Below are 226456 nucleotides of genomic sequence, written 5' to 3' on the forward strand. Positions count from 1 at the left end.
GTAGCCAGGGCCACCCCTTACTGGATCTCCCGCCGGAACGGCGGCAGCGCATTGAGGATGGCCTTGCCGTAGCGCTGGGTCACCAGGCGGCGATCCAGCAGCGAGATGGTGCCGCTGTCCTGCTCGGTACGCAGCAACCGACCGCAGGCCTGGATCAGCCGCAGCGAGGCATCGGGCACGGCGATCTCCATGAACGGATTGCCGCCGCGCGCCTCGATCCACTCGGCCAGGGCGGCTTCTACCGGATCGTCCGGCACGGCGAAGGGGATCTTGGCGATGACCACGTGCTCGCAGTAGGCACCGGGCAGGTCGACCCCTTCCGCAAAGCTGGCAAGACCGAACAGCACGCTGGCCTCGCCGTCATCGACGCGCTTCCTGTGCTTGTTGAGGGTCTCCTGCTTGGACAGGTTGCCCTGAATCAGCACCCGCTTGCGCCAGTCCCGTTCCAGGCCGTCGAAGACGTCCTGCATCTGCCGCCGCGAGGAAAACAGCACCAGGGCGCCACGCGCGCCCTCCAGCATGGCCGGCAATTCGCGGACGATGGCCGCGGTGTGCTCGGCCGCATTGCGCGGATCGGCCTTGAGATCCGGCACCCGCAGCACCCCGGCCTCGGCGTGGCGGAACGGGCTGGGGACCACGGCGGTGGCCGCCGAACGCGGCAGGCCTGATCTCATGCGGAAGCGGTCGAAGGTGCCCAGGGCGGTCAGGGTCGCCGAGGTCACCAGGGCGCCGTAGGCGACATTCCACAGGTGGCGGCGCAGCATCTCGGCGGCGAGGATGGGGCTGGCGTTGACCTCGATGTCGTACAGCGATCCCGTTTCCGCCAGGGTCATCCAGCGTGCCATGGGCGGGCTGTCTTCCGGGTCTTCGCAGGTGAAGGCCGTCCACAGCTCCCAGTTGCCCTGGGATCTTGCCAGCAGACTGCCGAACAGCGGATACCACTCCTCGGCCTGGTAGCTGGCGAGGCCAATGCTGGATTCGCCATCCATGGCCTGCTTGAGCATCTCGGTCAGGCGGGTGAACAGATCGGTGAGCTTGGCGAAGCCCTTCTTCAGCTCGATGCCCATTTCCCGCAGGTCTTCGGGAATGACCCCGCCGACGAAGCGGTGGCGCGGCCGTTCCCGGCCTTCCATGTCCTCGCCGGCGCGGAAATCGGCCAGGGCCTCGCAGGCGGTGAACATGAACTGCTGCTGGGTCTTGATCTCTCGCGCCAGCTCCGGCACCTGCTCGACCAGGCGACCGAGATCGCCCGGCAACGGGTGTTGGGCGAGGAGCTTGGTGAGATTCTTCGCGATCTGCTCCAGCCACTCGGCGGTGGATCTCAGCCGGGTGAAATGGGCGAAGTGGCCGATGGCCTTGTCCGGCAGGTGGTGGCCTTCATCGAACACATAGAGGGTGTCGCGCGGATCGGGCAGGATGGCGCCGCCACCCAGGGCCAGGTCGGCCAGCACCAGGTCATGGTTGGTGACGATGACATCGACCTTGGTCATGCCCTCACGCGCCCGGTAGAAGGCGCACTGCTGGAAATTCGGGCAGTGGCGATTGGTGCACTGGCTGTGGTCGGTGGTGATGCGCGACCACTGCACGTCTTCGATGGCTTCCGGCCAACTGTCGCGGTCACCGTCCCAGCGATTGCCGGCCAGGCGCTCGATCATCTTGCCGAACAGTTCGTTGGACGACTCGTCCACATCGATCTTGAAGCCGTCCTCGGCGAACAGCTGGGCGGTGGCGTTCTGGGCCTGGCCTTCCTGCAGCAGCATGTCCAGCTTGGACAGGCAGAGATAGCGCCCGCGCCCCTTGGCCAAGGCGAAGCTGAAGGACAGCCCGCTGTTGCGCAGGATGTCCGGCAGGTCCTTGTGCACGATCTGCTCCTGCAGTGCGACCGTCGCCGTGGCGATGACCAGGCGCTTACCAGCCGCCTTGGCCGCGGGGATGGCGGCCAGGGCATAGGCCACGGTCTTGCCGGTACCCGTGCCCGCCTCCACCGCCACCACGGCCGGCTCACCTTCGCGATGGCCCTCCTCGTCCTGGGCGATGGCGCCCAGGCCCTTGGCGGTTTCCGCGATCATCAATCGCTGGCCGTAGCGCGGCTTGAGCGACTTGGCTTCGAGGAAACGCGTGTAGGCGCCCTGGATCTGGGTCTTGAGTTCGGTGCTGAGCATGCCTGGTTCCGGGCGATGGCAAAGCAGCGCCACGTCCGGCGGACGAGCGCTGTATGCATCTACAGTAATGGATCTTGGGCGCTATGATAACGCGCCTGTCGTCAGGATGCGCCCAACGTTGTGGTCGCAGGCCGATCAGGCGCTCGGCAGCTGAGGGGGCAGGCGATGAAAGGCGCCAAAGATCAACAGGCTCAGGCGGTCGAGCCAGGGGTGGCGACGCAGACGCAAGGCACGACGGCTGGCGAAGACTTCGCCCAGGTGCAGCAGCAGCAGGGCCAGGGCGACCAGCGCGAGCAATTCGGGGAAAGGACGAGCGAGAGGCAGAGCGAGGGCGGCGGCTGCGGCGAGCCAGAACAGCAGGAGTAGAACTTTGCCGGTAAGGGACAGGGTTTTCATGGATTCCAGCAGGAGGACGAGATGGATCGGACCATAACGCCTATCGCCGGAAAAAGTAAAGGCGGCGGACCAGGGTCCGCCGCTGGTGCATCACTCGCGGTCGATCTGGATTTCGACGCGGCGGTTGGTGGCACGGCCTTCAGCGGTCTCGTTGGTGGCGATCGGCTGACGCTCGCCCATGCCCTTCACGGACACGACGCTGGCCGCCGGCACGCCGGCCTGGATCAGGTAGTTGCTGACCGACTTGGCCCGACGCTCGGACAGACGCTGGTTGTAGGCATCGGTACCCTTGCTGTCGGTGTGACCGGTGATCGACAGGCGGGTGCTGGCGGCTTCGCCACGCAGACGGCCGGCGATACCATCGAGCTGAGCACGATCCTGCGGGCTGACCTCGGCGGAGTCGAAGGCGAAGTGCAGGTCACGGGCGGTGATCACTTCCTGCTTGGGCAGCGGTGCCGGTGCGGGAGCCGGTGCGGGCGCCGGAGCCGGGGCGGGTTCCATGCGAGCGACCTGCTCGTTGCCCTTGCCATGCACCCAGCAATAGGCGCCAGCGGTGGTGCCGATACCCAGGGCCGCCATGCCGGCGACGTTACCGCTCTGAGTAGCACCTGCCGCGCCGCCGACCAGGGCGCCGACCGCTGCGCACACTGGCCAATCAGATTTCTGTACGCCGCCCGCACAACCAGCCAGCACGGTGCTTGCCAGGATGAGGGGTAAAGCTGTCCTTGCGATGCTCTTGCTCATGAAGGGTCTCCTATAGACCAGGTGCCGCGAGTTAGGCTCGTCTTTCGTTTTATGGCGCTGTCAGACTAATGGTGGCGTACACATCTTGACAACGCTGGTTGCTTAGTCAATCGCGATTTGATTAGGGTTCCCTTAATGGCAAACATATTCTCCTCCCGCACCCCGCAACAGGCTCTGGCAAGCCTGCTCGAGCACCACCAGCCCAAGCGCCTGCTCTGTGTGGCGCGCGAGCCGCTGCCAGCGCTTGAGGCCTATGCCGAGGCCCATCCGCACTGCCAGGTGGTGCAGGCAGCGGTGCCCCTGGATGACCCGGCGCTGCTGGCCGAACGCTACGAACTGGTGATCGTCGCCGACTGCCTGGAACACCTGCCGCTGCGCCAGGGACGCGAATTGCTCGGCGGCCTGCGCAACTTCAACACTTCGCGCCTGGCGGTGCTGGTGGACCTGGTCGCCAGCGACTGGCAGGTGACGGATTTCTACGCCCTCGCCCTGCAGGCCAGCGAGCGCTTCGCCCGCGAGGGCCAGGTGGTCACCCTGTTCAGCTATGATCTGCACGACTACAAGCAGGTCCCGGACTGGCTCAATGCCAAGTTCTGGGCCAATCCGCAGAATTTCGGCAAGTACTGGTGGTGAGATGCAACCCATGGCCCCCTGCCCCTGTGGCTCGGACCGCTCGCTCGGCGACTGTTGCGGAGCCTTTCATGCCGGTACTCCGGCGCCCGATGCCGAACGGCTGATGCGTTCACGCTACAGCGCCTATGTGCTGGGGCTGATCGACTACCTGGTAACCACCACGGCGCCTGCCCAGCAGGAGCAGTTGGACCGGGAGGCCCTGGCTGCCTGGAGTCTGGGCAGTCGCTGGCAAGGGTTGCAGGTGCTGGAGCATCGCCCCGAGCCGGGGGATCCCGCCCATGCCCGGGTCAGCTTCGTGGCGCGCTGGGAGGATGGGCGCGGCGCCCATCGCCATGAAGAGCACTCGGGCTTCGTCCAGCGCGAGGGACGCTGGTACTTCCTCGATCCGACCGTACGCCCCCTGCCGGGTCGCAACGACGCCTGCCTGTGTGGCAGCGGCGCCAAGTTCAAGAAGTGCTGCGCCGGCTTCCTGTAACGCCGGCCGCGCTCATTCCTTGACCAGCGTCAGGTGATCGGTATCCGGGACCGCTACGGGTAGCGGCTCGAACGCCGGCCCCAGGTCGCTACCCACCGGCGCCAGACTCAGGTGTGAGAGATCGACTCGCGGCGACGCCACCGGTGCGGCCTCATCCTGGAGATCGGCGCCCACCGGTGCCAGGCCGAAATCCGGTGCCTGGACATCGACGAAGGCCGCCATCACGGCATCCCTGGGAGCGACCGACAACGACCCGCGCTCGGTGGAAGACGCCGCAGTGGGCGCGGTGGCGGCTGGCTCCCGCGCCTCGACGGGTGCCGCAGCCGGCTCGCCCGTCTCGGCCATGGGCGCCACCTCGACCAACGCCCCGGCCTGGGCCAGGGTGGCGCGATAGCGCTCGGCGGTGGCGGCGTCGAGGCGATTCTTGATAATCATGCGGCGACCGGAGAAGAGCACGGCGATGCGCTGTTCATCCGCCTGAAACAGACGCATCAGATTCTGTCGGGTCTGCTGCGCATCGGCGCCAGCGACCAGTTCGCCTTGGAAGGCGATTTCATAGAGCACGGCGGACATGACGACCTCCTCGATCACGGCAAGAGCTGCAGGATGCAACGTCGCGCCGGGGCGGTCCAGTCCGCACGGTCGCCTGGCACAGGCGTTTTTTTGTTAGCCTGTGCCGAAGCGGCCCCGACTTGTGCAGCAATCGGTGCTTGTTAAACTGCGCAGAAAACGGGAGTGCCGCATGCTTCGCCAGGCCTTGTTCATCACCCTGCTCGGCGTCTTGCTCAGCAGTCTTGGCGGTTGTACCTATATCGGGCGCAACTATGACGAGCCTCAGGTCGAACTGACCGGCGTGGAGCTGATCCGTGCGCGGCTGTGGAGCCAGGATTTCGTGCTGCACTTCCGCGTCCAGAATCCCAACGACAGCGCCCTGCCCGTACGTAGCCTGGCCTACACCGTCTACCTGAACGATCTGCTGCTGTCCCAGGGCGTCGCCAACCTGCATGCGTCAGTTCCCGCCAACGGTCGACGCAGCTTCTCCGTACCGGTGCAGACCAATCTGTGGCGTTACGTGAAGGACGTGGGCCGCATGCTCGAAGACCCTGAGCAGCCGATCAATTACCGCCTGCGTGGCCGGGTGAAGACCGGTTGGCTGTTCGGCCGCAGTGTCCATTTTTCTCGCCAGGGACAGTTCGTGCCTGGCGCCTACATCCCGGAGTTATGAGATGAACCAACACGTCCACGGTCCCGATTGCAATCACGACCACGATCACGACCATGGCCATGGGCACCACGTCCACGGCCCGCACTGCAACCATGGTCATGCCCAGGAGCCGGTGCGCAATCCGCTGAAGGAAGTGGGTCGCAACGATCCCTGCCCGTGCGGCAGCGAGAAGAAATTCAAGAAGTGCCACGGCGCCTGAGCCCGTTTCCGTAGGTTGGGCTGAGGCGGTTCTACCGTCGAAGCCCAACATAGCGGAGTCAGCCTGGACTGTTGGGCTTCGCTACGCTCAACCCAACCTACCCCTCCGCGACCCTGGCGCGTTACCAGGGCTGTCCGCCGCGTTGCGACTCCAGCCGCCGGATGAATTCCTCCAGCACCAGGGCGTAGAGATCGTCCTTGAGCACCAGATCCTCTACCCCGCAATCGATGTTGGGATTGTCGTTGACCTCGATCACCGCCAGCTTGTCGCCCGCCTGCTTGAGATCCACGCCATAGAGACCATCGCCGATCAGGTTGGCGGTGCGTACCGCCAGCTCGACCACCGCATGGGGCGCGTCCTGCACCGCCAGGGTGCGGAAATCTCCGCTGACCTCGGTGGCGCTGGCGCTGTGGTCGTAGATCTGCCAGTGGCCCTTGGACATGAAGTACTGGCAGGCGAAGATCGGCTCCTGGTTCAGCACACCGATGCGCCAGTCGTATTCGGTGTAGAAGAACTCCTGGGCCAGCAGCAGCACCGAGCGTTCGAAGAGTTCGGCGCTGGCCTTGCGCAGCTGGGCGGGGTCTTCGACCTTGATGACGCCCCGGGAAAAGGAGCCATCGGGAATCTTGAGCACCAGCGGAAAGCCCAGGCGCTCGCCGAGTCCTTCGAGTTGACCGGGATTGTCCTTGTAGAGGATCTCGGTCGCCGGCATGTCCAGCTTGTGGGCGCGCAGCAGGTCGGCCAGATAGACCTTGTTGGTGCATCTCAGAATCGAGCGTGGATCGTCCATTACCACCAGCCCCTCGCTTTCGGCCTTCTTGGCGAAGCGATAGGTGTGGTGGTCGATGGCAGTGGTCTCGCGGATGAACAGGGCGTCGAATTCGCCCAGCCGCGCGTAGTCCTTCTTTTCGATCAGCTCCACGTCCAGCCCCAGGTGCTTGCCGACGCGCACGAAATTCTTCAGCGCCTTGGCATCTGACGGCGGAAAGGCTTCCTTGGGGTCATGCAGGATGGCCAGGTCAAAGCGGTATTTCTCGCGGCGGCCGGGCTTGAGCCAGACGCGGCGACTGAAACCGTCGAGGGCGTTGGCGAATTGATCTTCCTGCTGTTCGTGCAGCTTGTGGATGCTGCCCAGCTTGAGGCCGCCGATGTGCCAGCCAGCGCGATCGCGGCGGAATTCCACCAGCAGCAGCGGACAGGGAAAGGCCTCGAATACCTGGCGCGCCAGATCCTGCAGAGGCGCGATGTCGGTGTTGCCGAAATAGAGCGTGAGGGTGAAGCCGTCGGCGCTACCGTAGGGATGACCGGCCAGCGCCTTGGTCAGCAGCTTGTCCAGGTCCTCCAGCGCCAGGCCATAGAGCGACTTGCGCGCCAGTTCGCTGATGGTACGCACCGAGGGGATGACCTTGTGCCCCCGGGCTTCGGCGAGCAGCGAGCAGTAGTAGCCGTGGCCGAGGTACTTCTGGCTGCGGCAGAGGTTGATCACCTGCACGCGTTTGCCATTGTCCTGTTCGTTGGATTGTTCCAGGTATTCCTGGGCGGTGATGACGTCTTCGCTGGGATAGTAGGACGACCAGTCTTCCTTGCGTTCCACGACGATATACAGCTTGCTCACTGGACCTCCTGGTTGCGGGGCGTGGTCCCGGTGGAAACCCGGATGCCGCCGGACCACTCCAACTGTTGTAACGCGGGTGCTATTAACCGTTGCTTAACCATGCCAGGCTGCCCGCTCTGCTCCAGGAGAATCCTTCGCGATGAGTTTCATGCTCAGGCCCGCCGGGCTGGACGATCTGGCGGCACTGGTCGATCTGGAAGCCCGCTGCTTCAGCTATGACCGCCTTTCCCGGCGCAATTTCCACTACATGCTCACCCGTGCGAACGCGGTCCTGATCCTGGCGGAAAACGACCGCCAGGTGGCCGGTTACGCCCTGGTGCTGTTCCACCAGAACACTTCTCTCGCCCGGCTCTATTCCATCGCCGTCGATCCGGACGCGCGCGGTCATCGCCTGGGCCAGCGCCTGTTGGAGGCTGCCGAAGCCGAGGCGGTGGAGCGCGACTGCGCCTACCTGCGCCTGGAGGTCCGACCGGACAACGCCGCCGCCATCGCCCTCTACGAGCGCAACGGCTATCTGCCCTTCGCCACGGTGGAGGACTATTACGAAGACCACAGCCAGGCGCTGCGCTTCGAGAAGCGCATCCGCCAGCCGCGCGAGGGCCAGGCCCGACCGGTGCCCTTCTATCGTCAGACCACCGACTTCACCTGCGGCCCGGCCAGCCTGCTGATGGCCATGGGCGCGCTGCAGCCGGGCCGCCCGCTGGAGCGGCGCGAGGAGCTGCGACTGTGGCGCGAAGCCACGACCATCTACATGACTGCGGGCCATGGTGGTTGCGGCCCCCATGGCTTGGCCCTGGCCGCCCAGCGACGCGGCTTCAAGGTGACCCTGCAGGTCAATACGCGCGGCCCGCTGTTCCTCGACGGCGTGCGCAGCGAGGAGAAGAAGGAGGTCATGCGTCTGGTGCACGAGGACTTCAGCGCCGAGGTCAAGCAATCGCCCATCGAGCGGCTCTACCGTACCCGCCTGGACGTGGCCGCCTGGGTCGCCGAGGGCGCTTTTCCACTGGTGTTGATCAGCTCCTTCCGGCTGACCAAGGCCAAGGGACCTCATTGGGTGCTGGTCACCGACTGCGACGAGGACTTCGTCTACCTGCACGATCCCGATGTCGACCACAGCCAGCACCGTCGCGAACTGGACTGCCAGCACATTCCCGTGTCCCACGCCGAATTCGACAAGATGAGTCGCTTTGGTCGCGGCAAGCTGCGTGCGGCGGTAGTCCTGCGGGCAGGGTGAGGCGGGGTTGCACGGTGGCGCGAACAGGGCCAGGATCAGGGCCAAGAACAATGACGGGGCGGTCCATGAGTCAGGCCTTGCGCAAGAACAACCCTTCCTACGAGTTGATGGAGGACCTGAGCGGTCACTCGGTCATCTACCGGGAGCATGGCTTTCCCTGCCCGCTGGTGCGCTGGCATTTCCACAAGGAATACGAGCTGCACCTGATCGTGGCCAGTTCGGGGACCGCCTTCATTGGCGACTATATCGGCAACTTCTATCCGGGCAGCCTGTTCCTGACCGGTCCGCATCTGCCACACAACTGGATCAGCCGCGTCGCCGAGGGCGAGGTGGTGGCCAAGCGCGACATGCTGGTCAACTTCACCAACGAGACGGTGGATAACGCCACGGCGGTGTTTCCCGAACTTAGCGGCCTGGCACCGCTGCTGGAACGTGCCCGCTATGGCATCGAATTCCAGGATCCGCAATTGATCGCCCGCGCCGAGGTGTTGCTGCAGCAGATCTCCGAGAGCGGCGGTGCCACCCGCCTCGGCCATTTTCTGGTGTTGATGGAGGCGCTGGCCACGTCGGAGCGCTATCAGCTGCTGTCCGGCAGCGTCGAACCGGCCACGGCCAGCGAACAGGCGGTGGATCGCACCAACCGGGCGCTGAATTTCATCTTCGATCACTACCAGCGTGACTTCACCCAAGAAGAAGTGGCCGAGCACCTGGGCATGACGCCCACCTATTTTTCCCGCTTCTTCCGTCAGGCTACCGGTCGCACCTTCGTCGAATTCGTCAACAGCCTGCGCATCAGCAAGGCCTGCGAGATGCTCTCCCACAGCAGCATGCCGGTTACCGATATCTGCTTCGAGGCCGGCTTCAACAACATCTCCAACTTCAATCGACGCTTCCACCAGCTCAAAGGCATGACCCCGCGGCAATACCGTAGCCTGACGGTGCAGCGCCTGACTGAACAGAATGCCTGATCCCGGGCTGCGCGGCGTCTGGACGGAGCGCTGATCTACCGATCACGCCTGCGCCGCAGGATCCGGTTTGTCGCCAGCTTGAGAGCCACTGAACAGACCCAATGTATAGTTCGGTTATGATCGAACTACCCATCCGTGTCGACCGAGGACAGAGCCACCATGAGCGAACCCTACACGCCCCCACGCGTCTGGACCCCCACTACCTCCGGCGGCAACTTCGCCAGCATCAACCGCCCCATCGCCGGCGCGACCCATGACCAGGAGCTGCCAGTCGGCGAGCACCCCTTCCAGCTCTACTCCCTGGGTACGCCCAATGGTATGAAGGTGACCATCCTGCTGGAGGAACTGCTGGCGCTCGGGCACACCGACGCCGAATACGACGCCTGGTTGATCCGTATCGGGGAAGGTGATCAGTTTTCCAGCGGTTTCGTCGAGATCAACCCGAACTCCAAGATCCCAGCCCTGGTGGATCGTCGCGGCGCCGAACCGCTGCGTGTCTTCGAGTCCGGCGCCATCCTGCTCTATCTCGCCGACAGCTTTGGAGCCTTCATCCCGAAGGATCACGCCGGTCGCACCGAGACGCTGAACTGGCTGTTCTGGCAGATGGGCTCGGCGCCCTTCCTGGGCGGCGGCTTCGGGCATTTCTATGCCTATGCGCCGGAAAAGCTCGAATACCCCATCAACCGCTACGCCATGGAAGCCAAGCGCCAGCTCGATGTCCTCGACCGCCTGTTGGCCGAGCGCCGCTATGTGGCCGGCGAGGACTACAGCATCGCCGACATCGCCATCTGGAGCTGGTACGGCAACCTGGTGCTGGGTCAGTTGTACAACGCCGCGGAATTCCTTTCCGTGCAGGACTACCAGCACGTGCAGCGCTGGGCCCAGGCCATCGCCGCGCGGCCGGCGGTGCAGCGTGGCCGTAGGGTCAATCGCACCTGGGGTGAGCCGGGCGAGCAACTGGCCGAGCGGCATTCGGCCAGCGACCTGGACTGACCCAACGAGCGGTGGCAGAAGGGGTCTGCTGCCGCTAGCGCCCCCAGTCCGCCGTGGCGGAGCCGAGTCGCGTCGCGGGGCGACGCCACTGCAGCTCGACCTCACCCATTCGGAGCGGCGCCCGCAAGCGCAACGCAGGCCCCCAGGCGGTGGGTTCCTGAGCGTCACCGTAGTCCTCCTCCGCTGGTCCTCGATACGCTGATCCGTCGCTCGCGTCTGGCCGCTCGGTCAGCAGCACGGCGGTACGGGCCAGGGACAGCCGCGCCGTCAATGCCTGCCCTTCCCGTTGACGCCGTGCCAGCCCGCGCAGGGCAGCGGCTGCCAGGAGATAGCCAGTGGCATGGTCGAGCGCCTGCACCGGCAAGGGTACCGGCGTCTCCACCCCTTGCCAGGCACTGCCAGCCGCTGCGATGCCGCAGGACATCTGCACCAGGCTGTCGTAGCCCCGTCGTAGTGCCCAGGGACCACTCCAGCCGTAGGCACAGAGGGACACATCGATCAGGCTGGGATTGAGCGCGCGTCGCTGTAGGTCTCCATAACCCAGCTGCTCCAGCGCATCAGCGCGATAACCGTGAACCAGGATGTCCGCCTCGGCCAGCAGCGCCGCGAACCTCCCGCGGTCGGCGGGCCGCCTGAGATCGAGCCGCGCGCAGCGCTTGCCCAGGGTGACCTCGGGCGCCTGGGCCGGTTCGTCCCACGCAGGCGGATCAATCCGCAGCACCTCGGCACCCAGGCCGGCCAGCAGGCGGGTGGCGATGGGCCCGGCGAGGATGCGGGTCAGGTCGAGGACGCGAATGCCCTGCAAGGGGCGTTGTGGATCAGGCCGCCAGTCGCGCGCGGTGGCAATGGCTGTCCATTCCTGGGCGATCAGCGGTTCGGCGCGCACCGCTTGCCCCTGGGAATGCGCCTGCCACTCCGCCTGGCTGCGCAGCCTCGCCGCGCAACCTCCGGCGTTGACGATGGCCGTCTCCAAGGCTTCGCCCGACCAGCCGGCCGTGGCCTGTACCACGGCGTCCTGGCGGTTGGCACAGCCCAGGACGGCAAGGGCACGCTCGCGGTGGTGGGGCGCATTGGCATGTAACCGTAGCCAGCCGTCACAGGTGCGGTAATCACCCGTGATGGGATCCCAGACGGCGGGCAACTCCCAGCCCAGGGGACGCAGGGACGTCTTGAACCAGGCCGCGGCGAGATGTCGGTCCACCTGTACCGGCAATCCGGGCGCCCCTTCGGCCAGCAGATCGGCGGTGGCCAGGCCGGCGACCCCGATCGCCGCCGTGGCGAGATCGCTGACCGGGAAGCAGGAGGCCAGGCTGTCGTCGCCCAGGACCTGCAGGTTCGTCGCCTGGGCGGCAGGCATACCAAGGGCGACCACGAGTTCGCTGAGCAAGGCGTGAAAGGCGGCAGGCGTACGGGACGGGTTGGCCAAGGCGAGGTCCTCCGCGGCAGCAGGCAGTGCTGCCACAGTAACCCTGCCTGTACGAGCAGGACACCAGCGTTCGTCCGCCTACCGTCCAGCCCGACGCGGGGACAAATCGCCCGGCACAAGGGTCTCCCCTTCATCGCCTCACCACACCCTATCGGAGACCCCATGACCGAACGACAGCTGCTCATCGCCGGTGCCAGCGGCATCATCGGCCAGGCCGTGCTGGAGGCCTTCGCCAAGGCCGGCTGGTCCATTACCACCGTTGGCCGCTCGAAACAGGGCCCAAGCCGCTTTCCCCATCTGACCGCCGACCTGCTGGACCAGGACAGCCTGGCAGCGGCCAAGGCCGATCTGGCCGGCGTGACCCATCTCTTCTACAGCGCCCTCAAGCCGAACCCCGATCCAGGCGTGGAGGCGGACGAAAACGCCGCCATGCTGGAGAACCTGGTGGGCGCGGTGCGTAGCGCCGGAGCACCCCTGGCCCGCATCACCTTCGTCCAGGGCGGCAAGATCTACGGCGCTCACCTGGGGGTCTACAAGACGCCGGCCCGCGAAGACGACAGTCGTCACTTCCCGCCCAATCTCTACTTCCGCCACGAAGACTTCGTCCGCAGTCTCGAAGGTGATGGCATTCGCTGGACGGCGCTGAGGCCCGACATCGTCATCGGCCATTCCCTGGGATCGGCCATGAATCTGGGCAACCTCATCGGCCTCTATGGCGCGCTCTGTCGCGAGACCGGCACGGCCATGCAGTTTCCCGGAACGGAGCAGGCCTATCGCGGTGCCCTGGTCAACGTCACCGCCGCGCCGCTATTGGGCGAGGCCGCGGTCTGGGCAGCGGAAGAAGAACGCGATGGCGCCTACAACCTCACCAATGGCGACGTCTTCCGCTGGAGTCACGTCTGGCCGCAGCTGGCCGACTGGTTCGGGCTGGAGGTGGGCGAGCCGCAACCCATCTCCCTGGCCCAGCGCCTGACCGCACTGAAACCGGTCTGGCAGGCGCTGGCAGAGCGCGAAGGACTGGCCGAGGCCGATCCCGAACGGATCGCACCCGGCGCTTTCGGCGACTTCATCTTCCATGTCGAGAAAGACGCCATCTTTGACGTGACCAGGGCGCGGCAGGCCGGCTTCGGGCGGATGATCCTAAGGTCCGACGAGGTCTTGCTCGCGCACCTGGAGGACATGCGTCGGCGTCGACTCATTCCCTGAGCCGTCTCGCGCCGTCCTGAACAGTCGAAAACGCCAGGGGCAGCGCATGGTCTCATTCGCACCGCCTCGCTCACTTCCGTTGGAGTTGCACGATGTACGCCGACACCCTCACCTGGGGCCATGGCCCCCGCACCTTCGAAGTCTTTCTCGAGCCCACCTGCCCCTTTTCGGTCAGGGCCTTCAACAAGCTCGACGACCTGCTGACCCAGGCCGGCCCTGAGCGGATCACCCTGAAGATCCGCCTGCAATCCCAGCCCTGGCACCTGTTCTCCGGCGTGGTGGTGCGGTGCGTCCTGGCCGCCGCCACCCTCGACGGCGGCAAGGAAAGCGCCAAGGCGGTCTTGGCGGCGGTGGCCGCCCACCGCGAGGAGTTCGAGTTCAAGGATCACGCCACCGGGCCCAACCGTGAGGCCACACCCAACGACATCATCGCGCGTCTGGAGCGTTACAGCGGCCTGGCCCTGGCCGACGCCTTCGCCAAGCCGGACCTGCAGCACGCCATCAAGTGGCACTGCAAGTACGCCCGGCAGAACGGCATCCATGTCTCGCCGACCTTCATGATCGATGGCCTGGTGCAGCCGGACATGAGCAGCGGCGATTCGGTCGCGGACTGGATCGCCAGGCTGGATTGAACACCGGGGCTCAGGGCGGAGAGGAGGTGTAGCCTCGTCCCTGACGCTATGCTCGGCGGCGTTCCTCCGACCCGAGACAGACTCCCATGACCTTTCCTGCTGGAGCTCTACCCTGGAAGCTCTAAGTGTCTATCTCGGGCTGGCCGCCCTCGCCTTTGGCGCGGCCACACTGCTGCCCCTGCAGTCGGAAGCCGCTCTGGCGGGGCTGCTGCTCACCGAACGCTATGCCACGCCCCTCCTGCTGCTGGCCGCTACCCTGGGCAATGTTGCCGGTTCGACGCTGAACTGGTGGCTGGGCACCCACCTCGAACGCTTTCGCCAACGCCGCTGGTTTCCGGTATCGCCGAAACGGCTTGCCCGCATTCAGGCGGCCTATCAGCGCTATGGCTGGTGGTCGCTGCTGCTCAGCTGGACGCCCGTGATCGGTGATCCGCTGACCCTGGTCGCCGGCGTGATGCGCGAACCCCTGTGGCGCTTTTTACTGGTGGTGACCCTGGCCAAGACCACGCGCTATGTAGTGGTCTGGGGGCTTACCCAGGGTTGGCGCTGATCGAGCGCGCGAGGAAGGTCTTTCCGTCCTTACGTCCAGACTTCTCGGTACGCCACAGGAATACTGAACGCGCACTCTCAGCCGGCTTGACGGGTCCGCTGACCCAGCCAGGTCGCCTCGACGGAGGCCAGATCGGCGCGTGGGATGAGTTGCGCAGGAATGCAGCTGCAGCGCGACAGGTTGAAGACCTGACGGCCCTCGGCGGTCATGACGTCCTGCATGACCTTGAGCCCGGGCAGGATACGGCTGTACAGGTGCTCGTCCAGACCACAGGGCGATCTCGCGCCTGTGCTGCCTTCGTAGAAGCGTGGGGCCCGGGCATTGAGGTCGACACCGGCCAGATAGATCTTGCTAAAGCCCAGGTGATAGGCCAGTTGCAAGGCGATGAAGGCAACGGTCCGGACATCGAAGATGCCGTAGTCCATGTCTCGGCTGAAACCGATGTCGCGCGCTCGGCGACTGAGCAAGGTGAGCGTGCGTTCGGCCTGGTCGCGTTCCAGCCCGAGGTAGTGTTCCAGCCGGGTACTGGGCGCTCGTCGCAACGCATGAGCCTTGGCCTGCCGGCTTTCCGCGAGCCGTTCGATCGCCGCGGGCCACAGGGCAAGCCGTTGCGCCTGCTCGATTCCGCGCGCGTAGAGATCAGGTTGCTGCTCGGCAAAGCTCAGGTCGCTGCAGACGTAGAAGAGCGGGCGGATGTCGGTCCCGCTCAGCTTGGCGATGGCGCCGTTCATGGTAATGATCGGCACATCCTGCCAGGCGTCCAGGTTGAGTTCGGCAGCCGAAGGTCCGGAGGCCAGCAGGAGCACCGGGCCCCGTTGGCTGTTACGCAGGGGCGCGAAGTCCTGGCTCACAGCGGCGAGCCACCTGGACGCGCGGCATCGAGGACCTTGGACAGGCGGTTTAAAAGCTGCTCGAGTGGCATACCACCAGCTCCCTGTACGGCAATGACGAAGGTTATTAGTCATACATATTCAACGGTACCGATAAAAAAGTAACCGGGCACCCTGGTGAATGAAGCCACCAACGCTACGTTTTGCCGCTTAGGACTCACTTAAAGTGCCTGTACCGAATGTGGTGCCCATAGCAATTGAAAAACTTGTCTGTGAGCCAGCAGAAGCCAAGGCGGCCCAGGGCCTGGAACGATCCGGAGATCCGCCCTGCCCCCAGCGACATCGCGCCACTCGTGGGAGCTCGCGAACGACCGATCGCCCCTTAACGGAGACACCGCTCCGACGATCAGGAATACCGCGCGGAGAGGCGCCATTCGCGCAGGGCCTCGACCGCTCGCGAATGGCCCTCACCAAGCATGGCAGGGTCACAGTGCTGGAGGTTGCCGCCAGCTGCACTGTGCCTGTACGAGCGCGGTGGACAGGCGCGAGGACTGACGCCGCGCCGGCGCCCTAGGAACCGCGGTAGGTGCTGAAGCCGTAGGGGCTGAGCAACAGCGGGATATGGTAGTGCTGCTCCGGCTGGGTGACGTCGAACACCACGGGGATTTCCGGGAAGAAGGCGCTGCGACCCTGCTGGCGATAGTAGTCGCCGGTCTTGAAGACCACGCGGTATTCCCCCTTCTCGAAGGTCTTTTCCTTGGGAAACAGCGCCGGCACCCGGCCCTGCTCGTTGGTGACCTCTTCCGCCAGCGGCTGCCAGCCCTGCCCCACCTGACGCTCCAGGGTCACGTGCACCCCGGCCGACGGCTTGCCGTCTTCCAGGTTGAGCACATGGACACTCAGGGGATTGGGCGCGGCGACCGCCAAGCCGGACAGGGCCAGACCCGACAACAGCACGAACGTCTTCATGAAAATCTCCTTCAAGGATGAGAGGTGAGGTTGAGGTGTTCAGCGGCCGCCAGCGCACAGCGCTCGTCCGCCCCGCCACCGCCGGCACCGGCGATGCCCAGGGCGCCGACCATCTGGTCGCCTTCGTAGAGCGGGATGCCACCGCCCAGCAGCAGCAACTCGGGCAGGGTGACGAGATTGGCCGCATCCGGGTTCTGCCGGGCACGCTCGGCCAGTGCCTGCGACGGGGTGCGGGTGGACAGGGCGGTAAAGGCCTTGCGCCGCGCCGCCTCGGCGTTGTGCGGTCCGACGCGGGTATCGCGTTGCAGAAGGATCAGTTGACCGCTGCGGTCGAGCACCGCCAGCGCGGCGCTACAGGGCGCGGTCTGCGCCAGGCGCTGGGCAGCCGCGAGGTCGAGATCGGGGTGCTGCGGCAGCGCCGCCTGCGCCTGACCGATGAACGCGGCGCCTAGCATGGCAGTGGAGAGAGAAAGAAAGCGCGACATGATTCGAGGTCCAGGAGATGACCTCGCCAACTTATCCTGATCTTTCGGTCAGGAGCGGGTACCGCAGGATGACAATTTTGTCAGGTTGTTCAGTGAGATAGCTGTCCAGACAAGATCAATAGGTGTCTCCGTAACGCGTGGTACTGCCTGCATGATCAAGACGTTTTCAGCTGACCGAGAGGATGTCCGGTAACTCCTGACCAGGCACTGGTCATCTCCACGCTTGTCATAGCCTGTACACCCATACGAGGAGAACTCATGGCTATCAATGCAGAACTCAAAGCTGAACTCTTGCGCCGGCTGTATCACTCGCACCCGGAAGGGCTGGGCAATGAAATCCTCGATAACCATCACGGCGAAGAGGCCGTGATGGATGTCCTCCAGGACCTGCAAGCGCATGGACTTATCCAGAAAGGCCATCTGTCCACAGACACTCAAGGAAAACGCGCTTTGGTACCGCCCGTTAAGCTGACGTCCGCGGGAGTAGACGTAGCAAAGGACGTTGAGTGATGAAAAGGGCCCATCGCCAGCGTTGGGCCCTTTCAATCAGGCTTCTAATACATCAAGACCAACTGATCCAAGAGACCTGATACCTGCAGCGTCACTGCAGTATTTCTGGACCCGACATCAATGTCAGTTGAGTTGCGGAGAGAAAGAAGGTATCGGTTGCCGCAACGGTACCATGCCGCACAGGGTGTCCTGCGCTATATGGATTAGACTCTGTACGACAAGTGCCTGCGCTCGGTGATGCTGCGTTAAAAGTCAGCTGGATCGCCAGTCCGATCGGAATGCTCGTTTACCACTCGTAACCTCGAGCGCGAGTCCGATCCGCTTCCTCGCCGATTTTGCCCTGCCTGACCTTCGCTCGACGACTTTTCTTACAGAGCCTAGGTCGAGATTGAGTAGAACTCGCTGGATCTACCAAGCCGGCTTGGTCACCGCCTGATCGCGTGATCATAGCGCGAGATTCTGGTTGGCCCCGTGGGGGACCCTTTGGGCATGCGCCAAACCACTGACCGATTCTGCTTGGATTTTGATTCTGTTTTGATCAGAGCCTAAAAACGAAAAAGGCCCAAGCCACTAAGTGCTTGAGCCTTCTCGTTGATTTGGTCGGGACGGAGTGATTCGAACACTCGACCCCTTGCACCCCATGCAAGTGCGCTACCAGGCTGCGCTACGCCCCGACTGTGTTCCTCTAGGGAACGGCGTGCATCTTACTGCAACACTTTGATTAATGGAAGCTTTTTTTCACTTTTTCAGTACGACGAGGACTTCTTCGAGTTCGCTGATCATCTGGCGGATGAGCTGGTGGTACTGCGAACCCTCATCGCGGGTCTCGTCGCCCTGGGTGAGACGCTGGCGCGCCCCGCCGATGGTGAAGCCTTCGTTGTGCAGCAGAGAGCGGATCTGACGGATCATCAGCACGTCGTGACGCTGGTAATAGCGCCGGTTACCGCGGCGCTTCACCGGGTTCAGCTGGGGAAATTCCTGCTCCCAGTAGCGCAGCACGTGCGGTTTGACCAGGCAAAGGTCGCTCACCTCACCGATGGTGAAGTAGCGCTTGCCTGGTATGACCGGCAGTTCGTCGTTATGACTTGGTTCCAGCATAGGCCTCGACCCTGGCTTTGAGTTTCTGCCCGGGGCGGAAGGTCACCACACGGCGTGCCGTGATGGGTATCTCCTCCCCTGTCTTGGGATTGCGTCCGGGGCGCTGGCGCTTGTCGCGCAGGTCGAAGTTGCCGAAACCGGATAACTTGACCTGCTCGTTGCTTTCGAGCGCATGACGAATTTCTTCGAAGAACAGTTCGACCAATTCCTTGGCTTCACGTTTGTTCAGACCGAGCTCTTCAAACAGACGTTCGGCCATCTCAGCTTTCGTCAGGGCCCCCATGCGCTATTTCCTTAACGTGGCGTTGAACCTTCTTTCCAGAGAAACGAGGATTTTCTGCGTCGTTTCGTTGACTTCTTCATCGGTTAATGTGCGCGATGGATGTTGCAAGGTCAAGCCGATGGCGACGCTTTTTCTATGTGGATCAATACCTTTGCCTTGGTAGACGTCGAACAGACGCAGTTCCTTGAGGCCTTCTCCGGCGTTTCCGCGGATGTCGGCCAAGAGGTCGCCTGCGGCGACGGCTTCGTCCACCACCAGTGCCAGGTCACGCCGCACTTCCGGGAAGCGCGACAGCTCGCCAAAGCGCGGCAGGCTGCCGGTGGTCAGGGCATCCAGTGCCAGCTCGAAGAGGAACACCGGGCGATCCACGTCCAGCTCGCGCGCCACTTCCGGGTGCAGGGCGCCCAGATATCCGACTGGCTGCCCTGCCCTTTCGATCAGCGCGGTCTGCCCCGGGTGCAACGCCGGATGCTCGCCCGTGACGAAGCGGAAGTCGCTACCCGCACCAGACTGAGCCAGCAGCGCCTCGACATCGGCCTTGACGTCGAAGAAGTCCACCGCCTCACGTCCGGACGACCAGCTCTCCGGCAGACGCGAACCGCAGACGGCGCCGGCGAGGACGTTTTCCTGCACCAGGCCTTCCAGTTGACCGACGAATCTCAGACCCGACTCGAACAGCCGAACGCGGTCCTGCTGACGGTTAAGGTTGTACTGCACAGCCTTGACCAGACCCGGCCACAGCGACGAGCGCATGGCGGCCATGTCGGTGGAAATGGGATTGGCCAGCATTACCGGCTGGGCCTCAGGGGCGAACAGACGGAAGGTCTTTTCGTCGATGAAGCTGTAGGTGATGGCTTCCTGATAACCACGGGCCACCAGCAGGCGACGCAGCTGGCTCAGCTCGCCCTTGCTCTCGGGCAGGGGCTGCGGCGCCAGGCGGGCCTGGGGGAAACGGATCGGCAGCTGGTTGTAGCCATAGAGGCGCGCCAGTTCTTCGATCAGGTCCACTTCGATGCTGATGTCGAAGCGGTGGCTAGGTACGCCTACCTGCCAGCGACCGGCTTCCAGGCGGGCCACGGCCAGACCCAGACCGCTGAGTAGACGCTCGACCTGGGCATCGTCCAGGGTCAGACCCAGGACGCGCTCGATGCGCTCGGCGCGCAGCAGGATCGGCTCGACCTGCGGCAGGTGCTCGGCACTGACCGCCTCGATCACCGGACCTGGTTCGCCGCCAACGATGTCGAGCAGCAGACGGGTCGCCCGCTCCATGGCCTTGCGTGCCAGCTCGAAGTCCACGCCCCGCTCGAAGCGGTGGGAGGAATCGGTGTGCAAGCCGTAGGAACGAGCCTTGCCGGCCACGGCGATGGTGTCGAAGAAGGCGCTTTCCAAGAACAGATCACGAGTACCGGCGGCGACACCGCTGTGCTCGCCACCCATGACGCCGGCGATAGCCAGGGCGCGTTCGTGGTCGGCGATCACCAGGGTGTCGTTGCGCAGTTCGATGTCCTGGCCATCCAGCAGCACCAGGCGCTCGCCGGCATCGGCCAGACGCACGCGAATGCCGCCCTTGATCTGGTCCAGATCGAAGGCATGCATGGGCTGACCGAGTTCGAGCATCACGTAGTTGGTGACGTCGACGGCGGCGTCGATGCTGCGCACGCCACTGCGGCGCAGACGCTCGACCATCCAGTCCGGCGTGGGACGGGATAGGTCGACGTTGTTGACCACGCGACCCAGGTAGCGCGGGCAGGCCTGGGGCGCCAGCACCTCGACCGGACGGGTCTCCTGGTGAGTAGCCGCCACGGCCTCGACCTGTAGGGGCTCGACGGTGGCGTTGTACAGGGCACCCACTTCCCGCGCCAGACCGGCGATGGACAGGCAGTCGCCGCGGTTCGGGGTCAGGTCGACGTCGATGATGGCGTCGTCCAGTTGCAGGTAGCTGCGGATGCTCTCGCCCACCGGCGCGCCGGCCGGCAGTTCCAGCAGGCCGCTGTTGTCGTCGCTGATCTGCAATTCGCTGGCCGAGCAGAGCATGCCGTGGGATTCCACGCCGCGCAGCTTGGCCTTCTTGATGGTGAAGTCACCCGGCAGCGTGGCGCCGACGGTAGCGAAAGGCACCTTGAGGCCCGCGCGCACATTGGGCGCGCCGCAGACCACCTGGAAGGATTCCTGGCCGTTGCTGACCTGGCAGACATTGAGCTTGTCGGCATCGGGATGGCGCTCGACGGAAACCACCTCGCCGACGATGACGCCCTGGAAGCGCCCGGCCGCCGCTTCGACGCCGTCCACTTCCAGGCCGGCCATGGACAGCCGGGCAACCAGATCCTCGTGCGTAGCCGCAGGGTTCACCCAGCTACGCAGCCATTGTTCACTGAATTTCATAGGACTCCCGTCTGGCAGCTAGCGGAATTGCGCCAGGAAGCGCAGATCGTTGTCGAAGAAGAGGCGCAGGTCGTTGACCCCGTAGCGCAGCATGGCCAGGCGCTCGGCGCCCATGCCAAAGGCGAAGCCCTGGTACTTCTCCGGATCGATGCCGGCCATGCGCAGGACGTTGGGATGGACCATGCCGCAGCCCAGCACCTCGAGCCAGCGCGAAGCCGGTTCGCCATCGCGACTCGGGCGGCGGATGTCCACCTCGGCCGACGGCTCGGTGAAGGGGAAGTAGGAGGGACGGAAGCGGACTTCCAGCTCTTCCTCGAAGAATTCGCGCAGGAAGGTCACCAGGGTGCTCTTGAGATCGGCGAAGCTGACTTCCTCATCGATCACCAGGCCTTCGACCTGATGGAACATCGGCGAGTGGGTCTGATCGCTGTCGCAGCGATAGACACGACCCGGGCAGATGATGCGGATCGGCGGCTGCTGGCTCTCCATGGTGCGGATCTGCACCGGCGAGGTGTGGGTGCGCAGCAGCATGTTGGCGTTGAAGTAGAAGGTGTCGTGCATCGCCCGCGCCGGGTGGTGGCCGGGGATGTTGAGCGCTTCGAAGTTATGGTAGTCGTCTTCGATCTCGGGACCGGTGGCGACGCCATAGCCGATGTTGGCGAACAGACGCTCGATACGCTCCAGGGTACGGGTGACCGGATGCAGACCACCCGAGGCCTGACCGCGCCCGGGCAGGGTCACGTCGATGCGTTCCGCGGCGAGGCGAGCGGCCAGCGCGGCCTGCTCCAGCGTCGCCTTGCGGCTGTTGATTGCGTCCTGGACACGTTCCTTGGCGGCGTTGATCAGCGCGCCAGCCTGGGGACGCTCCTCAGCGGTGAGGTGGCCCAGGGTCTTCATGATCTGGGTCAGCTCACCCTTCTTGCCCAGGTAATTGACCCGGAGCTGTTCCAGGGCATTGGTGTCTTCGGTGTGCCGCACGGCCTCCAGTGCTTGGGAGACCAGCGCATCCAGGTTTTCCATCTAGGGACTCCAGATACAAAATAGGGGAAGAGCTATGAGGCTCTTCCCCTATTGATAACGTTGCTTCGCGCCAGAGGCGCGAGATTGCCGGGGGGCTTAAGCCAGCGAAGCTTTAGCTTTCTCGACAATCGCAGCAAACGCCGCTTTTTCGTTCACGGCCAGATCGGCCAGTACCTTACGGTCGATCTCGATGGCCGCTTTCTTCAGGCCGGCGATCAGACGGCTGTAGGACAGACCGTTGATACGAGCACCAGCGTTGATACGAGCGATCCACAGAGCGCGGAACTGACGCTTCTTCTGACGGCGGTCACGGTAGGCGTATTGGCCTGCCTTGATTACCGCTTGCTTAGCGACGCGGAAGACGCGCGAACGGGCACCGTAGTAGCCTTTGGCGAGCTTCAGGATTTTCTTGTGACGGCGACGAGCGATGACGCCACGCTTAACACGAGCCATGGGTAACTTCCTTTAAATTCTTGACCAGGATTAACGAAGGCGCAGCATGCGCTCAACCTTTTGGACGTCGGATGCATGCATCAGCGACGTACCGCGCAGCTGACGCTTACGCTTGGTGGTCATCTTGGTCAGAATGTGGCTCTTGAAAGCGTGCTTGTGCTTGATGCCACCAGCAGTTTTCACGAAGCGCTTCGCAGCGCCGCTTTTGGTTTTCATCTTTGGCATGTTCGGATACTCCGCATTGAGTGATTACGCATAACAGCAAGGCCTGCCAGTGCCCTGGTAGTTACTTTTTCTTCTTGGGGGCGATGACCATGATGAGTTGGCGTCCTTCCATCTTAGGATGCTGCTCAACGGCGCCGTGTTCGACGAGGTCAGCTTCGACCCGCTTCAACAGCTCCATGCCCAGCTCCTGGTGGGCCATCTCCCGGCCGCGGAATCTCAACGAGACCTTGGCCTTGTCCCCCTCGGTTAGGAAACGTACCAGGTTGCGTAGTTTTACCTGGTAATCCCCTTCTTCCGTCCCTGGACGAAACTTGATTTCTTTGACCTGAGCCTGCTTCTGGTTCTTCTTCGCCGCCGCGACTTGCTTCTTCTTCTCGAAGACGTGCTTGCCGTAGTCCATGATCCGGCAGACCGGGGGTACGGCGTCGGCGGTGATTTCCACCAGATCCAGCTTGGCGTCTTCAGCAGCCTGCAGGGCCTCCTGGATGGAGACGATGCCTACTTGCTGACCATCGGCGCCAATAAGGCGAACTTCCCGGGCGGTGATATTTTCGTTGATCGGTGCCCGGGGTGCGGCTCGCTTGTCTTGTCTCATGTCACGCTGCTTGATAGTGATTACTCCGAATCTTGCCGGCCACGCCGGGAAACCGCTTGCGTGAGCAGCTCGCGGAAACGCTCGACGGGCATGGAGCCCAGATCTACGCCTTCACGGGTACGCACGGCAACGGATCGTGTCTCAACCTCCCGGTCTCCAATAACCAGGAGATAGGGAACCTTGAGCAAAGTATGCTCGCGGATTTTAAAGCCGATCTTCTCGTTTCTCAAGTCGGCTTTGGCCCGGAAGCCCTCAGCGTTCAATTCGCCGACGACCTGCTGGGCGAAATCGGCCTGTTTGTCGGTGATATTGAGTACCACCGCCTGGGTCGGAGCGAGCCAGGCCGGGAACAGACCGGCATAATGCTCGATGAGCATGCCGATGAAGCGCTCGAAGGAACCGAGGATGGCACGGTGCAGCATCACCGGGCGCTGACGACTGTTGTCCTCGGAGATGTAGCTGGCGTCGAGGCGCTCCGGCAGGTTGGGATCGTACTGCAGGGTACCACACTGCCAGTTACGCCCCAGGCAGTCCTTGAGGGTGAATTCGATCTTGGGCCCGTAGAAGGCGCCCTCGCCCGGCTGGTATTCCCACTCCAGACCCGAGGCGTCCAGGGCATCGGCCAGCGCCTTCTCGGCGCGATCCCACAGCTCTTCGGAACCGACGCGCTTGGCCGGTCGGGTGGAGAGCTTCATGATCACGTCGGTGAAGCCGAAGTCGGCATAGACCTGCAGAGTCAGCTTGATGAAGTCGGCCGCTTCCTTCTCTACCTGCTCTTCGGTACAGAAGATGTGGGCGTCGTCCTGGGTGAAGCCGCGTACGCGCATGATGCCGTGCAGGGCGCCGGACGGCTCGTTGCGGTGGCAGGCACCGAACTCGGCCAGGCGCAGCGGCAGGTCGCGGTAGGACTTCAGACCCTGGTTGAACACCTGCACGTGGCAGGGGCAGTTCATTGGCTTGACCGCGAAGTCACGGTTTTCCGACGCCGTGGTGAACATGTTCTCGGCGTAGTTGGACCAGTGACCCGAGCGCTCCCAGAGGATGCGATCGACCACCTGGGGCGTCTTGATCTCCTGGTAGCCGTGGTCGCGCTGGACCTTACGCATGTACTGCTCGAGCACCTGGTAGACGGTCCAGCCATTGGCGTGCCAGAACACCATGCCGGGCGCTTCTTCCTGCAGGTGGAAGAGATCGAGCTGCTTGCCGATGCGGCGATGGTCGCGCTTCTCGGCTTCCTCGATGCGCTGGATGTAGGCCGCCAGCTGCTTCTTGTCCGCCCAGGCGGTGCCATAGATACGCTGCAGCTGCTCGTTCTTGGCGTCGCCACGCCAGTAGGCGCCGGACAGCTTGGTCAGCTTGAACGCCTTGAGGAAGCGGGTGTTGGGCACGTGCGGGCCCCGGCACATGTCGACGTATTCCTCGTGGTAGTACAGGCCCATGGCCTGCTCCTCGGGCATGTCGTCGATCAGGCGCAACTTGTACTCCTCACCCCGGGCCTTGAACACCTCGATGACTTCGGCGCGCGGCGTCATCTTCTTGATGACGTCGTAGTCCTTGTCGATCAGCTCGCGCATCCGCGTCTCGATGGCCGAGAGGTCATCCAGGGTAAAGGGACGCTCGAAGGAGATGTCGTAGTAGAAGCCTTCGTCGATCACCGGGCCAATGACCATCTTGGCGGTCGGGAACAGCTGCTTGACCGCATGACCTACTAGGTGGGCGCAGGAGTGGCGAATGATCTCCAGGCCGTCCTCGTCCTTGGCGGTGATGATCTGCAGGTTAGCATCCTGCTCGATGAGATCGCTGGCATCGCGCAGCTGGCCGTCGACGCGACCGGCGATGGTGGCCTTGGCAAGACCGGCACCAATGGATTGGGCGACTTCGGCTACGGTGACGGGCTTGTCGAATGGACGTTGGCTACCGTCGGGGAGAGTAATGACAGGCATGGCGCCTCCTCAACTCAGTGGTGACCCATACCAAGGGCCACATGGTGGGATTGGCCAGTAAGCAGCCGCACCGCTGGAAATCCCGCCGCACAGTGGCAGGGCCGCAAGGCATTCCGGGCGACGCGAAAGGATCACTGGAAAGTTTGGGACGGAAATCCTTTCAGAAACTGAGACCTGGCGCAACCTCGCAAGGGGCGGTTGCCCGCTCAACGTGCCACGTTGGGGTACTTCTTGAGGAACTGCTTCTGCATTTCCTGGCAGTTTTCCATCAGCGCCTGGCGATCCGCCGGCGAGGTGTCCGCGGCATTGGCCCGCGCCAGGCACTGGTCGATGGCCTGCTGCTCGTTGGCGCGGCTGACCGGCGTGGCATTGTGGCGATAGACGTAGATGATGGAGCCGAAGACCACGACCGCGAACAGGATCGACAGCAGGATCAACCCCAGGCAACCACCCTTGCCGATCTGCCGGCCTTCACCACCCTGCGTCATCATTCGCTCCTCGTTGTGGCGGGCCCATGCTCGCGCCTGGCGAGGCAGTGGAGCCCCAGGAAAAATCGTCCGCCAGTCTACGTGAAAACCTGGATCGCCACGACCGAGGCAAGCGGTCACACCCCTACCCGCCTGAGGGATCCGCATAAACCTTAGACTTCCAAAAGTTCTTCCAGGCGAAACATATTCACACGAGATTCAACCAAAGGCGTCCTTGGTTAACGCCCGACAAGATTACCCGCATTTAACAGCGCAAGACTGTTCAGCGGCTATTCAAGAAAAGCTCGGCTCCTATTAATCCAGTGTTAAGGGATCCGGCGGAGTATCGATTCCAGGCACTACAGAACAAGGTTCTGTTACCTGAGCGATAACCCTACTTCAATTGTATATCCGCTGGAGGCAGCACATGAACGTCAAGAATAAACTGGCAAAGAGCCTGCTGGTCGTCGCCGTCGTAGCCGCCTGCTCGTCTGCGGCCTTCGCCGCCACCCAAGCCCCCTCGCCCAGCGAACTGGGCAATTTCCAGGCGCTGTCCACTCAAGGCCAAAGAGCCTTCACCGATATATCCACCGCACGCCTGGAACTCTTTCAAGGGCAAACGAAGAAAGCGGTAAGCCATGTCAAGGATGCGCAACAGGCACTCAAACTTGCACAGTCGGATAATACCGCGCTGAAAAAAGCCGCGAGTGAATTACAGGTCAAGGATAATCAGGGCAAGGCCGATACCAGTACCACCGTAACCTCCTGGTTACCTATCTGGGGCGATACCGTGGTGCAGGACAGTTATATGGCCAGCCCGCAGAAAGTTAAGGCAGTGGCCGATGCCAATAACAAACTCAAACATGGCGACGCCAAGGGTGCTGCGGAAACCCTGCGCCTGGCCGATGTGGATATCGATACGGCCATTGCCCTGGCACCGCTCAAGCAGACCATGACGGACGTCGACCAGGCGGCCAAGCAACTGGCCAGCGACAAGTTCTATGAAGCCAACCTGACGCTCAAGCAGGCTCAGGATGGCGTGCGCTACGCCTCGACGGCCCTGGACTTCACGGCGAACAAACACGGGCTGCAGCCGGCGGGCTCCTTCACCGAGACCGTTACCCCGAGCAGCTGATGGCTTGGGGCGGACAACAGGGCGATCGCGAGATCGCCCTGTTCGAACCCAGCACGCCTGGCTGACCAAAGGCTACCGAGCAGGTAAACGAAAACTGGATCGCCCTTCTTACCCACCAGCCGTGCGGGTTTTGTCAGGCAAGATAGGATTCAAGCCAATACCCCTTCTGCAAGAAGCGTCGGCAAGACAGATCTACCGCATTCAGCGCTCCCACCCTCAACGTACCCATTCAGCGGACGCAAGCTGTCGCTTAGAAGAGCCAGTAGGCCTGTGGCGGGCACCTAAGCTTGTCACCGGGTAAAGGCTTCGCTTTCCCAGCCTCGCATACGCCTTTCCCCCTTTCCTCTCAATAGCAGCTCTGCCAGGCCCTGCTGACACGCCCCAGCTGCCAAGTCGCCCGGTTCAGGCCTAGCCATTTCCTTCCGCGAACATCAGCCAGGAAATGCACGATTATGCGCGGTCTTGCTTAATCATGCCCGTTCGGCTAACACTGATATGAGGTGTGATAACCCTTTACCGTCGCCTTATTTCGGAGCACTCCCATGCAACACGTGCAACTCGCCACCCAACAACGCTCGGGAGCGATCGAGCAATGGGCGACCCGCGCCGGCTTCCTCATTGCGGGTTCGGCCATGGCCGCGTGGGCACCCCTGGTGCCCGTCGCCAAGGCGAGGATCGGCGCCGATGATTCGACGCTTGGCCTCCTGCTGCTTTGCCTGGGCCTGGGATCCATTGTCGCGATGCCCATCGTCGGCATCCTCGCCAGCCGCTTTGGGTGCCGCGCGGTGATCGCGACCAGCTCGGTGGCACTGGCCCTCGTGCTGCCGCTGCTGGCCGTCGCCGATTCGATTTTCGGCATGGCCATCGCCTTGGCTTTGTTCGGGGCAAGCGTTGGCGCTCTGGACGTCGCCATCAACACTCAGGCGGTGATGGTCGAGAAGGACAGCGGTCGCAACATGATGTCCGGCTTCCACGGCCTGTTCAGTGTCGGCGGCATTGTCGGTGCCGGCGGCATGAGCGTTCTGCTGGGAGCTGGAATCCAACCGCTGGTGGCGACCCTGGTGTTCAGCGCCCTGCTGATCGTGCTACTCGCGGCCTCAATCAAGGGTCTGTTGCCCTACGGTAATCATGACGCGGAGCATACCCCGCTATTTACACTGCCCCGCGGGATCGTCGCCTTCATCGGCTTGCTGTGTTTTCTGATTTTTCTCGGTGAAGGCGCGATCCTGGACTGGAGCGCCTTGTTCCTGATCGATGCCCATGACGTCGCCCCGGCACAGGCCGGCTTTGGTTACACGGTATTCGCGTTGGCCATGACCCTTGGTCGTCTGACCGGGGATTGGATCGTGAAGACGCTGGGCGGCCTGAAAGTGGTCGTAGGCGGCGGCCTACTCGCCGCGGCAGGCTTTCTGATGGCGGTGCTGGCACCCAGCCAGCCCTTTGCCTTCGCCGGCTTTCTGCTCGTTGGCCTCGGAGCCTCCAACATCGTCCCGGTGCTCTTCAGTGCCGCAGGACGGCAGACCCGGATGCCTCCAAGCCACGCCATTGCCGCGATCACCACCATCGGCTACGCCGGCATTCTCATCGGTCCGGCAGCGATCGGTTTCGTGGCCCAGCATTGGAGTTTGAGTGCAGCGCTGGTGCTAGTGGGGGGCGGGATGGCGTTTGTTGCGCTCACCTGGCCGATGACAGCAAGACAACAGAACGCCTAACGCTTCACCTTCGCCAGAGCCTGGCAGCCGCGATCGAGCCCTTGGCAACGGCGGAATGGCATAGTCGCCGGTCACTGCTCCTTCTTCCATGCGGATCGAGCACCAGGCTCTCGGCTCAGGCCCCTTTCCAAAGGAACACACCAGACGCCAGGGGGTCATGTCGATCCGACAGGGTTTCGCTATCACCAAGAAGGCCAAGGCGAACAGGTCGTTGAGTATCAGGCCGCCGGGACGGATCAGCAGCCCTGACAGCTGAACGCCTTCCCATCTCATCCCCAAACGAAAAAAGGGCGACCCTTTCGGATCGCCCTTCTTCTTACCCGCCAGCAGTGCGGGTTTTGTTTGGTAGGCACGATTGGATTCGAACCAACGACCCCCACCATGTCAAGGTGGTGCTCTAACCAACTGAGCTACGTGCCTGCTGTGGGTGCGCATTCTACAGCGCGAGACTTTAGCGTCAAGCCCTTTTTTCAGCTAAACGCCTGAAAACGTGAAATTTTTTTTGAGGTCTAGGAAAGACGCCGGGCTGGGCGCCGTGGATAGAGCAGGATGGAAAGCCAGAGCGCGAGGGTTTCCACTGTCACCGCCAGCGCCAATCCCAGCCCTATTCCCCAGCCGATGGCTTCGGGGGTAAGGACCACCTGATAGCGATATTGCCGCAGGGTCTCGTCACGCAGCTCGCCGTTGGGCCGTACCAGGATGTGCCAGGCCCGCTGGTACCAGGGGCCTTGCAAGGCCTGCCATTCTTCGTTGAACAGCGCGTTACGGCGCATCAGTACGCCAAGGCTGTCGGCGTCGCTGCGAAAGACCGGATCCTCGCTGGCCCGGTAATGCGCCAGCAGGCCGTCGAGGCTGCCCTCGAAATATTGCTGCGCGGTCCGCCTGAAACCGCTCAGGGCCTGATCGGACTCCAGGCGATGGGCATCCACGCACTGCTCGTAGTCGAGCATGAAACCGGGGATCTGCACCCCTACCAGCAAGGCCAGGGTGAACAACAGCAGACGAATATAGCTGCGCAGCATCGTGAGGTAGGTTCCTGTCTAGACGCGACCCTGGGTGACGATCTCGCCATCCCACCAGAGATGCCATTCCCCCGGCTGATGCAGGGTCCAGACCTCGTCGCAGGTCAGCGGCTCGGTGGCGATGATGGTGACGACATCATTGGGCGTGGTCTCGGCCTTGAAGTCGATGCGTACTTCCGCATCACGCAACTGGGCCGGACCGAAGGGGGAACGGCGGGTGATATGGGCCAGCTTGGTGGTGCAGAAGCTGAACAGCCAGTCGCCATCGCTGAGCAGGCAGTTGAAGACGCCCTTCTTGCGAAAACCATCGCAGGCGTTCACCAGTTGCGGCAGCAGCATCTCCACCGGGACGGGTTCGGGAAAGCGCTCGCGAACCTGATCCAGCAGACTGCAAAAGGCCGTCTCGCTGTCGGTAGTGCCTACCGGTCGGTAGAAACGCGGCTCGGGATGAAAATCCTGCAGCTGGCCATTGTGGGCAAAGCTCCAATAGCGCCCGCCCAGCTCGCGCACGAAGGGATGGGTGTTGGCCAGATTGACCGCCCCGACATTGGCGTGGCGGATATGGCCGATCACCGTGTGGCTCTTGATCGGATAGCCCTGGACCAGCTTGGCCACTTCGGAATCGGCGCCCGGCAAGGCATCCTTGAACAGGTGCAGGCCCCTACCCTCGTAGAAGGCCACGCCCCAGCCGTCTCGATGCGGACCGGTACGACCGCCGCGCTGCATGAGGCCCTGGAGACTGAAGACCAGATCCGTGGGCACGTTGGCACTCATGCCCAGCAATTCGCACATGTCCGTCCCTCCGGGGTGGCTGCCTGGTTCAACGGCGGCTGCAGCCGCTGCCCTTCGCGGTCATGCTGAAGGGGTCACGGCCCAGGCGCAAGCCTGGATTACAGACGGGGTTCAACGCGCTCGCTGCGGCCACGGGGCTCACGGCGCTCCGCAGGTGCTGCCGGGCTGCGCAGTGCCGTCGGCGATTCCGGCTGTGGATCATCCGCAGGGCTTTCCGCGGCGACCGACGCAGGACGCAGATGGGAGCGGCGGTACAGCCAGCGACAAAGGACGAAGATCAGGTAGAGCACCACGCCGATGGTGCCAGCCGCCGCCAGATTGGCCACGGCCGACCAGGCACTGTTGCCGACCTTGAACACCAGGTCCAGCACCGTCACGGCGATGGCCGGCGCATAGAGGCCATGCTCGGCATCCACCAGGGCCGGGGTCACCAGCAATACGGCCACCACCAGGCGGATAGGTTCGCGCAACCAGCGCCAGAGCCAACCGGTGGCCTTGAAAGACACCACCAACAGCAGCAGCGCGGCGACGGCGTAGACGGCCCAGGCGATCAGGTACTCTTGCTCGGTCATTGCGATCCATGGCGATAGCGGAAAGGAGAAGCCTATGATAGCGGTTTTGCCCCGCCCGCGTGTCTTTGCGCGGCGCCCAAGGAGCCCGCATGACCCAAGCCCCCACCACCCGCCGCGCCCCTGGCGACGATCCCTACGTCTGGCTGGAAAGCCGTGACGCTCCCGAGGTACTGGCGCACCTGGAAGCCGAGAATGCCTACCTGGAAGCCGAGCTGGCACCCGAGGCCGCCCTGCGCGAGCAGCTGTTCGAGGAGATCCGTACACGCATCCGCGAGACGGACCTGTCGCTGCCCGTCCCTCGCGGTGACTACCTCTACTATCAGCGGACCCAGGCCGGTGACGAATACGGCCGCAACTATCGCTGCCGCCGCCCAGCCGACGGCGACCTCACGCCCGATCCGGCGACCGAAGAATTGCTGTTCGACGGCAACGCCATCGCCGACGGCGGCTTTCTCTCGGTCGGCCGCTTCACCATCAGCCCGGACCAGACCCGACTCGCCTACAGCCTCGACCAGGTCGGTGACGAGACCTACCGGCTCTATGTGAAGGAACTGGCCACCGGCATAGTGACCGAACTGCCCTTCGAGGAGTGCGACGGCAGCCTGACCTGGGCCAATGACAGCCGCACCCTGTTCTTTGGCGAGCGCGACGAATCCCATCGTCCGCACAAGCTCTATCGCTACCACCTGGGCGATGCCGAGCCGCAACTGGTCTTCCACGAGACCGACGGGCGCTTCTTTCTCGGCTGCTATCGTTCGAGCTCCGAACGCAAGCTGCTGCTTTTGTCGCACAGCAAGACCACCAGCGAAGCCTGGGTGCTGGACGCGGACCGGCCGGACGCGGCCTTCGTCTGCCTGGCGCCCCGCGAAGAAGGTCATGAGTATTTCCCCGATCATGGCGTCGATGGCTGGTACATCCGCAGCAACCAGGACGGCATCAACTTCGCGCTCTACCAGGCCGCCGAGGAAAGTCCCACGCGCTCGCACTGGCAGCTGCTGGTACCTCACGATCCCGCGGTGATGCTGGAGGACGCCAGCCTCGGCGCCCAGGCGCTGGTCTTGAGCCTGCGCACCGCCGGGTTGCCGATCCTGGAGGTTCGCCCCTATGGTCAGGCTTCCTACCGGGTCGACCTGCCGGACGAGGTCTACAGTCTCGATGCCATGGACGTGCTAGAATTCGACAGTCCGGTCATGCGCCTGCGCTACGAAGCGCTCAATCGCCCGGCCGAGATCCGCGAACTGGACCTGGTAAGCGGTACCCAGCGAGTGCTCAAGCAGGTGCCGGTGGAAGGCCCCTTCGACGCCGACGCCTACGAGAGCCGCCGCCTGTGGGCCACCGCCGCGGACGGCACGCGCATTCCCATCAGCCTGGTCGGTCGGCGCGACCTGCCGCAAAGCGCTCCGCTGTACCTCTATGGCTACGGCGCCTATGGCCATAGCCTCGATCCCTGGTTCTCCCATGCGCGCCTGAGCCTGCTGGATCGTGGCGTGCGCTTCGCCATCGCCCATGTGCGCGGCGGCGGCGAACTGGGTGAAGCCTGGTATCGCAGCGGCAAGCTGGAACACAAGCAGAACACCTTCGATGACTTCATCGCCTGCACCGAGCATCTGCTGGAGCAGGGCCTGACGACACCGCAACAGGTGGTCATCAGCGGCGGCAGTGCCGGCGGTCTGCTGATCGGCGCCGTGCTCAATCAGCGGCCCGAGCTCTATGCCGCGGCCATTGCCGAGGTGCCCTTCGTCGACGTACTCAACACCATGCTCAAACCGGATCTGCCTTTGACCGTGACCGAGTACGACGAGTGGGGCGATCCGAACGAGCCCGAGGTGAGGGCGCGCATCGCCAGCTACGCGCCCTACGAAAACGTCAAGGCCCAGGCCTATCCGGCCATCCTGGCGGTGGCGGGCTATCACGACACCCGGGTGCAGTATTGGGAAGCCGCCAAGTGGGTGGCGCGGCTGCGCGAGCGGCGGACCGATCAGGCGCCCCTGCTCCTGCTCAAAACCGAATTCGGCGCCGGACACGGCGGCATGAGCGGGCGTTACCAGGCGTTGCGCGACGTGGCCCTGGAATACGCCTTCGTCTTCCGGGTACTGGGCCTGACCGGCTAGGGAACGGCAGGGGCTCTGGGCAGGTCTTTTCCACAGCCAAAGGAGAATCTGCCATGCACCTAGATGCCCCCACTCCCCCTCTCGCTCCTCCGCCTCGCGACGCCGCTGCCATCAAGGGCGTGGAACGCCTGGCCTCCGTGGCCGGCGGTGGCTTGCTGCTCAGCCGCGGCCTGGCGCGTGGCGGTCTGCTCGGCCTGCTGACCGGCGCCACCGGCGCCTGGCTGCTGAATCGCGGCCTGCGCGGCCATTGCTCGATCAAGCGCACCCTGACCAAGGTGCGTTTCGAGCGCGACGTCCGCCGTTCGCTGGCCTGGCATTCGGCAGCCTCCCAGACCCGCCGGATCGTCATCGCCCGTCCCCGCGATGAGCTCTATCGCTTCTGGCGTGACTTCTCCAATCTGCCGATCTTCATGCGCCACATCGAACGCGTGGACGTGCTCAACGACCGCTATTCCCACTGGGTGGTCAAGGCGCCCATGGGCCGTTTCGAATGGGATGCCGAAGTCACCGACGACGTGCCGGGCCGCCTGATTGGCTGGCGCTCCTGTGGCTATGCCGGTCTGAACAACCTGGGTTGGGTCAGCTTCGAAGATGTGCCCGGTGGCACCGAGGTGACGGCCGTCATGGCCTACGAACCGCCGGCCGGCCGCCTCGGCCACCTGTTCGCCCGCCTGCTGCGCCGCGACCCTGGCACCCGCATCGCCCAGGACCTGGCCGAGTTGAAGGTGCTACTGGAACGGGCCCACGCCGTCGGCGATCGCTATGGCGCCGTCGAGCGCACCTCGCACATGGAGTCGCCGCTGGGCTGATCTTCGGCTGTACCGCGGCGTCTCGCTCGGGACGCCGCCACCCTCCTCCCAAGCCATTCAGCCTGTACCGGCTTATCTCGTAACGACCCCAAACCCCGCTTTGCGACACCGCGGTGACAACCGGCGTGCAGCCGCTTGCGACGCCTGGAAAATCAATGTTAGCTTTCGAACAACAGAGCAGTTAATGACAACTCGATAACATTGCAGGCTATCCGGTGTGACCAAGCCACTCTTCTTCCAAGCCCTTGAAGGCGCCTTCGCAGACCTTACGCCCACCGGCAAACGCGTCGCGGGCTACCTGTTGGCCAATCCGGAGAAGCTGCCCTTCGAGACCGCCGACAGCATCGCCCAACGCACCAACACCACCGGCATTTCCGTGGGTCGGCTGCTGCGCTCGCTGGGCTATCGCAATCTCGACGACGTCAAGCAGAGCTTGAGAAACGAAGGCCTGGAAGGCTGGCGCATCACCGATCGCTTCAGTGCCTTTCGCCAGCAGAGCGGACGCAGCGACGCCCTGGACCGCTCTCTGGCCGCCGAGCTCGCCGCCATCGAGGACGTCTACCAGCTGGCCCGCGGTCCGGTGTTCGAACAGGTGGTCCAGCAGCTGACCGGTGCGGACGCCGTGTTCATCGCCGGTATCCAGACCACCCGCGGCGTCCTGGGTAGCTTTCACAGCCTGCTGGAATACATCCGCCCCAAGGCCTTCTACGTCGACGGTCTGTCGGGCACCTACGCCGACATCTTCAACAGCGGCTTCGCCCAGCCCTACCTGGTGGTGGCCGACTTTCGCGCCTATTCCAGCGTGACCCGCAAGCTCTGCGAAGCCGCACGCGATGCCCAGCTGCCCATGGCGCTGATCACCGACTACCACTGCCCCTGGGCACGGGATTACCCCGCCGACCTGCTGCAACTGCGCCTGGAAGTCGACCAGTTTTGGGACTCCCTGGCCCCGCTGGCCTGCCTGCTCAACCTGCTGGTGTCAGCGGTGGCGGATCGCTCGGGCGATGCCTTGGAACAGCGTCTGGCCAGCAACCGCGCCCTGCAGCAGCGCTTCGGGCAATTCGAATGAGCGCCGGCACCCCTCTTTACTCCAAGGAAGCATCCCGTACCGTGAACCATCCGGAACTCGTCGAGATCGACGCCCACCACTATGGTGTGGACATCCACCTGGTCTATGCGACCGCCGACAACCTGGCCGGCAAGGTGCTCTACCAGGACGCCCACTGCCTGCTGCACCGGGATGCCGCCGCCCGCCTGCAACGCGCCAGCGCGCTGGCGCAACAGGCCGGTCTGCGCCTGCAGGTGCTGGATGCCTACCGCCCGCCCTATGCCCAGCAACTGCTGTGGCGGGTGCTGCCCGACGCCCAGTACGTGAGCGATCCAGCGCAGGGTTCGCACCACAGCCGCGGCGTGGCCGTGGACGTGACCCTGCTCGACGAGGCCGGTGAACCGCTGGATATGGGTACCGGCTTCGACGACATGCGCGAGCTGTCGCACCTGTTCAATCCGGCGCTGCCCGCTGCCGCCCAGCGCAACCGCCTGCTGTTGCTGGGCATCATGCAGAGCGCCGGCTTCACCTTCATCCCCAGCGAGTGGTGGCACTTCGAACTGCCCGACGCCCGTCGTTATGCGCTGATCGACTACCACCATCTCAGCCAGGAGGAGCTCGCCGCCCTGCTGAACTGATCCTGCCGGCGACCGGGTCATTCGAATCCGGCGCCGCGAGCCCATCGCTCGACCGCCTTGCCCACTGCCGAAACACCCATAAACCCAAACAATCCGAGGTACCGGCATGTTCTCGTCTTCGCGCACCTGCGTTTCATCGGCGTCCCGCGTGCTCGCCCTGGTTTCCCTGCTGGGCCTCGGCGCCTGGCAACCAGCCAGCGCCGCCACCGCGACCGACACCCTGGTCATCGGTAAGCCTGCAGATCTGCAGACCGTCGATCCGGGCGTGACCTTCGATAACAACGACTGGACCGTGACCTATCCGGCCTACCAGCGCCTGATGCGCTACAAGGTGGAAGACGGCAAGGGCAGCACCGACGTCGAGGGCGACCTGGCCAGCGGCTGGACCGTCTCCCCCGACAACCTGGTGTGGACCTTCACCCTGAAGCCCGGCAACAAATTCGACGATGGCAGCGAGGTCACCGCCGAGGCGGTCAAGTTCTCGGTCGAGCGCCTGATGAAGCTCAAGCAGGGCCCGTCCAGCATCTTCCCGGCGGACATGGCGGTGACCGTGGTGGATCCGCAGACGATCAGATTCACCCTGCAGAAGCCCTTCGCTCCCTTCCTCTTCGCCCTGGCCCACGACGGCGCCAGCGTGATCAACCCCAAGGTGGCCAGCACCCACGGCAAGGACGTGGACGCCTGGCTGGCCGGCCATACCGCCGGCTCCGGCGCCTATCGCCTGGCCGCCTGGCAGAAGGGCCAGTCGCTGACCCTGGAGCCCAACCCGCACTACGCCGGCAAGGCGCCCACGCTCAAACAGGTGGTGATCCGCATCATCGCCGAGCCTTCGGTACGGCGCCTGCAACTGGAACAGGGCGATCTGGACATCATCGAGGACCTGCCCGAAGACCAGGTCAAGGCGCTGGCGCAGAAGTCCGGCTTCGTCACCACCGCCTACCCCTCGCTGCGGGTGACCTACCTCTACCTCAACAACAGGCGCGCACCCCTGAACGACGTCAACGCGCGCAAGGCCGTGGTCGACTCCCTCGACTACCAGGGCATCGTCGAAGGCATCGCCATGGGCAAGGCCAAGCTCATGAACGGCCCGATCCCGGACGGCATGTGGGGTCATGATCCAAGCCTGCCAATGCCCAGGCAGGACCTGGAAGCCGCCCAGGCCGCCCTGGGCAAGGCGCCCAAGGTGCGGGAGCTGCAATTCCTCTACTCGGACAAGGATCCGGCCTGGGAGCCCATCGGCCTTACCCTGCAGGCGGGCCTGGGCACCCTTGGCGTCAACCTGAAGATGGAGAAGCTGGCCAACGCCACCTTCCGCGAACGCCTGGGCAAGGGCGACTTCGACGTCGCCATCGGCAACTGGAGTCCGGACTTCGCCGACCCCTATATGTTCATGAACTTCTGGTTCGACAGCACCAATGCGGGACTGGCGGGCAACCGCGCCTTCTACAGCAATCCCAAGGTGGATCAGCTGCTGCGCGACGCCGCCAGCGTCAGTGACGTGGCTCAGCGCAAGGCGCTGTACCAGGAGGCCCAGAAGATCGTGGTGGGCGACGCCGCCTACGCCTACCTCTACCAGAAGGCCTACACGGTGCCGATGCGCGCCGCGGTCAAGGGGTACGTGTTCAACCCCATGCTCGAGCAGGTCTTCAATTTCGCTGCGATGTCCAAGTAAGGGCGACGGGTGCCGGCGCGCTCCGGCACCCGCCTCGCGAGGTATGCCATGGCCTTCTTCCATCTGCTGCGCAAGCAGCTGACCGATATCCTCATCGTGGTGATCGGGGTATCCCTGATCACCTTCGTCATCTCCCACCTGATCCCGGGCGATCCGGCGCGGCTGATCGCCGGCGAGCGTGCCAGCGATGAAATCGTCGCCGGCATCCGTCAGCAGCTGGGTCTGGACCTGCCGCTCTACCAGCAATACTTCCGCTACATGGGGGACCTGCTGCAGGGCGATCTGGGCCAGTCGATCCGCACCCATCGCCCGGTGTTGGAAGACCTCCAGCTGTTCTTTCCGGCCACCCTGGAGCTGGCCCTGGCGGCGCTGCTGCTGTCGATCCTCATTGGCGTACCCCTGGGCGTGCTCTCGGCGGTCTACAACAACCGCTGGATCGATCATATCAGCCGTACCCTGGCGGTGGCCGGCATCTCCACCCCGGCCTTCTGGCTGGGCCTGGGGCTGATCGTGCTGTTCTACGGGCATCTCGGCTGGCTGCCGGGCGGCGGGCGGCTGGACCAGGGGCTGACGCCACCGCCGACGGTGACCGGCTTCTATCTGATCGATACCCTGCTGGCGGGCGATCTCACCGGCTTCGCCAGTGCGGCCAGACACCTGTTGCTGCCGGCGGTGACCCTAGCCTTCGTCAATCTCGGCGTCATCACCCGGCAGATCCGCGGCGCCATGCTCGAACAGCTGGGCGAGGACTATATCCGCACCGCCCGCGCCTATGGCCTGTCGCAGACCACCGTGGTGCTGCGCCACGCGCTGCCCAACGCGCTGATTCCCTCCATCACGGTAATCGGCCTGGCCCTGGGCGACCTGCTCTATGGGGCGGTGCTCACCGAGACCGTGTTCGCCTGGCCGGGCATGGGCGCCTATGTGGTCAAGTCGATCCAGGCGCTGGATTTCCCGGCGGTCATGGGCTTCGCCATCGTGGTGTCCTTCATCTACGTCCTGCTCAACCGCTTCATCGACCTGCTCTACCGGCTGGTCGATCCCCGCATCGGCAAGGTGAACTAGCATGACGACCCTCACCGCTGCGCGCCCCCGCTGGCGCGAGCAGACCGCCTGGCTGGCCTGGCGGATCCGCCGCAATCCGCTGATGCTCACGGGGCTGGTGATCACCCTGCTGGTGCTGCTGTGCATGGTCGCCGCGCCCTGGCTGGCCCCCTATCAGCCCAACGCGCTGAAACTCACCGCCCGCCTGCAGGCACCCAGCGCCCTGCACTGGTTCGGCACCGACGAGGTGGGTCGCGACCTGCTCAGCCGGGTGATCTACGGCAGCCGCCAATCGGTGGGCGTCGGCCTGTTCGTGGCCTTTGCCGCCTGCGCCATCGGCGGCCTGCTCGGCTGCCTGTCGGGCATCGTCGGCGGTGCCTTCGACCGGCTGATGATGCGCCTGATGGACATCATCCTCTCGGTGCCTTCGCTGGTGCTGATCATGGCCCTGGCCGCCGCCCTCGGGCCGAGTCTGTTCAACGCCATGCTGGCCATCACCCTGGTGCGCATCCCCTTCTATGTGCGCCTGGCGCGCGGCCAGACCCTGAGCATCCGCCAACTGGCCTACGTCCAGGCAGCACGCACCTTCGGCGCCGGCAAATGGCACCTGGTGCACTGGCACGTGGCCCGCAACGCCATGCCGCCGCTGCTGGTGCAATTCAGCCTGGACATCGGCAACGCCATTCTCATGGCCTCGGCGCTGGGCTTCATCGGCCTGGGCGCCCAGCCGCCCACCGCGGAATGGGGCGTGATGGTCGCCAGCGGCCGCAATTTCATCCTCGACCAGTGGTGGTACTCGACCTTCCCGGGCCTGGCGATCCTGGTCACCGCCATCGGTTTCAATCTGCTGGGCGATGGCATCCGCGATCTGCTCGATCCTCGCCAAAAGGGCAAATGACATGGGCCAGTCCGTTCTGCACATCGACCAGCTGAATCTGGAATTCCCCGGCTTTCGCAGCAGCGCCAAGGCGCTCAACGGCGTCAGCCTGAGTGTGGCCCCCGGCGAGATCGTCGGCGTGGTGGGCGAATCAGGCTCGGGCAAATCGGTCACCGCCATGCTCACCCTCGGCCTGTTGCCCCCCGGCAGCTACCGGGTCACCGGCGGCAGCGTCAACCTGGTGGGCCACGATATGCTCGCCTTGAGCGAGCGCCAGCTGATGGAAGTACGCGGCCGCGAGGCGGCGATGATCTTCCAGGAGCCGATGACGGCGCTCAATCCGACGCGGCGCATCGGTCGCCAGCTGCTGGACGTAATTCGCCGCCATACCGCGCTGGATGCCGCCCAGGCCCGCGCCAAGGCAATCGAGTTGCTCAAGGACATGCATATCGCCGATCCCGAGCAGATCCTCGAACGCTATCCCTTCGAGCTGTCCGGCGGCATGCGCCAGCGCATCATGATCGCCCTGGCCTTCTCCTGCGATCCGCAGCTATTGATCGCCGATGAGCCGACCACCGCGCTGGACGTCACGGTGCAGCGCCAGGTGCTGCTCCTGCTGCGCGAAAAGGCACGGGCCCGAGGTACCGCCATCCTGCTGATCACCCATGACATGGCCCTGGTCGCGCAATTCTGCGATCGCGTCTATGTGATGTACGCCGGCGGCATCGTCGAACAGGGGGCTACCGCGGCGGTCATGCAGGCACCCCGGCATCCCTATACCCAGGGCCTGCTGGCCTGCCTGCCGGAAAAGGCGGTGCCCGGCAGCGACCTGGCCAGCATCCCCGGACAGGTGCCCAACCTGGCCCAGCTACCTGGCGGCTGCAGCTTCAAGGATCGTTGCAGTCGGCGCCATGAGCGCTGCGAGACGCGCCCCGCACTGCTGCCGACGGACACCCCCGATCACCTGAGCGCCTGCTGGCTGCAGGCGGAGGACGCCCCGGCATGAACACCTTTTCCCCGCCCGCCGTACCACTGCTGGAGCTCAGCGGCATCGAGGTACGTTATCCGGTGGGCCGCGACTGGCTCGGGCGTACCAAGGGCCAGGCCCATGCCCTCAACGGCATCGACCTGCGACTATTTTCCGGCGAGACCCTGGGCGTGCTCGGCGAATCCGGCTGCGGCAAGAGCACCCTGGCCCAGGTCCTGATGGGGCTGGTGGAGCCGGTGAGCGGCTCCCTTCAAGGCTCGGCCCGTGGCGAACGCAACATCCAGATCGTCTTCCAGGACCCCCAGTCCTCGCTGGATCCGCGCCTGCCGGTGTGGAAGCTGATCACCGAGCCGCTGGTGGTGCGGGGTCGCAGCTCCTCTGTCGAATTGCGCGCCCTGGCCGAGCGCCTGGCGGTGCAGGTCGGTATCCGTCCCGAATACCTGGATCGCTACCCGCACCAATTCTCCGGCGGCCAGCGCCAGCGCATTGCCATCGCCCGGGCGCTGTCGTCGGATCCGGACGTCATCATTCTCGACGAGCCCACCTCGGCCCTGGACATCTCGGTGCAGGCGCAGATCCTCAACCTGCTGGCCCAGCTGCAACGCGATCGCGGCCTGACCTTCGTACTGATCTCCCACAACGTCTCGGTGGTGCGCCACTTGGCCGACCGGGTGGCGGTGATGTACCTGGGGCAGATCATCGAGCTGGGGGCGGCGGCAGAGGTGCTGGAGCAGCCCAGCCACCCCTATACCCGACTATTGCTGGAGGCGGTGCCGCGGCTGGATCAGCCGCTCACGGGCAATGCCGCGGCACAGCGCACCGAGCTACCGGGCAACCGAGTACTGCCGACGGGCTGTTTCTTTCGGGATCGCTGTCCGCAGGCGGGCACCGGTTGCGAGCGACCTCAGGCACTGCTGCCAGGTGAGTTGGCGGAGGTACGCTGCCATCGCGCAACAGGCCTGACCGCTCCGCTGCGGACCAGCCCCGCGGCGGTCTGAGGCCGGGATCAGCCCGCGCGAAAGATCAGATAGTCTTCCCAGTCGTCTTCGGCGACCTGGGTTTCGCTGAGCATGCGGCCGGACTGGGAAATGCCGGCCTTGTGCACCGCCTCGGGGTCGTCGCAGATCAGCGGGTGCCATTCCGGCAGGTCCTTGCCTTCGGCCACCAGGCGATAGCCGCAAGTAGGCGGCAGCCAGGCGAACTGGTCGGCCTGGGCCGGGGTGAGCTGGATGCAGTCGGGGACGAAGCGGGTGCGCTCGGCGTAGCGACTGCACTGGCAGGTCTTGAGATCCAGCAGCTTGCAGGCGATGCGCGTGTAATAGACGGCGCCGTCGTCCTCGTCTTCGAGCTTCTGCAGGCAGCACAGGCCACAGCCGTCGCACAGTGACTCCCATTCCTGGGCATCGAGCTGATCGAGGGTCTTGCGCTTCCAGAACGGCTGGGTGATGGCGGCCATGGCAGAGATCGTGGCAAGGAAAGGGGGCGCGCAGTCTAGTGCCGCACGCCGCGAGCGCCAAGCACCGTTCGCGCCCTTGTCGACGCCGCCCGACCGGATTACCGTGCCGGACTCCCCTTTCCTCCCGTGGTGAAGCCATGACCAGCAGCAGCCGTACGCCCCAGTATCCCGTCGATCCCCAGTTCGTCCAGCGCTGGTCGCCCCGCGCCTTCGACCCGGTCGCCATCGAGGAAGAGACCCTGCTCGGTTTCATCGAGGCCGCGCGCTGGGCGCCGTCAGCCTTCAATGCCCAGCCCTGGCGCTTCCTCTATGCACGTCGCGACGACGCCCATTGGGAGCTGTTCCTGTCGCTGATCAGTGAATTCAACCGCGGCTGGGCGCAGCACGCCTCGGCGCTGGTGATCATCCTGTCGAAGACCACCCTGCTGCGCGCCAGCAGTGGCGAGGAAGTCCCCTTCCCCAGCCACAGCTTCGATGCCGGTGCGGCCTGGGCCTACCTGGCACTGCAGGCGACCAATGCGGGCTGGCACGCCCACGGCATGGCCGGGATCGACCGCGAAGGCATCCAGCGCGAACTCAAGGTGCCGGCGGCGTTCAAGGTCGAGCTGGCGGTCGCCATCGGCAAGCTGGGCGACAAGGCCAGCCTGCCGGAGTCCCTGCAGGGGCGCGAGTTGCCCAGTCCGCGCCTGACCGTCGAGGAGCTGGCGGTGGCCGGCCCCTATACCTTCGACTGAGCGGCCAACTCGACGGCGCCACGCAGGGGCTGCCCCTGTTGCAGGCGCTGGAGATTGTCGAGAAACAACCGGACCGCCGCCGCCGGCGGCGTGGGCCCGGCGACATGGGCGGTGAGGTGCAGGTTGGGCGTCCGCCAGAAAGGGTGCTCGGCCGGCAACGGCTCCTGACGGAACACGTCGAGCACCGCCCCGGCCAGCTGCCCGCTCTCCAACGCGGCGATCAGCTCGGCGTCCACCACGCTGGTGCCGCGTCCGGCATTGATGAACAAGGCACCTGCAGGCAAGGCGGCGAAGAAATCCGCATCGTAGAGATCCCGGGTGCTGCCGCTGTCCGGCAACAGATTGACCACGAAGTCCGCATCCCGCGCCACCTGGCGCAGTTCCGCGAGCGGCACCACCCGGGCAAAGCCAGGCAAGGTTCGTGCACTGCGGGCGACGCCGGTGAGGATCATGCCGAACGGCGCGAACAGGCGGGCGATGTCCTGGCCGATGTCTCCCGCCCCGACCAGCAGCAGACGCCGCCCGGATAGGGTGCCCGGCGCCCGGGTGTCCCAGTGCCCCTCGCGTTGGCTGAGCTGACGCGCGGCCACCTGGCGCTCATGCTGCAACAGATAGGTCAGGACGTATTCGCCGATGCTCTGGCCGAACAGCCCTACTGCTCTGCTGAAGCGATAATCGTCTGGCAGGTCCGCCGCCAGCAACGGCGCATAGCCGGCCCAGGTGGATTGCAGCCAGAGCGGCTTGACGCCCTCGCGCAGCAGGGCTGCGGCACGATCCGGCTGGCCGAGCCAGTAGCATGGCCGCTGGGCAAGACGCACGGCCTCGACCGGGTCCGCCAGCACCTGCAGTTCCAGCTCCGGCGCCAATTGGCGCCAGGCCTCGACATAGCCGGCCGCCGCGTCTTCCAGCAGCAGGACGGCGGTCATAGCGGATCGTTGAGACGCAGCAGTTCTTCGGGCAGGTGCTCGATGTAGTCGTCGCGCTCCAGCTCCGGCGGTGGCATCTGCAGGTGATAGCCCTGCTTGGCGATGTTCTCGAGGACCTTGGCGACGTCTTCCCGGGCCAGCGTGCGCTGCGGGGTGAGCACGAACTCGAAGGCCAGTGCCGGAGGCCCGAAAGCCGCGAGCAAGCCTTCAGGGACCAGAGTCAGGCCCTTGAGCTTGTCGACATAGAGGTACATTTCCGGCTTGCGCGGGCTTCGGTAGATGGAGCACAGCAGTTTCATGGGGTGTCTTCCAGGGGCGCCGGCGGAGTGCGCTGCGCCTGCAGGTGATCGAGAAGGGCCTGGCCGAAGCGTTCGCGGCGCCAACCGCGCAGGTTCGCCGGCAGTTGGTAGTCGCCATCGGGCCAACCGGTGAGCAGCAAGGCTTCGAGCACCTTCTTGCGCAGCATCAGTTCCGGCGCCATGCCCAGGGCCTCGGCATCGCGTTCGCCAATGGCACGCAAGGCCTTGAGCAGCGACGACGCCTCGTGGGGCAAGGGCTCGGCCTGCAGCTCTGGCCATTGGTCAGCCGGGGTGGCCGCACCTTCGGCGATCAGCGCCAGCAGGGTATCGCCGTCCTGGCGCACGGTGCGCGGGTGCATGTCGTCGATGCGCGCCAGGGCCTGCTTGTCGGTCGGCTGGAAACGCGCCAGCGGCCACAGCGAGCGTTCGCGCAGGACATGGTTGCGCGGCTGATCGCGCTCGCGGGCACTGACCTCGCGCCAGTGGCAGAGCACCCGCAGCACCGCCAACTGCTGGCGCGACAGGCGCCAGGCCAGCTTGACGTCGCGGTAGGCTTCCCAGGGATCGCTGATGCGCCGCAGATTGGCGACCAGTTCAGCGCCATCTTCCAGTAGCCAGGTGCGCCGCTGATCATCCAGACGCGCGTTCAGGTAGTGGTAGACGTCGACCAGATAGGTCACGTCGGCTGCCGCGTAGCGCTCCTGCAACGGCGTCAGCGGCCGTTGCAGCCAGTCGGAGCGGGTCTCGTCCTTGGGGATGTCGATCTTGAGCACTTCGGCGACCAGCCGCGAATAACCCATGGAATGGGCCAGCCCCAGATAGGCCGCCGCCAGCTGGGTGTCGTACAGCGGCTGCGGCAGGCTGCCGGTCAGGCGCAACAACACTTCCAGGTCTTCGCTGCAGGCGTGCAGCACCTTGACCACCGCCGGGTCCTCCAGCAGCGCGGCGAAAGGCGTCCAGTCACCGATGCACAGGGGATCGACCAGGTAGGCCTTTTCGCCGTCGCCGATCTGGATCAGACCGGCCTTGGGATAGAAGGTGTCGACCCGCATGAATTCGGTGTCGAGGGCGATGAAGGGCAGGGTCTGGCACCGCGCGCAGAGGGCGGCCAGCGCCGCGTCGTCGCGGATCCAGTGAGGGGCAGAAGTCAAGGGCGCACTCCGAACAGATGAGCCGACAGTATAAGCCACCCGGGCCGGTTCTTCGGTGCCGCTTGACGCCCCTGTCACACACTGGGAAGCGTGGCATTCAGCGGCTTTCCAGGCGGGTTCGTCGGATGAACGCCTGATGACCGCCCCGAACCAAACGTGACCGAATAGTTTTTTTTGTATTCGCAAGCAGGGCCTGCTAAAAGCTGAGTGTGCGCAGGTACTCACTCGGACTTGGGAATCCGCGGAGGTAAGCGCTTCTCGCCTTTCAATGGAGCTGCAAGAGCATGAAAACAATAAAACTGACCCTACTTGCATTGGCCGTTTCGAGCGCTTCCGGCTATGCCCTGGCGAACGGTCTGGCTATCAACGAACAGAGTGTCAGCGGGATGGGTACCTCCTTCGCCGGACGCTCTTCCTCCGCGCAGGACGCTTCCACCATCTATGGCAACCCGGCCGGCATGTCGCGCCTGGGCCGCGAGGTGTCCCTGGGTGGCGCCTACATCCACGCCAAGATCGACATCAAGGACGCCAGTGGTCGCTACGCCAACGGCCAGGCCGTGCAGGGCAGCAACGACGGCGACATGGTGCCCAACTCGGTGGTGCCCTTCGGCTACTTCGTGACCCCGGTGGATGACCGCCTGCACTTCGGCCTGGGTGTATATGTCCCCTATGCGCTGATCAGCAACTACGAGCACGCCTTCCAGGGTCGCTACCAGGGTCAGGCGAGCAAGGTGGAAGTCATCACCATCCAGCCCACCGTCAGCTACAAGATCACCGACAAGGTGTCCATCGGCTTCGGTCCGACCATCAACCGCATCGAAGGCAAGCTCAACAGCAACGTCAACTTCGGCAGCACCCAGGATGGCCAGGTCAAGATCGATGGCGACGACACCGCCTATGGCTTCAACGTCGGCCTGCTCGCGGACCTGACCGATGACCTGACCTTCGGCCTGACCTACCACTCCAAGGTCACCTACAAGCTCAAGGGCAACACCGAGGTGACTGGCGCCAACAGCCAGGCCAGCCCCATCACCAACGCCCTGGTCAGCCGCCTCAATGGCAAGTATGACGCCAGCCTCAACATCACCCTGCCGGAAAGCAGCGACGCCTCCTTCACCTATCGTCTTAACAACGACTGGACGATGTACGCCGGCGCCACCTGGACCCGCTGGAGTCGCCTGAAGTCGATCGACGTGGAGAACGAGGGCACCCCCACCCTGCCGGTGCTGGGCTCGCCCTTGGCAACCGTGACGGAAGAGCTCAACTGGAAGGACACCTGGTCCTACGCCATCGGCGCGGCCTATCAGCTGAATCCCCAGTGGGTGCTGCGTGCCGGCATGGCCATCGACCCCTCCCCGGCGGACAACGGCAACCGCAACGTGCGCATCCCGGTGGGCGATCGCAAGACCTTCTCGGTGGGCGCAGGCTGGTCGCCGACCAAGGACATGACCATCGATGTGGCCTATGCCTATCTCTGGGAAGACGATGTGTCGATCAATCGCCCCGCTACCTCGACCAAGGCAGGCTACAGCGCCAAATACGACAACAGCGCCCACGGCCTGGGTGCCCAGCTGACCTACCGCTTCTAAGAGCGCCAGGGTCCGTCTGCCGAAGCCGCCGCCAGGCGGCTTCGTGCTTTCTGGGATATTGATCGCGCGTCAGCCGCCCCGCTCGGCGAAGGGCTTTGCCTTTCGTCTACGCCCTGAGTTCCCAGTAACCCTGCTCCTGCTCGGCGTACCAGCGCTGGAAGTCTTCCAGCGACAGGGCGCCGGCCACCAACTGGCCCTGGATCTGGTCGCAGCCGAGCTCGGTAAGGACCTGCAGCGCCTGGGGGGTCTCCACGCCTTCGGCCACCACCCGCAGGCCACGCAACTGGCCCAGCTGGACCAGCAGCCTGATCACCTCCTGATCGCCGGGTAGCTGGCAGTGCTCGATGAATTGCCGATCGATCTTCAGCTCGTCGATGGGAAAGCTGCTCAGGCAGGCCAGCGAGGAATGCCCGGCGCCGAAGTCGTCCAGCGACAATTCGAAGCCCATGGCCTTGAGCTGGCGCAGGCAGTCGAGCACCTGTACCGGATTGCTCATGGCCCGGGACTCGGTGATCTCCAGGCAGAAGCCGGCGGCCACGGCACCCGTCTCGTCCAGCAGCCGGCCGATGCGGGCGATGAAGGCTGGGTGCTCGAGGTCCAGCAGCGACAGATTGACGTTGAGTTTGAGGGCACCTAGCTGCCGCTCGCGCTGCAGGTGCATGCAACGTTCCAGTACCCAGAGCGTGATGTCGCAGATCTTGCGGCTCTGTTCGGCGATGCCGACGAAGGCGTCCGGCTTGAGCAGGCCCAGTTCCGGATGCTGCCAGCGGATCAAGACTTCGGCGCCCTCGACCCGGCCATCCGGCAGCGCGATCTTGGGTTGCAGATAGAGCCGCAACTGGTCGTGATCCACGGCGAGGTCCAGGGCATCGAGCATGGCAATGCCGAGCTGCCGCTGGCGCTCCTGGTCCGGATCATGGAAGGCGAAGGGCAGCTGCCGCCGACGCGCATCTTGCAGGGCGGTCTCGGCGTTGGCCAGCAGGGCTTCGGCGCTGGTGCCGTGTTCGGGGTAGCAGGCGATGCCGAAGGTGATGCGCAGGGATACCCGCTGATTGCCACTGACGAAGGGTTTCTCCACTAGGTTGCGCAGCGACAGCAGCGCCGCCTCCGCCGAGGCGCCGTCGAACCAGGGCAGCAGCAGGACGAAGGTGTCGGCGCCGATCCGCGCCACGCCGTTCTCTTCCGGCGCCGCGACCCTTAGCCGGCGGGCCAGATGACGCAGGATCTTGTCGCCGCCCTCCTGGCCAAGCAGTTCGTTGATGTTACGGAAGTTCGCCACGTCCAGCAGCAAGACGGCGAAACGCCCGGCTGCGGCGCGCTCGATGCGCTGGCGGATCTCCAGGACCAGCCGCACCTGGTTGGGCAGGCGGGTGAGCATGTCACGAAAGGCCAGCTGGCTGATGCGCCGCTCGCGCGCGGCGAGGGCGGCGCCCATCTGGTTCATGGCGCGACCCAGCCGGCCGACCGGGTCCCGCCCTTCCTTGAGGCCCAGTTGATAGTCGCCATCGGCGATGCGTTCGGTGGCCTGCCCGAGGCGGGCCAGATAGCGGTTGAGGGCGCCTGCCAGTATTCGACTGACCAACGCCCCCAAGGCAAAGATGATCGCGCCTATCAGCAGCGAATCCAGCAGAGCCGACTGCTCTGCCGCTGCTATTCCTTCCATGAACATGTCCGCCCCTATGACGACTGCTTGCCCGTCCTGCCCGGGAATGGCCAGGAACAGGGAACGGAAACTGCCAAAGTTATCCTGGTATTCCGCGAAACGAGGTTGATGATCGGCAAACACGGCGCCGAGTTCCGGCGGGGCCTGATCGTAGAGCTGGCGATAGTCGCCGAAGTAGCCAACGCGGATTTCTTCCTCGTTGGCCGAATCCATGATGAAGCGAAAGCTCGAACCGTCCTTGACGAAGGCATAGAGCGACGCCAGCCCGGCCTTGCGGGCATAGCGATCCAGGGTGATCAGGGTTCGCTGGTAGCGTTCGGGATCGGCCTGGGCCGGATCCTGCAATTGGGCGAGATAGTCCTCGCCGAGAATTTCCGGCAGCGCCAGGGCCGCGCTCATCAAGCGATAGTCGATGCTCTGGCTGCTGGCATCGCGGGCCTGGCGATAGCTGTGCAGGGTAAACAACAGGGTGCCCAGGGCATCCACCAGGATGAACGCCAGAAAGAAGGTGGCGAACAGGCTGCGCGGTTTGAGGCTGAGCCGCGACGCGGGGGCGACTTCCCGGGGCGAGGCGGCGCTTTGGGGCGCATCGGGCATTGGGGCTCCTTGTCCAGTTGACGACGACTCCCTCTGGATCCGCACGTGCCGAGGTGGCTTCGCTGGGCGCGCAACCAGGCGCCTTCTTAACGGTTTAACCAGGGTCGTTCAAGGACGGAGGTCGCAAAATCCCGGGTATCTCACGCTTGGGTCGATTTTTCAGCCCAGCGACAGGGCCAGCGCGACCAGCACCCCGCTCTCGGCGAGCTCCAGCAGCGCTCCGGCGGTATCGCCGGTGGTGCCGCCGAGACGCTGGCGCAGGGCACGACGCACCAGCAGCGCGACCATGGCGGTCACCAGCAGCGCGGTCACGCCCTGGGGTAGCAGGACCATACCAATGGCCCCCAGCAGCAGCACTCCCTTGAGCGCAGTCCGCGGCAGGTGGCGACTGAGCAGATCGCCGAGGCCACCGGGGCGCACATAGGGCGTGGTCAGCAACAGCCAGGGCAGCGCCAGGCGACCGGCCAGCGGCGCCAGCCACAGGCCAGCCGGCGCATGCGGTAGCAGGACGACCAGGGCGCTCCACTTGAGCAGCAGGGTCAACAGCAGCGCCAGCACGCCCATGGGGCCGCAGGCCGGATCCTTCATGATGGCCAGGGTCCGCTCGCGATCGCCAAAGCCGCCGATCCAGGCATCTACCGTGTCGGCCAGGCCATCCAGGTGCAGGCCGCCGGTGAGGATCACCCAGCCGGCCAGCACCAGCGCCGCCTGCAGGAAGACGCCGCCCGCCGCGCTCAACCAGGCGATCAGGCTCAGGAGCGCGCCCAGCAGCAAGCCCACTGCGGGATACCAGAGCACCGAGCGGCCGACGGCCTCGGCGGGCGGCAGGCCGGGCAGCCGGATCGGCAGGCGCGTGAGAAACTGCACGGCGATCAGCAGCGGCAGTGGCATCAGCTCTCCTCCAGCGCCAGTGGCTGCAGGGTCGCATAGGGCGCCTCGACCTGCAGCAGGTCCTTGGCCGCCAGACCGCGCTGGCGAGCCAGCAACAGGCGGATGACGCCGCCGTGGGTGACGAGCAGGCTGCGCCGCCCGTGCAGGCGTGGACGCCAGCGCGCCACCGCTCCCAGCACTCGTTCGGCGAAGGCGGCCACGGGTTCACCGCCAGGGGGGGTATAGGCATAGGGATCGGCCCAGAACAGCCCCAGGGCCTCGGCCTGGTCCTGCATGAGCTCCGCGGCGCTATGGCCTTCCCAGGCGCCGAAATCCAGTTCGCGCAGATCCGCCTCCACCATCAGTTCGGTGCCCTGCTCCGCCGCCAGCCACTCGGCGAAGCGCGCGCAGCGTTGCTGCGGCGACGTCAGGATGAGTTCGAACGGTGGCTGCGCGGCAACGGCGGCGCGCATTTGCTTCCACCCCTGTTCCGACAGTGGCGGATCGAGGCGTCCACGAAAGCCTTCGGGGCCCTCGGTGACGCCATGGCGCAGCAGCCAGCAATCAGTCATGGGCGCGACTGGAGACACTGGCTTCGGCGAAGGTGGCCATCTCGCTGTGCAGGCGGCAGGACAGTTGCAGCAGGGGAACCGCCAGGGCCGCGCCACTGCCTTCGCCGAGGCGCAGGCCGAGATCCAGCAGGGGTTCGCCGCCCAGGGCCAGCAACACCGCCGCATGACCGGGCTCGGCGCCGCAATGGGCGAACAGTAGCCAGTCGCGGGTGTCGGGTTGCAGGTGCTGGGCACAGAGCGCGGCCACCGAGCAGATGAAGCCGTCCACCAGGGTCGGCAGGCCCTGCTGGGCACAGGCCAGGTAGGCGCCGGTCAGGGCCGCCAGCTCGAAACCGCCCAGGCGGCGCAAGAGTTCATAGGGATCCTGCAGGGTATCGCCATGGCGCAACAGGGCGCGCTGGATGACCGCCACCTTGCGCGCCACGCCATCGGCGTCCAGCCCGGTCCCGGGTCCGGCCAGGGCCAGCGGCGAGGTATCGAGTAGCACGCTGGCCAGGGCGCTGGCGGCGGTGGTGTTGCCGATGCCCATCTCGCCACCGATGAAGAGGTCGGCGCCCCCGGCGCAGGCACGCAGGACGGCGTCGCGACCGGCCTGCAGCGCGGCCTGGCACTGGTCATGGGTCATGGCCGGGGTCAGGGTGAAGTTGGCTGTACCGCGTCCGAGCGGCAGGTCGATGACGCCGGGCAAGGCTTCCAGGGGCGTGACGGTGCCCAGGTTGATGACTTCCAGGGCCGCGTCCAACTGCCGGGCGAGCACGCTGATGGCCGCGCCGCCGCGCACGAAGTTGCGCACCATCTCGGCGGTCACGGACTGCGGATAGGCCGAGACGCCCTCCTCCACCACCCCGTGATCACCGGCGAAGACGGCGATGGCGGTGCGCTGCAGCAGCGGCCGGGGCGTACCCTGCAGGGCGGCCAGCTGGATGGCCAGCACCTCCAGATCGCCGAGCGAACCGCTCGGCTTGGTCAATACCGTCTGCCGCTGGCGTGCGGCTTCGGCCGCAGCGGTATCGGGTTGGCGGCAGGGTCCTTGCCACCAGGGCATGCTCATAGCGGGGTTCCTTTGAGGGTCAGGGGGAGACCGGCGACGGTCAGCACCACGCGCTCGCAGCGCGCGGCAAGGGCCTGGTGCAATTCGCCGGCGGCATCGACATAGCGCCGGGTCAGCTCGCCCAGGGGGACGACGCCCAGCCCGGTCTCGTTGCTGACGAAGATCAGGCGACCAGGCAACTGTGGCAAGGCGTCGAGCAGCTGGGTGCAGGCTTGCTCAAGGCGTCGAGGATCGTCGAGCAAGAGCAGATTGGTCAGCCAGAGGGTCAGGCAATCCACCAGCAGGCAGGCATCCGGCGCCGCCAGAGCCTGCAGGCGTTCGGCCAGCGCCAGAGGTTCTTCCACCAGCGCCCAGTGCGCCGGCCGGCGGGCGGCATGACGTTCGATGCGCCGCGCCAGTTCGGCGTCGCTGCCGCCAGCGGTGGCGATATAGGTGACGGCAAGGCCGGACTCGGCGGCCAAGCGCTCGGCCAGGGCGCTCTTGCCGGAGCGAGCGCCACCGAGGATGAATTCGCGCATCTAGAGCTCGCAGAGGGCGCGCAGGCGCCCGGTGTCCAAATGATGTTCGACCAGATCGGCCAGGCGCTCCAGATCCCGTTCGCGCAGAGCGTGGTAGTCCAGTTGCTGGGGTTCGGCGAGACCCCCCCAGCGCAGCAGGGCAACGCTGGCGGCGGGCGACTCGAACAGGCCGTGCAGGTAGGTGCCCAGCACCTGGCCGTCGTCGCTGAGGCTGCCATCGACGCGACCATCGGCGAAGCGCAGCACAGGACGCGCCAGCGCCGCGCCCTGGCTGACACCGGCATGAATCTCATAGCCCGCGACCTCGGCCGCGCCTTCGCACAGCCAGCCGTGCACGTTGCGCAGCTGCTTTTCCGCCGCCAGTTCGGTGGTCATGGCCAAGAGGCCCAGACCGGCGCTGTCGCCGGGCGTGCCCTCCAGGCCGAGGGGATCGGCGATCCGCTCGCCGAGCATCTGGAAGCCGCCGCAGATGCCCAGCACCCGCCCGCCGTATCTCAGGTGACGGGCGATGGCCTTGTCCCAGCCCTGGGCGCGGAGGAAGGCGAGATCGCTACGCACGCTCTTGGAGCCGCCCAGGATGATCAGATCCGCTGCGGGCAGTTCCTCGCCCTGGCGGACGAAGAGCAGCTCCACCTGGGGATGCAGGCGCAAGGGATCGAAGTCGGTGTGATTACTCAGCCGCGGCATCACCGGTACCGCCACCCGCAGCCGCGGACCTTGCTTGGCGACCTGGCCGGTGGCCAGGCGATCCTCGGCTTCCAGGTGCAGGTCGTGCAGATAGGGCAACACGCCCATTACCGGCTTGCCGGTGCGGGCTTCGAGCCAGTCCAAGCCCGGCTGCAGCAGGGCCAGGTCGCCGCGAAAGCGATTGATGATGAAGCCGGCGACGCGCGCCTGCTCGCTGGGCTCGAGCAGGTCCAGGGTGCCGACCAGATGGGCGAAGACGCCGCCACGGTCGATGTCGGCCACCAGCAGCACCGGGCAGTCCACCGCCTCGGCGAAGCCCATGTTGGCGATGTCGCCCTGGCGCAGGTTGATCTCGGCCGGCGAACCGGCGCCCTCCACCAGTATTACCTGATAGCCCTCGGCCAGTCGGGCATGGGAGGCCAGCACCGCCTCCCGGGCTATCGGCTTGTAGGCGTGATAGGCCTTGGCGTCCATGCTGGTGACGGCACGGCCATGGATGATCACCTGGGCACCGACATCGGTATTGGGCTTGAGCAGCACCGGATTCATGTCGGTATGGGGCACCAGGCCACAGGCTTGGGCCTGGACCGCCTGGGCGCGGCCGATCTCGCCGCCATCGGCAGTCACGGCGCTGTTGAGCGCCATGTTCTGCGGCTTGAAGGGCACCACGGCCACGCCCTGGCGATAGAGCCAGCGGCACAGGGCGGCCACCAGGGTGCTCTTGCCGGCGTCGGAGGTGGTGCCCTGCACCATCAGCGTACTCATAGGGGGCTCCGGTAACCGGCCAGACCGGCGTCCAGCCGCTGCCAACCCGACTCGTCGCCGGGCAGGCCGACTCTCAGGGCGCCAAGCGCGGGGAACAGGCGGGTCAGGATGGCCTGGCGGGCCAGGTGTTCATGCAGGGCTGCGGCATCGGGACGCCGCAGCAATTGAAACAGGGCACAGCCGCCGCTGGGTGCCAGGGCGTGTCGGACGAGCAACGCGGCCAGGCGCTCGCCCGCTTGCAGCAGCGCCTCGCGCTGACGCTGCTGGCCCTGCTGATCGGCCAGCAGTTGCCGGGCCAGATAGCGGCTGGGGCCGTTCACCGTCCAGGGCCCGAGGTGCTCGTCGAGGCGCGCCAAGAGTGCTGGTGCCGCCAGCACGAAGCCCAGGCGCATCCCGGCCAGCCCAAAGAACTTGCCAAAGGAGCGCAGGACGATCAGCCCGGGCAGATCGCTGAAAGGCGCCAGACTCGCCGCCGGAGTGGGATCCATGAAGGCCTCGTCCACCACTAGCCAGGCGCCGCGGCGTTCGAGCCGGGCGTGCCAGTCCAGCAGGCGGGCTGGCGACAGGCGCTGCCCGGTGGGATTGTTGGGATTGACCACTACCACAACATCCAGCTGGTCGAGGTGGGTCGCGATCTGATCTTCGCCCCACTCCAGCACCTCGTGCCCGGCGCGTTGCCAGGCCAGGGCGTGCTCGGCATAGCAGGGTGCCAGCACCGCGACCCGCGCGGGCGGGCGCAGGGTCGGCAGCGCCTGGATGGCCGCCTGGGAGCCGGCCACTGGCAACAGCGCGGCGGCCCGGTAACAGGCACAGGCAGCTTCCACCAGGCCATCGTCGGGCTCCGGCAGCCGGGCCCAGGCGCTGGCGGGAATTTCCGGCAGCGGCCAGGCCCAGGGGGCCAGACCGGTGGACAGATCCAGCCAGTCGGTCAGGGGAATGTCGTAGGTGCGCGCCGCGCGCCTCAGGCGACCGCCGTGCTCAAGCAAGCAGCAGCCCTCCCAGGGCGATCAGCAGGGTCCACAGCCAGGCACCGCGCCGCACCAGCTTGAGGGCGCGGGTGATGGCCAGGAAGGTCGGCGCCGGACCGCGACCCAGCACCGGGCGCTCGTGCCATTCGCCATGGTAGCGGGCCGCGCCGCCGAGGCTCACGCCCAGGGCGCCGGCACCGGCCGCCATCACCGGGCCGGCGTTGGGGCTGTCCCACAGCGGTGCCTGGGTCCGCCAGCTTTCGATGGCGCTCCAGAAGCGACCGAGGCCGGCATAGGTCAGGGCCACCAGGCGCGCGGGGATATAGTTGAGAACATCGTCCAGCCGCGCCGCGGCCCAGCCGAAACGCTCCAGGCGCGGCGTGCGATAGCCCCACATGGCGTCCAGGGTATTGGCCAGGCGATAGAGCACCACGCCTGGCGCCCCCAGCAGGGCGAACCAGAACAAGGCGGCGAAAACGGCGTCACTGCCATTCTCCAGCACCGATTCGGTGGCGGCGCGGGCCACGGCGGTCTCGTCCAGCTCGCCCGTTTCGCGACTGACCAGGTAACCGACGCGACGACGCGCCTCGGGCAGATTGTTGCGTTGCAGGGCACGCGCTACCGGTTCGGCATGCTCGCCCAGACTGCGCAGTCCCACCGCCAGGTACAGCGCCAGGGGCTGGATGATCCAGGCCAGCCAGCCGATCTGGCAGAGCAAGGCGGTGAGCAGCACCCAGGGCAGCACCGCCAGGCTCCAGGCCATCACCCCATGACTGCGCCAACCGCGGCCACCGGGATTGAAACGGGCTTCCAGGCTGTCGGCCAGGCGCCCGAACAGCACCAGAGGATGGGCACGGCGGGGTTCGCCGAACAGCAGGTCGAGCAGCATGCCGACGACGACCGCGAAGGCCAGCATCATGGCTTCTGGCCCCAGCGATTCTCGAAGACCAGTTCCTCCAGCGGCCGCCCCTGACGCCAGCCCTCCTCTTCCAGCATGGGTCGCGGATAGAAAGCCTCCACCGGCCCCAGGCAGAGGATGGCCGCCGGCTGGGAGCCTTCGGGCATCTCCAGCAGGTTGCGCACGGCTTCCGGTTCGAATAGCGACACCCAGCCCATACCGAGGCCTTCGCAGCGCGCCGCCAGCCAGAGATTCTGGATGGCGCAGGACAGCGAGGCGAGGTCCATTTCCGGGAGGGTGCGGCGACCGAAGACATGGGCTTCGCGGCCGTCCATGAGGGCCGCCACCAGCACCTCGGCGCAATCGAGGATGCCCTGCACCTTGAGCTTCATGAAGTCGTCGCTGCGCTCGCCGAGCGCTTCGGCGGTGGCGCAACGTTCTTCCTCCACCAGCTCGTGCAGGCGCTGGCGCAGGGCTGGATCGCTGATGCGCAGGAAGCGCCAGGGTTGCATCAACCCGACACTGGGGGCCTGGTGCGCAGCACCCAGCAGCCGGGCCAGTTGTTCGGGAGGTACCTCGCCACCGCAGAAATGGCGCATGTCGCGGCGCTCGGCGATGGCTCGGTAGACGGCGGCTTGTTCGGCGGGAGTATAGGGGGTCGTGGTCACGGCTTGAGCATCGCGGCGGCCGCGGCGGGTGCCGACGGCATGTAGAAGTGAATATAGCTGGCGGTGAGGCGACCGTCGCGGTAGACCGCCTCGGCGACCGCCTTGCCATTGGGGCACAGCCCGCGCGCCCAGGGCGCCTCGGGCGATTCCAGGGCGGAGTGGTGATAGGTGTGACCGCGCAAGGTGCCCTGCTCGAATTCCACCGATTGCAGCGCCAGCGCCGTCAGGCGCGCCTGCATCCGCGCGCTGCCGGGCAGCAGCCCGAGCAGGCTGGCGGATTCGCCGGCCTTGTCAGTGAGTTCGTCGAGCAGATAGAGCATGCCGCCGCACTCGGCGAGGATCGGCTTGCTGGCGGCGTGATGGGCGCGGATAGCCGCGCGCATGCCCAGATTGTTGGACAACGTCTGCAGGTGCAGCTCGGGATAGCCGCCGGGCAGATAGAGGCTGTCCACCTCCGGCAGCGCCGGGTCGGCGAGCACGGAGAAGAACTGGAGTTCGGCACCGAGGCTGCGCAGCAGATCCAGATTGGCCTGGTAGATGAAGGCCAGGGCCGCATCGCGGGCCACGCCGATGCGCACCCCCGCCAGCAGCGGCTCGACCACGGCCGGTTCCGGCGCGGCGAAGGCCACCGGCGGCGGCAATTCGATGTCGGAACTGGCACCCAGGGCGTCGGCCGCCATGTCTAGGCGGCGATCCAGGTCGGTAACCTCGTCAGCCTGGATCAGCCCCAGGTGACGACTGGGCAACTCGATGCCGGCATCGCGCGGCAGGCTACCGAAGAAGGTCATGCCCGCCGGCAGGCTGCCGCGGATCAACTGGGTCTGCCGCGGACTGCCACTGCGATTGGCCAGCACCCCGGCGAAGGGCAGGCTCGGCCGATAGTGGGCCAGGCCATAGGCCAGGGCACCAAAGGTCTGCGCCAGGCCCGCGGCGTCGATCACTCCCAGCACCGGTACGCCGAAGCGCTCGGCCAGGTCCGCCGCCGACGGCTGCCCGTCGAACAGCCCCATGACGCCTTCGATGAGGATGAGGTCCGCCTCCGCCGCCGCTTCCCACAGCAGGCGCCGGCTCTCGGCCTCGCCGATCATCCACAGATCGAGCTGGTAGACCGGTGCGCCGCTGGCGCGGGCCAGGATCATCGGATCGAGAAAGTCCGGGCCGCACTTGAACACCCGCACCCGCCGCCCCTGGCGGGCATGCAGCCGGGCCAGGGCGGCGGTGACGCTGGTCTTGCCCTGACCGGAGGCAGGGGCGGCGATCAGCAGCGCCGGGCAGTGTCGCGTATCCCCTACCATTCGATGCCCTGCTGGGCGCGTACGCCGGCCTGGAAGGCATGCTTGACCAGACTCATGTCGGTCACGGTGTCGGCGGCCTCGATCAGCGCCGGCGGGGCGCCACGGCCGGTCACCACCACGTGCTGATGAGCTGGACGCCCGGCCAGATCGGCCAGCACCTGATCGACGTCCAGATAGCCGTGCTTGAAGGCGATGTTGAGTTCATCCAGCAGTACCAGGCCGATGGCTGGATCGCGCAGGAGCTCCACCGCCACTGTCCAGGCGGCAGCGGCCGACTGCAGGTCGCGGGCGCGGTCCTGGGTGTCCCAGGTGAAGCCCTCGCCCATGACGTGGTAACGCACCTCGTCGGGGAAGCGCTTGAAGAAGAGTTGCTCGCCGGTGTCGCGACGGCCCTTGATGAACTGCACCACGCCCACCTGCATGCCATGGCCGAGGGCGCGCGCCGCCATGCCGAAGGCGGAGCTGCTCTTGCCCTTGCCGATGCCGGTATGCACCAGCAGCAGGCCACGCTCGTCCTGGGCGTCGGCGATCCGGGCGTCGATCACCACCTTCTTGCGCACCATGCGCGCGCGGTGGCGTTCGTCGCGCTCGGGACTGGTCGAATCGGGGGTGTCGGTCATGGGGCGGTTCTCCAGGTGCGGGCGCGGCGGAGAAACGGGCAGAGACGCCACCCGCGCAAGGCAGATGGCGACGCCGCGCGAAGCCCTCCGCATCGCCGAGATGAGCGCAAGCGTGGCCGGTCTCCGGGCTGGTGAGCCGATGCCTGGCGGCATCCGCCGCGCCCCTTCCCGGCCAGGGCCAGTGGGCATCGCGCAGCTACTGCTCAACTACCGTTGCGGGGGCAGCGCCGGCTCGACCGGCTTCCCTGTTTCACCCCGCTCTAGGCGGGGCACCACGTGCAAGGGCGCAGGGTACGGACTAGCCGGGAGAGCGTCAATCGATCGCACCCGCCGAACTCGGCGGCGAGCGGACGGGTCCACCCTAAGCACCCACCGCCAGGAGCTACTGGATGAACGATGCCACCCTCGCCGCCTGCATCAAGGCCTGCCTCGACTGCGCCGCCGCCTGCGAAACCTGCGCCAGCGCCTGCCTGGGCGAAGCCAATCTGGACATGATGCGCGACTGCGTCCGCCTGGATCGCGATTGCGCCGACGCCTGTCGCCTGGCCGCCACCTTCATGCAGCGGGATAGCGATCGCGTCGCCGAAGCCTGCGTCCTGTGCCTGGCCACCTGCCGTGCCTGCGCCGCCGAATGTGGCAAGCACAAGGCCGATCACTGCCAGGCCTGCGCTCGGGCCTGTGAAGCCTGCGCCGATGCCTGCGCGGCCATGGCCGCCTGAACCCCTTACCGCGCTGATACCCGCCCGATCCGGTCCGGCCGCTGACGCAGCGCCGGATGCAGGGCGGTGCCCAGGCCCGGTGCGGTTGGCGGTAGCAGCCAGCCCTGCTCCAGTACCGGCAGCTCGGTGACCAGCTCACGATAGAAGCCCGCCAGATAGGCTCGCACCACTTCCTGAAAGATGGCATTGGCTGAGGCCAACCCCAGATGCAGCGAGGCCATCAGCACCACCGGTCCGGTGCAATCGTGCGGGGCGATGGGCTTCTGATAGGCCTCGGCCAAGGTGGCGATCTTGCGTGCCTCGCTCAACCCACCGCACCAGGACAGGTCCACCATCACATAGTCCAGCGCATCGGCCGCCAGCAGATCGCGGAAGGCACCGCGCATCGCCAGGGTCTCGCTGCCGCAGACCGGAATGCCCGCCAGCCGCCGGAAATCCGCCAACCCCTGAACGTGATCCATCTTGATCGGATCTTCCGCCCAGAAGATGTTGTAGTCCTTGAGTGCTCGGGCGATCTGCAGGGCGCAGGTCGGATTCCACAAGGAATGGAATTCGCACATCACCTCGATGCCATCGCCGACCGCCTCCCTGATGCGCGCAAAGGGCTCCAGACCCTGGCGCAAGTCGGTGCTGGATAGATACTGGCCGCCACTGGCCAGGGCGAAGGCATCGAAGGGCCAGATCTTCATGGCGGCAAACCCTTCGTCCATCAGGCTCTGGGCCAGTTCGCCCGGGTTTTCCACCGCCGCCACCTGATCGTCGTAGCGCCCGGCCACGCGGGCCTCGCCCTTGGCGATCAACCGGCGCTGCTCACCACCGGTATTGAAGTTGGGACTGGCGCAGGTGTTGTAGGCGCGCATCCGCTCGTGGACCTGGCCACCCAGCAGCTGATGGATGGGCACGCCCATAGCCTGGCCGAACAGGTCCCAGAGGGCGATGTCCAGCGCCGAAGCCGCTCGGGTTTCCACGCCGCTGCCGTTGAAGCCCAGATAGCCACGCAGCAGCGCCCGGCTGTGGGCTTCAATCTGTAGGGGATCGCGACCCAGCAGCAGCGGCGCGCAAAGCGAGTGGATCTGCGCCTCCACCGCTTCGGCGCCGCGAAAGGTCTCACCCAGACCAACCAGACCGCTGTCGGTATGGATCTCCACCCAGAGCAGATTGGGCAATTGCGTGAGCCTGGTGGTTTCGATACGAGTGATGCGCATGGCGCCTCCTCTAGCGCGGTCCGTGGACCTGATTGAGCAGCGTTTCGCCCCGCCGCAGGCGTTCGATGTTGGCGGCGATGAAGGCATAGCGGCGCGCGAACAGCCCATGGGTCCAACCCGAGACATGCGGCGTGCAGACGGCATTGGGCAGTTCTTCGAAGCGATGCCGTGCGGGTGCCACGAGATCGCCTTCGCCAATGGGGTAGCGGTACCAGACGTCCAGGTACGCCTTGGCGATGCGCCGGTCGGCGAGCGCCTGATAGAGGGCGTCTTCTTCCACCACCGCCGCTCGTGCCAGGTTCAGCAGCACGGCCTCCGGCCGCATGGCGGCGAATTGGGCAGCGCCGAAGCAGCCCCGGGTGGTCTCGTCCAGCGGACAGGCCAGCACCACGTAATCGGCCAGGCCCAGGGCCTCGTTCAGCGCCTCGGGCGCAAAGGCGGCATCGGCCCCAGAAGGCACCTGGCCGTCGCGGGCACTACGGGTGATGGCCAGGATGCGCATGCCGAAGGCCCGCGCCCGCTGCGCCACTGCCTGGCCGATCCTGCCAAAGCCCAGGATCGCCAGGGTCCTGCCCTGCAACTCACCGCGCGGCTGGCGCCCCAGATAGGCATTGGTCCAGCGCTCGCTGGCGAAGTCCGCCTGGGCCTCACCCAGGCGCACCTCGTGATCGAGCAGGCAGGCCAGGGCGTATTCGGCCATGGGAATCTCGTGCTCGAAGACGTTGCAGACGCGGCAGTCCGCTGCCAGCACCCTGAAATCGATGCCATCGAGACCAGCGCCAGGTACCTGCAGCAGCCGTACCCTGGGTGCCTGCGTTGAACGCTGCAGACGCATGGCGACCAGGACATCGGCGCCCTCGATTCGCTCGTCCCAGGCGACTGATGCGTGGGCTCCCCGAGGCAAGGTAATAAAGGTGGCCGGGCCGGTCAGGTCCCTGGCGAGCGTCTCCTGGTGCGTGGCGGCTTCACCAATCATCACGATCTTCATCCGGCTCCTCCCCTGCTGAGCGAAAATGGTACCGCTACCATTTTTGTTACCCTAGCGCCCAGGAAGTCGTCTGACAACCGCCGCCTGTCCTTAGACGCTAGCGCGCTCGACCCACTCGACACCCAGGTCGCGCTGCTGCGGCTCTCCATCACTACCCGCCAGACGGGCCAGTAACAGTTCCGCCGCCGTATTTCCCAAGGCCGTGGCATCTACCCGTATCGTGGTCAAGGCAGGCAGGGTATGGGCCGCGAAAGCCATATCGCCGAAACCGATCACCGCCACGTCGCCGGGCACCGCCAGCCCCTGCGCCAGGGCCTCGGTCAGCACGCCATGGGCCAGGGTGTCGGAGGTGCAGACCACCAGCAGCGGCCGCACCTTGGTTTGGGCGAGCAGCTGGCACAGGGCCTGGCGCCCCTGCTCCAGGCTGGGCAGTCCGGTGAATAGCGCCGGCGCCGTCTCGGCGATGCCGAAGGTGGCCAGGGCCTGACTCAATGACAGACGTCGCCGGGTACCGCGGGGATCGTCCACCGCCACCTGGGCGACCTGGGCATAACCGCCAGCGTTCGCCCGCTTGGCCAGCAGGGCACCCACTGCCTCATGGTGAAACCCTACCGCCTGATCGATGGGCTCAGCGCTGAGATCCCAGGTTTCCACCACCGGCACGCCCGCCGCCTGGAGCCGGGCACGGCTGGCCGGCGTGTGATCAACGCCGGTCAGGATCAGGCCATCCGGCCGCCGACTGAGAATGGTCGCCAGCAGCGCCTCTTCATGCCTGGGATCGTGGCCAGTGACGCCCAGCAACACCTGATACCCGGCCTGGGCCAGTCGCTCGGCCACCGCCTGGTAGCTGTCGGCGAACAGCGGATTGGTCAGCATGGGCACCAGCACCGCCACCAGCCGACTGCGATTGGAGGCCAAGGCCCCAGCCACCAGGTTGGGCATGTAGCCGCTTGCTGCTATGGCGGTCAGTACCCGCTCACGGGTGGCCGCCTTGACGCTTGCGGGCGCGTTCACTACCCGCGAGACCGTGATCGGCGCGACGCCGGCCAGGCTGGCCACGTCGCGGATGGTCACGCTACCGGAGCGGCTCCTCGTCTTGCCCGTCATCCTTCCACCCCTGCGCGCTCTGGTCGCAGCCAAAACCACCATGCTAACCGGCCCTCTTGGCGGCCACCATTGGCATTACCCGTCGACGCCAGGGATAATGCCCACCCTTTCATCGATATCCAGGCCTTCGCCATGACCGATACCAACCAAGATCCCCGTTTGAGCCGCATGAAGCGTCGCCTGCGCAAGAAGCAGTACCTGGGTGAATTCCAGGAACTGGCCTTCGAAATCAAGGTGAGCTTCAAGAACGAACTCAGCGAAGACGACCTGGACACCTTCCTCGGCGACTTCATCGACTACGTCGAAGAGCGCAAGCTGGACTACATCGGTGGCTTCGACAACGCCTGGGTCGAAGGCACCATCATGGCCAACAAGCGCTACACCTCGCCCACCGCGGAAGACCGTACCGCCCTGCTGGACTGGCTCAAGGCCCGCGCCGAAGTTGGCGAAGCCAATGCCTCCGAGCTGCATGACGCCTGGCACCACGACGGCGAAGTCTAAGAGACTGTTCGAAGGCGGCTGCGTGTCGGCCAAACGGCGTTGAAAATGGCTTCGGAATGCTCGTTTACCACTCGTAAACGCTGCTTCCTCAGCCATTTTTGCTTTGTTTGGCTCTAGCTCGCGAGCCTTGGAACAGCCTCTGGGCAACCCTCGTCGGATAGCTTGGCGCCCGTTGCGGTCGTAAAGGGGAATCCGTTGGAAACCAGGTCCTCATGACGACCCTTCTGCAAATCTCCGATACCCACTTCGGCACCGAGCAACCTGCTGTGGTCGCGGCCCTGGAAGCCCATGTCCGCGAACACGGCGCCGATGTCCTCATCCTTTCCGGGGACATCACCCAGCGCGCCCGGCGCGAGCAATTCGCTGCCGCCAAGACCTTCGTCAAACGCCTGGAAAGCTACGGTATCCCGCGTACCCTGGTGATCCCGGGCAATCACGACCTGCCGCTGTACAACCTCTTCACCCGTTTCCTGATGCCCTATGGCAACTACCGCCGCCATTTCGGTCAGGAGTTGGAACCCAGTTTCGAGAACGACGAGCTGCTGCTGGTCGGGCTCAACACCACGGCCCCGCAACGCCACAAGGATGGCGCGGTGAGTGCCGAGCAGATCGAGCGGGTGGCCGAACGCCTGCGCCGCGCCGGTCCCGGCAAGCTGCGCATCGTCATCGCCCACCAGCCCTTCGGTGCCCTCGAACTCAGTGACCTGAGCAATCTGCAGCACAACGCCGATCACGCCCTGGCCACCTGGGCCGATGCCGGCCTGGATCTGGTGATGGGGGGGCATATCCACCTGCCCTATGTGCTGCCCTTGAGTCGCCAGTACCCCACCCTACCCCGCGAGGTCTGGATCGTTCAGGCCGGCACCGCGCTTTCTTCGCGCGTGCGGGGCACCTCGCCCAACTCCTTCAACCGCCTGTTGATCGGTGAAGGCGCGGAAAAGACCGTGGACGTGGAGCGCTGGGATTTCCAGGGCGATCGTTTCGTGGTCGGCGAGCGTCACGAACTGCGCTGGCATGCCGCCCAGGATGCCCTGGCGGAGACCTGAGGCGTCCACGCGGAGCGCCGATGCGCGCTCCTGCGCACTTCCAGCCAAGGAAATTGATTCAAGCTGTTGAAACGGCGGACAGACTGCGGGTGCCGCGTAGTCTTAGGACTTTTCGGCAAGAGTAGCCTCCCATGGAATCCCTGACGCAATCGCTGCTTGGCTTTATCGAAACCCACCAGGCCTGGGCGCCGCTGATCGTCGGCCTGCTCGCCTTCGGCGAATCCCTGGTGCTGCTGGGCGTCTTCATTCCGGCCACGGCGCTGATGCTGGTAGTCGGTGGCCTTGCCGGCTCCGGAGTCCTCGCGCCCGTGCCGCTGGTGCTGGCTGCCATCGTTGGCGCCATCCTCGGCGACATCTGCTCCTACATCATCGGCCGCTGGCTCGGCCCCAGCATCGTTCACCGCCCGCCCTTTCGCCGCTATCGCAAGCAGGTGGCCAAGACCCGGCTGTTCTTCCGCCGCTATGGCTTCTTCGCCGTGTTCGGCGGGCGTTTCCTGACCATGATCCGCAACACCGTCCCCCTGGTGGCCGGGATGATGGCGATGAACCAACTGCGCTTCCAGTCGGCCAACGTGTTGTCGGCCATCGTCTGGGCGCCGCTGATGATGGGCCCGGGCTACCTCGCGGCCAAGGGCGCCAACCATTTCAGTTTTGCCGGCAACGAACCCCTCTGGATCGGTGCGGGGGTCGTCGCCTTGCTGGGCGCCGGCGCCGTGCTGTTCTTCAAGCAGCGGCTGAAACGCGCCTAACGCCGGGCGGCCAGCGCCTCGCGCAGGCGCTCACGATTCAGCGGCACCTCGCGCAGCCGCAGACCGGTCGCCGCCGCCACGGCGTTGGCGATGGCCGCGGGGATGGCGGCAGTGGAGGCCTCCCCGGCACCCACCGCCGGCTCCTCGGGCCGATCGATCAGCTCCAGTTCCAGCTCGGGCAATTCATTGAAGGTCAGCGGCGGATAGGCGCCCCACTCCAGACTCGTCACCCCCTGGTGATCGAAGCGCACCGCCTGCTTGAGGGTCCGGGCGATGCCCTGCACCACGCAGCCCTCCAGCTGATTGCGCAAGCCGTCCGGATTGACGATCAGACCGCAGTCGTGGGCCACCACCACCCGCGTGACCCGGATACCCGTGGCCTCGCTCACCGCCACCTCCACCACCGCAGCCACATAGGCGTTCTCGTTTTCGTAGCGCAGGAAGGCCAAACCCTGCCCCTTCACCAACGCGCCGTCCCAGGCCTTTTCGTGCGCGGCGGGCGGTTGCCACCCGGCCTTGGCAGTGGCGGCCTGTAGCACCGCCCGCGCGCGTGGGTCCTGCAGATAGCGCAGGCGGAATTCCAGTGGATCGACACCTGCCGCTAGGGCCAGCTCGTCCATGAAGGATTCATTGGCGAAGGTGTTGCCGACTGCCCCCAGGGCACGCAAGGCCGACGGCCGCAACGGTGAATCCCCGGCTTCCAGCCAATGAGTGGCCACCTGGACATTGAGCAGATCGTAGTCCAGCGGCGCATTGCGATTGCCGCCGCCCCTACCGCCCTTGAGCGGCAGGTTGTAGGCCAGCTGCCCGGCGAGCAGCGCCGCCTTGCCGGTCTGGCCATTGGGTCGGGTCAGATGGGTGGGCGTCCAGTTGGCGAAGCGCCAGGCCAGCAGATCGCCAGTCATACTCAGGCCGCCGGCCAGACGCATCAGCATCGCCGGCCCCTTGGGATTCCAGCCGTGCTCGTCGGCCCGACTCCATTGCACCCGCACCGGACGGCCGCACAACTTGGAGAGCAGTGCCGCATCGGCCGCCGCATCATCGGCGCCGTTGTGGCCATAGCAACCGGACGCCTGCTGATAGATGACATGGATACCGTCTTCCGGCAGCCCCAGCAGGTCCGCCAGTGCCGCCCTGAGCTGATAGACGCCCTGGGTACCGCTCCAGACGGTAGCGCCTTCGGCCCCCACGTCCGCGACTGCGCAGGAGGGACCGATGGAATCATGATTCTGATAGGGCCAGCGATACTCGGCCTCCAGGCGCTGCGCAGCGCTCGCCAGTTCGCCCGCGACATCGCCGGTCTCCTGCTGGATGTCGGCCGGTCCGGCCTTGGCTTCCAGTCGGGCATAGAGCTCGCCCGGCAGCGGCAGGTCCGGTACCAGGCTCCAGTCCACCCGTAGCGCCGCCGCGCCCTGCCGCGCCAGCCACGCCTGCTCGGCCACCACCGCGACGAAGGCGCCCTCGTAGACCAGTCGTGCGCCGGACGGCAGCGCACTGGCATCGATACCGCGGATGCTCACCCCCGCCAGTCGCGCCGAGCCGGTGCAGGGCGGTCGCACCACGCAACCGTGCAGCATGCCGGGCAGGCGCAGGTCATGGACATAGTCGAAATGGCCGAACAGCTTGGCGGGGATATCCTCCCGTGGCACCGAGGTGCCGACCAGACGGTAATCCTTGACGGCCCGGGTGCGCACGGCCTGATTGACCAGCCGCCCCAGGGGCCGCCCGCCCACCAATTCGCCGTAGCTGACATAGCGTCCGGTGGGATTGCCACGATAGACCACGCGGCCGTCCACTGTGTCCACCACGGCCAGATCCAGCCCCAGGCGCCGCGATCCCTCCAAAAACAGGAATTGCCGCGCGCTGGCGGCGGCCTTGCGCAATTGGGCACCGCCCACCTGCAAGCTCTTGCTGCCAGCGGTGATGCCCTGGTCCGGCGTCAGCCGGGTATCGCCCTGGATCAACCGGGTGGCGGCGAAAGACACGCATAGCTCCTCGGCCACGATCTGCCGCAGCGCCGTGCTGACGCCGGTGCCCAGCTCCACCTTGCCGCTGTAGACGGTGACCTGGCCCTGGGCATCCACTGCCAGCCAGGCGTCCAGTTGGCGCTGATCGAGGGTCTTGGCCAAGCTCGCATGGTCAGTCGGGGCTGCTAGCACCTGGGCGGCGATCGGCCGCTGCAGGCTGAAACCCAGCAGCAGGACTGCACCGCCGCCAAGAAAGGTGCGGCGTGACAGCGTCATGCCGGGGCCTTCCCGTCGCGCAGCAGCACCGCCGCGCGCTTGATCGCGCGCAGGATCCGATAGTGGGTACCACAGCCGCAGAAGTTGGCGGCCAATGCCTGACGGATCTGCGCATCGCTGGGATCCGCCACCCGTGCGAGCAGGGCCTGGGCGGTCATCACCATGCCAGGGATGCAATAGCCGCATTGCGCCGCCTGTTCATCGATAAAGGCCTGCTGCAGTGCATGAGGGGCCTCGGGCGTGCCCAGACCTTCCAGGGTCAGCACCTCGCGACCGACGAAGGAGGCTGCCGGCAACAGGCAGGCGCGCACCGGCTTACCATCCGCCAGCACCGTGCAGGCGCCGCACTCACCTAGGCCGCAACCGAATTTCGGTCCCTTGAGGCCCAGTTCATCGCGCAAGGCCTCCAGCAGGGGCATGCGCGGGTCGACGTCGAGCTGTCGCGGCTCGCCGTTGACCTTCAATTCAATGACCGCCACCGCTATTTCTCCGCGTTACGTGCCGCTGCCACATCCTCGGGGCGGATGTCGGCGGCATGACCGCCAAAGCGGCGGCCGATGTAGGTGGCCAGATCGGCGAGCTGCTGATCGCTGAGCAATTCCCGATAGGCTGGCATGAAGGCGTGCTCGCTACGCCCCTGACGGTCGAGACCGTCGAGCAGGACGCGCACCAGGTTGGTCCCTGTGGGATCGCGCACCGCCGAGTAGTTGCTGAAGGACCGCGCATAGGGACCCGCCGGCCCCTGGTCATCCGGTGCGTGACAGCTGGCGCAAGCGGATTGCAGCAAAGCCGCGCTTTCCGCCTCCGCGGCCGTGAGAGGTCCGGCCTCTCCGGGCGGCTGCACCTCGGCGCGCGCCGGGACCGCTCCGGGCTGCGCCGGCAGGGTTCGCAGATAGGCGATCAGGGCACCGAGATCGGCGTCGTCCAGATGGCGGGTGCCACCACTTACCACCTCCGCCATGGGCCCGGCCGCCACGGCTTCGCCGCGTTGATGGCCTTCGCGCAGATAGCTGGCCAGCTTGGCATCGCTCCAGCCGCCGAGGCCACGCGGATCCGCGGTGAGATTCCAGGCGGGCCAGCCCTGCTGGGTCGCGCCGGCATAGGCCCGGCCGCTGTCGAGCCCCTGACTCCAGGTCCGCGGGGTATGGCATTCCTGGCAGTGTCCCAGCGCCTCCGCCAGGTAGGCGCCTCGCGCCACCTGCGCATCGGCCGTCGCCGGTAACGGACCTGGCGTGAAGTTGAGCCACTTCCAGCCACGGATCAGCGCGCGCTGGTCGAAGGGAAAGCGCAGCGCATTGGCCGGCGGCGCATAGGGCAGCGGTCGCTGGATCTGCAGGAAGGCGAAGATGGCGGCGACGTCCTCGTCGCTCAACCGGGTAAAGGCGGTATAGGGAAAGGCGGGATAGAGCTGCTCGCCCTCACGCCCCAGCCCGTCATGCAAGGCGCGGCGAAACTCATCCACCGTCCAGTCACCCAGCCCGTGCTGGCGATCCGGGGTGATGTTGCTCGAATAGAGACGACCGAAAGGCGTGTCGAAGGCGACCCCGCCAGCGAAGGGCGCGCCATCCGGGCGGGTATGGCAACCCTGGCAGTTGCCCAGGCGCGTCAGATACTCGCCCCGCGCCAGGGTCGCCTCATCGGCGCCGGCCGATGCGACGCTAGACAGGAGCAGCATCCCCGCCAGCAGGGGCAGGGCAAAGGATCTCATCGGCCCTCCTCGTGAGATCGAACCGGACTGGCGGATGTCGCCGCGGCTTCGCCGTCATCCTAATCGCAGCGGCCAGCCGCGGTGGCGTTCACCCCTGGAGGTGAGATGCAGACGACAGTTTCGGCCAGCGCGTCAGCGGCGGCCTTTACATTACCGTGCCGGTCCGGCTGCGTTCTTATACGGCGCTATCGGAAGATTGACGCTGCCCAGTCCTGATTACCTGTACTCAGGACAGAAAGGATAGACGCACCTATTTGAGCACATACAGGGGTGGTATTACTTATCGCTTGGGCACGAAGCCATCGGGCTTGGCCGCCAGCCAGTCGACGAACTGTCGGATGCGCGCGTCGCTGAGCAGCAATTCGCGGCTGTTGTATTCCAGCGCCAGGGTCTTTTCGTCGAAGGTCTGGTGGATATGGTTGTGGCAGGGGCGGCAGACCCAGAGGGTGGCGGTGATCCGGCTGACGCGGTCGAATCTCTTGCGCACGTAGGCCTTGTCGTGCAGCGAGCGAGGGATCAAGTGATGGCGGGTGAGCGGCGCCGCCCGACCGCACAGCTCGCAACGAGCCGGCTGGGGCGGCAGACGTATCGCCTGAGGCATGATGGGCTCCGCACGGGCTGGATGCCCATTCGAGCGGCCCGGGCGGAACGGGGTTCAATAGCCGCCGGCGAGACTCGGCGTGACCAGCACCCGCTTGGCCTGCAGGTAGCTGTTCTGCCAGTAGGGCTTGGCCAGGCTGTCCAGGCGTACCGTGCCACCGGTGCGCGGCGCATGGACGAAGCGCCCCTCCCCTACATAGATGCCGGCATGGCTGACCTGACGGCCACCGGCAGTGGCGAAGAAGATCAGATCACCGGGCTGCAGGGCATTGCGCGCCACATTGGGCGAGCCCAGGGTGATCATCTCGCGGGTCGAACGCGGCAGGGTCACCCCAGCCGCATCGCGATAGACGTAGCCGATCAGGCCGCTGCAGTCGAAACCGCCGGCCGGGGTGTTGCCGCCATAGCGATAGGGGGTACCGACCAACCCGATGGCGCGAAACAGCACATCATTGGCGGCTTGGGCTTGGCTTTCCAGCAGGGGACGGGAAACGACCGGGGCGACCGGTGCGGGGGCCTGGGGCGGCCTGCCGGCACAGGCGGCCAGCAGTACAAAGGCGCAATACAATCCGAGGCGAGCCGCATGCGGCATTGGAGACATCCTTAGTTATCCATCGATCACCGTCGGCCTGCCACGCAGCCTCGACGGGTCCTCGAAGCGCACCGGCGAAGATCGCGGCGATACGCTTCAGCGCAATACGCGCTTGCCTTCCAGGAAACTCACCTTCCAGTACTGGTCGTTCAGGCTGTCCACCCGCACCCCGCCGCTCCGGCGACTGGAGGAATGGATGAACTTGCCCTCGCCCATGTAGATACCGGTGTGACTGACCCGGCCACGGCCGTTGCTATTGAACAGCAACAGGTCGCCAGGTTCCAGGTCGTTCTTGCTGACTACCGGTACTTCGAGATCGATGATCTCGCGGGTGGAGCGCGGCAGGGTCATGCCGGCCCGCTCGCGGAACACGTAATTGACGAAACCGCTGCAATCGAAACCGGCCAGGCTACTGCCGCCACGGCGATAAGGCGTGCCCACTAGCTGGGTCGCACGGTCGAGGATCTGGTCCGCCAGATTCGGCAGCGCCTGGCGCGGGCCGACCTCGCGCTCCCAGTCGAGCTGATGCGGCGACTGGGTATGAGGGAAGACCGGACGTTGCTGAGCACCCTCGGCCTCCACAGGCGCGGAGCCGTTGCCAGCGCCACCCAGGCCATGCAGCGAAGCGGTCTGGAACGTCCGGGAGGTAGCGGGCGAATCCTGGGTAATGGTGGTGTCGGGACTTTGCGGCGCACTCGCACAGGCGGCGAGCAGACAGACAAAAGACAGGGGCACGAGGGGTGCGAGGCGGTTCCTTGGCATGGGCACGACCGTGTCGTTTTTTCAAAGTTTCGACACCTTGCCGACCTGGATCACAGATGGCAAGTTTTTTTAGCCCTCGATGTGACTTAAAAGCCGAGGAAGGACGTCTACGGCCCTTTTTTTGAGTTGAACGGTCGCCAAGCCACTCAGCGACGAACGGTCCGGATTGATCTCGATGAGGTCACCACCCTGCGCCAGGGTCTGCCCGATCGGCGCCTGGATATAGCCGAAGGCCGCCGTGGTGCCGACGGCGATCACCAGATCGAAACCCTCCTCCGCTGCATCCTGCAGACGCTGCAGTTCGGTGATCGGCAGGGCTTCCTCGAACAGGACCACGGGTGGCCGCAGGATCCCGCCGCAAGAGTGACAGCGCGGTGGCAACGGACCTGCCAGACAGGCCTGGGCATCCGCTACTGCCTGGCCACACCTCATGCAGGCCAGCGGTTCGAGTTGCCCATGGATCTCGATCAAACGCTCCGCTGGAAATCCCGACTGTCGATGAAAGCCGTCGATGTTCTGGGTCAGCACCCAGCTGCCAGGGTGACGCACGCCGAAAGCGGCAATCGCCCGGTGCGCCGCATTGGGCACCGCCGCGGCGCAGGCCTTTCCGAGTTGAGCCAGGTAGCGCCAGCAGACGTCGGGACGCTGCCGCAACATGCTGCCCGACAGCGCCGCCTCGATGGGAACGCCCTCTTCGGTAAGGCCGTTGTACAGCCCACCCAGGCCACGATAGGTCGGCAAGCCCGAGTCGGCGGACAGCCCTGCCCCGGTGATGAACAGCACCCGCCCGGCCCGCGCGAGCAGACCCCGGGCGCGTGCCAGGGCGTCAGTCAATGATTCACCGTCAGAGCCAGCATCACCGACAGCTGGCAGAGCGGACGCCCGCTCTGTTCCTGCCAGAGATTGAAGGCCTCCTGCATCTTCTGCCGATCGCGCTTGGCGGTGGGCGCCTTGTCGAGGATGTTCTGCGCCTTGAGGGCCGTTACCACGTCGTCGGTCGCCAGGAAGGTGTCCTTGCCGGCCATGCGCAGGAAGCGCTGCGCCGACAGGCCACCCAACTGATTGCCACGCTTGGTCAGCAGCTCCCACAGACCGACGATGTCCTGCCCCGGCCAATCGGCCAGCAACTGGCCGAAGCTGCCGTGGCTGCGCTGGAAATCGAGCACCATCTGGGCGTTGATGGGCACGCTACGCAGCTTGCCCAGGTGGCGGATCAGCCGCGCATCCTGCATCAACCGCTCCAGGCGTTCGCCGCCCATGAGCACCACCTTCTCCGGATCGAAGCCGAAGAAGACCTCCTCGAAGGCCGGCCACTTGGCATCCACCAGGCTGTGCTTGAGCCCGGCGCGAAAGATGCGGCGAGTCAGCAGCGACAGATAGCGGTCATCGCCCACGGACCTCAGGGTCGCGGCGTCCACCGGTTGCGGCAGCCGCGCCTCCAAGGCCGCGCGGGAGCCGCAGCGGTTGAGAGCGTATTCGAGCAGCCAGGCGTAATCCCGCATCAGAGATTCATCACCTGGACGAAGCGCGGCGTCGCGCTGTCATCGATCTTGAGACTGGCGAAGTCGAACAGCTCGCGATCCGCCAATTGCGACGGCACCACGTTCTGCAGGGCGCGGAACATGATCTCGGTACGCCCCGGCGTCTTGCGCTCCCACTCCAGCAGCATCTCCTTGACCACCTTGCGCTGCAGGTTTTCCTGGGAGCCGCAGAGGTTGCAGGGAATGATGGGGAATTCGCGCAAGACCGCGTAGGCCTCGATGTCCTTTTCGTTGCAATAGGCCAGCGGGCGGATCACCACGTTGCGGCCGTCATCGGCCCGCAGCTTAGGGGGCATGGCCTTGAGCGTGCCGCCATGGAACAAATTGAGGAAGAAGGTTTCTACCATGTCGTCGCGATGATGGCCCAGCGCCATCTTGGTCGCACCGATCTCGTCGGCGAAGGTGTAGAGGATGCCCCGCCGCAGGCGCGAGCACAGCGAACAGGTGGTCTTGCCCTCGGGGATCTTTTCCTTCACCACGGAATAGGTATCACGTTCCAGAATGTGGTACTCGACTCCCAGTTCCTTCAGGTACTGAGGTAAAACGTGCTCAGGAAAGCCCGGCTGCTTCTGGTCGAGGTTGACCGCCACGATCTCGAAGCGAATCGGCGCGACCTTCTGCAGATAGAGCAGCATGTCGAGCAGGGTGTAGCTGTCCTTGCCACCGGACAGGCAGACCATGACCTTGTCGCCGTCCTCGATCATGTTGTAGTCGGCGATGGCTTCGCCGGTAAGACGGCGCAGGCGTTTCTGCAGCTTGTTCTGGTTGACCGAAAGGGTGCCCATGGATGAATCCGCGAAAGGAAAAAACGAAAGGCCGGCATTTTACGCGCAAAGCGTCCGCCGCCCTACCCCGAACGTCAGTCCGCAGCGACCGGCAGCCATGAGCGAGACCCAGGCGCTCATGACGGCGCTCCATCAGGAACTGCTCCGGGCCAAGTCCGGCCTGTCGGAGTACGAGTTGCTGCAGGCCTTGCGCCGGGCGGGGTCGCCCCTGGTGCCCCCGCGCCCCGTGACCGACAACTACGAACTCTTCCGCCTGCACTTTCGCGTCTTCAACGCGCTCTACCGCCTGCGTGACCAACTGCGCGCCGAACAGCGCGCCGAACTCATCATCAGCGCCCTGCGCATCGAACTGCGGCCCTACCTGCGCGCCCGTGCCGGGCTGGTGGTGGCCGATCCGTTGCGCGCCTACTACCTGGATCTCACCCAGCTCGAAACCACCACCCCGGAAGACGTGGCCGATCTGCTCAATCACTTCTGGGCGCTGGTCAATGGCGAGTCGGAACTGCTGGAAGCCCTGCGCCTGCTAGGCCTGGATCGCTCGGCCGACTACGGCCAGATCCGCCGCCGCTATCGCCAGCTCGCCAGCCGTCATCATCCCGATCACGGCGGCAGCACCGGCCGGCTACAAGCCATCAACGCGGCCATGGATACGCTACGGCGGCACTACGGTCACCAGCCGACCGCGGACGCTAGGGCGCAGGCACGAGCTTCGGCATAATTGCCCGGTTCCCCAGAGGTTGCCCATGCCTGAACCACTCAAAGACCGGGTCGAAGACTGCTATCGCCAGGCCGAGGCCTTCTTCAAACGCCGCTTTCCTCGTCCCGACGTCAGCCTGGCCTTGCGTGGCCAGCGCGCAGGCGTTGCCCATCTCACCGAGAATCGGCTGAGATTCAACAAGCAGCTCTATCAGGAAAATACCGTCCACTTTCTCGAACAGACCGTCGCTCACGAGGTGGCGCATCTGGTGGCGCATCAGTTGTTCGGTGGCCGTATCAGGCCCCATGGCGAGGAGTGGCAGCTGATCATGCGGGGCGTCTATGGCTTGCCGCCGGATCGCTGCCATACCTATGAGCTGCCACAGCGCGCCCGAACGCTCTATCTATATCGCTGCAATTGCCCGGATGGTCGTTTCGAGTTCACCGCCCAGCGTCACGCGCTGGTGCGCAAGGGGCGCCGCTACCTATGCCGGCGCTGCCGTGGACCGCTGGCCTTCACCGACGAAGTGATCAGCGGCTGAGCCTGCCGGACCCGTTCTGGGTACCGGCAGGCAGGGAAAGCACTCAGCCCTGGGCAAAGACTTCGTCGAACAGGTTGTGCATCGCCAGGAAGGCGCGCTTGGCCACAACCGGGTGGTACTGCTGCTTGCCCGGATTGTTGGCTTCGGGATCGGTGAAGGAATGCACCGCGCCGCCATAGCTCAGCAACTGCCAATCCACCTGGGCGGCATCCATTTCTTGGCGGAAGCCAGCGAGCTGCTCGTCCGGCACCATGGGATCGGCGGCACCGTGCAGCACCAGCACCGGACCGGTGATACGCGCCGCATCGGCCGGGTTGGGCGTATCCAGATTGGCGTGGAAGGTCACCACGGCGCTCAGCGGGGCCCCGTCGCGCGCCAGTTCCAGAGCCGCGCAGCCGCCAAAACAGAAGCCGATAGCGGCGAGCTGGTGGACGTCCACCGCCGCCGTCTCGGCCTGGGCGACCAGGGCCGCATAGGCTGCCTGCATGCGCTGGCGCAGCAGGGCGCGATCGCCGCGGATCGGCGTCATGGCCGCCAGGGCCTCGTCGGCGTTCTGCGGACGCACATTGCGACCGTAGAAATCCACTACCAGGTAAGCCAGGCCGTCGGCCTCGGCCAGCGCCTTGGCCTGCTCGACGGCGCCATGGGACACCCCCATCCAGTTGGGTGTAAACAATACGCCCGGACGGGTCGGATTACCGCTGGTGGCGTACACCAGCTGGCTCTCGAACGGTTCACCATCGATTTCGTAGGCAACGGGTTTTACAGTGACATCGACCATGGGGTCCTCCAAAGGGTGGATAGAAAGAAGCCCGCCGAGGCGGGCTTCTCTATCTTTAAGCGGACAATTCCACCAGCAGTTTGTTTAACCGGCGGACATAGGCGGCGGGATCCTTGAGGCTATCGCCCGCGGCCAGTGCAGCCTGATCGAACAGGATGTGCGATAGGTCGGCGAAGCGGTCCTCATCGGGCTCGCCATCGAGTTTCTCGATCAGCGGGTGCTGCGGATTGATCTCGAAGATCGGCTTGGAATCCGGCGCCTTCTGGCCGCTGGCTTCCAGGATCCGGCGCATCTGCAGACCCAGGTCCTGCTCACCGATGGCCAGGATCGCCGGCGAATCGGTCAGACGATGGGAAACGCGGACTTCGCTGACCTGGGCGTCCAGGGCCTGCTTGAGGCGCTCGACCAGGCCTTCCTTGGTCTTGGCGACCTCTTCCTGAGCCTGCTTGTCTTCTTCGCTGTCCAGCTTGCCGAGGTCGAGATCGCCACGAGCGACGTCGACGAAGTGCTTGCCGTCGAATTCGGTGAGGTAGCTCATCAGCCACTCGTCAATGCGATCGGTCAGCAGCAGCACCTCGACACCCTTCTTACGGAAGACTTCCAGGTGCGGGCTGTTCTTGATCTGGGCGTGGCTCTCGCCAGTCAGGTAGTAGATCTTGTCCTGACCTTCCTTCATGCGGCCGATGTAGTCGGCCAGGGACACATTCTGAGCGTCATCGCCGTTGTGGGTCGAGGCGAAGCGCAGCAGACCGGCGATCTTCTCGCGGTTGGCGAAGTCTTCCGCCGGACCTTCCTTGAGCACCTGACCGAAGTGGCCCCAGAACGACTGGTACTTTTCCGGTTCGCTCTTGGCCAGCTTCTCCAGCATGTCCAGCACACGCTTGGTCAGCGCCGACTTCATGGAGTCGATCACCGGATCCTTCTGCAGGATCTCGCGGGAGACGTTCAGCGACAGGTCGTTGGAATCCACCACACCCTTGATGAATCTCAGGTACAGCGGCAGGAACTGGTCGGCCTGGTCCATGATGAAGACGCGCTGCACATAGAGCTTCAGGCCCTTGGGCGCTTCACGCTGGTAGAGATCGAAGGGCGCACGGGCCGGCACGTACAGCAGCGAGGTGTATTCGAGCTTGCCCTCGACCTTGTTGTGGCTCCAGGTCAGGGGATTCTCGAAGTCATGGCCGACGTGCTTGTAGAACTCCTGGTAGTCCTCGTCCTTGAGTTCGGTACGCGGACGGGTCCAGAGCGCGCTGGCACGGTTGACGGTCTCCCACTCGGCGGCGGCCGGCTGCTCGTCCTCGCCACCCTGCTGCTCCTTGGGCAACTCGATGGGCAGGCCGATGTGATCGGAGTACTTCTTAACCACGTTGCGCAGGCGCCAGCCATCGGCGAATTCGGTTTCCTCGGGCTTGAGGTGCAGCACGATGCGGGTACCGCGCTCGGGCTTGTCGATGTTCGCGACCTCGAACTCCCCTTCCCCCTTGGACGACCAGTGCACGCCCTCGGCGGCGGGCTGGCCGGCACGGCGGGTATAGACATCCACCTGGTCGGCGACGATGAAGGCCGAATAGAAGCCCACGCCGAATTGACCGATGAGGTTGGAATCCTTCTTCTGGTCACCGCTGAGGTTCTTCAGGAAGTCGGCGGTGCCGGACTTGGCGATGGTGCCGAGGTGGGCGATCACCTCTTCGCGGCTCATGCCGATACCGTTGTCTTCGAGGGTGACCGTGCCCGCCTCCTTGTCGAAGCTCAGGCGAATCTTCAGTGTATCCCCGCCTTCGAGCAGTTCGGGCTTGGACAAGGCCTCGAATCTGAGCTTGTCGGCCGCGTCGGAGGCGTTGGAAATCAATTCGCGCAGGAAGATTTCCTTGTTGGAATACAGCGAGTGAATCATCAGGTGAAGCAGCTGCTTCACTTCGGTCTGGAAGCCTAGGGTTTCCTTTTGAGTCTCCACACTCATGCTACGAACTCCGCTATCGATAGGAACGCACCAGATGCCTGGCGATGTCGCCGAGATGGGGGCGCCCGGAGACATTTCAACCTTGGCGCGCTCGGTTCGCGATGCAGGTAGGAATTTGCGCGATGCTGGAGCTAGACGCGGAACTTAACTTTTAACGGTGCGCTCGAACGGCTGTCGTGTAGTTCATAAGGAGAAAACACATGAAAAAGCCCTTCGCCATCGCCCTGCTCTTCACTGCCGCCTTCGGCCTCGCTGCCTGTGACAAGCCTTCCGAAAACAAGGCTCAGGATGCTGCCAAGACCGAACAGAAAGCTCAGGAAAACCTGAACAAAGCCGCCGAGCAGAGCAACAAGGCTGCCGAGCAGCGTAACGAAGCTGCCAACGAGGCCGCCAAGGAGCAATCCAAAGGCGAAGCCACCTCGGTCAGCCCGGCTACCGGCACCGCCAACGGCAACGCGCCGGCTACCCAGCCCAAGCCGTAAGCTGATCGGATAAGAAAAAAGCCCGCTGCTGCGGGCTTTTTTGTGGGCGCTGATTCAGGAGCGCGAAGGATCCGGCTCGGCCTCGTCCGCTTGGACGCGTTCGCCAGGCCGCAGGCTTTCCAGCGTCAGGGCGACCAGGCCCACCACCACGGCCGGCAACAGCCAGCCCAGCCCCGAGTCGGCCAGCGGCAGCCACTGTACGGCACCGCTCAGATAGGGCACCGTCAGGTGCGCCGCCTGCAGGCCGTCGAGGATGCCGAAGGCCAGGGCGACCAGCAGCACCGGGCCGAGAATGCGTCCGGGCGCCGCCCAGCGGGCGGTGAAGAAGCTCAGCACCACCAGCGCGATGCAGGGCGGATAGATGGCGGTCAGGATGGGCACCGAAATCTGGATCAGCTGGGTCAGCCCCAGGTTGGACACCAGCAGCGAGAAGGCCGCCAGCAGAACCACCAGGCTGCGATAGCTGAAGGGCAGGAATTCACTGAAGAATTCCGCGCAAGCGCAGGTCAGGCCCACCGCCGTGACCAGACAGGCCAGGGTAATCAGCACCGCGAGAAAGTCGCTGCCGACACTGCCGAAGGTGTGCTGCACATAGGCATGCAGGACCTCGGCGCCATTGCTGGCGTGGGGCACCAGCGACCCGCTGCCAGCGCCGAGCTGGAACAGGCTCAGGTAGACCAGCACCAGCCCTGCCCCGGCGATCAGGCCGGCGATGATGGTATAGCGCGTCAGCAATTGCGGCGCCGTCACGCCCCGGGCGCGAATGGCGTTGACGATGACGATACCGAACACCAGGGCGCCCAGGGTATCCATGGTCAGGTAGCCGTTGACGAAGCCCTGGGACAGCGCCCGCGAAGCATAGTCCGGCGCTGCCGCGGCAGGACCGCCGGCTGGCCAGAACAGCGCCGCACCACCCAGCACTGCCAGCGCCAGGATCTTCAGCGGACCGAGAAAGCGTCCCACGGTGTCGAGCAGGCGCCCCGGATAGAGCGAGACCACCAGCACCACCAGGAAGTAGGCCAGGCTGTAGAGGAACAGCGGTATGGGTCCGTTGCCCAGCAGCGGCGCGACGCCGACCTCGAAGGACACCGTGGCGGTGCGCGGCGTGGCGAACAGCGGCCCCACCGACAGGTAGCAGACGATGGCCAGGGTGCGGGCGGCCGTCTGGCCGAGCGGCTTGCTCAGGGCATCCATGCCACCGCCGACCCGCGCCAGGGCGATCAGCGTCAGCACCGGTAGGCCGACGGCGGTCAGCAGGAAGCCCAGGGCAGCGCTCCAGACGTGCTCGCCCGCCTGCAGACCGACGATCGGGGGAAAGATGATGTTGCCCGCGCCGACGAACAACGCGAACGTCATGAATCCAAGGGCCAGGACATCCCGGCTTTGCAAAGCTTTCATGGAAGGCAGTACCAGCAATGAGGAAAACGAGGCAGCCCGCCCTCATGGGAGCAGGTCTTGGCGGGGCCACGGCGTGGCCGTTGGAGCGGAAGGTTGCCATCCTAACGAATTACCGGCGAAAAGGCAGCCGGCAGCTGATGAGGCGTCATGAGCGCGCCCATGAAAAAGGCCGCCCGGAGGCGGCCTTTTCTACAGTCAGTCAGACTCAGGCCTGCTTGACTTCCCAACCGGTCAGCTCGGCCAGGGCCTTGCCGATGTCGGCCAGGGACCGCACGGTCTTCACACCGGCGTCCTGCAGGGCAGCGAACTTCTCGTCCGCAGTACCCTTGCCACCGGAAATGATGGCGCCAGCGTGGCCCATGCGCTTGCCGGGCGGAGCGGTGACGCCGGCGATATAGGACACCACCGGCTTGGTAACGTTGGCCTTGATGTAGGCCGCGGCTTCTTCTTCAGCGCTGCCGCCGATCTCGCCGATCATCACGATGGCTTCGGTCTGCGGATCTTCCTGGAACAGCTTCAGGATATCGATGAAGTTCGAACCCGGGATGGGGTCGCCGCCGATGCCCACGCAGGTGGACTGGCCGAAGCCGGCGTCGGTGGTCTGCTTCACGGCTTCATAGGTCAGGGTGCCGGAACGCGACACGATACCGACCTTGCCCGGCAGGTGAATGTGACCGGGCATGATGCCGATCTTGCACTCGCCGGGGGTGATGACGCCGGGGCAGTTCGGGCCGATCAGGCGCACGCCCAGTTCGTCGCACTTCACCTTGGCATCCAGCATGTCCAGGGTGGGGATACCCTCGGTGATGCAGACGATCAGCTTGATGCCGCCGAAGGCCGCTTCCAGGATGGAGTCCTTGCAGAAGGGAGCCGGCACGTAGATCACCGAAGCATCGGCGCCAGTGGCTTCCACCGCCTCGCGCACGGTGTTGAACACCGGCAGACCGAGGTGGGTGGAACCGCCCTTGCCGGGGGTCACGCCGCCAACCATCTGGGTGCCGTAGGCGATGGCCTGTTCGGAGTGGAAGGTACCCTGGCTACCGGTGAAGCCCTGGCAGATGACCTTGGTGTCTTTGTTGATCAGGACGCTCATTACTTACCCTCCGCGGCCTTGACGACCTGCTGGGCAGCGTCGGTCAGGCTGGTTGCCGCGATGATGTTCAGGCCGCTTTCGGCCAGGACCTTGGCACCGAGTTCGGCGTTGTTGCCTTCCAGGCGAACCACGACCGGCACCTTCACGCCAACTTCTTTAACGGCACCGATGATGCCTTCGGCGATCATGTCGCAGCGCACGATGCCGCCGAAGATGTTGACCAGAACGGCCTTCACGTTGCTGTCGGACAGGATGATCTTGAAGGCTTCGGTCACGCGCTCTTTGGTCGCGCCGCCGCCCACGTCCAGGAAGTTGGCCGGCTTGCCGCCGTGCAGGTTGACGATGTCCATGGTACCCATGGCCAGACCGGCACCGTTGACCATGCAGCCGATGCTGCCTTCCAGGGCCACGTAGTTCAGTTCCCACTTCTGCGCATGGGCTTCACGGGCGTCGTCCTGCGACGGGTCGTGGAAGGCACGCAGCTTGGGCTGACGGTAGATGGCGTTGCTGTCGATGTTGATCTTGGCATCCAGGCAGTGCAGGTTGCCATCCTTCTTGATCACCAGCGGGTTCACTTCCAGCAGCGCCAGGTCGTAGTCCTGGAACAGCTTGGCCAGACCGACGAAGATCTGGGTGAACTGCTTGATCTGGTCACCTTTCAGGCCCAGCTGGAACGCCAGGTCGCGACCCTGGTAGGGCTGAGCGCCCACCAGCGGATCGATGGTGGCCTTCAGAATCTTTTCCGGAGTGTCGTGAGCGACCTTCTCGATGTCCACGCCACCTTCGGTGGACGCCATGAACACGATACGGCGGCTGGAACGATCGACCACGGCGCCCAGATAGAGCTCCTGATCGATGTCGGTGCAGGATTCAACCAGGATCTTGGTGACCGGCTGACCGTTGGCGTCGGTCTGGTAGGTCACCAGACGCTGGCCCAGCCACTTGGCGGCGAATTCCTTGGCTTCTTCCTTGCTCTTGACCAGCTTCACACCACCGGCCTTACCACGGCCACCGGCGTGTACCTGGGTCTTGACGACCCACTCGTCGCCGCCGATACGGCCGCAAGCCTCGTAGGCCTCCTGGGGGGTGTCGACAGCGTAGCCTTTGGAAACGGGCAGGCCGTATTCAGCGAACAGCTGCTTACCCTGATACTCGTGGAGATTCATGCTTGTCTACCGTCTTCGTTGGGTATTGCGCATTCGACGCTGTGCGTTCTCCGAGCCGTCCTCCGGACGGTCGCGGGCACCGCGCCACCTGTGACCCCTGCCCTAGTGGGGTGTCTCACACCCCACTCACAAGAGTCCGAGGCGCCTTCCTGCGGTGGAGCCCTGAGGCTCCACGGCGGTCGGCGACCCCGTGGTTCCGTAAATCTCTTACCGCTTCTTGCGATTCACTGCGTGGATCGCATGACCGTTCACCGCCAGGGCCGCTTCGTGCAGCGCCTCGGACAACGTCGGGTGCGAGAACACCATCATGCCCAGGTCTTCGGCGCTGGTGCCGAATTCCATGGCGATGGCGCCTTGCTGCACCAGCTCCGCCGCGCTCGGGCCGACCACATGGACGCCCAGGACGCGATCGGTCTTGGCATCGGCCACGACCTTGACGAAACCGGCGGTGTCATTGGCCGCCAGGGCACGACCGCTGACCGCGAAGGGGAAGGTGCCGACATTGACTTCGACGCCTTCGGCCTTCAGGGCCTGCTCGGTCTTGCCGACCCACGCGATTTCCGGGTGGGTGTAGATCACCGAGGGGACCAGATCATAGTTCATCTGGGCCTTGTGACCAGCGATGCGCTCGGCGACCATCACGCCCTCTTCCGAGGCCTTGTGGGCCAGCATCAGACCGCGCACGCAGTCGCCGATGGCGAACACGCCCGGCACGCTGGTGGCGCAGTGGTCGTCGACGTAGATGTAGCCACGCTCGTCGCTTTCCACGCCGCTGTCGGACGCCAGCAGGTCGGTGGTCACCGGACGACGGCCCACGGCAACGATCAGGCGATCGAAGGTGATCTGCTTTTCTTCACCGGCTTCGGTGTAGTTGACGGTGACTTCTTCGCCATTGACCTGCGAGCCGGTCACACGAGCACCCATGCGGATGTTCAGACCCTGCTTGGAGAGGATCTTGTAGGCTTCCTTGGACACCTGCTCATCGGCGGCGACCAGGAACTTGTCCAGGGCCTCCAGCACGGTGACTTCGGCACCCAGGCGGGCCCAGACCGAACCCAGCTCCAGGCCGATGACGCCGGCACCGATCACGCCCAGACGCTTGGGCACGCTCTGGAATTCCAGGGCGCCAGTGGAATCGACGATGACCTTCTGGTCCACCGGAGCCGGCGGGATGTCGATGGGACGCGAGCCGGACGCCAGGATGACGTTTTCGGCCTCGACGACCTGGACGTTGCCGTCCAGACCGGTGACTTCGACCTTCTTGCCCGACAGCAGCTTGCCGTTGCCTTCCAGCAGGGTCACGCCGTTGGCCTTGAACAGGGTGGCCACGCCGCCAGTGAGGTTCTTCACGATCTGGTCCTTGCGGCCGATCATGGTGGGCACGTCGATGGTGACGTTCGGCGCGTCGATGCCGTGAACCTTAAAGCCCTCGTGGGCCTCGTGGTACTTGTAGGAGCTGTCCAGCAGCGCCTTGGAGGGAATGCAACCCACGTTCAGGCAGGTGCCGCCCAGGGCGACCTTGCCTTCCTTGCCCTTGTAGCGCTCGACACAGGCCGTCTTCAGGCCAAGCTGCGCGGCGCGGATGGCGGCCACGTAGCCACCAGGGCCGGCGCCGATCACCACTACGTCGAATTTGTCGCTCATACACTAATCCCCTTGGAGCAGCTTCAGGCAGGAAAACTTGAAGCGGTGCGTGGCCCCTGCCCCGCACCGCGAGAGCCGGATCAGATGTCCAGCAGCAGACGAGCCGGGTCTTCCAGCAGGTCCTTCATGGTGACCAGGAAGGTCACGGCTTCCTTGCCATCGATCAGGCGATGGTCGTAGGACAGCGCAAGATACATCATCGGCAGGATCACCACCTGGCCGTTCACCGCCATCGGACGTTCCTGGATCTTGTGCATGCCCAGGATCGCGGTCTGCGGCGGGTTGACGATGGGAGTGGACAGCAGCGAACCGAAGACACCACCGTTGGAGATGGTGAAGGTACCACCCTGCATGTCTTCCATGGTCAGCTTGCCGGCCTTGGCCTTCTTGCCGAAGTCGGCGATGGTGCCTTCCACTTCCGCCAGGCTCATGAACTCGGCGTTGCGCAGCACCGGCACCACCAGGCCACGGTCGCTGGACACGGCCACGCCGATGTCCTGGTAGCCGTGGTAGACAATGTCGTTGCCGTCGATGGAGGCATTGACGCCCGGCTGACGCTTGAGCGCCTCGGTGGCGGCCTTGACGAAGAAGGACATGAAGCCCAGGCGCACGCCGTTGTGCTTCTTCTCGAACATGTCCTTGTACTTGGAGCGCAGGTCCATGATCGGCTTCATGTTGACCTCGTTGAAGGTCGTCAGCATGGCCATGCTGGACTGGGCTTCAACCAGGCGCTCGGCGACCTTGGCGCGCAGGCGGGTCATGGGCACGCGCTTCTCGGTGCGGTCGCCAGCGGCGGTCACCACCGGAGCGGCGGCGGCAGCGGGCTTGGCAGCCGGAGCGGCAGCGCCGGACTTCTTGGCTTCGACAGCGGCGACGGCGTCTTCCTTGGTGATGCGACCACCCTTGCCGGTGCCGACCAGGGTAGCCGGGTCGATGCCGTTCTCTTCGGCGATCTTGCGCGCGGCGGGCGCCAGGATCGGATCCTCTTTACCACCGGCGGCCGGTGCGGCGGCCGGAGCACTGGCGGCAGCCGGCTGGGCAGCCGGAGCGGCGGCGGCAGTGGCGCCCTCCTCCACGCGAGCGATGACTTCTTCGCTCAGCACGGTATCGCCTTCGTTCTTCAGGATTTCGGCCAGGACGCCATCGGCCGGTGCCACGACTTCCAGCACGACCTTGTCGGTTTCGATGTCGACCAGCAGTTCGTCACGCTTGACCGCTTCGCCGGGCTTCTTGTGCCAGGTGGCGACGGTGCCGTCAGCGACCGATTCCGGGAAGGTAGGGGCTTTGATCTCGATAGCCATTCTATGAATTTCCTTAGTGATCTCTAGTAGTCGCGTGGCGAATCAAACGGAGAAAGCATCGTGCAGCAGTTTTTCCTGCTGCTCGGCGTGCATGGAGGCATAGCCGCAGGCCGGCGCGGCGGACGCATCGCGACCGGCGTATTCCAGACCCAGGCCCTGCTTGTAACCGGACACGGCGCGGCGCATGTGATGCTGGCTGCAGTACCAGGCGCCCTGGTTCATCGGTTCTTCCTGGCACCAGACCACGCGCTCGAGGTTCGGATAGCCGGCCAGTACGTCGGCCAGATCGTCTTCCGGGAACGGGTAGAGCTGCTCCAGACGCACGATGGCGATGTCCTGGCGATTCTCGCTGCGGCGCTTTTCCAGCAGGTCGTAGTAGACCTTGCCGCTGCACAGCACCAGGCGCTTCACCTGCTGGGCATCGATCTGATCCAGTTCGTTGATCACGGTCTGGAAGGAGCCATGGGCCAGGTCTTCCAGGGTCGAGATGGCCAGCTTGTGGCGCAGCAGCGACTTGGGCGTGAGCACCACCAGCGGCTTGCGCAGCGGGCGGATCACCTGGCGACGCAACAGATGGTAGATCTGCGCCGGCGTGGTGGGTACACAGACCTGGATGTTCTGCTCGGCGCACAGTTGCAGATAACGCTCCAGGCGTGCCGAGGAGTGCTCCGGGCCCTGGCCTTCGTAGCCATGGGGCAACAGCATGGTCAGGCCGCAGAGACGACCCCACTTGATCTCGCCGCTGGTGATGAACTGGTCGATGACGACCTGGGCACCGTTGGCGAAGTCACCGAACTGGGCTTCCCAGACCACCAGCGCATTGGGCGTGGTGGTGGCGTAGCCGTATTCGAAGCCCAGTACCGCTTCCTCGGACAGGAAGGAGTCGTAGATCTCGAACGACGGCTGATTCTCGGCCAGGTGCTGCAGGGGCACGTAGGGTACGGCGTCCTTCTGGTTGTGCAGCACCGCGTGACGGTGCGAGAAGGTGCCACGGCCGACATCCTGACCGGTGATGCGGATCGGATGGCCTTCGTGCAACAGGGTGGCGTAGGCCATGGTCTCGGCGAAGCCCCAGTTCAGGGGCAGACCGCGGCGGTCATCTCTGGCGATCCTCGAGGATCTTGCCGACCTGACGCTGGACCACGACGCCTTCCGGAACCTGCAGCAGCTTGTTGGCCAGGTCCTGCAGGGTCTTGAGGTCGAAGCCGGTGTCGTGCCGGGCGGTCCAGGCATGGCCGAGGTAGGGTTTCCAGTCGACGAACAGGTCGCGATTGGGCTCCTTGACCAGGCTGGCCACGACGTGACGGCCCTCGTCGAGGGCGCCGCGATAGGCTTCGAACTGTGCCTGGACCTGCTCGGCAGTGACGACGCCGGCCTGGGTCAGGGCATCCGCATAGAGATCGCGGGTGGTGCGCTGCTTGGCGATCTGCTGGTACATCAACGGCTGGGTGCCGCTCGGCTCGTCGGCCTCGTTGTGGCCGCGACGGCGGTAGCACACCAGGTCGATGACGATGTCCCGCTTGAACTGCATGCGGTAGTCGACCGCCAGCTGGGTGACGAACAGCACCGCCTCGGGATCGTCGCCGTTCACATGGAAGATCGGCGCCTGGATCATCTTGGCGACGTCGGTGGCGTACTCGGTGGAGCGCGCGTCCTCCTGGCGGTTGGTGGTGAAGCCCACCTGGTTGTTGATCACCAGGTGCAGGGTGCCGCCGGTCTTGTAGGCCCGGGTCTGCGACATCTGGAAGGTTTCCATGACCACGCCCTGGCCGGCGAAGGCGGCGTCGCCGTGGATGGCCACGGGCACGACCTTGTCACCGGAGCGATCGCCGCGGCGATCCTGGCGCGCGCGTACCGAACCTTCCACCACCGGAGAGACGATCTCCAGGTGCGAGGGATTGAACGCCAGCGCCAGGTGGACTTCGCCGCCCTGGGTCATGACGTTGGAGGAGAAGCCCTGGTGATACTTGACGTCACCGGAGCCCAGCTCGACCAGCTTCTTGCCTTCGAACTCGTCGAACAGGTCGCGCGGGTTCTTGCCCAGGGTGTTGACCAGCACGTTCAGGCGGCCACGGTGGGCCATGCCGATCACCAGTTCCTTGACCCCATAGGAGCCGGAACGCTGGATGATCTCGTCGATCAGCGGAATCAGGCTCTCGCCGCCTTCCAGGCCGAATCTCTTGGTGCCCGGGTATTTCGTGCCCAGGTACTTCTCCAGACCCTCGGCGGCGGTCAGGCGCTCCAGCAGATGGGTACGGACTTCCGGCGAATACTGCGGGCGGCCACGGACGCTTTCCAGGCGCTGCAGGAACCAGCGGCGCTCCTCGGAATCGACGATGTGCATGAACTCCGCACCGACCGTGCGGCAATATGTCTCTTGCAGCGCATCCCTGATTTCGCGGAGAGTTGCTTCCTCTTTGCCGATGAACAATTCACCGGTACGGAAGGTGGTATCCAGATCGGCGTCGGTCAACCCATAGTGGTTGAGCAGCAGATCGGCAGGCGGCTGACGCTGCCACAGACCCAAGGGGTCGAGTTGGGCAGCCTGATGACCCTGCAGACGGTATGCCTGGATCAGACGCAGGACTTCGACCTGCTTCTTCTCGTGTTCGGAACTGACGGTACCGGCCGAGACCGGCTGAGCTCGCCGCTGATTCTTGCCCAGCAGCACGAAATGGTCGCGGATCGCGGAATGCGCGACGTCCGGCGAATTGCCAGTGACCGCGGGCAGCTTTTGGAAGTAGGTGCGCCATTCTTCCGGCACAGCGTTAGCATCGTGCAGAAACAGCTCATAGAGCTCTTCCACATAGGCAGCATTACTGCCGGACAGGTGAGCGCTGTCCCACAGTTGCTGCATCTGACTTTCGTGCATCTAGTTCACCCCTTCGGCAGAGATAGCATCAGCCGATGACCAGCCTCGACGCGAGACCTGGCCTCACTACGACTGCGCCAATGCCCGGATGCGGTTCCGGGTATCCCTGAATGGACATTGGTTGAATCAAGCTATCAAGGTCGCTAACGAACCCGCCCGGCACAACTGGCCGGGCGGGACGTGGATCAGGTACCGCTCTGCAGCAGCATCGCCCGCACATGGCCAATGGCCTTGGTCGGGTTCAGCCCCTTGGGACAGACCGCTACGCAGTTCATGATCGAACGGCAGCGGAACACGCTGAACGGATCGTCCATGGCGGCCAGACGCTCCTGGGTCTTGGTGTCGCGACTGTCGGCCAGGAAACGATAGGCCTGCAGCAGCGCAGCGGGGCCGAGGAACTTGTCGGGATTCCACCAGAAGGACGGGCAGGACGTCGAGCAACAGGCGCACAGAATGCACTCGTACAGACCATCGATCTTTTCGCGGTCTTCCGGGCTCTGCAGGCGCTCGATGGCCGGTGCCGGGGTCTCGTTCTGCAGGAACGGCTTCACCTTCTCGTACTGCTTGTAGAAGATGCTCATGTCGACGACCAGGTCACGAATGACCGGCAGGCCAGGCAGCGGACGCACGACCAGCTTGCCGTTCTTAACCACCGCCGACAACGGCGTAATGCATGCCAGGCCGTTCTTGCCGTTGATGTTCATACCGTCGGAGCCGCACACGCCTTCGCGGCAGGAACGACGGTAGGAGAAGCCTTCATCCTGCTCTTTGATCAGAGCCAGGACGTCCAGCACCATGAGGTCCTTCCCACCGGTATCGACCTGGAACTCCTGCATGGACGGCAGGCCGTCCTGATCCGGGTTGTAACGATAAACGCTGACTTTCAACATGGTGGTCACCTTTAGTAAGTCCGAACCTTGGGTTCGAACATCGGTACGGTCTTGGGCGCGAAGTTGACGTCACGCTTACTGACCCGCTTTTCACCGGGGAAATAGAGGGTGTGGCACAGCCAGTTCTCGTCGTCGCGCTCTTCGAAGTCTTCACGGGCGTGAGCACCACGGGACTCCTTGCGGTTCTCGGCGGCGATGGCGGTCGCTTCGGCCACTTCGAGCAGGTTCTGCAACTCGAGCGCTTCGATACGGGCGGTGTTGAAGCCCTGACTCTTGTCGTTGATCTTGACCTTGGCGATGCGCTCGCGCAGGTCGGCCAGCTCGGCGATGCCCTTCTGCATGTACTCGCCGGTGCGGAACACCCCAAAGTAGTTCTGCATGCAGGTCTGCAGTTGCTTGCGCAGGGTGGCGACGTCGTCACCGGTGGTGCGCTCGTTGACGCCGGACAGGCGCTGCAGCGAGGCTTCCAGATCGCTTTCCGAAGCACCGCGGTGCTCGATACCTTCCTTGAGCGCCTTCTCCAGGTGCAGACCAGCGGCACGCCCGAAGACCACCAGGTCCAGCAGCGAGTTGCCACCCAAACGGTTGGCCCCGTGCACGGACACGCAGGCCACTTCGCCTACGGCGAACAGGCCTTCGATGATCTTGTCGTTGCCGTTGGCGTCCTGGGTGATGGCCTGGCCATGAATGTTGGTGGCGATGCCGCCCATCATATAGTGGCAGGTGGGGATCACGGGCACCGGTGCGACGACCGGATCGACATGGGCGAAGGTCTTGGACAGTTCGCAGATACCGGGCAGACGGCTGTGCAGCACGTCTTCACCCAGGTGATCCAGCTTCAGCAGCACATGATCGCCATCCGGACCGCAACCGTTGCCGGCCAGCACTTCCTTGACCATGGAACGGGCGACCACGTCGCGACCGGCCAGGTCCTTGGCATTGGGCGCATAGCGCTCCATGAAGCGCTCGCCATGCTTGTTGATCAGGTAGCCACCCTCACCGCGGCAACCCTCGGTGACCAGTACCCCGGCGCCGGCGATGCCGGTGGGGTGGAACTGCCACATCTCGATGTCCTGCACCGGCACGCCAGCGCGCAGCGCCATGCCGACGCCGTCACCGGTGTTGATCAGGGCGTTGGTGGTGGAGGCATAGATACGGCCCGCACCGCCGGTGGCCAGCACGGTGGCCTTGGCCTTGACGTAGACGGTCTCGCCGGTTTCGATGGCGATGGCGATGACGCCGACCACGACACCATCCTGGTTCTTGACCAGATCCACGGCGTACCACTCGTTGAGGAACACCGTGTTGTTCTTCAGGTTGCCCTGATAGAGGGTGTGCAGCAGAGCGTGACCGGTACGGTCGGCCGCGGCGCAGGTACGTGCGGCCTGGCCACCCTTGCCGTAGTCCTTGGACTGACCGCCGAAGGGACGCTGATAGATGCGGCCCTGCTCGGTACGGGAAAACGGCAGACCCATGTGCTCGAGTTCGAAGACCGCTTCCGGGCCCACGGAACACATGTACTCGATGGCGTCCTGGTCACCGATGTAGTCCGACCCCTTGACGGTGTCGTACATGTGCCAGCGCCAGTCGTCGTTCGGGTCGGCCGAAGCGATGGCACAGGTAATGCCGCCCTGAGCGGACACGGTATGGGAGCGGGTCGGGAAAACCTTGGTGATCACCGCGGTCTTGTGGCCGGACTGGGCCAGTTGCAGGGCGGCGCGCATACCGGCGCCGCCGCCACCTACGATGATGGCATCAAACGAAATATGACGAATTGTGGACATAGATCAAACACCCCAGAAGATCTGCACGCCCCAGACGAAGAACGCGAACATCGCGAACCCGCATACCGCCTGGAAGAGAAAACGCACGGCGGTAGCACCCTTGCCGATTGCCATGGTGGTCAGGTAGTCGGTGGAGATGGTCCACATACCAACCCAGGCATGAACGCAGATGGACACCAGCGCCAACAGGCTGAAGATGCGCATCAGGGTGTGGGAGAACAGGCCGTGCCATTGCTCGAAGGTGAGCCCTGGATGAAGGATCAGGAAGCCGATGAGAAAGAGGAAGTAGACCGCGAGGACGACTGCCGAGACCCGTTGAGCCATCCAGTCGTAGAGACCGGAACGCGAAAGATTGGTGACGTTGGTTACCATACCCAAACCCCTGCCAGAATGATCAGAACTGCGGAAATGACCAGCACGAGCTGCGCACCCAGCTTGCCGCCCTGCAGGGTTTCGCCGGCGCCACCATCCATGATCAGGTGCCGAATGCCGGCGACCAGGTGGTAGAGCAATGCGGACAGCAGACCCCAGATCACAAGCTTGACCAGCGGATAGGCCAGAAAAGCTTTCACTTGGCCGAAGCCTTCCGGGCTACCCAGCGACAGATGCAGGCCATAGAGCATGACTGCGATGCCGAGGAAGAGGATGACGCCGGAGATACGGTGAAGAATCGAGGTATAAGCTGTGATAGGTAGTTTGATGGTCCTGAGATCTAGGTTTACAGGTCGTTTGCTATTCACGGCTTCTTTCACACTGAGGGCCCAATTACGGTCGGGCTAGTTATAGGAGATTCCACATCTGCTACACGCTTCCTGTTGAAAGCGTCTCGACCGCTCGGCATCAGCTCGCCGACCCGGCACGGTCGGGCGAGAATTATAGACAGTTAGCCTACTCATGACAAACGCGGATACCCGATCCCGACGTCGCCAGCTGATATTCAGAAGCCTGCGTGTTAATGTCTTTTCGCCGCACAATCTGCCCAGAAAGCGCCTCTAGGGTGATATTTTCGTAAATTGACTTTCAAATTTATCCCTCTATAGTGGGCGAGGCCCTGAGTGGAGGGTTTATTGATGATTTCAAAGCAAAATAAGGAGGCCTAATGGCTGACAAGAAAGCGCAGTTGATCATCTCGGGAGCGGATCCGGTTGACCTGCCCGTTATGTCCGGCACCCTCGGCCCGGACGTGATCGATGTTCGCAACCTCACCTCCACTGGTGTGTTCACCTTCGACCCGGGCTTCATGTCCACTGCCTCGTGCGAGTCCAAGATCACCTACATCGACGGTGACAAGGGCATCCTGCTGCATCGTGGCTACCCGATTGAGCAATTGGCGGAGAAATCCGACTACCTCGAGACCTGTTACCTGCTGCTCAAGGGTGAGTTGCCGAACGCGCAAGAAAAGGCGCAATTCGTTGACACCATCAAGAACCACACCATGGTTCACGAGCAACTGAAGAATTTCTTCAACGGCTTCCGTCGCGATGCGCATCCCATGGCCATCATGTGCGGCGTGGTCGGTGCCTTGTCGGCCTTCTATCACGACTCCCTGGACATCACCGATCCGCAGCACCGCGAGATTTCGGCGATGCGCCTGATCGCCAAGATGCCGACCCTGGCCGCCATGGTGCACAAGTACTCCATGGGTCAGCCGATGATGTATCCCCGCAACAACCTGGGCTATGCGGAAAACTTCCTGCACATGATGTTCAACACCCCGTGTGAGGAAAAACCCATCAGCCCAGTGCTGGCCCGAGCCATGGATCGCATCTTCATCCTGCATGCCGACCATGAGCAGAACGCCTCCACCTCCACCGTCCGCCTGGCCGGCTCTTCGGGCGCCAACCCCTTCGCCTGTATCGCTGCCGGCATTGCCGCCCTCTGGGGTCCGGCGCACGGCGGTGCCAACGAAGCCGTGCTGAAGATGCTGGACGAGATCGGCGATGTCGCCAACATCGACAAGTTCGTGGCCAAGGCCAAGGACAAGAACGATCCGTTCAAGCTGATGGGCTTCGGCCACCGGGTCTACAAGAACTTCGATCCCCGCGCCACGGTGATGAAGCAGACCTGCGACGAAGTCCTGGCCGAGCTCGGCATCAACGATCCGCAGCTGGAGCTGGCCATGCGCCTGGAAGAACTGGCCCGCAAGGACCCCTACTTCGTCGAGCGCAACCTCTATCCGAACGTGGACTTCTACTCTGGCATCATCCTCAAGGCGATCGGTATTCCGACCAGCATGTTCACCGTGATCTTCGCCATGGCGCGGACCGTTGGCTGGATCTCGCACTGGCAGGAAATGCTGTCCGGCCCCTACAAGATCGGCCGGCCGCGCCAGCTGTACACCGGCGTCGCCCAACGCGACATCTCGGACGATCGCGGCTGATCGATCCGTAAAGAAGGACCCCGCTTCGGCGGGGTTTTTTATGCCTGCAGTGCCTGGATCTACGTCTGACGCCAAGAACGTCAGGCATGAAAAAGCCCGCACTAGGCGGGCTTTTTCACGTCTAGATCAGGCAGATTACTTGGCCTGAGCTTCGACTTCGGCTTCTACGCGACGATTAACAGCGCGACCGGCTTCGGTAGCGTTGTCAGCAACCGGGCGGGACTCACCGTAACCAACAGCGTTCACACGGCCACCCTGCACGCCGTACTGGTTGACCAGCACGTTACGCACGGCGTTGGCACGACGCTCGGACAGCTTCTGGTTGTAGGCGTCAGTGCCGACGGAGTCGGTGTGGCCTTCAACGGTGGTCGAGGTCTGCGGGTACTGCTGCATGAAGTCAGCCAGGTTCTTGATGTCGGCGTAGCTGTTGGGCTTGACCACGGCCTTGTCGAAATCGAACTTCACGTCCAGCTCGACGCGAACGGTTTCAGCGGCAGCCGGGCAGCCGGTAGCGTCAACGGTGACGTTGGCCGGGGTGTTCGGGCACTTGTCGACGTTGTCGCAAACGCCATCGTTGTCGGAATCGGTGCAGACGTCAGCAACGGGAGCCGGAGCCGGAGCCGGAGCGACTTCTTTCTTGGTGGAACCACCGAAGTTCAGACCAACACCAACAGCAGCGCTCCACTCGGTGTCGCCGTAGTCGATGTTGTAGTTGGCTTGCACGCCGGTACGGGCATACAGGTTCTCGGTGAAGTAGTACTTCAGGCCGGCACCCAGGTTGGCGTAGGTGGAGTGATCACGACCACCTTCGTTGATGTCGCGGTTGCTGATGGACTGGTGAGCGAAACCACCGGACACGTACGGACGCAGGCCGACGCCGGGCTGACCGAAGTGGTAGTAGGCATCCAGAGCGGCCAGGCTGCCCTTGATGTTCTTGTGGCCCAGGTCGCGGTCGCCACGAGCGTTATGGTACTCACCGTAGGACAACGCCAGCTCAACGTCGTCGGTCAGGAAGTAGCCAACGGAACCGCCGTACAGGTCAGCGTTGGTCATGTTGCGCTGGCTGTCGGTGAACAGACGGCTGCCGAACAGCTCAGTCTCGACGGCGCCTTGACCTTGTGCCAGGGCGCTCAGCGAGGCGCTTGCCAGCAGGGAGCCGATCACGACGCCCAAGGTGCTCTTCAGTTTCATCCTTTGTATCCCCATTTTAGTGGTACTAATTCCGGCAATCTCCGGAGGCTTCGACAACAAGTTTTCGTGAAGTTCAAAAACTTACAGCTGACACATCCGGTCAGCCCTCAACTTCAGCTGCGAACTTGTCACGCAGTTTGTCGAGTGCCCGCTTGTATCGCATCTTGGTGGCGCTGAGCCCCATGTGCATGATGTCGGCTATCTCCTGGAACTCCAGCTCCGCGACGAAACGCAGCACCAGGATCTCCCGATCGACCTGCCCCACATGGACCAGCCAGCGATCCATCCCTCCCTTTTCTTCCAGCTTCGGCGCCCGTTCCTCGGAGGCTTCCTCCATCGGATCCAGACTTAATGCCTCCACCAGCCGCCGCTTGCGGCGTTCCTTGCGGTACTGAGTGATGCACTCGTTGTAGGTGATGCTGTACAGCCAGGTCTTGAATTTCGATTTCCCCTCGAAATTCTTCAAACCGTAAAGCACCTTCAGCATGATCTCCTGGCAGACATCGTCGGCATCCCGGTCGTTCCCCAGGTAACGGGCGCAGACGTTGAACAGGGTGCGCTGATAGCGGCGCATCAGTTCTTCGTAGGCTCGCGTCACGTGGAAGAGTTCACCATGCGCGCGCTGGACCAGCTCTTCATCGCTGAGCGTGGTCGGATCGTAGGCATGAGGGGCAGGCTTGTTCAAGACGGAATTGGCTACCAAAAAGTGGCGGGCATGATAGCCATCTCCGCGGCGCCTGTCAGCGGCTGCGGACCTGAGCCTCCAGCAATAGACGGTTCGGAACCGAAACGATGTCGCCCTCCTCGGTCATGATGAGGGTCTTGGCGGTACCGATCTCCTCGATCTCGCCTTCGACGTCCGCCAAGGTCACCCACTGGCCGACTTCGTAGAGTTCGCGCACGTAGATACCGGCCAGAATCTGCGACACCAGTCCCCGGCTACCCAGCCCCAGGGCCAGGGCTGCAGCCAGGGCGAAGGCGGTGAGCACGATGGCGATGACCAGGTTCAGCAGTTCGGTCTTGATCTCCAGCTGACCGACCGCGACCGAGATCGCAATGATGATGACCAGGCCCTGGGCCAGACGCCCCAGCCCTGCGGCGTAATCCAGGCCGACGCCCTCGGCGGCGCCGTGGACCAGGCCGCTGACCAGTTGCGCCAGCAGCACCCCGACGATGAGCACCAGGGCGGCGCCAAAGATCTTGGGCACATAGAGCGCCATGACGTCCAGGGTGGAGGAAACGCGCTGCAAACCCAGGGACTCGGCCGCCGACACCAGGAACACCAGCAGGACGAACCAGTAGACGATCCGGCCGATCAAAGTGGTGACCGGCATGCGCATGCCGATCTTGGCCAGTTGCTTGGTCACGCCGGCACCGGCGAGCACGCGGTCCAGGCCGAGCTTGGCGAGCACCTTCGACAGCACGGTGTCGAGAATCTTGGCAACCGCGAAGCCCGCCAGGATCACCACCAGGGCGCCGAAGACGTTGGGAATGAAGCCGGCCACCTTGCTCCACAGGGTGGTCATGGCGGACAGTAGACTCTGGGTCCAGATATCGAATTCCATCTACTTCAGGATCTCCGGGGAAGATTCGCTACGTGCGGTACGGCGCGAGCGCGGCTTCAGATGAGGGGCGCCGTTGCCCAGTGCCAGCAGCAGCGCCGATGCCCAGTGCCGCCCGATCAGATCGAACAGCGCACCCGCGCCCACCTGACGATTGGCGGTCTTGAGCACACGGTGCAATCGTGCCTGATCATCGCCCTCCTCGTCCTGGGCATTGGCCGGGGTATTGAGGAGCGCTTTGAGGGACGCTTCGAAGGGATCGTGCATAGGCACCTCGCTGGTCGTTTCCTCTTGACGCAGCGAGGTGGAGACGGGTCACAGCCAGCGCAGTCGGCGAAACAGCCAGACCTGGAAGACCGCCACCGCGCCGATCAGCAGGCAGGCAGCCACGAAACCGAAGGCGGATGACGAACCCGGCATGCCCCCCATGTTCATCCCGAGCAGACCGGTGATGAAGCTGATGGGCAGGAAGAAGCCAGTGATGATGGCCAGCAGATAGAGGGTGCGGTTGGTCTTTTCCGTGGTCGCCCGTTGCTCGGCGTCCTGCAGCAGCGCGACCCGCTCGCGCATGACCTCGAGCTCTTCCAGGTTGCGCACCAGACTGTTGTGCAATTCGCTCCAGTAACCCTGACTGGCCGCCTCGACGAACCAGGCCGGCTTGCCACGAGCCAGATCGCCATAGATGTCACGCTGCGGGGCCAGATAACGGCGCAGCCCGGTGGCGCGGCGCCTGAGGGTCAGCACCTGGGCATGGTCGGGCAGGCTGCCCTCGTCCTGGTCGACCTGCTCCTCGAGACTATCGAGTTGATCGGACAGGCCACGCACCAGGTCATCGACCCGACTGGTCATGTAGCTGGCGAGGTAGAGCACCAGCTCCTCGGCATTCTGGGCGCCGATGCCCGCCTCCAGGTCCTCTTGGACTTCGGCGGCAGCCTTCATGGGCCTCATGCGCAGCGAGATCACCCGGCGTTTATCGACGAATACCCGCAGCGACACCATGTCTTCGGGCACGGCGCCAGGATTGAGGTTCACCCCGCGCAGGAACAGCAGGAGGCTGTCGTCGGGCTGATTGACCAGGCGTGGGCGGGTCGCTTCTTCCAGCAGCAGATCGCAGGCGAATTCGCTCAGACCACTGGATTGCCGGAGCCAGGCCTGGGCCTCGGGCACACTGCGATCCCAGTGCAGCCACAGCACCTCGCCGGGACCCGGCTCGACCTCGGCCAGTTCACGGCGACTCATGCGCCGTCCACCACCGCGGCCGTCGAGGAGATAGCCATAGACGAGGCCCTGTTCCACATCACTGTCGTACTGCTGCATCTGGTGTCTCGTGCAAGGATCCTGCCCCCGTGTGGTGAGGCGATCCGGCGAACGTGACTCCAGCTGGGCAGGGCCACGCTCGTGGGGAATGGGGGATTAATCCTGGAAAGAGTCACCCTGCCTCAGGCAGGCAGGGTGACCCCTGGGATCAGGCGTTGCCTTCAGCCAGGAAGAACCAGGTGTCGAGCACGGAATCGGGATTGAGAGACACGCTCTCGATGCCCTGCTCCATCAGCCACTTGGCCAGGTCCGGGTGGTCCGAGGGACCTTGACCGCAGATGCCGATGTACTTGCCGGCCCGGTTACAGGCTGCGATGGCATTGGCCAGCAGCTTCTTGACCGCCGGATTACGCTCGTCGAACAGGTGGGCAATGATGCCGGAGTCCCGATCCAGGCCCAGGGTGAGCTGGGTCAGATCGTTGGAGCCGATGGAGAAGCCGTCGAAGTGCTCGAGAAACTCGTCCGCCAACAGGGCGTTGGAGGGCAGCTCGCACATCATGATGACGCGCAGGTCGTTCTCACCGCGCTTGAGGCCGTTCTCGCCGAGCAGCTCGACCACCCGCGCCGCCTCGTCCAGGGTGCGCACGAAGGGCACCATGAGCTCGACGTTGGTCAGGCCCATCTCTTCGCGCACCTTCTTCATGGCGCGGCATTCCAGCTCGAAGCAATCGCGGAAGTTCTCGCTGATGTAGCGAGAGGCACCGCGGAAGCCCAGCATGGGGTTCTCTTCCTCAGGTTCGTAGAGTTTGCCGCCGATCAGATTGGCGTACTCGTTGGACTTGAAGTCCGATAGGCGCACGATGACCTTTTTCGGCCAGAAGGCGGCGGCCAGGGTGGACACCCCTTCCACCAGCTTTTCGACATAGAAGCCGACCGGATCCGAGTAACCAGCGATGCGCTTGTCGACGCTTTCCTTCACCTCGAAGGGCAGGCTGTCGTAGTTGAGCAGCGCCTTGGGGTGCACGCCGATCATGCGGTTGATGATGAATTCCAGGCGGGCCAGGCCCACGCCAGCATTGGGCAGCTGGGCGAAGTCGAAGGCGCGGTCGGGGTTACCGACGTTCATCATGATCTTGAATGGCAGCTCGGGCATGGCATCCACCGAGCTCTGGCGGATGTCGAAGTCCAGTTCGCCTTCGTAGATCAGGCCGGTGTCACCTTCGGCACAGGAGACGGTGACGGTCTGGCCGTCCTTGAGCAGGCTGGTGGCGTTGCCGCAACCGACCACGGCCGGGATCCCCAGCTCGCGGGCGATGATGGCGGCGTGGCAGGTACGGCCGCCGCGGTTGGTGACGATGGCGCTGGCGCGCTTCATCACCGGCTCCCAGTCGGGATCGGTCATGTCGGAGACCAGGACGTCACCGGGCTGGACACGATCCATCTCGCTCACGTCGCGGATGATCTTGACCTTGCCGGCGCCGATGCGCTGGCCGATGGCGCGGCCTTCCACTAGCACCAGGCCCTTGTCCTTGAGCAGGTAGCGCTCCATGACGGTGGCGCTGGCCCGGCTCTTCACCGTTTCCGGGCGCGCCTGGACGATGTAGAGCTTGCCGTCGTCGCCGTCTTTGGCCCATTCGATGTCCATCGGCCGACCATAGTGACGCTCGATGATCAGCGCCTGCTTGGACAGTTCGGTGACCTCGGCATCGGTGATGGAGAAACGCGCGCGATCCGCGGGCTCGACATCGACGGTGCGCACGGAGCGACCGGCCTTGGCTTCTTCGCCATAGACCATCTTGATGGCCTTGCTGCCCAGGTTGCGTCTGAGGATGGCCGGGCGACCGGCTTCCAGGGTGGGCTTGTGGACATAGAATTCGTCCGGGTTCACCGCGCCCTGCACCACGGTCTCGCCCAGGCCATAGGCAGCGGTGACGAAGACCGCATCGCGGAAACCGGATTCGGTATCCAGGGTGAAGAGCACGCCAGCGGCGCCGGTTTCCGAACGCACCATGCGCTGCACGCCGGCGGACAGGGCGACCAGCTTGTGATCGAAGCCCTGGTGCACGCGGTAGGCGATGGCGCGGTCATTGAAGAGGGAGGCGAAGACTTCCTTGGCCGCGCGGATGACGTTGTCGACGCCGCGGATATTGAGGAAGGTTTCCTGCTGACCGGCGAAGGAGGCATCCGGCAGGTCTTCGGCGGTCGCCGAGGAGCGTACGGCGACAGCGAGATTGGGGTTGCCTGCCGAGATCTCGGCGAAGGCCCGGCGGATTTCGGCGTCCAGGCGCTCGGGGAAAGGCGCGTCCATGACCCACTGGCGGATCTGGGCGCCGGTCTTGGCCAGGGCGACGACATCGTCGACATCCAGGGCATCGAGGGCCGCGTGGATACGCTCGTTCAGCCCACTCTGCTCAAGGAAGTCACGATAGGCCTGGGCCGTGGTGGCGAACCCACCCGGCACGGAGACGCCCGCGTTGGCCAGGTTGGCGATCATCTCGCCGAGGGATGCGTTCTTGCCGCCCACGCGCTCGACGTCGTGCACGCCAAGCTGCTCCAGTGAAATTACATACTCGTCCAAGGTCTTCTCTCCATCTTGTGTCTTTGTGGGAAAGCAGTACGCCTCGGCGCTCGCCCCATGGACAGTGGACGGCGGTAGGTTACAGTGCAGCGATCCCTGCCCCGTACGCCACCAGGACGTCCCTCCATGCAACGAACCGCCTTTTTCATTTCCGACGGTACCGGCATCACGGCCGAAACCCTCGGTCAGAGCCTCCTGGCCCAGTTCGGGGACATCACCTTCAGGAAGGTCACCCGCCCCTACGTGGATACGCTGGACAAGGCCAGGGCGATGGTACAGCAGATCAATGCCGCCGCCGTCCAGGACGGTGCGCGACCCATCATCTTCGATACCATCGTCAACCGCGACATCCGGGCCATTCTGGACCAGTCGAACGGGTTCATGATCGACATCTTCTCCACGTTTTTATCCCCGCTCGAACGGGAACTTTCCGCCGAATCTTCGTATTCGGTAGGGAAGTCACATTCGATCATGCACAATAGTCACTACATGGAGCGGATCGAGGCCGTCAATTTCGCACTCGAAAACGACGACGGCGCCCGCACGACCCACTATGCCCAGGCCGATCTGATCCTGGTGGGGGTCTCGCGCTGCGGCAAGACGCCGACCTGCCTCTATATGGCGCTGCAATACGGCATCCGCGCGGCGAACTATCCGCTGACCGAAGAGGACATGGAGCGCCTGCAACTCCCTGCCTCGCTCAAGACCTATCGCGACAAGCTGTTCGGCCTGACCATCGACGCCGAGCGGCTGGCGGCGATTCGCCACGAGCGCCGGCCGAACAGCCGCTATGCGAGCTTCGCCCAGTGCGAATTCGAACTGCGCGAGGTGGAAGGTCTGTTCCGCCGCGAGAACATCTCCTTCATCAACACCACGCATTTTTCCGTAGAGGAGATCTCGGCGAAGATTCTGGTGGAGAAAGGCGTGGAAAGACGGTTTAAATAGCCGACCACCCTTCCTCTTCGACGCCCTCGCGGCGCACCAGGCGACCGCCATGAATCTCGTCGATGCTCTGCTGTTCTTTCCGGTCGCCCTGCTCATCGCCCTGACACCCGGCCCCAACAACTTCTGCTCGCTCGGCAATGGCATCCGTCACGGCGCGGTGACGGCGGGACTGGCGGCCCTGGGTCGCAATGTGGCCTTCGTGATCTTCCTGGTGATTTCGGCGGTGGGCCTGGGCGCCATGCTGCTGGCCTCGGAAACGGCCTTTACCGTCATCAAGTGGATCGGCGCGTTCTATCTGCTCTACCTGGGCGTGAAGAGCTGGCGCAGCCGGGCCTTCGACGGCCTGGACCTGAGCGAGAACGGCGCAGCGCAACCACGCGCGCTGCATCGGTTGATGCTGCAGGAATTTCTCATCGGCATCAGCAACCCCAAGGCGATCCTGCTGTTCGCCGCGGTCTTTCCGCAATTCATCGACCCCACCCAGCCGACCACCCAACAATTCGTCTACCTGGGTGGTACCCACTTGTTCGCGGAAATGGTCGCGGCCTTCATCTATGGCCTGTTCGGCCGGCAGATCCGCCGCTTCATCCGCGGGCCCCGCGGAGTGCGCCGCCTCAACCAGGCCACCGGCGCCTTCTTTGCCGGCGCAGGCGGCCTGCTGCTGACCGCTCACCGCTAGCTCAGGACGTTACCAGGTGGGACTGGGCAGCGCCCAGCTTCGCCAGGGCCACCTCTATCGCCGACCAAGGCCTTTCCGGGCGCACTGCTGTCCTGCCTATGGCGGCCTGGCGAGCGGCCCGCACCAGGCAGGCGAATTCGGCCGCCACCGCATCGGCCTGCGTCGCGTCGGCGTCCCTGGAAAGGACCGCGGGTGACAACCAGAGGCGCTCCTGCAGGCGTTCGCCGGCCTGGCGAACGAAGTGCAGCCGCCGTTGCTGGCCTACGGGTCCGGCTTCAGTCTCTTCGACCAAGCCCAGCGACAGCGTCTTGTAGGCCGGCAGCCGATCGAGCAGCCCCTGCTGGGCCTGGACCGACCTTGGCCAATCGACATGCAGCCCCTCCAGCGGCAGACCGGCAGCCAACCCCAGGTTCTCGATCAACTCACCATGACGCACACCCAGCAGCTTCTTCAGCGGCTCGCGTTGCAGCAGGTTGTAGGCTCTTTCGAAGGCGGTACGCCAGGCCAGCGGCAGTTCCAGCGTCAGCAGCGGCTCGTCGATCTGGATCCATTCCACGCCCTGGGCGGCCAACCGCGCGAAGATCTCGCCGTAGACCGGCAGCAACGCTTCCAGCAGTTCGAGGCGATCGAAGGCCGGATCGAGCGAGCGACCGAGCCATAGATAGCTCAGGGGTCCGAGGATCACCGGCTTGACCAGCAGACCGAGCGCCTGGGCCTCGGCGACCTCGTCGAACAGCTGCTCCCAGCCGATGGCAAAGGACTGGTCCGCGGTGAATACCGGGACCTGACAGGGGCCGGCGAATCCCAGATCGTCTGCCGCCTCGGTGCGAGTGGCGGCGCCGACCAGATACGAATGCGCCAGAACCCGATCGCCCCAGCCGAAGTCGCCTACTGCGAGCCACTCACAACCCGCGGCCTGCTGGGCGCGCCACGCCTGCTGACGCTGCTGACGTCCCTGGGCGATCAGGGCGGCCCGGTCGCAATCGTCGAGAGACGCCATCGTCGCCAGGGACGCGTCACCCTGTTGCTCGCGCCGCGCGGAACTCTGGGAATGAATCTTGACCATTGCACACCTCCACCAGACAAGGTGAAGATTGTCGTCGCGCATGACCCATGAAACAAACTCAGGTTTCTTGTGGTGAACTCAAGTTTCTCTCATACACCGCGATCAGGGTTTGAAGCGCGCCATGCTGTAGGCGTCGACGAACACCCCATCGCGCAGGGCATAGCGCCGCAGCAGCCCTTCTTCTTCGAAACCCAGCTTGCGATAGAGCGCCAGGGCCGGCTCGTTGTCGCTGAAGACGGTCAGTTCGACCCGTTGCAGATTCATCCAGTTGTCGGCGAGGTCGAGCAGGGCCGTCAGCAGCTGGGTACCTATGCCCTGCCCCTGGCAATCCCGGGCCACGCCCATGCCGAGGGCGCCACAGTGCTGGCGGCGAATGCGCTGCTGCTGTTCGAGACTGGCGCTACCCACCACCTGCCCCTGCCGCAGGGCGACCAATCCTATCCGCCCTTCGCGCTCGCCGCTCAGACGCTGCCGCCATTGTTCGGCGCTCTGATAGGGTAGCTGCAGCACCTGCCGCGCCACGGCCGGATCGCCATAGAGGGCGGCGAGACCCTCGGCATGGCGATCAGCATAGCGTTCCAGATGGACGATCGGGCTGGACATGGGCGGCACTCCTTCGCAGAAGTCCGCAGCTTCGCCCAAGTCCGGTGGGTCGGACAAGGGCGAAGCGTGAGCCCGCTAACGGAGTCGCGGGATCAGAGGGTCCACTTCAGGCTGAGCATGACGTTGCGGGGATCGCCGTAGACGCCGGTACCAGTGCCCGTTGGAATGCCCTGCCAGTATTTCTCGTCGAAGATGTTGTTGAAGTTGACGCGACCATCCCAGTGCTCGTTGAAACGATAGCCCGCCATCACGCCCACCAGCGCATAGCTATCCTGTTTGGCTTCGCCATTACCGACACGCTCGAAGGTCCCGCTCTGGGCCAGCAGATCGGCGCCAATGCGCCACTTGCTCAGCTCGCCGGTGAGCTGATAGCTGGTGGCGGCCTTGAACAGGTGCTTGGGCTGCTCCGGCGCGAAGCGGCGGTCTTCGTAAACAGCGTCTTTCGTGAACTCGCTCAGCACCAGGGTATAGGCCGCCGACGCCTGCCAGTTGGGTGCGAATTGACCGGAGATTTCCGCATCTATGCCGCGACTGCGAACCTCGCCAGCGGCGGTGTAGCAGCTTTGCACCGGATAGCCCGGGCAGAAGGTCGCCTGGTTGCTCGGCAGGTAGGCGCGATTTTCCTGGACGGTGTCGAAGAGCGCGACGGAAGCGTTCAAGGCGCCATCGAAATAGGCGCCCTTCAGCCCGATCTCGTAGCTTTTGCCGGTCCGGGGTTCAAGTACCGAACCTCCGGTGTTCTGCTCGCTTTGCGGCTTGAAGATCTCGGTATAGCTGGCATACACCGAGTAGGTGTCGTTCAGGTCATAGATGATGCCGGCATAGGGCGTGAATTCGCGTGTGGCCTTGTAGTCGTTGTCACTGTAGAGATTGTCGAAGTCGTACCAGCTGACGCGTCCCCCAACGATGACGTGCAGGGGATCGATCGGATTGAGACGCGCAGCAGCGTAAATCGCTTCCTCGGTGGTGGTGTTCTTGCTGGCGTAAGGCGTCAAGCTGTCCTTGGCCGGCTTGGGAATGCTGCTGGGACGGAAGTTGTAGATGTCGACCGGGGTTGCGCCGGAAAAGCCCCCGCGCTGGTAGAACTTTTCCTGACGCCGACTGATGCCCACCATCAACTCATGCTCTCGACCCAGCAACTGGAAGGGGCCGCTCACCGAGGCATCGAGGTTGAGCTGGTCGGAATCCGTCCGATAGGCACCGGAGGCGGTGGCCAGATCGCTGACGGAGGAATAGCTGAAGTCCGGCGCTACAGAGGTCAGGTAATTGGAATAGGTATCCGAATTCGCCCAGACCTGCTGCGCTGCCAGCTTGGCCTTCCAGCCGTTGTCGAAGGTGTGGGTGATGTCCGAGAACAGGGTGTAGGTGTCCTGATCCCAGTACGCCCAGTCGCCGCTCAGGAAGGTGGAGCGTGACAGGTGCAGGTCTTCGCCATTGGGACCGCTGGGCAGGCTGCCCCAGTCGGAGGTCTTGTCCTCGCGCTGCTTGGAGGCGCCGATGGTCCAGGTGGTAGCGTCGCTGAGATCCGCTTCAAGGACACCATAGAAGGTCTGGCGTTTGCGCTCGCGGACGTCCTGGAAGCTGTTGCTGTCTTCATAGGCAGCCACGGCGCGACCGCGCAGGGTGCCAGCTTCATTCAGCTTGTTGGAGGCGTCGACCTCGGTACGGTAGCGATCCCAGCTGCCGGCGCTGGTGGTGACGCTGACCTGCGGAAAGGCGGTCGGGCGCTTGCGCACCAGATTCAGGGTGGCCGAAGGGTCGCCAGCACCGGTCATCAGGCCGGTCGCGCCGCGCACCACCTCGACCCGGTCGTAGATGGACAGGTCCGCCGAGGACAGGGTGTCGAGGGTGAAGGTCCCGGCCGTGGTGGGCAGGCCGTCGTACATGATGTTGTCGATACGGAAGCCGCGCGCGAGGAATTCCTGGCGGTCGCCGCCGAACTTGTTCAGCGTCACCCCCGGCGCGTAGCGGACCACATCGTTGAGATCGGTCATGCCCTGGTCTTCCATGCGCTGTCGGGTGATGACACTGACCGACTGGGGCGTCTCGCGGATCGACAGGGGCAGCCCGGTGGAGGTGCTCATGGCGCCGGTGGTATAGGAGCGGGTCCCTTCGGTGGTCGCTCGACCAGTAAGGGAGCCGTCGTCCGCACTGATAGTGGTGGCATCCAGGGTCACGCTGCCAGTCTCCGCGTGGGTGGATACCGGCGCGACGGTAGCGACCGAGCCGCTGACCGAGGCCGCCAGGCCACTGCCCGCCAGCAGACGCTGCAGGGCGACATCCGGCTCCATCCGCCCCGACAGCGCCGGCGCACCTTTGCCGGCCAGGGCCGCGGGATCGTAGTTCACCTTCAGGCCGCTGGCACGCGCAAAGCTCTGCAGGGCATCGGCCAGCGGCTGCGCCGGTTGCGACAGGGCGATGGGTGCTGCCTGGGCCAAGGCTGTCACGCCCAGGGAAACGGAGAGCGCCAGGGCGCGAAGAGTGAAGTGCTGCATCTAGGTTCGTCCTCAGAATGGAAGCGGTCCGTCCATACCCCACGTAAGGACTCGACAGACCCGGCTCCCGGGTCCATGGACCTGCATCCAACGCCGCCAGCGGCGGGCTGAAAGACTATGAGATGATGTCCTATCTGTAAATGCAAATTAGTATCATAAATATACGCGAACGTTACCCATTGGCGTCCGTGCGCTCTAGGCTGCGGTTCCGTGAAGTTGCAGGAGCTGGGTGCACTTCAGGCAAAAGCTGCCTGATCCATTGCATCCAATACACTGGCGGAACATGGGTACCAGGGCTGGAGCAAAGACAAGAGAGCGGGCAAGCTACTCCCAGACGAAAAACGTGACGCAATTTGCAAAAAGCCCTCCATTGCCGCAGAGTTGCTCTCGCTTGAAACAAGGAACGTTTTGATGTGCCAAGGAATGCCACCAAGGTCCATGACCCGTCTGCGTCGTGGGCTGCTGCTAGGCGTACTAGGGCTGCTGATCCTGGCCTGTGATCCCTTGGGCTTGTCCAGCGCCACGGACAAGGCCAGCGAACAATTCTTCAATCGACTGCTGTCGGCCTTCTACTCCGATCGCGGCCAGCAACAGATCGTTTTGCTGTTGCTGGACGATGCCTTTCTGCTTCGGCACGATCTGCATTGGCCTCTGCCTTATCAGGAACAGGCCAAGGTGTTGGCGCGGCTGCTGCATTATCGGCCCCAGGCGGTATTCGTCGACCTGCTGTATAGCCATGATCACTCCCGGGCGAACGAGACGCCGCAGGTACTAGCCAACGTCTTCGCCCGCTATGCCCAGCAGGACATTCCAGTGTTACTCGCCAGCACCGGGCAGACGCTCCCGCAGACGAATCAGGCGGATACCCTGTCTGAGCTGGCGAAGGTGACGAAGCCGGCCATCATCCAATGGGATGACCAGGGGGACCGCTATCCCCTCACCGTAACCGGCAGCGACGGTCAGCCGCTGCCTACTCCTGCCCAAGCGCTCTATCAGGAATACTGTCAACGCCAGACTTGCGAGCCGCGTGAGATGGCAGCGGACGCGCCTCCCATCGCCGTGCAATGGGGACTGCATACGGCTAGCCAGCAGCCTTTGCTCAGCAACAGCCAGCATTGCCAACTGCGCTCCAGTGCCCTGGCGGAGACCTTCCAGATGGTGCTGACGGCGTTGTTCTGGCGCTTCTCCACTCCCGCGACCCTGCCCTGCCCCTATACCCTCACCCTGAATGCAGCGGAACTGGAAACGACCCTGCCCGAAGAGCGGGCGCTGCTGCGCAGCGTATTACAAGGGCGCCTGGTTCTGGTGGGTGCCGACATCACAGGAGCGGCGGATCGAATCCATTCACCGGTTCACGGACAGATTCCGGCGGTCTATCAGCACGCCATGGCCTTGGACAATCTCATTACCTTACAGGCCGACTATTACCGAGACCCGCCAAGCCTGGGCGACACCTCACTGGATGTCATCAGTATCGTCAGCCTGGTGTTTGCAGCTGCCATCCTCGCCATTGTCCTGGTTCGCGAGCAAGGTTGGTTCACTAGGCTCTACCTGAGAACGGTGCTGGTAATCCTCCTGTTGGCCGCCATGGCCGTCTGCTACTTGCTGAGCCTGACGCCGCTCAACGTGGTCGGTCTGGGACTGCTCAGCCTCACCCTTTTTCGCAATCACCTAGAAGCTCGGGCGGAGACCCGAGATCACATCCGGCAAGGAGAACAATCATGATCAAAGCGTGGCTCACCAGCGCAATTCTCGTGGTATCGCTTGAGCTTCAGGCCGCTCCCCTCACGGTCGTGGCGATCGAGAGCGACCCCTTGAGCCTGCTCGACCCACTCGGCAAACCCTTGGGTAGCCTGTCTCGGGATCGCCTGCCCCAGCTGCCGCTGCCGGTCTTGTCTACCAACGAACTGGATCTAGTGGAGGTACAACTGGATGGCCGGCGAGTCTGGCTGGACCGGATGGACGTGCGCCTGAACCAGGGCGCAGAGGTAAAGATGCCGTGCGCCAAGCTGGCCAGTGGCACGGCCGACCGCAGCAGTGGGGCCACCTTGGGCTACGGCGCCGGCTGCGCCAAGGAGTAGCGATGAACACCGCCCGCGCTGTCCTACCGCTGCTCTTTGGCTGCCTTGCGCTGAGCGGATGTGGGACGCTCACCGGTGCGCCCGATGCCCTGGCCAATCTGTCAGGAAAGCATACGTATGCCACCTTCGACGGCCACTATCTGGATCAACCGGATGTGCGAGCCCACCGCACGCTCGATGCCCGGCACGTCGAAAACCTGCGCCTCAGCTACGACGGCCACAGTCTTCCAGCCAATGAGGTGCGCCAGCAGAACCTCGTCGCCATTGCTCCGCTAGAGGAGTATCTGGATGGCATCGTGCAAAAACTCGGGCGGGGCTGGCCGGGTGAGATGCCACCCCTCAAGATCGGCCTGGTCGATAGTTACGCCTTCGGCCCTTCGGCCGATCCTTACGGCAACATCTTCGTGCCCCTGGGGATGTTGGAAAACGTCGCCAGCGAAGATGAAATCGCCGCCATGCTGGCTCATGAAATGAGCCACGTTCTGCTGCGGCACCATGATCGCCGTAAGGCGTTCATCCAGCAGAAAGAGAACGTCACTCGCATGGCGACCTTGGCGATCTTGGGTGCGACAGTGGCCGACACCCGCATGGATCGCGCTGGCGATCAGGTCCGCTTCAACCAGAAGAATCCCGCAGAAACCGGCAAGATCATCAACCGTACCCTCCTCTACAGCGCCTTGATCAACAGCTTTTCCGACAATGTCTGGAACACGGCCTGGGGCCGCGTCCAGGAGGATCAGGCAGATTTGCTCGGCGTCGACCTGCTGATCCGTGCTGGCTATGCACCGCGGGCCGCCAGCCACAGCCTGCAACGCCTGGACGACTACCAGGGCAAGCAGACCCCGCTGATGGCCACCTTTCTTCAGGAACGCCAGCTGGGCCTCACGGCGGCGGTTACCACGCTGGATGTCAATGGAGTGTTCAAGGAAGCTCAGACATTCCTCAATCAAGGCATGCTGGTGAGCATTACCACAGCCAGTGACTACCTGCAGCGCTCGCACATGTCGCCCATGCAACGTGACAAGGACCTGCGCCAGTACCTGCAGCGGGAGTATCAAGGCGAGCGGCGCGCCCAGGTGGAGCGCTCGCGCTGGTCGCACCTGCGTGAGGATCCTCGGGTACGGGCCGCACTCAGTGCCTACCGCGATGCCTATGGCGCTAATGTGGCCCTGGAGCGCAAGGATCTGCGAGGTGCTCAAGCCCTGGTCGAACGTGCCCTGTCATCACCGGTAGCCAACCAACCCGGCATCCGCCGTGCAGCCTTCAATCTTCACCTGGCCCAGGGTAATCGGCAGCAGGCGGCGGCAACCCTGCAGGCCATCGAGAACTGGCGCCTGGCGAGTCCGGAGCTTTACGAGCTGGCAATTTCCGCACGCCTGAACAACGGCGATCCCCAGGGTGCGCTCGCCTTGATCGATCAAGGCGAGCAGAACTTCGGCTCCGAAGAAATGTTCATCGTGCAGAAGATCCATGTTGCGCGACAACTCAAGGACCAGCCCGCCCAGCAGCGGCTGGGTAAGAAATGCCTGACCTATCCCAGCGTCAAGGCCAATTGCGTGAAGTTGGTGCCAGGGCTGAAGGCTTGATCCGTTACGCGAGGGACGCTTCCTGACCATGGGGCATCTCCGATTCGGCATCCGAACACGCTGTGCAGGACCACCCATCCTGCTTGACGATGTCATAGATGGTCGGTGCCGCACCCGTTCAAACCAGGCGCCGACTTCCCCCCGCCCCTTCGTCGCGAAAATGCTGGGCGATGGTCAGGATCTGCGGCTCGATGGCCAGGAAGGCATCGAGCACCTGGGGATCGAAGGTGCTGCCACGCATCTCGCGCATCATCTGCAGCGAGTCTTCGTGGCTGAAAGGCTCCTTGTAGCAGCGACGACTGATCAGCGCATCGTAGATGTCGGCCACCGCCATGATTCGCCCGGCCAAGGGAATGTCTGTACCGGACAGCCTGTTGGGATAGCCGCTGCCGTCCCATTTCTCGTGGTGGGTACTGGCGATCTCGGCGGCCAGGGCGAGGAAGTTGTCATCCTCCAGATGGCTGGCGGTGCTGAGGATGATCTGGCGACCGAATTCGGCGTGCCGTTGCATCACCTGCATTTCCTCGGGCGTCAGCCGCCCGGGCTTGAGCAGGATGGCATCCGGCACCCCGACCTTGCCGATGTCATGCAGCGGCGCGGACAGGAACAGCAGCTGGATGTAGTCCGGCGTCAGCAGGTCCGCCGCCTGACCGGTGCGTCTCATCTGCTCGGCGATGGCACGGACATAGTGTTGGGTGCGCTTGATATGGGCACCGGTCTCGGGATCCCGGGTCTCGGCCACCGCGGCCATCGACTCGATGGTGACCTGGCGTGAGCGTTCCAGTTGCCGGCGCCAGCGCTCTTCGTACTGGCGCGCCAGGATGATCCGGGTGACCAACGCCATGCCCGACAGCATCGCCACCAGCAGCAGGGGCGCGGCCAGGGGCAGGAAGACGTCGTAGCGCACGAACAGCCAGATGCCCAGCAGCTGTGGCAGGATGATCAACGCTGCCGCCAACAGGGCGAAGCGGCGCTGATTGTGGTTGTAGAAAAACCCGGCGGACAACAATAGGCCGCCGATCAGGCACAACGCCAGTTGCAGTACTCCAGCGAACTGGGGGACCCGCACCAAGGCGTCGTCCAGCAGGTCCTGGGTCAGGGCGGCCTGCAGCCTGACGCCGGAAAAGGTCTGGCCCAGGGCCGTCGTGTGCAGATCATTGAAGCCCGCGGCAGATACGCCGACGAAGACCATCTTGCCCTTGAGCCTGGCGGGCGCCACCGCGCCGCTGAGCACCGCCAGCGCCGAGACCTCAGGATAATGCTCGGCAGTGCTGTGCAGGTGCAGCAGCGCCTGGCCTCGACTGTCGAGCGGCAGACGGTGATCGCCAAGCCGCAGCACCGGTCCGGTGACGCTGGTCTCCACCACGCCCTCGGCCAGCCCCAGGGCGCGCATGGTGGCGGCCAGGGCCAGACTGGGATGGATGATGCCCTGGTGACTGAGCAGCAGGGGGGTGCGCCTGAGGATGCCATCGCTGTCACGCTGGCTGTTGATGAAGCCGCTAAAGCGCGTCTGGCTGGCGATGGGGGCTACGTTGTCCAGCGCGCCAGTAGCCTCGGGCAGCGCCAGGGCGTCGAGGGCACCGCTGAAGCCAATCCCGGGCCGTAGGCCGCTGGAAGCGGGCTGGTGCAGATCGAGGAAGAAGAAGCGGGCGGCGATGGCCCCCGTCTGTCCCATGACGTAGCCAAGATAGCCGTCGTTGTCCTGCAACTCCGCAGGCACGCCGGAAAAGCTCAGGTCGATGCCGAAGTCGTCTTTGAAGCTCTGCTGCAACGCCTTGAGCGAGGTGCGGTCCGGCTCGCTGAACAAGACGTCGATGGCGATCGCGGCGGGCTCGGCTTCGGCGATGCGGGAGAGCAGCTCGGCTACCCGATAGCGGGGCCAGGGCCACTGGCCCAGTGCCGCCAGGCTGGCTTCGTCGATGCTGACTACCTGTACCCCGGTCGCCTCCTCGTCGCTGGCCGAAAAGCGACTCAGCTGATCGTAGGCGAGGCGGTCGAGATACTGCAGTGGCGTCCATTGCAGCAAGGCGGCGAAGCCAAAGGCCAGCGACAGCCCCAGACTGACCAGGAACATCCAGGGCGCACGACGACGCAACGGGTGGGTGACGGATTTCATGCACCAGACCCTAGAGAATCAGGACTTCGGCACGGCGATTGCGCGGCTCCGACTTTCCCGGACGAGACGGCACCAGTGGCACCGTGTCGCCGAAGAACTCGACGTTGATACGCAGTTTGGGATCGAGCCGCTGCAGCAGACCGGCCACCTTGCGGGCGCGCTGCCCCGAGAGGTCGAGATTGTAGGAAGGCGTACCCGACGCATCCGCGTGGCCGAACACCGAAATCTCGGTAGGCATGCGCTGGCGCGCAGCGTCCAGCACCTCTGGTAGCAGCGCTTTGGATTGAGGTGTCAGCTCCATGCTGTCGGACCGGAAGTTGAGCACGAAGGTCTTTGGCGGCGAGGGCTGGGCCGCCAGCACCTGGCGATGCTGCTGCTCGAAGAGCGGCTGGGCCACTGACTGCGCGGCAGTCGGCGCCTGGCCCGGTCCAGCTACCGTAACCACGGCAAAGCCCTGGTCGATTGCCTGGCGCCCGGCGGAGCTGGTGACGGAGACGGCACCGACGTGCCCATCCTCGTCGGGCATCAGGGTGACCCTGGTCTGGGGCAGCGGAGGGCTGGCACAGCCGCCCAGCACCAGCGCCGACAGCAGGACACCTAGCAGCAGGCGACCCTGGGACGAGGCAGCGATCACGGCGTTCATTGGGCCTGGACCAGGAAGCGGGTGCCACGCACGCCGATGGTGGCGGAAGGCGTCTCGATCTTCACCGAGTCGGGCGAGACCTTGCCGATCTTGCCGGACGAGTAGATGGCCGCGCCTTTGGTGAGGTAGACCGAGAAGCCATAACGGCTGCTCTTGGGTTCAAACAGGTAATCGCGCAGCTGCACATCGGCGTCGTTGCCCAGGGTGAGCAGGGTACCGTCGAGAAAGACGATGGCCGCGGTGGATTCCGGGCCCGCCTGCAAGCGATCGGCCACCTGCAGGGTGGTGCCGGCCTGGGCCTGGAAGGTCGTCGTCTGACGCAGCACCGTGACGCTGCCTGACACGCTCTTGATCAGCGCCACATGGGACTCTTCCGCGGCAGTCACCAGCGGCGCTCCCAGCACCTGGACACCGAGCAGCGCCAACGCGCACAGTATTCTTTTCATGCTTTCCTGTCCTTGGATGGACGACGTGCTTGGACGGTCTCTGACTAGGCAACGCGGGTTGCAGCAGGCGCCCAGGCAACTTCCCGAAGCAGCCTGCTACCCAGCGAGCCAGGCACTAGGCTCGTGAACCCAATCACCTTCTACCAGATAAACAAGCCAGGCGGCATAGCCAGCAGCACAAGTGGCAATTTGATATCACCGTTACGGGGCGGGACAGTGCGAGACGAACGCTGATAACTGCGGTCTAGTGACCATCTTTCCCAGGTCGCCTTCCATGCACATCATTCTGGTCCGTCACGGCAAACCCGATCTTTCCAGTAAGGCTCGCTGCACCCCGCGGGAGATGAAGGACTGGGTCGCGCGCTACCAGGAGGCGCCGGTGCCGGCAGGCCAGGAGCCTGCGGAAACACGGCGGTTGGCGCAGGAGGCGGGCTACGTGGTGAGCAGCCCCCTGGGACGTTGCGTACGCTCGCTGGAATACCTGATGGGGCGCACGGACAGCCCGGTCGATGAGGTCTATGCCGAAGCGCACCTGCCTTATCTGGAACTCGATGCGCCGCGGCTGCCGGTCAAGGCCTGGCGCCTGCTTTTCAGATCCGCCTGGTTCCTGGGCTTCGCCGCCCATACCGAATCCATCGGCAGCTCTTCGGTGCGCGCTGGCCAGGCGGCCGATCGACTCATCGAACTGGCCGAACGCCACGGCTCGGTGCTGTTGCTAGGACACGGCATCATGAACGTCCTGATCGCCTGGCAACTGCGCAAGCGCGGCTGGCGCGGTCCGCTGCATCTGCTGCTGAAGGACTACTGGAAGCCGAGCCTCTATCGCAAAGAGCAGCGCTAGGGCGCGGCGCCTGGCTTCGGTCACACCGGCCACGTCCGACGGCGGCAAGGTGACCGGTAATAGCCAGGCAACCTGCCCTCTTGCCTCTTCGTTCCGCCGGAACTGTCCGCTCACTTGTCCAGCGAAGGCCCTACCAATGCGGCGAGCTGGTCGTAGACCCCTGGCGCTGCCACCAGCAGGGGATTGCCATTGACCAGGCCCTCGTTACGCAGGAAGGCGTTGTGGCGGCCGCCCGCCTCCTGGATCAGGACCAGGCCCGCCAGGCAGTCCCAGCCATGGATCAGGGTCTCGTAATAGCCGATCAGCCGGCCGGCGGCGACGTAGGCGGTCATCAGGGCGCCCGAGCCATTGCGAAAGAACTGCCCACCTTCGGCCAGCAGACCGGTCACGAAGGGCAGGAAGTTTTCCTTGCCACGTCTGTGGGTGGTACCCAGGCCGGTCAAGCCCTGGCGGATCTCGGTGGCGGGATGGACACGCAGTGGCTGATCGTTGACGAAGGCACCATGCCCCCGCAGGCCATGGAAGAGTTCGCCGTGATTCGGATCCATGATCGCGCCGAGCAAGGGCTCCCCCTCGTGCATCAGGCCGATGGACACGCACCAATTGTGCAGTCCATTGAGAAAGGGCGCGGTGCCGTCGATGGGATCTATGACCCAGAGATAGGGTGCAGCCAGATCGGTTGCACCGCCCTCCTCGCCCAGCAGGCCATCCTCTGGAAAGCGTTCGCTCAGGCGTTGGCGGATGAGCTCCTCCAGCGTCTTGTCGGCGATGCTCACTACGTCCTGCAGGTCGCTGCCCTTGTGGTCCACCTGCAGCGCGCCGCGCCGGTGATAGAAGTCAAGGCCGAGTTGCGCCGCTTCCCGGGCGATCTCCTGGACGGCGCGGTAGCGTTCGGCGATGGCGGGGGCGATAGTGGTCATGGACGCTCCTGAAACCGGGAAAAGGCGCCAGGGTGCCAGTTCCACCTTGGGAAAAGAATAGCCGCGATCCCCCCTTCACCGTCTTGGCCAGTGCTCACGGTCAGGTTGCAGGCACGCGGTCGCCAGATTTGGCCTACTGCGGCAAAGGTCCGACTGAAGCGCCTGGTAACGGCCATGTCATCTCAAGGGCGCAGGCTGTCGGGTATTGGCAGTCGATACGGCGAAATGTGGAAGCGGACCGCACCAAATCCGCCAGCAGCCGGTCAGAACATTCAAGCGCTCGATGTACCGGGAGGACGCCATGACCGCACAAACTTCGCTATTCCACGGCAATGGTCAGTTGCAGCAGTTGCGCCGACTGATTCCCAGAAAGCACTTCGAGTGTCTGGAGCGCCATCTGGAGCTGTTGTCGAGCGAATTCCCACTCTTCGATCATCCGCCACTGATGATCGACTGTCCCATCGCCGAAACCCTGGAAAACCTCGGCATCCGTGCCTTCCAGTGGCAAGGCAGCTGCGACCTGCCGCAGCGGATGGCCCTGGGTAGCGCGCTCATGGGTGAGGGGTTCATGGCCCAGTCCAGTACGCCCGAATACACCCTCTACCTCAATGCGCGTGGTGAAAAAGTCCTGTTGCGACAAGAGCCCGCTGCCAGCCAGACCTTGGTCAGCCTGGTCTCGGATTGCCCGCCGCTCTTCGCCTATCTGGCAGCCAAGCACCGCGAGCTGCTATCGGTTGACTGAACGGTTCGGCATCCGGTTGTCGGTGGTGTGACCGACCGGTACTCAGGATGACGAACGGGATCACAGTTACGCAGTAACGTCAGACTAAGAAGGAACCAAATAGGCAGGGTAATGGTAGATTCGCGCTTCGGATCTACCAGGAGACCCAAGGAATGGGAATTCGTATTCTGGCCAGTGTCATTGCGACCTTTGCAGCCCTTCACGCCCAGGCTGCCACCCTTCCCGCCGTACCGCCGCTCAAGCTGGCGGATCTTACGCTCAAGGCTCCCGCCGCAAGTACCGAGGTTCTCCCTAGCAGAGCCGACGCCCAGCCCCGTGACACTCGACAGCCAATCAATAGCGCCCGCTGGCTGAACGAACGTCAGACCTTTGTTCAAGAACAGCGCTGGGTATTCTAGGCCGTTCGATTGATGTCGACGGATGGCTTCCAATTCGTATGCTTTTTAATCCCGCCCAGGGAATGAATCGCCGTTTTCCAGGTCCGTCTGGTTCTATGGGCAGCTCACCCCGTCTGCCCTTTCGACCTGCATGCGGAGCCGTCATGAAACGCCTGTCCCTTCTCCTGTTCGCCGCGCTGTCGGCATGCAGTTCGGCGCCTACCTCTCCTCCGGCCGACCCCTCGCAATTCGGCGGCCGTACCCAGGAGCAACTCCGGCAGAGTTTCGGCTCGCCGCAGCGAGTCGCGCAGCTCGATCGCCTAGTGGTCTACGAATATCGCAACCTGCGCGCCCTGGGTAGCGCGACGCCGGTCTATTCCTTCCTCATCGAAAACGAACGGGTGATCGAATCTACCCCCGGAACCTTGCAGCTTTATCGCGAGGACGGCATCACCAAGGTCAAGGCGGAAAGCCTCTAGGCAGAGCGGACGCCCTTGCCGGAGGTTAACGCACGGCCTGGAAGGGATGTGCAAAAAAATACCGATTTTGGTGTCTTCCAGCATTTGTTTCCCAGGCGGCTACGGGCTGTAATCAGTCCGAGGCTTCCGCTGCCAAGGCCGCAATAGCCGGTCGCGTAGTGGGTTACAACAACAAGAAAAGCGTCTGCTGCATTGGCACAGGACGCGGAGTGCAAGATGAAAACCACACCAAAAGCGCTTTTATTGTCCGCTGTCACCCTCTCTGCAGGCCTGACCTTTTCACTGGCCCTTCAGGCCGCTGAAACGGTCACCATCGCTACCGTCAACAACAGTGACATGATCCGCATGCAGCGGCTGTCCAAGACCTTCGAAGAACAGCATCCCGACATCAAACTCAACTGGGTGGTGCTGGAGGAAAACGTGCTGCGGCAGCGGCTGACCACCGACATCGCCACCCAGGGCGGTCAGTTCGACGTCCTGACCATCGGCATGTACGAGACCGGCCTCTGGGGCGCCCAGAACTGGCTGGAGCCCATGAAGGACCTGCCCGCCAACTACGACCTGGACGACCTCTTCCCGTCGGTTCGCGAAGGCCTGTCGGTCAAGGGCGCCCTCTATGCGCTGCCCTTCTACGCTGAAAGCTCCATCACCTATTACCGCAAGGACCTGTTCCAGCAGGCTGGCCTGACCATGCCCGCCCAGCCCACCTGGACCCAGATCGCCGAGTTCGCCGGCAAGCTGCATCAGCCGGACAAGGACCAGTACGGTCTCTGCCTGAGAGGCAAGGCCGGCTGGGGCGAGAACATGGCCCTGGTCACCACCATGGCCAACGCCTTCGGCGCGCGCTGGTTCGATGAAAAGTGGCAACCGGAATTCACCGGTCCGGAATGGACCGCGGCGGCCAACTACTACGTCACCAACATGAAGAAGTACGGTCCGCCCGGCGCCTCCAGCAACGGCTTCAACGAAAACCTGGCGCTGTTCAACAGCGGCAAGTGCGCCATCTGGGTCGATGCCAGCGTCGCCGGCTCCTTCACCATGGACAAGAGCCAGAGCAAGGTCGCCGACAGCGTCGGCTTCGCCGGCTCGCCGCGCGAGGTCACCGACAAGGGCTCCTCCTGGCTGTACGCTTGGTCCCTCGGTATCCCAACCTCCTCCAAGCACAAGGATGCCGCCAAGACCTTCGTGACCTGGGCCACCTCCAAGGACTACGCCAAGCTGGTCGCGGACAAGGACGGCATCGCCAACGTGCCGCCGGGTACCCGCAAGTCCACTTACAGCCAGGCCTACATGGACGCGGCGCCCTTCGCCAAGGTCTCCCTGGACATGCTGCAGCACGCCGACCCGGCCCACCCTTCGGCCAAGCCGGTGCCCTATGTGGGCATCCAGTACGTGACCATTCCCGAGTTCCAGGCCATCGGCACTTCGGTGGGCAAGCTGTTCGCTGCGGCCCTCACCGGGCAGATGTCGGTCGAGCAGGCCCTGCAGGCGGCTCAGCAGTCCACCGCCCGGGAAATGAAGCGCGCCGGCTATCCCAAGTAGCGCTGGATACCGGGATCCGCCGCGCGCGGATCCCGGCCTAGCGGCTTTCCCTGCCTGATCCGCCACTGGCCTCGCGAGACGCCAGTGCCTCGTCACGGCCCACTGCCTTGCGGAGCATCGCCATGCAGACCTCCACCCTCAAGACGCCTGCCGTCGAAACTCCTGCCGCACCCGCCCGGCGTCAACGCCATCGTGCCGGTCCCGGCTGGTTCCTGATCAGTCCTTCGGTGGCCTTGCTGCTGGTGTGGATGCTGGTGCCCCTGGGCATGACCATCTGGTTCTCGCTGATCCGCTACAACCTGCTGTATCCCGGCGAGCATGGCTTCGTCGGCCTGGAGAACTTCGAATACTTCGTCACCGATGCCGGCTTCTGGCCCGGCATGAGCAATACCTTGCTGCTGGTGGGCAGCGTGCTGCTGATCAGCGTGGTCTTCGGCGTTCTGATCTCGGCGCTGCTGGAGGCCAGCGAGTTCCTTGGCCGCGGCATCGTCCGCGTCCTGCTGATCTCACCCTTCTTCATCATGCCCACGGTCAGCGCCCTGATCTGGAAGAACCTGATCTTCCATCCGGTCTCCGGCATCCTCGCGGCGGTCTGGAAGCTGTTCGGCGCCACCCCGGTGGACTGGCTGGCCACCCATCCGCTGCTGTCGATCATCCTGATCGTGTCCTGGCAGTGGCTGCCCTTCGCCATCCTCATCCTGATGACCGCCATGCAGTCGCTGGACCAAGAGCAGAAGGAAGCCGCGCGCCTGGACGGTGCCGGTCCGCTCGCCATCTTCTGGCACCTGACCCTGCCGCACCTGGCGCGCCCCATCGCCGTGGTGGTGATGATCGAAACCATCTTCCTGCTGTCGGTGTTCGCCGAGATCTACACCACCACCAGCGGCGGTCCGGGCTTCGCCTCCACCAACCTGGCCTACCTGATCTACAACCAGGCCCTGCTGCAGTTCGACGTCGGCCTGGCCTCCGCCGGTGGCCTGATCGCCGTGATCATCGCCAACATCGCCGCCATCATCCTGGTGCGGATGCTTGGCAAGAACCTGACCCAACAGTGAGGACCCTGACATGCTGACGCTCAAGCAATCCCGGCGCCTGCAGAGCCTGCTGCTGGGCCTGCTCGCCTGGCTGGTGGCGCTGCTGCTGTTCTTCCCGATCTTCTGGATGGTACTGACCAGCTTCAAGACCGAGATCGACGCCTTCGCCACGCCGCCGCAGTTCTTCTTCATCCCCACCCTGGAGAACTACCTGACCATCCAGGCGCGTAGCGACTACTTCCACTTCGCGCTGAACTCGGTGGTGATCTCCTTTGGTGCCACCCTGCTCAGCCTGCTGTTGGCGCTACCAGCGGCCTACTCGATGGCCTTCCACGAGACCAAGCACACCCAGCGCCTGCTCTTGTGGATGCTGTCCACCAAGATGCTGCCGGCGGTCGGGGTGCTGGTACCCATCTACCTGCTGGCCAAGCAGTTCGAACTGCTCGACAGCCGGCTGCTGCTGATCGCCGTCTACACCCTGATCAACCTGCCGATCGTGGTCTGGATGGTCTACACCTATTTCAAGGACATTCCCAAGGACATCCTCGAGGCCGCGCGCCTGGATGGCGCCACCACCTACCAGGAAATCGTCCGGGTGCTGCTGCCGATCGCCAAGGGCGGCATCGCCTCGACCATGCTGCTGTCGCTGATCCTGTGCTGGAACGAGGCCTTCTGGTCGTTAAATCTTACGTCGTCCAATGCCGCCCCCCTGACCGCGCTGATCGCCTCCTACTCCAGTCCCCAGGGACTGTTCTGGGCCAAGCTGTCGGCCGTCTCGACGCTGGCCTGTGCCCCCATCCTGATCTTTGGCTGGATCAGCCAGAAACAACTCGTCCGCGGCCTGTCGTTCGGCGCGGTGAAATAAGAACAAGAGGACTCCTGTCATGGCCAATCTGAAAATCCGCAGCCTGCGCAAGGGCTTCGACTCGCTGGAAATCATCAAGGGCGTCGACCTGGACATCAACGACCGTGAGTTCGTGGTCTTCGTCGGTCCCTCGGGTTGCGGCAAGTCCACCCTGCTGCGCCTCATCGCCGGTCTGGAAGAGGTCAGCAGCGGGACCCTGGAACTGGACGGGCGCGACATCACCGAGGTCTCGCCAGCCAAACGTGACCTGGCCATGGTGTTCCAGACCTACGCCCTCTATCCGCACATGAGCGTGCGCAAGAATCTGTCCTTCGCCCTGGACCTGGCCAAGATCGACAAGCAGGAAGTGGAGCGCAAGGTCACCGATGCCGCCCGCATCCTCGAACTGACACCCCTGCTGGAGCGCAAGCCGCGCCAGCTCTCCGGCGGCCAGCGCCAGCGTGTGGCCATCGGCCGCGCCATCGTCCGCCAGCCAAAGATCTTCCTGTTCGACGAACCCCTGTCCAACCTAGATGCCGCCCTGCGCGTGCAGATGCGCCTGGAGCTGGCACGCCTGCACCAGGAACTGCAGGCCACCATGATCTACGTGACCCACGACCAGGTAGAGGCCATGACCCTCGCCACCAAGGTGGTGGTACTGAATGGCGGGCGGGTCGAGCAGGTCGGCTCGCCCCTCGAGCTCTATCACCATCCGGCCAACCTCTTCGTCGCCGGCTTCCTCGGCACGCCGAAGATGGCCTTTCTCAAGGGCAAGGTGCTGGCCACCGACGCCCAGGGCGTGGAAGTGGAGCTGGCCGCCGGTCCGCGCCTGCACCTGCCGCGGCGCGGTGACGGCCTGACGGTTGGCAGTCCGGTGACCCTGGGCATTCGCCCGGAACACCTGCGCCTGGCCGCCGACGGCCAGCTGCCGGTAATCAGCGATGTGGCCGAACGCCTGGGCAGCGACACCTATTGCCACATGGTCACCGAGGCCGAGGAGCCGCTGACCGTGCGCGTGCCGGGTGACTGCGCCGTGGCCTACGGCGAACGCCAGCGCCTGGCCCTGGACGTGGACTTCTGTCACCTGTTCGACGAACAGGGCCGCGCCGTGGCGCCGCTGCTGCGCCAGGCCGCCTGATCTCCCCTTCTCTCCTGGTCATGGCCGACCATGACCAGGAGCGCCTTCTGCCAGGATCCCTCTCATGAAACTCAATCGCCAGAATCTCGACCAGCTTCCCGCATACATCGCCAAGCCCTCCTACGCCGCCTGCCAGCTGCGTCAGGGCATCGTCCACATCGGCGTCGGCGGCTTCCACCGCGCCCACCAGGCCATCTACACCGAAGCCCTGCTCAACCAGGGCCGCGACCTGGACTGGAGCATCTGCGGCGTCGGCCTGCGCGCCGAGGACCGCGCCATGCGTGACGCCCTGGCCGGACAGGACTACCTCTATACCCAGGTGGTGCTGGCCGACGAGCCGGACACCGAGGTCCGCGTCGTCGGCGCCATCAGCGGCATGCTGCTGGCAGAGGACGGCACCCAAACGCTGATCGACAAGCTGGCCCATCCCAGCACCCGCATCGTCTCCCTCACCATCACCGAGGGCGGCTACTGCATGGATGACAGCACTGGCGAATTCAACTTCAAACTGCCGCTGATCCAGCACGACCTGCAGCATCCCGGCGATCCGCGCAGCGTCTTCGGCTTCCTGCTGGCGGCCCTGGCCAAGCGCCGCGCCGAGGGCACCGGCCCCTTCACCGTGATGTCCTGCGACAACCTTCCGCACAATGGCCAGGTGACCCGCAAGGCCCTGCTGGCCTACGCCGGCCTGGTAGACGAAGAGCTGCACGGCTGGATCGCCGAGCACGTCAGCTTCCCTAACGCCATGGTCGATCGCATCACCCCCATGACCAGCACCGCCCATCGCGAGGCCCTGCTGGCCGAACACGGCGTCGAGGATGCTTGGCCGGTGGTCTGCGAGCCCTTCCTGCAGTGGGTGCTGGAAGACAAATTCGTCGCCGGCCGTCCGGCCTGGGAAGACGTCGGCGTGCAGTTCACCGATGACGTCACCCCCTACGAGGAGATGAAGATCAAGCTGCTCAACGGCAGCCACCTGGCCCTCACCTACCTGGGCTTCCTCAAGGGCTATCGCTTCGTCCACGAGACCATGGCCGACCCGCTGTTCGTGCGCTACATCCGCACCTACATGGACGAGGACGTGACCCCGCAGCTGGCCCCGGTACCCGGCATCGATCTCGACCAGTACAAGGACACCCTGATCGAGCGCTTCTCCAATCGCGCGATCGCCGACCAGCTGGAGCGCGTCTGCTCCGACGGCTCCTCGAAGTTTCCCAAGTTCACCGTGCCGACCATCAACCGGCTGATCGAAGACGACCAGGCCATGGATCGCGCGGCGTTGGTGGTGGCCGCCTGGGCGGTCTATCTGCGCGGCGTGGACGAGAGCGGGGCGACCTATCGCATCCCCGATCCGCGGGCCAACTACTGCGAGGAGCTGGTGCAGGATCAGAAGAACCTCACCGAGCGCCTGCTGGGCGCCGAGGAAATCTTCGGCAAGCTCATCCCGAAATCCGCCGCCTTCGTTGCCGCCTTCGAGCGGCAGCTGTACAACTTGCGGACCCATGGGGTCAGCGCCACCTTGCAGACCCTGCTCGGCGACTAGCCTTGGCAAAACGCTGCCTAGGTAGCGTCGATGGTTCATACAAGCCCTAACAACAAGGAGCGGCCAGGCATGAAGTTTCTCGGGATCGACTGCGGTACCCAGGGCACCAAGGCGGTGATCCTGGATGTCGAGCGCGGCGTGGTACTGGGTGAAGGCAATGCGCCTCACCCCCTGACCGAGGGCGCCAATGGCCGTCGCGAGCAGAATCCGGCGGACTGGATCAGGGCACTGGTAGCGGCTACCCGCGCCGCCCTGGCCCAGGCCGGCAGCGATGGCCAGGACATCCTCGGTGTTGGCGTCTCGGGCCAGCAGCATGGTCTGGTGCTGCTCGACGACAGCGGCAAGGTGCTGCGTCCGGCCAAGCTCTGGTGCGACACCGAGTCCACCCCGGAAAACCAGCGTCTGCTGGAGCATCTCGGCGGCGCGGCAGGCTCCATCGAGCGCCTGGGCCTGGCCATCGCGCCGGGCTATACCGTCTCCAAGCTGCTCTGGACCCAGGAGCAGCACCCGGAGGTGTTCGACCAGATCGCCCGGGTGCTGCTGCCCCACGATTACCTGAACTTCTGGCTGACCGGTCGCGCCGTGGCGGAGTACGGCGATGCCTCGGGCACCGGCTATTTCAACGTACGAACGCGCCAATACGACCTGGAACTGCTGCGCCATATCGACCCCAGCGGTCGCCTGGAACGTGCCCTGCCGGAGCTGATCGAGGCCGACCAGCCGGTCGGTCGCCTACGGCCGGAGGTCGCCAGCCAGCTGGGCATCAATCCCCAGGCGCTAGTCTCCAGCGGCGGCGGCGACAACATGATGGGCGCGCTGGGCACCGGCAACAGCCGTGCCGGCCAGATCACCCTGAGCCTAGGTACCTCGGGCACCCTCTATGGCTACTCCGACGAACCACGTATCAGCGATCATCCGGCGGTGGCGGGCTTCTGCTCGTCCAACGGCGGCTGGCTGCCGCTGATCTGCACCATGAACCTGACCAATGCCAGCGGCCAGATCCGCGAACTGCTCGGCCTGGATCTGGCCGAATTCACCCGTCTGGTGGCGGAATCGCCCATCGGGGCCGAGGGGGTGCTGATGCTGCCCTTCCTCAATGGCGAACGGGTACCGGCGCTACCGACGGCGACCGCCAGCCTGCACGGCCTCACCGCCACCAACCTGACCCGCGCCAACCTGTGCCGGGCGGTGGTCGAGGGGGTCAGCTTCGCCCTGAGATATGGCTTCGATCTGCTGCGCGACCTGGGCATGCCTGGTGACACCCTGAGACTCATCGGCGGGGGTGCCAAGAGCCCGATGTGGCGGCAACTGATCGCCGATCTGATGAACACCCCGGTGGTCTGCCCGGTCCACGGCGAAGCCGCCGCCCTGGGCGGCGCCCTGCAGGCCGCATGGTGCTGGAGTCGGGAACAGGGCCGCCCGGAGTCGTTGGACAGCCTTACCGAGCGCTGCGTGCACCTGGACCCGGCCAGCCGCGCCGAACCGGATCCCGCCCGGGTCGCCGAGTACGAAGCGGCCTACCAGCGCTATCGGCAGCAATTACGTGACAGCTACGGGGTAGCCTAGCGAGCGGAGGGGGTGGAAAACGCCAGGCGGTTTTCACCCCATGGAGACTCAGCCGTAGGTTGGGCTGAGCACCGCGAAGCCCAACAAAACACAGCCGTACCTTTACATCGTTGGGCTTCGCTGCGCTCAGCACCAACCTACGTCTCAGGCCTTGCCGATCGGCACGAAGGGCGCATCCAGCAGCCGGGCGAGGTCCGTCGGTGCCAGGGCCACTTCCAGTCCGCGGCGCCCCGCACTGACATGGATGCTCGGCAGCTCCGCGGCGGACTCGTCGATGAAGGTGCGCAGCCGCTTCTTCTGCCCCAGCGGACTGATGCCACCCACTAGGTAACCAGTGCTGCGCTGGGCCTGGTCGGGCTTGGCCATCTCCAGCTTCTTCACCCCGGCCGCCTGGGCCAAGGCCTTGAGATCCAGGGTCCCGGCGACCGGCACGATGGCCACCAGCAACTCCTGCTTCTCGCTCGCCGCCAGCAGGGTCTTGAACACCGTCGCCGGCGCCAGCCCGAGCTTTTCCGCGGCCTCCAGGCCGTAGGAGGCGGCCTTGGGATCATGGTGGTAGCTCAGCACCTCGTGGGGCACCTGGCTTTTCTTGAGCAGTTCTATCGCCGGGGTCATGCCAGCACTCCTTGGGGATCGGCCACCTCGGCCCGCCCGCGGCCCTGCGCCTTGGCCCGGTAGAGGGCGAAGTCGGCGGCCTGCAGCCAGTGGGCAACGTCATCGTAGGCCCGGTCGAATCCGGCGACGCCGCAGCTCATGCCGACGCGGACGTTCTGGCGATCGCCAGGGCTGCCCGCCTGCATCTCGTGGAGGCGCTCCTGCAGGCGGCGAATCAGATCCAGGGCTCGCTCGGGCGAGGTGTCGGGTAAGAGGATACCGAATTCATCGCCGCCGAAACGACCAGCGAGATCACTGGTGCGGATGGTGCGCGCCAGCAGACCGGAAAACTGGCGCAGCATCTCGTCACCGGCCTGGTGGCCGAAGCGATCGTTGACCAGCTTGAAGTTGTCCAGGTCGATCATCACCAGGCTGGCCTCGGCGCCACTGCGCTTGCAGCGGGCGAACTCACGCTGCAGCAGCTGATCCCAGTGCGTTCTGTTGTGCAGACCGGTCATGCCATCCTGCTTGCTGATCAGCTCCAGCTCCTGCTTGCGCCGCGACAGCTGCTGCGCCAGACGAAAGCTCACCAGGCCCAGGGCCCAGGGGTAGGCGACGATCATCGGCAGGCAGGCATAGATCTGCGCCGTCGAGGTCTGGATGGCGACCGGGTGGCGCAGCACGACCAAGCCGATGAGGATGCCGGCCAGCTGCGCGAGCAGGCCGCGGCGCCAAAACACCAGGCCACCGGCGCCCAGCATGTTGAGGCTGGTCATGGCGAGCAGGGTCACGCTGGGCAGAAGGTTGAAGCCCATGCTCGCCACCCAGAAGCCCGCCGAGCCACAATCCAGCAACAGGTTGCTCAACTCGGCGCGATAGGGATCCCGGGCGCGGACGGCGCGCAGATAGGCCAGCGGCGACCACAGCAGCGCATTGGCCAGCAGCAGGATCCACAGGCCGACGGATACCGGCTGGGTGATCTGGACCGAGACGATGCAGCTCAGGCTGAGCAACAGGCCAACCGCCCGGGGCAGCCAAAGCCGCCGGGCGAAACTGTGGCCACGCGTGAGCGCATCTGGCATTGGCGATCCCCACTGCGACGGACGATGAAAGGTCGCGCATTATCAGTGGATGAGGGCAAAACGCCAGCGACCCGCGACCTGAACGTCGTTTACCGATAGCTACGACGCGCCTAGACACTGCCAGAAGGAAACATCGGGTGACACGAGCACCAGACGAACAGCCTTGAACCTCGGCCTGACCGGCCTCATCCAATGGTCAGGCCCGTCAAAAAGAGGAAGCCGCATGCAAGTTCAAGTCAACAGTGACCACAACATCGAAGGCAGCGCCGGTTTGCAGAATTGGGTGACATCCGTGGTGGAAGATCGCCTGGATCGTTTCGACGAACTCCTGACCCGCGTCGAGGTGCACCTCAACGACGAAAACGCCGGCAAGTCCGGTGCCCAGGACAAGCGCTGCCAAATGGAAGCGCGCATCAAGGGCCATCAACCCCTCTCGGTCACCCACAAGGCCGAGTCCCTCGACCTGGCAGTGGATGGCGCAGCGGACAAGTTGCTGCGAGCCATCACCCACCTGTCTGGCAAATTGGAGAAGAAGCGCCTTTCCGGCGGCGAACTCAATGACCCCCTTGCCCTGGAGGATTCCGAAGAGTTCAAGGATTCCTTGCGGCAGGACGAATTCCTTGAACGGGAGCAACTGGCTCACGATCACGAGTTGAAGTAAGGCAACCTCTGGCTTCAGCATACAACCGGGGCCGCTCATCGAGCGGCCCCGGTCTTTTCCACCCCGGCAAAAAGGATGCTCCATGCCCTCCCCCTTTCGCGTCGCCCTGATCGGCTATGGCTTCGTCGGTCAAACCTTCCACGGCCCGCTGCTGCGCTCCATCCCCGGCCTCACCCTGGAACTGGTGGCCTCGCGGGACGCCGAGCGAGTGCACGCCGATCTGCCCGAGGTCCGGGTGACGGCGGATTACCTGGCCGCCGTGCAGGATCCGGCCATCGACCTAGTGGTCATCGCCTCCCCCAACCAGACCCATGCGCCCCTCGCCAGCGCCGCTTTGGCGGCGGGCAAGCACGTGGTGGTCGACAAGCCCTTTACCGTCACCCTCGCCGAAGCGCGGCAGCTGTCCCAGGAAGCCGACCAGGCCGAACGGTTGCTGTCGGTGTTCCAGAATCGGCGCTGGGACAGTGATTTCCTCGGATTGCAGGAGGTACTCGCCAGTGGAGCTCTGGGTGAATTGACCAGCCTGGAGTCCCGGATCGAACGCTTTCGTCCCGAGGTGCGAAACCGCTGGCGAGAGGCGGATCTGCCCGGCAGTGGCCTCTGGTTCGACCTGGGCCCCCACCTCCTGGATCAGGCACTCTGCCTGTTCGGTCTGCCGCGGCGCCTGCAGGCAAATCTGGTGCGGCAACGACCCGGCGCCCTTACCGATGACTGGTTCCAGGTGCAACTGGACTACGGCGCCCGCCAGGTGACCCTGAGAGCCGGCATGCTGGCCGCCGGTGGCGTACCCCGTTTCCTTGCCCAGGGCACTGACGGCAGCTGGATCAAGACAGGCGCGGATCGCCAGGAAGATGCCCTCAAGGCAGGCGTTCGTCCGGGTGGACCCGAGTGGGGTCAGGATCCCGATCCAGGTTGGCTAATCGGCGCCGATCGCGCGCGCCGGGCGCTGCCCACGCCTGCTGGCGATCATCGGCGCTATTACCTGGCGCTGGTCGAGGCCCTTGCCGGGCGTGCGGCCAATCCCGTATCACCCGCTCAGGCCTGCGCCCTCATGGCCTTGCTGGAGACCGCGCAACGCTCCGCGGCGGAAGGCCGGGCCCTGGAACCCGAACTGACCGCACCCGAACGCACCGCCTACTGACTGGCCACCCACTGCGGACGCCGTCCCGCCAGGCGTTCGCCCAACTGGCGCAGGGTGCGCGAGAGACGCCGCTCGATCCACTCGTAGCTGCCCCAGGCCAGCAGCAGGATCACCGGCAGGCAGACCGCCAGGGTCTGGTAGGGGCTCAGCCCCCACTGCTGGTGCAGCCAGTAGTCGCCCAGCCAGAGCACGATGACGTGCACCAGGTAGACCGAATAGGACCAGTCCCCCAGTGCCTTGCACAGGCGTGAGCCGGCGAACCAGGGTTCGAGGATCACGCAGGCGCCCACCAGGACCGCGCTGGGCACGCCCCAGGTCAGCAGCCGCCAGGGATGGTCCGCCGGAAAGGCCACCAGACAGACCAGTGCCGCCAGAGCAGCCGTCAGGGCCAGCGGCTTGGAGCCGCGCAGGGCGCCGCGCCGATAGAGCGCCGCCAGGCTCACGCCTAGCAGGAACTCGAAGATGATCGGATTGCGATAGAAACTGCTGACGAAGGACTCGCGGGCCAGCACCAGGCTGACGAGGATCACCAGCAGACTGACCACGCCGATGCGCCAGCGCTCGGCCACGCCAAAGGACAGGGCAAACAGCAGGTAGAACAGCATCTCGAAGTTGAGCGTCCAGCCCACCGGCAGGATCGGATAATGGCCGAAGCCCGCCGGGTTCTCGCTGGGAATGAAGAACAGCGAGAGTAGTAGTTCCCGTGCGGCGATCCCGTAGACCGGCATCACGTCGCTGGCCAGATAGAGGATCAGCGCCGTCACCGCGGTGTACAGCCAATAGGCCGGGACGATACGGGCGATGCGGTGCCAGAGGAAGGTGCTGCGCCTGAGCGATCGGCCGGCGGTGGACAGGTAGATCACGAAGCCGCTGAGCACGAAGAAGATATCGACCCCGACCTGTCCTCGGGTGGAGAGCAGATGGCCGCCGAGGCTGTCGGCGTGGAAGTCGAAGAACACCTGCATGAAATGATGAAAGACCACCAGCCAGGCGGCCAGGGCCCTGAGAGCCTGCAGTGAAACCAGCATTGTAGAACCTTTCCCTCCTCGTCCCGCCAGGCACGACCCAGCGCCGCGCCGTCATTGTGGACGGCATGGGCAGGTCGGGTGTTCCTGGGAAAAGGCGGGATTGCGCCGGATCACAGGCTGAACGGATCGATGCTCGACCCGTTCAGCGGCAGTTCAGGCGGCGGGTCTCATTGCAGGCTGAGACGCCAGGCGCGGTGGATCTTGGGATTGCGCGCGAAATCCGGATCCAGGGTGCTGGCGCTGATCTCCTCGACGCGATAACGCTCGGCGAGACCTACATCCAACTCGAACTTGCGGAAGTTGTTGGAGAAGTACAGTACGCCGTTGCGGCTCAGATGGGCCATGGCCGAATCGATCAGGGCGACGTGATCGCGCTGGACGTCGAACACGCCTTCCAGACGCTTGGAATTGGAGAAGGTCGGCGGATCGACGAAGATCAGATCGTATTCGCCGCGATCATTCTCCAGCCAGTGCAAGACATCGCCCTGCTCCAGGCGGTGTCGCTCGGAAAAGCCGTTGAGCGCCAGGTTGCGTCGAGCCCAGTCCAGGTAAGTCCGCGAGAGATCGACGCTGGTGGTGCTGCGCGCTCCGCCCACCGCGGCCTGCACCGTGGCGGCGCCGGTGTAGCAGAACAGGTTGAGGAAGCGCTTGCCCTGGGCTTCCTGACGCAGGCGTAGGCGCAGCGGGCGATGGTCGAGGAACAGACCGGTATCCAGGTAGTCGGTGAGATTCACCAGCAGTTTGGCACCCGCCTCCTCCACCTGCAGGAATTCACCCTGGGCCGCCTGACGCTCGTACTGCTTGGTGCCGCTCTGCCGCTCGCGCCGCTTGACCACCACCCGCGCCGGATCGATGTTCAGAGCCTGGGGAATGGCGGCCAGGGCATCGAGCAATCGCGCCTGGGCCTTGTCCGGATCGATGGAACGGGGCGGTGCATATTCCTGCACATGCACCCGGTCACCATAGAGATCCACGGCCACCGCGTACTCGGGCATGTCGGCGTCATAGAGGCGATAGCACTGCACGCCCTGGTTGCGCGCCCACTTGCCGAGCTGCTTGAGATTCTTCTGCAGGCGATTGGCGAACATCTGCCCGCCTTCGCTGAGCTTGGCCGGTTCCGCCGCCTGATCGATGGCCGAGCGCTCACCGCTGCGGCTGCCGGTGACGAACTGGCGGGTCTCCACCTCGAACATCAGCAGCTTGCAGGGCAAGGCGCCGTTCCAGAAGGCGTATTGCTTGTGACTGCGGATGCCCATGCGCTTGCCCAGCTCGGGCGAGCCGGTGAAGACCCCCGCGCGCCAGCCCAGGCAGGCCTGGCGCAACCGCTCGCCGAGATTCTGGTAGAGATACAGCAGACTGGCTTCATCGCCCAGGCGCTCGCCATAGGGCGGGTTACAGATCACCAGGCCGGTCTGCCCCTTGTCCGGCCGCGGCTCGAAGCTGGCCACCTCGCCTTGGTAGACCTTGATCCACTCGGACAGACCGGCGCGCTCGATGTTGTTGCGCGCCGGCTGGATCAGTCGGGGATCGGCTTCGTAGCCGCGGATCCAAGCCGGTGTCTTGGCCAGGCCAGCCGCCGCCCGCGCTTCGGCTTCCTGATGCAGCTGCTGCCAGAGCGCGGGCACATGGCCCAGCCAGGCGGAAAAGCCCCAGCGCTCGCGGCGCAGGTTGGGCGCGATGTCCGCCGCCATCAGCCCGGCCTCGACCAGGAAGGTACCCACCCCACACATGGGGTCGGCCAAGGCCCCGCCCGCCGCGGCCAGGGCCGGCCAGCCGGCACGGATCAGCACCGCGGCCGCCAGGTTTTCCTTGAGCGGCGCCGCCCCCTGCTGCAGGCGATAGCCGCGCTGGTGCAGGCTCTGGCCGGAGAGATCCAGCGACAGGATGGCCTGACCCCGCTCCAGGTGCAGATGGACGCGCAGGTCCGGGGCGACCTTGTCGACCGTGGGTCGTTGCCCGGTGCGTTCACGCAGGCGGTCGACGATGGCGTCCTTGACCTTGAGGGCGCCGAAATGGGTGTTGTCGATGCCCGCGCCCTGGCCGCTGAAGCCCACCGCCAGGGTGCCGTTGGGCGCCAGGTGCTCTTCCCACTCCACGCCATGCACACCCAGGTACAACCCCTGGGGGTCTTCCACCGGGAAGCGGGCCAGCACCAGCAGCACCCGGTTGGCCAGGCGCGACCAGAGGCAGAGGCGGTAGGCGTCCGCGAGACTCGCCTCGCCGCGCACCGCCGCGGTCTGGCTACGGGCTTCCTGCAGGCCGAGGCCCTGGGCCTCTTCCAGCAGCAGGGTCTCGAGCCCCTTGGGACAGGTGAGGATGAGTTGTTGCATCGCGGACATCGTTGAATCCATAGGTTAGCGAAAGGCGCTTCTCTGCCTTTGGTCGGATTGACCGGTAAGGACAGCGCCTCCCGTGAAAGTTTGACTGCGTCTCAACAAGCCGCAGTGACGGCATTCCAGCGGCGGTTTATCGCCATTTCATTTCGATTTGATTACGTCTTATAGCTAAAAGGTCGTTCCCAGCCAGGGTCTCATTGGTTAGTAATTGACCACCCGCAGCGCGAAGGTGCGGGGCGGATGTCAGGACGCCGGCTCTGGCATCCAGGCCTGCAACGGGCCATGGACAATCTGCAAGTCAACCTACGAGGGCACTACCCTATGAGAAGACTCAAGCGTGATCCAATGGAACGAGCTTTCCAGCGTGGTTATCAGCACGGCATTGTGGGCAAATCGCGGGACCTCTGCCCCTTCACCCAGGACGCCGTCCGGCAGGCCTGGCTCAATGGCTGGCGTGAGGGCCGTAGCGATCAATGGGATGGCTACGTAGGCACCGCCGGTCTTCAACGCGTGAATCAACTTCAAGCCGTAGGCTAATTCGATTTCACTAGCGGAAGCCCGAGGGCTTCCACCAGCGTTCTGGTTTCGTTCCAGTCAGATCCCTTCCCAGGATCAGGGACCCGGTCCCACGGGGGCTCCCAGCGAGCCCCCTATCCCTCAGCGGCGTGCTGCCGCGATCGCGTCCACGGCTTCGCGGATCAACGCCGGTCCGCGATAGATGAAGCCGCTGTAGAGCTGCACCAGACTGGCCCCTGCGGCGATCTTTTCCGCCGCATCTTCCCCCGACAGGATCCCACCCGCCGCGATAATCGGCAGCCGGCCACCCAGTTCGCCCGCCAAGACCCGTACCACATGGGTGCTCTTTTCCCGCACCGGAGCGCCCGACAGGCCACCAGCCTCGGCGGCATAGGGCAGATTCTCCACCCCTTCGCGCCCCAGGGTGGTGTTGGTGGCGATGATAGCGTCCATCCCGGCATCGCGGATCGCCTGGGCGGTCAGCACGATTTCCTCATCGGTCATGTCCGGGGCGATCTTGATGGCGATGGGCACCCGCCGGCCATGCTGGACCGCCAGGTCTTCCTGGCGCTGGCGCAGGGCTTCCAGCAGGCTCTTGAGCGCATCACCGAATTGCAGACTGCGCAGGCCGGGCGTGTTGGGCGAGCTCACGTTCACCGTGATGTAGCTGGCATGGGCGTAGACCCGGTCCAGGCCGATCAGGTAGTCGTCCACCGCCCGCTCCACCGGGGTACTGGCGTTCTTGCCGATGTTGATCCCCAACACACCTTGGAAGCGTGCCGCCTTGACCCGTTCGATCAGGGCGTCGACACCCGCATTATTGAAACCCATGCGGTTGATGATGGCGTCGGCCTGTTCGAGACGGAACAATCGCGGCTTGGGATTGCCCGGCTGCGGCCGTGGCGTCACGGTGCCGATCTCGACGAAGCCGAAACCCAGGCCGGCGAAGCCATCGATGGCGGCGCCGTTCTTGTCGAGTCCGGCGGCCAGGCCCACCGGATTGGGAAACTCCAGACCCATGACCTGGACCGGCAGCCGACCCGGCCGCCGTCCGAGACCGGTCAGGCCCAGACGACCGGCGGCACCGATCAGGTCCAGCGCCAGATCGTGCGATCCTTCAGGAGACATTTTGAAAAGCAGAGGACGGAGCGCGTCGTACATGGCGGACTCACAGGCAATTCGGAAAACGCGCATTATACAGGCTTGCCAGCGGCCATACGTCGCTCGCGCCGGACTCGAACGGTCACTTGCACAAAAGATCCTACCTTTCGGGAATCATTTGACGATAGCGCGGTCTTTGCCACGCTAGAATCGGCCGTGCAGTTCCTATCCGCCCTGGAGATCCCATGAGCAACAGTGCCAACCTCCTGGGCAGCCCCTGGTCTTCATTGGCCTTGCATCTGCATCCTTCCCTGGCCAGCCGCCGCATCCAGCGCTGCCTGGAGCGGCTGGCCGACGCCTTCGTCCCCTTGCCCGCGCCAACCGACAGCCTTTGGTGGGATGAAGGCCATCCGCTGCATCTGCTCCTCGGCCTGCCACGCGCCGCCCTGTCCGGCCCGACCCAGGAGATCAAGAGCCGGGCCCATGCCCTACTGAGTCAACTGGTGGTGGCTGAAACCGTTCAGGTCGCCGCTCTCGACCTGCGCGCCATCGATGGACTCTGCCAGCGTCTAGGCGACAGCACACCCGCGACAGTGGTGCAGCTGGAGGAGCTGGCCGCCCTGCCCGCGGCGCGCGAGCAGGTGCGGATCATCGGCTATCGGGATTTTCAGGCGGCGCTCTATCGCACCCTGCCGAATCTGTCCGCGGAACAGACTCTGCGTCTGCGCCAGGCCAGCTGGCGGGGTACTCGGCTATTCCTGGAAAACGACCCAGCCACCACGCTCGCCTTTGCCAGCATCATCGCCTATGCCCGGATTCGCGGCATCGCTGTGGAGGTGCCGGCGCAGATCCAGCGTCTGCGCCTGGACCCGGCGGCCATCGACCGCCTGCAAGAGGCCTTTGCCCTCTACGCCCTGCCCAACGCGGTCTGGAATCACCCGGATTTCATCCAGGTGCTGCTGGGGCTGAAGCTCGACTATGCGCGCCTGCCACTGCCCGCACCGGGCCAGGATCTGGAATGGCTGCTACTGCCCAACGAGGTGGCGAGCACCCGGGTCCTCGCCGAGATTCTCGAACGCCTGGGCGCGGCCGAGGTGATCGGCTACCTGCAGGCGCTCTAGCGATCGCTCAGCAGGCGATGACCGCAGGCGCGTGACGCTGCCCCGCCGCCAGGAAGACCTCGAAGGCCAGCCGCTGGCCGGCCAGCATCGCCGGGTGCAAACGCGCATCGCGGCCGGCCTCGTCCAGGCGCTGCAGAAATCCCGGCCAGGCGCCCTGGGGGGGTACGTGGCCCAGATAGGCCCGGGCATCGCGTACCGCCTCATCGGGACTCTCGCCGGCATGGCGATCCAGCAACCGCGATCCCAGCCTAGATCCCTCCAGCACATAGGCCACCCCCCAGCACTCACCCTCATCGAGCAGACGCTCGAGGGCGACGGGTTCGGGCGGGGCGGCGGCCAGTTGCTGCAGATCTTCCCCCAGCACTTCGGTACGGCGACGCTCGGCCCAATCGGGCAGCAGACGCTGGATGCCGGAGCGCTCCAGGAGCGCTTCGAGGCCGATCAGCGCCTGGGCATGGGCCTGCAGAAAGGCGGTGTAATGGGGCCGGGTCTGCAGTGCATAGCGGCCGAAGGTCGCATCGACCTGCTCGTGCAGGGCACCGCCCTCGGCGCGCAACATTTCACGGATGGTGGACACGCAAATACCTCATGGTGACGGCGGCCTTCAGAGGGGCGAAGGCTGGGGCTTCTCGCCGCGCAGGGCTGCCTGCAGCCGTGCTGCCAGGTCCGCTTCGCGAAAGGGCTTGGGTACGATGAATGATTGTTCCGGATCGAGCTCGCCCAGTTCGGCGTAGCCGGTGATGAAGACCACCGGCAACTGTGGCAGCCGCTTGCGCACCTGACGGGCCAGTTCGGCACCGTTCATGCCGGGCATGGCGAAGTCCGCCAGCAACAGATCGATCTGCGGATCACGCTCCAGCGCGCTCAACGCCGCGAAGCCGTTGCTGGCTTCCACCACCTGATAGCCGAGATCAGCCAACAGGGCGGCGGTCACGTTGCGTACCGCGTGATCGTCGTCGACCAGCAGAATGCGGCGTTCGGCGGCCTGTTCGTCACGATCCATGGCGGGCAGCCCGATCGGATCCAGGGCATCCTCCGCCTCGGTACGGGGCAGATAGACCAGCACCGTGGTACCGCTGCCCATCTGCGTCTCGATGCGCACACCGCCACCGGACTGCTTGGCGAAGCCGAACACCTGGGCCAGGCCTAGACCGGAGCCCTTGCCCACCTCCTTGGTGGTGAAGAAGGGTTCGAAGGCCTTGGCCAGCACCTCTTCGCTCATGCCGGTGCCGGAATCCTGCACCGCCAGCAGTACGTACTCACCGGGTTCGGGTTCTTCGGGACGTTGAGGCGGCTCGCTGATGGTCTGGTTGGAGGTGCTCAGGCGCAGGGTACCGCCGACCGCCATGGCATCCCGGGCATTGATCGCCAGGTTGAGGATGATGAGCTCGATCTGGGTCGGATCAACCAGCGCATGCCAGCAATCGGCGCGCAGATGGGTCTCGATCCAGACACTGCCACCCATGGTGCTGCGCAGCAGTTCGAGCATGCCCTCGACGGTTTCGTTGAGCTTGACCGGTTTGGGCGCCAGGCGCTGGCGGCGGGAGAAGGCCAGCAGCTGGGCGGTGAGCTTGGCGCCCCGCTCGCCCGCTTCGCGGATGTTCTGCACCCGCCCCTGGGTCTTGTCGCTGGCCGCCAGGCGCGTCAGGTCGCGCTCGAGGAAGCTGGCGCTGCTGAGCACCACGGTGAGCAGATTGTTGAAGTCGTGGGCCACGCCCGCGGTGAGCTGGCCCACGGCCTCCAGCCGCTGCATCTGCTGCAGGGTCGCCTCCACCCGCTCGCGCTCGTCGATCTGCTCGCGCAATTGGCGATTCGCCGCGGCCAGCTCTTCCATCGCCAGGACTTCCGAGGAGATGTCGCGACCCGAGCAATAGGTCATGCCCGCATCCGGTACCGCCGTCCAGGAAATCCAGCGATAGCTGCCGTCGCGGTGACGGATACGATTGACGAAGCGCTGGCTGGTCGCGCCATTGGCCAGCTGCTTGAGTTCGTTGTCGGTGATGAAGCGTTCGTCGGGATGCACCAGCGTCAGCAGCGAGGAATCGAGCAGCTCCACGCGGGACCAGCCGAGATTCTCTTCCCAGGCCGGATTGAGCGCCACCAGGGTGCCATCCGGCTTGCACACCAGCAGCAGATCGCGGGTGAGATCCCAGGTCCGATCACGCTCGCGGGTACGTTCTTCGACGCGTTCGCCGAGACTGACGTTGAGCCGCTCGAGCTTTTCCGCGGCATCGCGCTGCTGGGTGATGTCGAGCATCACCCCCAGGAAGCGGGTGCAGACGCCGCTTTCGAAAAAGGGCTGGCCACGGGTCTCGACCCAGCGCTGGGCGCCGTTGTCCAGACGGATGCGGTACTCGCTGCGGTAGTCGTCGTCGCGCTCGTCGGCACCCGCCTGGCGGACCGTGTCGAGAAAGCGTTCGAGGCCGTCGCTGCCGCACAGCCGTGCGAACACCTCGAGATCGACCACCGCATCGGCTGGCAGGCCGAACATGGCCTTGCAGCGTTCGTCCCAGACCAGGGTACGGCTGGCGGGCAGGTATTCCCACATGCCCAGTCGCGAGGCGTCCATGGCCAGGCGCGATCTGACCTCGAGACTGTGCAGGGCTTCTTCGGCCCGACGCCGCTCGCGGCGCTCGTGCACCACCAGCAGCGCTCGCTCGACGGCCTTGGCCAAGAGCTCCATGCTCTGCTTGAGCACATAGTCGTTGGCCCCTAGGCGCATCATTTCCACGGCGTGCACTTCACCGAAGATGCCCGAGACGAAGATGAAGGGCGTTTCCGGAGCCAGCGCTCGCGCCACCCGCAAGGCCTCGGCACCCGAGAAGCCTGGCAGGATGATGTCGGAGAGGATGATGTCGTAGGTCTGCTGGCTCAACGCCAGGGTGAGACCGGTACGCTCATAGACAATCTTGGATTGCAGCTCGAATCCATGTCTTTCCAGCTCGATCAGAATCAGCTCGGCATCGAGCTTGCTGTCTTCTACCAGCAGGATCTTGATCTGTTTCGAGAGAGGCATAAACGGGCGTCGGCCTTGAATCTGTTCGCTCAGGGGAACCGGTTCGCGCATGTCTGCCTGTCGCGGATAACTGGATACGGATGAACTGAGCTTGCTCACTCGCTAGCGGCCAGTCCGCCTGGTGACACGTCGCGATCCTGGGGGCGGCTCATTGAGCACAGCCCAGAATACGCCGAGATCGCTGATCGCGGCGACGAAATCACGAAACTCGACCGGTTTGACCACGTAAGCGTTCACGCCCAGTTCGTACGCCTTCTCGAGATCAGGTTCTTCGCGTGACGACGTCAGCATGACCACGGGGATGCTGCACAATTCGGGGGTACCGCGCACCAGTTCGAGCACCTCGAGGCCATCGACCTTGGGCAGCTTGAGATCCAGTAGCATCACCGCCGGATTACCAGGCTCCCGGTCAGCATGAGGCTCTCGCCGCAGCAGATAGTTCACCGCCTCGGCGCCGTCGCGGAGCACCACGACATCGTTGGCCAGCTGGCTGCGCTCCAGAGCTACCAGGGTGAGCTCCAGATCGTGCGGATTGTCTTCGACCAGCACAATGGGTTTGAGCATGAACAGAACTACCTTTTGTGTACCGGCGACGGTCGTTGTTTGGGAAGGGCGAAGTAGAAGGTTGCGCCCTCGCCGATGGCGCCCTCTGCCCAGACACGACCGTCATGGCGTTCGATGATGCGTCTGACGCTGGCCAGGCCGATGCCGACCCCTTCGAATTCGTCGGCGTGGTGCAGGCGCTGGAAGACGCCGAACAGCTTGCCCACGTAATCCATGTTGAAGCCGACGCCGTTGTCCCGGACAAAGACGATGTCCTCGGAATCGCTCGGCAAGGTGCCGATCTCGATCACCGCGGGGTCTTCGTAGCGACTGTATTTGATGGCATTGGCCAGCAGATTGCGCAAGGCGAGATGGACAAAGGCGGCGTCGGCGATGACCACCGGCAGGGGGCCGATGTGCCACTCCACCTGACGCTCTTCATAGTCCGGCGCCATTTCTTCACGGATGGCTTCCACCAGGGCCGTGAGGTTGACGTCGGAATAGCGAATAGCGGCCCGGCCCATCTGCGAAAAACTCAGCAGATTGTCGACCAGGCTGCCGGCGAAGCGCGCCGAGGAGCCAATGTTCTCCAGGAAGCGCCGACCGCGATCCGACAACTTGCCGCCTTCGATGTCGCCCAGCAGCTCGGCATAGCCGGCGATATGGCGCAACGGCGCACGCAGATCGTGGGAGACGCTGTAGGAGAAGGCCGCCAGCTCCTTGTTGCTGCGTTGCAGCTCTTCGGCCAGCTCGGCCATTTCTTCGGCCTTGCGCAAGACGATCCCGCGCACCGCGTTGCGCAGTTCGATGGCGCTTTCCAACTCCAGGGGGGACCAGGGCAGCGACAGACCACGTACCGTCTCCTGCCACAGCGCAAAGCTCTGTCGCGGCGACAGGCGCCCATCGCTGCCTTCCTGCTTGGTCGGGCGCCCCGCCCAGTTGACCACCTGGACCAGCTCGCTGCGGAACCAGATCAGGTAGTGGGAATGCAGTTCGGAAATGGGTACGGCGAGGACTCCGGCGGCATACCCGGCGAGCTCGGGCAGCTCGGCGATGTCCTTGGCCACGTTATCGGTGACGTAATGATCCTTGACGTTGACCGACAGCCATTCGACCAGGCTGTCCACCACCTCGCGCGGCGGCACCTGACCGATCAGCTCGGTACCGTCGGAGGAGATGATGGCGGCACCCTGGGCCCGGGCGAAATCCAGATAGACCTGCGGCAGTTCCAGCAGCCCCTGGCAGACACTGTCGCGGTCGGCCATGGCCGACAGCATCTGCACCATGGATTGGCGCAGGGCCAGACGGCGGTCGGATTCCGCGTGGGTCTCGGCCGCATCGATCTGCAGCGACAGCACCCGGCCGAACAGCTCGCAGGCGGTACGCGTCTGGAACGACACCCGCTGGGGCTGACGATCATGGCAGAGCACCAGCCCCCAGAGGCGGTCGCCGACCACGATGGAGATGGACATGGATGCCAGGGTGCCCATGTTTCTCATGTACTGCAGATGCACCGGTGACACGCTGCGCAGCTGCGCGAAGCTGAGATCCAGCGGTTGCCCGGTCGATGGATTGATCGGCGGCTGCAGCGGCGAGGGCTGATAGCAGGCATTTCCGATCACCCGAATACGGTTGGCCAGGTACAGGCGCCGGGCCTGGGCCGGAATGTCCGAGGCGGGGAATCTCAGCCCCAGGTAGGTGGGTACCCCTGGCGCGCACTCCTCGGCCAGGACCTGACCATGACCGTCGTCGTCGAAGCGATAGATCATGGTGTGATCGAAACCGGAGATACGCTTGGCTTCGCGCACGGCGAGCGTGGCGATGGCGTCGACGGTTTCCGCCTGATGCAGTTGCTCGATGAATACCCGCACCATGGGATAGAGGGTATTGAGGCCGAGTCGACTGTCCACCGGCGCCTCGAACTCGACGATCAGCACCCCGCCGAAACGATGCATGAACAGGGCGAAGGTCTGCTGTCGCGGTCCCAGGGTCACGTCACCCTGATAGATGGGATTCTGCTCTTCCTGGGCCAGGGCGCCGAGCATCGCGGGCAGATCCCGATCCGGCAGCAATTCGCCCAGGGTGCGTCCCAGCACCTCCTCCACGGCGATCCCGAGGTACTCGAGCACATTGGCGCTGGCCTGCACGATGCGCAGATCCGGCTCTTCCACGGCGAACAGGAAGCCATGTTCCTGGATACTGCCGGGAATGTGGATCGGCTCATTGGCACAATCGGCCAGAGCATCGGGCTGCGTCTTGGAGGGTGACTCGAGCGCCAAACCGGGAACCTCGTGTGATCGGGGAGAAACGCAGGAAAGAGGTGCGCAAAAAGGGAATCAAGAATCGTCCAGACTACCAGACCCTGGGCGGGAGGCGAAGCGAAACGGCACCCACCCTGACCACCTGCTCAAAAGGCGATAGCCCGTCCGGGGCAAGCCGGAATCTTCACCCCTGGCGTCTGGTCGGACCTGGTTTAGCCCCAGGAATCCATCCATGTCCCTGCGCCTCGCCCTCCCCCTGGCCACTCTGTTGCTGAGCCCACTCACTCAGGCGCAGTCCGTCTATGGCGAACGTCTCGAAGGCTTCGACTACGACTTTCCGGTCAAGACCTTCAGCTTCGACTCTCAGCGCCAAGCGTTGGAGATGGCCTATCTCGATGTCGCGCCGAGCGGAAAACCGAACGGCCGGACCCTGGTCCTGCTGCACGGCAAGAACTTCTGTGCCGGTACCTGGGCACAGAGCCTCCAGGTGCTGAGCGCTGCCGGCTATCGGATCGTGGCCCCGGATCAGATCGGTTTCTGCAAATCCAGCAAGCCGGCGCACTATCAGTACAGCTTCCAGCAACTGGCCGCCAATACCCGCGCCCTGCTCGACCACCTGGGCATCGCCCGGGCGACGCTGATCGGTCACTCGACCGGCGGCATGCTGGCGACCCGCTATGCACTGCTCTATCCCGAGGCCACCGAACAGCTGGTACTGGTCAACCCCATCGGCCTGGAGGACTGGAAGGCCCTGGGCGTTCCCTATCGCAGCGTCGACCAGTGGTACGCCCGGGAACTCAAGACCTCCGCCGATGGCATCCGCGACTACGAGCGCAGCACCTATTACGCCGGCCAGTGGTCGCCGGACTACGACCGCTGGGTCGACATGCTCGCGGGTCTCAACAACGGGCCGGGCAAGGAGCGGGTGGCGTGGAACTCGGCACTGATCTACGACATGATCTACAGCCAGCCGGTGGTCTATGAATTCGCGCGATTGCGCATGCCCACCCTGCTGCTGATCGGCCAGCGCGACACCACGGCCATCGGCAAGGATGCCGCGCCAGCCGAGCTCAAGGCACAGTTGGGTCGCTATCCCGAATTGGGCAAGGCGGCGGCGCGGCGTATCCCCCAGGCGACCCTGGTGGAATTCGAGGATCTGGGCCATGCGCCCCAGATGCAGGCGCCGGAACGCTTTCACCAGGCACTGCTGCAAGGGCTGAGTACCCTCAAGGCTCCCTCGGCGCCGCCCAAACCCTGACCCGCTTCCGCCGGTAAAAAAGGCGGCGCACCCGCGGTACGCCGCCTTTTCATGGCGCTGTCGGATCAGGGCGCTCGCGAAATCCAGTCGCGGGTACCCGTCGCCTCAGACGCTGCTGCTGGCCAGATCCGCCAGTTCACGACTGGCGACGCTGTACATCGCATAGTCCTGGCCGCTGGCATTGCGCAGATCCACCAGCAGGCCCCGCCAGCGCTCCACCGCCGCCCGATGGCGTTCCAGCCACAGTGACAACCGGGCTTCCGGATCGCTCGGCGCCTCGCTCAGATTGAGCATGGCGACGGTGATGGTGCGCTGCTGCACATCCACCTCGTCGCGGAACGCCTCGCGGGCCAGGGCCTGCCAGGCATTGGCCACCGGCAGCTGGTTGAGTTGCTGCTGATACCAGGCCAGATCCAGCACATCGCCCGCCGCGAACCAGGTGGCCGCCACCGCCAGCGGATCCTGGGCAGTGACCTCCGCCGCCTGGATCACCGGCAGCAGCGTATAGATGTGGTTGGTCCCGGCGACCACGCGCGCCAGCAGCTCGGGTACGCCCGCTTCGGTATAGGCGCGGAAGCGCTCTTCCCAGTCCTGGCGCGGTTCGCCCTGCAGCAGTTCATCCAGGCGTACCCCCAGGGCGGCGATGCGTGGCCCGAAGAAGGCCGCCACGGCCCCGGCATCCAGGCCGTTGCGATGGCTGCGCAGGAACCAGCGGGTGGCCCGGCGCCCCAGGCGCATCAGTTCGCTCATCAGACGCAGCTGCAGGTCAGTCGGCACCTGATGATCCAGGGCTTCCACCTGACGCCACCAGTGCGGCAGGTGCAGCACGTCGCGCATCACCACATAGGCCCGGGCGACATCGGCCGCGCTCATGCCGGTGGATTCGCACAGGCGCTGCACGAAGGTGATGCCCATGTGGTTGATCAGGTCGTTGGCGATCTGGTTGGCGACGATCTCGCGCTTGAGGCGGTGGCGCGCCATGGCCTCGGGAAATTGCTCGGTCAGGCGTTGCGGGAAGGCGCCCTGCATGTCGCGGGCGAGGTACTCATCATCCGGCACCGAAGAGGCTAGCAACTGTTCCTTGAGGTCGATCTTGCTGTAGGAAATCAGCACCGACAGCTCGGCCCGGGTCAGCCCCTGTTCCTTGGCCGCGCGTTCGGCGAGCACCTCATCGCTGGGCAGGAATTCGAGGGTACGATCCAGCTTGCCGCGCCCTTCGAGATCCACGATCAGCCGTTGGTACTCGGCCAGGTGGGTCCGCGCGCGATGCTCCGCCAGGGACAGGGCCCCGGTCTGCATGTAGTTGTTGGCGACCACCAGCTCGCCGACCTCGTCGGTCATCTCGCCCATCAGCGTATTGCGCTGCTTGACGGTCATGTCGCCGGCGGAGACCACATCGCCCAGCAGGATCTTGATGTTGACCTCGTGGTCGGAGCAGTCCACGCCCCCGGCATTGTCGATGAAGTCGGTGTTGCAGGCGCCGCCGTGCAGGCCGAATTCCACCCGCGCCAGCTGGCTCATGCCCAGGTTGCCACCCTCGCCGATCACCTTGGCACGCAGGTCGCAACCGTCCACGCGCAGACCGTCGTTGGCCTTGTCGCCGATATCGGCGTGGGTTTCGAAGCTGGCCTTGACGTAGGTGCCGATGCCGCCATTCCAGATCAGGTCCACCGGCGCCTTGAGCAGGGCGTTGATCAGCTCGTTGGGCGTCAGGTGATCGGCGGTCAGGTCGAAGCGCGCCTTCATCTCGGGGCTGATGGCGATGCGCTTGGCACTGCGCGGGAAAATGCCACCGCCCTGGGAGATCAGGCTGGCGTCATAGTCGGTCCAGCTCGACCGCGGCAGGTTGAACAGCCGCTCGCGCTCGACATAGCTGCGCTCGGCGTCCGGGTTGGGATCGATGAAGATGTGCAGGTGGTTGAAGGCCGCCACCAGCTCCAGGCTGCGCGAACGCAGCAGGCCGTTGCCGAAGACGTCGCCGGCCATGTCGCCGATGCCCACCACGGTGACCGGATCGGTCTGGACATCGATGCCGCGCTCACGGAAGTGACGCTGCACGCTGACCCAGGCACCCCGCGAGGTGATGCCCATCTTCTTGTGGTCATAGCCCGCCGAACCACCGGAGGCGAAGGCGTCGTCGAGCCAGAAACCGTAGTCCTGGGCGATGCCGTTGGCGATGTCGGAGAAGGTCGCGGTGCCCTTGTCGGCCGCCACCACCAGATAGGGATCGTCGCCGTCGTAGCGCACCACCGCGGCCGGCGGCACCACCTCGCCATCCTTGAGATTGTCGGTGATGTCCAGTAGACCGCTGATGAAGATGCGGTAGCAGGCGATGGCCTCGGCCTGGATCTCGTCACGGGAGCCACCGGTGGGTAGCCGGCGCGGCACGAAGCCACCCTTGGCGCCCACGGGCACGATCACCGAATTCTTGACCTGCTGCGCCTTGACCAGGCCCAGCACCTCGGTGCGGTAGTCTTCCTCGCGATCCGACCAGCGCAGGCCGCCACGGGCGACATTGCCGAATCTGAGGTGCACCCCTTCCACACGCGGGCTGTAGACGAAGATCTCGTAGCGCGGCACCGGGCGCGGCAACTCGGGAATGGCCTTGGGATCGAGCTTGAAGCTGAAGTAGGCCTTGGGCTTGCCGGCGGCATCGGTCTGGAACACGTTGGTTCTCAGGGTCGCCTTGATCAGGTCCAGATAGCGCCGCAGGATGCGGTCTTCGTTGAGCACCGCGACGTCGTCGAGGGCGCTGAGGATGGCCTGCTCCAGCCGCTGCTGCTTGTCGTCCAGGTCTTCGCTGGTCATGCGCCGCGCCAGATAGAACTTCATGCGGAACAGCCGCACCAGTTCCCGGGCGATATCGACATGGGCGTTGAGGGTGGCGGCGATGTAGCCGATGTCGAAGCCGATGCGAATCTGCTTGAGATAGCGCGCATAGGCGCGCAGCACCGCGACGTCGCGCCAGGGCAGCCCGGCAGTCAACACCAGGCGATTGAAGCTGTCGTTTTCCGCCTGGCCTTCCACCACCTGGACGAAGGCATCCTGGAAGGTGTCGTTGAGTTGCTGCAGATCCAGCTCGAGGCCGGCCACGGTGGTGAAGGCGAAGTCATGAATCCAGTAGCGGCGGCCATTGCGATGACGCAGCTCGTAGGGGAATTCGCCGAGCACGCGCAGGCCGAGATTTTCCAGGATCGGCAAGACGTCCGACAGCGCCAGGGGCGTGTCGGCGTGGTAGAGCTTGCAGTGCAGAATGTTGTCGCCGGTCTGGGTCAGCGGCTGGTAGAAGCCCATGGCCAGACGGCGATCGTCCTTCAGGGCCAGCAGGTGCCGCATGTCCACCACGGCCAGGTGCGGCGCGAAGCGCTCGCGGTAGCCGGCCGGGAAACCCAGCGGGTAATCGGCCAGGATGGAGGTGCCCTGGGCTTCGCCGAAGCTATCCACCATCAGGCTGGCGAAATCGTCCTTCCAGCTGCGGCAGGCCTGCACCATCTCCTGCTCCAGGCGCGCCGGATCGACATCCTGGGGCTGCAGGGGATCGACGCGCAGGATGAACTGCACCCGCGCCAGCACGGATTCGGAGAAGAAGGTCCAGAATTCGCAGTCGGTGCCGTGCAGGCGATCCATGAGGATCTGCTGCATGCGCTGGCGGACTTCGGTGGAGTAGATGTCGCGCGGCACATAGGCCAGGCAATAGAAGAACTGGCCATAGGGATCGCGACGCAGGAAGACGCGCACCTTGCTGCGTTCCTGGATCTGCACGATGGCCATGGCGGTGCTGAAGAGATCGTCCACCGGGGTCTGGAACAGATCGTCCCGCGGCAGGCCTTCGAGCACCTGGGCCAGTTCCTTGCCCAAGTGGGCGCTGCTGTCGAAATCGGCGCGGCGGCGCACCTCGTCGACCTTGCGGCGGATGTAGGGAATCTCGCGCACGCTGTCGTTGTAGACGCTGGAGGTGTAGAGGCCCATGAAGCGATGCTCGCGCACCACCCGGCCATTGGCGTCCACCTCGCGCAGGGAGACGAAATCGGGGTAGGCCGGACGATGCACCCGGCTCGGGTCGGCCGCCTTGGCAAAGGACAGTAGCACCGGCTCGCGCAGGTAACGCAGCGGATCACCGGACAGGCTGATCTCGGCCGTCTCGGGACGGCCGCGCAGACGCCGCGACAGCCCCAGCAGGGAGTCGGGCACATAGCGTTGCACCGCGGTCTCGCCATCGCCTTCGACGGTGAATTCCTCGTAGCCGAGGAAGGTGAATCTGTCGTTGCGCAGCCAGTCGAGGAAGGCCTTGACCTCGGCCAGCTCCCCCTCCTCCACGCCCGCCGGACGCCGATCCAGCCAGGTCAGCAGGTCGCCGACCTTGGCCTTCATGGCGGCGAAGTCACCCACGGTCAGGCGGACCTCGCCGAGGATCTCCTGCAGCGCTGCCTCCAAGGCGCGCAACTCGCTGGTTGCCGCGCAGCGGTCGATCTCGAGGAACATCAGGGCTTCGCGGGTCACTCCTTCGCCCTGCTGGCCCTTGGGCAGCAGCTCGAGCAGACGACCCTGGGCATCTCGACGGACGCTGAGAACGCTGTTCTGCAGGGTATGGACGCTGTAGCCCTGTCGATTGAGTTCCATGCGCACCGAGTCCACCAGGAACGGCGAATCGGCGTGCAGTACCTCGACCACGGTGTGGCTCGATTGCCAGCCGTGTCGCTCGTAATCCGGATTGAAGACCTGCACCCGCGGCTCGGCCGGATCGAAGACGTCCAGCAGGCGCCAGGCCGACAGCACGCAGCCGACCAGATCGGACAACCGACGTTGGGTGAGTTCTTCCAGCGGGACGATGCCGAAGAACTGGGCGGTGAAGCGATCCAGCTGTTCGAGGGTATCCCCTTCGACATGGGCCGCGAGGGCATTCTTGAGTTGTTGTTGGAAATCCGCTTGGCTGGCAGCGGTGAAAAACGCCATAACCGTACTCCGTCCTGAAGGTGCTGTGGGCTTCGCTCCGCAGAGGACAGGCCTCTCCCGGAGCGAGTTCCACAAGGGACGAGGCCGGACTGCACCAAAAAAGTGCAAGGATGCAGTGCCGCTAGAGTAGCCGGCAAAGCCGCCTGCGCACGTACGTCAGGGCGACAACAAGATTCAGCTGCGGAACGGATCTCAATAGTGTGGCGGCGGGGCTTCGTCCGGCATGCCGCCACCCCCTGCGCTCTGCAACTCCGCCTGGCGTTCGGCCAGCAGGCGGATCTGCGCCGCGCAACGATCCAGGGTCCGCTGCTGCTCGACGATGATGTCGTTGAGAGTCTGGATGGTGTCGTCCTGGAATGCCTGGCGCATCTCCAGGTCGGCGATACGTTCTTCGAGGGTCATGCCTGTGCCTCCTGTTCGAGCAGCCCCTGCCAGCGCTGCGCGGCCGCGCGGCCGGCGGCTTCGCCATAGGGCTCACGTGGCGAGTGCCCCCATACCGGGCCGGGCCAGGCCGGATCACCCTCCTGCCGCAGCAGAACATGCAGGTGCAATTGCCTGACGATGTTGCCCAGGGCACCGATGTTCAATTTTAGATCTGGCTGAGCGCCACGCAACACCTGGGCAACAAGTGTCACCTCTCGCCACAGTTGCACCTGATCCTGGGGTGACAGATCGAGGACCTCGGTAACACCTTCGCGCCGGGGTACCAGCACCAGCCAGTCATAGCGGCGATCGTTCAGCAGCAACACCTGGCACAGCGTCAAGGACGCCACTTCCAGGGAATCGCTCGCCAGTCGTGGATCGATTTGGAACATCTCATCTCCTGCCAACACAGGTCAGCACTAAAAGTGTGCATGACTTTGGGTGAATGAAACCTTTGGTGTCACAAAGGTGCAATCAGTCCTTCCGAAACTGCCCATTGCCTGGAGAACAACCGAGCGATAGACAGGCGGGCACAGGAATTGCCGTTTTGTGCACGCTTTTTGCTATCACGATCCGGGTACGACGATCGGAAGGGAACTCTTAAAGAATTTTCTTAAGAGTCTTGGTTAATCCGCTCATCACACGCAAAATTTTGATGAAGCCTATCGCCCCTCCAAGAGAGGTGCTATATGTGCCGCCATTAGAACAAACAGCCACGGCTGACACGATGGCTGACTTTCAACCCAAAGGAGCATTTCTGATGCAAGCGATGAAGTGGAGCATTCTCGCCCTGGCCGTAGCCGCAGGGACCACTCAACTGGCTTTCGCCGACCAGCAGTCCGAATCCAAGGGCTTCGTCGAAGACAGCAAGCTGAACCTGTTGAACCGCAACTACTACTTCAACCGGGATCGTGATGGTGGAGCGAATGACCGGCGCGACTGGAGCCATGGCTTCCTGCTCAATTATGCATCGGGCTTCACTCAAGGTGTCGTTGGGTTTGGTGTCGACGCGAGCGGTTATTTGGGTCTGAAGCTGGACGGTGGTGCGGGTTACGCAGGAACCGGCAACTTGCCGGTCGGCAGTGATGGTAGCTCCAGAGACGAGTATTCCTTTGCCAACGCCGCCGTCAAAATGCGCATTTCCAATACAGTCCTGAAGTATGGCTATCTGCAGCCGACTTCGCCGGTCTTCGCTTTGGGTGGTAGCCGCCTGTTCCCCGCAACTGGTACCGGCTTCATGCTGACCAGCGAAGAGATCAGCGATCTGTTCCTGGAGGCTGGCTATTTCACCGATGCACGCGATGGCGTAAACACGTTCCACAACGGTGACATCGGTACGAGCTACTCGGGCGCGCTGGCCGACTCGGCCACCTATGCAGGCGGCAAGTACAAGATCAACGATCAGCTGAGCGCCTCGCTCTATTACGGCAATCTGGAAGATATCTGGAATCAGTACTACGCGAACGTGAACTATGTGGTTCCGTTTGGCGCCAGCCAAGCGCTCACCTTCGATGCGAACTACTACTACACCAAGGATACCGGTAACGCCAAAGCCGGCGATATCAGCAACAACACCTACTCCTTGGCCGCTGCTTACTCCTTCGATGCCCACACCATTACTCTTGGCTTCCAGAAAGTGAATGGCAATACGCCCTTCGACTATGCGGCAGCTGGCTCTACCAATGGCGGCGGCGACGGTATCTTCCTGGCCAACTCCATACAGTTCTCTGACTTCAACGCCCCCGGTGAAAAGTCATGGCAACTGCGCTACGACCTGAACATGGCTACCCTAGGCGTGCCGGGTCTGAGCTTCATGACAAGATATGTTCGGGGCACCGACATCAAAGACAGCACCAACGGCGTCTACAGTGCTTATGGCGATGGCGACAAAGAATTCGAAACCAACGTCGAAGCCAAGTACGTGCTGCAGAGCGGCCCGGCCAAGGACCTGTCCTTCCGCATCCGTCAATCCTGGCACCGTGGCGATGCCAGCACCGGCAGCGGCGGCAGCGGCAACATCAACGAGTTCCGCCTGATCACCGAGTACCCGCTGAGCATCCTGCAAGGGACAGCGTCACTCGCACGATCCAGCAGCCCGGCATTCGCCGGGCTGTTCTTTTCCGGCCTCCGGTCGGCGCCGCCTGCGTCCCTGTACGCCCTGCCCCACCCCGCCGTACAATGCCGGTCCCGTCTCGATGCCGACAGACCGCCTAGCCATGCGTACCAGTCAGTTCCTGCTGTCCACCCTCAAAGAAACCCCTTCCGATGCCGTGGTGATCAGCCACCAGCTGCTGCTGCGTGCCGGCATGATCCGCAAGCTGGCCTCCGGTCTCTATACCTGGCTGCCGCTGGGCCTGCGCGTGCTGCGCAAGGTGGAGGCCGTGGTGCGCGAGGAAATGAACGCCACCGGCGCCCTGGAGGTGCTGATGCCGGCGATCCAGCCCGCCGAGCTGTGGCAGGAATCCGGTCGCTGGGAGCAGTACGGCCCCGAGCTGCTGCGTCTGAAGGACCGTCATCAGCGCGATTTCTGCGTGGGCCCGACCCATGAGGAAGTCATCACCGATCTGATGCGCAACGAGCTGAACAGCTACAAGCAGCTGCCGATCAACCTGTACCAGATCCAGACCAAGTTCCGCGACGAGATCCGCCCGCGTTTCGGCCTGATGCGCGGCCGCGAGTTCGTAATGAAGGACGCCTACTCCTTCCACCTGAACCAGGCGTCGCTGCAGCAAACCTACGACGCCATGTACCAGGCGTACTGCAATGTCTTCACTCGTCTGGGTCTGAATTTCCGTCCGGTGCAGGCCGACAACGGCTCCATCGGCGGCAGCGGCTCCCATGAATTCCACGTGCTGGCCGGCTCCGGTGAAGACGACATCGCCTTCAGCGACAGCTCCGACTACGCCGCCAACATCGAGAAGGCCGAGGCCCTGCCGCGGGAAACCGCGCGTGGCGCCGCCACCGAAGAATTGCGCCTGGTCGATACCCCCGACACCAAGACCATCGCCGATCTGGTGGAGAAATTCGGTCTGGCCATCGAGAAGACCGTGAAGACCCTGGTGGTTCGCGGCGCCGAGGAAGGCAAGCTGGTCGCCCTGGTGGTGCGTGGCGATCACGAACTCAATGAGATCAAGGCAGCCAACCTGCCGGAGGTCGCCAGCCCCCTGGTGTTCGCCACCGAGCCCGAGATCCGTGCCGCCATTGGCGCCAGCCCCGGCTCCCTGGGCCCGATGAATCTGTCGATTCCCTGCGTCGTCGATCGCTCGGTCGCCCTGATGAGCGACTTCGGCATCGGCGCCAATCAGGAAGACAAGCACTACTTCGGCGTCAACTGGGAGCGCGATCTGCCGCTGCCCCAGGTCGCCGACCTGCGCAACGTGGTGGCCGGCGATCCGAGTCCGGATGGCCAAGGTACCCTGGTGATCAAGCGCGGCATCGAAGTGGGTCATATCTTCCAGCTGGGCACCAAGTACAGTGAGGCCATGAAGCTGTCGGTCCTGGGCGAGGAAGGCAAGCCTACCCTGCTGACCATGGGCTGCTATGGCATTGGGGTATCCCGCGTGGTCGCCGCCGCCATCGAGCAGAACCACGACGAGCGCGGCATCCGCTGGCCGGCCGCCCTGGCGCCCTTCCAGATCGCCCTGGTGCCGATGAAGTACGAGAACGCGGCAGTGAAGGAAGCCACCGATCGCCTCTATGCCGACCTCAAGGCGGCCGGCTTCGACGTGCTGCTGGACGACCGCGACAAGAAGACCAGCCCTGGCGTGAAGTTCGCCGACATGGAGCTGATCGGCATCCCCCATCGTCTGGTGGTAGGTGAGCGCGGTCTCAATGAAGGTCTGGTCGAATACAAGGGCCGTACCGACAGCGAAAGCCAGAATGTCGTCCTGGCCGAGATCGTCGGCTTCCTCAAAGCCCGCTGAGGGCTACCGCTCCAGGTCAGGCGTCCGTGCGCCTGACCTGGAAGTCGGTGAAGCCTGCGCAGGCCACCTCCTCCAGCTCTACCCCGGTCACCCGCGCCGCTGCCGGTCCCTGCCAGAGCCACGCTTCCAGTCTGGCGAGCGCCTCGGCCGGGCCTTCCAGATGGCACTCCACCCGGCCATCGGCCAGATTCCGCACCCAGCCCGTGACGCCCAGCCGCTGCGCCTCCTGACGCGTGCTCTCGCGATAGTAGACGCCCTGAACGCGGCCACTGATCAGGCCGTGACGCGCCGCTCTGTCCATCATCGCGAGGCTCCCCGCTCTTCCAGCACTGGCGCGACCTTGAGCCAGTGAGCCACGCTCCCGGCCAGCAGTTCATGACGCTGCGCCTGCAGTCGGGTGAAGGCCTCCTGCAGCTGCGGATACCAGTCACCGGGAAAGCGTTCGGCGGGCGGCCAGCAATCCGGCGCGGGCGGCGCCCAGGGCGCGCGATCCAGCAGATCCAGGAGCGCATAGCCATGCAGATCGCGGCAAAGCACCCAGTGACCGCTGTCGTTCTGGCACACCAGGCGCTCCTGCTGCAGGAAGGCCAGCACCGCATGCCATTCGTGCTCCGGTAGCTTCCAGCCCGCCTGGTGCAACCGCCCCAGGTGCAGACTGGAACCGCTCTGCTGGCGCTCCAGAAAGGCGCGCAGCACGGCGAGCAGGATGAAAAAGGCCGGCAGCGGCGCGCGGCGCCAGTGATGGGTGGTGGACAGGCTGCAGACCACCTCCGCCCCCAGCAGCACGATCAGCCAGCAGACATAGATCCAGACCAGGAACAGCGGCACCGTGGCGAAGGCGCCATAGATCAACTGGTAACCGGGGAAATAGAAGACATAGAGACCGAACAGACTCTTGGCCGCCTCGAACAGCACCCCGGTCAGGGCGCCGCCGATCAACGCATGACGCAGCGGGACCCGGGTATTGGGCACAGCGACATACATCAGGGTGAAGGCGGCGATGCTGAACAGCAGCGGCGTGACCTTGAGCAGCGCCTGGGCGCCAGACATGCCGTAGGAGCCGAACACCAAGGCCACCGAGGCCAGGTAGGTGCTCATGGCGAAGCCGGCGCCCAGCAGCAGGGGCCCCAGGCTGAGCACCGCCCAGTAGAGCAGGAAGCTGGAGACCCCACGCCGTGGAATGCGCACCCGCCAGATGTCGTTGAAGGTCTTTTCCACCGTCACCAGCATGAAGAAGGACGTCACCGCCAGCAGGGCCACGCCCAGCCAGGTCAAGTGCCGCGCCTGCTCGATGAAGTTGCGCAGGTATTCTTCCAGGGTCGCCCCGGTGGAGGGCACGAAATTGCGGAAGATAAAGGCCTGGATCTGCACTTCCGTGCCCTGGAAGGCGGGTATCGCCGAGAGCATGGCGAAGGTCACGGTCATCACCGGGACCACCGCGAACAGGGTGGTATAGGTCAGGGCCGCGGCATTGTTAGGCGCGCGGTCTTCGATGAAGCGGTCGGCGAGGTAGCGAACGAAGGACAGCAGTTCACGCAAGCGGGCCGGCATTGGCGGTTCCTCGAAAGGCACGGTCAAGGGCTGGCGCGGCAGTCCTCGCCAACCCGCTACAATGGCCATCTTACCTTCTATGGATCAGCCCATGAGTGAAATCGTCCTCTATCACAATCCGCGCTGCTCGAAATCGCGGGCGGCGCTGGCGCTGCTGCAAAGCCGCGAGCTAGCCGTGTCGGTGGTGCCCTACCTGGACACGCCGCCGGATGCCGCGACCCTGCGCGCACTGCTCGGCAAGCTGGGCCTGGAGGCGCGCCAGTTGCTGCGTACCGGCGAGGAGATCTATCGCGAATTGAACCTCGCCGATCCGACGCTGGACGAAGACGCCCTGATCGCGGCCATGACTGCCCACCCCAAGCTGATCGAGAGACCCATCGCCGTGCGCGGCTCACGCGCCGTGGTCGGTCGTCCCCCCGAGCGTGTCCTGGAGATCCTGCAATGACCCCCGAAGCCTATGTCCTGGTGCTCTACTACAGCCGCCATGGCGCCACCGCCGAAATGGCTCGCCAGGTCGCCCGCGGGGTGGAGATGGGCGGCATGGCCGCGCGCCTGCGCACCGTGCCGGCGGTCTCCGCCGAGTGCGCCGCCGTCGCCCCGGCCGTGCCCGAGCAGGGCGCGGTCTACGCCACCCTCGACGACCTGCGCGACTGCGCCGCGCTCGCCTTGGGCAGCCCGACGCGCTACGGCAACATGGCCGCCGCCATGAAGTATTTCCTGGATGGCACCAACAGCCTCTGGCTGACCGGCGCCCTGGTGGACAAGCCCGCCGGCGTCTTCACCTCCACCGCCAGCCTGCACGGCGGCCAGGAGAGCACCCTGCTGTCCATGGCCCTGCCGCTGCTGCATCACGGCATGCTCATCACCGGCCTGCCCTACAGCGAAAGCGCCCTGCTGGAAACCAAGGGTGGCGGTACGCCCTATGGGCCGAGTCATTTCGCTGGCGCCGACGGCAAGCGCGCACTGGACGAGCAGGAAACGGCGCTGTGCCGGGCCCTGGGCAAGCGCTTGGCGACCCTGGCGGGGCGCCTGCAAAAGTAGCGGTAGCCGGCGCGGCTACCAGCCCATGATTTCCTTGACGAAGGGAATGGTGAGCTTGCGCCGTGCCTGCAGCGAGGCCTGATCCAGGCGTTCGAGCATGTCGAACAGGGCGTCCATGCTGCGGGTATTGCGCGAAAGGATGAAGCGGCCGACCTCGTCGGTCAGGTGCAGGCCGCGGCGAGAGGCGCGCAGCTGCAGGGCGCGGAGCTTGTCTTCGTCAGACAGGGGTCGCAGCTGGAAGACCAGCGCCAGGGTCAGGCGCGACTTGAGATCGGCCAGCTGCACCGGCAACTGCCGCGGCGAGGCGGTACTGGAGATCAGCAGCCGCTTGCCGGCATCGCGCAGGCGGTTGAACAGATGGAAGAGCGCCTCTTCCCAGCGCCGCTGGCCGGCGAGGGCGTCGAGATCGTCGAGGCAGACCAGCTCGCACTGCTCGAGATTGTCGAACAGCTCGACACCGTAGTCGGCCAGTTCGCCCATGGGCAGGTAGATGGCGCGCTCGCCCAGTTCCTCCAGACGGTGACAGGCCGCCTGCATCAGATGACTGCGACCGGCGCCAGCGCCGCCCCAGAGATAGATCAGACTTTCCGTCCAGCCGGCATCGGCGTCGCAGAGACGCTCGACATAGCCGAGCGCCGCGGCATTGGCGCCAGGGTAGTAGTTGACGAAGGTGGCGTCGTCACGCAGACGAATGCCCAGGGGCAGCTGTAAAGGCATCATGCCAGCTCGAACGGCTCTTGGCAGTTTCGCGAGGGCGCCAAGTCTAACCAAATCCCGGGTCCCTCGCAGCAGCCGCTTCAGTCTTGGGTGTCGGCCCTCATGGCCAGCGGAAATACAGGGTGGTACGCGCCGGCTGGGCGGACGGCGCCGGCTGGGCCACAGGCGCGCTCGGCGCGGCCGTGGCGTCGACGGCTGCACCCTGGGTCGCCGGTGCCGGAGTGGCAGGGGCGACCGACGCGGAAGCGGGCTGCAGGCCGGCGAGACCGAGCTGTGCCTGCAACTGGTCGGGATTGGCGGTGAGGTCGTAGGTCAGCTGGGTCCCCTCGACCTTGACCAGGCGGCTCGACAAGGGCTCCAGGACTTTCTGCAGCTGGGCATAGCGCTCGAAGTTGGAGTTGTCGGCCACCAGCGTCAGCGGCTGGGTGGTGCCCGGACGGGAAACGAATTTCTTCGACAGGCGCGCGGCCACGTCCTGCAGGACGGCGGCGGCCAGGGCGTCCTGGTCGGCTGCCTGACTGCTGCCCTGCTCGGCAGCGCCGTTGTTCCACAGGCGCCACTGGGCTTGCCAGCCGTTACCCTGGGGCTTGGCGTGCACCGCCAGCAGGGCATTGGCGCCATAGCGCTCGGAGGCTTGGCGCAGGGCGGTCGGATCGCTGGCGTCGATGTTGGCGGCGGTACCGGCCAGTTGCTCGTTGAGATCGGCCAGCGGCAGGCGGATCGGCAGGCCGGCGAGTTGGGCGCCACGCTGGACGCCGGTGCTGGCAGGCTGGCCATCACCTACCAGGGTCGCCCCGCTGTCGGCGTCGTTGAGCCACCAGATCATCACCACCGGACGATTGGCGCCCCATACCGAGAGCCCCGCCTGACCCAGGGCCCGCTCGGTGGCGGCCGGGTCGAAGTTGGCCACCAGCACCTCCGGCGGGCCGGCGTCATAGCTGTACTGGCTGATCAGGGATTCGGGTGCCGCCAGGGCACTGGCGAGACCCGGGGTCTGGCCGGCCTGGGGGTTGCCGGTCAGGCGTCCGGCTAGCACCTGCAGGGCGCGCTTGAGGGCGGCATTGCGCTCGTCCGGTTGTTGCGAGGTCACCGGCTCGCGGACCTGGTAGAGGTTGTCCACCACCTCGGCATGGGCGAGCGGACTCAGGACCAGCAGCGAAGCGAGCAACGGAAGGACGAGACGGCGCATGGCGATTCCATAGAAAGGGCAAGGGGCATACCTTAAAAGCCGCCCGACCCGCGAGCAAGGGCACTGGGTCGCGGGTGGCGCAGAAGGTAGTAGCGAACATTGCCCACCCGGCGAACGGATGGGCGATCAGGCTCAGACCCCAGGGCGCTGGCCGGGTGCCATCGCCACCCGGACCGGAGGCCGCGGCGGGCCGCGTGCTTTGGCACGGCTTCTGGTAAAATCGCCCGCCTCATTGCCGGCTGGCGCCAGCCGGCTCGTTTCGCCATTAGCCAAAGGCCAGGATTCATGAGCAAACAACCCCAGCTGAGCTACAAGGACGCCGGTGTAGACATCGACGCCGGTGAGGCTCTGGTAGAACGCATCAAGGGCGTCGCCAAGCGCACCGCCCGCCCGGAAGTCATGGGCGGCCTGGGGGGCTTCGGTGCCCTGTGCGAGATCCCGGCAGGCTATCGCCAGCCCGTGCTGGTCTCCGGTACCGACGGCGTCGGCACCAAGCTGCGCCTGGCTATGAACCTGGCCAAGCACGACAGCATCGGCATCGACCTGGTCGCCATGTGCGTTAACGACCTGGTGGTCTGCGGCGCCGAGCCGCTGTTCTTCCTCGACTACTACGCCACCGGCAAGCTCAACGTCGACGTCGCCGCCCAGGTGGTGACCGGCATCGGCACCGGTTGCGAACAGGCTGGCTGCTCCCTGGTGGGTGGCGAGACCGCCGAGATGCCCGGCATGTACGAAGGCGAAGACTACGACCTGGCCGGCTTCTGCGTCGGCGTGGTGGAAAAGTCCGAGATCATCGACGGTTCCAAGGTGACCACCGGCGACGCCCTGATCGCCCTGCCCTCCTCCGGCCCGCACTCCAACGGCTATTCGCTGATCCGCAAGATCATCGAGGTGGCCGGCGCCGACATCGAGAACATCCAGCTCGACGGCCAGCCGCTGACCGAACTGCTGATGGCGCCCACCCGCATCTACGTCAAGCCGCTGCTCAAGCTGATCAAGGACACCGGCGCGGTCAAGGCCATGGCCCACATCACCGGTGGCGGCCTGCTGGACAATATCCCGCGGGTACTGCCCGAGGGTGCCCAGGCGGTGCTCGACGTCGCCAGCTGGCAGCGTCCGGCGGTATTCGACTGGCTGCAACAGCAGGGCAACGTCGACGAGACCGAGATGCACCGTGTGCTGAACTGTGGCGTGGGCATGGTCATCTGCGTGGCCCAGGATCAGGTCGAAGGCGCCCTGCAGGTGCTGCGCGCCGAGGGCGAGCAACCCTGGGTCATCGGCCGTATCGAACAGGCCGCCGAGGGCGCCGACCAGGTCGTGCTGAACAATCTGAAACAGCACGGATGAGCCCTGCCGACTGCGCCGTGGTGGTGCTCATCTCCGGCCACGGCAGCAACCTGCAAGCTCTGATCGACGCCGCGACCCCGCCCGTGCGGATCGCGGCGGTGATCGCCAACCGCGCCGAGGCCTATGGCCTGGAGCGGGCCCGGCAGGCCGGGATCGCCACCCAGGTGATCGACCACCGCGAGCATGCCGATCGCGAAAGCTTCGATGCGGCCCTGGCGGCTGCCATCGACGCCCAGGGCGCCGATCTGGTGGTGCTGGCCGGCTTCATGCGCATTCTCACGCCGACCTTCGTGCGGCGCTACCAGGGTCGTCTGCTCAATATCCATCCCTCGCTGCTGCCACTCTACAAGGGCTTGCACACTCACCAGCGTGCCCTGGATGCCGGCGATGCCTGGCACGGCTGCAGCGTGCACTTCGTCACCGAAGAACTGGATGGCGGTCCGGTCGTCCTGCAGTCGCGGGTGCCGGTACAGGCCGAAGATACGGCGGAGAGCCTGGCGACACGGGTACACGCCGCCGAGCACCTCCTTTATCCTGTGGCCGTGCGGTTGTTCGCCGAAGGTCGTCTGCGGCTGGGTACCCTGGGTGCCGAGCTCGATGGCGAGGCACTGCCGCCTACCGGGGCCACGTTGCCGTCGCTGACGGCCGCGGCCTCCCTTTCCTGATCCAAGGAGAAACTGATGCGACGTCTGTTGTTCCTATTGGCCACCCTCTGCAGTGCCTCGGCCTTCGCCTTCGACCTGCAGCCGTTCACGGCCAGCTACACCGCCGACTGGAAGCAGATGCCGGTCAGCGGCTCGGCCGAACGCTCGCTGGAGAAAGAAGCCGATGGTCGCTGGGAGCTGAAGTTCGAAGCCTCCATGCTGGTCGCCGGCCTCAACGAGTCCAGCACCTTCCGCCACGAAGGCGAAGCCTTCCTACCGGACACCTACCAGTACAAGCGCAGCGGGCTGGGCAAGAGCCGCGAGAGCGAACTGACCTTCGACTGGGCCGCCAAGAAGGTCACCGGCAAGGACAAGGACGATCCGGTCAGCCTGCCCCTGGATCGCGGTCTGCTGGACAAGTCGACCTATCAGCTCAAGCTGCAGCAGGACGTGGCCGACGGCAAGAAGAGCATGAGCTACCAGATCGTCGACGGCGACAGCATCGACACCTACGACTTCCGGGTCATCGGTCCGGAGCGCATCCGCACCCCGTTGGGCCTGTTCGATGCCATCAAGGTGGAGCGCGTGCGTGATCCCACCAAGAGCAGCCGCAAGACCGAACTGTGGTTCGCCAAGGATTGGGACTACCTGCTGGTGCGCCTCTACCAGCAGGAGAGCGACGGCAAGGAATACCAGACCAGCCTCAAGGAAGGCTCGGTCAACGGGCGCACGGTGAAAGGCGCCAACTGATCCCGGTAGTTGCAAAGACGCCCTCTTCGGAGGGCGTTTTCTTTTCAGTTGGGACCCGTCCGCTCAGGGATTCCACCAGCCCGGTCGCTGGTCGGCGAAAGAATGAAAGAGCGGCACAACGTCATCGTCGAGTCGATCCAGGCTACCCACCGCCAGGGCGAGAGTCGGACCGTCATCCACGGCGCCCAGCGTGGAACCGCAGTGCGGGCAGAAGGCTCGGCACGTCGTAGCCGAGGAGCGCCAGAGGGCCGGCTCGCCACCCGGACCGGTCCAGCGCAGCTGGGCCTTGTCCAACTCGATCCAGACCTGCGTCGGCGCCCCGGAATGCCGGCGGCACTGCTCGCAGGAACAGCTGTGGGGATCCCGTGGCGAGCCTGTCATGAGATAACGAATCTGGCCGCAGAGGCAGCCACCGGTGCGCGTGCTGTCCATCAGGAGATGCCTCCTTGATCCTGTCCGGACGTGCGGGATTTCTCGTAGCGGACATCCGTCCCTTCGAGGGAAGCGACCCTATGCCAGCCGTGAGACCGGTAAAAGGCATTCGCCCGTATCACTGGGCGCCCATCGGTGACCAGCCAGATCAGGGCATGATGGCGGAACAGCGCGGTCTCGGCGGCGGCCAGCAGACGGGCGCCGAAACCCTGGCCTTGCCAGTCGGGTCTGACGAACAGAGCGAAGACCTCGCCATTCGCCAGATCGACCAGGCTGAAGCCCACCACCTCGCCTCCCACCTCCACCACCCAGGCACAGGGCTCGGCGGCGAGCAGCTCGGCGATCGATTCAGGGGTGATGCCCAATTCAGCGAGTTGCTCCCGGGTAAGGGCGTTGTCCGTGACCGCGGTACGGATGGCGAACAGCGCCTCTATGTCGGCCAGGGTGGCAAGCCTCAACTGAGCGGAGCCAGCGCAAGCGGTCACAGGGATCCTCTTGATGTCGGCCTAGAGCGATGCCGATGATGACCATGAGCAACGCGACAGATTGTCGCAGAAGTTGTAACGACTTGTTGCCGAGATACGCCTTGGTCCTGAAGCGAAACGCTCTAGTATGGGTTTTCAAGCCCTGCCGTAGCGCGGGCTCGACCAAGGAGATACAGCATGACCATTACCGTAACCGAACGTGACGAAGACCATATGTCCCGCGAAGCCCGTGGCCTGGGCATGCATCTGTGGGACGTGAAACAGGAAGGGGAATTGGTCGGTGTCTACCAGAGCGAAGCGGATGCCCTGGAGTACAAAGAGCAAATCGAACATGACGGCGCGTCGCACGCCGAGTGATCGAATAGCGGTTTACTGACTGCCTGAAAAAGGCCCGTCTCTTGGAGGCGGGCCTTTTTCGTTCCTGGGGGCTTGGTTGTTGGGCTTCGCTGCGCTCAGCGCCAACCTACGGCAGCCTCACCGTAGGTTGGGTTGAGATGGCTCCAGCGTCGAAGCCAAATAGAACGCTGCTGACCCTAGTGCAGCAGCTCGTCGGCGAAGACCTTGTCCAGGGTGATGGGCAGATCCCGCACCCGCTTGCCGGTGGCATGGAAGATGGCGTTGGCGATGGCCGGCGCTACCCCGACGATACCGATCTCGCCGATGCCCTTGGCGCCCAGCGGATTGACGATCTCGTCGTGTTCCTCGACGAAGATCACCTCCAGTTGATGAACATCGGCCTGCACCGGGAAGTGGTACTCGGCGAGGCTGTGGTTCATCCAGCGGCCTTCGGTGGTGTCCATCATCCCCTCTTCCTGCAGGCCCATGCCGATGCCCCAGACGATGCCACCGGCCACCTGGTTCTCGCCGGTCTTGAGGTTGAGGATACGACCCGCGGCCACAGCGGTGACTACGCGACTGACCTGGACGCTGCCGAAGTCTTCGTCGACCTTGACCTCGACGAACACCGCCGAGTGGGTACCGGTGGCGTAGTTGTCGCGCTCTTCCGCCGGCTCGGCGCTGGCCAGGGTTTCCATGGACGGCGAACCCGAAGCCTTGAGGATGGCGGTAAAGTCGACGCGCTGGGCCGGATCGGTCTTGAGGCTGATGCCGCCGTCGGCGAATACCACCTGCTCCAGTTCGGCCTTGGCCAGCGGGGAGTCGTCCATTTCCTTGGCCGCATCCAGCAGTTGCTGGCGCAGCTGATCGCAGGCCAGTTTCACGGCGGTGCCCACCGAAGACACGGTAAAGGAACCGCCTTCCAGCGGCGCCTTGGGCAGGGTGGAGTCGCCCAGCTTGAAGGTCACCTTGTCCAGCGGCAGACCAAGGTTCTCGGCGGCGATCTGGGTCATCACCGTATAGGTGCCGGTGCCGATATCGGCGGTCGCACTGGCTACCACCAGGCTGCCGTCGATGTTCATCACCGCCTTGGCGGTGGCGGGTTGCTGCATGGCCTCCCAGACCCCGGTCGCCATGCCCCAGCCGACCAGCTGGTTGCCGTCGCGCATGGAACGCGGCGCCATGCTGCGCTGCTCCCAGCCGAAACGCTCGGCGGCCTGGCGATAGCATTCCAGCAGCTCCTTGCTGGAATAGGGCTTGTTCTTGGCCGGATCGACATCGGTGAAGTTGCGAATACGCAGCTCCAGCGGATCGATGTCGGCAGCGTAGGCCAGTTCGTCCATGGCACTTTCCAGCGCATAGACGCCCAGCACGGCCCCCGGCGCGCGCATGTCCAGCGGGGTGTAGACGTCCAGCGCAGCCAGCTGGTAGGCCAGCTTGACGTTGGGGCAGGCATAGAGCGATGCCGACCAGACCAGCACCATCTCGGTGAAGTCTTCGAAGCGCGAGGTGATGCCCAGGGCGCTGTGATCGATGGCCTGCAGCTTGCCGTCGCTGTCGCAGGCCAGCTTGACCTGCTGATAGGTCTCGGGGCGATAGCCGAAGGTGAACATCTGCTGGCGCGTCAGGGTAACCCGTACCGAGCGCTTGAGCTGCAAGGCGGCCATGGTCGCCAGCACCAGTTGGTACTGCGGACGCAAGCCGGAACCGAAGGCGCCGCCGACGAAGGGCGAGATGACCTTCACGTCGCCTTCGCCCAGACCGAAGATGCTGCTGACGAACTGGGCGCTGTTCTGCACGCCCTGGGTCTTGTCGTGCACCGTCAGTTTGCCGTCCTTGTGGTAGATGACCGTCGAGGCGTGCATCTCCATGGGATTGTGGAATTCCGCCGCGGAGTGGTATTCGGCTTCGATGCGGGTAGGCGCCGCGGCCCAGGCTGCCGGGGCGTTACCCCGATTCTCCGGCAACTCCATGGGCGCTTCGTGGGCCTGGTCGCGAGCCTGGGCCAGGTCGGTGGCGTGCTCCTCTTCGCTGTATTGGGCGCGGATCAGCGCGGCGGCGTGACGTGCGGCCTCAAAGGTCTCGGCCACGACCAAGGCGATGGGCTGGCCACTGTAGAGGATGCGGTCGTTGTACAGCGGCCGAAAGGGCTTGCCATCGGCCGCATCCATGTCGGTATAGCTCTCGTCATAGCTGGCCATCTTGGGTCGATTGAGGTGGCTGAGCACCTCGATCACGCCCGGCTGGGCCAGGGCTTCGCTAACGTCCAGGCCGAGCAGGCGACCCTTGGTGATGGTGGCGTTGACCACGAAACCAAAGGCCAGATCCGGCACGCTGAATTCGCCGGCGTAGAGGGCCTGGCCAGTGACCTTGAGCGGACCGTCGACGCGGGGAACGGCTTTTTGCAGATGGACGACGGTCATTGCAGGGTACCTCCGGCGGCTTCGGTAAGGGCACGGACGATGGCGCGCCGGGCCAGTTCGATCTTGAAGCTGTTATGGGCGAAGCCCTGGGCGCCTTGCAGCAGGCGATCGGCCAATTGACCGAAGGCCGCCTTGTCCGCGACCTGGCCAACCAGCGCCTGCTCGGCCTCCGGCAGCCGCCAGGGCTTGTGGGCCACGCCACCCAGGGCGACGCGGACCTGCTTGATGCGCTCGCCATCCAGTTCCAGTGCTGCCGCCACCGAGACCAGGGCGAAGGCATAGGAGGCGCGGTCGCGGATCTTCAGGTAGGCGCTGTGGGCCGCCAGGCTTTCCGCCGGCAGGGTCACGGCGGTGATGAGTTCGTCGGTGGCGAGGTTGGTATCGCGCTCCGGGGTATCGCCGGGCAGCCGATGGAAGTCGGCGAAGTCGATGACCCGCTCGCCGTTGGGACCGCTCACCTCGACTCGGGCTTCCAGCGCAGCCAGGGCCACGCACATGTCCGAAGGGTGGGTGGCGATGCACTGCTCGCTGTGGCCCAGGATGGCGTGGATGCGATTCTGCCCTTCACGAGCGCCGCAGCCGGAGCCGGGTTCGCGCTTGTTGCAGGGGGTGCCCACGTCATAGAAGTAATAGCAGCGGGTGCGCTGCAGCAGGTTGCCGCCGGTGGAGGCCATGTTGCGCAATTGCGGGGAAGCTCCGGCGAGGATGGCCTTGGCCAGCAGCGGATAGCGGCGTTGCACCTCGGGGTGGTAGGCCACCTCGGCATTCTTGACCAGGGCGCCGATGCGCAGACCGCCTTCGGCGGTGGTCTCGACCTCGCGCAAGGGCAGACCGTTGACGTCGATCAGCTGCTCGGGGCGTTCGACGTTTTCCTTCATCAGGTCCAACAGGTTGGTACCGCCGGCGATGAAATGGGTCTGGGGGCCGTGCTGGCGGATGGCATCGGGCACGGCATTGGGCTTGGCGTAACCGAAGCGGTTCATTCGCGGTCCTCCCCTTGCTGGCAATCCGGACGCGCTCGTTCGATGGCAGCGCGGATGTTGCGGTAGGCACCGCATCGGCAGAGGTTGCCACTCATCTGCTCAGCCACCTCGGCCTCGCTGTGGGCGTGGCCCTCCTTGAGCATGCCGATCGCCGAACAGATCTGCCCAGGGGTGCAATAGCCGCACTGGAAGGCGTCTTCGGCGACGAAGGCGGCCTGCATGGGATGCAGCTGGTCGCCTTGGGCCAGGCCTTCGATGGTGGTGACCTCGGCACCATCCTGCATGACCGCCAGGGCCAGGCAGCTGTTGATGCGAGTGCCATTGACCAGCACCGTGCAGGCGCCGCATTGGCCGTGATCACAGCCCTTCTTGGTGCCGGTCAGGTCGAGGTGGTCGCGCAGGAGATCGAGCAGGGTGGTCCAGGGTTCGACGGCCAGCTGCAGCTGCTTGCCGTTGAGGGTCAGGGCGATGGTATGGGACTCGGGTTCGGCCAGGGGCTGAAGCTGGCGCGCGGGGGTGGCGTTCATGGCGGACCTCACGGTTAAAGCCGCGGGGTGCAGATGCCCCCGTGGTCGGAATAGGTGGTGGCAGCGAAAGGCCACCTCAGGTAAGGGACTGTTGCCGACCGGAAGCGGTTCAGCACCCCTGCCCAGCGGTATTCAACGTGACGTTGAAGCCTGCTCAGCGAAGCGTTGGGAGTACTGATCCAGAGCCCTTGGGCACGGGCAGGACACATCCGGTATGGCGGCTCCTGCCACCAGCGGCCCAGTGGCCTGAACCCCGTCCCCAAAGGGGCAGTCATCAGAACTCCCGTGATGCGCCTCCAACGATGAGAATCCAACCATGGCTTCCGACTCCGATGCACCCTGGCGCCTGTCCCGGCGCCAGTTCCTCGGCACTTCCGCGGTGCTGGTGGCGACCAGCGCCATTCCCGGCTACACCTTTGCCCAGGCCAGCGGTGGCGCGCCCCTGACGCCCCAGGCCATCGCCGCCCGTCTGCCGCAACTGCTGCCGCTGACCCTGCAGATCAATGGCGAGGCGCGCCGGCTCAAGGTCGACAGCCGCACCACCCTGCTCGATGCCCTGCGCGAAAACCTGCACCTCACCGGCACCAAGAAGGGCTGCGACCATGGCCAGTGTGGCGCCTGCACCGTGCTGGTGAATGGCCAGCGCATCAACAGCTGCCTGAGCCTGGCGGCCATGCACGAAGGCGACGCCATCACCACCATCGAGGGCCTGGGCAACGCCGAGCGCCTGCATCCCATGCAGGCCGCCTTCCTGGCCAAGGACGGTTTCCAGTGCGGCTATTGCACGCCCGGGCAGATCTGCTCGGCGGTGGCCCTGCTCGACGAGGTCAAGGCCGGCATGCCCAGCCACGTCTCGGCACGCCTCGATGGCCCCATGCGGCTGAGCGAGGAAGAGATCCGCGAGCGAATGAGCGGCAATCTCTGTCGCTGCAGTGCCTATCCCAATATCGTCGCGGCCATCCAGATGGCGGGGGGACAGGCATGAGAGTCTTCGACTATCGGCGTGTCCAGAACGAGGCCGACGCCAGCCGCCAGGGCGTCCAGGCGGGCAGTCGCTTCATCGCCGGGGGTACCAATCTGCTGGATCTGATGAAGCTGGAGATCGAGACCCCCAGTCAGGTGCTGGACATCAATCGCCTGCAGCTGGATCAGATCCGCGCCACCGAGGACGGCGGCTTGCGCATCGGTACCCTGGTGCGCAATTCCACCCTGGCTGCCGATGCGCGGGTACGGGAGCGCTATCCGGTGCTGTCGCGCGCCCTGCTGGCCGGCGCCTCGGCGCAGCTACGCAACAAGGCCACCACTGGCGGCAATCTGCTGCAGCGCACCCGTTGCTCCTATTTCTACAACACCGCGATGCCCTGCAATAAACGCCAGCCCGGCAGTGGCTGTGCGGCCCTGGGCGGCTTCAATCGGATGAACGCGGTGCTCGGCGCCAGCGACCAGTGCATCGCCGTGCACCCCTCCGACATGGCGGTGGCCATGCGCGTACTGGACGCCACGGTGGAGACCCGCGAAGCCAATGGCCGCACCCGGCGCATCCCCCTCGCCGACTTCCATCGCCTGCCCGGTGACACCCCGCAGATCGAGACGGTGCTGCAACCCGGCGAACTCATCACCGCCGTGACCCTGCCGCCGCCACCGCCTGGTATCCAGGTGTATCGCAAGGTGCGCGACCGTGCCTCCTATGCCTTCGCCCTCGTGTCCATGGCGGCCATCGTCGAGTTCGACGGCACGCGCATCCGCAGCGGTCGCGCCGCCTTCGGCGGTCTGGCGCACAAACCCTGGCGCGTGGCGGCGGCCGATCAGGCCTTTGCCGGCCAGGCGGCGGACGGTGATCTCGCCGCCGTGGGCGATGCCCTGCTCGCCGGCGCCCGTGGCTATGGCCACAACGATTTCAAACTCGAGCTGACCCGTCGCATCCTGCGCGCCGGGGTGGCCGACGCTCGCCAACAGGCCTGAGGACAGCAGCATGGAAATGAATGAACCCGCTGGCCGCAACCTGATCGATGAGAATCGCGGCGGCCTGATCGGCAAGCCCATCGATCGCGTCGACGGCCTGCTCAAGGTCACCGGCCAGGCGCCCTACAGCTTCGAGTTCCGCAATGATCGCGTGGCCTATGGCTTCATCGTCGGGGCCACCATCGCCAAGGGCCGCATCGCTCGACTGGACACCTCCGCCGCCGAAAGCGCGCCGGGCGTGCTCAGCGTCCTGACCTACCGCAACGCCCCACGGCAGGCGGCCCGCGAGCCGGACAACAGCGGCCGCTTCACCCGGCCCAAGCCCTACCTGGACAGCGACCAGGTGCGCTATTTCGGCGAACCCGTGGCCTTCGTGGTGGCCGAGACCTTCGAGGAGGCACGCCTGGCGGCGGCCCTGGTGGAGATCGACTACGCCGCCGAACCGGGCGCCTTCGATCTGGCCGCCAACCTCGGCCAGGCGGTGAAACCACCGGATGGCGACCAGCCCACCGACACCGCCTCGGGCGATGTCGACGCTGCCTTCGCCCGGGCACCGATCAAGCTCGACCAGCGCTATACCACGCCCTACCACATCCATGCGCAGATGGAGCCCCACGCCAGCCTCGCCCAGTGGGACGGCGACCGGGTGACGATCTATTGCTCCACCCAGTTCGTCGAGCAGGCGCAGAGTTGCGTGGCCAATACCTTGCAACTGCCCAAGGAGAACGTCCGCATCGTGGCGCGCTACATCGGCGGTGGTTTCGGCGGCAAGCTGCCGATCTATGCCGATGCCCTGATCGGCGCCATGGCCGCCCGGGCGATCGGTCGGCCGGTCAAGGTCACCCTCACCCGCCAGCAGATGTTCCAGATCACCGACCACCGCTCGGCCACGGTGCAGCGCATCCGCCTGGGTGCCGACCGTGATGGCCGTCTCCTCGCCATGGCCCACGAGGGCTGGTCCCATTCGGCGCGTGGCCTGACCTACTACGAACCCACCGGTCTGTCCTCGCGTACCCTCTATGCCGGCGATGACCGCCTGGTGGCGCACCGCATGGTCGAGCTGGACCTGCCCGAATCCGGCTCCTGCCGCGCGCCCGGCGAAGCCGTGGGCATGCTCGCCAGCGAAAACGCCATGGACGAGCTGGCGGTCATGCTCGCGCTCGATCCCATCGAGCTGCGCATCCGCAACGAGCCCAGCCAGGACCCGGAAAAGCACATCCCCTTCTCCTCCCGCAAGCTGGTGGAGTGCATGCAGGACGGCGCCCGCCGCTTCGGCTGGAACCAGCGCAATGCCACGCCCGGCCAGGTGCGCGACGGCGACTGGCTGATCGGCATGGGCATGGCCGCGGCCAGTCGCGCCAACATGCTCAGGCCATCCCAGGCCGGGGTCCGCCTGGAGGCCGATGGCACGGCCACGGTCAAGACCTCGATGACCGATATCGGCACCGGGACCTATACCATCCTGGCGCAGATCGCCGGTGAGTCCCTCGGCTTGCCGGTGGAACGGGTCAAGGTGCTGCTGGGCGACAGCGACGATCCGGCCGGTGCCGGCTCCGGCGGTTCCTTTGGCGCCGCCAGTTCCGGCTCCTCGGTCTATGTCGCCTGCGAGAACCTGCGCGTTAAGGCGGCGCAAGCGGCGGGCCTCGATCCGGCCAGCGCCCGTTTCGTCGGCGGCCGGCTGATCGCCGACAACGGCAGTCGCGACCTCGCCGAACTGGCGCGCGAGCATGATCTCCAGGCCATTGGCGAGATCAAGCCGGGGCAGACGCTCAAGGACTATTCCCAGCAGGGCTACGGCGCCTTCTTCGCCGAGGTGGGGGTGCACGCCCTCACCGGCGAGATCCGCCTGCGGCGCATGCTCGGGGTGTTCGCCGCGGGGCGCATCCTCAACGAGAAGACCGCCCATTCGCAGATGCTCGGCGGGATGATCTGGGGGGTGGGCAGCGCCTTGCACGAAGACGGGGTGATCGATACCCGTCACGGTCACTTCGTCAACCATGACCTGGCCGACTACCACTACCCCTGTCACTTGGACATCCCGGCCATCGAAGCCCATTTCCTGCCGGAAGTGGACGACAAGGCCAATCCGCTGAAGATCAAGGGTGTCGGTGAACTGGGGATCTGCGGTGCCGGGGCCGCCCTCACCAACGCCGTCTACAACGCCTGCGGGGTGCGCATCCGCGACTATCCGCTGACGGTGGACAAGGTGCTGGCAGGGCTGAAGACGGCCTGACGGCAGGCGGCGCAGCTCAGCGCGCCGCCTTGCTTCCCGCCCGGGTCGCCAGCAGCACCCCGCCGATGGCGATGACCATGGCCACCCAGGCCAGCGGTGGCAGCGTCTCGCCGAGCAGCAGCCAGGCGCTCAAGGCGGCGCCTGGCGGTACGCAGAAGAACAGCGCACTGACCCGTGCCGCTTCGCCAGCGCGGATCATCCACACCAGCAGGCTGATGGCCAGCAGCGAATTGGCCAGCACCAGATAGGCCAGGGCGCCAATGAAGGCCGGCGCCCAGTGCACCGGCGTGTGCTCGAACAGCAGCGCCAGGGGCGCGCAACACAGCAGACCGACGCTGTACTGCACCAGGTTGTTGGTGACCGGATGCTGGGCCACGCCCAGGCGCTTTTCATAGAGTACGGCGCTGGTCATGCCCAGCAGCGCGCCCACCGCCAGGAAGATGCCCGCCACGGACTCCACGGCGACGCTCGCCCGCGCCAGGATCACCCCGATGGCGCCGAGCAGTCCCAGGGCCAGCCCCAGCCACTGCAGCGGCGCCACCCGCTCGCCCACCAGCAGCGGTGCGCCCAGGGCCACCAGGATGGGCTGCAACGAGGCGACCATGGCCACCACGTTGGCCGAGGCGCCCATCACCAGGGCGCCATAGCTCATGCCGAAATAGACGCCCTGGATGAGGAAGCCCACCACGGCCAGATTCGCCCACTCCCGCCGCGTACGCGGCAGTGGCGGGCGCAGGATGAGGAAGGCGACCAGCAGCACGCTGAAGGCCAGGGCATAGCGCATCGCCAGCAGGGTGAAGGGTGGTGCATAGGCCAGGCCCACCTTGGACACGGCGAATCCGGCGGACCACAGGGCCAGGAACACCAGGGGGATGAGGCGCAGCAACCAGGGATGCAGCGAGGTGGACGGCATCGGATTCTCAAGGCCAGGCGAGTCAGCGGGACGCCGTTCGCGAGCGGGAAGGATAGCTGACGATCAGCAGACCGCTGAGCACCAGGGCGGCACCGGCGAGAAAACCAGGGCCTGGGGTCTCGTCCAGCAGCCAGACGCCCATCAGTACTCCGAACAGCGGCGTCAGCAGGGTCAGCACCCCTAGGGGCGCGGCGCGATAGCGACTGAGCAGCACGAACCACCCCAGCAGACTGATGCCGGCGACGATGAACACCTGGAACGCCAGACTCGACCAGGCCAGGGAGTCGAGTGCTGCCAGATCCAGGCGCTTGCCAAGCGGGAGGGCCAGCGCCAGGAGCACCACCCCAGTCACCCCGAGTTGATAGAACAGGGTGCGCAGCGGCGGCGCCTCGGCCAGGGCGCTGCGGCGGATCAACACCGTGGTGGCGCCCCAGGCGGCGCCACCGACCAGGCCGATCAGATCGCCCTGCCAGCTGGTGCCGCCGCTCGGCTTGCCAATCAGGAAGGCACAGACCACGCCACTGGCCGCCAGCACCATGCCCAACCACTGACGCCCCGACAGCCGCTCGCCGGGCACCAGCCAGTGCAGGCCACAGGCGGCGAACAGCGGCGCCGTGTAGATGAACACCACCATGTGCGCGGCGCTGGTGTATTTCAGGCCCACCGCCATGCAGAGGAACTCCAGGGCGAACAGCGAACCGGCGAGCAGTCCGGGAATCAGCGTCTGGTCGCGCCCGAGGCAGCGGATGCCGCGCCAGCGTGCCAGGCCGTAGAGCAACCCGGCTGCCAGCAGCGAACGCCAGCCGATCTGCAGCAGCGGGTCGACCTGTTCGGCGATGGCCTTGATCGCCGTCTGCTGCAGGCCCCAGACCAGGCAGAGCGCCAGCATGACCAGCACGGCCGTGGCATCCAGCTCCTTGCGCATGAGCGTCGCTCCACGAATAAGTGAGCCTGAATGGTGACGGGGGCTGAACAGGTCGGACAAACGATGTTTAATGGGTGTCAGGCTCAGGAAAACTAAGGCTCAGCGTGACCACTCCCCTTCCCCTCAACGCCCTGCGCGCCTTTGCCGCCGCCGCGCGGCACCAACAGTTCGCCAGGGCCGCGGACGAGCTGCACGTCACCGCCGGCGCCATCAGTCGACAAATCCGCCTGCTCGAAGCCGAGCTGGGGCAACCGCTGTTCGAGCGTCTGCCCCAGGGGGTGCGGCTTACTGCCCAGGGTCGCGCCCTCGCGGCCGAGATAGCGCCGCACCTCGACGGCCTGGCCCGCGCTGTGGCCCGGGCACGGGTCAAGAGCAGTGTCCTGACCGTCAGCGCGCCGCCCACCTTCGGTCAGGAGTGGCTATTGCCGCGCTTGGAAGACTTCCAGCGACAGCATCCGGACATCGAGGTCTTTCTCGACGCCTCGTCCGCCATCGTGCCCCTGGGCACCGAGGGCGGTGCCCAGGCGGCGATCCGCTATGGCCGGGGCGATTGGCAGGACGGCGAGACCCGCCTGCTGCTGCGCGAATGGATCTTTCCGGTGTGCAGCCCGGCGCTGATCCCGGCGCCGCTGGCAGAACCCGCCGCCTTGCTGGACTATCCGCTGCTGCATGCCGAATGGCCCGGCGGCTGGCGCTCGGGGCGTCCCAGCAGCCGCTTCAACGCCTGGCAGGATTGGTTCGCCAGCCAGCAGGTGCCTTTGGGCGATAGCCTGCGCGGCCCACGCTATTCCCTGAGCGGCATGGCCCTGCAACAGGCGGCGGCCGGCAAGGGCGTGGCCCTCGGCGGCTGCGTGCTGGCCCAACGGATGCTCGCCAGTGGTGCCCTGGTGCGGCCCCTGCCGGATCGGTTCAACCAGCTCTCGACCCAGGCCTACTTCCTGGTGTTGCCCAAAGGTCCGGTGGACGCCCCGGTGCAGCGCTGGATCGACTGGCTGCTGGTGCAGATCCGCCACTTCCGCGACACCCAGGGCGAGACCCAGGAGACCGGCGGCGCTTGGTGAGCGCCCTCCACTTGCGGCAGTCTGAAGGGATTGCCGTCCAGATAGCTGCCTCCATGTCCGCCTTCCGCCTGTCCTCGCTGCTGCTCGTCCTGACCGTTCCGCCCCTGGCGCTCGCCGCCGAACAGCCGCCTGCCGACTGCGATCGCCAGGGCAGCGAGGCCCAGTTGGCGGCCTGCGCCGCCGGGGATCTGGCCGCGGCCGAAGCCCGTCTGGCGGACGTCTACAGCCGACGGCTGGCTGCCACCGCCCCCACGCAACGCCCCGCCTTCGAGCGGCTGCAACAGCTCTGGCAAGACGACCGGGCGCCCCGCTGCGCCACCGCCACCCGCGGTTTCCAGGGCGCCATGCAGCAGCTGCAGTACCTGAGCTGTCTGAAGTCGGTGACCCTGCTGCGCCTGGACGATCTGCAACGGCAACTACCACAGCGCGACTGACGTTTCGTCGCCGCCGCTGCTGTCCGGCGCCAGGACTCACTATCATGGCGCCCCGCTGTTGGAGTTCGCGATGTACGAGCGTTACCTGCCCCTGCTGGTCCTGGCCGGACTGCTGTTCCTGGGGGCACTGTGGTGGTGGCAACGCCATCGCCAGGCCGCCTTTCCCTATCGCCAGGTCGAAGCCCTCTTCACCCCTGCCGAACAGGCCTTTCTCGCCGTGCTCGACGAGGCCGTGGGCGACGACTACCGGGTGTTCGGCAAGGTGCGCATCGCCGATGTGGTCCAGACTTTGCCGCTGCGCGATCGCCGCCGCTACCTGGTCGCGCAGAATCGCATCAACTGCAAGCACTTCGACTTCGCCATCTGCCGCCGCGACGACCTCGCCGTACACGCGGTGGTCGAACTCAACGACAGGTCGCACCTGCAGCGTCATCGGCAGCAACGCGACCGCTTCGTCCGCGCGGTGTGCGAGGCCGCCCAGTTGCGTCTGGTAGAGATCCCGGCGGCGGCGCGCTATTCCGCCAGTGCCATACACGACGCCGTGTTCGGCGGGCGCCGGCCGCGCAACCGTAAGGTAGCGCCCAACCAGGCGCTGGCGCCGGAGTGCCCCGAGTGCCAGGCGCCCATGGTCCGCCGCCGTGCGCGCAGCGGTCGCCACCAGGGGCGGGAATTCTGGGCCTGCTCGAACTACCCGGACTGCCGCGCCCTGCTCGACATCGAAGACTGACCAAGGGGCCCTGCCATGCGCTATCCCACCACTCCGGACGGTCGTTATTTCGTGGTCAGGGGCCGGCTCTGGCGCTGTACCGACCCCAGCCTGCCCGCCGACCGCCGCGACGCCCTGACCCATGAGCTGATGGACGCCCGCCGCCAGGTGGGTGTGGCCAAGCGCCAGGGTGATGACGCAGCCCTGCGCACCGCCCGCGCCGCGGTGGACGCCGCCAAGCATGCCCTGGGTGAACGCGGACCGGTCTGGTGGGCCGATGGCGCACCCGATTACAACCGTCGGATGGCCAAGAACACGCCCTATGCCGACTGGTACCAGCAGCTGGCGGCGGAGGCTTCCTGACCTGCGCCGTGCGGCGTAAGGTGGAGGGTCGACTCCTCTTGCGAGCACCGCTCTTGCGTATCCGTCCCGCCTTCGTCACCGACCTCGCCGCCATCTGCCGCCTGGCCGAACAACTCGCCGAGCAGCATCACCGACAGGCCCCGGCGACCTTTGCCGCGCCCTCCGGCGGCTGGCGCGACCAGGACTACTGGGCCGCCCAGCTGGAGCCGGACGATGGGGTGATGTTCGTCGGCGAGGCCAGGGGCGAACTGGTGGGCTTCGTCACCGCACGCCTGTCCGATACCCGCTCGATTTCCTTTCTGCAGCCCTTGGTCCTCTGCCGGATCGGCACCCTGGTGGTGGCCGCCAACCACCGACGGCTGGGCGTGGGCGCACGGTTGCTGGAAGCCGTGGAAGCCTGGGCCCGGGACAACGACGTCGACGAATTGCGCCTGGAGGTCATGGAATTCAACGAAGATGCCCAGGCGTTCTATGCACGCCAGGATTTCCAGGGCCAGTCACGGATCCTGGCCAAGGCATTGCGGTAGATGGGCGCTAGCGAATCGCGGCCATGGGCCGCTCCTACGGTCAGCACGAAGCGGTAGGAGCGTAAGTGGCTCGGCCTCGTAGGTTGGCGCTGAGTGCAGCGATGCCTAACATGGCCAGATCGAGACTCTGCCGTTGGGCTTCAACGATGGAGCCGTCTCAACCTAACCCACGCGGGCACCGTAGGTTGGCGCTGAGCGTAGCGAAGCCCAACGTTGCCGGATCGAAGCCCCGCTAGTAGCCTTCGACGCTGACCCTATACACTCTCCCGGCTCACCAACTCGAACCCCAGGTCCACGCAGGTCGGTTGGCTGCGACCGTCGAGCAGGCCCAGCAAGAGGGTCGCCGCCTGGCGCCCCACCGCGGCGCGCGGGGTCTGGATGGAGGTCAGCCGGGGCACCGTGTGCGCCGAGCCGGGCAGGTCGTTGAAGCCCAGCACCGAGACCCGCTCCGGGATGGCGATTCCCAGCCGCTGGGCCTCGAACAGCGCGCCCTGGGCAAGGTCGTCGTTGCAGAAGAACAGGCCGTCGACATCCGGCCGGCGGGCCAGCAGCTCGCGAAACTGGTGGGCGCCCAGGCCCACGGACGACGGCTGCGAATCCAGCACATCCAGACTCGGATCGTAGCAACCCGCCTCGCGCAGCACCTGGCGAAACCCTTCGCCCCGGGCCAGCGCCCGCGGGTCGAGCTGGGCGGCGACATAACCCAGTCGCTTGCGCCCCGCCGCCAGCAGATGCCGCGCCGCGGCAGCGCCGGCGGCATGCTGGGAAAAGCCCACGCTGGGCACCCCGCCAGCCGGATCCAGCTCCATCATGTGCACCCGCGGTACCCCGCTAGCAGCCAGCAGCTGGCGTGCGGCGTCGGTACGGTCGAAGCCGGTCAGCAGCAGGCCCCGGGGCTGATAGGCCAGGTAGTTGCGGATCAGCTTCTCCTCCTCCTCGGGATCGTAGTGGTAGTTGCCGATCAGCACCTCCAGGCCACGGGGGCGCAGGATCTCGTGGATGGCCTCCAACGGCTCGATGAACAGATGGTTGGACAGCGAGGGGACCAGCACCACCACCGAGTGCCCCTGAGCCGAGGCCAGGGCGCGGGCGGCCGGATTGGTGACATAGCCAAGACGCGCGGCGGCTTCCTGCACGCGGGTGACTAGCTCGGGCGCCACGCTAGCGACACCACGCAAGGCCCGCGAGGCCGTGATGGGGGAAACACCGGCCTGCAGCGCCACCTCGGTGAGGGTGGGCCGACCGGAACTACGAGAACCCGTTCGATTCATTGTTATGGTTTCAGGCTTGTCAAGGACGGAGAACGCGCCTAAGGTAGCGCTGTCTCACCAGACACTACAAGCCTGGCGTGTCCTTCAGGAACACGTCGGCATTCGGCCTAACAAGATCGACAAGAACTGGAAGCCGCTCCCTTTTTCATTTTTCGGGGTAGCGCTGTCTCCAGACCGGAGGTGACGATGAACACTCCCATTCCCGCGCTCGTGGTCATGGGCGTCGCAGGCTGTGGCAAGAGCAGCGTCGGCGCGGCCATCGCCGAGCAGGACAGTGGCCGCCTGATCGAAGGCGACGCCTTCCACCCCGCCGCCAACATCACCAAGATGAGCGCCGGCATTCCCCTTGACGATGAAGATCGTGCTGGCTGGCTGACCCGCCTCGGTGAGGAACTGGCTGCTGCCGTGGCCGCGGGCGAACGTCCCGTACTTACCTGTTCCGCGCTCAAGCGCCGCTATCGCGACCAGCTGCGCCAGGCCGTGCCCGGTCTCGGTTTCGTCTTTCTCGAATTGACCCGCGAGACCGCGGCTCAGCGCGTCGCCAATCGTCCAGGGCACTTCATGCCCGCCAGCCTGATCGACAGCCAGTTCGCCACCCTGGAAGCACCCCACGGTGAACCGGCTACGCTGGTAGTGGACGCCCGCGATCCGCTGGCCGCCATCGGCACCCAGGTGTCGGCCTGGTGGACCACCTCGGCGCGCCTGGCCCAGCCGGCCTGACGAGACAGCGCTACCCATTCCAACCCTTAGGGTCTGTTCAAAGTCTCGCGAGCTAGAGACAAACAAGACGAAAAGGGCTGAGGAAGCGGAGTTTACGAAGGGTAAATGAGCATTCCGAAGCCCTTTTCAACGCAGTTTGGCCGACGCGCAGCAGACTTTGAATAGGCTCTTACAACGCCCACAACAACAATAGGAGAGGCACCATGTTCGGCATGGACCACAACAGCTTCCTTCTGCTCGACGCCCTGGTCACCATCATCGGCCTGGTGCTGCTGATCACCAAGTTCAAGGTCCATCCCTTCATCGCCTTGACCATCGCCTCGGGCTTTCTCGGCCTGACCTCCGGCATGCCGGTGGAAAAGGTCATGAAATCCTTCCAGGACGGCTTCGGTGGCGTGCTCGGCTTCGTCGGCATCCTGCTCGGCCTGGGTACCATGCTCGGCAAGCTGATGGCCGATTCCGGCGGCGCCGACCAGATCGCCCAGACGCTGATCCGCGCCTTCGGCATCAAGCGCGTGCACTGGGCGATGATGTTCGCCGCCTTCCTGGTGGGCATTCCGCTGTTCTTCGAGATCGGCTTCGTGCTGCTGGCGCCCCTGGTGTTCATCGTCGCCCGCCGCACCGGCCTGTCGCTGGTCAAGCTGGGTATCCCGCTGCTGGCCGGCCTGTCCGCCGTGCACGGCCTGGTGCCGCCGCACCCGGGTCCGCTGCTAGCGGTCGGGGTGTTCGGTGCCGACATCGGCAAGACCATCTTCTATGGCCTGCTGGTCGGCCTGCCCACCGCCATGATCGCCGGTCCCATCTTCGGTGCCTGGATCTCCAAGCGCATCCCCGGTTCGGCCAACGCCGAGCTGGTCGCCCAGATCGCGCAGGAGACCGACAACCGCAATCTGCCGGGCTTCGGCATCACCGTGTTCACCGTGCTGCTGCCGGTGATCCTGATGCTGCTCAAGGCCTTCGCCGACATCTTCTTCGCCGCCGACAACCACTTCCGCATCTGGATGGACTTCATCGGCCACCCCATCACCGCCCTCCTCGCCGCGCTGCTGCTGAGCTTCTACAGCTTCGGCACCGCCTGCGGCTTCTCCCGCGAGAAGATCGTCAAGCTGCTCGACCAGAGCCTGGCCCCGGTGGCGGCCATCGTGCTGATCGTCGGCGCCGGCGGTGGCTTCAAGCAGATGCTGGTGGCCAGCGGCGTCGGTGAGGTGATCGGCAACCTGGCGGTGCAGACGCAGATCTCGCCGATCCTGCTGACCTGGCTGGTGGCGGCGGTGATCCGCGTGGCCACCGGTTCCGCCACCGTGGCGACCATCACCGGTGCCGGCATCGTCGCCCCCGTGGTGGCGCTGGTGCCCGGCGTGAACAAGGAACTGCTGGTGCTGGCCGCCGGCGCCGGTTCGGTGATCCTCTCCCACGTCAACGACGCTGGCTTCTGGTTGGTAAAGCAATACTTCAACATGACCGTGGCCGAGACCTTCAAGACCTGGTCGATGATGGAAACCATCCTCTCGGTGGTGGCCCTGGCCTTCATCATGCTGCTGTCGCTGTTCGTCTGAGCCGTTAGATAGGGACGGCCCCTGGCCGTCCTCCCTCCACCACGAAACTCGCCCGGTTGCTGCGCTCGGCATCCGGACGGGTTCGGTCACTGATGGTGCGCAGGTCCACCTGCAGTCGTTCCCGCGTCAGTTCCAGGGCCAGATAGCCGCGCTGCCGACTGTCGAAGAAGCGCACTTGGGGATTCTCCGGCAACAACGCCTGGAAACGTCGGTAGTCCGGGCCGTCCGAGGTGATGGACGTGCCGACGAATTCGCTCGCCACCACCGGACTCCGCTCGTCTTCCGGATCGCGGTGCAGATCCGTCACCCAGAACGAATGGATATCGCCGCCCAGGGTTACCGGATTGGCCAGGCGGCTGTCGGCCATGGCCGCGAGCAGCCGCTCGCGAGTCGCCGGATAGCCGTCCCAGCCATCGGTCCAGCGGGCCGGATCGCCATCCGGCAGGCGCTGCCGCAGGGGTGCCAGCAGGAGATCCTGGGCGATCAGATTCCAGCGGGTGGCATTATGGCGAAAGCCATCCAGCAGCCAGCGCTCCTGCGCCTGCCCGAGCATGCTGCGCGCGGCGTCGCGCAGACCCGGGCAATCCGGGGCGACCAGCTGGCCACCGCGGGTCCTGGCCGTGGCGCAGGCCGGCTCGCTGCGGTACTGGCGACCATCGAGCAGATGGATCTCGGCCAGGTCGCCAAAGCGCCACCGGTCATAGAGGCGCAACGCTGTGCCCTGGGTGCGCCAGCTGCGCAGGGGTACGTGCTCGCGAAAGGCCTGGTAGGCCGCCTGCCGTCGCGCGGCGAAGGCGGCCAGGCTGACCTGAGGATCCGCCGACCAGGGACCGGAATAGTCGTTCTGCACCTCGTGGTCGTCCCAGGTGATGACACTGGTGACCTTGGCGTGCAGGTACTGCAGATCGGGATCGGTGCGGTACAGGGCATGGCGCCGCCGGTAGCTGGCGAGGTCCCGGGCCTCCGGCAGGCCGTGGCGGCGGACCGCTGGCAGCAGCAGCGGCACATTGGACTCATAGATGTAGTCGCCGAGGAACAGCGCCAGATCCGGCTGCTCGTCGGCCATATGCCGGTAGGCACTGAAGAAGCCTTTCTCATAGTGGGAACAGGAGGCTGCCACCAGCTTGAGACGCTGTGGCGCACTGGCCGAAGGCGGCAAGGTAGTGGCCTGGCCGATCCGACTCCGATGTCCCAGGGCGGTGAAGCGATACCAGTAGGGGCGCCCCGGGAGCAGATCGACCAGGGTGATCGCCAGGCTGAAAGCCGCCTGAGGCCGCGCCTGGGCCATGCCGCGCTGCACCACCTGGCGCAGCCCCGGATCCAAGGCGACCTCCCACTGCACCTCGACCGGGCTGCGCAGACCGCCCAGGCCATCTGCGGCCAAGGGATCAGGTGCCAGCCGTGTCCAGATGACGAAGCCATCAACGGCAGGATCGCCACTGGCAACGCCCAGGGTGAAAGGATCGGCTTGCGGTTCGCGAGCGCTGCAACCGGCGAACCAGGGCGCGCTCAGACCCAGGCCGAGCAGGCCCAGCGCTTGACGTCTCGAGGTGCTCATCCAGGCCTCCGCGAAAAGAGGCCAGGGTGGCTCAGGCAGGTGACAACAGGATGTCGCCGACCTCAGGCCAGCGGCAATTCTTCCAGGATCATGATCTGCGGCGCCTCGCTGAGCAGGCCCTCGAGATCGCTCAGCAGTTGTTTGAAGTGCGCGGTTTCTTCGTGCTCGGCGAGGGCTTCGCGACTGGCCCAACGCTCGATGAAGACATAGCGCCCCTCATGGCTCGGATCGCGATGCGGGGTATAGAAGTGGCAGGCGGGTTCGGCGCGGGAAGGCGCGACGATGGCGCGCATCGCGTTTTCGACGGCTGCAGCCTGGCCAGGCTTGGCCTGCAGAATGGCGACGATGCGGATTTCACTGGTCATGCGGGAGACTCCGAAAAGGGTGTTTCAGCATGCCGCCTGGACACCCCAAACACTACGGGGCCGATCACCCGGCCCCGGCCACGATGGCTTACTGCTTGGCTTTGACGATCTTGTCGATCACCGCGTTGCTGCGCTTGATCAGCACGTAGTCGGAACCGATCTTCACCCATTGGCTGTCTTCGCCCGGCTGTTCCAGTCCGTGCTTCTTCCAGTCCTTGATCACGTACTCATCGCGGATGTACTTGCGTGGCGCCCGGCCACCCTCTTCGAGTTCAAAGGTAGGATGATCAGGGTCGTGGGTAACAGCCTCGTCGCTCTGATTGGCATCCTTCTTGTTGACCTTGTTCTGGTACTGCGCGTTGGTGGGCTCCGAAGCCGCCTTGTCGGCGGCCGGCTTGGTCGGCGTCATGGACTCGGGCGCGGCCTGGACCTGCAGGGCACCTGCCAGGACGACGGTACCCAGAGCCAGGGAGAGCAGCGATTGCTTGATCATGGGGGTGTTTCTCCTCTGCGTTCGAGGTTTTGACCCCGCGCTCAGCGGAAAAGCTCCACGACTACCTGCGGACGCACCGTTGGCCTTACCAGCGTTCGTCCCGATCGGTCCTGCAGGATCAGCCCCCACCCTTGGCTATCGTTCACATCCTTCATGCAACGAATCCCTGGTGGCGACGACAGCTGGCGAAACCGTCTCATCTCGACGCTGGCAGTCTGGCTGGCAGGTGCCAGCGATTCCTCGACCTTTATCGGTAAGCCAGGGCTGGCGAGCCTTGCAGCACCTCAGGCAGAGTAGCCCACCTCTTTTCCGGACGCGCGCACTCATGGAACGCTGGAAGATTCTCGCCGGCCTGGTGAGCTTCACCTTCTTCATGGAAAACCTGGACGCCACCGTGATCGCCACGGCCCTGCCGCAGATGGCCCTGTCCTTCGGCCGTGATCCGGTGGACCTCAACCTGGGCATCAGCTCCTATCTGCTGGCCATCGCCGTGGGTATCCCGGTGAGCGGCTGGATCGCCGAGCGCTTCGGTCCGCGACCGGTCTTTACCCTGGCCATCGGCGTCTTCACCCTGGCCTCGCTGCTGTGCGGGATAGCCCAGTCCCTGGAACACTTCATCGCCGCGCGCATCCTTCAGGGGCTCGGCGGCGCCCTCATGGTCCCCGTGGGCCGCCTGGTGGTGCTGCAGGTGACGGAGAAGCACGAACTGGTGCGGGCCATCGCCCTCATTACCTGGCCCGGCCTGGTGGCGCCCGTGCTCGGTCCGCCCCTGGGTGGCCTGATCACCACCTATGCCGACTGGCGCTGGATCTTCTACCTCAACCTGCCATTGGGCTTGATCGCCCTGGTGCTGGCCTGGCGCCTGGTGCCGGCCGACATCCCCACCCAGCGGCATCCGCTGGACTGGCGCGGTTTCCTGCTGCTGGGCGGGGCCTGTGTGGCCTTCATGTGGGGCGTAGAGCGCCTCGGTCAGAATCAGGGCAGCCTGGGTAGCAACCTGGCCTGGATGGGCATAGGGCTGATCCTCGGCACCAAGGCGGTGCGTCACATGGCCCGTATCGAACGACCGCTGATCGATTTTGGCACACTGCGCATCCCCACCTACCGCGCGGCCATCCTCGGCGGCGGGCTGTTCCGCATCACCATCGCCACCGCGCCCTTCCTGCTGCCGCTGATGTTCCAGCTGGCCTTCGGCCTGGACGCCTTCCAGGCCGGCCTGCTCCTGTTGGCCCTATTCGCCGGCAATCTCGCGGCCAAGCCCTTTACCACCGCCACCATGCGCCGCTTCGGTCTGCGCACCATCCTGATCGTCAATGGCCTGCTCAGCGCTCTCAGCCTGCTGGCCTGCGGCCTGCTCACCCCCGGCTGGCCGCTACCGCTGATCTTGCTCTTGCTGTTCTGCAGCGGGGTGTTCCGCTCACTGCAATTCACCGCCAGCAATGCCCTGGCCTTCGCCGACATCCCCAAGGACCGCCTGGGGCATGCCTCCACCCTCTTCAGCACCAATTTCCAGCTGGCCATGGGCCTGGGCGTGGCCATCGCCGCCCTGTTGCTACGCGCCTCGATGGAGTGGCACGGCCATTTCGACCCGCAACTGGCAGACTTTCGGCTAGCCTTTTGCATCGTGGCCGTGCTCGGCATCCTGAGCACCCTGGATGCCTTCCGCCTGGCCCGCAATGCCGGCGATTCGGTCAGCGGCCATACCTCTGGAAGTTGACCAACCGGACAGTGCTCGACGCGATGCCGTTTGGGGGGTAGGTCCTAGCGTCTTACCCGTGTTTACCGACCTGTTATGATGCGCGCCTTTTTCCGATCAGACCGGCGCGCACGAGGCATCCCATGCTGGAAAGACTCTTCCAACTCAAGGCACACACCTCTGTCCGCACCGAACTGCTGGCTGGGGTCACCACCTTTCTGGCCATGGCCTACATCCTGTTCGTCAACCCGAGCATCCTCGGCGCCACCGGCATGGACAAGGGCGCGATCTTCGTCGCCACCTGCCTGGCCGCCGCCATCGGCTCGGCACTCATGGGACTGATCGCCAACTACCCCATCGCCCTCGCCCCGGGCATGGGCCTAAACGCCTTCTTCACCTACACCGTGGTCCTGCATCTGGGCCATACCTGGCAGGTGGCGCTGGGCGCGGTGTTCCTCTCGGCGCTGATGTTCTTCCTGCTGTCGATCTTCCGCATCCGCGAATGGATCATCAACAGCATCCCGCTCCCGCTGCGCTCGGGCATCGCCGCCGGCATCGGCCTGTTCCTGGCGCTGATCGCCCTGCAGACCGCCGGCATCGTGGTGGGTAATCCGGCGACCCTGGTGGGCCTGGGCGACCTGTCCAAACCCGGTCCGCTGCTGGCCATCCTCGGCTTCTTCCTGATCGTCGCGCTCGAAGCGCGCAAGGTCACCGGCGCGGTGCTGATCGGTATCCTGGTGGTCACCGTGATCGCCATCGCCTTGGGCGTCAGTGCCTTCGGCGGTCTGGTGTCCATGCCGCCGTCGCTGGCACCGACCTTCCTCCAGCTGGACATCCGGGGCGCCCTGGACGTCGGCCTGATCAGCGTCATCTTCGCCTTCCTGTTCGTCGACCTGTTCGACAACTCCGGCACCCTGATCGGCGTCGCCAAGCGCGCCGGCCTGATGGGCAAGGATGGCCACCTGCCGAAGATGGGCCGCGCCCTGATCGCCGACAGCTCCGCCGCCATGTTCGGCTCGCTGCTGGGCACCTCCACCACCACCAGCTACATCGAATCCGCCGCGGGGGTTTCCGCGGGTGGTCGTACCGGCCTCACCGCCGTGGTGGTCGCGGTGCTGTTCCTGCTGGCGCTGTTCTTCGCCCCCCTGGCCGGCAGCGTGCCGGCCTTCGCCACCGCCCCGGCGCTGTTCTTCATCGCCGTGCTGATGACCTCGGGGCTGGCCGAGATCGAGTGGGACGACCTGACCACCGCCGCCCCGGTGCTGGTCACTGCCCTGGCCATGCCGCTGACCTATTCCATCGCCAACGGCATCGCCTTCGGCTTCATCGCCTGGACCGTCATCAAGCTGCTGTCCGGCCGCACCCGCGAGCTAAATTCGGCACTGATCGTGCTGTCGATCCTGTTCGTCATCAAGCTGGGCTGGTTCAACGCCTGACCCCTCTCCTCGGGGCTCCGGCCCCGAGGTCTCCCCGCCTCACCCTGCCCCGGATCTACCATGTCCCAACCTTCCTTCGCTCCCGCCGACTACCAGGCTCAACTCGACGCCAAGGCCAACCGCTTGCGCGAACTGCTGGCGCCCTTCCAGGCTCCCGAGCCGGAGGTCTTCGCCTCGCCGCTGCAGCACTACCGGCTGCGCGCCGAATTCCGCCTGTGGCGGGAGAACGAGGAACGCCACTACGCCATGTTCGCCCCGGGCGACAAGCACACGCCGATCCTCATCGAAGACTTCCCCATCGCCAGCCAGCGCATCAATGACCTGATGCCGCGCCTCAAGGCCGGCTGGCAGGCGGACGTGGCGCTGTCGTTCAAGCTGTTCCAGGTGGAATTCCTCACCACCCTGGCCGGCGATGCGCTGATCACCCTGGCCTACCACCGCCCGCTGGACGCCGCCTGGCAGGCCTCCGCCGAGCGCCTGGCCGCCGACCTCGGCGTCAGCCTGATCGGTCGTTCCCGCGGCCAGCGCCTGGTGATCGGTCGCGACCATGTGCTCGAAGAACTGGAGGTGGCCGGGAAAACCTACCGCTATCTGCAACCCGAGGGCGGCTTCACCCAGCCCAATGGCACGGTCAACCAGAAGATGCTGAGCTGGGCCCACACCGCCCTGGGCGAGCGTGAAGACGATCTGCTGGAGCTCTATTGCGGCAACGGCAATTTCACCCTGCCGCTGGCCAGTCGGGTGCGTAAGATGCTGGCCACCGAGGTGAGCAAAACCTCGGTCAACGCCGCCCTGCACAACCTAGCCAGCAATGGCGTGGACAACGTCACCCTGGTGCGCCTCTCCGCCGAGGAACTGACCCAGGCGCTCAATGAGGTCCGACCCTTCCGCCGCCTGGCTGGCGTGGAGCTCAAGAACTACGACTTCGGCACCGTCTTCGTCGACCCGCCCCGCGCCGGCATGGACCCGGACACCTGCGAACTGACCCGCCGCTTTGAACGCATCCTCTATATCTCCTGTAACCCGGAGACCCTGGCCGAGAACATCGCCCAGCTGCAGGACACCCATCGCATCACCCGCTGCGCCCTGTTCGACCAGTTCCCCTGGACGCACCATATGGAAAGTGGCGTCTTGCTGGAGCGGCGGTGAGGGCTTTGAGCGTCGAGGTAATCCGCGTGGAAAAGGTTGCGCCGTTTTCCACCCTACGCCGGGGCTGAGCGCCCCTCTCCCTCGGGGAGAGGACTGGGGCGAGGGAAGCTACTGAGCCGTAGGTTGGGCTGAGACGGCTCCACCGTCGAAGCCCAACAGCCAAGCCCTGTTAGGCTTCGCTTTGCGCAGCCCAACCTACACGAGCCCCGCCTTAACGCCCCTCTCTCTGGGAGAGGGCAGTTTCAAAGGCTCAACGTGGCGACAATCAGCGCTAAAAAACGCATGCTGATCCTTCCGATCAGTCAGGATCGATCATGGCGCCCAGCAAATCCTCTTTCGTGCGACCGCTGCCCTGCAAGCAACCAGGCATTGAGGCGATGGTGGCCGATACGTCCTGCACCTTCGCCCGTCATACCCATGACGACTTCGGTATCGGCCTGATCCACCGGGGCGCGCAGAAATCCCTGAGCGGTCGAGGGCTGGTCGAGGCCGGTCCAGGAGATGTCATCACGGTGAATCCCGGCGAGGTACACGACGGGACGCCCTTTGATGAAACCGGCCGCGCCTGGCGCATGCTCTATCTGCATCCCAGCCTGGTCGCCGACGTGGGACAGGATGTTCTCGGGCACGCCCGCCAGGTGGAATTCAGCCAACCGCGTATTGCCGATAGACGCCTGTCACAGGGCTTCGCCAACGCCTTCATCGCTACGGTGAGCCCGGACAGCGAGGCCAGCCCCTTGGCATGGGAACAAAGCCTCATCCTGTTGCTAAGTGGTTTGCTCCAGCCTCGACTACTGGAAAGCTGTGCCATTCCAGCCGGTATTGTCCGGGCACGAGAGCAGCTCGATGAAGCTCCGCTGAAAGCACCTACCCTCGCCCAGTTGGCTGAGACTGCCGAGCTGAGCCGCTATCAGTTGCTCCGCGCCTTCACCCGAGCAACAGGACTTACCCCCCACGCCTATCTCACTCAACGCCGGCTGCAGCAGGCACGCCGGCTGATCTTGGGGGGCATGTCGTTGGTCGAAAGCGCTGCGGCTTCGGGCTTCGCCGATCAGAGCCATCTCACTCGACTGTTCAAGCGTACCTACGGTTACCCGCCCGGTGCCTACGCCAAGGTATCAGTCAGCCTGCAATTTCGTTCAAGACGCTGAATGCCAACGCCGGCCAGGCTAAGACCCTGTTTCCCTGACAGGTATCAGCCGTGCACGCACTCAAAGATTACTTCCCGGCCTCGCGCCAGAAAGCTACAGACATCGACCTTGGTGCCTGGGTAGCCGTGATAGGCCAGGCGTTTTCTGGGGCGAGTCAACAGTCATGACACTCGACTTCTTGCTGACTACCTTCATCGTGGTCGCGTCGCCAGGGACAGGCGCCCTGCTGACGATAGCGGTCGGCACTACCTATGGACGCCGCGCCGCGCTGTTGGCCGCCGCAGGTTGTACCCTCGGAATCCTGCCTCACCTGCTGCTGACCCTTTGTGGCCTGACAGCGCTGCTACAAGCCCGGCCGCTAGCGCTGGAGGGCCTGCGCTATCTGGGAGTGGCCTATCTGCTCTACCTGGCCTATCGGCAGATCCGCAATGCCAGCGCCTGGAGCACGGGCGCCACCTATCCCAACGGGGATCGAAAGATCATCCGGCAAGCCGTCCTGCTGAACCTGTTCAATCCCAAGCTGACCCTGTTCTTTCTTGCCTATCTGCCGCAATTCCTGGACCGGCAATCTGCCGCGCCGCTCACCCAGGCGCTGCTTCTGTCCGGGGTGTTCATGGGCATGACGTGGGTGGTATTCACCCTGTACGGCCTGCTTGCAGCGCAGATGAGGACGCGCCTGGTTGCCAGCCCGCGCCTGGCGCAAGGCCTGAGTATCGGTTTCGCCTGCGCCTTTTTCAGCATGGCCATCCGTTTGTTGTGGACGAGCCTATGAGGGGATGCGAGGCGTAGCCCTGTTGGGCTTCGCTGCGCTCAGCCCAACCTACAAGAGCCCACCATGACGCCCCTTCTCCCTCGGGATAGGAGACCGAGCCGTAGGTTGGGCTGAGACGGCTCCATCGTCGAAGCCCAACAGCCAAGCCACCTGTTGGGCTTCGCTACGCTCCGCCCAACCTACAAGAGCCCACCATGACACCTCTCTCTACCGGGGAGAGGGCCGGGGTGAGGGAGGCCCTACTCGTGAAAATCCGCCACCGTCTCGCGCCGGCCATAGAGAAAGGCGTCGGCCACGTGGCGCAGCGGGGCCACGTCCACGTCGGAGCGGTTCTGGGCGACCAGCTCGGCGAAGCGGGCATAGAGGCCGGCGTATTCCCGGTCGGGGCCCTGGTGGGTCAGCTGGCCGTCCAGGTACAGCTCGCTGCCGCCCTTGCTCAGGGTCAGGCGACCGGCATCGGTGTCGACGTGGATGTCCCAGGTCTGGGGTCCGGTCTGCAGGAAGTCGAAGTCGGCGGCGATGGGCACGCCGGCGCTGTCGACGAAGGCCAGTTGCGCGGCCACCGGGGTCTGGCAGTTGCCGGGGACCTGCAGCGTCGCCTCCTTGAGAAAGAACGGCCGCGGCAGGATGGCGGTGACGATGGACAGGGCATTGATGCCCGGATCGAAGACGCCCATGCCGCCCGGTTCCCAGATCCAGGCCTGACCGGGATGCCAGACGCGCACGTCTTCCTTCCACTCGACGCGCACCGCCTGGATGCGCTTGCCTTCCAGCCATTCGCGGGCTGGCTGCACACCCTGGGCATAGCGCGAATGCCAGGTGGCGAACAGCGACAGCCCCGCCGCCTCGGCCTGGCGGGCCAGGGCGTCCACTTCGCTCAGGGTCGCGCCCGGCGGCTTCTCCAGCATCACGTGCTTGCCGGCGGCCAGGGCCTCGCGCGCCTGTTCGTAGCGCACCGCCGCTGGCGCGCAGAGCGATACGGCGTCGATGGCCGGGCCGTCTTCGAGCAAGGCGCTCAGGCTGGGATAGTGGGCGACGCCGTCGAGCTGGGCGTTGCGGCTGGCCACGGCGACCAGCTCGTAGTCGGGATTGGCGGCGAGCGCCGGCAGGTGCTGGTCACGGGCGATCTTGCCCAAACCGACGATGGCTATTCTTATCATGATCGTCCTCGGTAGACGGTAGGAGTCCGCGGTCTAGGATCGGGCAATCATCACACCAAAGCAACAGCTTCGCGGTCGGTCTGCAGGCTCTCGCGCAACTCCAGCCAGCTGCGCAGATTGGCGCCCTCGCGGCCCTTGCGCCACATCAGCCAGGTGGTGGCCTGGGCGAAACGCGCCTGGATCGGGTGACGCTGCACCCGCTCGCGGCCGGGCAGGCTGTCGAGCATGGACTCCGGCATCAGCGCCACCCCACCGGTGATCACGCAGGCCAGCATGCTGTGGTAGGACTCGATCTCCATAACCGGGCCGCTGGGCACCCCCGCCGCGGCGTACCAGGTGTCCAGGTAGCGTCTATAGGAGCAACCGGCGCGAAAGCCGAACACCGGACGCCCGGCCACGTCGGCCGGTGAGCGCACCGGGCCGAGTTCCAGCCCGGTGATCAGCACCAGGCGTTCCTCGAACCAGGGCTGGCCCTCCAGCGCCGCATCGGGCGCCGGGCCGTCCACCAGGGCGGCGTCCAGGCGACCGGCCAGCAGGCCTTCCACCAGTTCGCCGCTGGGGCCGCTGTGCACCTGCAGATTCACCTTGGGATAGCGCTGGTGATAGCGCGCCAGCAGCCCTGGCAGATGGATGGCCGCGGTGCTGAACATGGACCCCAGGACGAAGGTACCGGCCGGCTCGCCGCCCTGCACCGCGCTGCGTGCCTCGTCGGCCAGGGCGAACAGGCGATGGGCGTAGTCCAGCAGCCGGTGGCCGGCGGCGGTCAGGTGCAGCCGCTGGCGTTCGCGTAGGAACAGCTCCACCCCCAGCTTGTCTTCCAGCTGGCGCAGGCGCGTGGAGAGATTGGAGGGCACCCGGTTGAGCCGCTCGGCGGCCCGTACCAGCGAGCCCTCCTCAGCCACCGCCTGGAAGATGCGTAATTCGGCGAATTCCATACCTTTCTCTTTAGCTGAACATCTATTTCTCTATTATTCGTTTTTATTGATTAACTTCAAGGCCTAGGCTGTCAGTATCCACCTGTTACCGGAGCCTTTTCGATGACCGCCACTACCCGCCTGCTGGCCTGCCTGCTGGCCCTGGCCACCGCCATGGGCATCGGCCGCTTCGCCCTGACCCCCGCCCTGCCCCACCTGATCGCCGAGGGTCAGATCGACCTCACCGGCGCCAGTCTGCTGGCCGCGGCCAACTACCTGGGCTATCTGCTCGGGGCCCTGGACGCCCTCTTCGCCCGTCGCACCCATGCGCGCCTGGTCGGAGGCCTCTGGCTCTGCGCCGGCCTGACCCTGGCCTCCCTGCTGGCCGATGGCCTGGCCGCCCAGGCGCTGCTGCGCTTCGGCACCGGCCTGGCCAGTGCCTGGGTGCTGGTGATGGTGACCGGTCTGAGCCAGCCCCTGGCCGCCGAGGCCGGACGGCCACGCCTGGGCGCTCTGGTCTTTACCGGTCCCGGGGTCGGCATCCTCATCAGCGGCCTGATGGCCCTGGTCAGCAATCGCCTGGGTGGCGATTCCAACCAGCTGTGGCTGAGCTACGGCCTGCTCGCCAGCGTGGCCACCCTGGCACTGCTGCCGCTGCTGCCACGGCGCGGTCCCGCCACCCCGCTGCCTACCACCGCCGCGGCGCCGACCAAGCGCTCGCCGGCCTTCAACCGCCTGATCCTGGCCTATGGCCTGGTGGGCGTCGGCTACATCCTGCCGGCGACCTTCCTCTCGCAGATGGCCGCCAGCCGCTTCCACGGCCAGTGGCAGGCCGACCTCTTCTGGCCCGGCTATGGCCTGGCGGCAGCCCTGGGCGTGGTGCTGGTGAGCCTGCGTCGCCCGGGCACCGATACCCGCCGCTGGCTGATCGCCACCCTCTGGCTGCAGGCCGCGGGTGTGCTGCTCTGCCTCCTGCCGGGCAGCCTGGCGCTGTTCCTCGGGGTGCTGCTCTGTGGCGGCCCCTTCCTCGCCTGCATGCAGCTGGTGATGCAGTACGGCCGCGAGCTGGCACCGGCCACGCCGCAACGCAACGCCGGGGTACTGACCGCCAGCTTCGCCAGCGGCCAGTTGCTCGGTCCCTTGCTCGGCGCGGTGAGCAGTCACTTTGCCGGCGACCTGCAACCGGCCTTGGTGATCGCCGCTCTGGGCCTGCTGTTCGCCGGGCTGCACCTGCGCCGCGCCAGGGCGTCGCTACAACGCTGCCTCGCCTGAATCGTTTCCGCTGCGGCCATTCGTCACAGAAGTAAAACTGGGTGGTTCCTTGTTTTGAAATGTTTCGCCGTTCCTGAGTACAGTGACCGCCGCGCCTCATAGAGGAGGCGCTTCAGGCGCTCGCCATCCACCCTACAAGGAATACAACACTCATGATGAAGGCCTCCGATCTGGTCGTTCGCTGCTTGGAAAACGAGGGTGTGGAATACATCTTCGGCATTCCCGGCGAAGAGAACCTGGACCTGCTGGAATCCCTGCGTCGCTCCTCGCAGATCAAGCTGATCCTGACTCGCCACGAGCAGTCCGCCGGCTTCATGGCCGCCACCTACGGCCGCTTCACCGGCAAGACCGGTGTCTGCCTCTCCACCCTCGGTCCAGGCGCCACCAACCTGGTCACCGCCGGCGCCTATGCCTACCTGGGCGGCATGCCGATGCTGATGCTGACCGGCCAGAAGCCGATCAAGAAATCCAAGCAGGGTCGTTTCCAGATTCTCGACGTGTGCCGCATGATGGCGCCGCTCACCAAGTACACCCACCAGTTCGCCTCCGCCGACAACATCCCGTCGCGCATCCGCGAGGCCTTCCGTCTCGCCGAGGAAGAAAAGCCCGGCTCCGTGCACCTGGAACTGCCGGAAGACATCGCCGACGAGCACACCGAGAGCCTGCCGGTACCGCCGAGCCTGAGCCGCCGTCCGGTCGCCGAAGCCAAGGCCATCGCCGCCGCCGTCTCCAAACTGGAAAACGCCCGCAGCCCGGTGCTGGTATTGGGCGCAGGCGCCAACCGCAAGATGACCGCGCGGGTGCTGCGTCAGCTAATCGAGAAGACCGGCATCCCCTTCGTCACCACCCAGCTGGGCAAGGGCGTGGTCGACGAGCGCCATCCGCGCTTCCTGGGCAACGCCGCCCTCTCCGCCGGTGACTTCGTGCACCGCGCCCTGGAGTCCGCCGACCTCATCGTCAACATCGGCCACGATGTGATCGAGAAGCCGCCGTTCTTCATGACCCGCGGCGGCACCGAGGTCATCCACATCAACTTCCGCTCCGCCGAAGTCGATCCGGTGTACTTCCCCCAGGTCGAGGTGGTCGGCGACATCGCCAACGCCATCTGGGAGATCAAGGAGCGCATCGAGGTCCAGCCCACCTGGGACTTCGACCGCCTGCTGACCATCCGCGAAGCCAACGAGGCCCATGTCGCCGAAGGCGCGACCGATGACCGCTTCCCGGTCTACCCTCAGCGCCTGGTGGCCGATCTGCGCAACGTGCTGCCGTCCGACGGCATCGTCGCCCTGGACAACGGTATCTACAAGATCTGGTTCGCCCGCAACTACAAGGCCTACATGCCCAACACGGTGCTGCTGGACAACGCCCTGGCCACCATGGGCGCCGGCCTGCCGTCGGCCATGGCCGCGCGCCTGGTCCATCCCAACACCCCCATCGTGGCGGTGTGCGGCGACGGCGGCTTCATGATGAACAGCCAGGAGCTGGAAACCGCGGTGCGCCTGAAGATGAACCTGGTGGTCATCATCCTGCGCGACGACGGCTACGGCATGATCCGCTGGAAGCAGGCGCAGATGGGCTTCGAGGACTTCGGCCTGGACTACGGCAACCCGGACTTCGTCCGCTACGCCGAAAGCTACGGCGCTCAGGGCCATCGCGTGGAAAGCGCGGCGGCCTTCGCCCCGCTGGTGCAGCACTGCCTGGACACCCCCGGCGTCCACGTCATCGACTGCCCGGTGGACTACTCCGAGAACGACCGCATTCTGCACCAGGACATCAAGGAGCGCAGCGCGGCGGTCTGATCGAATAGGTCAGCCAGGTAAGGGAACGCCCCGGCCATGAGGTCGGGGCGTTTTTGCTTGGGCCCACGACGGCATCCCGAACGCCTTGCGGCAGCCAGTCCACGCAGGTCGTCGCCATGGGCAAGCGTCTTGGAATTGCCATGAAGGGAGGCGTCTTATCAGGCTTTCAGCACGCCTTACCTGTGAAAAAGGACGACTTTTCCTTGTATTTAGTCAAACTATTCAGCAAGTTTTATCAATAAAATCAAAAAGATACGATGTGAGATCTCCACTAGAACAGGCCGCATATCCCGGTAATTGTGCAGCCTATCGCTTGGCTTTAAACCTTCCAGCAATCGCGCCTCTATTAAGGAGACCTTAAGCACCGTCGTGGCTGTACCACCTCATCCGCTGCTTTCCTCGGCGCGAGACCGCAATCGTCTGATTGCCCGTCCGCGCCTGCAGGCGGCAGGGCGAGGTCAGGTCTTGCCCAAGGCGCCTAGGGGAATACCCGTGGTTACTCGCACAAGATGCCAAGCGCCCTTCGCGCCCACCGGCCCTGCCGGTAGCTGACGAAACAGAGGCTGCCGTAACCCTCAAGAAGACGCTGGCCCCGTGGCCGGCGTCATCCAGAGCTCCGCTATCCAGGTAGTCCAAATGCAGCAAAATGGCTGGAATGTATTAAGCAATCTCACCGTCAGGGCCAAGCTGGCCCTCGGCTTCGCTCTGCTCATCGGCATGATCCTGCTGGTGGCCTACACCGGCTGGTCGGCCACCGATACCTTGCGCGATCGCAGCGAACGCATGAACGACATCGCCGGTTACAGCACCGTGGCCCGTGACATGCGCATCGAGCGACTGGTGTACTTCACCAAGGCCGATGATGCCCAGGCGGCCAAGTGGCTCGCCGCCCTGGAAAAGACCGAAGCCCAGTTGCACGGCATCGCTCCGCATTTCAAATCTCCGATTAATCAGACCCTGCTCGACGAGGCGGACAACACCCTCAAGCGTTATCGCGACTTCTACGATCAGACGATCGCCGCCACCCGCGAGCGGGAAGCCATCCGCAAGGTCGCCAGCGCCGCGGCCGAGGCCGCCAACACCCATCTGCTCACCCTGGCTGAAGCGGCGAACAGCGAGACCGGTCGCCCCGCCGATCGCCAGCAGCTGGCGGCGCTCTTCATTGGCGTGCAGCGGATGCGAGTGGATTTCCGTGGCTATGCCACCGCACCGAACAAGGATAGCGAACAGAAGGTGCGCGACTCCGTCAACGCCGCGCTCTCCCAGGCCAAGGCGCTCGGCGCCACGGCTCTGCCGGCCGAGACCGTGCAGAAGTTGCTCGGTGAAATCTCCGGCTACGGGCAGCGCCTCGAACAACTGGTGGCAGCGCAGGCGCAGGTGGACCAGGCTCAGGGCGGCATCACCACCACCATCACCACCCTGCTCTCCATCGCCGACAAGCTCACCGCCATCCAGCAGGAATTCCGCGCGGCCGACGTGGCCAATGCCCGCCAGTTGCTGTTGATCTGGCTGGCAATCGCCATCGCCCTGGGCCTGGCCTGTGCCTGGCTGATCACCCGTTCCATCGTCAAACCCTTGCAGGACACCGTGGCGCTAGCCGAAATGGTCGCCAGCGGCGACTTCACCCATCAGCAGCAGGTCACCCGCAAGGATGAACTGGGCGCCCTGCAGACCAGCATGCAGCGCATGACCGGCAACCTGCGGCGTCTCATTGGCGAGGTGCGTGACGGTGTCGTCCAGGTAGCCAGCGCTGCCGAGCAGTTGTCGGCGGTCACCGAGCAGACCAGCGCTGGCGTGCAGTCGCAAAAGGTCGAGACCGACCAGATCGCCACCGCCATGCAGGAAATGACCGCCACCACCCACGAGGTGGCGCGTAACGCTGGCGAAGCGGCCAAGTCCGCGCTGGACGCCAGTCGCCAGGCCCAGCAAGGCGATCTATCGGTCAGCAAGGCAATCGACCAGATCGAGCTGCTGGCCCGGGAAATGGCGTCGACCAAGGCGGCCATGGCCACCCTCCGTGGCCACGCCGACAGCATTGGCGGCGTGCTCGACGTGATCAAGGCGGTGGCCGAGCAGACCAACCTGCTGGCGCTCAATGCCGCCATCGAAGCCGCCCGTGCTGGCGAGGCGGGACGCGGCTTCGCCGTGGTCGCCGACGAGGTCCGCGGCCTGGCCCAGCGTACCCGCTCCTCGACGGACGAGATCGCCCAGCTCATCACCGGTCTGCACCAGAGCACCGACCGCATGGCGACGGTGCTCGACCATAACGTGCAGTTGACCGACAGCAGCGTCGGCCTGTCCCGCGAGGCGGGCGAGATGCTCAAGCGCATCACCCAGTCGGTGAAAGACATCGAGTCGATGAACGAACAGATCGCCTGCGCGGCCGAGCAGCAGAGTTCGGCCGGCGAAGAGATCAGCCGCAACGTCACCAACGTCCGCGACATCTCCGACCAGACCGCCGCCGCCAGCGAGGAGACGGCCTCGTCGAGCATGGAGCTCGCCCGTATCGGTGTGCGCCTGCAGGAGATGACGACACGCTTCAAGGTGTGATCCTGGCGGGCGCTCCTTCCCCTCACCCGGTCCTCTCCCCAAGGGAGAGGGAGCGCCTGGGATGGACTTCCAGCAGGAAGGAAAACGCGGCACAAAAGGTAGGTTGGGCTGAGCACAGCGAAGCCCAACGTCAGTTAGGTGAAGGCTGGGCCGTTGGGCTTCGACGGTGAAGCCGTCTCAGCCCAACCTACGGCTGGCTCTACCCGAGGGAGTGGAAAGCACCTGTCATGCCTGGTGTTGCGTGGAAAACGGCGCAGCCTTTTCCACGCGCTGGCACGAGGTAGGTTGGGCTGAGCTCAGCGAAGCCCAACGTCAGTCAGGTGAAGGCTGCACCGTTGGGCTTCGACGGTGAAGCCGTCTCAACCCAACCTACGGCTCCACGACTTCCCTCACCCCATCCTCGCCTCTTCCAGCAGCCAGCGTTCGAAACTTGCGAGCGCGGAATCGATTTCCGTCGTGGGACGGGTGACCAGCACATAGCGTTCACGCAGCTCCGGCAGGACCGGCCAGGGCGCCTGGAGTCGGCCGGCGGCCAGATCCTCCTCGATGTAGTGCTCAGGTACCAGGGCCATGCCGAAGCCGGCCTTGGCGGCCTCGATCAGCAGCGAGTAGCGATCATAGGTAGGACCAACCGCCTGGGCGCCCAGGGGTAACCCGGTGAGCGTGGCATAACGGGCCCAGCTGTGCGGACTCTCCAGCTTGTGCAGGAGCGGCAGGCTGGCCGGAGGATTGCCCGCCAGGCGCGGATGACAGACCGCGACCAGCTGCGTCTCGAACAACGGCTGCACCCGCAGACCGTGCCAGACCGGATGGTCATAGTTGATCGCGGCGTGCAGTCCGCTGTCTTCCAGGGCGAAGGGCTGCGTCCGCTCACGCAGATTGACCTCGATGTCCGGACAGCGCTCCTGGAAGCGCGCCAGCATCGGGATCAGCCAGCGACCCGCCAGGGTCGGGATGACGCCGATCTCCAGCGCGGTGGTGCCGCGGGCCTGGGCGACCAGTTGCCGCGTGTGGCGTTCGATGTCGGCAAGGGCCGTGCGCATGTGCGCGGCATAGCGGGCTCCGGCAGCGGAAAGCTCGACGCGATTGCCGATCCGCAGAAACAGCCTGACGCCCAGTGCAGCCTCCAGCTTGGCGATCTGCCGGCTGATGGCGCCCTCGCTGAGCGACAGCTCCTGCGCCGCCTTGGCGAAGCTAAGATGGCGGGCGGCCGCTTCCAGGGCCACCAGCGCCGTAGTACTGGGCAGGCGTCTAGTCATCAGCGGTCATCCTTGGCAGCGGGGCGTTCCAGGATGACGCCTGGGCAAGCTGCCTTGCAAAAAAATCCGTAACGCTCGCCCGCCAGCACCTCCTAGCATGACCAGACGACACCAGGGAGGCAGCAGCAGTGATGATGACGAGGACGTTCGCCTGGAACCGGATGGATCGGCTGCTGCTGGGCACGGGTCTGTTGATTCCGTTCTGGTTGACTATCGGCGTAGGTCTGACCGCCCTGGCGTATCCCGGTTACAGCCATGTCGATCATGCCCTGAGTCGGCTGGGGGCTGTCGACGCGCCCACTCAGGGATTTTCCGCCTGGCTCAACAACGTTCCTCTGGGGGTGCTCTTCGTGCTGGTTGCCCTGGGGCTGGCCAGACGTTTTCGCACGTCGCGCCTGGCCGGGTTGAGCGCGGCCCTGATCCTGCTCCACGGCCTGGCGAGCTTCGCCACCGGGCTGTTCCCCTGCGACCAGGGATGCGCCCCGCTGCAGCCCTCCGTTTCCCAGCAGCTGCACAACCTGGCCGGCCTGGTGATGTTCCTGTCGCTGACCCTGGCGAGCGCGCTTTGGGCTTGGCTCGGCAAGCGGTTGCTGGCCTCGCCCGGCCTGGCTGTTTTCTCGGCGATCTGCACGATACTGGCCCTGGTCACCGCGGGCATGATGGCGAGCGCGGTCGCCGACGGCCAAGGCTTCGGGCTCTACCAGCGCCTCAACTACGCCGTGGGCGTCGGCTGGCTCGCCGTCCTGAGCGGAATGGCCAGGCGCAGCCCAGGTGGCCAGCCGTGACCGACCAGCTGCCTGAAACCGCTCAGGCATGGACGGTCAGGGCGACGAGTCGGGCGACCACAGGCCGTACCAGCAACACACAGACGAAGGCGGACGGCATGGCCACCTGATAGGCACTCATCACATTCCTGAAGTAGTCGGCGTCGAAGCCGAACTCCGCCAGGGTGATCACCAGGCACATCAGCAGGGCCATGATGGTCGACATATAGAGGGCGAAGACATAGGGCGTCGCCCGCTTGGGAAAGCGGCGCTTGGTGGAGGTAGCAGGACTGATCGGATTCATCGGGTTGCCTCGGGTCAAGGAATCGAGGCCAAGCTTACAAGGGCGAATATCTGCCGGTAGCCTTCTCCACCTTGGTTCACTATAAACAGAAATCAACGAATCCTTCGGCAGGGCCCCCATGGACATCCTGGGCTTGATCGGTACCTACATCAGGGTCGTGGAAGCGGGCAGCATCGCCGGCGCCGCTCGCGCTCAGGGCCTGAGCGCGGCCGCGGTGAGCCAGAGCATCGCTCGCCTGGAGACGCATCTGGGCGTACGGCTGCTGTCGCGGACCACGCGCCGTCTCGCCATGACCGAAAGTGGCGCCCGCTATTTCGAGAAAGTCCGGCACATCCCCCAAGATGTCGAGATCGCCGCCCACCTGGCGACCCTGGCCAGCGAGCCGCAGGGACCGCTGCGGATAGCCACCACCGCCGCCTTTGGCCGCCACCTGCTCGCGCCGCTGCTGCCGGCCTTCAAGCGTACCTATCCGGGCATCGACATCGAATTGATTGGCAGCGACTGGCGCCTGGATCATCGCCTGGAACAGATCGATGTCAGCCTGAGGATCAAGGCGCAGCTGAACGACAGCCTGGTCGCCCGCCGGATCGCTTCTCGTGCCTTTGTGTTCTGCGCCGCGCCCGCCTATCTCGAACAGGCCGGCACACCCCATACCCCGGAAGAGCTGCAGCAGCACGCCTGCCTGCTGTTTCGCTACCCCACCGATGGACGCTATCTGCCCTGGCGCTTCGTACGGGCGGGTCAGACCTTCGAGGCCTCCACCCGCCCTGGCTTCGTCTGCGACGACATCGATATGATTGCCCAGCTCGCCGTGAACGGGGGCGGCATCGCACGCCTGGCAGACTTTGTCGCCCTGCCGCTGATCGAGCGAGGCCAGCTGGTGTCGCTGTTCGACGCCCAGAGCCAAGACGCCACCGCCGCGCAGTCGGAGCCGATGGACATCTATGCCTGCGTTTCCGAGCGTTCCGCGCTGAGCGGCAAGGTTCGCGCCTTCATCGACTTTCTCGAACAGGCCCTGCAGCCTGATTCCTGACAGGCGAAGGCCCTGGCCGCCGTAGCGACCAGGGCCGCTCTCTCAGGGACGCAGTACCAGGGTGGTGATGTCGGTGTGGTGCAGCAGGTGGGACGTCTGACTGCCCAGCAGCAAGCGCCGGGCGGCGGAATGGCGGTAGGCGCCCATCACCAGCAGGTCGGCCCGAGAGGCCTGGACCCGCTCGGGAATCACCTCGGCCGGATGCCCTGCCACGAGCTGGATCGTCACTTCGCTGCCGCCAGTACGCAGTAGCTCCGCAGCGGCCTCCAATTCGGCCACGCGCGCCGGCGTGGACTCACCGACCTGCAGGACCTCGCCCTGCAGCCCTGCCAGCAACCCGCTCCTGGCTATCTTCAGCACTCCCTGATGGGTGGCCTCGCTGCCGTCATGGGCGAGCAGAAAGCGCTGGGGTTCGCGGAAGTCGGCGGCGCACACCAGGATGGGCTTGTGCAGTGTGCGCACCACGGTTTCCAGCTGGCTACCGATACCGCGGCGACCGGCATGCTCGCCGCGCTTGCCGATCACCAGCAGGCTCATATCCGCCTCCAGTTCGCGCAGGGTATCCACCAGGTAGTCGTGCCGCTGGAGCGTGGCAGGCGCCGTGACCAGCCCACTGCCCTGCAACCGTTCCACGGCCCCGGCCAACAGGGCCGCGCCATCGGCACGCGCCAGACGGGCGCGCTGCTCGTCCAGCCGCGCCAGTTCCTCGAGCAGGTGCTCGCGCGAACCGAGGCCGATGGTGCCGCTGGCATCGGGGGCTGTGGGATAGAGGCTGCGCTCCAGGACATGCAGCAGGGTGAGGGGCAGCTCCAGCCATTGTGCCAGCCAGGCACCGTGGTCGCAGACACTGCCCGCCAGGGGCGAGCCGTCGATACAGGCGATGATCTTGCTCATGGTGTCTCCCTCCTCAGTGGCCCAGCAGTTGGCTGTCGGCCCCGGGTTTGTCGTGGATGCCAAAGCGGTCGACCAGGGTCGCGCTGGCCTGATCGAGGTCGAGGACCTCCACGGTCACGCCTTCCCGGCGATACCTGAGCACGACCTTGTCCAGGGCGGCGACGGCGGTGATGTCCCAGAACTGGGCCGCCCTGAGATCGATGCGGACCTCGTCCAGCACCTCCTTGAAGTCGAAGGCCTCGATGAAGGCCGCGGTGGACGAGAAGAACACCTGGCCACGCACCTCGTAGACGCGAATACCGGGCGCTTCCAGACGGGACGTCAGCGTCAGTTGGTGCCCTACCTTGTTGGCGAAGAACAGCGCAGCCAGCAGCACCCCGACCAGCACGCCGAGCGCCAGATTGTGGGTGGCGACCACGACCACCACGGTGGCCACCATCACCAGGTTGGTGGAGAGCGGATGCCGCCGCAGATTGCGGATCGAATCCCAGCTGAAGGTGCCGATGGAGACCATGATCATCACCGCCACCAGGGCCGCCATGGGAATCCGGGCGAGCCAGTCATCGAGAAACACCACCATCAGCAGCAGGAAGACGCCGGCGCAGAGTGTTGACAGCCGGGTGCGTCCGCCGGATTTCATGTTGATCACCGACTGGCCGATCATGGCGCAGCCCGCCATGCCGCCCAGCAGGCCGGCGGCGATGTTGGCGATCCCCTGCCCCTTGCACTCACGATTCTTGTCGCTGGGCGTATCGGTGATGTCGTCGACGATGGTGGCCGTCATCAGGGACTCCAGCAGCCCCACCACGGCCAGTGCCAGGGAGTAAGGCAAGATGATCAGCAGGGTGTCGAGCGTCAGCGGCACCTGGGGCCAGAGCAGCACTGGCAGGGTATCGGGCAGCTGTCCCATGTCACCCACCGTGCGGATGTCCAGCCCCAGGACGAGGGAGACGGCCGTCAGCACCAGGATGCACACCAGCGGCGAAGGCAGCAGCCTGCCCACCACCGGCAGCAGCGGGAACAGATAGATGATGCCCAGCCCGGCGGCGGTCATGGCGTAGACCTCCCAGCCGACATGGGTCAGCTCGGGCAGCTGGGCCAGGAAGATCAGGATCGCCAGGGCATTGACGAAGCCCGTCACCACGGAACGGGACACGAAGCGCATCAGCGCGCCCAGGCGCAGATAGCCGGCGGCGATCTGCAGCACCCCGGTCAACAGGGTCGCGGCCAGCAGATACTGCAGGCCGTGCTCCTTGACCAGGGTCACCATCAGCAGCGCCATGGCGCCGGTAGCCGCCGAGATCATGCCGGGGCGACCGCCGACGAAGGCGATCACCACGGCGATGCAGAAGGAGGCATAGAGCCCCACCTTGGGATCGAGTCCCGCGATGATGGAAAAGGCGATGGCTTCGGGGATCAGCGCCAGGGCGACGACCAATCCGGACAGCACATCGTTCTTCACATTGGAAAACCAATGCGTCTTGAGGGTATTCAACATGGACAACTCGCACCTGTGCCTGACCCGTCAAGCGAGTGGCAGACGCCGGATCAGGCGTGAATTCCAGGGTTGGCAGCCGCCACGCCGCGGGCGCGACAGGACGACAGACGTCCTTGCGTCAGCGAGCAAGGACGGGAGAGGTGCGAGCTATGGGGGACTGGGTTGCCAGTCGCGGGAGGGGCAATGCATACCCCGAAGGTATCACGAAAGAACGAGCGCTTGTAGACCGCACTGCGGGTCTGGCCGGGCGTCAACCTGCCCTCACCGGCTTCCGCCATCGCTGACGAAACAGGTAGCCCGGTCGGTCCCGCGCGGCAACCGGTCCGGCGCCCGGGTGATCAAACCGATGTCCTTGGCGGCGTCGTAGCCCAATCGTCGCCTGTTGCTTTCGGAGGACAGCAAGGTGGTGAGCTCCTCCGGGGTCAGCTTGAGGCAGCCCTTGTAGATCTCGCGGAACTTGAGGTTCTCGCGCTCGACGTCCTCGAACGCCTGCTTGGCCTGGTCCGGCTTCATGTAGCCGTTGACGGCGATGGCCGCCGCGGCCGGATGCAGGAGAAAGCTGGCGAGCGGCGCGGCATAACGATCTTCGGCCGCGCAGTAGATCATGGTGGCGGATGAATCCGTCGCAGCGGCGTCGATGGTATTGATGTGCAGTGGATAGTGGCGGATGAACTCGTAGGCGACATAGCCCGCCTCCATGCTGCCGCCCGGGCTGTTGAGATAGAGGTTAACGTTCTTGGTGGCGGGGTACTTGAGGGCGATGTCGCTCAGGGCGGCCAGCAGGGAGCTGACCGAGCGATCGTTGATACCGCTGTTGAAGTACACCGACGCGGTGTCGGCGCTGGCAGCCGTGCCCTCGCCGCGGATGACGGCCATCTCGGCGGAGGCCTCCGGCAGACAGCCTGCGGCCAGCACGACCAAGGCCCCGGCGGCCAACCGTTTAGCAACGCTCGAACGTCTCATCCCCTCTCGCTCCCAGGTCGGCAATCAGCAAAGACCTGAAACGCTAGAGGGCGAGACTTAAGATCGGCTTAAGGCAGGACGGACTGCCTGGATCGCTGTGCGCTCAGTCCTTTTTCAGCAGTCCCGCCAGCCCCGCGAAGGGGTTGTGGGTCGCCTGGGCCACCTTGGGCGTGCTCAGGGAGCTGTCGCTGAAATACTGCTGATCGGTGTAGCGACTGTGCTCGTTGTCGTGGCAGTACAGGCAGAGCAATTCCCAGTTGGAGCCGTCCTGGGGATTGTTGTCGTGGTTGTGGTCCCGATGATGCACGGTCAGCTCGCTCAGGCGCTTGCCAGCGAATTCCCGGGCGCAGCGACCACAGACGTGGGGATACATCTTCAGCGCTTTTTCGCGATAGCCGCGTTCGCGCTCGCGCTGGGTCTCGGCGAGGATTCGATCCAGCTTCGAGGTATCGGTAGCCATGCTGCACCTGGGTGGTCGGGAGAGAGGCCCAGTATAGCCTGGGCCTGGCGCTCCCGGTGAGCGCTCGCCATAGGATCCGGCGGCCGATCGCCCGACCTCTTAATCTCAGGCTTAACCTTCCCCGCCAGTGCCGCCATCGGTTTGCCGAGGCGCTGGCGAATGCCCTGCGCACGGATCGAACTGCCGCCCAGGCCGACGGCTTGGCAGCCCAGGCGCTGTCGCGCTGCATCTGCAAGCGCCCCACGTCCAGGGCCTGCTGGTGGGTTCATCGACACCGCCAGCCCAGCGGAGGCCGATGAATTGGCCAGGCACTTGGCGCAGCTGGAGCGCTGACAGCTTTTTATTCGCCCCGACCTTCACGGGCAGCAACCTTCCTGCGAATCGCGCCTGACCGCAAAAATGTTTATTGCGTCACATAAAACTTTTTCATGGACTACCGCTCCAACGCCAGGCTCAGACGCTCTGGCCTGCGGTTCTTGAACGAAAAAGCCATTTCCGGCGCTCGCTCCGCCACAGGGATGATCGAGCCGCGTCACCTGCGATACCTGTACCACCAGGAGTCACGCTTCCCCGCCGTCAACGCAAGACACGGATCAATCGCGTTCCCCTCCGCTAGCTCGCCATAACCCCTAACCTTGCCCCCCTGGGCGTGAGTCGACTACCTAGCGCTTGAGGTTTTCCCATGCTGCAACAGCTGACCATCTCGAACAAACTCAGACTCGGCTTCGGCGCGATCCTGGTTATCATCCTGGCGCTGATCCTGGCGGCCAGTCATGGCTTCACCCAAGTCAACCTGGCCGTCCGGCAGAACATCCACTCCTACCATGTGCTGCAGGATTCCGATGCCGCCCTGCTGGCGTTGGTCAACATGGAAACCGGCATGCGTGGCTTCGCCCTGACCGGCAAGGACGAGTTTCTCGAACCCCTGAACAAAGGCGAACAACAGTTCGCCGATCAGTTGCAGGACCTGACCCAGCTCACCCGCGACAATCCCGAGCAGCAGGCCGGTCTGGCCCAGCTGGGTCAGGCCAAGCAGCAATGGAACAACGAGTCCGTGCAGCAGATTCTGGCGCTACGCCGGCAGGTCAACGCCGGTACCCAGCCGCTGGACACCCTCACCGCCCGCATCGCCACCGCCCAGGACAAGGGCAAGATGGACGCGATGCGCGAATTGCTGGGGCAGATCAAGAGCCGGGAGAATCGGCTGCTGGACAGCCGTACCCAGTCGATGGACGACGCCAAGCAGCAGGCCATGCTGATCCTGATCAGCGGTGGCATCCTCGCCGCGCTGCTGGCGCTGGGCATCGCCTGGTCGCTGTCGCGCACCATCGTGGGTCGACTGGCCCAGACCGTCGCCATCGCCCGGGCCATCGCCGCCGGCCGACTCGATTCGCCGATCCCTGCCGGCGGACGTGACGAGCTGGGTCAGCTGCTGACCGCCTTCGGCCAGATGCAGGACAGGCTGCGCGACATGATCCAGGGGATCAAGCAGGGCACCGACCAACTGGTCGCCGCCTCCCACAGCATCTCCGCCAACTCCCAGCAGCTGTCCACCGCCGCCCAGGAGCAATCCAGTGCCGCCTCCAGCATGGCGGCCACCGTGGAGCAGCTGACCGTGAGCATCAACCACGTGTCCGACAACGCCGGGGAAGCCCACGACCTCTCCAGCCAGTCGGGTCGCCTGGCCCAGGATGGCGGCCAGACCATCCAGGCTTCGGTGGACAGCATGAAATCCATCGCCGGCACGGTGCAGTCCTCGGCCACCCGCATCGGTGAACTGGGCGAGCACTCGGAACGGGTGTCGTCCATCGTCAGCGTGATCAAGGGCATCGCCGACCAGACCAACCTGCTGGCGCTCAACGCCGCCATCGAGGCGGCGCGGGCTGGCGAACAGGGGCGCGGCTTCGCCGTGGTGGCCGACGAGGTGCGCCAGCTGGCGCAACGCACCACCAACTCCACCCAGGAGATCGCTGCCATGATCGAGAAGATCCAGGCAGCGACCCAGGCGGCCATGAGCGACATGGAGGTGGGCGTGCGCCAGGTCAACGGCGGGGTCGATCTGGCCAATCAGGCCGGCGAGGCGGTAGTCAGCATCAACAATTCCTCGGACAAGGTGGTACGGGTGGTCAACCAGATCTCCCTGTCCCTTCGCGAACAGACCGCCGCCAGCCATGACGTCGCCCGTACCGTGGAGCGCCTGGCGCAGATGGCCCAGCAAAACAGCGAGGCCATCGACGAGACGGTCAAGACCGCCGTCTCCCTGGATGCCCTGGCCAATGACCTGAATCGGCAGATCGGCCAGTTTCGTTGCTAGCGCTGACCTGCGGTCTTCGCCACGCGATCCCGACCTCCCACCGCCTGGCCCTGGCCAGCGGTGGACTGCTGACACAAACTGAAACATTCCCCTAGCGCAACGGTCACACAGGCGTCTCCCCCAAGGCCTGCGCCCTGCATGAAAACCCCGCGTCCCGTCGATCGTCTGCCTCGCCTCAACCAGCTGCGCAATCTGAAAATGGCCCGTTCTGCCCACGCCTATGTGCGGGGCAGTACGGTGCACTTCTACGAGTGGCTGCACAGCCAGCCCGGTCGCAGCCTGCCCAATGGGCCGGCGGTGTGGATCTGCGGCGACTGCCATGCCGGTAACCTCGGCCCCACGGGCGATCTGCACGGCACCACCGACGTCAATATCCGCGACCTAGACCAGACCGTGGTCGGCAATCCGGCCCACGACCTGGTGCGCCTGGCACTGTCGCTGGCCACGGCGGCACGCGGCTCCGACCTGCCAGGGGTGACCACGGCACGGATGCTCGAAGAGATGATGCGCGGCTACGAGATAGCCTTCGAGGACGACCTCGAGCGCGAGGTGCCGCGACCGGCCCAGGTCAAGGCCGGGATGCGCAGCGCGGTGCAACGCACCTGGAAGCACCTGGCCCGCGAACGCATGGAAAACACCCGACCCAAGCTGCCGCTGGGCAAGCACTTCTGGCAGCTGAGCAAGGCCGAGCGCCAGGCCATCGCCGAGTTGTGCGAAACACCGGGTATCCATGCCCTGGTGACCTCGCTCAAGGGCCGCAGCCACGACAGCCGCGTCGAATTGCTCGACAGTGCCTACTGGGTCAAGGGTTGCAGCTCCCTGGGGCTGCGCCGCTATGCCGTGTTGCTGGGGGTGGACGACGGCGACGACCAGGACTACTGCCTGATCGACGTCAAGCAGGCGGTGGCCGCCGCCGCTCCGCGGGTGGCCCATGCCACCATGCCCCGCGACAACGGCAAGCGCGTGGTGGAAGGGGCACGCCAGCTCTCCCCGGCCCTGGGCAATCGCATGCTGGCGGTACGCCTGCTCGATCACTCCTTTTTCATCCGCGAACTGCTGCCCCAGGATCTCAAGCTGGAACTGGATGAACTCAGCGCCCGCGAGGCCATGAGCGCCGCGGCCTACCTGGCCCGGGTGGTCGGGCGTGCCCATGCCCGGCAGATGGACTTGGCCACCCGGGTGGAGTGGATGAGCGATCTGCAGCGCAATCGTACCCGCACCCTGGATGCGCCCTCCTGGCTGTGGAGCAGCGTGGTGCAACTGGTAGGCGCCCACGAAATGGGCTACCTGGCCCACTGCCGCGCCTATGCCCTGGAGCATGCGCAGGACTGAGGCCACTGTGAAACTGGCCCGGGGCTAACCGCCTCGGGCCGCGCTTCTCGCTCCCGCATCTTCCCCGCCGGCCTGCCCGGCCCAACTCGGAAGCGGCAGGCGATGCCCACCTGCCCCCGACCACCTGCCCGCTTCGTCGATCCGCTCGATCGCAGATTGTGCGACCCCTCGCCTTTAACTAAAATGAGACGCTTTATCATTTAAAGACCGGCGCTCGCGCCAAGGATCTTCCATGCGCCCTGCCCTGTCTTCCGGCTCGCCCACCGTCGCGTTGGATCAGCTCTATCGCGATCATCATGGCTGGCTCAGCGGCTGGCTGCGCGGGCGGCTGGGCAACGCGCCGGATGCGGCGGACATCGCTCAGGACACCTACCTGCGCATCCTCGGTTCCGGGCGCCTGCCGGTGCGTGAAGACTCTCGGCGCTATCTGGTGCAGGTGGCCAAGGGGTTGGTGATCGACCTCTGGCGACGCCAGGAGGTAGAACGCGCCTATCGCGACGCCATCGCCCACCTGCCGGAGGCCCAGGTGCCGTCGCCGGAGACGCACTGGCTGATCGTCGACGCCCTCCTGCGCATCGATGCCATGCTCGATGGCCTGCCCGCCCCGGTCCGGGAGGCCTTTCTGCTGGCGCAATTCCAGCGACTGACCCTGGCCGAGATCGCCGTACGGCTGGATCTGGCGGTCATCACCGTGCGCCGGCATATCCAGCGCGCCCTGGTGGCCTGCCTGGTGGCGTGCGAGGCATGAGCCTTCCCGCGCCGCAACTGCTCGAAGAGGCGGCCGAGTGGCTGCTCACCCTCAACTTCGACGACGCCAACGAGGCGCAGCGCCAGGCCTTCGAACGCTGGCGCGCGCAGAGCGAGGCCCATGGCGCGGCCTGGGCAAGGGCCGAGCGGGTCATGGGGACCTTCGCCAGCGTTCCCGTGGACATCGGCCAGCAGACGGTACGCCGCGTCGGTGACCGGACGCTCAGTCGGCGGCGCACCCTGCGCCTGCTCACCGCCCTGCTGGTGGGGCTTCCCGGCGGCTGGCTGGCCCTGCGCACCCTGCCACTGGACGCGTTGGGCGCCGAGCTGACGACTGCCATCGGCGAGCGGCGATCCCTGCTGCTCGCCGATGGCAGTCAGTTGGTGCTGAACAGCGACTCCGCCCTGGACGTGCGCTTCGACGCAGGCATCCGCCGCCTCCATCTGCGACGGGGCGAGGTGCTGGTGACCACCCATGCCGATCCCGTCGTGCCACGCCGGCCCTTCGTGATCGACCTGGCACAAGGCGGGATCGAGGCCCTGGGCACCCGTTTCAGCGTGCGGTTGGAAGAGGCGCTGTGCCGGGTCGCGGTCTTCGCCCATGGCGTGGAGCTGCGTCCGCAACGGGGCGCTGCCGTACGGCTGGCTGCCGGGCAACAGGCCTGGTTCGATGCCTACGGCGTGCAGCGCCTTTCCTCGGTGGACGAGGATGCCAGCCTCTGGACGCGCGGCATGCTGGTCGCCCACGACCGCCCTCTGGCCGAGGTGCTGGCAGAACTGGGTCGCTATCGCCCAGGCCTGCTGCGCTGCGACCCGGCTGTCGCCGGGCTGCGGGTGTCCGGCGCCCTGTCACTGGACGATACCGACCAGGCCCTGCTGGCGCTGCAACGCACCCTGCCGATCCGCATCACGCGCCGCACCCGCTACTGGGTGGCGGTGGGGGCGCCCTGAACGCCGGCGATCCACCCGAAAAAAAGTTCGCGCTGCCCTGAGCACTTTGCCGCGCTCGTCCGGGATAGCTGCAGACACCCTCATGGGGAGCGGTGGCAGCCCGCGCCTGGTGCGCTCAAGAGGACGGCAACACGACATGGCAAAGATCCACCGGCAGCAACCCGGCACCCGACGCTTCACTCCATTGATCCTGGCCGTCGCCCTGCAGGGCGTGCCCCTGGCCGGTGCCGGACTGGCCCTGCTGCCGCTGCCGGCCCTGGCCGCCGCGGAGGTGCGTGACTACCGGATTCCCGCCGGTCCGCTGAATGCGGTGCTGGCCCGTTTCGCCGCCACCGCCGGGGTCCAGCTGGTGTTCGATCCGGCGCCGCTGGCCGGGCGCAGCAGTCCGGGTCTGCAAGGCCGCTATACCCTCGACCAGGGCTTCGAGCGCCTGCTGCGTGGCAGCGGCTATCGCTGGAGCGAACGCGGTGCCGGCATCTATGCCCTGGAAGGCGGCAGCGCCGAGGCCGCCCTGGCCATGCCCGAAACCACCATCCAGGCCAGCGCCACGGGCGGTGGCGCGGATATCGGCTACCAGCGCCCGGTCAGCACCAGCACCACGCGCCTGGGCCTGACCGAGCGGCAGACACCCCAGGCGATCACCACCCTGACCCGCGACCAGGTCGAGGATTTCCGCCTGCAGAGCATCAAGGAAGCCCTGCGCGCCGCCCCGTCGGTGACCGTCGAGCAGACCGAGACCGACCGTACCCAATTCACCTCCCGCGGCTTCGACATCAACAGCTTCCAGTACGACGGCATGGGCATGCCCTTCGTCAGCACCACCCTGGTGGGCGACCAGGACCTGGCCGAATACGAGCAGGTGGACGTCCTGCACGGCGCCAATGGCCTGATGAGCGGCACCGGCAATCCCTCCGCCGCCGTCAACTTCGTGCGCAAGCGGCCCACCGCCGAGTTCCAGGCCAAGCTCGGCGCTAGCGTCGGCTCCTGGGACAACCGCCGGGTGGATGCCGATGTCTCCGGGCCCTTGACCGAAACCGGCAAGGTGCGCGGGCGCTTCATCTATGCCCACGACAAGGGCAATTCCTGGCTGGATCGCTACGGCCATGAAAAGAACATCGCGGCCGGCCTGGTGGCCTTCGATCTCAGCGAGGCCGATACCCTGACCCTGGGTTTCTCCCAGCACAACAGCGACGCCAACGGCAGCTCCTGGGGCAACCTGCCGCTGGCCGACGTGGACGGCAACCCGTTGCACTACGGCCGGCGCAGTTCCAGCATCGGCCAGGACTGGACCTACTGGAATCTGGACACCCAGCGCGTCTTCGGCGAATTCACCCACGACTTCGGCAACGGCTGGCGGGGTACCCTCACGGCGACCGGCGTCACCGAGCGGCAGAACGCCGACATGTACTACATCTTCGGCGTCAACGGCGACGACGCCACCGCCTTTGGCGACCATTCCGCCAGCAAGGCGCACCAGCTGATCGGCGAGGCCAGGCTGTCCGGCCCCTTCCAGCTGTTCGGCCGCGACCACGAACTCACCCTGGGCGCCAGCTACGGCCGGACCCACCAGAAGCTGCGGGAAAAGATCCTCGCCGAGGACGGCTACTACCCCACCACCCTCTCCGGCTCCCTGGCCGGCGTCCCCGAGCCGTCGCTGCACTACACCGACGATATCGGCCATACCCAGGACTTCACCGATCGCCAGAAGAGCCTGTTCGCCGGCGCCCGCTTCGAGCTGGTCGACGACCTGCACTGGGTCGTCGGTGCGCGGATGCTCAGCGCCGATGCCAGCGGCCTGAGCTATGGCGCCGACTACTACACCCGTGCCCATGGCGAGGTCACCCCCTACACCGGCCTGGTCTACGACCTGAATCCACAGTGGAGTCTCTATGCCAGCTGGACCAAGATCTTCAGCCCACAATACAGCTTCGGCCTGGATGGCCGGCTGCTCGATCCGCTGGAAGGCAAGAGTCTGGAAGCCGGGATCAAGGGTGGCCTGTTCGACGACCGCTTGAGCCTGACCGCCGCGGTGTTCAAGACCGAGCAGCGCAACGTGGCCTCGACCTCGGTGTTCGCCGGTTCGCGCTATCTCTACGACACCACTGACTACCAGAGCCATGGCCTGGAGCTGCAGGTCTCCGGCGAGGCGCTGCCCGGCCTGGACCTGCTAGCCGGCTACACCTATGTGCGCATCGACGACGCGGACGGCGAGCGGGCGCGCAAATTCGTGCCCAGCCACAGCTTGCGTGGCCTGGCGACCTATCGCCTGCCGGGCCTGCCCCAGGCCAAGGTCGGCGCGCGGCTGAGATGGCAGAGCGGTATCGAGAACGACAACAACAGCCGCATCCACCAGAACGCCTATGCCCTGGTGGATGTGCTGGGCAGCTACGATTTCGACGAACACTGGAGCACCCAGCTCAATCTCAACAACCTCACCGACCGCAAATACCTGCTGTCGCTCTACAACAACGCCACCAGCGGCAACTACGGCGCGCCGCGCAACGCGACGCTGTCGGTCAGCTACACCTTCTGAGCCCAGGCAGGCGGACGACGAGACCGCTGTCCCGTCGTCCGCCACCGCCCAGCGATCCTTTGCTCCCTGACGTGGTCCGAGTCTGCACGCTCCCAGTCAAGGTTTCCGCCCGTCATGCCCTCCTCCCCCCGTCCCGGTTTCGTCTCCGTCCGCGGTGCTCGCGAGCACAACCTGAAGAACGTCGACGTGGATATCCCCCGCGATGCCCTGGTGGTTTTTACCGGGGTGTCCGGCTCGGGCAAGTCATCGCTGGCCTTCGGCACCCTCTATGCCGAGGCCCAGCGCCGCTACTTCGAATCGGTGGCGCCCTATGCGCGGCGGCTGATCGACCAGGTGGGGGTGCCCCAGGTGGAGGCCATCGAAGGCCTGCCGCCGGCGGTGGCCCTGCAGCAGCAGCGCGGCCAGCCCAACAGTCGCTCGTCCATGGGCAGCGTGACCGGGCTCTCCAGCCTGGTGCGGATGCTCTACTCCCGCGCCGGCCGCTACCCCGCCGATCAGCCGATGCTCTATGCCGAGGACTTCTCGCCCAACACGCCCCAGGGCGCCTGTCCCGAGTGCCACGGCCTGGGTCGGGTCTACGAGGTCACGGAAGCCTCCATGGTGCCGGATCCGTCGCTGACCATCCGCCAGCGCGCCATCGCCGCCTGGCCTACCGCCTGGGGCGGGCAGAATCTGCGCGATATCCTGGTCACCCTCGGCTATGACGTCGACATCCCCTGGCGCGACCTGCCACAGAAGCAGCGTGACTGGATCCTCTTCACCGAGGAGCAGCCCACCGTCCCAGTCTATGCAGGCCTCACCCCCGAACAGACCCGCGCCGCCCTCAAACGCAAGGCCGAACCCAGCTACCAGGGCACCTACACCGGGGCGCGGCGCCATGTGCTGCACACCTTCGCCAACTCCCAGAGCGCCAAGATGAAGCAGCGCGCGGCGCGCTTCATGATCGGCCAGACCTGCCCGCTGTGCCACGGCAAGCGGCTGACCCGGGCGGCGCTCTCGGTGACCTTCGCCGGCCTGGACATCGGCGAGCTGTCACGCCTGCCGCTGGATGACCTGAGCGTGCTGCTGCGCCGGGTGGCCGCGGGGGATTTCGACGACACCCAGGACAGGGGCGTGCTGGACGCCAAGGCCGGTAAGCAGGATCGCGCCCGGCGCAAGGCCGCCGGCGGCAGCGATCACGCCAGTGCCCCGGACGTGCGCCGTACCCCCGATCTCTCGCCGGAGAAACGCCTGGCCGCCCAGCGCATGGCCAGCGAATTGCTGGAACGACTGCAGACCCTCACCCGCCTGGGCCTTGGCTATCTGGCCTTGGAGCGCAGCACCACCACCCTCTCCTCCGGTGAATTGCAGCGCCTGCGCCTGGCCACCCAGCTGGTGTCCCAGCTGTTCGGCGTGGTCTATGTGCTGGACGAGCCTTCCGCTGGCCTGCATCCGGCCGATGGCGAGTCGCTGCTGGAAGCCCTCGACGGCCTCAAGGCCCAGGGCAATTCGCTGTTCGTGGTGGAGCACGACCTGGCCACCATGAAGCGCGCCGACTGGCTGGTGGATGTCGGTCCCGCGGCCGGCGAAGGCGGTGGCCAGGTACTCTACAGCGGCCCGCCCGCCGGTCTGGCCGAGGTCGAGGAGTCGGTGACGGCGCGCTATCTGTTCGCCGCGCCGCAACGCGAGACCCGGCCGCCCCTTGAACCCCAGGGCTGGCTGCGGCTGGCCGGGGTCACCCGCAACAATCTCAAGGGGCTGGACGCCGCCTTTCCGCTGGGCTGCCTGACGGCGGTGACCGGGGTCTCCGGTTCGGGCAAGTCCAGCCTGGTCAGCCAGGCGCTGCTGGAACTGGTGGGCGCCGAACTGGGCCAGCGCGCCGCCGAAGATGGCGACGAAGCCCCGGAACTGGACGGCGATGCCCTGCCCGCCACCACCGGCCAGGTAGTCGGTGGCCTCGGCGGCATCCGCCGGCTGGTACCGGTGGACCAGAAGCCCATCGGCCGCACCCCACGCTCCAACCTGGCCACCTACACCGGCCTGTTCGACGGGGTGCGCAAGCTGTTCGCCGCCACCCCCGAGGCGCAGGAACGAGGCTTCGACGCCGGACGCTTCTCCTTCAACGTCGCCAAGGGCCGCTGCCCGACCTGCGAGGGCGAGGGCTTCGTCAGCGTCGAACTGCTGTTCATGCCCAGCGTCTATGCCGCCTGCCCCACCTGCCAGGGCGCGCGCTACAACCCCGAGACCCTGGAGGTGCGCTGGCAGGGCAAGACCATCGCCGAGGTGCTGCATCTGACGGTGGACGAGGCCCTGGCCTTCTTCGCCGAGGAAGCCCCGGTGGCGCGCGCGCTGCGGGTGCTGGCCGACATCGGCCTGGGCTATCTGCGCCTGGGCCAGCCGGCCACCGAACTCTCCGGCGGCGAGGCTCAGCGCATCAAGCTGGCCACCGAACTGCAGCGCACCAGCCGAGGCACCACCCTCTATGTGCTGGACGAACCCACTACCGGTCTGCACCCGGCCGACGTGGAGCGCCTGATGCGCCAGCTGCACGGCCTGGTCGACGAAGGCAACACGGTGGTGCTGGTGGAGCACAACCTGCAGGTGGTGGCCGGCAGCGACTGGCTGATCGACATCGGCCCCGGCGCCGGCACGGCGGGTGGCCGCATCGTCGCCAGTGGCACGCCGCGGGCAGTGGCGGAGGATCCCGCCAGCCCCACGGCGCCCTATCTGCGGCCCCTGTTCGACTAGCCTGCCGGCGGTGCCACGCTGCGGCGGCAGGCCGCCAGCACCAGCAGCGTCAGCGTCGCCGCCAGGGCACCGAACTGGAAGGTGGCGGCGGAGCCGAGGAAGTGCCAGAGCGCGCCGGCGATGGTGCTGGCCAGCAAAAGGGCGATGCCACTGACCAGGTTGAACAGGCCGAAGGCGGTGCCGCGCAACTCGGCCGGGGCGGTGCGGGCGACCATGGCGGCGAGCAGGCCCTGGGTCATGCCCATGTGCAGGCCCCAGAGCAGGATGCCCAGGGCCAGCCCGATCCAGCCGCTGCTGAAGGCCAGCGCCAGGTCGGCCAGGATCAGCAGCACCAGCCCCCAAGCCAGCAGCGCGCAATGGCTGACCCGGTCGGACAGCGCCCCCAGTGGATAGGCCGACAGTGAGAACACCAGGTGCATGCCCACCATCACCAGCGGCACCAGCGCCAGGGGTACGCCCACCTGCTCGGCCTTGAGCACCAGGAAGGCCTCGCTGAAGCGCGCCAGGGTGAAGACACCACCAAGCAGCGTCACTTGCCAGAAGGCCGCCGGCAATTTGCGCAGCTGGCTGCGGGTGAGCGGATTGGTGCGCGCCTGGACGATGGCCGCCTTGGGTTCCTCCAGGCCGAAATACAGCAAGGCGACGGCGATGAAGGCGGGGATCACCGCCACCCAGAACACCGCGCGGAAATCGTTGGCCCAGAGCAGCATCAGCCCCACCGCCAGCAGCGGGCCGAGAAAGGCACCGAGGGTATCCAGCGACTGGCGCAGGCCATAGGCGGCACCGCGGATCTCCGGCGGCGTGACGTCGGCCACCAGGGCGTCGCGCGGTGCGCCGCGAATGCCCTTGCCGATGCGATCCAGGAAGCGCGCGCCGAACACCAGGCCGGCACCACTGGCCAGGGCGAACAGCGGCTTGCTCAGGGCGCCCAGGCCATAGCCCAGCACCGCCAGGCCCTTGCGCTTGCCCAGGTAGTCGCTAAGTACGCCGGAAAAGATCTTGGTGATGAGCGCGGTCGCCTCGGCCACCCCTTCGAGGATGCCGATATAGAGCACGCTCAGGCCCAGACCGGTAGCCAGGAACAGCGGCAGCAGGCTGTGGATCATCTCCGAGGAGATATCCATGAACAGGCTCACGCCACCCAGAATCCAGACGCCACGGGGTATGCGTCGCCAGGTCGCCGTCATCGTCATCCCTATCCCCTCCGTCCCTGCCTGTGAGCGGGCAAACCGGTCGAAACTAGCATGACGCTCACGGACGGCTCTACCGAAGAGACATCCCTGGTTACACTGGGCGCTGCTCCTTCCATCGAGGCCACCCCATGAAAACCCTGCTGGTCATCGGCATCGGCGCCGGCGATCCCGATTACCTCACCCTCCAGGCCATCGCCGCCCTCAATCGCGCCAGTACCTTCTTCCTGTTCGACAAGGGCACGGAAAAGGACAGCCTGATCCACCTGCGCGAGACCATCTGCGCACGCCACATCCGCCAAGCGGACTATCGTTTCGTCACCGCGCCCATCCCCGAGCGCCGCCGCGAAGGCGACTATCGCCAGGCGGTGGACGACCTCAATGCCGCCAAGCAGGCGTTGATGGAACAGATGATCGAGCACGAGCTGGCGGACGACGAATGCGGCGCCTTCCTGGTCTGGGGCGATCCGGCGCTGTACGACAGCACCCTGCGCATCCTAGCGGCGATCCGGCGCGACGGCCGGCTGGACTTCGACTACGAGGTGATCCCCGGCATCTCAAGCGTCCAGGCCCTGGCCGCGCGCCACCGGGTGCCGCTCAATCGCATCGGCCAGGCCCTGGAGATCACCCCCGGCCGGCGCCTGGAGCGCTTTCCCGCGCACCTGGACAGCCTGGTGGTGATGCTCGATTCCCACGAGGCCTATCGCCGCCTGGATGAGCCCGGCCTGCACATCTACTGGGGCGCCTATGTCGGCACGGCGGACGAGATCCTCATCGCCGGACCACTGCAGGAGGTGGCTGAAGAGATCCACCAGGTGCGCAGTGCCGCGCGCGAAGAACACGGCTGGATCATGGATACCTATCTGCTCTGTCGCGGGCCGGCGGACGCCTGAGGGCTGTCCAGCCGTCGATCCAGATGGATGGTCTGCCAGGGCAGGGTCGTCTCCCGTTCGACGACCCGGAAGCCCTGGCCGAGCCAGAAAGCCTCGGCCCCGGGCAGGAAGGGGTGGGTGTGCAGATAGAGGCGGTCGACCGCCTCCTGCCGCGCCTGGGCCAGCAGCGCCCTGAACAGCCGTCGCGCCAGGCCCTGGCGACGCTGCTGCAGCGCCACATACAGCCGCACCACCTCCACCACCCGCTCGCCAGGATAGGCCAGCTGCGGAAAGCGCCGGTCGTAGGGCCGGTAGGCGATGCTGCCGAGGGGCTCCCCGGCGGCACCTCGGGCGATCAGCAGGCAGCCGCGACCTGCCCCATAGTGGTCGGCGAAGCCCTGTAGATCCGGGGGTAGGGTCGTCGCCTCGATACGGCTACCGAACAGCTCGCGATAGCTCGCCAGCAGGAAGCCCAGCGTCTCGTCATCCGCGGCGGTGATCCGTTCCAGGCTGATGGAAGGCGCTTGGCTCATGGCGGTGTTTGGTCTCTTCGGCAGCGGGCGGGGCGCGACATTTCGGCGCAGGGCCGCGCCGGCCGGGCTGTGCGCCGCTCGCGACGATGATACAGTCCCAGCCATGAAAACCGTCCGTTTCCCGCGCGCTTCGCTCGCCTGGATGCTGCTCGCCTGCATCCTGTTGAACGGACTCGTCTGCGCCCTGGGCCATGGTCAGATGCTGGCACGTCTCACCCTGCCGGTCCTGCCATCCCTTGGCCAGGTGCACGAGCACCATCACGGCCTGCATGCTCAGGTCGTCCAGGGTGATGACATGGCCGGCATGCACGCGGGCCTCCCGGGCGGCAGCGTGACGACCCTCTCGCCCACGGGTGATTGCGTCTTCGCCGCCACCCTGTTCCTCGCCACCCTGCTGGCCGTCGCCCTGCAATGGCTGCTGCGCCCTGGCGATCCCCATCGCCGTCGCTACCAGAGCGCACTGCCGCCCCCACCCCGCGCGCGACGCTCCACGCTCCATCCCCAGGCGCCCTGACACCTCGGCGACGAAAGACGGCTGTCCTCTCTTTTCGTAATCCCGCGCGTGGCCCCTCGCTGGCCACGCGTCGCTCCGTGGTGAACGCTATGACTTCGCACCCCTCCGCTCCGGCCGCCAAGGCGCCGGGGCCGCTGCTGCAACTGCTGGCGCGGCTGCATTTCCTCATCGGCCTGTTCGTCGGTCCCTTTCTGCTGGTGGCCGCCGCCAGCGGCCTGCTCTATGCCCTCACGCCGCAACTGGAAGCGCGCCTCTATGCCGAGGCCCTGCACACCCCCAGCCGTGGCGAAGCCCTGCCACTGGCCGAGCAGGTCCGCGCCGCCCAGGCCGTCGCCGGTCCGGCCCTGACCCTGGGCGCGGTACGTCCCGCCCCTGCGGCGGGCGACACCACCCGGGTGATGTTCAACGATCCGTCCCTGGGCGAATCGGCCCATCGCGCCCTCTTCGTCGATCCGGTCACCGGCGCCATCCGTGGCGACCTGACCGTCTATGGCACCAGCGGCATCCTGCCGCTGCGCACCGCCATCGATCAGTTCCACCGTAGCCTGCTGCTGGGCGAACCCGGCCGCCTCTACAGCGAGCTGGCCGCCTCCTGGCTGTGGGTCGCGGCCCTCGGCGGTCTCACGCTGTGGCTGGTGCGGCGCCGCCAGCGCCGCCCGGCCCGAGGGCTGCGCGGTCTGCATGCCAGCACCGGCGTCTGGCTGCTGGGCGGACTGCTGTTCCTCTCCGCCACCGGCCTGACCTGGTCGCGCTTCGCCGGCGACAACATCGGCGTGCTGCGCGCCCACTATGGCTGGTCCACGCCCAGCGTGAAGACCGCCCTGGGCAGCGCACCGGCACCGGCCATGGCCCACGACGAGCACGCTGAGCACCACGGCCATGGCGCCATGCACATGACCATGGCGCCGCCGCAGGATCCAGCCACCTTCGACCGGGTACTGGCCAGCGCCCGCGCCGCCGGCATCGACGCAGGCAAGCTGGAGATCCGTCCGGCCCGTAGCGCCGACAAGGCCTGGACGGTCAGCGAGATCGACCGCCGCTGGCCGACCCAGGTGGACGCCGTCGCCGTCGATCCGACCAGCCTCCAGGTGGTAGACCAGGTGCGCTTCGCCCAGTACTCGCTGCCGGCCAAGCTGACCCGCTGGGGGATCGATGCCCATATGGGCGTGCTGTTCGGTCTGGCCAACCAGCTGGTGCTGGTGGCCATCGCCCTCGGCCTGCTGGTCATGACCGTCTGGGGCTATCTGCTCTGGTGGCGCCGCCGCCCCAGCCGCGATCCGGCACAACCCGGCCTGATCGCCCTCTGGCGCCAGCTGCCGCCGCTGCCGCGTCTGCTGGTGCCGGTGACGGCCGTGCTGCTCGGCCTGAGCCTGCCGGTGCTGGGCGGCAGCCTGCTGCTGTTCCTGGTGGTGGACACCCTGCTCGGCCTGCGTGGTCCGGCCCTGCGCACCGAGGCCGGTTCGGCCTGAGGCGGGGATGGATGGTTGTTGGGCTTCGCTGCGCTCAACCCAACCTACGTAGCCTCGCCCAGCCGTAGCGTTTTCCACCTGTGCCCATGCCAAACGCGTGGACAAGGCTGCGCCGTTGTCCACCCGACACGCACGCAGCATCTCGCCCACACCAAACCGCCCCCTCTTCCTCCAGGAGAGGGCTGGGGTGAGGGCCCGCGCCAAATCGCAGCCGTAGCGTGGAAAACCGCGCAGCGTTTTCCACCTGTGCCCATGCCGAACGCGTGGACAAGGCTGCGCCGTTGTCCACCCTACGAGGAGCGCAGCCTCCCGCCCACACCAAACCACCCCCTCTCCCTCTGGGAGAGGGTTGGGGTGAGGGCCCGCCCAACACCCATCGTCACGCCAGGAACCGCCTCCCAGACCATCCATCGGCACACCCTATCCGACGTTGGCGCACCCCAGCGAGACGCTTATAGTTATCGCAATCCCCATCCTCCAAGGATCTGCCATGCCCCGTCTGTTGCACGTGATAGGTTCGCCCCGCCAGGATCGCTCCGCCTCGCTGGAAGTCGCCACGGCCTTCATCGAGGCTTGGCAGGGCAAACACCCCGACGCCGAGGTCGATACCCTCGACGCCTGGCATTGCGACCTGCCGGAATTCGACGGTCCCATCCTCGACGCCAAGTACGCCGGCATCCAGGGCGAGTCCCTCAGCGGCGAGCAGGAGCACGCCTGGAAGGTGGCCAAGGAACTGGCTCAGCGCTTCAAGGCCGCCGATGTGCTGGTGTTCGGCGTGCCCTGCTGGAATTTCGGCATCCCCTACAAGCTCAAGCAGCTGTTCGACGTGGTCAGCCAGAAGGACCTGCTGTTCACCTTCGACGACCGCGGCCTCAACGGCCTGCTCGGCGGCCGCCAGGCGCTGGTGATCGCCGCCCGCGGCGCGGCCCTGGATCGCCAGGAGCACCAGGAGTCCTATCTGCGCACCTGGTGCGAGATGGTCGGCATCGACCGGATGCACACCGTGGTGGTGGAAAAGACCCTGTTCGGTGCCGATGTCGACCAGGCTTCGCGCGACCAGACCAAACAGGACGCCGTGGCCCTGGTAGGCAAGCTCTGAGCGTTGGCTGCAGGGGCTACCCTCACCCCAGCCCTCTCCCAAGGGGAGAGGGGGCGGTAAGGCGCAGGCGATGTCCTCGTAGGTTGGGTTGAGCACAGCGAAGCCCAACAGCGATACCGAGCCCCCTCTCCCCAGGTAAGAGGGGGCGGTACGACGCAGGCGATGTCCTCGTAGGTTGGGCTGAGCGCAGCGCAGCCAACACCCCTCCTCACGCCACGCCCCTCAGCGATGCCGGGTCGTCGAGCTCAGCTTGTACCTGTCGCCCGGATGCAACAGCCGCACGTAACTGACCAGATGCTCGTCCGACCAGGTCCGGCGGATCATCGACAGGCAGGCCGCCCCCTCGGCGATCTCCAGCCAGCGGGCGGTCTGGGCGCTGGCCAGCACCGCCTCGACGATGTGCTCTACATCGCTGATCGGACAGCTGGTCACCAGCACCTCGTTGGGCGTCTGGCGGCTGAAGTCGCTTTCCAGGTAGTGCGGAACCCAGCGCGGATTGACATAGCGGTCTTCCAACTGGATGGGGAGGCCATTCTCGCGATGTACCAGAATGCTGTGAAACACCTGGCTTCCGATCCGCAGCCCCAGGCGCAAGGCCACCTCGTCGTCGGCGGCGATGGCCTCGCTGCGCAGCACCTCATTGGAATACGCATGCCCTCGGGCGCGCACCTCGGCGGCGATGTTCATCACCTCATGCAGCGAGGACTCGGCCTTGCGCTCGATGACGAAGGTGCCGAGGCCGGCCTGGCGCGTCAGGTAGCCCTGCTGCACCAGGCGGGTGATGGCCTTGTTGGCGGTCATGCGGCTGACGGCGAAATCCCGCGCCAGCTGCTCCTCGGTGGGGATCTGGTGATGCACCGGGTAGGCACCACCCTGGATGCGTTCGAGCAGGAAGTCCTCGATCACCTTGTAGCGTGGGGGTGTCGTGCTGCTCACGCGAGCTCCGGGCCGGAAAATGGGAAGCCGATGATAACGCGCGGTCCGGCGCTCTGGCTGCCGGACCGCGTCATCCTCAGAGACTCGGCAGCAGCCGCGGCGTGACCAGCGCGTTCAGGCAACCGCTGGCCAGCAGCGCGCTGGCCGCCTCGATGTCGGGGGCGAAGAAGCGGTCTTCCTGGTAGTAGGGCACCTGCTCGCGCAAGAGGCTGCGCGCCCTTTCCAGGCGTTCCGAACTCTTCAGGCCATGCCGGAAGTCCAGGCCCTGGCAAGCACCCAGCCACTCGATGGCGAGGATGCCGCGCACGTTCTCGGCCATGGCCCACAGCCGCTTGCCGGCGTTGGGCGCCATGGACACGTGGTCTTCCTGGTTGGCCGAGGTGGGCAGGCTGTCGACGCTGGCCGGATGGGCCAGCGCCTTGTTGTCACTGGCCAGGGCCGCGGCGGTGACCTGGGCGATCATGAAGCCGGAATTGACCCCGCCGTTCTCCACCAGGAAGGGCGGCAGCTGGGACATGTGCCGGTCCATCATCAGCGAGGTGCGCCGCTCCGACAGGGCGCCGATCTCGGCCAGCGCCAGGGCCAGGTTGTCGGCGGCCATGGCCACCGGCTCGGCGTGGAAATTGCCGCCGGAGATGACGTCGCCCTCCTCGGCGAACACCAGGGGATTGTCGGACACGGCATTGGCCTCCACCTCCAGCACCTCGGCGGCCTGGCGCAGCTGGGTCAGGCAGGCGCCCATCACCTGGGGCTGGCAGCGCAGCGAATAGGGATCCTGGACCTTGTCGCAATTGGCATGGGAGCGGGACACCTCGCTGCTGTCGGTGAGCAGTTCGCGATAGGCCGCGGCCACGTCGATCTGGCCACGCTGGCCCCGCGCGGCATGGATGCGCGCATCGAAGGGCGCCCGGGAACCGAGCATGGCCTCGACGCTCAAGCCGCCGCAGACCGTGGCCGCGGCGAACAGGTCTTCACCCTCGAACAGGCCGCGCAAGGCATAGGCGGTGGACACCTGGGTGCCATTGAGCAGCGCCAGGCCCTCCTTGGCCGCTAGGGTCAGGGGCGCCAGGCCCGCCACTGCCAGCGCCTCGCGGGCCGGCAGCCACTGGCCCCGGTAGCGGGCCTTGCTCTCGCCGATCAGCACCAGCGACATGTGCGCCAGCGGCGCCAGGTCACCCGAGGCCCCCACCGAGCCCTTGAGCGGGATGTGCGGATAGACCTCGGCATTGATCAGGGCGATCAGCGCCTCGATGACCTGGCGGCGAATGGCGGAGAAACCGCGGGCCAGGCTGTTGACCTTGAGCAGCATGATCAGCCGCACCAGGTCATCGTCCAGGGCCTCGCCCACGCCGGCGGCATGGGACAGCACCAGGGAGCGCTGCAGCTTTTCCAGATCCGCCGGCGCGATCCGCGTCGAGGCCAGCAGGCCGAAGCCGGTGTTGATGCCATAGGCGGTCCGGCCTTCGGCCAGGATGCTTCCCACGCAGGCCACGCTGGCGTCGATGGCGGCATGAGCGGCCGGATCCAGCTCGACGCGCAGCGGCTGCCGATAGGCCTGGCGCAGCTGGGCCAGGTCGAGGGTGCCAGGTTTCAGGGTCAGGGTGTTCATCTAGGACTCCAGAGCCGGGCCATCGGGACGCCGGCATTGATCAAGGGCATTCAGGCTGCGACCGGTCGTGCGCTCTGCAGCGCGTGGCGACGGGCAAGCAGGTAATAGAGGATCGCCGGCACCAAGAGGCCGATGATCCAGGAGATGTCCACACCACCCAGGTGTGCCACCAGCGGGCCGGTGTAGAGCTTGGTCGAGAGAAACGGCAGCTGGATCAGCACCCCGACGCCATAGGCGAGCAGGCCGGCAGGGTTCCAGCGGCCGTAACGTCCGTTCGGATCGGCGAGGGCTGCCAGGTCGTAGCGACCGTGATTGATGGCGTAGTAGTCCACCAGGTTGACCGCGCTCCAGGGCGTGAAGAAGGTCAGCAGGAAGAGGATGAAGGACTTGAAGGCACCGAGGAATTCTTGCTGGCCCAACAGCGCCACCAGGGTGGCGGCCCCGACGATGACGAGCACGAAGCCCAGGCGCTGCAGCCGCGAAACCTCCAGATGACCACGAAAGCCGCTGATCACCGTGGCAATGCACATGAAGCTGCCATAGGAGTTGAGCGTGGAAATGGTGATCTTGCCGAAAGCGATGCTGAAGTACAGCAACGCCGCGGTCACACCGCTGCCGCCAAGGCCGACGATGTAGGCCACCTCGCGCCCGGCGAACTGCCCGTTCGCCAGGGCTGCAGCCAGCACACCGAGGATCATGGCCGCCTGGGCGCCGAGTACCGAACCGGCCCCTACCGCAGCAAAGGTCTTCCAGCTGGAGGTCGCGCTCGGCAGGTAGCGCGAATAGTCCGCCACATAGGGGCCATAGGCGATTTGCCAGGAGGCGGCCAAGGACACGGCCAGCAGAAAGGATGCCCAGCTGAAATGGCGGATCTGCAACAAGGCGCCCAGGTCACCGAGGCTGATCAGCCGGGCGAACAGATAGCAGAAGGCCAGGATGCCCAGCACGCTGGCCAGCCGACCGACCCAGTGGATCACGCGGTAGCCCAGCACCGTGGCCACCACGATGCAGGCGGCAAAGACCAGGATGCCGGCGCTGTCGCTGATGCCGACCAGTTGCGCGATCGCCTGGCCGGACAGCACGGTACCGGTGGCGGTGAAACCCAGGTACATCAGGCACACCAGCACGATGGGGATCGCCGCGCCATAGACGCCGAACTGTACCCGACTGGAAATCATCTGCGGCAGGCCGAGCCGCGGACCTTGGGCGGCGTGCAAGGCCATCACCCCGCCCCCTAGCAACTGGCCGATGAACAGCCCGATCAGCGACCAGAATACGTCGCCCCCCAGGACCACGGCGAGGGCACCCGTGACGATGGCGGTGATCTGCAGATTGGCGCCCAGCCAGAGGGTGAACTGGCTGTAGAGCCGGCCGTGACGCTCGGCCTCGGGGATGAAATCGATCGAGCGGCGCTCGATCACGGGGGTACCGGTCTTTGCCATGGGTCGCGCTCCACCGCGCCGCAGGACGGCGCTCTTGTTGTTGTCGGGAACGGCGCGCCGGTGCTACCCACCGGCGCCAGGTTGCTCAGCCCTTGAGCATGGGCAGATTCAGGCCCTGCTCGCGGGCACAGTCGATGGCGATGTCATAGCCGGCGTCGGCGTGGCGCATCACCCCGGTGGCCGGGTCGTTGTGCAGCACCCGGGCGATGCGGGCGGCGGCGGCGTCGGTGCCGTCGCAGACGATGACCATCCCGGAATGCTGGGAGAAGCCCATCCCTACCCCGCCGCCGTGGTGCAGCGAGACCCAGGTGGCGCCACTGGCGGTGTTGAGCAGGGCGTTCAGCAGTGGCCAGTCCGAAACGGCATCGGAGCCGTCCCGCATGGCCTCGGTCTCGCGATTGGGGCTGGATACCGAGCCGGAGTCCAGGTGGTCACGGCCGATGACGATGGGTGCCTTGAGTTCGCCGCTGCGCACCATCTCGTTGAAGGCCAGGCCCAGCTTGGCGCGCAGGCCCAGGCCGACCCAGCAGATGCGCGCCGGCAAGCCCTGGAAGGCGATGCGCTCGCGGGCCATGTCCAGCCAGCGGTGCAGATGGGCGTCATCGGGGATCAGTTCCTTGACCTTGGCGTCGGTGCGATAGATGTCCTCGGCATCGCCCGACAGCGCGGCCCAGCGGAAGGGACCGATGCCGCGGCAGAACAGCGGGCGGATATAGGCCGGCACGAAGCCCGGGAAGGCGAAGGCATCGGCGACGCCGGCTTCCTGGGCCATCTGGCGGATGTTGTTGCCGTAGTCGAAGGTGGGGACGCCCATCTTCTGGAAGTCGAGCATGGCCTGCACATGCGCGGCCATGGATTGCTTGGCGGCCTTGACCACGCCCGCCGGATCGGTGACCGCGCGATCCTTGTATTCGGCCCAGCTCCAGCCGATCGGCAGATAACCATTGAGCGGGTCATGGGCGCTGGTCTGGTCGGTGACCATATCCGGGCGCACGCCACGGCGGACCAGTTCCGGAAGGATTTCGGCGGCATTGCCCAGCAGGGCGATGGAAATGGCCTTGCCTTCGCGGGTCTTGGCTTCCTCGGTGTAGCGGGCAATACGCGCCAGGGCGTCATCGAGGTCGGTGGCCTGCTCGTCGACATAGCGGCTGCGCAGGCGGAAGTCGATGCTGGTCTGCTGGCACTCGATGTTCAGGGAGCAGGCACCGGCCAGGGTCGCGGCCAAGGGCTGGGCACCGCCCATGCCACCCAGGCCGGCGGTCAGCACCCAGCGTCCGCGCAGGTCGCCTTGATAGTGCTGGCGCCCGGCCTCGACAAAGGTCTCGTAGGTGCCCTGGACGATGCCCTGGCTGCCGATGTAGATCCAGCTGCCGGCGGTCATCTGGCCGTACATGGCCAGGCCCTTGGCATCCAGTTCGTTGAAGTGCTCCCAGCTGGCCCAGTGCGGCACCAGGTTGGAGTTGGCGATCAGCACGCGCGGGGCGTCGGCGTGGGTCTTGAACACCCCGACCGGCTTGCCCGACTGCACCAGCAGGGTTTCGTCGTCACCCAGCGCCTTGAGGCTCTCGACGATCCTGTCGTAGCACTCCCAGTTGCGCGCCGCGCGGCCGATGCCGCCGTAGACCACCAGCTCCTGGGGATTTTCCGCGACCGCGGGATCGAGATTGTTCATCAGCATGCGCAGCGGCGCCTCGGTCAGCCAGCTCTTGGCATTGAGCTGGGTGCCGCGGGGGGCGCGAATCTCACCTTCACGAAAACGGGTCATGGGATCTTCCTCTCTTGTTGTTCGCGGCAGGCCCTAGAGGTCCAGTGCCAGGGTATGGATCAGCCGCGCCGCGACCCGGGCCGTACGGCTATCCTGGTCGAGTGCGGGATTGAGTTCGGCCACGTCGGCCAGGCGCAACTTGCCACTGGCCTTGAGCCGGCGGATCAGGGGTTCCAGCAGTGCGATACCCACGCCATGAGCGGCGGGGGCGCTGACCCCGGGCGCCTCGCCCGCCGGCAGCACATCCAGGTCGAAGGTCAGATAGAGGGCATCGCAGCCGGCGACGAAGGCGTCCAGCTCGGCGCCGATCCGTTCCAGGCTGGCCTCGCGAATCTCATGGTCTTCGCGGATCAGCACATCCAGCTCCGCGGCACGCCTGAGCAGCGTGCGAGTGTTGGCCGCCAGGCTCAGGCCCAGGCAGGCATAGCGAAAGGGCCAATCGCGATGGGCGCAGTGCGCGGCGATCTGGGCGAAGGGCGTACCGGAGGTGGGCCCCCGCGCCGGATCGCGTAGGTCCAGGTGGGCATCGAAATTGACGATGCCGATGCGCGGCCTGGGTAGCGTCTTGGCCAGGTGCAGCGCCAGGCCCGACCAACTGGCCCAGGCCACCTCGTGGCCGCCGCCCAGCACCAGCGGCAGATGACCGCCGTCCAGCAGATCGCACACGGCCCCGGTCAGGCGCGTCTGGGCGCCTTCCAGATCGCCGTCGGCGCAGCGGACATCACCGGCGTCATAGGCCGGGCCCTGCCGCTGCCAGGCGACATTGGCCAGGGCGCGCCGCAGAGCTAAGGGCCCCTCGGCAGCGCCGGTGCGACCCTGATTGCGCCGCACCCCCTCGTCGCAGGCGAAACCCAGCAGCGCCATACCCGGCGCGCTGTCCGCGGCCAGCGGCTGGATGCACTGGTGCCAGCGCAAGGCGTCGGCTTCCGGATCGGTACGGCCGGTCCAGCCTTCCAGGGTCTGGTGATCAGCGAACATGCTGCACCTCCCCGCCGAAGACGCGCTGACGCAGGCGCCCCGGACGCACCTCATAGGCCAGCTCCGCCGGCTGACCGATGTCCCACAGGCAGAGATCCGCCGGGGCGCCCACCTGAATACGGCCCAGCTCCGGGCGCCCCAGGGCCTGGGCGGCGTGGGCGGTCATGCCGGCCAAGGCCTCGCGGGGCGTGAGGCGAAACAGGGTGCAGCCCAGGTGCGCGATCAGGGTCGGCAGATAGAGCGGTGAGGTGCCGGGATTGGCGTCACTGGCCAGGGCCATGGGCACCCCGTACCGCCGCAGCAATTCCACCGGCGGGTGCTGGGTTTCGCCCAGCATCAGGAAGGCACCGGGCAGGAGCACGGCGACGGTGCCGGCGGCGGCCATGGCGCGCACCCCGGCTCCATCGAGGTATTCCACGTGATCCGTGGACAGGGCGCCCAAGCGGGCGGCCAGGACGCTGCCACCCAGATTGGACAGCTGCTCGGCATGGGCCTTGATCGGCAGGCCGTGCTCGCGCGCCGCCAGGAATACCCGCTCACACTGGGCCGGCGAAAAGGCGATGCCCTCGCAGAAGACGTCCACCGCGTCGGCCAGGCCCTCGGCCACCGCGGCCGGGATCATCTCCTGGCAGACCAGGTCGACGTAGCCGTCGGCATCGCCCTGGAATTCCGGTGGTACGGCATGGGCGCCCAGCAGCGTGGTGATCACCCGGACCGGCAGCGCCTCGCCCAGCTGGCGGGCGACCCGCAACAGCTTGAGCTCGTCGGCCACCGTCAGGCCATAGCCGGACTTGATCTCCACGGTGGTGACGCCCTCGTCGATCAGCGCCTGCAAGCGCGGTCGGGCGACGGCGAATAGTTCGGCCTCGCTGGCCGCCCGCGTCGCGCGCACCGTGCCGAGGATGCCACCACCGGCACGGGCGATCTCGGCGTAGCTCGTCCCTTCCAACCGCTGCTCGAATTCCCCGGCACGCTGGCCGGCATGGACCAGATGGGTATGGCAATCCACCAGGCCCGGCGTCATCACTCCACCCACTTCCGTCCGCTCGACCCCTGGGGCCAGCTCGGTACGAAACTCGGACTCCGGCCAGACACCGGCAATCTGGTCGTTCTTGACCCAGACCGCCATGGGCTTGGGCAGGGTCTGCAGGCCATCGAACAGGGTGACGTGGCGCCACAGGCGGGAAGTGAAGGCGGAGGACATAGGGATCCCTCTTGTTAATGTATATACATTTAACCAGGAGGGAGACGACTGTCAAGCGCTTAAAATGGCCGTGATCCTATTCCAGACGCATTGTAAAGGCCTGAAACAGGTGTTATCGGTAATGATCCAAATCCAGTTATCCCTGCTGTATATACAATAAGTGTGCAGCGCTCTAAAAAAGTCTTTCCAGATCAAGACGCTAGGCAGCTGGGCCCATGAGACCCGACAGCATCAAGGTTTGTCTGGAGTAGGCGACGCCGCTTCACGCCTTCCGTCATGGCCGGGGATAGCCCGGCGACTTCGCGATCGGCCTTGCGTCTGCCACCCAGACCTACAGCGGCGTCACCGTCACCTCGACCACCGGATCGTGGTCGCCGCCGCCAAGGATCACTCCGCGCAGCGGCGAGACGTCGGTGAAGTCGCGGCCCCAGGCCAGGGTGATGTGTTCCAGGTCCGGCAGGACGTCGTTGGTGGGATCGAAGTCGACCCAGCCCTGCAGCGGGCAATGCACGCTGATCCAGGCATGGGAGGCGTCGGCGCCGATCAGCCGGGGCTTGCCAGGTGGCGGACGGGTCAGCAGATAGCCGCTGACATAGCGCGCCACCAGCCCCAGGGCGCGCAGGCAGGCCAGCATCAGGTGGGCGAAGTCCTGGCAGACGCCATGGCGGTGCTCCAGCACCTCGCGCAGCGGCGTCGCCACCTGGGTGGCGGTGGCGTCGAAGCGGAATTCGCGGTGGATCTTTTCCATCAGCGCCCGACAGCCCAGCAGCAGCGGCCGACCCGGTGGAAAGCAGTCCTCGGCGAAGCGGGCGAAGATGCCGCCCAGGGGCACCGCCGGCGATTCGAAGCGGAAGTGGTGGACGTCCAACGGGACCCGGGCGGCGGGATAGCGCAGACCGTCGCGCACCTCTTCCCAGGGGGGCGAATCCGCCAGCCTGAGTCCGGCGCGGGAGTCCACCTCCACCTCCAGTTCGGTGCCGACATAGAGTTCGTCGTGGGGGCGCTCGAAGGACAGCCGCGTCAGCGGATTGCCAAAGGCGTCCCAGGCGTCCTGGCGCTGGGTCGGTTGCGGCAGGATCGCCAGTTGCCGGGACAGGCAACGCTGCCAGGCGCAGTCGCGCGGCAGCAGGTGCAGCAACTGCTGGGAAAGCGACACCGGCGCCTCGTAGCGATAGTGGGTGTCATGCTGGATGCGATAGCGGACCTGGTTCATCACATGGACACCGTGCGCTGGCTGACGGCATCGACATGGGCGAAGCAGCGATAGATGACCCGCTCGGACAGCTGGCTGCTGGCCTCGGCGATCTGTCGCAACAGGCGCGCCAGGCCCTGCTGCACCTCGATCCGGCCGGCGTCGCCGAACAGGGTGTTCTCCAGGGTCGCGAGGTCGAAGCGGCGCAGCCGGTCGTAGGCATCGTGCAGCGCTGGATCGCGGGGCAGGCCGTAGTAACGTTCCAGGTGCTCCACGGCGTTGATCAGCGCATGCAGCTGGAAGCGGATCGAATAGGGGTTGTGCTCGTGCAGCATCAGCAGGTCCAGCACCGGGATCAGCTGGGGCGCCGCCTGGTAGCGGGAGCGATAGGTGATGATGCTGTTGCCCAGCTCCAGCAGCCATTCCAGGCCCGCCGCGTCCCAGGTGGCGCCCCCTTCGAGAAAGTGCGCCAGGCTGCCGGCGAGGAATTGCACCCGTTCGATGCGCCGGCCGATCATCAGAAAGCGCCAGCTCTCGTCGTGGGTCATGTCGTCGAAGGTGAAGCCGGCCACCGCCGCCAGCGCCATCACCAGGCGGTTGAGACTCTGCAACGCTTCGCCCGGCTCGCTACCCACCTGGCCCAGGCCATGGGCCTCGCGCTCCACCTCGCGGATGGCGCGCCAGTTCTCCGGCGACAGCCGTCCGCGCACCTGGGCCGCGGCCCAGTGCAGCCGTTGCAAATTGGCGCCCAGGCCGCTGGGAAAGTCCCCCGGCCCCAGGGCGGCGTGCAACTGCTCGGCCAGCCGGCCACCCGCCGGCAGCAACTCCAGGGCCGTGGCCAGATCGATGGCCGACTGCACCGCCGGCCCGCCGTCGTCGGCGTCCAGGTAGCGACTCAGGACGATCCGTAGAAGGCGCGCGGCATCCTCGCAACGTTCGCTGTAGCGACCGTACCAGAACAGGTTTTCGGCGGTGCGCGAGGGCAGGAAGGGGTCCTTGCGCACCAGGTCGCGCACCCCCAGCACCCGCGCCCCGGGCACTTCGGCGGCAGCGCGACTGCCACCCAGTACCCAGGTGTCCTTGCTCGACCCGCCGCGCTGCATGGACACCACCGCGGCGCCCTCATGGGCGACCCGGGTCAGGCCGCCGGGCATCACCCAGTAGCCGTCTTCGCTGGCCACCGCATAGACGCGCATGCCGATGGCCCGCGACTGCAGGCTACCGCCCTGCCAGACCGGCGCCTGGGACAGCTGGATACGCTCCTGGGCGACATAGGCATGGGGCGTGGCCAGGATGCGCGCGCGCAATTCGGCCAGTCCCTCGGTATCCAGCGCCTTGCCGAACACCGGCTCGAAGCCCTGGGCCGGATAGGCCGGCTTGATCACCAGCTCCGCCAGGCGTGCCAGGGCCGCTTCCCGTACCGGCGTCTCGCCGCACCACCAGGTGGCCACGGAGGGCAGCGCCAGGGTCTCGCCGAGCAGGGCCTGGCAGACGCCGGGCAGGAAGCCCAGCAAGCCGGGCGACTCCAGCAGCCCGCTGCCCAGGGCATTGGCCATGATGACGTTGCCCTGGCGTACCGCTTCCAACAGACCGGGCACGCCCAGCGCCGAATCGGTGCGCAGCTCCAGCGGATCGCAGAAGTCGTCGTCCAGCCGGCGGAAGACCGCATGGACCCGTCTCAGCCCGCTCAGGGTCTTGAGATAGAGGCAGGCATCGCGCACCGTGAGGTCCTGGCCTTCCACCAGCGGAAAGCCCAGTTGGCGGGCCTGGTAGAGGTGCTCGAAGTAGGTCTCGTTGTAACGCCCCGGCGTCAGCAGCACTGCCAGCGGCGCCTCCTCGCCGATGTCCAGCCCGGTGCTCAGGGTGCGCTGCAGGGCCTGGAAATAGCCGTTGAGCGGCTGGACCTGCAGGTCGCGGTGCAGGTCGGGAAAGGCCCGCGCCACGATGTGGCGGTTCTCCAGCGCATAGCCGGCGCCGGACGGCGCCTGGGTGCGATCGGCCAGCACCCACCAGCGGCCATCGGGCGCGCGGGCCAGATCCACCGCATAGACGTGCAGCCAGGTATCGCCCGGCGGACGCAACCCCTGGCAGGCCCAGAGGAAGTTGTTGTGGCCGAACACCAGCTCCGGCGGCAGCAGCCGCTCGTGCAACAGGCGCTGCTCGCCATAGAGATCGCCCAGCACCCGGTTCAGCAGGCGCGCCCGCTGCGCCACGCCGGCGGCCAGGGGCGCCCACTCCTCCGCCGAGATCAGCTGCGGCAGCAGGTCCAGCGCCCAGGGCCGGTCGCTGCCCTTGGGATCGGCGTAGACGTTGTAGGTCACGCCGTTTTCCTGGATCTGCCGCGCGATCAGGGCCTGGCGCTGGTCGAGCTGGGCGGGTCGCAGTCCGGCCAGGTGCCCGTAGAAGCGCCGCCAGGGCGGCCGCACGCCACCCCGCGGACTCCAGAGTTCGTGGTAGCTGCCGGTCATGTCGCTGGCATTGCGGGAAGCGTTCGGGGGCATGGTCGGAGGACGGCTGACAGGCTACGAAAGCGGGTTCGAAAAGGTCGAGTCGGCAGGCACGGCCAGGCAGGCGTGCCGGTCTCGCCGGTAACCTAGGGTAGTGGTGTCGCTCGGGATGCGCCACCGCAAACACGGGCCGCCGCGGCCAGCGGGGCGCATGCCGGTCCGGGGACCTATCCTAGAGCCCTCGCCGGCGGTGCCAGGCGACGAACAACCCGGAACTCCAGGGTCGGGCCGCTCTACTAATCCGCTAGCAAGACGCCAGCGCCCCGCCGGCGTCCGACGCGGCCGCTCTCGCCAGGTATCAGCCCCATGCGCAATTTTCTCGGAAGCTACAGTTCGAATCGTCAGCAACGTAATGCCCTGCGCGCCCTGCCCGTCCAGCGCAAGGTCGCCAACTGCACCTGCGGCCAGGCCATCTTCTTTCCCAACAGCGAATGCCTGGCCTGCGGCAATGCCCTCGGCTACGCCCCGGACCAGGGCACGCCAACGGCCATTCAGCCCGCCGAAGGCGGCCTCTGGCAGCTGCCAGAGGCCAGCAGCGGCCTCTATCGTCGCTGCGCCAACCTGGATACCCCGGCCGCCTGCAACTGGCTGGTGCCGGCCGAATCGGGCGAAAACTTCTGCGTGGCCTGCCAGCTCAATCACACCATTCCGGATCTGTCCTTCGAGGGCAACGGCGAGCGCTGGCGCAAGCTGGAGCTGGCCAAGCGGCAACTGGTCGCCCAGTTGCTGGGCCTGGGCCTGCAGGTAATCCCCCAGAGCCAGGATGCCGAGCATGGACTCGCCTTCGACTTTCTCGCCCCCGATGCCACCGGCACCCCCACCACCGGGCACGCCAATGGCCTCATCACCCTGAACATCCTCGAAGCGGACGATGCCCACCGGGAAAAGGTCCGCGCCGACATGCACGAACCCTATCGCACCCTGCTCGGCCATTTCCGCCATGAAGTGGGTCACTACTACTTCGATCGTCTGGTCGCCGGCACCGCCTGGGAGGAGCCCTTCCGCGCCCTGTTCGGCGACGAGCGCGCCGACTATGGCGAGGCCCTGCAGCGCCACTACAAGCAGGGGGCGCCGGCTGGCTGGGAAAGCCAGTACGTCAGCGCCTACGCCACCATGCACCCCTGGGAAGACTGGGCGGAGACCTGGGCGCACTACCTGCACATGATGGACACCCTGGCCACCGCTGCCAGCCTGGGCATGAACGCCGGCAGCCTGCAGCTGGATTTCCAGCCCTTCACCCGTGAGGCGCTGTACGAGGCCGAGGACCGCAGCGATGACGAATTCCTTGGCTTCGCCAATGCCTGGATCGAACTGGCAGCCATGCTCAACGAACTGTCCCGCAGCATGGGCCAGCCGGACTTCTATCCCTTCGCCCTGCCCGCGCCAGTGATCGCCAAGCTGCACTTCATCCACAAGGTCATCCACTCGGCCCAGCCCAGCGTGCTGGAACAGGGCCTGGCCGCGGACGACACCACGGCGGGTGCCACCCTGGGCGCTACCCTCTGATCGGGGTCCTGCTCAACCGAGCAGGACGATGCCCCAGACCGCGGCGATGATGAACATGGCCACGAACTGCGCAGCGCTGCCCAGATCCTTGGCGTTCTTCGACAGTTCGTGCCAGTCCAGGGAAATCCGATCCACCACTGCCTCGATGGCGGCGTTGAACAGCTCGACCACCAGCGACAGCAGGCAGACCGCCACCAGCAGCGCCCGCTCGCCGCGACTGACGTCCAACCAGAACGCCAGCGGTACCAGCACTACATTGAGCACCACCAGTGAGCGAAAGGCCGCTTCCTGGCGAAAGGCCGTGCGCAGCCCGGCCAGGGAATAGCCCGTGGCGTTGATGACCCGGCGCAGACCGGTCTTGCCTTTGTAGGGAGAGATCACCGAAAGCTCCATCCAGCAGGGGCGAACCGCCGATCCGGGTGGACGGCAGCTGCCAGAAAGTGAAAGTCGACGGTCGCGCCCGGTTCAGGCGCCGAGAGCGCCTGAGTCAGCTGGAGGTGCTCTCCAGCTGTTGCAGCAGCAGGGCCGCCTGGGTGCGGGTGCGGACACCGAGCTTGCGGAAGATGGCCGTGGCATGGGCCTTGACCGTGGCCTCGGAGACATTGAGCTCGAAGGCGATCTGCTTGTTGAGCAGCCCTTCGCAGAGCATGGTCAGCACCCGGAATTGCTGGGGGGTGAGACTGGCGAGTCCGGCACTGGCGGCCTTGGCCTCCTCGCTCAGGGCGGCGGCACCTTCCACCTGCGGCGGCCACCAGGTATCACCGTCCAGTACCTGACTGACCGCCTGCTGCAGGGTACTCAGATCGCTGGACTTGGGAATGAAGCCACTGGCGCCGAATTCCCGGGCGCGTTGCACCACCGCCGGTTCTTCCTGGGCCGAGATCATTACCACCGGCACCTGGGGATACTGGCCACGCAGGAGGACCAATCCGGAAAAGCCATAGGCCCCGGGCATGTTGAGGTCGAGCAGGACCAGATCCCAGTCGGTGCGTTCGGCCAGGCAGGCCTGGAGCTCGGCGATGTCGGCCACCTCGGTGAGCCGTGCCTGGGCGCCCAGGCCGAGGGTCAGGGCCTGCTGCAGGGCGCTGCGAAACAGCGGATGATCGTCGGCGATCAGTATCTGGTAGGCAGCCGCCATGGTGTAGCTTTCCTTGTTTTCGTGAGCGCCCGCATCGACCAGGTACCTGGCGCCCGGGCTGCGTGCAAGCATGCCCAACGGCGC

General features: G+C 65.4%; 208 protein-coding genes, 2 tRNA genes, 5 pseudogenes and 1 riboswitch. Of the genes and pseudogenes, 93 read left to right on the plus strand and 122 right to left on the minus strand.

All coding sequences use genetic code 11. The annotated features are described in order from the left end of the window. Positions 1-17: 17 nt before the first annotated feature. From dinG to C722_RS0101575, 3 genes are all read right to left on the minus strand, one after another. Positions 18-2162 carry an ATP-dependent DNA helicase DinG gene (gene dinG, locus C722_RS0101565; protein WP_017638809.1) on the minus strand — a complete coding sequence of 715 codons (2145 nt, stop codon included), beginning with the start codon at positions 2160-2162 and terminating at the stop codon, positions 18-20. A gap of 135 nt (positions 2163-2297) precedes the next feature. Further along, on the minus strand, positions 2298-2558 hold the full coding sequence (locus C722_RS0101570; RefSeq protein ID WP_017638810.1) for a DUF1145 domain-containing protein: 261 nt from the start codon (positions 2556-2558) through the stop codon (positions 2298-2300). Positions 2559-2648: 90 nt separating this feature from the next. After that, complete coding sequence (locus tag C722_RS0101575; RefSeq protein WP_026083574.1) at positions 2649-3302, minus strand: OmpA family protein; 654 nt, start codon at positions 3300-3302, stop codon at positions 2649-2651. 135 nt (positions 3303-3437) lie between these two features. On the opposite strand from C722_RS0101575, the gene C722_RS0101580 reads away from it, so the two are divergent. Then, a complete protein-coding gene (locus C722_RS0101580; RefSeq protein ID WP_017638812.1) occupies positions 3438-3935 on the plus strand; it encodes a DUF6231 family protein in 498 nt (165 codons plus the stop codon). Positions 3936-3945: 10 nt separating this feature from the next. Beyond that, on the plus strand, positions 3946-4410 hold the full coding sequence (locus tag C722_RS0101585) for a YchJ family protein (RefSeq protein ID WP_173147001.1): 465 nt from the start codon (positions 3946-3948) through the stop codon (positions 4408-4410). 12 nt (positions 4411-4422) lie between these two features. On the opposite strand, the gene C722_RS0101590 is transcribed toward C722_RS0101585, so the two are convergent. After that, positions 4423-4983 (minus strand): hypothetical protein, encoded by a 561-nt coding sequence (locus tag C722_RS0101590; RefSeq protein ID WP_017638814.1) that lies wholly within the window; start codon positions 4981-4983, stop codon positions 4423-4425. Between the two features lie 169 nt (positions 4984-5152). On the opposite strand from C722_RS0101590, the gene C722_RS0101595 reads away from it, so the two are divergent. After that, the gene (locus tag C722_RS0101595; protein WP_017638815.1) at positions 5153-5635 is read left to right on the plus strand and encodes an LEA type 2 family protein; all 483 of its coding nucleotides are present in this window, start codon (positions 5153-5155) and stop codon (positions 5633-5635) included. A 1-nt stretch (position 5636) separates the two neighbouring features. Beyond that, on the plus strand, positions 5637-5834 hold the full coding sequence (locus C722_RS0101600) for an SEC-C metal-binding domain-containing protein (RefSeq protein WP_017638816.1): 198 nt from the start codon (positions 5637-5639) through the stop codon (positions 5832-5834). A gap of 121 nt (positions 5835-5955) precedes the next feature. Here the strand turns inward: C722_RS0101600 and C722_RS0101605 are convergent, their stop codons facing one another. Further along, positions 5956-7449: a RimK family alpha-L-glutamate ligase gene (locus tag C722_RS0101605; RefSeq protein ID WP_017638817.1), complete on the minus strand. Its 1494-nt coding sequence runs from the start codon at positions 7447-7449 to the stop codon at positions 5956-5958. A 139-nt stretch (positions 7450-7588) separates the two neighbouring features. Between C722_RS0101605 and C722_RS0101615 the strand changes: the two genes are divergently transcribed. From C722_RS0101615 to yghU, 3 genes are all read left to right on the plus strand, one after another. Continuing rightward, positions 7589-8683 (plus strand): GNAT family N-acetyltransferase/peptidase C39 family protein, encoded by a 1095-nt coding sequence (locus tag C722_RS0101615; protein WP_017638819.1) that lies wholly within the window; start codon positions 7589-7591, stop codon positions 8681-8683. Between the two features lie 65 nt (positions 8684-8748). Beyond that, positions 8749-9651 carry an AraC family transcriptional regulator gene (locus C722_RS0101620; protein ID WP_017638820.1) on the plus strand — a complete coding sequence of 301 codons (903 nt, stop codon included), beginning with the start codon at positions 8749-8751 and terminating at the stop codon, positions 9649-9651. 159 nt (positions 9652-9810) lie between these two features. Further along, a complete protein-coding gene (yghU, locus tag C722_RS0101625) occupies positions 9811-10644 on the plus strand; it encodes a glutathione-dependent disulfide-bond oxidoreductase (RefSeq protein ID WP_017638821.1) in 834 nt (277 codons plus the stop codon). A gap of 34 nt (positions 10645-10678) precedes the next feature. Here the strand turns inward: yghU and C722_RS0101630 are convergent, their stop codons facing one another. Further along, positions 10679-12070, minus strand: a complete 1392-nt coding sequence (locus C722_RS0101630; RefSeq protein WP_017638822.1) for a CoA transferase — start codon at positions 12068-12070, stop codon at positions 10679-10681. A 162-nt stretch (positions 12071-12232) separates the two neighbouring features. Here C722_RS0101630 and C722_RS0101635 point away from each other — a divergent pair, with 162 nt between their 5' ends. The 3 genes from C722_RS0101635 to C722_RS24535 all read left to right on the plus strand — a co-directional run bounded on the left by C722_RS0101635 (position 12233) and on the right by C722_RS24535 (position 14458). Further along, positions 12233-13276: an SDR family oxidoreductase gene (locus C722_RS0101635; protein ID WP_017638823.1), complete on the plus strand. Its 1044-nt coding sequence runs from the start codon at positions 12233-12235 to the stop codon at positions 13274-13276. Positions 13277-13368: 92 nt separating this feature from the next. Continuing rightward, positions 13369-13908, plus strand: a complete 540-nt coding sequence (locus C722_RS0101640) for a thioredoxin domain-containing protein (RefSeq protein ID WP_017638824.1) — start codon at positions 13369-13371, stop codon at positions 13906-13908. 112 nt (positions 13909-14020) lie between these two features. Further along, positions 14021-14458: a YqaA family protein gene (locus tag C722_RS24535; protein WP_037062948.1), complete on the plus strand. Its 438-nt coding sequence runs from the start codon at positions 14021-14023 to the stop codon at positions 14456-14458. Positions 14459-14535: 77 nt separating this feature from the next. On the opposite strand, the gene C722_RS0101655 is transcribed toward C722_RS24535, so the two are convergent. From C722_RS0101655 to C722_RS0101670, 3 genes are all read right to left on the minus strand, one after another. Next, positions 14536-15309: an LPS biosynthesis protein gene (locus tag C722_RS0101655; protein WP_017638827.1), complete on the minus strand. Its 774-nt coding sequence runs from the start codon at positions 15307-15309 to the stop codon at positions 14536-14538. Positions 15310-15858: 549 nt separating this feature from the next. After that, a complete protein-coding gene (gene uraH / locus C722_RS0101665) occupies positions 15859-16257 on the minus strand; it encodes a hydroxyisourate hydrolase (RefSeq protein WP_017638829.1) in 399 nt (132 codons plus the stop codon). A gap of 11 nt (positions 16258-16268) precedes the next feature. Then, on the minus strand, positions 16269-16742 hold the full coding sequence (locus tag C722_RS0101670; RefSeq protein ID WP_017638830.1) for a heme-binding protein: 474 nt from the start codon (positions 16740-16742) through the stop codon (positions 16269-16271). A 258-nt stretch (positions 16743-17000) separates the two neighbouring features. Between C722_RS0101670 and C722_RS25600 the strand changes: the two genes are divergently transcribed. Next, positions 17001-17252, plus strand: a complete 252-nt coding sequence (locus tag C722_RS25600) for a hypothetical protein (RefSeq protein WP_081594562.1) — start codon at positions 17001-17003, stop codon at positions 17250-17252. A 597-nt stretch (positions 17253-17849) separates the two neighbouring features. Here the strand turns inward: C722_RS25600 and C722_RS0101680 are convergent. The 10 genes from C722_RS0101680 to C722_RS0101725 all read right to left on the minus strand — a co-directional run bounded on the left by C722_RS0101680 (position 17850) and on the right by C722_RS0101725 (position 25742). Continuing rightward, positions 17850-17926 (minus strand) — tRNA-Pro (locus C722_RS0101680). Between the two features lie 64 nt (positions 17927-17990). Next, positions 17991-18350 carry a MerR family transcriptional regulator gene (locus C722_RS0101685; RefSeq protein WP_017638832.1) on the minus strand — a complete coding sequence of 120 codons (360 nt, stop codon included), beginning with the start codon at positions 18348-18350 and terminating at the stop codon, positions 17991-17993. Next, positions 18331-18633, minus strand: a complete 303-nt coding sequence (ihfA, locus tag C722_RS0101690; protein WP_007159196.1) for an integration host factor subunit alpha — start codon at positions 18631-18633, stop codon at positions 18331-18333. Before ihfA ends, C722_RS0101685 begins: the two co-directional genes overlap by 20 nt. Before the next feature lie 3 nt (positions 18634-18636). Then, positions 18637-21015: a phenylalanine--tRNA ligase subunit beta gene (pheT, locus tag C722_RS0101695; protein WP_017638833.1), complete on the minus strand. Its 2379-nt coding sequence runs from the start codon at positions 21013-21015 to the stop codon at positions 18637-18639. An 18-nt stretch (positions 21016-21033) separates the two neighbouring features. Then, positions 21034-22035 (minus strand): phenylalanine--tRNA ligase subunit alpha, encoded by a 1002-nt coding sequence (gene pheS / locus C722_RS0101700; protein ID WP_017638834.1) that lies wholly within the window; start codon positions 22033-22035, stop codon positions 21034-21036. 96 nt (positions 22036-22131) lie between these two features. Next, positions 22132-22488: a 50S ribosomal protein L20 gene (rplT, locus tag C722_RS0101705; RefSeq protein WP_007159199.1), complete on the minus strand. Its 357-nt coding sequence runs from the start codon at positions 22486-22488 to the stop codon at positions 22132-22134. A gap of 30 nt (positions 22489-22518) precedes the next feature. After that, positions 22519-22713, minus strand: a complete 195-nt coding sequence (rpmI, locus tag C722_RS0101710) for a 50S ribosomal protein L35 (RefSeq protein WP_007159200.1) — start codon at positions 22711-22713, stop codon at positions 22519-22521. A gap of 61 nt (positions 22714-22774) precedes the next feature. Beyond that, a complete protein-coding gene (infC, locus tag C722_RS0101715; RefSeq protein WP_017638835.1) occupies positions 22775-23308 on the minus strand; it encodes a translation initiation factor IF-3 in 534 nt (177 codons plus the stop codon). 20 nt (positions 23309-23328) lie between these two features. Beyond that, complete coding sequence (thrS, locus tag C722_RS0101720) at positions 23329-25251, minus strand: threonine--tRNA ligase (protein WP_017638836.1); 1923 nt, start codon at positions 25249-25251, stop codon at positions 23329-23331. Between the two features lie 206 nt (positions 25252-25457). Then, positions 25458-25742 (minus strand): hypothetical protein, encoded by a 285-nt coding sequence (locus C722_RS0101725; protein ID WP_177323646.1) that lies wholly within the window; start codon positions 25740-25742, stop codon positions 25458-25460. 403 nt (positions 25743-26145) lie between these two features. On the opposite strand from C722_RS0101725, the gene C722_RS0101730 reads away from it, so the two are divergent. Beyond that, entirely contained in the window at positions 26146-26853 is a 708-nt protein-coding gene (locus C722_RS0101730; RefSeq protein ID WP_017638838.1) for a YfdX family protein, read from the plus strand. Between the two features lie 542 nt (positions 26854-27395). Further along, a complete protein-coding gene (locus C722_RS0101735) occupies positions 27396-28565 on the plus strand; it encodes an MFS transporter (protein ID WP_017638839.1) in 1170 nt (389 codons plus the stop codon). A gap of 343 nt (positions 28566-28908) precedes the next feature. Here the strand turns inward: C722_RS0101735 and C722_RS0101740 are convergent. The 4 genes from C722_RS0101740 to C722_RS0101755 form a co-directional block, all read right to left on the minus strand. After that, a tRNA-Val gene (locus C722_RS0101740) sits at positions 28909-28985 on the minus strand. Between the two features lie 89 nt (positions 28986-29074). Further along, positions 29075-29587: a DUF2937 family protein gene (locus tag C722_RS0101745; RefSeq protein ID WP_017638840.1), complete on the minus strand. Its 513-nt coding sequence runs from the start codon at positions 29585-29587 to the stop codon at positions 29075-29077. Positions 29588-29605: 18 nt separating this feature from the next. Further along, positions 29606-30379 carry a class II glutamine amidotransferase gene (locus tag C722_RS0101750; RefSeq protein WP_017638841.1) on the minus strand — a complete coding sequence of 258 codons (774 nt, stop codon included), beginning with the start codon at positions 30377-30379 and terminating at the stop codon, positions 29606-29608. Positions 30380-30477: 98 nt separating this feature from the next. Further along, the gene (locus tag C722_RS0101755) at positions 30478-30951 is read right to left on the minus strand and encodes a hypothetical protein (RefSeq protein ID WP_017638842.1); all 474 of its coding nucleotides are present in this window, start codon (positions 30949-30951) and stop codon (positions 30478-30480) included. Between the two features lie 89 nt (positions 30952-31040). Between C722_RS0101755 and C722_RS0101760 the strand changes: the two genes are divergently transcribed. From C722_RS0101760 to C722_RS0101800, 9 genes are all read left to right on the plus strand, one after another. After that, positions 31041-33062: a S9 family peptidase gene (locus C722_RS0101760; protein WP_017638843.1), complete on the plus strand. Its 2022-nt coding sequence runs from the start codon at positions 31041-31043 to the stop codon at positions 33060-33062. Positions 33063-33115: 53 nt separating this feature from the next. After that, positions 33116-33871, plus strand: coding sequence for an SRPBCC family protein (locus C722_RS0101765; RefSeq protein WP_017638844.1), 756 nt, complete (start codon positions 33116-33118; stop codon positions 33869-33871). Between the two features lie 217 nt (positions 33872-34088). After that, on the plus strand, positions 34089-34940 hold the full coding sequence (locus tag C722_RS0101770; RefSeq protein ID WP_017638845.1) for a MurR/RpiR family transcriptional regulator: 852 nt from the start codon (positions 34089-34091) through the stop codon (positions 34938-34940). A gap of 41 nt (positions 34941-34981) precedes the next feature. Beyond that, entirely contained in the window at positions 34982-35557 is a 576-nt protein-coding gene (gene ddpX, locus C722_RS0101775) for a D-alanyl-D-alanine dipeptidase (protein ID WP_017638846.1), read from the plus strand. 106 nt (positions 35558-35663) lie between these two features. Then, positions 35664-37229: an ABC transporter substrate-binding protein gene (locus tag C722_RS0101780; protein ID WP_026083576.1), complete on the plus strand. Its 1566-nt coding sequence runs from the start codon at positions 35664-35666 to the stop codon at positions 37227-37229. Positions 37230-37277: 48 nt separating this feature from the next. Next, positions 37278-38294: an ABC transporter permease gene (locus C722_RS0101785; protein WP_017638848.1), complete on the plus strand. Its 1017-nt coding sequence runs from the start codon at positions 37278-37280 to the stop codon at positions 38292-38294. A 1-nt stretch (position 38295) separates the two neighbouring features. Continuing rightward, the gene (gene ddpC, locus C722_RS0101790) at positions 38296-39171 is read left to right on the plus strand and encodes a D,D-dipeptide ABC transporter permease (protein WP_017638849.1); all 876 of its coding nucleotides are present in this window, start codon (positions 38296-38298) and stop codon (positions 39169-39171) included. 1 nt (position 39172) lies between these two features. Continuing rightward, positions 39173-40156: an ABC transporter ATP-binding protein gene (locus C722_RS0101795; RefSeq protein ID WP_017638850.1), complete on the plus strand. Its 984-nt coding sequence runs from the start codon at positions 39173-39175 to the stop codon at positions 40154-40156. Then, positions 40153-41136: an oligopeptide/dipeptide ABC transporter ATP-binding protein gene (locus C722_RS0101800; protein ID WP_017638851.1), complete on the plus strand. Its 984-nt coding sequence runs from the start codon at positions 40153-40155 to the stop codon at positions 41134-41136. Before C722_RS0101795 ends, C722_RS0101800 begins: the two co-directional genes overlap by 4 nt. A gap of 8 nt (positions 41137-41144) precedes the next feature. Here C722_RS0101800 and C722_RS0101805 read toward each other — a convergent pair whose 3' ends face one another. Then, on the minus strand, positions 41145-41594 hold the full coding sequence (locus tag C722_RS0101805; RefSeq protein ID WP_007159211.1) for a YcgN family cysteine cluster protein: 450 nt from the start codon (positions 41592-41594) through the stop codon (positions 41145-41147). Positions 41595-41731: 137 nt separating this feature from the next. Here C722_RS0101805 and C722_RS0101810 point away from each other — a divergent pair, with 137 nt between their 5' ends. Next, positions 41732-42328, plus strand: coding sequence for a nitroreductase family protein (locus C722_RS0101810; protein WP_017638852.1), 597 nt, complete (start codon positions 41732-41734; stop codon positions 42326-42328). Here C722_RS0101810 and C722_RS0101815 read toward each other — a convergent pair. From C722_RS0101815 to rnd, 3 genes are read right to left on the minus strand one after another with little or no spacing between them, the layout of a single operon-like run. After that, complete coding sequence (locus tag C722_RS0101815) at positions 42313-43254, minus strand: D-2-hydroxyacid dehydrogenase (protein WP_017638853.1); 942 nt, start codon at positions 43252-43254, stop codon at positions 42313-42315. The genes C722_RS0101810 and C722_RS0101815 overlap by 16 nt on opposite strands. After that, on the minus strand, positions 43251-43553 hold the full coding sequence (locus C722_RS0101820; RefSeq protein WP_017638854.1) for a YcgL domain-containing protein: 303 nt from the start codon (positions 43551-43553) through the stop codon (positions 43251-43253). The genes C722_RS0101815 and C722_RS0101820 overlap by 4 nt, the downstream gene beginning before the upstream one ends. Continuing rightward, positions 43550-44704 carry a ribonuclease D gene (gene rnd, locus C722_RS0101825; RefSeq protein WP_017638855.1) on the minus strand — a complete coding sequence of 385 codons (1155 nt, stop codon included), beginning with the start codon at positions 44702-44704 and terminating at the stop codon, positions 43550-43552. The genes C722_RS0101820 and rnd overlap by 4 nt, the downstream gene beginning before the upstream one ends. Before the next feature lie 284 nt (positions 44705-44988). Here rnd and C722_RS0101830 point away from each other — a divergent pair, with 284 nt between their 5' ends. Then, a complete protein-coding gene (locus C722_RS0101830; protein ID WP_026083577.1) occupies positions 44989-46293 on the plus strand; it encodes an OmpP1/FadL family transporter in 1305 nt (434 codons plus the stop codon). A 106-nt stretch (positions 46294-46399) separates the two neighbouring features. Here the strand turns inward: C722_RS0101830 and C722_RS0101835 are convergent, their stop codons facing one another. The 11 genes from C722_RS0101835 to cobO all read right to left on the minus strand — a co-directional run bounded on the left by C722_RS0101835 (position 46400) and on the right by cobO (position 57465). Beyond that, positions 46400-48553, minus strand: coding sequence for a bifunctional diguanylate cyclase/phosphodiesterase (locus C722_RS0101835; protein WP_017638857.1), 2154 nt, complete (start codon positions 48551-48553; stop codon positions 46400-46402). 159 nt (positions 48554-48712) lie between these two features. Further along, positions 48713-49444, minus strand: a complete 732-nt coding sequence (locus tag C722_RS0101840) for an adenosylcobinamide-GDP ribazoletransferase (protein WP_017638858.1) — start codon at positions 49442-49444, stop codon at positions 48713-48715. Then, a complete protein-coding gene (locus C722_RS0101845) occupies positions 49444-49995 on the minus strand; it encodes a histidine phosphatase family protein (protein WP_017638859.1) in 552 nt (183 codons plus the stop codon). The genes C722_RS0101840 and C722_RS0101845 overlap by 1 nt, the downstream gene beginning before the upstream one ends. Further along, positions 49988-51046 (minus strand): nicotinate-nucleotide--dimethylbenzimidazole phosphoribosyltransferase, encoded by a 1059-nt coding sequence (cobT, locus tag C722_RS0101850; RefSeq protein WP_017638860.1) that lies wholly within the window; start codon positions 51044-51046, stop codon positions 49988-49990. Before cobT ends, C722_RS0101845 begins: the two co-directional genes overlap by 8 nt. Next, the gene (cobU, locus tag C722_RS0101855; RefSeq protein ID WP_017638861.1) at positions 51043-51564 is read right to left on the minus strand and encodes a bifunctional adenosylcobinamide kinase/adenosylcobinamide-phosphate guanylyltransferase; all 522 of its coding nucleotides are present in this window, start codon (positions 51562-51564) and stop codon (positions 51043-51045) included. The genes cobT and cobU overlap by 4 nt, the downstream gene beginning before the upstream one ends. Then, the gene (locus C722_RS0101860) at positions 51565-53016 is read right to left on the minus strand and encodes a cobyric acid synthase (protein ID WP_017638862.1); all 1452 of its coding nucleotides are present in this window, start codon (positions 53014-53016) and stop codon (positions 51565-51567) included. It lies immediately after the preceding gene. Beyond that, positions 53013-54002 carry a threonine-phosphate decarboxylase CobD gene (gene cobD / locus C722_RS0101865; RefSeq protein ID WP_017638863.1) on the minus strand — a complete coding sequence of 330 codons (990 nt, stop codon included), beginning with the start codon at positions 54000-54002 and terminating at the stop codon, positions 53013-53015. Before cobD ends, C722_RS0101860 begins: the two co-directional genes overlap by 4 nt. Beyond that, a complete protein-coding gene (gene cbiB / locus C722_RS0101870) occupies positions 53995-54903 on the minus strand; it encodes an adenosylcobinamide-phosphate synthase CbiB (protein WP_026083578.1) in 909 nt (302 codons plus the stop codon). The genes cobD and cbiB overlap by 8 nt, the downstream gene beginning before the upstream one ends. Next, positions 54900-55550 (minus strand): 5,6-dimethylbenzimidazole synthase, encoded by a 651-nt coding sequence (bluB, locus tag C722_RS0101875; protein ID WP_017638865.1) that lies wholly within the window; start codon positions 55548-55550, stop codon positions 54900-54902. Before bluB ends, cbiB begins: the two co-directional genes overlap by 4 nt. Beyond that, on the minus strand, positions 55547-56845 hold the full coding sequence (locus C722_RS0101880) for a cobyrinate a,c-diamide synthase (RefSeq protein ID WP_017638866.1): 1299 nt from the start codon (positions 56843-56845) through the stop codon (positions 55547-55549). The genes bluB and C722_RS0101880 overlap by 4 nt, the downstream gene beginning before the upstream one ends. Then, on the minus strand, positions 56839-57465 hold the full coding sequence (cobO, locus tag C722_RS0101885) for a cob(I)yrinic acid a,c-diamide adenosyltransferase (protein WP_017638867.1): 627 nt from the start codon (positions 57463-57465) through the stop codon (positions 56839-56841). Before cobO ends, C722_RS0101880 begins: the two co-directional genes overlap by 7 nt. A 96-nt stretch (positions 57466-57561) precedes the next feature. Beyond that, positions 57562-57757: riboswitch (cobalamin riboswitch) on the minus strand. A 97-nt stretch (positions 57758-57854) separates the two neighbouring features. Between cobO and C722_RS0101890 the strand changes: the two genes are divergently transcribed. Beyond that, on the plus strand, positions 57855-58184 hold the full coding sequence (locus C722_RS0101890; protein WP_017638868.1) for a four-helix bundle copper-binding protein: 330 nt from the start codon (positions 57855-57857) through the stop codon (positions 58182-58184). Positions 58185-58189: 5 nt separating this feature from the next. Here C722_RS0101890 and C722_RS0101895 read toward each other — a convergent pair whose 3' ends face one another. The 3 genes from C722_RS0101895 to C722_RS0101905 form a co-directional block, all read right to left on the minus strand. Further along, positions 58190-59389 carry a mandelate racemase/muconate lactonizing enzyme family protein gene (locus C722_RS0101895; protein WP_017638869.1) on the minus strand — a complete coding sequence of 400 codons (1200 nt, stop codon included), beginning with the start codon at positions 59387-59389 and terminating at the stop codon, positions 58190-58192. A 10-nt stretch (positions 59390-59399) separates the two neighbouring features. Further along, on the minus strand, positions 59400-60377 hold the full coding sequence (locus C722_RS0101900; protein ID WP_017638870.1) for a 2-hydroxyacid dehydrogenase: 978 nt from the start codon (positions 60375-60377) through the stop codon (positions 59400-59402). A 90-nt stretch (positions 60378-60467) separates the two neighbouring features. Next, the gene (locus C722_RS0101905; protein ID WP_017638871.1) at positions 60468-61451 is read right to left on the minus strand and encodes a LacI family DNA-binding transcriptional regulator; all 984 of its coding nucleotides are present in this window, start codon (positions 61449-61451) and stop codon (positions 60468-60470) included. Between the two features lie 165 nt (positions 61452-61616). Between C722_RS0101905 and C722_RS0101910 the strand changes: the two genes are divergently transcribed. From C722_RS0101910 to C722_RS0101920, 3 genes are all read left to right on the plus strand, one after another. Further along, positions 61617-61985, plus strand: a complete 369-nt coding sequence (locus tag C722_RS0101910; RefSeq protein ID WP_007159230.1) for a YggL family protein — start codon at positions 61617-61619, stop codon at positions 61983-61985. 212 nt (positions 61986-62197) lie between these two features. Then, the gene (locus C722_RS0101915) at positions 62198-63031 is read left to right on the plus strand and encodes a metallophosphoesterase (RefSeq protein WP_017638872.1); all 834 of its coding nucleotides are present in this window, start codon (positions 62198-62200) and stop codon (positions 63029-63031) included. Positions 63032-63162: 131 nt separating this feature from the next. Beyond that, the gene (locus C722_RS0101920; RefSeq protein ID WP_017638873.1) at positions 63163-63780 is read left to right on the plus strand and encodes a DedA family protein; all 618 of its coding nucleotides are present in this window, start codon (positions 63163-63165) and stop codon (positions 63778-63780) included. On the opposite strand, the gene C722_RS0101925 is transcribed toward C722_RS0101920, so the two are convergent. The 9 genes from C722_RS0101925 to ttcA all read right to left on the minus strand — a co-directional run bounded on the left by C722_RS0101925 (position 63777) and on the right by ttcA (position 72011). Then, positions 63777-66023 carry a molybdopterin cofactor-binding domain-containing protein gene (locus C722_RS0101925; RefSeq protein WP_017638874.1) on the minus strand — a complete coding sequence of 749 codons (2247 nt, stop codon included), beginning with the start codon at positions 66021-66023 and terminating at the stop codon, positions 63777-63779. The two genes, C722_RS0101920 and C722_RS0101925, sit on opposite strands and share 4 nt — an antisense overlap. Beyond that, entirely contained in the window at positions 66020-66502 is a 483-nt protein-coding gene (locus tag C722_RS0101930; RefSeq protein WP_017638875.1) for a (2Fe-2S)-binding protein, read from the minus strand. Before C722_RS0101930 ends, C722_RS0101925 begins: the two co-directional genes overlap by 4 nt. Positions 66503-66504: 2 nt before the next feature. Further along, positions 66505-67731, minus strand: a complete 1227-nt coding sequence (locus C722_RS0101935; RefSeq protein WP_017638876.1) for a cytochrome c — start codon at positions 67729-67731, stop codon at positions 66505-66507. 280 nt (positions 67732-68011) lie between these two features. Beyond that, positions 68012-68332, minus strand: a complete 321-nt coding sequence (locus C722_RS0101940) for a hypothetical protein (RefSeq protein WP_007159236.1) — start codon at positions 68330-68332, stop codon at positions 68012-68014. A 54-nt stretch (positions 68333-68386) separates the two neighbouring features. After that, the gene (locus tag C722_RS0101945; RefSeq protein WP_017638877.1) at positions 68387-68923 is read right to left on the minus strand and encodes a C40 family peptidase; all 537 of its coding nucleotides are present in this window, start codon (positions 68921-68923) and stop codon (positions 68387-68389) included. Positions 68924-69019: 96 nt separating this feature from the next. Continuing rightward, positions 69020-69658 (minus strand): NlpC/P60 family protein, encoded by a 639-nt coding sequence (locus C722_RS0101950; RefSeq protein ID WP_017638878.1) that lies wholly within the window; start codon positions 69656-69658, stop codon positions 69020-69022. Between the two features lie 96 nt (positions 69659-69754). After that, positions 69755-70519 (minus strand): NAD-dependent protein deacylase, encoded by a 765-nt coding sequence (locus C722_RS0101955; RefSeq protein ID WP_017638879.1) that lies wholly within the window; start codon positions 70517-70519, stop codon positions 69755-69757. Further along, a complete protein-coding gene (locus C722_RS0101960; protein ID WP_017638880.1) occupies positions 70516-71187 on the minus strand; it encodes a DNA-3-methyladenine glycosylase I in 672 nt (223 codons plus the stop codon). The genes C722_RS0101955 and C722_RS0101960 overlap by 4 nt, the downstream gene beginning before the upstream one ends. Continuing rightward, entirely contained in the window at positions 71187-72011 is an 825-nt protein-coding gene (gene ttcA, locus C722_RS0101965; protein WP_007159241.1) for a tRNA 2-thiocytidine(32) synthetase TtcA, read from the minus strand. The genes C722_RS0101960 and ttcA overlap by 1 nt, the downstream gene beginning before the upstream one ends. Before the next feature lie 97 nt (positions 72012-72108). Between ttcA and C722_RS0101970 the strand changes: the two genes are divergently transcribed. Both C722_RS0101970 and C722_RS0101975 read left to right on the plus strand, forming a co-directional pair. Continuing rightward, positions 72109-72729: a DNA-J related domain-containing protein gene (locus tag C722_RS0101970; protein WP_017638881.1), complete on the plus strand. Its 621-nt coding sequence runs from the start codon at positions 72109-72111 to the stop codon at positions 72727-72729. 25 nt (positions 72730-72754) lie between these two features. Next, entirely contained in the window at positions 72755-73249 is a 495-nt protein-coding gene (locus C722_RS0101975) for a SprT family zinc-dependent metalloprotease (protein WP_017638882.1), read from the plus strand. 43 nt (positions 73250-73292) lie between these two features. Here the strand turns inward: C722_RS0101975 and C722_RS0101980 are convergent, their stop codons facing one another. Together C722_RS0101980 and htpG are read right to left on the minus strand one after the other, a co-directional pair. Next, entirely contained in the window at positions 73293-74030 is a 738-nt protein-coding gene (locus C722_RS0101980; protein ID WP_017638883.1) for a dienelactone hydrolase family protein, read from the minus strand. 55 nt (positions 74031-74085) lie between these two features. Beyond that, positions 74086-75990 (minus strand): molecular chaperone HtpG, encoded by a 1905-nt coding sequence (gene htpG, locus C722_RS0101985; RefSeq protein WP_017638884.1) that lies wholly within the window; start codon positions 75988-75990, stop codon positions 74086-74088. A 200-nt stretch (positions 75991-76190) separates the two neighbouring features. Here htpG and C722_RS0101990 point away from each other — a divergent pair, with 200 nt between their 5' ends. Then, entirely contained in the window at positions 76191-76472 is a 282-nt protein-coding gene (locus C722_RS0101990; protein WP_007159246.1) for a hypothetical protein, read from the plus strand. Between the two features lie 54 nt (positions 76473-76526). Here C722_RS0101990 and brnQ read toward each other — a convergent pair whose 3' ends face one another. The 10 genes and pseudogenes from brnQ to sdhC all read right to left on the minus strand — a co-directional run bounded on the left by brnQ (position 76527) and on the right by sdhC (position 89372). Beyond that, entirely contained in the window at positions 76527-77870 is a 1344-nt protein-coding gene (brnQ, locus tag C722_RS0101995) for a branched-chain amino acid transport system II carrier protein (RefSeq protein WP_026083583.1), read from the minus strand. A 205-nt stretch (positions 77871-78075) separates the two neighbouring features. Then, positions 78076-78963, minus strand: coding sequence for a succinate--CoA ligase subunit alpha (sucD, locus tag C722_RS0102000; RefSeq protein ID WP_017638886.1), 888 nt, complete (start codon positions 78961-78963; stop codon positions 78076-78078). After that, complete coding sequence (gene sucC / locus C722_RS0102005) at positions 78963-80129, minus strand: ADP-forming succinate--CoA ligase subunit beta (protein ID WP_017638887.1); 1167 nt, start codon at positions 80127-80129, stop codon at positions 78963-78965. The genes sucD and sucC overlap by 1 nt, the downstream gene beginning before the upstream one ends. A gap of 207 nt (positions 80130-80336) precedes the next feature. Continuing rightward, positions 80337-81773 carry a dihydrolipoyl dehydrogenase gene (lpdA, locus tag C722_RS0102010; RefSeq protein ID WP_017638888.1) on the minus strand — a complete coding sequence of 479 codons (1437 nt, stop codon included), beginning with the start codon at positions 81771-81773 and terminating at the stop codon, positions 80337-80339. An 80-nt stretch (positions 81774-81853) separates the two neighbouring features. After that, positions 81854-83074: a 2-oxoglutarate dehydrogenase complex dihydrolipoyllysine-residue succinyltransferase gene (gene odhB / locus C722_RS0102015; RefSeq protein ID WP_017638889.1), complete on the minus strand. Its 1221-nt coding sequence runs from the start codon at positions 83072-83074 to the stop codon at positions 81854-81856. Positions 83075-83116: 42 nt separating this feature from the next. Next, a pseudogene (locus C722_RS24540) lies at positions 83117-85946 on the minus strand (2-oxoglutarate dehydrogenase E1 component). Between the two features lie 185 nt (positions 85947-86131). Beyond that, a complete protein-coding gene (locus C722_RS0102025) occupies positions 86132-86836 on the minus strand; it encodes a succinate dehydrogenase iron-sulfur subunit (RefSeq protein WP_017638890.1) in 705 nt (234 codons plus the stop codon). A gap of 11 nt (positions 86837-86847) precedes the next feature. Continuing rightward, positions 86848-88620: a succinate dehydrogenase flavoprotein subunit gene (sdhA, locus tag C722_RS0102030; protein ID WP_026083584.1), complete on the minus strand. Its 1773-nt coding sequence runs from the start codon at positions 88618-88620 to the stop codon at positions 86848-86850. 3 nt (positions 88621-88623) lie between these two features. After that, positions 88624-88992 (minus strand): succinate dehydrogenase, hydrophobic membrane anchor protein, encoded by a 369-nt coding sequence (gene sdhD, locus C722_RS0102035; protein ID WP_017638892.1) that lies wholly within the window; start codon positions 88990-88992, stop codon positions 88624-88626. After that, entirely contained in the window at positions 88986-89372 is a 387-nt protein-coding gene (gene sdhC / locus C722_RS24545) for a succinate dehydrogenase, cytochrome b556 subunit (RefSeq protein ID WP_026083585.1), read from the minus strand. Before sdhC ends, sdhD begins: the two co-directional genes overlap by 7 nt. 347 nt (positions 89373-89719) lie before the next feature. Here sdhC and gltA point away from each other — a divergent pair, with 347 nt between their 5' ends. Beyond that, positions 89720-91000 carry a citrate synthase gene (gene gltA, locus C722_RS0102045; protein ID WP_017638893.1) on the plus strand — a complete coding sequence of 427 codons (1281 nt, stop codon included), beginning with the start codon at positions 89720-89722 and terminating at the stop codon, positions 90998-91000. Positions 91001-91135: 135 nt separating this feature from the next. Here the strand turns inward: gltA and C722_RS0102050 are convergent, their stop codons facing one another. The 6 genes from C722_RS0102050 to ppsA all read right to left on the minus strand — a co-directional run bounded on the left by C722_RS0102050 (position 91136) and on the right by ppsA (position 97588). Further along, positions 91136-92191, minus strand: a complete 1056-nt coding sequence (locus C722_RS0102050) for an OmpA family protein (RefSeq protein WP_017638894.1) — start codon at positions 92189-92191, stop codon at positions 91136-91138. Between the two features lie 100 nt (positions 92192-92291). Then, on the minus strand, positions 92292-92876 hold the full coding sequence (gene sigX, locus C722_RS0102055) for an RNA polymerase sigma factor SigX (RefSeq protein ID WP_007159259.1): 585 nt from the start codon (positions 92874-92876) through the stop codon (positions 92292-92294). A 55-nt stretch (positions 92877-92931) separates the two neighbouring features. Then, entirely contained in the window at positions 92932-93756 is an 825-nt protein-coding gene (locus C722_RS0102060; RefSeq protein ID WP_017638896.1) for a mechanosensitive ion channel domain-containing protein, read from the minus strand. After that, positions 93757-94020 (minus strand): hypothetical protein, encoded by a 264-nt coding sequence (locus C722_RS0102065; protein ID WP_017638897.1) that lies wholly within the window; start codon positions 94018-94020, stop codon positions 93757-93759. Between the two features lie 48 nt (positions 94021-94068). After that, complete coding sequence (locus C722_RS0102070) at positions 94069-95070, minus strand: zinc transporter ZntB (protein ID WP_017638898.1); 1002 nt, start codon at positions 95068-95070, stop codon at positions 94069-94071. A 148-nt stretch (positions 95071-95218) separates the two neighbouring features. Continuing rightward, positions 95219-97588: a phosphoenolpyruvate synthase gene (gene ppsA / locus C722_RS0102075; protein ID WP_026083586.1), complete on the minus strand. Its 2370-nt coding sequence runs from the start codon at positions 97586-97588 to the stop codon at positions 95219-95221. A gap of 126 nt (positions 97589-97714) precedes the next feature. Here ppsA and C722_RS0102080 point away from each other — a divergent pair, with 126 nt between their 5' ends. Together C722_RS0102080 and C722_RS0102085 are read left to right on the plus strand one after the other, a co-directional pair. After that, on the plus strand, positions 97715-98533 hold the full coding sequence (locus tag C722_RS0102080; protein WP_017638900.1) for a pyruvate, water dikinase regulatory protein: 819 nt from the start codon (positions 97715-97717) through the stop codon (positions 98531-98533). A gap of 49 nt (positions 98534-98582) precedes the next feature. Further along, positions 98583-99212 carry a LysE family translocator gene (locus C722_RS0102085; protein WP_017638901.1) on the plus strand — a complete coding sequence of 210 codons (630 nt, stop codon included), beginning with the start codon at positions 98583-98585 and terminating at the stop codon, positions 99210-99212. Between the two features lies 1 nt (position 99213). Here the strand turns inward: C722_RS0102085 and C722_RS0102090 are convergent, their stop codons facing one another. The 3 genes from C722_RS0102090 to C722_RS0102100 all read right to left on the minus strand — a co-directional run bounded on the left by C722_RS0102090 (position 99214) and on the right by C722_RS0102100 (position 103376). After that, positions 99214-100278: a hypothetical protein gene (locus C722_RS0102090; protein ID WP_017638902.1), complete on the minus strand. Its 1065-nt coding sequence runs from the start codon at positions 100276-100278 to the stop codon at positions 99214-99216. Positions 100279-100380: 102 nt separating this feature from the next. Then, positions 100381-100881, minus strand: a complete 501-nt coding sequence (locus C722_RS0102095) for a GNAT family N-acetyltransferase (protein ID WP_017638903.1) — start codon at positions 100879-100881, stop codon at positions 100381-100383. A 92-nt stretch (positions 100882-100973) separates the two neighbouring features. Continuing rightward, positions 100974-103376: a TonB-dependent siderophore receptor gene (locus C722_RS0102100; RefSeq protein WP_017638904.1), complete on the minus strand. Its 2403-nt coding sequence runs from the start codon at positions 103374-103376 to the stop codon at positions 100974-100976. Between the two features lie 438 nt (positions 103377-103814). On the opposite strand from C722_RS0102100, the gene C722_RS0102105 reads away from it, so the two are divergent. The 3 genes from C722_RS0102105 to C722_RS0102115 are packed head-to-tail and all read left to right on the plus strand — an operon-like array spanning position 103815 to position 107043. Then, positions 103815-105101, plus strand: a complete 1287-nt coding sequence (locus C722_RS0102105) for a CHASE2 domain-containing protein (RefSeq protein WP_017638905.1) — start codon at positions 103815-103817, stop codon at positions 105099-105101. Further along, positions 105098-105457: a hypothetical protein gene (locus C722_RS0102110; RefSeq protein ID WP_017638906.1), complete on the plus strand. Its 360-nt coding sequence runs from the start codon at positions 105098-105100 to the stop codon at positions 105455-105457. Before C722_RS0102105 ends, C722_RS0102110 begins: the two co-directional genes overlap by 4 nt. A 2-nt stretch (positions 105458-105459) precedes the next feature. Continuing rightward, positions 105460-107043 (plus strand): M48 family metallopeptidase, encoded by a 1584-nt coding sequence (locus C722_RS0102115; protein ID WP_017638907.1) that lies wholly within the window; start codon positions 105460-105462, stop codon positions 107041-107043. Between the two features lie 118 nt (positions 107044-107161). On the opposite strand, the gene C722_RS0102120 is transcribed toward C722_RS0102115, so the two are convergent. Genes C722_RS0102120 through C722_RS0102130 form a run of 3 tightly spaced genes read right to left on the minus strand, consistent with a single transcriptional unit; the run spans position 107162 to position 110248 of the window. Beyond that, positions 107162-109159 (minus strand): CHASE2 domain-containing protein, encoded by a 1998-nt coding sequence (locus tag C722_RS0102120; RefSeq protein WP_037062961.1) that lies wholly within the window; start codon positions 109157-109159, stop codon positions 107162-107164. A 10-nt stretch (positions 109160-109169) separates the two neighbouring features. Beyond that, complete coding sequence (locus C722_RS0102125; RefSeq protein ID WP_017638909.1) at positions 109170-109802, minus strand: OmpA family protein; 633 nt, start codon at positions 109800-109802, stop codon at positions 109170-109172. Further along, a complete protein-coding gene (locus C722_RS0102130) occupies positions 109799-110248 on the minus strand; it encodes a FecR domain-containing protein (RefSeq protein ID WP_026083591.1) in 450 nt (149 codons plus the stop codon). Before C722_RS0102130 ends, C722_RS0102125 begins: the two co-directional genes overlap by 4 nt. A 274-nt stretch (positions 110249-110522) precedes the next feature. On the opposite strand from C722_RS0102130, the gene C722_RS0102135 reads away from it, so the two are divergent. Next, positions 110523-111089, plus strand: a complete 567-nt coding sequence (locus tag C722_RS0102135; protein ID WP_017638911.1) for a histidine phosphatase family protein — start codon at positions 110523-110525, stop codon at positions 111087-111089. A gap of 110 nt (positions 111090-111199) precedes the next feature. Here the strand turns inward: C722_RS0102135 and C722_RS0102140 are convergent, their stop codons facing one another. Further along, complete coding sequence (locus C722_RS0102140; protein ID WP_017638912.1) at positions 111200-112009, minus strand: inositol monophosphatase; 810 nt, start codon at positions 112007-112009, stop codon at positions 111200-111202. 301 nt (positions 112010-112310) lie between these two features. Here C722_RS0102140 and C722_RS0102145 point away from each other — a divergent pair, with 301 nt between their 5' ends. The 9 genes from C722_RS0102145 (at position 112311) to xylB (ending at position 121271) form a co-directional block, all read left to right on the plus strand. Then, positions 112311-112751: a hypothetical protein gene (locus tag C722_RS0102145; RefSeq protein ID WP_017638913.1), complete on the plus strand. Its 441-nt coding sequence runs from the start codon at positions 112311-112313 to the stop codon at positions 112749-112751. A 152-nt stretch (positions 112752-112903) separates the two neighbouring features. Next, complete coding sequence (locus tag C722_RS0102150) at positions 112904-113149, plus strand: hypothetical protein (RefSeq protein WP_017638914.1); 246 nt, start codon at positions 112904-112906, stop codon at positions 113147-113149. A gap of 143 nt (positions 113150-113292) precedes the next feature. Next, positions 113293-113607: a hypothetical protein gene (locus C722_RS0102155; protein ID WP_017638915.1), complete on the plus strand. Its 315-nt coding sequence runs from the start codon at positions 113293-113295 to the stop codon at positions 113605-113607. Between the two features lie 216 nt (positions 113608-113823). Then, a complete protein-coding gene (locus C722_RS0102160) occupies positions 113824-115149 on the plus strand; it encodes a sugar ABC transporter substrate-binding protein (protein WP_026083592.1) in 1326 nt (441 codons plus the stop codon). Between the two features lie 122 nt (positions 115150-115271). After that, positions 115272-116204: a carbohydrate ABC transporter permease gene (locus tag C722_RS0102165; protein ID WP_017638917.1), complete on the plus strand. Its 933-nt coding sequence runs from the start codon at positions 115272-115274 to the stop codon at positions 116202-116204. A 10-nt stretch (positions 116205-116214) separates the two neighbouring features. Beyond that, positions 116215-117048, plus strand: coding sequence for a carbohydrate ABC transporter permease (locus tag C722_RS0102170; RefSeq protein ID WP_017638918.1), 834 nt, complete (start codon positions 116215-116217; stop codon positions 117046-117048). Positions 117049-117067: 19 nt separating this feature from the next. After that, positions 117068-118165: an ABC transporter ATP-binding protein gene (locus C722_RS0102175; protein ID WP_017638919.1), complete on the plus strand. Its 1098-nt coding sequence runs from the start codon at positions 117068-117070 to the stop codon at positions 118163-118165. Between the two features lie 64 nt (positions 118166-118229). After that, the gene (locus tag C722_RS0102180; protein WP_017638920.1) at positions 118230-119705 is read left to right on the plus strand and encodes a mannitol dehydrogenase family protein; all 1476 of its coding nucleotides are present in this window, start codon (positions 118230-118232) and stop codon (positions 119703-119705) included. Between the two features lie 69 nt (positions 119706-119774). Further along, positions 119775-121271 (plus strand): xylulokinase, encoded by a 1497-nt coding sequence (gene xylB / locus C722_RS0102185; protein WP_017638921.1) that lies wholly within the window; start codon positions 119775-119777, stop codon positions 121269-121271. 144 nt (positions 121272-121415) lie between these two features. On the opposite strand, the gene ybaK is transcribed toward xylB, so the two are convergent. Both ybaK and C722_RS0102195 read right to left on the minus strand, forming a co-directional pair. Continuing rightward, positions 121416-121886: a Cys-tRNA(Pro) deacylase gene (gene ybaK / locus C722_RS0102190; RefSeq protein WP_017638922.1), complete on the minus strand. Its 471-nt coding sequence runs from the start codon at positions 121884-121886 to the stop codon at positions 121416-121418. Continuing rightward, entirely contained in the window at positions 121883-122947 is a 1065-nt protein-coding gene (locus C722_RS0102195) for a diguanylate cyclase (RefSeq protein WP_017638923.1), read from the minus strand. Before C722_RS0102195 ends, ybaK begins: the two co-directional genes overlap by 4 nt. Positions 122948-123170: 223 nt before the next feature. On the opposite strand from C722_RS0102195, the gene C722_RS0102200 reads away from it, so the two are divergent. Together C722_RS0102200 and C722_RS0102205 are read left to right on the plus strand one after the other, a co-directional pair. Beyond that, positions 123171-123608, plus strand: a complete 438-nt coding sequence (locus C722_RS0102200) for an HPF/RaiA family ribosome-associated protein (RefSeq protein ID WP_017638924.1) — start codon at positions 123171-123173, stop codon at positions 123606-123608. A gap of 82 nt (positions 123609-123690) precedes the next feature. Next, a complete protein-coding gene (locus C722_RS0102205; RefSeq protein ID WP_017638925.1) occupies positions 123691-124749 on the plus strand; it encodes an oxidoreductase in 1059 nt (352 codons plus the stop codon). On the opposite strand, the gene C722_RS0102210 is transcribed toward C722_RS0102205, so the two are convergent. Both C722_RS0102210 and rlmKL read right to left on the minus strand, forming a co-directional pair. Then, positions 124743-125777: an acyltransferase gene (locus C722_RS0102210; protein WP_017638926.1), complete on the minus strand. Its 1035-nt coding sequence runs from the start codon at positions 125775-125777 to the stop codon at positions 124743-124745. The two genes, C722_RS0102205 and C722_RS0102210, sit on opposite strands and share 7 nt — an antisense overlap. Before the next feature lie 167 nt (positions 125778-125944). Continuing rightward, on the minus strand, positions 125945-128116 hold the full coding sequence (gene rlmKL, locus C722_RS0102215) for a bifunctional 23S rRNA (guanine(2069)-N(7))-methyltransferase RlmK/23S rRNA (guanine(2445)-N(2))-methyltransferase RlmL (protein ID WP_017638927.1): 2172 nt from the start codon (positions 128114-128116) through the stop codon (positions 125945-125947). A 318-nt stretch (positions 128117-128434) separates the two neighbouring features. On the opposite strand from rlmKL, the gene rmf reads away from it, so the two are divergent. Beyond that, positions 128435-128650 carry a ribosome modulation factor gene (gene rmf / locus C722_RS25605; protein ID WP_081594565.1) on the plus strand — a complete coding sequence of 72 codons (216 nt, stop codon included), beginning with the start codon at positions 128435-128437 and terminating at the stop codon, positions 128648-128650. A 120-nt stretch (positions 128651-128770) separates the two neighbouring features. Here rmf and C722_RS0102220 read toward each other — a convergent pair whose 3' ends face one another. Then, positions 128771-129790 carry a quinone-dependent dihydroorotate dehydrogenase gene (locus C722_RS0102220; RefSeq protein ID WP_017638928.1) on the minus strand — a complete coding sequence of 340 codons (1020 nt, stop codon included), beginning with the start codon at positions 129788-129790 and terminating at the stop codon, positions 128771-128773. 185 nt (positions 129791-129975) lie between these two features. Here C722_RS0102220 and C722_RS0102225 point away from each other — a divergent pair, with 185 nt between their 5' ends. Next, positions 129976-130851 carry a hypothetical protein gene (locus tag C722_RS0102225; protein WP_017638929.1) on the plus strand — a complete coding sequence of 292 codons (876 nt, stop codon included), beginning with the start codon at positions 129976-129978 and terminating at the stop codon, positions 130849-130851. Positions 130852-130858: 7 nt separating this feature from the next. On the opposite strand, the gene C722_RS0102230 is transcribed toward C722_RS0102225, so the two are convergent. From C722_RS0102230 to C722_RS0102245, 4 genes are all read right to left on the minus strand, one after another. After that, positions 130859-131428 carry a biliverdin-producing heme oxygenase gene (locus tag C722_RS0102230; protein ID WP_026083593.1) on the minus strand — a complete coding sequence of 190 codons (570 nt, stop codon included), beginning with the start codon at positions 131426-131428 and terminating at the stop codon, positions 130859-130861. A gap of 27 nt (positions 131429-131455) precedes the next feature. After that, complete coding sequence (locus tag C722_RS0102235) at positions 131456-133867, minus strand: response regulator (RefSeq protein WP_026083594.1); 2412 nt, start codon at positions 133865-133867, stop codon at positions 131456-131458. 102 nt (positions 133868-133969) lie between these two features. Beyond that, complete coding sequence (locus C722_RS0102240) at positions 133970-134431, minus strand: response regulator (protein WP_017638932.1); 462 nt, start codon at positions 134429-134431, stop codon at positions 133970-133972. An 8-nt stretch (positions 134432-134439) separates the two neighbouring features. Beyond that, entirely contained in the window at positions 134440-136689 is a 2250-nt protein-coding gene (locus C722_RS0102245; protein WP_017638933.1) for an ATP-binding protein, read from the minus strand. Between the two features lie 214 nt (positions 136690-136903). Between C722_RS0102245 and C722_RS0102250 the strand changes: the two genes are divergently transcribed. Beyond that, a complete protein-coding gene (locus C722_RS0102250; RefSeq protein ID WP_017638934.1) occupies positions 136904-137929 on the plus strand; it encodes an alpha/beta fold hydrolase in 1026 nt (341 codons plus the stop codon). Positions 137930-138034: 105 nt separating this feature from the next. On the opposite strand, the gene C722_RS0102255 is transcribed toward C722_RS0102250, so the two are convergent. The 3 genes from C722_RS0102255 to C722_RS0102265 form a co-directional block, all read right to left on the minus strand. Continuing rightward, a complete protein-coding gene (locus C722_RS0102255) occupies positions 138035-142882 on the minus strand; it encodes an NAD-glutamate dehydrogenase (RefSeq protein WP_017638935.1) in 4848 nt (1615 codons plus the stop codon). 192 nt (positions 142883-143074) lie between these two features. Then, positions 143075-143284 (minus strand): SlyX family protein, encoded by a 210-nt coding sequence (locus C722_RS0102260; protein WP_017638936.1) that lies wholly within the window; start codon positions 143282-143284, stop codon positions 143075-143077. Further along, the gene (locus C722_RS0102265; RefSeq protein ID WP_017638937.1) at positions 143281-143697 is read right to left on the minus strand and encodes an HIT domain-containing protein; all 417 of its coding nucleotides are present in this window, start codon (positions 143695-143697) and stop codon (positions 143281-143283) included. Before C722_RS0102265 ends, C722_RS0102260 begins: the two co-directional genes overlap by 4 nt. Positions 143698-144065: 368 nt before the next feature. On the opposite strand from C722_RS0102265, the pseudogene C722_RS25610 reads away from it, so the two are divergent. Both C722_RS25610 and C722_RS0102280 read left to right on the plus strand, forming a co-directional pair. Continuing rightward, positions 144066-145367 (plus strand): annotated as a pseudogene (locus C722_RS25610) (OprD family porin); the annotation flags it as partial. A gap of 154 nt (positions 145368-145521) precedes the next feature. Further along, the gene (locus C722_RS0102280; RefSeq protein WP_017638940.1) at positions 145522-147228 is read left to right on the plus strand and encodes a proline--tRNA ligase; all 1707 of its coding nucleotides are present in this window, start codon (positions 145522-145524) and stop codon (positions 147226-147228) included. Between the two features lie 16 nt (positions 147229-147244). Here C722_RS0102280 and C722_RS0102285 read toward each other — a convergent pair whose 3' ends face one another. Further along, positions 147245-147529 (minus strand): acylphosphatase, encoded by a 285-nt coding sequence (locus tag C722_RS0102285; RefSeq protein WP_026083595.1) that lies wholly within the window; start codon positions 147527-147529, stop codon positions 147245-147247. Then, complete coding sequence (locus C722_RS0102290) at positions 147529-148779, minus strand: YihY family inner membrane protein (RefSeq protein WP_017638942.1); 1251 nt, start codon at positions 148777-148779, stop codon at positions 147529-147531. Before C722_RS0102290 ends, C722_RS0102285 begins: the two co-directional genes overlap by 1 nt. 91 nt (positions 148780-148870) lie before the next feature. Between C722_RS0102290 and arsC the strand changes: the two genes are divergently transcribed. Continuing rightward, on the plus strand, positions 148871-149224 hold the full coding sequence (gene arsC / locus C722_RS0102295) for an arsenate reductase (glutaredoxin) (protein ID WP_017638943.1): 354 nt from the start codon (positions 148871-148873) through the stop codon (positions 149222-149224). Further along, positions 149221-149820, plus strand: a complete 600-nt coding sequence (wrbA, locus tag C722_RS0102300; protein WP_017638944.1) for an NAD(P)H:quinone oxidoreductase — start codon at positions 149221-149223, stop codon at positions 149818-149820. Before arsC ends, wrbA begins: the two co-directional genes overlap by 4 nt. A gap of 15 nt (positions 149821-149835) precedes the next feature. Here the strand turns inward: wrbA and hda are convergent, their stop codons facing one another. Further along, a complete protein-coding gene (gene hda, locus C722_RS0102305) occupies positions 149836-150540 on the minus strand; it encodes a DnaA regulatory inactivator Hda (RefSeq protein ID WP_017638945.1) in 705 nt (234 codons plus the stop codon). A 97-nt stretch (positions 150541-150637) separates the two neighbouring features. Continuing rightward, on the minus strand, positions 150638-151726 hold the full coding sequence (locus C722_RS0102310) for a DUF2066 domain-containing protein (RefSeq protein WP_017638946.1): 1089 nt from the start codon (positions 151724-151726) through the stop codon (positions 150638-150640). A 285-nt stretch (positions 151727-152011) separates the two neighbouring features. Between C722_RS0102310 and purM the strand changes: the two genes are divergently transcribed. The 3 genes from purM to C722_RS0102325 are packed head-to-tail and all read left to right on the plus strand — an operon-like array spanning position 152012 to position 154467. Beyond that, positions 152012-153073: a phosphoribosylformylglycinamidine cyclo-ligase gene (gene purM, locus C722_RS0102315; protein ID WP_017638947.1), complete on the plus strand. Its 1062-nt coding sequence runs from the start codon at positions 152012-152014 to the stop codon at positions 153071-153073. Beyond that, positions 153070-153738 (plus strand): phosphoribosylglycinamide formyltransferase, encoded by a 669-nt coding sequence (gene purN / locus C722_RS0102320; RefSeq protein WP_017638948.1) that lies wholly within the window; start codon positions 153070-153072, stop codon positions 153736-153738. The genes purM and purN overlap by 4 nt, the downstream gene beginning before the upstream one ends. A gap of 15 nt (positions 153739-153753) precedes the next feature. Further along, positions 153754-154467, plus strand: a complete 714-nt coding sequence (locus tag C722_RS0102325) for a DUF3108 domain-containing protein (RefSeq protein ID WP_017638949.1) — start codon at positions 153754-153756, stop codon at positions 154465-154467. Positions 154468-154530: 63 nt separating this feature from the next. Here the strand turns inward: C722_RS0102325 and C722_RS0102330 are convergent, their stop codons facing one another. Continuing rightward, positions 154531-154899 (minus strand): GFA family protein, encoded by a 369-nt coding sequence (locus tag C722_RS0102330; RefSeq protein ID WP_017638950.1) that lies wholly within the window; start codon positions 154897-154899, stop codon positions 154531-154533. After that, positions 154899-155384 carry a GNAT family N-acetyltransferase gene (locus tag C722_RS0102335; RefSeq protein ID WP_143075223.1) on the minus strand — a complete coding sequence of 162 codons (486 nt, stop codon included), beginning with the start codon at positions 155382-155384 and terminating at the stop codon, positions 154899-154901. The genes C722_RS0102330 and C722_RS0102335 overlap by 1 nt, the downstream gene beginning before the upstream one ends. A 177-nt stretch (positions 155385-155561) precedes the next feature. On the opposite strand from C722_RS0102335, the gene C722_RS0102340 reads away from it, so the two are divergent. Next, positions 155562-155741, plus strand: a complete 180-nt coding sequence (locus C722_RS0102340; RefSeq protein WP_017638952.1) for a hypothetical protein — start codon at positions 155562-155564, stop codon at positions 155739-155741. A gap of 176 nt (positions 155742-155917) precedes the next feature. Here the strand turns inward: C722_RS0102340 and C722_RS0102345 are convergent, their stop codons facing one another. The 3 genes from C722_RS0102345 to C722_RS0102355 are packed head-to-tail and all read right to left on the minus strand — an operon-like array spanning position 155918 to position 159653. Continuing rightward, complete coding sequence (locus C722_RS0102345) at positions 155918-158143, minus strand: xanthine dehydrogenase family protein molybdopterin-binding subunit (RefSeq protein ID WP_017638953.1); 2226 nt, start codon at positions 158141-158143, stop codon at positions 155918-155920. Further along, positions 158140-159126: a xanthine dehydrogenase family protein subunit M gene (locus tag C722_RS0102350; RefSeq protein ID WP_017638954.1), complete on the minus strand. Its 987-nt coding sequence runs from the start codon at positions 159124-159126 to the stop codon at positions 158140-158142. The genes C722_RS0102345 and C722_RS0102350 overlap by 4 nt, the downstream gene beginning before the upstream one ends. After that, positions 159123-159653: a (2Fe-2S)-binding protein gene (locus tag C722_RS0102355; RefSeq protein ID WP_017638955.1), complete on the minus strand. Its 531-nt coding sequence runs from the start codon at positions 159651-159653 to the stop codon at positions 159123-159125. The genes C722_RS0102350 and C722_RS0102355 overlap by 4 nt, the downstream gene beginning before the upstream one ends. Positions 159654-159969: 316 nt before the next feature. Here C722_RS0102355 and paoA point away from each other — a divergent pair, with 316 nt between their 5' ends. From paoA to C722_RS0102370, 3 genes are read left to right on the plus strand one after another with little or no spacing between them, the layout of a single operon-like run. After that, positions 159970-160638 (plus strand): aldehyde dehydrogenase iron-sulfur subunit PaoA, encoded by a 669-nt coding sequence (paoA, locus tag C722_RS0102360; RefSeq protein ID WP_017638956.1) that lies wholly within the window; start codon positions 159970-159972, stop codon positions 160636-160638. After that, entirely contained in the window at positions 160635-161615 is a 981-nt protein-coding gene (locus C722_RS0102365) for a xanthine dehydrogenase family protein subunit M (RefSeq protein WP_017638957.1), read from the plus strand. The genes paoA and C722_RS0102365 overlap by 4 nt, the downstream gene beginning before the upstream one ends. 10 nt (positions 161616-161625) lie before the next feature. Beyond that, on the plus strand, positions 161626-163848 hold the full coding sequence (locus C722_RS0102370) for a xanthine dehydrogenase family protein molybdopterin-binding subunit (RefSeq protein ID WP_017638958.1): 2223 nt from the start codon (positions 161626-161628) through the stop codon (positions 163846-163848). Positions 163849-163864: 16 nt separating this feature from the next. Here the strand turns inward: C722_RS0102370 and C722_RS0102375 are convergent, their stop codons facing one another. Continuing rightward, the gene (locus tag C722_RS0102375) at positions 163865-164761 is read right to left on the minus strand and encodes a DMT family transporter (RefSeq protein ID WP_017638959.1); all 897 of its coding nucleotides are present in this window, start codon (positions 164759-164761) and stop codon (positions 163865-163867) included. A 22-nt stretch (positions 164762-164783) separates the two neighbouring features. Continuing rightward, positions 164784-165686: a DMT family transporter gene (locus C722_RS0102380; protein WP_017638960.1), complete on the minus strand. Its 903-nt coding sequence runs from the start codon at positions 165684-165686 to the stop codon at positions 164784-164786. A gap of 104 nt (positions 165687-165790) precedes the next feature. On the opposite strand from C722_RS0102380, the gene C722_RS0102385 reads away from it, so the two are divergent. The 5 genes from C722_RS0102385 (at position 165791) to C722_RS0102405 (ending at position 168777) form a co-directional block, all read left to right on the plus strand. Then, complete coding sequence (locus tag C722_RS0102385; RefSeq protein WP_017638961.1) at positions 165791-166747, plus strand: LysR substrate-binding domain-containing protein; 957 nt, start codon at positions 165791-165793, stop codon at positions 166745-166747. Between the two features lie 53 nt (positions 166748-166800). Further along, positions 166801-167181, plus strand: coding sequence for a lysozyme inhibitor LprI family protein (locus C722_RS0102390; RefSeq protein WP_017638962.1), 381 nt, complete (start codon positions 166801-166803; stop codon positions 167179-167181). Between the two features lie 70 nt (positions 167182-167251). Continuing rightward, positions 167252-167908 carry a DUF2726 domain-containing protein gene (locus C722_RS0102395; protein WP_017638963.1) on the plus strand — a complete coding sequence of 219 codons (657 nt, stop codon included), beginning with the start codon at positions 167252-167254 and terminating at the stop codon, positions 167906-167908. 15 nt (positions 167909-167923) lie between these two features. Then, positions 167924-168250 (plus strand): hypothetical protein, encoded by a 327-nt coding sequence (locus C722_RS0102400; protein WP_017638964.1) that lies wholly within the window; start codon positions 167924-167926, stop codon positions 168248-168250. Between the two features lie 53 nt (positions 168251-168303). Next, positions 168304-168777 carry a GNAT family N-acetyltransferase gene (locus C722_RS0102405; RefSeq protein WP_017638965.1) on the plus strand — a complete coding sequence of 158 codons (474 nt, stop codon included), beginning with the start codon at positions 168304-168306 and terminating at the stop codon, positions 168775-168777. Positions 168778-169031: 254 nt separating this feature from the next. Here the strand turns inward: C722_RS0102405 and C722_RS0102410 are convergent, their stop codons facing one another. Beyond that, a complete protein-coding gene (locus C722_RS0102410) occupies positions 169032-170048 on the minus strand; it encodes a LacI family DNA-binding transcriptional regulator (protein WP_026083596.1) in 1017 nt (338 codons plus the stop codon). A gap of 186 nt (positions 170049-170234) precedes the next feature. On the opposite strand from C722_RS0102410, the gene C722_RS0102415 reads away from it, so the two are divergent. Both C722_RS0102415 and C722_RS0102420 read left to right on the plus strand, forming a co-directional pair. Then, positions 170235-170768, plus strand: coding sequence for a gluconokinase (locus C722_RS0102415; RefSeq protein WP_017638967.1), 534 nt, complete (start codon positions 170235-170237; stop codon positions 170766-170768). 203 nt (positions 170769-170971) lie between these two features. Beyond that, positions 170972-172324 (plus strand): GntP family permease, encoded by a 1353-nt coding sequence (locus tag C722_RS0102420; RefSeq protein WP_017638968.1) that lies wholly within the window; start codon positions 170972-170974, stop codon positions 172322-172324. 4 nt (positions 172325-172328) lie between these two features. On the opposite strand, the gene C722_RS0102425 is transcribed toward C722_RS0102420, so the two are convergent. The 3 genes from C722_RS0102425 to C722_RS0102435 form a co-directional block, all read right to left on the minus strand. Then, the gene (locus tag C722_RS0102425; RefSeq protein ID WP_017638969.1) at positions 172329-173882 is read right to left on the minus strand and encodes an alkaline phosphatase; all 1554 of its coding nucleotides are present in this window, start codon (positions 173880-173882) and stop codon (positions 172329-172331) included. A gap of 62 nt (positions 173883-173944) precedes the next feature. Then, positions 173945-174247 carry a putative quinol monooxygenase gene (locus C722_RS0102430; RefSeq protein WP_017638970.1) on the minus strand — a complete coding sequence of 101 codons (303 nt, stop codon included), beginning with the start codon at positions 174245-174247 and terminating at the stop codon, positions 173945-173947. An 88-nt stretch (positions 174248-174335) separates the two neighbouring features. Next, a complete protein-coding gene (locus C722_RS0102435) occupies positions 174336-174740 on the minus strand; it encodes an RcnB family protein (RefSeq protein ID WP_017638971.1) in 405 nt (134 codons plus the stop codon). Between the two features lie 325 nt (positions 174741-175065). Between C722_RS0102435 and C722_RS0102440 the strand changes: the two genes are divergently transcribed. From C722_RS0102440 to C722_RS0102460, 5 genes are all read left to right on the plus strand, one after another. Further along, on the plus strand, positions 175066-176457 hold the full coding sequence (locus C722_RS0102440) for an MFS transporter (protein ID WP_017638972.1): 1392 nt from the start codon (positions 175066-175068) through the stop codon (positions 176455-176457). 122 nt (positions 176458-176579) lie between these two features. Then, positions 176580-177872: an NCS2 family permease gene (locus C722_RS0102445; RefSeq protein WP_017638973.1), complete on the plus strand. Its 1293-nt coding sequence runs from the start codon at positions 176580-176582 to the stop codon at positions 177870-177872. A gap of 60 nt (positions 177873-177932) precedes the next feature. After that, positions 177933-179021 (plus strand): tRNA (uridine(54)-C5)-methyltransferase TrmA, encoded by a 1089-nt coding sequence (gene trmA, locus C722_RS0102450; protein WP_017638974.1) that lies wholly within the window; start codon positions 177933-177935, stop codon positions 179019-179021. Positions 179022-179335: 314 nt separating this feature from the next. After that, positions 179336-180172: an AraC family transcriptional regulator gene (locus C722_RS0102455; RefSeq protein WP_017638975.1), complete on the plus strand. Its 837-nt coding sequence runs from the start codon at positions 179336-179338 to the stop codon at positions 180170-180172. Positions 180173-180335: 163 nt separating this feature from the next. Continuing rightward, the gene (locus C722_RS0102460; protein ID WP_017638976.1) at positions 180336-180944 is read left to right on the plus strand and encodes a LysE family translocator; all 609 of its coding nucleotides are present in this window, start codon (positions 180336-180338) and stop codon (positions 180942-180944) included. A gap of 239 nt (positions 180945-181183) precedes the next feature. On the opposite strand, the gene C722_RS0102465 is transcribed toward C722_RS0102460, so the two are convergent. Together C722_RS0102465 and C722_RS0102470 are read right to left on the minus strand one after the other, a co-directional pair. Beyond that, positions 181184-182104, minus strand: coding sequence for a Gfo/Idh/MocA family protein (locus tag C722_RS0102465; protein WP_026083599.1), 921 nt, complete (start codon positions 182102-182104; stop codon positions 181184-181186). A gap of 50 nt (positions 182105-182154) precedes the next feature. Beyond that, positions 182155-183039, minus strand: coding sequence for a LysR family transcriptional regulator (locus C722_RS0102470; RefSeq protein ID WP_017638978.1), 885 nt, complete (start codon positions 183037-183039; stop codon positions 182155-182157). 102 nt (positions 183040-183141) lie between these two features. On the opposite strand from C722_RS0102470, the gene C722_RS0102475 reads away from it, so the two are divergent. The 4 genes and pseudogenes from C722_RS0102475 to C722_RS26885 all read left to right on the plus strand — a co-directional run bounded on the left by C722_RS0102475 (position 183142) and on the right by C722_RS26885 (position 188639). Further along, a complete protein-coding gene (locus C722_RS0102475) occupies positions 183142-184290 on the plus strand; it encodes a YbfB/YjiJ family MFS transporter (protein ID WP_017638979.1) in 1149 nt (382 codons plus the stop codon). Between the two features lie 152 nt (positions 184291-184442). Continuing rightward, positions 184443-186089 carry an acetolactate synthase large subunit gene (locus C722_RS0102480; protein WP_017638980.1) on the plus strand — a complete coding sequence of 549 codons (1647 nt, stop codon included), beginning with the start codon at positions 184443-184445 and terminating at the stop codon, positions 186087-186089. A 717-nt stretch (positions 186090-186806) separates the two neighbouring features. After that, a pseudogene (locus tag C722_RS26880) lies at positions 186807-187781 on the plus strand (methyl-accepting chemotaxis protein); the annotation flags it as partial. Continuing rightward, positions 187776-188639, plus strand: coding sequence for a methyl-accepting chemotaxis protein (locus C722_RS26885; RefSeq protein WP_371099766.1), 864 nt, complete (start codon positions 187776-187778; stop codon positions 188637-188639). The pseudogene C722_RS26880 and the gene C722_RS26885, both read left to right, overlap by 6 nt. Before the next feature lie 389 nt (positions 188640-189028). Here C722_RS26885 and C722_RS0102490 read toward each other — a convergent pair whose 3' ends face one another. Then, entirely contained in the window at positions 189029-189898 is an 870-nt protein-coding gene (locus tag C722_RS0102490; RefSeq protein WP_017638982.1) for a LysR substrate-binding domain-containing protein, read from the minus strand. Between the two features lie 161 nt (positions 189899-190059). On the opposite strand from C722_RS0102490, the gene C722_RS0102495 reads away from it, so the two are divergent. Beyond that, positions 190060-190683: a DUF998 domain-containing protein gene (locus C722_RS0102495; protein ID WP_017638983.1), complete on the plus strand. Its 624-nt coding sequence runs from the start codon at positions 190060-190062 to the stop codon at positions 190681-190683. Between the two features lie 22 nt (positions 190684-190705). On the opposite strand, the gene C722_RS0102500 is transcribed toward C722_RS0102495, so the two are convergent. Beyond that, positions 190706-190966 (minus strand): DUF2798 domain-containing protein, encoded by a 261-nt coding sequence (locus C722_RS0102500; protein ID WP_017638984.1) that lies wholly within the window; start codon positions 190964-190966, stop codon positions 190706-190708. A gap of 118 nt (positions 190967-191084) precedes the next feature. On the opposite strand from C722_RS0102500, the gene C722_RS0102505 reads away from it, so the two are divergent. Continuing rightward, the gene (locus C722_RS0102505; protein WP_017638985.1) at positions 191085-191999 is read left to right on the plus strand and encodes a LysR family transcriptional regulator; all 915 of its coding nucleotides are present in this window, start codon (positions 191085-191087) and stop codon (positions 191997-191999) included. A gap of 42 nt (positions 192000-192041) precedes the next feature. On the opposite strand, the gene C722_RS0102510 is transcribed toward C722_RS0102505, so the two are convergent. The 4 genes from C722_RS0102510 to C722_RS0102525 form a co-directional block, all read right to left on the minus strand. Next, complete coding sequence (locus tag C722_RS0102510) at positions 192042-192893, minus strand: universal stress protein (RefSeq protein ID WP_017638986.1); 852 nt, start codon at positions 192891-192893, stop codon at positions 192042-192044. 13 nt (positions 192894-192906) lie between these two features. Beyond that, on the minus strand, positions 192907-194391 hold the full coding sequence (locus C722_RS0102515) for a SulP family inorganic anion transporter (RefSeq protein ID WP_017638987.1): 1485 nt from the start codon (positions 194389-194391) through the stop codon (positions 192907-192909). Positions 194392-194652: 261 nt separating this feature from the next. Next, a complete protein-coding gene (locus C722_RS0102520) occupies positions 194653-195354 on the minus strand; it encodes an ATP-dependent Clp protease proteolytic subunit (RefSeq protein WP_081594564.1) in 702 nt (233 codons plus the stop codon). A 103-nt stretch (positions 195355-195457) separates the two neighbouring features. Beyond that, the gene (locus C722_RS0102525; protein ID WP_017638989.1) at positions 195458-195814 is read right to left on the minus strand and encodes a YajD family HNH nuclease; all 357 of its coding nucleotides are present in this window, start codon (positions 195812-195814) and stop codon (positions 195458-195460) included. A gap of 682 nt (positions 195815-196496) precedes the next feature. Between C722_RS0102525 and C722_RS26890 the strand changes: the two are divergent. The 7 genes and pseudogenes from C722_RS26890 to C722_RS0102555 all read left to right on the plus strand — a co-directional run. After that, positions 196497-197273 (plus strand): annotated as a pseudogene (locus C722_RS26890) (CHASE3 domain-containing protein); the annotation flags it as partial. A 258-nt stretch (positions 197274-197531) separates the two neighbouring features. Then, a pseudogene (locus C722_RS26895) lies at positions 197532-198128 on the plus strand (methyl-accepting chemotaxis protein); the annotation flags it as partial. Positions 198129-198266: 138 nt separating this feature from the next. After that, positions 198267-199460, plus strand: a complete 1194-nt coding sequence (locus tag C722_RS0102535; protein ID WP_017638991.1) for a DUF2252 domain-containing protein — start codon at positions 198267-198269, stop codon at positions 199458-199460. Between the two features lie 232 nt (positions 199461-199692). Continuing rightward, on the plus strand, positions 199693-200208 hold the full coding sequence (locus C722_RS0102540) for a sigma-70 family RNA polymerase sigma factor (protein ID WP_017638992.1): 516 nt from the start codon (positions 199693-199695) through the stop codon (positions 200206-200208). Then, positions 200205-201158 carry a FecR domain-containing protein gene (locus tag C722_RS0102545; protein ID WP_017638993.1) on the plus strand — a complete coding sequence of 318 codons (954 nt, stop codon included), beginning with the start codon at positions 200205-200207 and terminating at the stop codon, positions 201156-201158. The genes C722_RS0102540 and C722_RS0102545 overlap by 4 nt, the downstream gene beginning before the upstream one ends. Positions 201159-201294: 136 nt before the next feature. Next, positions 201295-203691 (plus strand): TonB-dependent receptor, encoded by a 2397-nt coding sequence (locus tag C722_RS0102550; RefSeq protein WP_017638994.1) that lies wholly within the window; start codon positions 201295-201297, stop codon positions 203689-203691. A gap of 114 nt (positions 203692-203805) precedes the next feature. Next, positions 203806-206418 (plus strand): excinuclease ABC subunit UvrA, encoded by a 2613-nt coding sequence (locus C722_RS0102555; RefSeq protein WP_017638995.1) that lies wholly within the window; start codon positions 203806-203808, stop codon positions 206416-206418. Here the strand turns inward: C722_RS0102555 and C722_RS0102560 are convergent. Further along, positions 206415-207611, minus strand: coding sequence for an MFS transporter (locus C722_RS0102560; protein ID WP_017638996.1), 1197 nt, complete (start codon positions 207609-207611; stop codon positions 206415-206417). The genes C722_RS0102555 and C722_RS0102560 overlap by 4 nt on opposite strands. A gap of 128 nt (positions 207612-207739) precedes the next feature. On the opposite strand from C722_RS0102560, the gene cobF reads away from it, so the two are divergent. Continuing rightward, positions 207740-208501, plus strand: a complete 762-nt coding sequence (gene cobF / locus C722_RS0102565; protein ID WP_017638997.1) for a precorrin-6A synthase (deacetylating) — start codon at positions 207740-207742, stop codon at positions 208499-208501. On the opposite strand, the gene C722_RS0102570 is transcribed toward cobF, so the two are convergent. Further along, positions 208468-209013, minus strand: coding sequence for an N-acetyltransferase (locus C722_RS0102570; protein WP_017638998.1), 546 nt, complete (start codon positions 209011-209013; stop codon positions 208468-208470). The two genes, cobF and C722_RS0102570, sit on opposite strands and share 34 nt — an antisense overlap. Before the next feature lie 103 nt (positions 209014-209116). Here C722_RS0102570 and C722_RS0102575 point away from each other — a divergent pair, with 103 nt between their 5' ends. From C722_RS0102575 to C722_RS0102585, 3 genes are all read left to right on the plus strand, one after another. Next, positions 209117-209527 carry a hypothetical protein gene (locus C722_RS0102575; protein ID WP_037062966.1) on the plus strand — a complete coding sequence of 137 codons (411 nt, stop codon included), beginning with the start codon at positions 209117-209119 and terminating at the stop codon, positions 209525-209527. Between the two features lie 89 nt (positions 209528-209616). Continuing rightward, positions 209617-210996: a PepSY domain-containing protein gene (locus tag C722_RS0102580; RefSeq protein WP_017639000.1), complete on the plus strand. Its 1380-nt coding sequence runs from the start codon at positions 209617-209619 to the stop codon at positions 210994-210996. Between the two features lie 490 nt (positions 210997-211486). After that, positions 211487-212095 carry an FMN-dependent NADH-azoreductase gene (locus C722_RS0102585; RefSeq protein WP_017639001.1) on the plus strand — a complete coding sequence of 203 codons (609 nt, stop codon included), beginning with the start codon at positions 211487-211489 and terminating at the stop codon, positions 212093-212095. Positions 212096-212317: 222 nt separating this feature from the next. On the opposite strand, the gene hutC is transcribed toward C722_RS0102585, so the two are convergent. The 8 genes from hutC to C722_RS0102630 form a co-directional block, all read right to left on the minus strand. After that, the gene (gene hutC / locus C722_RS0102590; protein ID WP_017639002.1) at positions 212318-213031 is read right to left on the minus strand and encodes a histidine utilization repressor; all 714 of its coding nucleotides are present in this window, start codon (positions 213029-213031) and stop codon (positions 212318-212320) included. Positions 213032-213107: 76 nt separating this feature from the next. Beyond that, positions 213108-214640: a histidine ammonia-lyase gene (gene hutH / locus C722_RS0102595; RefSeq protein ID WP_017639003.1), complete on the minus strand. Its 1533-nt coding sequence runs from the start codon at positions 214638-214640 to the stop codon at positions 213108-213110. Between the two features lie 50 nt (positions 214641-214690). Then, positions 214691-216082, minus strand: coding sequence for a cytosine permease (locus tag C722_RS0102600; RefSeq protein ID WP_017639004.1), 1392 nt, complete (start codon positions 216080-216082; stop codon positions 214691-214693). Between the two features lie 85 nt (positions 216083-216167). Next, complete coding sequence (hutU, locus tag C722_RS0102605) at positions 216168-217847, minus strand: urocanate hydratase (protein WP_017639005.1); 1680 nt, start codon at positions 217845-217847, stop codon at positions 216168-216170. A gap of 33 nt (positions 217848-217880) precedes the next feature. Continuing rightward, positions 217881-218825 carry a formimidoylglutamase gene (gene hutG, locus C722_RS0102610; RefSeq protein ID WP_017639006.1) on the minus strand — a complete coding sequence of 315 codons (945 nt, stop codon included), beginning with the start codon at positions 218823-218825 and terminating at the stop codon, positions 217881-217883. Beyond that, the gene (gene hutI / locus C722_RS0102615; RefSeq protein WP_017639007.1) at positions 218815-220029 is read right to left on the minus strand and encodes an imidazolonepropionase; all 1215 of its coding nucleotides are present in this window, start codon (positions 220027-220029) and stop codon (positions 218815-218817) included. The genes hutG and hutI overlap by 11 nt, the downstream gene beginning before the upstream one ends. A 331-nt stretch (positions 220030-220360) precedes the next feature. Next, positions 220361-221242, minus strand: a complete 882-nt coding sequence (locus C722_RS0102625; protein ID WP_017639009.1) for a transglutaminase family protein — start codon at positions 221240-221242, stop codon at positions 220361-220363. Next, on the minus strand, positions 221242-223722 hold the full coding sequence (locus tag C722_RS0102630) for a circularly permuted type 2 ATP-grasp protein (RefSeq protein WP_017639010.1): 2481 nt from the start codon (positions 223720-223722) through the stop codon (positions 221242-221244). The genes C722_RS0102625 and C722_RS0102630 overlap by 1 nt, the downstream gene beginning before the upstream one ends. Before the next feature lie 312 nt (positions 223723-224034). On the opposite strand from C722_RS0102630, the gene C722_RS0102635 reads away from it, so the two are divergent. Next, on the plus strand, positions 224035-225234 hold the full coding sequence (locus C722_RS0102635) for a putative zinc-binding metallopeptidase (protein ID WP_017639011.1): 1200 nt from the start codon (positions 224035-224037) through the stop codon (positions 225232-225234). A 12-nt stretch (positions 225235-225246) separates the two neighbouring features. Here the strand turns inward: C722_RS0102635 and C722_RS0102640 are convergent, their stop codons facing one another. Both C722_RS0102640 and erdR read right to left on the minus strand, forming a co-directional pair. Continuing rightward, complete coding sequence (locus tag C722_RS0102640; protein ID WP_037062971.1) at positions 225247-225627, minus strand: diacylglycerol kinase; 381 nt, start codon at positions 225625-225627, stop codon at positions 225247-225249. Positions 225628-225721: 94 nt separating this feature from the next. Then, positions 225722-226372, minus strand: a complete 651-nt coding sequence (gene erdR, locus C722_RS0102645; RefSeq protein ID WP_017639013.1) for a response regulator transcription factor ErdR — start codon at positions 226370-226372, stop codon at positions 225722-225724. Between the last annotated feature and the right edge of the window lie 84 nt (positions 226373-226456).

It is taken from the genome of Pseudomonas sp. 313, assembly GCF_000316965.1.
GTDB classification, from domain to species: Bacteria; Pseudomonadota; Gammaproteobacteria; order Pseudomonadales; family Pseudomonadaceae; genus Chryseomonas; species Chryseomonas benzopyrenica.

Excerpts from the sequence above, each read along its gene's own strand:
- dinG (WP_017638809.1), bottom strand. The coding sequence starts at position 2,162 with ATGCTCAGCACCGAACTCAAGACCCAGATCCAGGGCGCCTACACGCGT.
- C722_RS0101570 (WP_017638810.1), bottom strand. The coding sequence starts at position 2,558 with ATGAAAACCCTGTCCCTTACCGGCAAAGTTCTACTCCTGCTGTTCTGG.
- C722_RS0101575 (WP_026083574.1), bottom strand. The coding sequence starts at position 3,302 with ATGAGCAAGAGCATCGCAAGGACAGCTTTACCCCTCATCCTGGCAAGC.
- C722_RS0101580 (WP_017638812.1), top strand. The coding sequence starts at position 3,438 with ATGGCAAACATATTCTCCTCCCGCACCCCGCAACAGGCTCTGGCAAGC.
- C722_RS0101585 (WP_173147001.1), top strand. The coding sequence starts at position 3,946 with ATGGCCCCCTGCCCCTGTGGCTCGGACCGCTCGCTCGGCGACTGTTGC.
- C722_RS0101590 (WP_017638814.1), bottom strand. The coding sequence starts at position 4,983 with ATGTCCGCCGTGCTCTATGAAATCGCCTTCCAAGGCGAACTGGTCGCT.
- C722_RS0101595 (WP_017638815.1), top strand. The coding sequence starts at position 5,153 with ATGCTTCGCCAGGCCTTGTTCATCACCCTGCTCGGCGTCTTGCTCAGC.
- C722_RS0101600 (WP_017638816.1), top strand. The coding sequence starts at position 5,637 with ATGAACCAACACGTCCACGGTCCCGATTGCAATCACGACCACGATCAC.
- C722_RS0101615 (WP_017638819.1), top strand. The coding sequence starts at position 7,589 with ATGAGTTTCATGCTCAGGCCCGCCGGGCTGGACGATCTGGCGGCACTG.
- C722_RS0101620 (WP_017638820.1), top strand. The coding sequence starts at position 8,749 with ATGAGTCAGGCCTTGCGCAAGAACAACCCTTCCTACGAGTTGATGGAG.
- yghU (WP_017638821.1), top strand. The coding sequence starts at position 9,811 with ATGAGCGAACCCTACACGCCCCCACGCGTCTGGACCCCCACTACCTCC.
- C722_RS0101635 (WP_017638823.1), top strand. The coding sequence starts at position 12,233 with ATGACCGAACGACAGCTGCTCATCGCCGGTGCCAGCGGCATCATCGGC.
- C722_RS0101640 (WP_017638824.1), top strand. The coding sequence starts at position 13,369 with ATGTACGCCGACACCCTCACCTGGGGCCATGGCCCCCGCACCTTCGAA.
- uraH (WP_017638829.1), bottom strand. The coding sequence starts at position 16,257 with ATGAAGACGTTCGTGCTGTTGTCGGGTCTGGCCCTGTCCGGCTTGGCG.
- C722_RS0101670 (WP_017638830.1), bottom strand. The coding sequence starts at position 16,742 with ATGTCGCGCTTTCTTTCTCTCTCCACTGCCATGCTAGGCGCCGCGTTC.
- C722_RS25600 (WP_081594562.1), top strand. The coding sequence starts at position 17,001 with ATGGCTATCAATGCAGAACTCAAAGCTGAACTCTTGCGCCGGCTGTAT.
- C722_RS0101685 (WP_017638832.1), bottom strand. The coding sequence starts at position 18,350 with ATGCTGGAACCAAGTCATAACGACGAACTGCCGGTCATACCAGGCAAG.
- ihfA (WP_007159196.1), bottom strand. The coding sequence starts at position 18,633 with ATGGGGGCCCTGACGAAAGCTGAGATGGCCGAACGTCTGTTTGAAGAG.
- pheT (WP_017638833.1), bottom strand. The coding sequence starts at position 21,015 with ATGAAATTCAGTGAACAATGGCTGCGTAGCTGGGTGAACCCTGCGGCT.
- pheS (WP_017638834.1), bottom strand. The coding sequence starts at position 22,035 with ATGGAAAACCTGGATGCGCTGGTCTCCCAAGCACTGGAGGCCGTGCGG.
- rplT (WP_007159199.1), bottom strand. The coding sequence starts at position 22,488 with ATGGCTCGTGTTAAGCGTGGCGTCATCGCTCGTCGCCGTCACAAGAAA.
- rpmI (WP_007159200.1), bottom strand. The coding sequence starts at position 22,713 with ATGCCAAAGATGAAAACCAAAAGCGGCGCTGCGAAGCGCTTCGTGAAA.
- infC (WP_017638835.1), bottom strand. The coding sequence starts at position 23,308 with ATGAGACAAGACAAGCGAGCCGCACCCCGGGCACCGATCAACGAAAAT.
- thrS (WP_017638836.1), bottom strand. The coding sequence starts at position 25,251 with ATGCCTGTCATTACTCTCCCCGACGGTAGCCAACGTCCATTCGACAAG.
- C722_RS0101725 (WP_177323646.1), bottom strand. The coding sequence starts at position 25,742 with ATGATGACGCAGGGTGGTGAAGGCCGGCAGATCGGCAAGGGTGGTTGC.
- C722_RS0101730 (WP_017638838.1), top strand. The coding sequence starts at position 26,146 with ATGAACGTCAAGAATAAACTGGCAAAGAGCCTGCTGGTCGTCGCCGTC.
- C722_RS0101735 (WP_017638839.1), top strand. The coding sequence starts at position 27,396 with ATGCAACACGTGCAACTCGCCACCCAACAACGCTCGGGAGCGATCGAG.
- C722_RS0101745 (WP_017638840.1), bottom strand. The coding sequence starts at position 29,587 with ATGCTGCGCAGCTATATTCGTCTGCTGTTGTTCACCCTGGCCTTGCTG.
- C722_RS0101750 (WP_017638841.1), bottom strand. The coding sequence starts at position 30,379 with ATGTGCGAATTGCTGGGCATGAGTGCCAACGTGCCCACGGATCTGGTC.
- C722_RS0101755 (WP_017638842.1), bottom strand. The coding sequence starts at position 30,951 with ATGACCGAGCAAGAGTACCTGATCGCCTGGGCCGTCTACGCCGTCGCC.
- C722_RS0101760 (WP_017638843.1), top strand. The coding sequence starts at position 31,041 with ATGACCCAAGCCCCCACCACCCGCCGCGCCCCTGGCGACGATCCCTAC.
- C722_RS0101765 (WP_017638844.1), top strand. The coding sequence starts at position 33,116 with ATGCACCTAGATGCCCCCACTCCCCCTCTCGCTCCTCCGCCTCGCGAC.
- C722_RS0101780 (WP_026083576.1), top strand. The coding sequence starts at position 35,664 with ATGTTCTCGTCTTCGCGCACCTGCGTTTCATCGGCGTCCCGCGTGCTC.
- C722_RS0101785 (WP_017638848.1), top strand. The coding sequence starts at position 37,278 with ATGGCCTTCTTCCATCTGCTGCGCAAGCAGCTGACCGATATCCTCATC.
- ddpC (WP_017638849.1), top strand. The coding sequence starts at position 38,296 with ATGACGACCCTCACCGCTGCGCGCCCCCGCTGGCGCGAGCAGACCGCC.
- C722_RS0101795 (WP_017638850.1), top strand. The coding sequence starts at position 39,173 with ATGGGCCAGTCCGTTCTGCACATCGACCAGCTGAATCTGGAATTCCCC.
- C722_RS0101800 (WP_017638851.1), top strand. The coding sequence starts at position 40,153 with ATGAACACCTTTTCCCCGCCCGCCGTACCACTGCTGGAGCTCAGCGGC.
- C722_RS0101805 (WP_007159211.1), bottom strand. The coding sequence starts at position 41,594 with ATGGCCGCCATCACCCAGCCGTTCTGGAAGCGCAAGACCCTCGATCAG.
- C722_RS0101810 (WP_017638852.1), top strand. The coding sequence starts at position 41,732 with ATGACCAGCAGCAGCCGTACGCCCCAGTATCCCGTCGATCCCCAGTTC.
- C722_RS0101815 (WP_017638853.1), bottom strand. The coding sequence starts at position 43,254 with ATGACCGCCGTCCTGCTGCTGGAAGACGCGGCGGCCGGCTATGTCGAG.
- C722_RS0101820 (WP_017638854.1), bottom strand. The coding sequence starts at position 43,553 with ATGAAACTGCTGTGCTCCATCTACCGAAGCCCGCGCAAGCCGGAAATG.
- C722_RS0101830 (WP_026083577.1), top strand. The coding sequence starts at position 44,989 with ATGAAAACAATAAAACTGACCCTACTTGCATTGGCCGTTTCGAGCGCT.
- C722_RS0101835 (WP_017638857.1), bottom strand. The coding sequence starts at position 48,553 with ATGCCCGATGCGCCCCAAAGCGCCGCCTCGCCCCGGGAAGTCGCCCCC.
- C722_RS0101840 (WP_017638858.1), bottom strand. The coding sequence starts at position 49,444 with ATGCCACTGCCGCTGCTGATCGCCGTGCAGTTTCTCACGCGCCTGCCG.
- C722_RS0101845 (WP_017638859.1), bottom strand. The coding sequence starts at position 49,995 with ATGACTGATTGCTGGCTGCTGCGCCATGGCGTCACCGAGGGCCCCGAA.
- cobT (WP_017638860.1), bottom strand. The coding sequence starts at position 51,046 with ATGAGCATGCCCTGGTGGCAAGGACCCTGCCGCCAACCCGATACCGCT.
- cobU (WP_017638861.1), bottom strand. The coding sequence starts at position 51,564 with ATGCGCGAATTCATCCTCGGTGGCGCTCGCTCCGGCAAGAGCGCCCTG.
- C722_RS0101860 (WP_017638862.1), bottom strand. The coding sequence starts at position 53,016 with ATGAGTACGCTGATGGTGCAGGGCACCACCTCCGACGCCGGCAAGAGC.
- cbiB (WP_026083578.1), bottom strand. The coding sequence starts at position 54,903 with ATGATGCTGGCCTTCGCGGTCGTCGTCGGCATGCTGCTCGACCTGCTG.
- C722_RS0101880 (WP_017638866.1), bottom strand. The coding sequence starts at position 56,845 with ATGGTAGGGGATACGCGACACTGCCCGGCGCTGCTGATCGCCGCCCCT.
- cobO (WP_017638867.1), bottom strand. The coding sequence starts at position 57,465 with ATGACCGACACCCCCGATTCGACCAGTCCCGAGCGCGACGAACGCCAC.
- C722_RS0101890 (WP_017638868.1), top strand. The coding sequence starts at position 57,855 with ATGAACGATGCCACCCTCGCCGCCTGCATCAAGGCCTGCCTCGACTGC.
- C722_RS0101895 (WP_017638869.1), bottom strand. The coding sequence starts at position 59,389 with ATGCGCATCACTCGTATCGAAACCACCAGGCTCACGCAATTGCCCAAT.
- C722_RS0101900 (WP_017638870.1), bottom strand. The coding sequence starts at position 60,377 with ATGAAGATCGTGATGATTGGTGAAGCCGCCACGCACCAGGAGACGCTC.
- C722_RS0101910 (WP_007159230.1), top strand. The coding sequence starts at position 61,617 with ATGACCGATACCAACCAAGATCCCCGTTTGAGCCGCATGAAGCGTCGC.
- C722_RS0101915 (WP_017638872.1), top strand. The coding sequence starts at position 62,198 with ATGACGACCCTTCTGCAAATCTCCGATACCCACTTCGGCACCGAGCAA.
- C722_RS0101920 (WP_017638873.1), top strand. The coding sequence starts at position 63,163 with ATGGAATCCCTGACGCAATCGCTGCTTGGCTTTATCGAAACCCACCAG.
- C722_RS0101925 (WP_017638874.1), bottom strand. The coding sequence starts at position 66,023 with ATGACGCTGTCACGCCGCACCTTTCTTGGCGGCGGTGCAGTCCTGCTG.
- C722_RS0101935 (WP_017638876.1), bottom strand. The coding sequence starts at position 67,731 with ATGAGATCCTTTGCCCTGCCCCTGCTGGCGGGGATGCTGCTCCTGTCT.
- C722_RS0101940 (WP_007159236.1), bottom strand. The coding sequence starts at position 68,332 with ATGCCTCAGGCGATACGTCTGCCGCCCCAGCCGGCTCGTTGCGAGCTG.
- C722_RS0101945 (WP_017638877.1), bottom strand. The coding sequence starts at position 68,923 with ATGCCGCATGCGGCTCGCCTCGGATTGTATTGCGCCTTTGTACTGCTG.
- C722_RS0101960 (WP_017638880.1), bottom strand. The coding sequence starts at position 71,187 with ATGCGGGATTACGCCTGGCTGCTCGAATACGCTCTCAACCGCTGCGGC.
- ttcA (WP_007159241.1), bottom strand. The coding sequence starts at position 72,011 with ATGGGCACCCTTTCGGTCAACCAGAACAAGCTGCAGAAACGCCTGCGC.
- C722_RS0101970 (WP_017638881.1), top strand. The coding sequence starts at position 72,109 with ATGAGCGAGACCCAGGCGCTCATGACGGCGCTCCATCAGGAACTGCTC.
- C722_RS0101975 (WP_017638882.1), top strand. The coding sequence starts at position 72,755 with ATGCCTGAACCACTCAAAGACCGGGTCGAAGACTGCTATCGCCAGGCC.
- C722_RS0101980 (WP_017638883.1), bottom strand. The coding sequence starts at position 74,030 with ATGGTCGATGTCACTGTAAAACCCGTTGCCTACGAAATCGATGGTGAA.
- htpG (WP_017638884.1), bottom strand. The coding sequence starts at position 75,990 with ATGAGTGTGGAGACTCAAAAGGAAACCCTAGGCTTCCAGACCGAAGTG.
- C722_RS0101990 (WP_007159246.1), top strand. The coding sequence starts at position 76,191 with ATGAAAAAGCCCTTCGCCATCGCCCTGCTCTTCACTGCCGCCTTCGGC.
- brnQ (WP_026083583.1), bottom strand. The coding sequence starts at position 77,870 with ATGAAAGCTTTGCAAAGCCGGGATGTCCTGGCCCTTGGATTCATGACG.
- sucD (WP_017638886.1), bottom strand. The coding sequence starts at position 78,963 with ATGAGCGTCCTGATCAACAAAGACACCAAGGTCATCTGCCAGGGCTTC.
- sucC (WP_017638887.1), bottom strand. The coding sequence starts at position 80,129 with ATGAATCTCCACGAGTATCAGGGTAAGCAGCTGTTCGCTGAATACGGC.
- lpdA (WP_017638888.1), bottom strand. The coding sequence starts at position 81,773 with ATGAGCGACAAATTCGACGTAGTGGTGATCGGCGCCGGCCCTGGTGGC.
- odhB (WP_017638889.1), bottom strand. The coding sequence starts at position 83,074 with ATGGCTATCGAGATCAAAGCCCCTACCTTCCCGGAATCGGTCGCTGAC.
- C722_RS0102025 (WP_017638890.1), bottom strand. The coding sequence starts at position 86,836 with ATGTTGAAAGTCAGCGTTTATCGTTACAACCCGGATCAGGACGGCCTG.
- sdhA (WP_026083584.1), bottom strand. The coding sequence starts at position 88,620 with ATGTCCACAATTCGTCATATTTCGTTTGATGCCATCATCGTAGGTGGC.
- sdhD (WP_017638892.1), bottom strand. The coding sequence starts at position 88,992 with ATGGTAACCAACGTCACCAATCTTTCGCGTTCCGGTCTCTACGACTGG.
- gltA (WP_017638893.1), top strand. The coding sequence starts at position 89,720 with ATGGCTGACAAGAAAGCGCAGTTGATCATCTCGGGAGCGGATCCGGTT.
- C722_RS0102050 (WP_017638894.1), bottom strand. The coding sequence starts at position 92,191 with ATGAAACTGAAGAGCACCTTGGGCGTCGTGATCGGCTCCCTGCTGGCA.
- C722_RS0102060 (WP_017638896.1), bottom strand. The coding sequence starts at position 93,756 with ATGGAATTCGATATCTGGACCCAGAGTCTACTGTCCGCCATGACCACC.
- C722_RS0102065 (WP_017638897.1), bottom strand. The coding sequence starts at position 94,020 with ATGCACGATCCCTTCGAAGCGTCCCTCAAAGCGCTCCTCAATACCCCG.
- C722_RS0102070 (WP_017638898.1), bottom strand. The coding sequence starts at position 95,070 with ATGCAGCAGTACGACAGTGATGTGGAACAGGGCCTCGTCTATGGCTAT.
- C722_RS0102080 (WP_017638900.1), top strand. The coding sequence starts at position 97,715 with ATGCAACGAACCGCCTTTTTCATTTCCGACGGTACCGGCATCACGGCC.
- C722_RS0102085 (WP_017638901.1), top strand. The coding sequence starts at position 98,583 with ATGAATCTCGTCGATGCTCTGCTGTTCTTTCCGGTCGCCCTGCTCATC.
- C722_RS0102090 (WP_017638902.1), bottom strand. The coding sequence starts at position 100,278 with ATGGTCAAGATTCATTCCCAGAGTTCCGCGCGGCGCGAGCAACAGGGT.
- C722_RS0102095 (WP_017638903.1), bottom strand. The coding sequence starts at position 100,881 with ATGTCCAGCCCGATCGTCCATCTGGAACGCTATGCTGATCGCCATGCC.
- C722_RS0102100 (WP_017638904.1), bottom strand. The coding sequence starts at position 103,376 with ATGCAGCACTTCACTCTTCGCGCCCTGGCGCTCTCCGTTTCCCTGGGC.
- C722_RS0102105 (WP_017638905.1), top strand. The coding sequence starts at position 103,815 with ATGACCCGTCTGCGTCGTGGGCTGCTGCTAGGCGTACTAGGGCTGCTG.
- C722_RS0102110 (WP_017638906.1), top strand. The coding sequence starts at position 105,098 with ATGATCAAAGCGTGGCTCACCAGCGCAATTCTCGTGGTATCGCTTGAG.
- C722_RS0102115 (WP_017638907.1), top strand. The coding sequence starts at position 105,460 with ATGAACACCGCCCGCGCTGTCCTACCGCTGCTCTTTGGCTGCCTTGCG.
- C722_RS0102120 (WP_037062961.1), bottom strand. The coding sequence starts at position 109,159 with ATGAAATCCGTCACCCACCCGTTGCGTCGTCGTGCGCCCTGGATGTTC.
- C722_RS0102125 (WP_017638909.1), bottom strand. The coding sequence starts at position 109,802 with ATGAACGCCGTGATCGCTGCCTCGTCCCAGGGTCGCCTGCTGCTAGGT.
- C722_RS0102130 (WP_026083591.1), bottom strand. The coding sequence starts at position 110,248 with ATGAAAAGAATACTGTGCGCGTTGGCGCTGCTCGGTGTCCAGGTGCTG.
- C722_RS0102135 (WP_017638911.1), top strand. The coding sequence starts at position 110,523 with ATGCACATCATTCTGGTCCGTCACGGCAAACCCGATCTTTCCAGTAAG.
- C722_RS0102140 (WP_017638912.1), bottom strand. The coding sequence starts at position 112,009 with ATGACCACTATCGCCCCCGCCATCGCCGAACGCTACCGCGCCGTCCAG.
- C722_RS0102145 (WP_017638913.1), top strand. The coding sequence starts at position 112,311 with ATGACCGCACAAACTTCGCTATTCCACGGCAATGGTCAGTTGCAGCAG.
- C722_RS0102150 (WP_017638914.1), top strand. The coding sequence starts at position 112,904 with ATGGGAATTCGTATTCTGGCCAGTGTCATTGCGACCTTTGCAGCCCTT.
- C722_RS0102155 (WP_017638915.1), top strand. The coding sequence starts at position 113,293 with ATGAAACGCCTGTCCCTTCTCCTGTTCGCCGCGCTGTCGGCATGCAGT.
- C722_RS0102160 (WP_026083592.1), top strand. The coding sequence starts at position 113,824 with ATGAAAACCACACCAAAAGCGCTTTTATTGTCCGCTGTCACCCTCTCT.
- C722_RS0102165 (WP_017638917.1), top strand. The coding sequence starts at position 115,272 with ATGCAGACCTCCACCCTCAAGACGCCTGCCGTCGAAACTCCTGCCGCA.
- C722_RS0102170 (WP_017638918.1), top strand. The coding sequence starts at position 116,215 with ATGCTGACGCTCAAGCAATCCCGGCGCCTGCAGAGCCTGCTGCTGGGC.
- C722_RS0102175 (WP_017638919.1), top strand. The coding sequence starts at position 117,068 with ATGGCCAATCTGAAAATCCGCAGCCTGCGCAAGGGCTTCGACTCGCTG.
- C722_RS0102180 (WP_017638920.1), top strand. The coding sequence starts at position 118,230 with ATGAAACTCAATCGCCAGAATCTCGACCAGCTTCCCGCATACATCGCC.
- xylB (WP_017638921.1), top strand. The coding sequence starts at position 119,775 with ATGAAGTTTCTCGGGATCGACTGCGGTACCCAGGGCACCAAGGCGGTG.
- ybaK (WP_017638922.1), bottom strand. The coding sequence starts at position 121,886 with ATGACCCCGGCGATAGAACTGCTCAAGAAAAGCCAGGTGCCCCACGAG.
- C722_RS0102195 (WP_017638923.1), bottom strand. The coding sequence starts at position 122,947 with ATGCCAGATGCGCTCACGCGTGGCCACAGTTTCGCCCGGCGGCTTTGG.
- C722_RS0102200 (WP_017638924.1), top strand. The coding sequence starts at position 123,171 with ATGCAAGTTCAAGTCAACAGTGACCACAACATCGAAGGCAGCGCCGGT.
- C722_RS0102205 (WP_017638925.1), top strand. The coding sequence starts at position 123,691 with ATGCCCTCCCCCTTTCGCGTCGCCCTGATCGGCTATGGCTTCGTCGGT.
- C722_RS0102210 (WP_017638926.1), bottom strand. The coding sequence starts at position 125,777 with ATGCTGGTTTCACTGCAGGCTCTCAGGGCCCTGGCCGCCTGGCTGGTG.
- rlmKL (WP_017638927.1), bottom strand. The coding sequence starts at position 128,116 with ATGTCCGCGATGCAACAACTCATCCTCACCTGTCCCAAGGGGCTCGAG.
- rmf (WP_081594565.1), top strand. The coding sequence starts at position 128,435 with ATGAGAAGACTCAAGCGTGATCCAATGGAACGAGCTTTCCAGCGTGGT.
- C722_RS0102220 (WP_017638928.1), bottom strand. The coding sequence starts at position 129,790 with ATGTACGACGCGCTCCGTCCTCTGCTTTTCAAAATGTCTCCTGAAGGA.
- C722_RS0102225 (WP_017638929.1), top strand. The coding sequence starts at position 129,976 with ATGAGCAACAGTGCCAACCTCCTGGGCAGCCCCTGGTCTTCATTGGCC.
- C722_RS0102235 (WP_026083594.1), bottom strand. The coding sequence starts at position 133,867 with ATGCCTCTCTCGAAACAGATCAAGATCCTGCTGGTAGAAGACAGCAAG.
- C722_RS0102240 (WP_017638932.1), bottom strand. The coding sequence starts at position 134,431 with ATGCTCAAACCCATTGTGCTGGTCGAAGACAATCCGCACGATCTGGAG.
- C722_RS0102250 (WP_017638934.1), top strand. The coding sequence starts at position 136,904 with ATGTCCCTGCGCCTCGCCCTCCCCCTGGCCACTCTGTTGCTGAGCCCA.
- C722_RS0102255 (WP_017638935.1), bottom strand. The coding sequence starts at position 142,882 with ATGGCGTTTTTCACCGCTGCCAGCCAAGCGGATTTCCAACAACAACTC.
- C722_RS0102260 (WP_017638936.1), bottom strand. The coding sequence starts at position 143,284 with ATGACCCTCGAAGAACGTATCGCCGACCTGGAGATGCGCCAGGCATTC.
- C722_RS0102265 (WP_017638937.1), bottom strand. The coding sequence starts at position 143,697 with ATGTTCCAAATCGATCCACGACTGGCGAGCGATTCCCTGGAAGTGGCG.
- C722_RS0102280 (WP_017638940.1), top strand. The coding sequence starts at position 145,522 with ATGCGTACCAGTCAGTTCCTGCTGTCCACCCTCAAAGAAACCCCTTCC.
- C722_RS0102285 (WP_026083595.1), bottom strand. The coding sequence starts at position 147,529 with ATGGACAGAGCGGCGCGTCACGGCCTGATCAGTGGCCGCGTTCAGGGC.
- C722_RS0102290 (WP_017638942.1), bottom strand. The coding sequence starts at position 148,779 with ATGCCGGCCCGCTTGCGTGAACTGCTGTCCTTCGTTCGCTACCTCGCC.
- arsC (WP_017638943.1), top strand. The coding sequence starts at position 148,871 with ATGAGTGAAATCGTCCTCTATCACAATCCGCGCTGCTCGAAATCGCGG.
- wrbA (WP_017638944.1), top strand. The coding sequence starts at position 149,221 with ATGACCCCCGAAGCCTATGTCCTGGTGCTCTACTACAGCCGCCATGGC.
- hda (WP_017638945.1), bottom strand. The coding sequence starts at position 150,540 with ATGATGCCTTTACAGCTGCCCCTGGGCATTCGTCTGCGTGACGACGCC.
- C722_RS0102310 (WP_017638946.1), bottom strand. The coding sequence starts at position 151,726 with ATGCGCCGTCTCGTCCTTCCGTTGCTCGCTTCGCTGCTGGTCCTGAGT.
- purM (WP_017638947.1), top strand. The coding sequence starts at position 152,012 with ATGAGCAAACAACCCCAGCTGAGCTACAAGGACGCCGGTGTAGACATC.
- purN (WP_017638948.1), top strand. The coding sequence starts at position 153,070 with ATGAGCCCTGCCGACTGCGCCGTGGTGGTGCTCATCTCCGGCCACGGC.
- C722_RS0102325 (WP_017638949.1), top strand. The coding sequence starts at position 153,754 with ATGCGACGTCTGTTGTTCCTATTGGCCACCCTCTGCAGTGCCTCGGCC.
- C722_RS0102330 (WP_017638950.1), bottom strand. The coding sequence starts at position 154,899 with ATGGACAGCACGCGCACCGGTGGCTGCCTCTGCGGCCAGATTCGTTAT.
- C722_RS0102340 (WP_017638952.1), top strand. The coding sequence starts at position 155,562 with ATGACCATTACCGTAACCGAACGTGACGAAGACCATATGTCCCGCGAA.
- C722_RS0102345 (WP_017638953.1), bottom strand. The coding sequence starts at position 158,143 with ATGACCGTCGTCCATCTGCAAAAAGCCGTTCCCCGCGTCGACGGTCCG.
- C722_RS0102350 (WP_017638954.1), bottom strand. The coding sequence starts at position 159,126 with ATGAACCGCTTCGGTTACGCCAAGCCCAATGCCGTGCCCGATGCCATC.
- C722_RS0102355 (WP_017638955.1), bottom strand. The coding sequence starts at position 159,653 with ATGAACGCCACCCCCGCGCGCCAGCTTCAGCCCCTGGCCGAACCCGAG.
- paoA (WP_017638956.1), top strand. The coding sequence starts at position 159,970 with ATGGCTTCCGACTCCGATGCACCCTGGCGCCTGTCCCGGCGCCAGTTC.
- C722_RS0102365 (WP_017638957.1), top strand. The coding sequence starts at position 160,635 with ATGAGAGTCTTCGACTATCGGCGTGTCCAGAACGAGGCCGACGCCAGC.
- C722_RS0102370 (WP_017638958.1), top strand. The coding sequence starts at position 161,626 with ATGGAAATGAATGAACCCGCTGGCCGCAACCTGATCGATGAGAATCGC.
- C722_RS0102375 (WP_017638959.1), bottom strand. The coding sequence starts at position 164,761 with ATGCCGTCCACCTCGCTGCATCCCTGGTTGCTGCGCCTCATCCCCCTG.
- C722_RS0102380 (WP_017638960.1), bottom strand. The coding sequence starts at position 165,686 with ATGCGCAAGGAGCTGGATGCCACGGCCGTGCTGGTCATGCTGGCGCTC.
- C722_RS0102390 (WP_017638962.1), top strand. The coding sequence starts at position 166,801 with ATGTCCGCCTTCCGCCTGTCCTCGCTGCTGCTCGTCCTGACCGTTCCG.
- C722_RS0102395 (WP_017638963.1), top strand. The coding sequence starts at position 167,252 with ATGTACGAGCGTTACCTGCCCCTGCTGGTCCTGGCCGGACTGCTGTTC.
- C722_RS0102400 (WP_017638964.1), top strand. The coding sequence starts at position 167,924 with ATGCGCTATCCCACCACTCCGGACGGTCGTTATTTCGTGGTCAGGGGC.
- C722_RS0102410 (WP_026083596.1), bottom strand. The coding sequence starts at position 170,048 with ATGAATCGAACGGGTTCTCGTAGTTCCGGTCGGCCCACCCTCACCGAG.
- C722_RS0102415 (WP_017638967.1), top strand. The coding sequence starts at position 170,235 with ATGAACACTCCCATTCCCGCGCTCGTGGTCATGGGCGTCGCAGGCTGT.
- C722_RS0102420 (WP_017638968.1), top strand. The coding sequence starts at position 170,972 with ATGTTCGGCATGGACCACAACAGCTTCCTTCTGCTCGACGCCCTGGTC.
- C722_RS0102425 (WP_017638969.1), bottom strand. The coding sequence starts at position 173,882 with ATGAGCACCTCGAGACGTCAAGCGCTGGGCCTGCTCGGCCTGGGTCTG.
- C722_RS0102430 (WP_017638970.1), bottom strand. The coding sequence starts at position 174,247 with ATGACCAGTGAAATCCGCATCGTCGCCATTCTGCAGGCCAAGCCTGGC.
- C722_RS0102435 (WP_017638971.1), bottom strand. The coding sequence starts at position 174,740 with ATGATCAAGCAATCGCTGCTCTCCCTGGCTCTGGGTACCGTCGTCCTG.
- C722_RS0102440 (WP_017638972.1), top strand. The coding sequence starts at position 175,066 with ATGGAACGCTGGAAGATTCTCGCCGGCCTGGTGAGCTTCACCTTCTTC.
- C722_RS0102445 (WP_017638973.1), top strand. The coding sequence starts at position 176,580 with ATGCTGGAAAGACTCTTCCAACTCAAGGCACACACCTCTGTCCGCACC.
- trmA (WP_017638974.1), top strand. The coding sequence starts at position 177,933 with ATGTCCCAACCTTCCTTCGCTCCCGCCGACTACCAGGCTCAACTCGAC.
- C722_RS0102455 (WP_017638975.1), top strand. The coding sequence starts at position 179,336 with ATGGCGCCCAGCAAATCCTCTTTCGTGCGACCGCTGCCCTGCAAGCAA.
- C722_RS0102460 (WP_017638976.1), top strand. The coding sequence starts at position 180,336 with ATGACACTCGACTTCTTGCTGACTACCTTCATCGTGGTCGCGTCGCCA.
- C722_RS0102465 (WP_026083599.1), bottom strand. The coding sequence starts at position 182,104 with ATGATAAGAATAGCCATCGTCGGTTTGGGCAAGATCGCCCGTGACCAG.
- C722_RS0102470 (WP_017638978.1), bottom strand. The coding sequence starts at position 183,039 with ATGGAATTCGCCGAATTACGCATCTTCCAGGCGGTGGCTGAGGAGGGC.
- C722_RS0102475 (WP_017638979.1), top strand. The coding sequence starts at position 183,142 with ATGACCGCCACTACCCGCCTGCTGGCCTGCCTGCTGGCCCTGGCCACC.
- C722_RS0102480 (WP_017638980.1), top strand. The coding sequence starts at position 184,443 with ATGATGAAGGCCTCCGATCTGGTCGTTCGCTGCTTGGAAAACGAGGGT.
- C722_RS26885 (WP_371099766.1), top strand. The coding sequence starts at position 187,776 with ATGACCGGCAACCTGCGGCGTCTCATTGGCGAGGTGCGTGACGGTGTC.
- C722_RS0102490 (WP_017638982.1), bottom strand. The coding sequence starts at position 189,898 with ATGACTAGACGCCTGCCCAGTACTACGGCGCTGGTGGCCCTGGAAGCG.
- C722_RS0102495 (WP_017638983.1), top strand. The coding sequence starts at position 190,060 with ATGGATCGGCTGCTGCTGGGCACGGGTCTGTTGATTCCGTTCTGGTTG.
- C722_RS0102500 (WP_017638984.1), bottom strand. The coding sequence starts at position 190,966 with ATGAATCCGATCAGTCCTGCTACCTCCACCAAGCGCCGCTTTCCCAAG.
- C722_RS0102505 (WP_017638985.1), top strand. The coding sequence starts at position 191,085 with ATGGACATCCTGGGCTTGATCGGTACCTACATCAGGGTCGTGGAAGCG.
- C722_RS0102510 (WP_017638986.1), bottom strand. The coding sequence starts at position 192,893 with ATGAGCAAGATCATCGCCTGTATCGACGGCTCGCCCCTGGCGGGCAGT.
- C722_RS0102515 (WP_017638987.1), bottom strand. The coding sequence starts at position 194,391 with ATGTTGAATACCCTCAAGACGCATTGGTTTTCCAATGTGAAGAACGAT.
- C722_RS0102520 (WP_081594564.1), bottom strand. The coding sequence starts at position 195,354 with ATGAGACGTTCGAGCGTTGCTAAACGGTTGGCCGCCGGGGCCTTGGTC.
- C722_RS0102525 (WP_017638989.1), bottom strand. The coding sequence starts at position 195,814 with ATGGCTACCGATACCTCGAAGCTGGATCGAATCCTCGCCGAGACCCAG.
- C722_RS0102535 (WP_017638991.1), top strand. The coding sequence starts at position 198,267 with ATGAAAACCCCGCGTCCCGTCGATCGTCTGCCTCGCCTCAACCAGCTG.
- C722_RS0102540 (WP_017638992.1), top strand. The coding sequence starts at position 199,693 with ATGCGCCCTGCCCTGTCTTCCGGCTCGCCCACCGTCGCGTTGGATCAG.
- C722_RS0102545 (WP_017638993.1), top strand. The coding sequence starts at position 200,205 with ATGAGCCTTCCCGCGCCGCAACTGCTCGAAGAGGCGGCCGAGTGGCTG.
- C722_RS0102550 (WP_017638994.1), top strand. The coding sequence starts at position 201,295 with ATGGCAAAGATCCACCGGCAGCAACCCGGCACCCGACGCTTCACTCCA.
- C722_RS0102555 (WP_017638995.1), top strand. The coding sequence starts at position 203,806 with ATGCCCTCCTCCCCCCGTCCCGGTTTCGTCTCCGTCCGCGGTGCTCGC.
- C722_RS0102560 (WP_017638996.1), bottom strand. The coding sequence starts at position 207,611 with ATGACGATGACGGCGACCTGGCGACGCATACCCCGTGGCGTCTGGATT.
- cobF (WP_017638997.1), top strand. The coding sequence starts at position 207,740 with ATGAAAACCCTGCTGGTCATCGGCATCGGCGCCGGCGATCCCGATTAC.
- C722_RS0102570 (WP_017638998.1), bottom strand. The coding sequence starts at position 209,013 with ATGAGCCAAGCGCCTTCCATCAGCCTGGAACGGATCACCGCCGCGGAT.
- C722_RS0102575 (WP_037062966.1), top strand. The coding sequence starts at position 209,117 with ATGAAAACCGTCCGTTTCCCGCGCGCTTCGCTCGCCTGGATGCTGCTC.
- C722_RS0102580 (WP_017639000.1), top strand. The coding sequence starts at position 209,617 with ATGACTTCGCACCCCTCCGCTCCGGCCGCCAAGGCGCCGGGGCCGCTG.
- C722_RS0102585 (WP_017639001.1), top strand. The coding sequence starts at position 211,487 with ATGCCCCGTCTGTTGCACGTGATAGGTTCGCCCCGCCAGGATCGCTCC.
- hutH (WP_017639003.1), bottom strand. The coding sequence starts at position 214,640 with ATGAACACCCTGACCCTGAAACCTGGCACCCTCGACCTGGCCCAGCTG.
- C722_RS0102600 (WP_017639004.1), bottom strand. The coding sequence starts at position 216,082 with ATGGCAAAGACCGGTACCCCCGTGATCGAGCGCCGCTCGATCGATTTC.
- hutU (WP_017639005.1), bottom strand. The coding sequence starts at position 217,847 with ATGACCCGTTTTCGTGAAGGTGAGATTCGCGCCCCCCGCGGCACCCAG.
- hutG (WP_017639006.1), bottom strand. The coding sequence starts at position 218,825 with ATGTTCGCTGATCACCAGACCCTGGAAGGCTGGACCGGCCGTACCGAT.
- hutI (WP_017639007.1), bottom strand. The coding sequence starts at position 220,029 with ATGTCCTCCGCCTTCACTTCCCGCCTGTGGCGCCACGTCACCCTGTTC.
- C722_RS0102625 (WP_017639009.1), bottom strand. The coding sequence starts at position 221,242 with ATGAACCAGGTCCGCTATCGCATCCAGCATGACACCCACTATCGCTAC.
- C722_RS0102630 (WP_017639010.1), bottom strand. The coding sequence starts at position 223,722 with ATGCCCCCGAACGCTTCCCGCAATGCCAGCGACATGACCGGCAGCTAC.
- C722_RS0102635 (WP_017639011.1), top strand. The coding sequence starts at position 224,035 with ATGCGCAATTTTCTCGGAAGCTACAGTTCGAATCGTCAGCAACGTAAT.
- C722_RS0102640 (WP_037062971.1), bottom strand. The coding sequence starts at position 225,627 with ATGGAGCTTTCGGTGATCTCTCCCTACAAAGGCAAGACCGGTCTGCGC.
- erdR (WP_017639013.1), bottom strand. The coding sequence starts at position 226,372 with ATGGCGGCTGCCTACCAGATACTGATCGCCGACGATCATCCGCTGTTT.